The organism is Mesorhizobium sp. AR10, from assembly GCF_024746795.1.
Taxonomy (GTDB): Bacteria; Pseudomonadota; Alphaproteobacteria; order Rhizobiales; family Rhizobiaceae; genus Mesorhizobium.
Genome location: NZ_CP080524.1, coordinates 5,316,017 through 5,544,098, shown reverse-complemented (window position 1 = coordinate 5,544,098; position 228,082 = coordinate 5,316,017). Strand labels below are relative to the sequence as shown.

The 228,082-nt window shown below is 62.0% G+C and carries 197 protein-coding genes, 3 tRNA genes and 3 pseudogenes (1 of these 203 only partly in view); 105 read left to right on the top strand and 98 right to left on the bottom strand.

The window, feature by feature from the left end:
- Positions 1-83 precede the first annotated feature (83 nt).
- From LHFGNBLO_RS30635 to LHFGNBLO_RS30625, 3 genes are all read left to right on the top strand, one after another.
- Positions 84-827: a DsbA family protein gene (locus tag LHFGNBLO_RS30635; protein WP_258603578.1), complete on the top strand. Its 744-nt coding sequence runs from the start codon at positions 84-86 to the stop codon at positions 825-827.
- Between the two features lie 117 nt (positions 828-944).
- The gene (gene smc / locus LHFGNBLO_RS30630) at positions 945-4,403 is read left to right on the top strand and encodes a chromosome segregation protein SMC (protein ID WP_258603577.1); all 3,459 of its coding nucleotides are present in this window, start codon (positions 945-947) and stop codon (positions 4,401-4,403) included.
- 111 nt (positions 4,404-4,514) lie between these two features.
- Complete coding sequence (locus tag LHFGNBLO_RS30625; RefSeq protein WP_319944191.1) at positions 4,515-5,501, top strand: NAD-dependent epimerase/dehydratase family protein; 987 nt, start codon at positions 4,515-4,517, stop codon at positions 5,499-5,501.
- Positions 5,502-5,818: 317 nt separating this feature from the next.
- Here the strand turns inward: LHFGNBLO_RS30625 and LHFGNBLO_RS30620 are convergent.
- Together LHFGNBLO_RS30620 and LHFGNBLO_RS30615 are read right to left on the bottom strand one after the other, a co-directional pair.
- Positions 5,819-5,893: transfer RNA gene (locus LHFGNBLO_RS30620), tRNA-Gln, on the bottom strand.
- 118 nt (positions 5,894-6,011) lie between these two features.
- Positions 6,012-6,356, bottom strand: coding sequence for a VOC family protein (locus LHFGNBLO_RS30615; RefSeq protein ID WP_258603574.1), 345 nt, complete (start codon positions 6,354-6,356; stop codon positions 6,012-6,014).
- Between the two features lie 207 nt (positions 6,357-6,563).
- On the opposite strand from LHFGNBLO_RS30615, the gene ppdK reads away from it, so the two are divergent.
- The 3 genes from ppdK (at position 6,564) to LHFGNBLO_RS30600 (ending at position 11,417) form a co-directional block, all read left to right on the top strand.
- Positions 6,564-9,251 carry a pyruvate, phosphate dikinase gene (gene ppdK, locus LHFGNBLO_RS30610; RefSeq protein WP_258603573.1) on the top strand — a complete coding sequence of 896 codons (2,688 nt, stop codon included), beginning with the start codon at positions 6,564-6,566 and terminating at the stop codon, positions 9,249-9,251.
- Positions 9,252-9,441: 190 nt separating this feature from the next.
- A complete protein-coding gene (locus tag LHFGNBLO_RS30605) occupies positions 9,442-10,545 on the top strand; it encodes a glycosyltransferase family 9 protein (protein ID WP_258603571.1) in 1,104 nt (367 codons plus the stop codon).
- 134 nt (positions 10,546-10,679) lie between these two features.
- Positions 10,680-11,417: a polysaccharide deacetylase family protein gene (locus LHFGNBLO_RS30600; RefSeq protein ID WP_258603569.1), complete on the top strand. Its 738-nt coding sequence runs from the start codon at positions 10,680-10,682 to the stop codon at positions 11,415-11,417.
- 2 nt (positions 11,418-11,419) lie between these two features.
- Here the strand turns inward: LHFGNBLO_RS30600 and LHFGNBLO_RS30595 are convergent, their stop codons facing one another.
- A complete protein-coding gene (locus LHFGNBLO_RS30595; protein WP_258603568.1) occupies positions 11,420-11,809 on the bottom strand; it encodes a DUF427 domain-containing protein in 390 nt (129 codons plus the stop codon).
- Positions 11,810-11,911: 102 nt separating this feature from the next.
- Complete coding sequence (locus tag LHFGNBLO_RS30590; protein ID WP_258603566.1) at positions 11,912-12,268, bottom strand: hypothetical protein; 357 nt, start codon at positions 12,266-12,268, stop codon at positions 11,912-11,914.
- 191 nt (positions 12,269-12,459) lie between these two features.
- Here LHFGNBLO_RS30590 and LHFGNBLO_RS30585 point away from each other — a divergent pair, with 191 nt between their 5' ends.
- Positions 12,460-14,088 carry a fatty-acid--CoA ligase gene (locus LHFGNBLO_RS30585; protein WP_258609970.1) on the top strand — a complete coding sequence of 543 codons (1,629 nt, stop codon included), beginning with the start codon at positions 12,460-12,462 and terminating at the stop codon, positions 14,086-14,088.
- 176 nt (positions 14,089-14,264) lie between these two features.
- Entirely contained in the window at positions 14,265-15,050 is a 786-nt protein-coding gene (locus LHFGNBLO_RS30580) for a DUF1499 domain-containing protein (RefSeq protein WP_258609968.1), read from the top strand.
- Positions 15,051-15,053: 3 nt separating this feature from the next.
- Here the strand turns inward: LHFGNBLO_RS30580 and LHFGNBLO_RS30575 are convergent, their stop codons facing one another.
- Entirely contained in the window at positions 15,054-15,962 is a 909-nt protein-coding gene (locus LHFGNBLO_RS30575; protein ID WP_258603565.1) for an MBL fold metallo-hydrolase, read from the bottom strand.
- Positions 15,963-16,079: 117 nt separating this feature from the next.
- Between LHFGNBLO_RS30575 and LHFGNBLO_RS30570 the strand changes: the two genes are divergently transcribed.
- A complete protein-coding gene (locus LHFGNBLO_RS30570) occupies positions 16,080-16,673 on the top strand; it encodes a biotin transporter BioY (RefSeq protein WP_258603563.1) in 594 nt (197 codons plus the stop codon).
- 83 nt (positions 16,674-16,756) lie between these two features.
- On the opposite strand, the gene LHFGNBLO_RS30565 is transcribed toward LHFGNBLO_RS30570, so the two are convergent.
- From LHFGNBLO_RS30565 to LHFGNBLO_RS30540, 6 genes and pseudogenes are all read right to left on the bottom strand, one after another.
- Positions 16,757-17,698, bottom strand: a complete 942-nt coding sequence (locus LHFGNBLO_RS30565; RefSeq protein ID WP_258603562.1) for a UDP-glucuronic acid decarboxylase family protein — start codon at positions 17,696-17,698, stop codon at positions 16,757-16,759.
- 651 nt (positions 17,699-18,349) lie between these two features.
- Positions 18,350-18,655 (bottom strand): hypothetical protein, encoded by a 306-nt coding sequence (locus LHFGNBLO_RS30560; protein WP_258603560.1) that lies wholly within the window; start codon positions 18,653-18,655, stop codon positions 18,350-18,352.
- A gap of 133 nt (positions 18,656-18,788) precedes the next feature.
- Positions 18,789-20,672, bottom strand: coding sequence for a polysaccharide biosynthesis protein (locus LHFGNBLO_RS30555; RefSeq protein WP_258603559.1), 1,884 nt, complete (start codon positions 20,670-20,672; stop codon positions 18,789-18,791).
- A gap of 264 nt (positions 20,673-20,936) precedes the next feature.
- A complete protein-coding gene (locus LHFGNBLO_RS30550; RefSeq protein WP_258603556.1) occupies positions 20,937-21,305 on the bottom strand; it encodes a hypothetical protein in 369 nt (122 codons plus the stop codon).
- A gap of 559 nt (positions 21,306-21,864) precedes the next feature.
- A complete protein-coding gene (locus tag LHFGNBLO_RS30545) occupies positions 21,865-23,955 on the bottom strand; it encodes an O-antigen ligase family protein (protein ID WP_258603553.1) in 2,091 nt (696 codons plus the stop codon).
- Positions 23,956-24,259: 304 nt separating this feature from the next.
- Positions 24,260-24,964, bottom strand: a pseudogene (locus tag LHFGNBLO_RS30540) (IS630 family transposase); the annotation flags it as partial.
- Between the two features lie 497 nt (positions 24,965-25,461).
- Here LHFGNBLO_RS30540 and LHFGNBLO_RS30535 point away from each other — a divergent pair.
- The gene (locus LHFGNBLO_RS30535; RefSeq protein WP_258603552.1) at positions 25,462-25,905 is read left to right on the top strand and encodes an excisionase; all 444 of its coding nucleotides are present in this window, start codon (positions 25,462-25,464) and stop codon (positions 25,903-25,905) included.
- A 328-nt stretch (positions 25,906-26,233) separates the two neighbouring features.
- On the opposite strand, the gene LHFGNBLO_RS30530 is transcribed toward LHFGNBLO_RS30535, so the two are convergent.
- The 12 genes from LHFGNBLO_RS30530 to LHFGNBLO_RS30475 all read right to left on the bottom strand — a co-directional run bounded on the left by LHFGNBLO_RS30530 (position 26,234) and on the right by LHFGNBLO_RS30475 (position 43,685).
- Positions 26,234-27,352 carry a glycosyltransferase gene (locus tag LHFGNBLO_RS30530; protein ID WP_258603549.1) on the bottom strand — a complete coding sequence of 373 codons (1,119 nt, stop codon included), beginning with the start codon at positions 27,350-27,352 and terminating at the stop codon, positions 26,234-26,236.
- Positions 27,349-28,473, bottom strand: coding sequence for a glycosyltransferase family 4 protein (locus tag LHFGNBLO_RS30525; RefSeq protein WP_258603545.1), 1,125 nt, complete (start codon positions 28,471-28,473; stop codon positions 27,349-27,351). Before LHFGNBLO_RS30525 ends, LHFGNBLO_RS30530 begins: the two co-directional genes overlap by 4 nt.
- 1,449 nt (positions 28,474-29,922) lie before the next feature.
- Positions 29,923-30,750, bottom strand: a complete 828-nt coding sequence (locus LHFGNBLO_RS30520) for a class I SAM-dependent methyltransferase (RefSeq protein ID WP_258603542.1) — start codon at positions 30,748-30,750, stop codon at positions 29,923-29,925.
- A 105-nt stretch (positions 30,751-30,855) separates the two neighbouring features.
- Positions 30,856-34,350 (bottom strand): glycosyltransferase, encoded by a 3,495-nt coding sequence (locus LHFGNBLO_RS30515; protein WP_258603535.1) that lies wholly within the window; start codon positions 34,348-34,350, stop codon positions 30,856-30,858.
- A 137-nt stretch (positions 34,351-34,487) separates the two neighbouring features.
- On the bottom strand, positions 34,488-35,888 hold the full coding sequence (locus tag LHFGNBLO_RS30510) for an FkbM family methyltransferase (protein ID WP_258603532.1): 1,401 nt from the start codon (positions 35,886-35,888) through the stop codon (positions 34,488-34,490).
- Positions 35,888-36,748, bottom strand: a complete 861-nt coding sequence (locus LHFGNBLO_RS30505) for an FkbM family methyltransferase (RefSeq protein WP_258603531.1) — start codon at positions 36,746-36,748, stop codon at positions 35,888-35,890. The genes LHFGNBLO_RS30510 and LHFGNBLO_RS30505 overlap by 1 nt, the downstream gene beginning before the upstream one ends.
- The gene (locus LHFGNBLO_RS30500) at positions 36,745-37,980 is read right to left on the bottom strand and encodes an ABC transporter ATP-binding protein (RefSeq protein WP_258603524.1); all 1,236 of its coding nucleotides are present in this window, start codon (positions 37,978-37,980) and stop codon (positions 36,745-36,747) included. The genes LHFGNBLO_RS30505 and LHFGNBLO_RS30500 overlap by 4 nt, the downstream gene beginning before the upstream one ends.
- Before the next feature lie 2 nt (positions 37,981-37,982).
- Entirely contained in the window at positions 37,983-38,768 is a 786-nt protein-coding gene (locus LHFGNBLO_RS30495) for an ABC transporter permease (protein WP_258603516.1), read from the bottom strand.
- 35 nt (positions 38,769-38,803) lie between these two features.
- Entirely contained in the window at positions 38,804-39,760 is a 957-nt protein-coding gene (locus LHFGNBLO_RS30490) for a GDP-mannose 4,6-dehydratase (protein WP_258603509.1), read from the bottom strand.
- Between the two features lie 26 nt (positions 39,761-39,786).
- The gene (gmd, locus tag LHFGNBLO_RS30485; protein ID WP_258603504.1) at positions 39,787-40,773 is read right to left on the bottom strand and encodes a GDP-mannose 4,6-dehydratase; all 987 of its coding nucleotides are present in this window, start codon (positions 40,771-40,773) and stop codon (positions 39,787-39,789) included.
- Positions 40,774-40,839: 66 nt separating this feature from the next.
- The gene (locus tag LHFGNBLO_RS30480; RefSeq protein ID WP_258603496.1) at positions 40,840-42,255 is read right to left on the bottom strand and encodes a mannose-1-phosphate guanylyltransferase/mannose-6-phosphate isomerase; all 1,416 of its coding nucleotides are present in this window, start codon (positions 42,253-42,255) and stop codon (positions 40,840-40,842) included.
- Positions 42,255-43,685: a phosphomannomutase gene (locus LHFGNBLO_RS30475; RefSeq protein WP_258603495.1), complete on the bottom strand. Its 1,431-nt coding sequence runs from the start codon at positions 43,683-43,685 to the stop codon at positions 42,255-42,257. Before LHFGNBLO_RS30475 ends, LHFGNBLO_RS30480 begins: the two co-directional genes overlap by 1 nt.
- 380 nt (positions 43,686-44,065) lie before the next feature.
- Here LHFGNBLO_RS30475 and rfbA point away from each other — a divergent pair, with 380 nt between their 5' ends.
- From rfbA to LHFGNBLO_RS30445, 6 genes are all read left to right on the top strand, one after another.
- The gene (gene rfbA, locus LHFGNBLO_RS30470) at positions 44,066-44,947 is read left to right on the top strand and encodes a glucose-1-phosphate thymidylyltransferase RfbA (protein WP_258603492.1); all 882 of its coding nucleotides are present in this window, start codon (positions 44,066-44,068) and stop codon (positions 44,945-44,947) included.
- Positions 44,948-45,502 (top strand): dTDP-4-dehydrorhamnose 3,5-epimerase, encoded by a 555-nt coding sequence (gene rfbC / locus LHFGNBLO_RS30465; RefSeq protein ID WP_258603487.1) that lies wholly within the window; start codon positions 44,948-44,950, stop codon positions 45,500-45,502.
- A gap of 24 nt (positions 45,503-45,526) precedes the next feature.
- Positions 45,527-46,597, top strand: a complete 1,071-nt coding sequence (gene rfbB / locus LHFGNBLO_RS30460) for a dTDP-glucose 4,6-dehydratase (protein WP_258603486.1) — start codon at positions 45,527-45,529, stop codon at positions 46,595-46,597.
- A complete protein-coding gene (gene rfbD / locus LHFGNBLO_RS30455; protein WP_258603484.1) occupies positions 46,594-47,481 on the top strand; it encodes a dTDP-4-dehydrorhamnose reductase in 888 nt (295 codons plus the stop codon). Before rfbB ends, rfbD begins: the two co-directional genes overlap by 4 nt.
- A 593-nt stretch (positions 47,482-48,074) precedes the next feature.
- Positions 48,075-50,063 (top strand): UDP-N-acetylglucosamine 4,6-dehydratase, encoded by a 1,989-nt coding sequence (locus LHFGNBLO_RS30450; RefSeq protein ID WP_258603482.1) that lies wholly within the window; start codon positions 48,075-48,077, stop codon positions 50,061-50,063.
- 265 nt (positions 50,064-50,328) lie between these two features.
- Positions 50,329-50,868 carry a sugar transferase gene (locus LHFGNBLO_RS30445; RefSeq protein WP_258603481.1) on the top strand — a complete coding sequence of 180 codons (540 nt, stop codon included), beginning with the start codon at positions 50,329-50,331 and terminating at the stop codon, positions 50,866-50,868.
- 104 nt (positions 50,869-50,972) lie between these two features.
- Here the strand turns inward: LHFGNBLO_RS30445 and LHFGNBLO_RS30440 are convergent, their stop codons facing one another.
- On the bottom strand, positions 50,973-51,926 hold the full coding sequence (locus LHFGNBLO_RS30440) for an NAD-dependent epimerase/dehydratase family protein (protein ID WP_258603480.1): 954 nt from the start codon (positions 51,924-51,926) through the stop codon (positions 50,973-50,975).
- Entirely contained in the window at positions 51,923-52,723 is an 801-nt protein-coding gene (locus LHFGNBLO_RS30435) for a hypothetical protein (RefSeq protein WP_413774656.1), read from the bottom strand. The genes LHFGNBLO_RS30440 and LHFGNBLO_RS30435 overlap by 4 nt, the downstream gene beginning before the upstream one ends.
- A gap of 456 nt (positions 52,724-53,179) precedes the next feature.
- On the opposite strand from LHFGNBLO_RS30435, the gene cysD reads away from it, so the two are divergent.
- The 4 genes from cysD (at position 53,180) to LHFGNBLO_RS30415 (ending at position 58,136) form a co-directional block, all read left to right on the top strand.
- Positions 53,180-54,085, top strand: a complete 906-nt coding sequence (gene cysD, locus LHFGNBLO_RS30430; RefSeq protein ID WP_258603478.1) for a sulfate adenylyltransferase subunit CysD — start codon at positions 53,180-53,182, stop codon at positions 54,083-54,085.
- Between the two features lie 2 nt (positions 54,086-54,087).
- Positions 54,088-56,025 carry a sulfate adenylyltransferase subunit CysN gene (cysN, locus tag LHFGNBLO_RS30425; RefSeq protein WP_258603476.1) on the top strand — a complete coding sequence of 646 codons (1,938 nt, stop codon included), beginning with the start codon at positions 54,088-54,090 and terminating at the stop codon, positions 56,023-56,025.
- Positions 56,026-56,035: 10 nt separating this feature from the next.
- Positions 56,036-56,839, top strand: coding sequence for a 3'(2'),5'-bisphosphate nucleotidase CysQ (gene cysQ / locus LHFGNBLO_RS30420; RefSeq protein WP_258609966.1), 804 nt, complete (start codon positions 56,036-56,038; stop codon positions 56,837-56,839).
- Positions 56,840-56,900: 61 nt separating this feature from the next.
- Positions 56,901-58,136, top strand: a complete 1,236-nt coding sequence (locus tag LHFGNBLO_RS30415) for an O-antigen ligase family protein (RefSeq protein ID WP_258603474.1) — start codon at positions 56,901-56,903, stop codon at positions 58,134-58,136.
- Here LHFGNBLO_RS30415 and LHFGNBLO_RS33730 read toward each other — a convergent pair.
- From LHFGNBLO_RS33730 to LHFGNBLO_RS30390, 5 genes and pseudogenes are all read right to left on the bottom strand, one after another.
- A pseudogene (locus tag LHFGNBLO_RS33730) lies at positions 58,133-58,600 on the bottom strand (transposase). The gene LHFGNBLO_RS30415 and the pseudogene LHFGNBLO_RS33730 sit on opposite strands and share 4 nt — an antisense overlap.
- Before the next feature lie 646 nt (positions 58,601-59,246).
- Complete coding sequence (locus LHFGNBLO_RS30405) at positions 59,247-60,389, bottom strand: DegT/DnrJ/EryC1/StrS family aminotransferase (RefSeq protein WP_258603468.1); 1,143 nt, start codon at positions 60,387-60,389, stop codon at positions 59,247-59,249.
- Positions 60,390-60,645: 256 nt separating this feature from the next.
- Positions 60,646-61,569 carry a carbohydrate kinase family protein gene (locus tag LHFGNBLO_RS30400; RefSeq protein WP_258603466.1) on the bottom strand — a complete coding sequence of 308 codons (924 nt, stop codon included), beginning with the start codon at positions 61,567-61,569 and terminating at the stop codon, positions 60,646-60,648.
- Positions 61,566-62,012, bottom strand: coding sequence for an RbsD/FucU family protein (locus tag LHFGNBLO_RS30395; protein WP_258603463.1), 447 nt, complete (start codon positions 62,010-62,012; stop codon positions 61,566-61,568). Before LHFGNBLO_RS30395 ends, LHFGNBLO_RS30400 begins: the two co-directional genes overlap by 4 nt.
- Positions 62,013-63,239 (bottom strand): ROK family transcriptional regulator, encoded by a 1,227-nt coding sequence (locus LHFGNBLO_RS30390; protein WP_258603460.1) that lies wholly within the window; start codon positions 63,237-63,239, stop codon positions 62,013-62,015.
- Between the two features lie 217 nt (positions 63,240-63,456).
- On the opposite strand from LHFGNBLO_RS30390, the gene LHFGNBLO_RS30385 reads away from it, so the two are divergent.
- The 14 genes from LHFGNBLO_RS30385 (at position 63,457) to LHFGNBLO_RS30320 (ending at position 85,421) form a co-directional block, all read left to right on the top strand.
- Entirely contained in the window at positions 63,457-64,488 is a 1,032-nt protein-coding gene (locus LHFGNBLO_RS30385) for a sugar ABC transporter substrate-binding protein (protein WP_258603455.1), read from the top strand.
- Between the two features lie 106 nt (positions 64,489-64,594).
- Positions 64,595-65,752, top strand: a complete 1,158-nt coding sequence (locus tag LHFGNBLO_RS30380; protein WP_258603453.1) for an ABC transporter permease — start codon at positions 64,595-64,597, stop codon at positions 65,750-65,752.
- The gene (locus LHFGNBLO_RS30375; RefSeq protein WP_258603452.1) at positions 65,752-66,534 is read left to right on the top strand and encodes an ATP-binding cassette domain-containing protein; all 783 of its coding nucleotides are present in this window, start codon (positions 65,752-65,754) and stop codon (positions 66,532-66,534) included. The genes LHFGNBLO_RS30380 and LHFGNBLO_RS30375 overlap by 1 nt, the downstream gene beginning before the upstream one ends.
- A 132-nt stretch (positions 66,535-66,666) precedes the next feature.
- Positions 66,667-69,129, top strand: a complete 2,463-nt coding sequence (locus LHFGNBLO_RS30370) for a glycogen/starch/alpha-glucan phosphorylase (protein WP_258603450.1) — start codon at positions 66,667-66,669, stop codon at positions 69,127-69,129.
- A 122-nt stretch (positions 69,130-69,251) separates the two neighbouring features.
- A complete protein-coding gene (gene glgB, locus LHFGNBLO_RS30365) occupies positions 69,252-71,465 on the top strand; it encodes a 1,4-alpha-glucan branching protein GlgB (RefSeq protein WP_258603447.1) in 2,214 nt (737 codons plus the stop codon).
- A 35-nt stretch (positions 71,466-71,500) separates the two neighbouring features.
- Positions 71,501-72,766, top strand: a complete 1,266-nt coding sequence (glgC, locus tag LHFGNBLO_RS30360) for a glucose-1-phosphate adenylyltransferase (protein WP_258603440.1) — start codon at positions 71,501-71,503, stop codon at positions 72,764-72,766.
- A 26-nt stretch (positions 72,767-72,792) separates the two neighbouring features.
- Positions 72,793-74,238 (top strand): glycogen synthase GlgA, encoded by a 1,446-nt coding sequence (gene glgA / locus LHFGNBLO_RS30355; protein ID WP_258603438.1) that lies wholly within the window; start codon positions 72,793-72,795, stop codon positions 74,236-74,238.
- A 3-nt stretch (positions 74,239-74,241) separates the two neighbouring features.
- Entirely contained in the window at positions 74,242-75,870 is a 1,629-nt protein-coding gene (locus tag LHFGNBLO_RS30350) for an alpha-D-glucose phosphate-specific phosphoglucomutase (RefSeq protein ID WP_258603430.1), read from the top strand.
- Between the two features lie 11 nt (positions 75,871-75,881).
- On the top strand, positions 75,882-77,900 hold the full coding sequence (gene glgX, locus LHFGNBLO_RS30345; RefSeq protein WP_258603429.1) for a glycogen debranching protein GlgX: 2,019 nt from the start codon (positions 75,882-75,884) through the stop codon (positions 77,898-77,900).
- The gene (locus LHFGNBLO_RS30340) at positions 77,900-79,528 is read left to right on the top strand and encodes an alpha-glucosidase family protein (protein ID WP_258603426.1); all 1,629 of its coding nucleotides are present in this window, start codon (positions 77,900-77,902) and stop codon (positions 79,526-79,528) included. The genes glgX and LHFGNBLO_RS30340 overlap by 1 nt, the downstream gene beginning before the upstream one ends.
- 460 nt (positions 79,529-79,988) lie before the next feature.
- Positions 79,989-81,581 carry a peptide ABC transporter substrate-binding protein gene (locus LHFGNBLO_RS30335; RefSeq protein ID WP_258603421.1) on the top strand — a complete coding sequence of 531 codons (1,593 nt, stop codon included), beginning with the start codon at positions 79,989-79,991 and terminating at the stop codon, positions 81,579-81,581.
- A gap of 166 nt (positions 81,582-81,747) precedes the next feature.
- Positions 81,748-82,671, top strand: coding sequence for an ABC transporter permease subunit (locus tag LHFGNBLO_RS30330; protein WP_258603418.1), 924 nt, complete (start codon positions 81,748-81,750; stop codon positions 82,669-82,671).
- The gene (locus tag LHFGNBLO_RS30325; protein ID WP_258603417.1) at positions 82,664-83,785 is read left to right on the top strand and encodes an ABC transporter permease; all 1,122 of its coding nucleotides are present in this window, start codon (positions 82,664-82,666) and stop codon (positions 83,783-83,785) included. The genes LHFGNBLO_RS30330 and LHFGNBLO_RS30325 overlap by 8 nt, the downstream gene beginning before the upstream one ends.
- 16 nt (positions 83,786-83,801) lie before the next feature.
- Positions 83,802-85,421 (top strand): ABC transporter ATP-binding protein, encoded by a 1,620-nt coding sequence (locus LHFGNBLO_RS30320; RefSeq protein ID WP_258603416.1) that lies wholly within the window; start codon positions 83,802-83,804, stop codon positions 85,419-85,421.
- 38 nt (positions 85,422-85,459) lie between these two features.
- Here LHFGNBLO_RS30320 and LHFGNBLO_RS30315 read toward each other — a convergent pair whose 3' ends face one another.
- Both LHFGNBLO_RS30315 and LHFGNBLO_RS30310 read right to left on the bottom strand, forming a co-directional pair.
- The gene (locus tag LHFGNBLO_RS30315) at positions 85,460-85,804 is read right to left on the bottom strand and encodes a hypothetical protein (RefSeq protein WP_258603415.1); all 345 of its coding nucleotides are present in this window, start codon (positions 85,802-85,804) and stop codon (positions 85,460-85,462) included.
- A gap of 235 nt (positions 85,805-86,039) precedes the next feature.
- Positions 86,040-86,116 (bottom strand) — tRNA-Pro (locus LHFGNBLO_RS30310).
- Between the two features lie 185 nt (positions 86,117-86,301).
- Between LHFGNBLO_RS30310 and LHFGNBLO_RS30305 the strand changes: the two genes are divergently transcribed.
- Positions 86,302-87,822 carry a phosphomannomutase/phosphoglucomutase gene (locus LHFGNBLO_RS30305; protein ID WP_258603413.1) on the top strand — a complete coding sequence of 507 codons (1,521 nt, stop codon included), beginning with the start codon at positions 86,302-86,304 and terminating at the stop codon, positions 87,820-87,822.
- Between the two features lie 13 nt (positions 87,823-87,835).
- Positions 87,836-90,076 (top strand): AGE family epimerase/isomerase, encoded by a 2,241-nt coding sequence (locus tag LHFGNBLO_RS30300; RefSeq protein WP_258603411.1) that lies wholly within the window; start codon positions 87,836-87,838, stop codon positions 90,074-90,076.
- 9 nt (positions 90,077-90,085) lie between these two features.
- Here the strand turns inward: LHFGNBLO_RS30300 and betB are convergent, their stop codons facing one another.
- The 5 genes from betB to betI all read right to left on the bottom strand — a co-directional run bounded on the left by betB (position 90,086) and on the right by betI (position 96,393).
- A complete protein-coding gene (gene betB, locus LHFGNBLO_RS30295) occupies positions 90,086-91,549 on the bottom strand; it encodes a betaine-aldehyde dehydrogenase (protein WP_258603403.1) in 1,464 nt (487 codons plus the stop codon).
- A gap of 64 nt (positions 91,550-91,613) precedes the next feature.
- Entirely contained in the window at positions 91,614-93,266 is a 1,653-nt protein-coding gene (gene betA, locus LHFGNBLO_RS30290) for a choline dehydrogenase (protein ID WP_258603401.1), read from the bottom strand.
- A 3-nt stretch (positions 93,267-93,269) separates the two neighbouring features.
- Entirely contained in the window at positions 93,270-94,280 is a 1,011-nt protein-coding gene (locus tag LHFGNBLO_RS30285) for a threonine/serine dehydratase (RefSeq protein ID WP_258603397.1), read from the bottom strand.
- Positions 94,277-95,806 carry a choline-sulfatase gene (gene betC, locus LHFGNBLO_RS30280; protein ID WP_258603392.1) on the bottom strand — a complete coding sequence of 510 codons (1,530 nt, stop codon included), beginning with the start codon at positions 95,804-95,806 and terminating at the stop codon, positions 94,277-94,279. The genes LHFGNBLO_RS30285 and betC overlap by 4 nt, the downstream gene beginning before the upstream one ends.
- Positions 95,803-96,393 carry a choline-responsive transcriptional repressor BetI gene (gene betI / locus LHFGNBLO_RS30275; RefSeq protein ID WP_258603386.1) on the bottom strand — a complete coding sequence of 197 codons (591 nt, stop codon included), beginning with the start codon at positions 96,391-96,393 and terminating at the stop codon, positions 95,803-95,805. Before betI ends, betC begins: the two co-directional genes overlap by 4 nt.
- A gap of 208 nt (positions 96,394-96,601) precedes the next feature.
- On the opposite strand from betI, the gene LHFGNBLO_RS30270 reads away from it, so the two are divergent.
- Together LHFGNBLO_RS30270 and LHFGNBLO_RS30265 are read left to right on the top strand one after the other, a co-directional pair.
- The gene (locus tag LHFGNBLO_RS30270) at positions 96,602-97,768 is read left to right on the top strand and encodes an acetyl-CoA acetyltransferase (protein WP_258603381.1); all 1,167 of its coding nucleotides are present in this window, start codon (positions 96,602-96,604) and stop codon (positions 97,766-97,768) included.
- Between the two features lie 27 nt (positions 97,769-97,795).
- Positions 97,796-98,800, top strand: coding sequence for an asparaginase (locus tag LHFGNBLO_RS30265; protein WP_258603379.1), 1,005 nt, complete (start codon positions 97,796-97,798; stop codon positions 98,798-98,800).
- On the opposite strand, the gene LHFGNBLO_RS30260 is transcribed toward LHFGNBLO_RS30265, so the two are convergent.
- Positions 98,793-100,169, bottom strand: a complete 1,377-nt coding sequence (locus LHFGNBLO_RS30260; RefSeq protein ID WP_258603377.1) for a TIGR03808 family TAT-translocated repetitive protein — start codon at positions 100,167-100,169, stop codon at positions 98,793-98,795. The two genes, LHFGNBLO_RS30265 and LHFGNBLO_RS30260, sit on opposite strands and share 8 nt — an antisense overlap.
- 109 nt (positions 100,170-100,278) lie before the next feature.
- On the opposite strand from LHFGNBLO_RS30260, the gene greA reads away from it, so the two are divergent.
- Positions 100,279-100,752, top strand: a complete 474-nt coding sequence (gene greA, locus LHFGNBLO_RS30255) for a transcription elongation factor GreA (protein WP_258603366.1) — start codon at positions 100,279-100,281, stop codon at positions 100,750-100,752.
- Here the strand turns inward: greA and LHFGNBLO_RS30250 are convergent.
- From LHFGNBLO_RS30250 to LHFGNBLO_RS30235, 4 genes are all read right to left on the bottom strand, one after another.
- A complete protein-coding gene (locus LHFGNBLO_RS30250) occupies positions 100,749-101,135 on the bottom strand; it encodes a type II toxin-antitoxin system death-on-curing family toxin (protein WP_258603363.1) in 387 nt (128 codons plus the stop codon). The genes greA and LHFGNBLO_RS30250 overlap by 4 nt on opposite strands.
- Entirely contained in the window at positions 101,132-101,362 is a 231-nt protein-coding gene (locus LHFGNBLO_RS30245) for an AbrB/MazE/SpoVT family DNA-binding domain-containing protein (protein ID WP_258603362.1), read from the bottom strand. The genes LHFGNBLO_RS30250 and LHFGNBLO_RS30245 overlap by 4 nt, the downstream gene beginning before the upstream one ends.
- A 63-nt stretch (positions 101,363-101,425) precedes the next feature.
- Positions 101,426-103,546 (bottom strand): methylmalonyl-CoA mutase, encoded by a 2,121-nt coding sequence (gene scpA, locus LHFGNBLO_RS30240; RefSeq protein WP_258603356.1) that lies wholly within the window; start codon positions 103,544-103,546, stop codon positions 101,426-101,428.
- The gene (locus LHFGNBLO_RS30235) at positions 103,543-104,985 is read right to left on the bottom strand and encodes a methylmalonyl-CoA mutase subunit beta (protein ID WP_258603355.1); all 1,443 of its coding nucleotides are present in this window, start codon (positions 104,983-104,985) and stop codon (positions 103,543-103,545) included. The genes scpA and LHFGNBLO_RS30235 overlap by 4 nt, the downstream gene beginning before the upstream one ends.
- A 267-nt stretch (positions 104,986-105,252) precedes the next feature.
- Here LHFGNBLO_RS30235 and LHFGNBLO_RS30230 point away from each other — a divergent pair, with 267 nt between their 5' ends.
- Positions 105,253-106,803: a helicase HerA-like C-terminal domain-containing protein gene (locus LHFGNBLO_RS30230; protein ID WP_258603353.1), complete on the top strand. Its 1,551-nt coding sequence runs from the start codon at positions 105,253-105,255 to the stop codon at positions 106,801-106,803.
- A gap of 52 nt (positions 106,804-106,855) precedes the next feature.
- On the opposite strand, the gene LHFGNBLO_RS30225 is transcribed toward LHFGNBLO_RS30230, so the two are convergent.
- Together LHFGNBLO_RS30225 and LHFGNBLO_RS30220 are read right to left on the bottom strand one after the other, a co-directional pair.
- The gene (locus LHFGNBLO_RS30225; protein WP_258603347.1) at positions 106,856-107,677 is read right to left on the bottom strand and encodes a L,D-transpeptidase; all 822 of its coding nucleotides are present in this window, start codon (positions 107,675-107,677) and stop codon (positions 106,856-106,858) included.
- Positions 107,678-107,864: 187 nt separating this feature from the next.
- The gene (locus tag LHFGNBLO_RS30220) at positions 107,865-108,527 is read right to left on the bottom strand and encodes a haloacid dehalogenase type II (RefSeq protein ID WP_258603345.1); all 663 of its coding nucleotides are present in this window, start codon (positions 108,525-108,527) and stop codon (positions 107,865-107,867) included.
- A 151-nt stretch (positions 108,528-108,678) separates the two neighbouring features.
- Between LHFGNBLO_RS30220 and LHFGNBLO_RS30215 the strand changes: the two genes are divergently transcribed.
- From LHFGNBLO_RS30215 to LHFGNBLO_RS30200, 4 genes are all read left to right on the top strand, one after another.
- Positions 108,679-109,557, top strand: coding sequence for a branched-chain amino acid aminotransferase (locus tag LHFGNBLO_RS30215; protein WP_258603343.1), 879 nt, complete (start codon positions 108,679-108,681; stop codon positions 109,555-109,557).
- A gap of 153 nt (positions 109,558-109,710) precedes the next feature.
- Positions 109,711-110,307 carry a superoxide dismutase gene (locus LHFGNBLO_RS30210; RefSeq protein WP_258603342.1) on the top strand — a complete coding sequence of 199 codons (597 nt, stop codon included), beginning with the start codon at positions 109,711-109,713 and terminating at the stop codon, positions 110,305-110,307.
- Positions 110,308-110,475: 168 nt separating this feature from the next.
- Complete coding sequence (locus LHFGNBLO_RS30205; RefSeq protein WP_258603337.1) at positions 110,476-110,913, top strand: c-type cytochrome; 438 nt, start codon at positions 110,476-110,478, stop codon at positions 110,911-110,913.
- 9 nt (positions 110,914-110,922) lie between these two features.
- Positions 110,923-111,873, top strand: a complete 951-nt coding sequence (locus tag LHFGNBLO_RS30200; protein ID WP_258603329.1) for a cytochrome c — start codon at positions 110,923-110,925, stop codon at positions 111,871-111,873.
- On the opposite strand, the gene LHFGNBLO_RS30195 is transcribed toward LHFGNBLO_RS30200, so the two are convergent.
- Both LHFGNBLO_RS30195 and LHFGNBLO_RS30190 read right to left on the bottom strand, forming a co-directional pair.
- Complete coding sequence (locus LHFGNBLO_RS30195; RefSeq protein ID WP_258603327.1) at positions 111,870-112,271, bottom strand: SET domain-containing protein; 402 nt, start codon at positions 112,269-112,271, stop codon at positions 111,870-111,872. The genes LHFGNBLO_RS30200 and LHFGNBLO_RS30195 overlap by 4 nt on opposite strands.
- A gap of 89 nt (positions 112,272-112,360) precedes the next feature.
- Positions 112,361-114,487 carry a S9 family peptidase gene (locus LHFGNBLO_RS30190; protein WP_258603325.1) on the bottom strand — a complete coding sequence of 709 codons (2,127 nt, stop codon included), beginning with the start codon at positions 114,485-114,487 and terminating at the stop codon, positions 112,361-112,363.
- Positions 114,488-114,600: 113 nt separating this feature from the next.
- Between LHFGNBLO_RS30190 and LHFGNBLO_RS30185 the strand changes: the two genes are divergently transcribed.
- Together LHFGNBLO_RS30185 and LHFGNBLO_RS30180 are read left to right on the top strand one after the other, a co-directional pair.
- Positions 114,601-114,972 (top strand): SH3 domain-containing protein, encoded by a 372-nt coding sequence (locus LHFGNBLO_RS30185; protein ID WP_258603323.1) that lies wholly within the window; start codon positions 114,601-114,603, stop codon positions 114,970-114,972.
- Between the two features lie 422 nt (positions 114,973-115,394).
- The gene (locus LHFGNBLO_RS30180) at positions 115,395-115,820 is read left to right on the top strand and encodes a MucR family transcriptional regulator (protein WP_258603321.1); all 426 of its coding nucleotides are present in this window, start codon (positions 115,395-115,397) and stop codon (positions 115,818-115,820) included.
- A 117-nt stretch (positions 115,821-115,937) separates the two neighbouring features.
- On the opposite strand, the gene LHFGNBLO_RS30175 is transcribed toward LHFGNBLO_RS30180, so the two are convergent.
- Positions 115,938-116,366, bottom strand: coding sequence for a SufE family protein (locus LHFGNBLO_RS30175; protein WP_258609965.1), 429 nt, complete (start codon positions 116,364-116,366; stop codon positions 115,938-115,940).
- A 111-nt stretch (positions 116,367-116,477) separates the two neighbouring features.
- Complete coding sequence (locus tag LHFGNBLO_RS30170; RefSeq protein WP_258603319.1) at positions 116,478-116,828, bottom strand: DUF5330 domain-containing protein; 351 nt, start codon at positions 116,826-116,828, stop codon at positions 116,478-116,480.
- A gap of 538 nt (positions 116,829-117,366) precedes the next feature.
- On the opposite strand from LHFGNBLO_RS30170, the gene LHFGNBLO_RS30165 reads away from it, so the two are divergent.
- Positions 117,367-119,106 (top strand): ATP-binding protein, encoded by a 1,740-nt coding sequence (locus LHFGNBLO_RS30165; protein ID WP_258603317.1) that lies wholly within the window; start codon positions 117,367-117,369, stop codon positions 119,104-119,106.
- Positions 119,081-119,854 (top strand): peptidoglycan-binding protein, encoded by a 774-nt coding sequence (locus LHFGNBLO_RS30160; protein ID WP_258603316.1) that lies wholly within the window; start codon positions 119,081-119,083, stop codon positions 119,852-119,854. Before LHFGNBLO_RS30165 ends, LHFGNBLO_RS30160 begins: the two co-directional genes overlap by 26 nt.
- A gap of 43 nt (positions 119,855-119,897) precedes the next feature.
- On the opposite strand, the gene LHFGNBLO_RS30155 is transcribed toward LHFGNBLO_RS30160, so the two are convergent.
- Together LHFGNBLO_RS30155 and LHFGNBLO_RS30150 are read right to left on the bottom strand one after the other, a co-directional pair.
- A complete protein-coding gene (locus LHFGNBLO_RS30155) occupies positions 119,898-120,188 on the bottom strand; it encodes a type II toxin-antitoxin system RelE/ParE family toxin (RefSeq protein WP_258603311.1) in 291 nt (96 codons plus the stop codon).
- Positions 120,181-120,441, bottom strand: coding sequence for a type II toxin-antitoxin system ParD family antitoxin (locus LHFGNBLO_RS30150; RefSeq protein WP_258603310.1), 261 nt, complete (start codon positions 120,439-120,441; stop codon positions 120,181-120,183). The genes LHFGNBLO_RS30155 and LHFGNBLO_RS30150 overlap by 8 nt, the downstream gene beginning before the upstream one ends.
- Positions 120,442-120,587: 146 nt before the next feature.
- Here LHFGNBLO_RS30150 and LHFGNBLO_RS30145 point away from each other — a divergent pair, with 146 nt between their 5' ends.
- On the top strand, positions 120,588-120,935 hold the full coding sequence (locus LHFGNBLO_RS30145; RefSeq protein ID WP_258603308.1) for a DUF1491 family protein: 348 nt from the start codon (positions 120,588-120,590) through the stop codon (positions 120,933-120,935).
- Between the two features lie 82 nt (positions 120,936-121,017).
- Here LHFGNBLO_RS30145 and LHFGNBLO_RS30140 read toward each other — a convergent pair whose 3' ends face one another.
- Complete coding sequence (locus tag LHFGNBLO_RS30140) at positions 121,018-122,046, bottom strand: hypothetical protein (protein ID WP_258603307.1); 1,029 nt, start codon at positions 122,044-122,046, stop codon at positions 121,018-121,020.
- A 189-nt stretch (positions 122,047-122,235) separates the two neighbouring features.
- Here LHFGNBLO_RS30140 and LHFGNBLO_RS30135 point away from each other — a divergent pair, with 189 nt between their 5' ends.
- Positions 122,236-122,433: a hypothetical protein gene (locus tag LHFGNBLO_RS30135; protein ID WP_258603306.1), complete on the top strand. Its 198-nt coding sequence runs from the start codon at positions 122,236-122,238 to the stop codon at positions 122,431-122,433.
- A gap of 123 nt (positions 122,434-122,556) precedes the next feature.
- Here the strand turns inward: LHFGNBLO_RS30135 and LHFGNBLO_RS30130 are convergent, their stop codons facing one another.
- The 4 genes from LHFGNBLO_RS30130 to LHFGNBLO_RS30115 form a co-directional block, all read right to left on the bottom strand.
- Complete coding sequence (locus LHFGNBLO_RS30130; protein ID WP_258603301.1) at positions 122,557-123,108, bottom strand: DUF1254 domain-containing protein; 552 nt, start codon at positions 123,106-123,108, stop codon at positions 122,557-122,559.
- Positions 123,109-123,368: 260 nt separating this feature from the next.
- Positions 123,369-123,953, bottom strand: a complete 585-nt coding sequence (locus LHFGNBLO_RS30125) for a DUF1214 domain-containing protein (RefSeq protein WP_258603299.1) — start codon at positions 123,951-123,953, stop codon at positions 123,369-123,371.
- An 86-nt stretch (positions 123,954-124,039) separates the two neighbouring features.
- Positions 124,040-126,199, bottom strand: a complete 2,160-nt coding sequence (locus tag LHFGNBLO_RS30120; protein ID WP_258603297.1) for a transglycosylase domain-containing protein — start codon at positions 126,197-126,199, stop codon at positions 124,040-124,042.
- Positions 126,200-126,373: 174 nt separating this feature from the next.
- Positions 126,374-127,012, bottom strand: a complete 639-nt coding sequence (locus tag LHFGNBLO_RS30115) for a TetR/AcrR family transcriptional regulator (protein WP_258603291.1) — start codon at positions 127,010-127,012, stop codon at positions 126,374-126,376.
- 134 nt (positions 127,013-127,146) lie between these two features.
- Here LHFGNBLO_RS30115 and LHFGNBLO_RS30110 point away from each other — a divergent pair, with 134 nt between their 5' ends.
- Both LHFGNBLO_RS30110 and LHFGNBLO_RS30105 read left to right on the top strand, forming a co-directional pair.
- A complete protein-coding gene (locus tag LHFGNBLO_RS30110) occupies positions 127,147-129,558 on the top strand; it encodes a GcvT family protein (protein WP_258603290.1) in 2,412 nt (803 codons plus the stop codon).
- 12 nt (positions 129,559-129,570) lie between these two features.
- The gene (locus tag LHFGNBLO_RS30105; RefSeq protein ID WP_258603288.1) at positions 129,571-131,124 is read left to right on the top strand and encodes a trimethylamine methyltransferase family protein; all 1,554 of its coding nucleotides are present in this window, start codon (positions 129,571-129,573) and stop codon (positions 131,122-131,124) included.
- Between the two features lie 2 nt (positions 131,125-131,126).
- Here LHFGNBLO_RS30105 and LHFGNBLO_RS30100 read toward each other — a convergent pair whose 3' ends face one another.
- From LHFGNBLO_RS30100 to LHFGNBLO_RS30085, 4 genes are all read right to left on the bottom strand, one after another.
- The gene (locus LHFGNBLO_RS30100) at positions 131,127-131,759 is read right to left on the bottom strand and encodes an NAD(P)-dependent oxidoreductase (RefSeq protein WP_258603286.1); all 633 of its coding nucleotides are present in this window, start codon (positions 131,757-131,759) and stop codon (positions 131,127-131,129) included.
- A 130-nt stretch (positions 131,760-131,889) separates the two neighbouring features.
- Positions 131,890-132,054 carry a hypothetical protein gene (locus LHFGNBLO_RS30095; RefSeq protein ID WP_258603284.1) on the bottom strand — a complete coding sequence of 55 codons (165 nt, stop codon included), beginning with the start codon at positions 132,052-132,054 and terminating at the stop codon, positions 131,890-131,892.
- A 142-nt stretch (positions 132,055-132,196) separates the two neighbouring features.
- On the bottom strand, positions 132,197-133,822 hold the full coding sequence (groL, locus tag LHFGNBLO_RS30090) for a chaperonin GroEL (protein ID WP_258603282.1): 1,626 nt from the start codon (positions 133,820-133,822) through the stop codon (positions 132,197-132,199).
- A 41-nt stretch (positions 133,823-133,863) separates the two neighbouring features.
- Positions 133,864-134,190, bottom strand: coding sequence for a co-chaperone GroES (locus tag LHFGNBLO_RS30085; protein ID WP_258603281.1), 327 nt, complete (start codon positions 134,188-134,190; stop codon positions 133,864-133,866).
- Positions 134,191-134,439: 249 nt separating this feature from the next.
- Here LHFGNBLO_RS30085 and LHFGNBLO_RS30080 point away from each other — a divergent pair, with 249 nt between their 5' ends.
- Both LHFGNBLO_RS30080 and LHFGNBLO_RS30075 read left to right on the top strand, forming a co-directional pair.
- Positions 134,440-134,703 (top strand): hypothetical protein, encoded by a 264-nt coding sequence (locus LHFGNBLO_RS30080; RefSeq protein WP_258603279.1) that lies wholly within the window; start codon positions 134,440-134,442, stop codon positions 134,701-134,703.
- Positions 134,700-134,966 (top strand): DUF1488 domain-containing protein, encoded by a 267-nt coding sequence (locus LHFGNBLO_RS30075; RefSeq protein WP_258603275.1) that lies wholly within the window; start codon positions 134,700-134,702, stop codon positions 134,964-134,966. Before LHFGNBLO_RS30080 ends, LHFGNBLO_RS30075 begins: the two co-directional genes overlap by 4 nt.
- Before the next feature lies 1 nt (position 134,967).
- Here the strand turns inward: LHFGNBLO_RS30075 and LHFGNBLO_RS30070 are convergent, their stop codons facing one another.
- The 3 genes from LHFGNBLO_RS30070 to LHFGNBLO_RS30060 form a co-directional block, all read right to left on the bottom strand.
- A complete protein-coding gene (locus LHFGNBLO_RS30070) occupies positions 134,968-135,192 on the bottom strand; it encodes a DUF6500 family protein (RefSeq protein ID WP_258603273.1) in 225 nt (74 codons plus the stop codon).
- Positions 135,193-135,268: 76 nt separating this feature from the next.
- Positions 135,269-135,460, bottom strand: coding sequence for a hypothetical protein (locus tag LHFGNBLO_RS30065; protein WP_258603268.1), 192 nt, complete (start codon positions 135,458-135,460; stop codon positions 135,269-135,271).
- A 47-nt stretch (positions 135,461-135,507) separates the two neighbouring features.
- Complete coding sequence (locus LHFGNBLO_RS30060; RefSeq protein WP_258603266.1) at positions 135,508-135,645, bottom strand: hypothetical protein; 138 nt, start codon at positions 135,643-135,645, stop codon at positions 135,508-135,510.
- A 300-nt stretch (positions 135,646-135,945) separates the two neighbouring features.
- Between LHFGNBLO_RS30060 and LHFGNBLO_RS30055 the strand changes: the two genes are divergently transcribed.
- The 14 genes from LHFGNBLO_RS30055 (at position 135,946) to LHFGNBLO_RS29990 (ending at position 151,518) form a co-directional block, all read left to right on the top strand.
- Positions 135,946-136,353: a DUF3168 domain-containing protein gene (locus LHFGNBLO_RS30055; protein ID WP_258603264.1), complete on the top strand. Its 408-nt coding sequence runs from the start codon at positions 135,946-135,948 to the stop codon at positions 136,351-136,353.
- A gap of 172 nt (positions 136,354-136,525) precedes the next feature.
- Positions 136,526-136,825 (top strand): hypothetical protein, encoded by a 300-nt coding sequence (locus LHFGNBLO_RS30050; protein WP_258603261.1) that lies wholly within the window; start codon positions 136,526-136,528, stop codon positions 136,823-136,825.
- A gap of 107 nt (positions 136,826-136,932) precedes the next feature.
- On the top strand, positions 136,933-137,598 hold the full coding sequence (locus LHFGNBLO_RS30045; protein ID WP_258603256.1) for a response regulator transcription factor: 666 nt from the start codon (positions 136,933-136,935) through the stop codon (positions 137,596-137,598).
- A complete protein-coding gene (locus LHFGNBLO_RS30040) occupies positions 137,582-139,021 on the top strand; it encodes an ATP-binding protein (protein WP_319944190.1) in 1,440 nt (479 codons plus the stop codon). Before LHFGNBLO_RS30045 ends, LHFGNBLO_RS30040 begins: the two co-directional genes overlap by 17 nt.
- Before the next feature lie 115 nt (positions 139,022-139,136).
- Entirely contained in the window at positions 139,137-139,583 is a 447-nt protein-coding gene (locus LHFGNBLO_RS30035) for a hypothetical protein (protein WP_258603254.1), read from the top strand.
- A 236-nt stretch (positions 139,584-139,819) separates the two neighbouring features.
- Complete coding sequence (gene ccmI, locus LHFGNBLO_RS30030; RefSeq protein WP_258603253.1) at positions 139,820-140,953, top strand: c-type cytochrome biogenesis protein CcmI; 1,134 nt, start codon at positions 139,820-139,822, stop codon at positions 140,951-140,953.
- Between the two features lie 8 nt (positions 140,954-140,961).
- Complete coding sequence (gene ccmE, locus LHFGNBLO_RS30025; protein WP_258603250.1) at positions 140,962-141,402, top strand: cytochrome c maturation protein CcmE; 441 nt, start codon at positions 140,962-140,964, stop codon at positions 141,400-141,402.
- Positions 141,403-141,432: 30 nt separating this feature from the next.
- Positions 141,433-143,415 (top strand): heme lyase CcmF/NrfE family subunit, encoded by a 1,983-nt coding sequence (locus LHFGNBLO_RS30020; RefSeq protein ID WP_258603249.1) that lies wholly within the window; start codon positions 141,433-141,435, stop codon positions 143,413-143,415.
- Positions 143,412-143,879: a cytochrome c-type biogenesis protein gene (locus tag LHFGNBLO_RS30015; protein WP_258603247.1), complete on the top strand. Its 468-nt coding sequence runs from the start codon at positions 143,412-143,414 to the stop codon at positions 143,877-143,879. Before LHFGNBLO_RS30020 ends, LHFGNBLO_RS30015 begins: the two co-directional genes overlap by 4 nt.
- 131 nt (positions 143,880-144,010) lie before the next feature.
- Positions 144,011-145,561 (top strand): DegQ family serine endoprotease, encoded by a 1,551-nt coding sequence (locus tag LHFGNBLO_RS30010; RefSeq protein WP_258603238.1) that lies wholly within the window; start codon positions 144,011-144,013, stop codon positions 145,559-145,561.
- 294 nt (positions 145,562-145,855) lie between these two features.
- Positions 145,856-146,530: a response regulator transcription factor gene (locus LHFGNBLO_RS30005; protein WP_258603236.1), complete on the top strand. Its 675-nt coding sequence runs from the start codon at positions 145,856-145,858 to the stop codon at positions 146,528-146,530.
- A 6-nt stretch (positions 146,531-146,536) separates the two neighbouring features.
- The gene (locus tag LHFGNBLO_RS30000; protein WP_258603234.1) at positions 146,537-148,012 is read left to right on the top strand and encodes a HAMP domain-containing histidine kinase; all 1,476 of its coding nucleotides are present in this window, start codon (positions 146,537-146,539) and stop codon (positions 148,010-148,012) included.
- Positions 148,012-150,978, top strand: a complete 2,967-nt coding sequence (locus tag LHFGNBLO_RS29995) for a bifunctional [glutamine synthetase] adenylyltransferase/[glutamine synthetase]-adenylyl-L-tyrosine phosphorylase (protein ID WP_258603232.1) — start codon at positions 148,012-148,014, stop codon at positions 150,976-150,978. The genes LHFGNBLO_RS30000 and LHFGNBLO_RS29995 overlap by 1 nt, the downstream gene beginning before the upstream one ends.
- A gap of 60 nt (positions 150,979-151,038) precedes the next feature.
- A complete protein-coding gene (locus tag LHFGNBLO_RS29990) occupies positions 151,039-151,518 on the top strand; it encodes a hypothetical protein (protein WP_258603231.1) in 480 nt (159 codons plus the stop codon).
- 51 nt (positions 151,519-151,569) lie between these two features.
- On the opposite strand, the gene LHFGNBLO_RS29985 is transcribed toward LHFGNBLO_RS29990, so the two are convergent.
- Both LHFGNBLO_RS29985 and pepN read right to left on the bottom strand, forming a co-directional pair.
- Entirely contained in the window at positions 151,570-153,891 is a 2,322-nt protein-coding gene (locus LHFGNBLO_RS29985) for a PAS domain-containing sensor histidine kinase (RefSeq protein WP_258603227.1), read from the bottom strand.
- Between the two features lie 170 nt (positions 153,892-154,061).
- Complete coding sequence (gene pepN, locus LHFGNBLO_RS29980) at positions 154,062-156,707, bottom strand: aminopeptidase N (RefSeq protein WP_258603226.1); 2,646 nt, start codon at positions 156,705-156,707, stop codon at positions 154,062-154,064.
- A 151-nt stretch (positions 156,708-156,858) separates the two neighbouring features.
- Here pepN and LHFGNBLO_RS29975 point away from each other — a divergent pair, with 151 nt between their 5' ends.
- Together LHFGNBLO_RS29975 and LHFGNBLO_RS29970 are read left to right on the top strand one after the other, a co-directional pair.
- Complete coding sequence (locus LHFGNBLO_RS29975; RefSeq protein ID WP_258603225.1) at positions 156,859-159,165, top strand: xanthine dehydrogenase family protein molybdopterin-binding subunit; 2,307 nt, start codon at positions 156,859-156,861, stop codon at positions 159,163-159,165.
- Between the two features lie 124 nt (positions 159,166-159,289).
- On the top strand, positions 159,290-160,192 hold the full coding sequence (locus tag LHFGNBLO_RS29970) for a DMT family transporter (RefSeq protein ID WP_258609962.1): 903 nt from the start codon (positions 159,290-159,292) through the stop codon (positions 160,190-160,192).
- On the opposite strand, the gene LHFGNBLO_RS29965 is transcribed toward LHFGNBLO_RS29970, so the two are convergent.
- The 3 genes from LHFGNBLO_RS29965 to LHFGNBLO_RS29955 form a co-directional block, all read right to left on the bottom strand.
- A complete protein-coding gene (locus LHFGNBLO_RS29965; protein ID WP_258603219.1) occupies positions 160,193-161,005 on the bottom strand; it encodes a helix-turn-helix domain-containing protein in 813 nt (270 codons plus the stop codon).
- A 72-nt stretch (positions 161,006-161,077) separates the two neighbouring features.
- Entirely contained in the window at positions 161,078-161,971 is an 894-nt protein-coding gene (locus LHFGNBLO_RS29960; RefSeq protein WP_258603218.1) for a uracil-DNA glycosylase, read from the bottom strand.
- Positions 161,972-162,021: 50 nt separating this feature from the next.
- Entirely contained in the window at positions 162,022-162,663 is a 642-nt protein-coding gene (locus tag LHFGNBLO_RS29955; RefSeq protein WP_258603215.1) for a hypothetical protein, read from the bottom strand.
- Positions 162,664-162,867: 204 nt separating this feature from the next.
- Here LHFGNBLO_RS29955 and LHFGNBLO_RS29950 point away from each other — a divergent pair, with 204 nt between their 5' ends.
- Both LHFGNBLO_RS29950 and LHFGNBLO_RS29945 read left to right on the top strand, forming a co-directional pair.
- Complete coding sequence (locus LHFGNBLO_RS29950; protein WP_258603213.1) at positions 162,868-164,547, top strand: electron transfer flavoprotein-ubiquinone oxidoreductase; 1,680 nt, start codon at positions 162,868-162,870, stop codon at positions 164,545-164,547.
- A gap of 68 nt (positions 164,548-164,615) precedes the next feature.
- Positions 164,616-165,218, top strand: a complete 603-nt coding sequence (locus tag LHFGNBLO_RS29945) for a DUF922 domain-containing protein (protein ID WP_258603209.1) — start codon at positions 164,616-164,618, stop codon at positions 165,216-165,218.
- A 135-nt stretch (positions 165,219-165,353) separates the two neighbouring features.
- Here the strand turns inward: LHFGNBLO_RS29945 and LHFGNBLO_RS29940 are convergent, their stop codons facing one another.
- From LHFGNBLO_RS29940 to LHFGNBLO_RS29920, 5 genes are all read right to left on the bottom strand, one after another.
- On the bottom strand, positions 165,354-166,370 hold the full coding sequence (locus LHFGNBLO_RS29940; protein ID WP_258603203.1) for an endonuclease/exonuclease/phosphatase family protein: 1,017 nt from the start codon (positions 166,368-166,370) through the stop codon (positions 165,354-165,356).
- Between the two features lie 77 nt (positions 166,371-166,447).
- Complete coding sequence (locus tag LHFGNBLO_RS29935) at positions 166,448-167,953, bottom strand: AMP nucleosidase (protein WP_258603200.1); 1,506 nt, start codon at positions 167,951-167,953, stop codon at positions 166,448-166,450.
- Between the two features lie 87 nt (positions 167,954-168,040).
- Positions 168,041-168,235 carry a hypothetical protein gene (locus LHFGNBLO_RS29930; protein WP_258603198.1) on the bottom strand — a complete coding sequence of 65 codons (195 nt, stop codon included), beginning with the start codon at positions 168,233-168,235 and terminating at the stop codon, positions 168,041-168,043.
- Positions 168,236-168,267: 32 nt separating this feature from the next.
- On the bottom strand, positions 168,268-168,426 hold the full coding sequence (locus tag LHFGNBLO_RS29925; protein ID WP_258603196.1) for a hypothetical protein: 159 nt from the start codon (positions 168,424-168,426) through the stop codon (positions 168,268-168,270).
- Positions 168,427-168,650: 224 nt separating this feature from the next.
- Positions 168,651-168,992 (bottom strand): DUF2147 domain-containing protein, encoded by a 342-nt coding sequence (locus tag LHFGNBLO_RS29920; RefSeq protein ID WP_258603194.1) that lies wholly within the window; start codon positions 168,990-168,992, stop codon positions 168,651-168,653.
- Between the two features lie 441 nt (positions 168,993-169,433).
- Between LHFGNBLO_RS29920 and LHFGNBLO_RS29915 the strand changes: the two genes are divergently transcribed.
- Positions 169,434-169,700 carry a sel1 repeat family protein gene (locus tag LHFGNBLO_RS29915; RefSeq protein WP_006331108.1) on the top strand — a complete coding sequence of 89 codons (267 nt, stop codon included), beginning with the start codon at positions 169,434-169,436 and terminating at the stop codon, positions 169,698-169,700.
- Between the two features lie 363 nt (positions 169,701-170,063).
- Positions 170,064-171,186: pseudogene (locus LHFGNBLO_RS29905) on the top strand (branched-chain amino acid ABC transporter substrate-binding protein).
- A gap of 440 nt (positions 171,187-171,626) precedes the next feature.
- Here LHFGNBLO_RS29905 and LHFGNBLO_RS29900 read toward each other — a convergent pair.
- The 4 genes from LHFGNBLO_RS29900 to LHFGNBLO_RS29885 all read right to left on the bottom strand — a co-directional run bounded on the left by LHFGNBLO_RS29900 (position 171,627) and on the right by LHFGNBLO_RS29885 (position 176,292).
- On the bottom strand, positions 171,627-173,588 hold the full coding sequence (locus LHFGNBLO_RS29900) for an acetyl/propionyl/methylcrotonyl-CoA carboxylase subunit alpha (protein WP_258603183.1): 1,962 nt from the start codon (positions 173,586-173,588) through the stop codon (positions 171,627-171,629).
- Between the two features lie 66 nt (positions 173,589-173,654).
- On the bottom strand, positions 173,655-174,032 hold the full coding sequence (locus LHFGNBLO_RS29895) for a hypothetical protein (protein WP_258609960.1): 378 nt from the start codon (positions 174,030-174,032) through the stop codon (positions 173,655-173,657).
- Positions 174,033-174,152: 120 nt separating this feature from the next.
- Positions 174,153-174,683 (bottom strand): O-acetyl-ADP-ribose deacetylase, encoded by a 531-nt coding sequence (locus LHFGNBLO_RS29890; protein WP_258603181.1) that lies wholly within the window; start codon positions 174,681-174,683, stop codon positions 174,153-174,155.
- A gap of 1 nt (position 174,684) precedes the next feature.
- Entirely contained in the window at positions 174,685-176,292 is a 1,608-nt protein-coding gene (locus tag LHFGNBLO_RS29885) for a carboxyl transferase domain-containing protein (protein WP_258603173.1), read from the bottom strand.
- Positions 176,293-176,411: 119 nt separating this feature from the next.
- Here LHFGNBLO_RS29885 and LHFGNBLO_RS29880 point away from each other — a divergent pair, with 119 nt between their 5' ends.
- Both LHFGNBLO_RS29880 and LHFGNBLO_RS29875 read left to right on the top strand, forming a co-directional pair.
- Positions 176,412-176,663 carry a type II toxin-antitoxin system HicA family toxin gene (locus tag LHFGNBLO_RS29880; protein WP_258603171.1) on the top strand — a complete coding sequence of 84 codons (252 nt, stop codon included), beginning with the start codon at positions 176,412-176,414 and terminating at the stop codon, positions 176,661-176,663.
- Complete coding sequence (locus tag LHFGNBLO_RS29875; protein ID WP_258603170.1) at positions 176,660-177,028, top strand: type II toxin-antitoxin system HicB family antitoxin; 369 nt, start codon at positions 176,660-176,662, stop codon at positions 177,026-177,028. The genes LHFGNBLO_RS29880 and LHFGNBLO_RS29875 overlap by 4 nt, the downstream gene beginning before the upstream one ends.
- On the opposite strand, the gene LHFGNBLO_RS29870 is transcribed toward LHFGNBLO_RS29875, so the two are convergent.
- The 8 genes from LHFGNBLO_RS29870 to LHFGNBLO_RS29835 form a co-directional block, all read right to left on the bottom strand.
- Positions 177,025-178,188, bottom strand: coding sequence for an isovaleryl-CoA dehydrogenase (locus LHFGNBLO_RS29870; RefSeq protein WP_258603168.1), 1,164 nt, complete (start codon positions 178,186-178,188; stop codon positions 177,025-177,027). The genes LHFGNBLO_RS29875 and LHFGNBLO_RS29870 overlap by 4 nt on opposite strands.
- Entirely contained in the window at positions 178,157-178,801 is a 645-nt protein-coding gene (locus LHFGNBLO_RS29865; RefSeq protein WP_258603167.1) for a TetR/AcrR family transcriptional regulator, read from the bottom strand. The genes LHFGNBLO_RS29870 and LHFGNBLO_RS29865 overlap by 32 nt, the downstream gene beginning before the upstream one ends.
- Positions 178,802-178,849: 48 nt before the next feature.
- Positions 178,850-179,131 carry an acylphosphatase gene (locus tag LHFGNBLO_RS29860; RefSeq protein ID WP_258603164.1) on the bottom strand — a complete coding sequence of 94 codons (282 nt, stop codon included), beginning with the start codon at positions 179,129-179,131 and terminating at the stop codon, positions 178,850-178,852.
- A 286-nt stretch (positions 179,132-179,417) separates the two neighbouring features.
- Positions 179,418-180,845: an HlyD family type I secretion periplasmic adaptor subunit gene (locus tag LHFGNBLO_RS29855; protein WP_258603158.1), complete on the bottom strand. Its 1,428-nt coding sequence runs from the start codon at positions 180,843-180,845 to the stop codon at positions 179,418-179,420.
- Positions 180,846-180,847: 2 nt separating this feature from the next.
- Positions 180,848-182,626, bottom strand: a complete 1,779-nt coding sequence (locus LHFGNBLO_RS29850) for a type I secretion system permease/ATPase (RefSeq protein WP_258603156.1) — start codon at positions 182,624-182,626, stop codon at positions 180,848-180,850.
- 145 nt (positions 182,627-182,771) lie between these two features.
- Positions 182,772-183,977, bottom strand: coding sequence for a CAP domain-containing protein (locus LHFGNBLO_RS29845; RefSeq protein WP_258603154.1), 1,206 nt, complete (start codon positions 183,975-183,977; stop codon positions 182,772-182,774).
- Between the two features lie 188 nt (positions 183,978-184,165).
- Entirely contained in the window at positions 184,166-185,278 is a 1,113-nt protein-coding gene (locus tag LHFGNBLO_RS29840) for a pyridoxal phosphate-dependent aminotransferase (RefSeq protein WP_258603149.1), read from the bottom strand.
- A gap of 177 nt (positions 185,279-185,455) precedes the next feature.
- Positions 185,456-186,631: a porin gene (locus tag LHFGNBLO_RS29835; protein ID WP_258603141.1), complete on the bottom strand. Its 1,176-nt coding sequence runs from the start codon at positions 186,629-186,631 to the stop codon at positions 185,456-185,458.
- Between the two features lie 311 nt (positions 186,632-186,942).
- On the opposite strand from LHFGNBLO_RS29835, the gene LHFGNBLO_RS29830 reads away from it, so the two are divergent.
- From LHFGNBLO_RS29830 to LHFGNBLO_RS29815, 4 genes are all read left to right on the top strand, one after another.
- Positions 186,943-187,122: a hypothetical protein gene (locus LHFGNBLO_RS29830; RefSeq protein ID WP_258603139.1), complete on the top strand. Its 180-nt coding sequence runs from the start codon at positions 186,943-186,945 to the stop codon at positions 187,120-187,122.
- A tRNA-Ser gene (locus tag LHFGNBLO_RS29825) sits at positions 187,084-187,174 on the top strand. The genes LHFGNBLO_RS29830 and LHFGNBLO_RS29825 overlap by 39 nt, the downstream gene beginning before the upstream one ends.
- Positions 187,175-187,322: 148 nt before the next feature.
- Positions 187,323-188,420: a porin gene (locus LHFGNBLO_RS29820; protein ID WP_258603137.1), complete on the top strand. Its 1,098-nt coding sequence runs from the start codon at positions 187,323-187,325 to the stop codon at positions 188,418-188,420.
- A 290-nt stretch (positions 188,421-188,710) separates the two neighbouring features.
- Positions 188,711-189,586 (top strand): tyrosine-type recombinase/integrase, encoded by an 876-nt coding sequence (locus LHFGNBLO_RS29815; protein ID WP_413774737.1) that lies wholly within the window; start codon positions 188,711-188,713, stop codon positions 189,584-189,586.
- A gap of 235 nt (positions 189,587-189,821) precedes the next feature.
- On the opposite strand, the gene LHFGNBLO_RS29810 is transcribed toward LHFGNBLO_RS29815, so the two are convergent.
- Both LHFGNBLO_RS29810 and LHFGNBLO_RS29805 read right to left on the bottom strand, forming a co-directional pair.
- Positions 189,822-190,700, bottom strand: coding sequence for an alpha/beta fold hydrolase (locus LHFGNBLO_RS29810; RefSeq protein WP_258603135.1), 879 nt, complete (start codon positions 190,698-190,700; stop codon positions 189,822-189,824).
- A gap of 297 nt (positions 190,701-190,997) precedes the next feature.
- Positions 190,998-193,037: a lytic transglycosylase domain-containing protein gene (locus LHFGNBLO_RS29805; RefSeq protein ID WP_258603127.1), complete on the bottom strand. Its 2,040-nt coding sequence runs from the start codon at positions 193,035-193,037 to the stop codon at positions 190,998-191,000.
- 245 nt (positions 193,038-193,282) lie between these two features.
- On the opposite strand from LHFGNBLO_RS29805, the gene dapA reads away from it, so the two are divergent.
- From dapA to LHFGNBLO_RS29790, 3 genes are read left to right on the top strand one after another with little or no spacing between them, the layout of a single operon-like run.
- Positions 193,283-194,164: a 4-hydroxy-tetrahydrodipicolinate synthase gene (gene dapA, locus LHFGNBLO_RS29800; RefSeq protein WP_258603125.1), complete on the top strand. Its 882-nt coding sequence runs from the start codon at positions 193,283-193,285 to the stop codon at positions 194,162-194,164.
- A 25-nt stretch (positions 194,165-194,189) separates the two neighbouring features.
- A complete protein-coding gene (gene smpB / locus LHFGNBLO_RS29795; protein ID WP_027144197.1) occupies positions 194,190-194,669 on the top strand; it encodes an SsrA-binding protein SmpB in 480 nt (159 codons plus the stop codon).
- A 16-nt stretch (positions 194,670-194,685) separates the two neighbouring features.
- A complete protein-coding gene (locus tag LHFGNBLO_RS29790) occupies positions 194,686-195,411 on the top strand; it encodes a glycoside hydrolase family 25 protein (RefSeq protein WP_258603124.1) in 726 nt (241 codons plus the stop codon).
- Between the two features lie 24 nt (positions 195,412-195,435).
- Here LHFGNBLO_RS29790 and LHFGNBLO_RS29785 read toward each other — a convergent pair whose 3' ends face one another.
- Entirely contained in the window at positions 195,436-195,798 is a 363-nt protein-coding gene (locus LHFGNBLO_RS29785) for a winged helix-turn-helix transcriptional regulator (protein WP_258603123.1), read from the bottom strand.
- 96 nt (positions 195,799-195,894) lie between these two features.
- On the opposite strand from LHFGNBLO_RS29785, the gene LHFGNBLO_RS29780 reads away from it, so the two are divergent.
- Positions 195,895-196,908 (top strand): zinc-binding alcohol dehydrogenase family protein, encoded by a 1,014-nt coding sequence (locus LHFGNBLO_RS29780; RefSeq protein WP_258609958.1) that lies wholly within the window; start codon positions 195,895-195,897, stop codon positions 196,906-196,908.
- 21 nt (positions 196,909-196,929) lie between these two features.
- Here LHFGNBLO_RS29780 and LHFGNBLO_RS29775 read toward each other — a convergent pair whose 3' ends face one another.
- Together LHFGNBLO_RS29775 and LHFGNBLO_RS29770 are read right to left on the bottom strand one after the other, a co-directional pair.
- On the bottom strand, positions 196,930-197,592 hold the full coding sequence (locus LHFGNBLO_RS29775; protein WP_258603121.1) for a uracil-DNA glycosylase: 663 nt from the start codon (positions 197,590-197,592) through the stop codon (positions 196,930-196,932).
- A 9-nt stretch (positions 197,593-197,601) separates the two neighbouring features.
- The gene (locus LHFGNBLO_RS29770) at positions 197,602-198,183 is read right to left on the bottom strand and encodes an NYN domain-containing protein (protein ID WP_258603114.1); all 582 of its coding nucleotides are present in this window, start codon (positions 198,181-198,183) and stop codon (positions 197,602-197,604) included.
- 340 nt (positions 198,184-198,523) lie between these two features.
- Here LHFGNBLO_RS29770 and rpoZ point away from each other — a divergent pair, with 340 nt between their 5' ends.
- From rpoZ to LHFGNBLO_RS29720, 10 genes are all read left to right on the top strand, one after another.
- Positions 198,524-198,928, top strand: coding sequence for a DNA-directed RNA polymerase subunit omega (rpoZ, locus tag LHFGNBLO_RS29765; RefSeq protein WP_258603112.1), 405 nt, complete (start codon positions 198,524-198,526; stop codon positions 198,926-198,928).
- 131 nt (positions 198,929-199,059) lie between these two features.
- On the top strand, positions 199,060-201,288 hold the full coding sequence (locus tag LHFGNBLO_RS29760; protein ID WP_258603101.1) for a RelA/SpoT family protein: 2,229 nt from the start codon (positions 199,060-199,062) through the stop codon (positions 201,286-201,288).
- Between the two features lie 29 nt (positions 201,289-201,317).
- Positions 201,318-201,896, top strand: a complete 579-nt coding sequence (gene pyrE / locus LHFGNBLO_RS29755) for an orotate phosphoribosyltransferase (RefSeq protein ID WP_258603100.1) — start codon at positions 201,318-201,320, stop codon at positions 201,894-201,896.
- Between the two features lie 5 nt (positions 201,897-201,901).
- Complete coding sequence (locus LHFGNBLO_RS29750) at positions 201,902-202,282, top strand: VOC family protein (RefSeq protein WP_258603098.1); 381 nt, start codon at positions 201,902-201,904, stop codon at positions 202,280-202,282.
- 257 nt (positions 202,283-202,539) lie between these two features.
- Positions 202,540-203,112 carry a DUF2062 domain-containing protein gene (locus tag LHFGNBLO_RS29745; protein ID WP_258603090.1) on the top strand — a complete coding sequence of 191 codons (573 nt, stop codon included), beginning with the start codon at positions 202,540-202,542 and terminating at the stop codon, positions 203,110-203,112.
- On the top strand, positions 203,109-203,522 hold the full coding sequence (gene acpS / locus LHFGNBLO_RS29740) for a holo-ACP synthase (protein WP_258603087.1): 414 nt from the start codon (positions 203,109-203,111) through the stop codon (positions 203,520-203,522). The genes LHFGNBLO_RS29745 and acpS overlap by 4 nt, the downstream gene beginning before the upstream one ends.
- A gap of 76 nt (positions 203,523-203,598) precedes the next feature.
- The gene (gene lepB, locus LHFGNBLO_RS29735) at positions 203,599-204,348 is read left to right on the top strand and encodes a signal peptidase I (protein ID WP_258603085.1); all 750 of its coding nucleotides are present in this window, start codon (positions 203,599-203,601) and stop codon (positions 204,346-204,348) included.
- Entirely contained in the window at positions 204,348-205,064 is a 717-nt protein-coding gene (rnc, locus tag LHFGNBLO_RS29730) for a ribonuclease III (RefSeq protein ID WP_258603082.1), read from the top strand. Before lepB ends, rnc begins: the two co-directional genes overlap by 1 nt.
- Complete coding sequence (gene era / locus LHFGNBLO_RS29725) at positions 205,061-205,993, top strand: GTPase Era (protein ID WP_258603071.1); 933 nt, start codon at positions 205,061-205,063, stop codon at positions 205,991-205,993. The genes rnc and era overlap by 4 nt, the downstream gene beginning before the upstream one ends.
- 5 nt (positions 205,994-205,998) lie before the next feature.
- Positions 205,999-206,910: an aminoglycoside phosphotransferase family protein gene (locus tag LHFGNBLO_RS29720; protein WP_258603066.1), complete on the top strand. Its 912-nt coding sequence runs from the start codon at positions 205,999-206,001 to the stop codon at positions 206,908-206,910.
- Between the two features lie 51 nt (positions 206,911-206,961).
- Here LHFGNBLO_RS29720 and LHFGNBLO_RS29715 read toward each other — a convergent pair whose 3' ends face one another.
- Complete coding sequence (locus tag LHFGNBLO_RS29715) at positions 206,962-207,765, bottom strand: CPBP family intramembrane glutamic endopeptidase (protein ID WP_258603064.1); 804 nt, start codon at positions 207,763-207,765, stop codon at positions 206,962-206,964.
- A gap of 272 nt (positions 207,766-208,037) precedes the next feature.
- On the opposite strand from LHFGNBLO_RS29715, the gene recO reads away from it, so the two are divergent.
- The 8 genes from recO to LHFGNBLO_RS29675 all read left to right on the top strand — a co-directional run bounded on the left by recO (position 208,038) and on the right by LHFGNBLO_RS29675 (position 216,693).
- Positions 208,038-208,814: a DNA repair protein RecO gene (recO, locus tag LHFGNBLO_RS29710; RefSeq protein ID WP_258603062.1), complete on the top strand. Its 777-nt coding sequence runs from the start codon at positions 208,038-208,040 to the stop codon at positions 208,812-208,814.
- Positions 208,811-209,329, top strand: coding sequence for a PaaI family thioesterase (locus LHFGNBLO_RS29705; RefSeq protein ID WP_258603057.1), 519 nt, complete (start codon positions 208,811-208,813; stop codon positions 209,327-209,329). Before recO ends, LHFGNBLO_RS29705 begins: the two co-directional genes overlap by 4 nt.
- A gap of 67 nt (positions 209,330-209,396) precedes the next feature.
- Positions 209,397-212,156: a DUF2339 domain-containing protein gene (locus LHFGNBLO_RS29700; RefSeq protein ID WP_258603055.1), complete on the top strand. Its 2,760-nt coding sequence runs from the start codon at positions 209,397-209,399 to the stop codon at positions 212,154-212,156.
- A 173-nt stretch (positions 212,157-212,329) separates the two neighbouring features.
- Positions 212,330-212,848 carry a sigma-70 family RNA polymerase sigma factor gene (locus LHFGNBLO_RS29695; RefSeq protein WP_258603049.1) on the top strand — a complete coding sequence of 173 codons (519 nt, stop codon included), beginning with the start codon at positions 212,330-212,332 and terminating at the stop codon, positions 212,846-212,848.
- The gene (locus tag LHFGNBLO_RS29690; RefSeq protein ID WP_258603042.1) at positions 212,845-213,633 is read left to right on the top strand and encodes an anti-sigma factor family protein; all 789 of its coding nucleotides are present in this window, start codon (positions 212,845-212,847) and stop codon (positions 213,631-213,633) included. The genes LHFGNBLO_RS29695 and LHFGNBLO_RS29690 overlap by 4 nt, the downstream gene beginning before the upstream one ends.
- 203 nt (positions 213,634-213,836) lie before the next feature.
- Entirely contained in the window at positions 213,837-214,934 is a 1,098-nt protein-coding gene (locus tag LHFGNBLO_RS29685; RefSeq protein ID WP_258603039.1) for a peptidase C39 family protein, read from the top strand.
- 5 nt (positions 214,935-214,939) lie between these two features.
- On the top strand, positions 214,940-216,403 hold the full coding sequence (locus LHFGNBLO_RS29680) for a RimK family protein (protein ID WP_258603038.1): 1,464 nt from the start codon (positions 214,940-214,942) through the stop codon (positions 216,401-216,403).
- A gap of 17 nt (positions 216,404-216,420) precedes the next feature.
- The gene (locus LHFGNBLO_RS29675) at positions 216,421-216,693 is read left to right on the top strand and encodes a DUF3303 domain-containing protein (RefSeq protein ID WP_258603036.1); all 273 of its coding nucleotides are present in this window, start codon (positions 216,421-216,423) and stop codon (positions 216,691-216,693) included.
- Between the two features lie 41 nt (positions 216,694-216,734).
- Here LHFGNBLO_RS29675 and LHFGNBLO_RS29670 read toward each other — a convergent pair whose 3' ends face one another.
- Positions 216,735-217,670, bottom strand: a complete 936-nt coding sequence (locus LHFGNBLO_RS29670) for a hypothetical protein (RefSeq protein ID WP_258603035.1) — start codon at positions 217,668-217,670, stop codon at positions 216,735-216,737.
- A gap of 37 nt (positions 217,671-217,707) precedes the next feature.
- Positions 217,708-218,697: a LysR substrate-binding domain-containing protein gene (locus LHFGNBLO_RS29665; RefSeq protein WP_258603033.1), complete on the bottom strand. Its 990-nt coding sequence runs from the start codon at positions 218,695-218,697 to the stop codon at positions 217,708-217,710.
- 111 nt (positions 218,698-218,808) lie between these two features.
- On the opposite strand from LHFGNBLO_RS29665, the gene LHFGNBLO_RS29660 reads away from it, so the two are divergent.
- Positions 218,809-219,699, top strand: coding sequence for a fatty acid desaturase family protein (locus tag LHFGNBLO_RS29660; RefSeq protein WP_258603032.1), 891 nt, complete (start codon positions 218,809-218,811; stop codon positions 219,697-219,699).
- 9 nt (positions 219,700-219,708) lie between these two features.
- Here LHFGNBLO_RS29660 and LHFGNBLO_RS29655 read toward each other — a convergent pair whose 3' ends face one another.
- Positions 219,709-220,884, bottom strand: a complete 1,176-nt coding sequence (locus LHFGNBLO_RS29655) for an amidohydrolase (protein ID WP_258603027.1) — start codon at positions 220,882-220,884, stop codon at positions 219,709-219,711.
- A 102-nt stretch (positions 220,885-220,986) separates the two neighbouring features.
- Here LHFGNBLO_RS29655 and LHFGNBLO_RS29650 point away from each other — a divergent pair, with 102 nt between their 5' ends.
- Complete coding sequence (locus LHFGNBLO_RS29650; RefSeq protein WP_258603022.1) at positions 220,987-221,823, top strand: AraC family transcriptional regulator; 837 nt, start codon at positions 220,987-220,989, stop codon at positions 221,821-221,823.
- A gap of 11 nt (positions 221,824-221,834) precedes the next feature.
- Here LHFGNBLO_RS29650 and LHFGNBLO_RS29645 read toward each other — a convergent pair whose 3' ends face one another.
- The 3 genes from LHFGNBLO_RS29645 to LHFGNBLO_RS29635 all read right to left on the bottom strand — a co-directional run bounded on the left by LHFGNBLO_RS29645 (position 221,835) and on the right by LHFGNBLO_RS29635 (position 225,548).
- Positions 221,835-223,967, bottom strand: coding sequence for a putative bifunctional diguanylate cyclase/phosphodiesterase (locus LHFGNBLO_RS29645; protein ID WP_258603013.1), 2,133 nt, complete (start codon positions 223,965-223,967; stop codon positions 221,835-221,837).
- A gap of 64 nt (positions 223,968-224,031) precedes the next feature.
- Positions 224,032-224,670 carry an HD family hydrolase gene (locus tag LHFGNBLO_RS29640; protein WP_258603011.1) on the bottom strand — a complete coding sequence of 213 codons (639 nt, stop codon included), beginning with the start codon at positions 224,668-224,670 and terminating at the stop codon, positions 224,032-224,034.
- Positions 224,670-225,548 carry a YgfZ/GcvT domain-containing protein gene (locus tag LHFGNBLO_RS29635; protein WP_258603009.1) on the bottom strand — a complete coding sequence of 293 codons (879 nt, stop codon included), beginning with the start codon at positions 225,546-225,548 and terminating at the stop codon, positions 224,670-224,672. Before LHFGNBLO_RS29635 ends, LHFGNBLO_RS29640 begins: the two co-directional genes overlap by 1 nt.
- 83 nt (positions 225,549-225,631) lie before the next feature.
- Here LHFGNBLO_RS29635 and LHFGNBLO_RS29630 point away from each other — a divergent pair, with 83 nt between their 5' ends.
- Entirely contained in the window at positions 225,632-226,963 is a 1,332-nt protein-coding gene (locus tag LHFGNBLO_RS29630) for a dihydroorotase (RefSeq protein WP_258603008.1), read from the top strand.
- Positions 226,964-226,981: 18 nt separating this feature from the next.
- Here LHFGNBLO_RS29630 and LHFGNBLO_RS29625 read toward each other — a convergent pair whose 3' ends face one another.
- Both LHFGNBLO_RS29625 and LHFGNBLO_RS29620 read right to left on the bottom strand, forming a co-directional pair.
- Positions 226,982-227,773 (bottom strand): alanine and proline-rich secreted protein Apa, encoded by a 792-nt coding sequence (locus tag LHFGNBLO_RS29625; RefSeq protein WP_258603007.1) that lies wholly within the window; start codon positions 227,771-227,773, stop codon positions 226,982-226,984.
- 109 nt (positions 227,774-227,882) lie between these two features.
- A protein-coding gene (locus LHFGNBLO_RS29620) for a hypothetical protein (protein WP_258603005.1) crosses the window boundary here: on the bottom strand, positions 227,883-228,082 show its 3' portion. Its footprint extends 58 nt past the window's final position; 200 of the gene's 258 nt are visible here — the last part of the coding sequence; the start codon falls outside the window, past its right edge; its stop codon occupies positions 227,883-227,885.

Genomic DNA, 228,082 nt, shown 5'->3' with positions numbered 1-228,082 from the left:
GGATGGCTATGCCTTAATTCGCGCCAACTCTCGCCTTTTCTAGCCTTTGCATTGCAAAATCCAACCATAGTCAGGTGATTCGCATGAACCGTGCCCAGTTCGACAAAAGCTTGTCTCGCCGAACAATCCTGTCCTCGCTGGCCGCCGTTCCGGCGGTGGTTCTGCTCGCCGCATGCAGCGACTCCGGCGAGGAAGCCAAGGCGGAAGATGTGAAGCCTGCGGCTCCCGCCGCTCCGGCGGCCCCGGCCGCGCCGGCCGCTGTGCAGGCGCCGGAATCCACGGGTGCGGTTGATATGACGGCACTGCTCAAGCCGGGCGCACTGCCAGACATGCAGTTGGGCAAGGACGACGCCAAGGTCACCATCGTCGAATATGCCTCGATGACCTGCCCGCATTGCGCGCATTTCGCCGCAACCACCTTCCCGGAGCTGAAGACGAAATACATCGACACCGGCAAGGCCCGCTACATCCTGCGCGAATTTCCCTTCGATCCCAGCGCCGAGGCCGGTTTCATGCTGGCGCGCTGCGCCAAGGATAACTATTTCCCCATGGTGGACGTGCTGTTCAAACAGCAGGCGAACTGGGTGGGTGTGAACAATACCAAGGACGCGCTGCTGCAAATCTCGAAGCTCGCCGGTTTTACACAGGAGTCCTTCGAGGCCTGCTTGACGGACCAGAAACTTCTGGACGATGTGAGATCGGTCCAGAAGCGCGGCTCCGACGAATTCAAGGTCGACTCGACGCCGACCTTCTTCATCAATGGAAAGACCTACAAAGGGGCGCTGTCGATTGCGGAAATATCGGCCATCATCGACCCCCTGCTCTGACGTTTCGGCAGCGCCGAAGCGGCTGCGCTTCGGCGTGCGCGCCTCTTTGTCTTGCCGTGGGTTCTCTTCGCAAAACCGCGCAACACTTTTGCGGAACCCACTTTTGGGGCGGCGCGAATGAGGTTTTCGCGCCTTCGCCTCCTTGGTTTCAAGTCCTTCGTCGAACCCGGCGAGTTCGTCATCGAACGCGGCCTGACGGGTATTGTCGGGCCCAATGGCTGCGGCAAGTCCAACCTCGTCGAGGCGCTGCGCTGGGTGATGGGCGAAAGCTCGTACAAGAACATGCGTGCCTCCGGCATGGACGACGTCATCTTCTCCGGCTCGGGAACGCGTCCGGCCCGTAACACCGCCGAAGTCACGCTTTTCCTCGACAACAGCGACCGCACCGCGCCCGCCGCCTTCAACGATGCCGATGAATTGCAGGTTTCGCGCCGCATCGAGCGCGAGGCCGGCTCGCTCTACCGCATCAACGGCAAGGAAGCCCGCGCCAAGGACGTGCAGTTGCTTTTCGCCGACCAGTCGACCGGCGCGCGCTCCCCGTCGATGGTCGGTCAGGGCCGCATCGGCGAGCTGATCCAGGCAAAACCGCAGGCGCGCCGCGCGCTTCTCGAAGAGGCGGCCGGCATCTCCGGCCTGCACACACGCCGCCATGAGGCCGAACTGCGGCTGAAGGCGGCCGAACAGAATCTCGAACGGCTGGACGACGTCGTCGGCGAACTGGAAAGCCAGATCGAAAGCCTGAAACGCCAGGCGCGCCAGGCCTCGCGCTTCAAGAACCTGTCGGCCGATATCCGCAAAGCGGAAGCAACGCTGCTGCATCTGCGCTGGACGCTGGCCAAGACGCAGGAAGGCGAGGCGCGTTCGGCGCTGGCGATTGCCACGGCCCTGGTGGGTGACCGCGCCGCATCGCAGATGAATGCCGCCAAGGAACAAGGCATCGGCGCCCATCGGTTGCCGGACCTGCGCGACGCGGAAGCCGCCGCCGCTGCCGCCTTCCAGCGCCTGTCGATTGCCAAGGCGCAGATCGAGGAGGAAGCCGGTCGCATCCGCGCCCGCCAGGCCGAACTCGACCGCCGGCTGCAGCAGCTTGACGGCGACATCGCCCGTGAGGAGCGGATGGTCCGCGACAATGCGGATATTCTTGAACGCCTGCGCACGGAAGAAGCCACGCTCAATTCCGAAAATGCCGGCGCTGCCGAGCGCGAGGCCAGCACCCGGGCAGTCTTCGAACAGGCAGCGTCGACACTTGCCTTGAGTGAAGAGAAATTGGCCGGCCTGACCGCCGAACGGGCCGAGGCCGCGGCTTCCCGCAACCAGATCGAGCGGACGCTGCGCGAAACAGCCGAGCGCCGCGACCGCTTCGCCCGCCAGCTTGCCGATGTCGACCGGGAATTGTCAGACATCGTCTCCCGCGTCGCCGGCCTGCCCGATCCCGTCGAGAAGCGGCTTTTGGTCGAACAGGCGCTGGCGCTGCTCGAAGACGCCGAGGCTGGCGCGATTGCCGCCGAACAGGCGGTCGTGGAAGCGCGTGCGGCGGAAAGTGCCGCCCGTCCGCCGGTTCAGGATGCCAAGGCCGAACTGGCGCGGATCGAGACCGAGGCGCGTACGCTCGCCAAGATCCTGAATGCAGCGAGCGGCGACCTGTTTCCGTCCGTTCTCGAACAGATCAGCGTCGAGCGCGGCTACGAGACGGCGCTGGGTGCGGCACTTGGCGAAGATCTCGACGTGCCGCTCGATCGCAGCGCACCGGTGCATTGGGGTGAAAGCGAAATCAAGCCCGGCGACGCCACTCTGCCCGAAGGCATCAAGAGCCTGGCCAGCGTCGTGCGCGCGCCGGCACAATTGGCCCGCCGGCTGGCGCAGATAGGCATTGTCGAGGCCGGCGAGGGCCGGCGGCTGCAGGCGCTGCTCGCGCCTGGGCAACGGCTGGTCAGCCGCCAAGGCGCGCTCTGGCGCTGGGATGGCTTTACCGCCAGCGCCGATGCGCCGACAGCGGCCGCGCAGCGGCTGGCACAGAAGAACCGGCTGGCCGAGCTCGACGCCGAGGCGGTCCATGCGACCCGCATCCTGCGCGAGGCCGAGGAGGTTCTTGCCCGCGCCGAGCAGGCGCTTGCCCGGGCGAGCGAGGTCGAACGCAACGCACGCCAGGCCGGGCGCGAGGCGCAGCATGGGCTGGACGCCGCCCGCAACGTGCTGGCCGACGCGGAAAAGGCCGGTGGTGAATTGTCCAGCCGGCGCGCCGCCCTTGACGAGGCGCGGGCGCGCATCGTCGACAGCCATGAGGAAGCGACGGCGGCATTCGCCGAGGCCGAGATGCTGCTGCAAAGCGCGCCCGATCTCGGCGATCTGCAATTGCAGCTCGAACAGTCCTCGGCCAACGTCGCCCGCGACCGTGCCGCGCTAGCCGATGCACGCGCCGTTCATGAAGGGTTGAGGCGGGAAGCCGAGGCGCGCATGCGCCGCCTCGACGCCATCGACACCGAGCGCCGCAACTGGCTGGAGCGCGCCGAAAACGCATCGACGCAGATCGCCTCGCTTGGTGAACGCAAGGCCGAGGCCGAAGCCGAGCGCGAAAGGCTGGTCGATGCGCCCGACGAAATCGACGCCAGGCGGCGCGCTTTGCTGTCGCAGCTTGCCGAGGCCGAAAGCCTGCGCCAGGCAGCGGCCGACCGTTTGCAGGAAGCGGAAAACCGGCAGTCCGAGCTGGACAAGGCGGCGACATCCGCAATCCAGTCGCTGGCCGAGGCGCGCGAAACCCGCGTTCGTGCCGAAGAGCGGCTGACCGCCGCCGACGAGCGGCGGCTGGAGGTCGAGGCGCGCATCCAGGAAACGCTGAACACGCCGCCGCATCTGGTCATCCGGCATACCGGACTGGAGGCCGACAGCCCGATGCCCGAAATGGCCGAGATCGAACGCCAGCTCGACCGGCTGAAGATCGAGCGCGAACGGCTGGGCGCCGTCAATCTGCGCGCCGAGGAAGAGCAGAAGGAACTGTCCGACCGGCTGGAGACCATCGTTTCCGAGCGCGAGGACATCATCGAGGCGATCCGCAAGCTCAGGCAGGCGATCCAGAGCCTGAACCGCGAAGGCCGCGAACGGCTGCTCGCCGCCTTCGACGTCGTCAATGGTCATTTCCAGCGGCTGTTCTCGCATCTGTTCGGCGGCGGTACCGCCGAACTGCAACTGATCGAGTCGGATGATCCCTTGGAGGCAGGTCTGGAAATCCTGGCCCGCCCGCCCGGCAAGAAACCGCAGACGATGACGCTGCTTTCCGGCGGCGAGCAAGCCTTGACGGCGATGTCGCTGATCTTCGCCGTGTTCCTGACCAACCCGGCGCCGATCTGCGTGCTCGATGAAGTCGACGCGCCGCTCGACGATCACAATGTCGAGCGTTTCTGCAATTTGATGGACGAGATGGCCGCCACCACCGAGACGCGCTTCGTCATCATCACCCACAACCCGATCACCATGGCGCGCATGAACCGGCTGTTCGGGGTGACCATGGCCGAGCAGGGCGTCAGCCAGCTGGTGTCGGTCGACCTGCAGGCGGCCGAGGCGATGCGCGAGGCGAGCTGAAACGTCAGCCCTGCCGGTGGCCTCAATTTCGGCTTTCGACTATAGCACCAAATGAAAATGGTCAGTTCCGTTTGCGGAACCCTGACGTGGCCTTGCGCGTGGAGAACCTTGTTGCCTGTACTGGTCACCGGAGCCGCTGGGTTCATCGGCAGCCATGTCTGCCATCACCTCCTGAACAGGGGGGAAGCGGTCGTCGGTGTCGACAACATGAACGACTATTACGACCTGGCACTCAAGCAGGGGCGGCTCGCCCGTCTTCAGCCGCATAAGGCGTTCTCGTTTCATCAGCTCGACATCGCCGAAGAGGGCGCGCTCAGTGCGGCTTTGGCGGGCCAAGGCATCAAAAGGGTCGTCCATCTCGCCGCGCAGGCGGGTGTGCGTCATTCACTCGACAATCCCAGGCTCTATGTCCGCTCCAATGTCGTCGGCCATCTCGAGATGCTCGAATTCTGTCGCGCCGAGCCGACCTTCGAACATCTGGTCTATGCCTCGTCGAGCTCGGTCTATGGCGGCAACCGCAAGGTGCCGTTCAGCGAGACCGATCAGGTCGACCGACCGGTTTCGCTCTACGCCGCGACCAAGAAGACCGATGAATTGATGAGCCATACCTACGCTCATCTTTTCGGTATTCCGCAGACCGGCCTGCGGTTCTTCACTGTCTACGGTCCTTGGGGCCGGCCCGATATGGCCTATTGGATGTTCACCAGGGCGATGCTTGAGGGCAAGCCGATCCGGGTGTTCAACAATGGCGAGATGTGGCGGGACTTCACCTACGTCGACGACGTGGTAAGGGCCGTGACGGCGGTGCTCGACAAGCCGCCTTTGGCTGAGGTCCCGCCGAGCAGGGTCTACAATGTCGGCAACAACCGGCCGGAGCGGCTCAGCGACTTCATCGATACGCTGGAAGGACTGCTCGGTGTAAAGGCGATTCGCCAGTATGAACCGATGCAGAGCAGCGATGTAGAGCGGACCTTTGCCGACATGACCGCGCTGGAGCGCGATTTCGGCTTCAAGCCGAGCGTCTTGATCGAAGATGGGTTGCGGAAATTTGTCGACTGGTACCGCTCGGAATGGCTGGCGGGAGCAGAAACAGGCTGATCGCCCTGAAGGTCATTGCGCTTCAACGGGCCGTATCAAATGACATAGCGATCGAGCTGGCAGTTAGCCCCCCTAACCTCGGGCAAGGCAGGCGCGCGAAAAAGCCCGCGTTCCGGGGGGACGGGAAGGCGGGCTCTTTGACAACCTAAGGGTTGGGCTTCTCAGGTCGGCTATCAACCCGCGAAGGGCCATTTCGGTTCCATCAGAGAATGCAAATCAAGCCCAAACGCTACGTCAAAAGACATATGTCTTAAGAATGCCTCGCGCTAGGCAACTGAAATCCCCACAAGTCATTGATCTTGTTGAAAAAATGAAACTGGCTGGGGCGCCAGGATTCGAACCTGGGAATGTCGGTACCAAAAACCGATGCCTTACCACTTGGCGACGCCCCAAGAAGCCGAGTCGCTTGTGCGGCGCGTTATTAGCAGAGCAGCCAAAAAGCACAATGGCCATGAAGGGTGGTGTCGGACGCCCGATTTCGCAGCCAACCCAGCCTCGACCGGGAATGTGCTACTCGCCCCAGACCGCCATTTCATTGCCGGCCGGATCGGTAAAATGGAAGCGCCTGCCGCCGGGGAATGAATAGATCGGCTTGACGATGGTGCCGCCGGCGTTTTCGACGGCGCTCAACGTTTCTTCCAGATCCTGCGAATAGAGCACTGGCAGCGGCTTGGCGGGAGCTTCGGCAGCATCGGCCTGAAAACCTCCGTCCAGCCCTTCGGCAAAGGCCGAATAGGTCGGCCCGTAGTCGGTGAACGACCAGGAAAAGGCGGCACTGTAGAAAGCTTTCAGCGTGTCCAGCGTGCCGCCTGTAGCCGGCAGTTCCAGATAATCGAGTTTTCCAGTCAGTTTCATAACGCCACTCCATATAGTGTTCTTGTTATGTTCTATTCCGTTACCTCCAATGTCGCAAGTCTTTTTGACGCAGCTTTTGCTTAATCGATTGTAGAGGCCGGCTGGCTTTGCCGACGCCTTGCCTTTCGCAGTGCAGCATCATATCGCTCGGTCGGACCACGGGCGAAACGCTCCAATCCTCCAATCTCCTGCAACCGGAGAGCACGCATGACCAAATGGGTTTACACCTTCGGCGATGGCGCGGCGGAAGGTCGCGCCGGCGACAGGAACCTGCTGGGTGGCAAGGGCGCCAATCTGGCCGAGATGTGCAGCCTGGGCCTGCCTGTGCCGCCGGGTTTCACCATCACCACCGAGGTCTGCAACGCCTACTACGCCAATGCCCGCGCCTACCCGGCGCCCCTGGAAGCCGATGTCGCGGTCGCACTCGACCATATCGGCCGGCTGACCGGACGCCGTTTCGGCGATCCGTCGAAATTGCTTTTGGTGTCGGTGCGCTCCGGCGCCCGTGCCTCGATGCCGGGCATGATGGACACCGTGCTCAATCTCGGCCTGAACGACGAGACTGTCGAGGCGCTGGCCGCCGATTCAGGCGACGCCCGCTTTGCCTATGACAGCTACCGCCGTTTCATCCAGATGTATTCCGATGTCGTCATGGGCCTTGACCACGAGGTGTTCGAGGAAATCCTCGAAGACCAGAAGGGTGGGCTCGGCCACGAACTCGATACCGAACTGACGGCCATCGAATGGCAGGGCGTCATTGCGCTCTACAAGGCCAAGGTCGAGGAGGAGCTCGGCAAGCCGTTTCCGCAGGATCCGCACGAGCAGCTCTGGGGCGCGATCGGCGCCGTGTTTTCGAGCTGGATGAACAACCGCGCCATCACCTACCGGCGCCTGCACGACATTCCCGAAAGCTGGGGCACCGCGGTCAATGTCCAGGCCATGGTGTTCGGCAATATGGGCGATACCTCGGCCACCGGCGTCGCTTTCACCCGCAATCCGTCGACCGGCGAAAAGATGCTCTATGGCGAGTTCCTGGTAAACGCCCAGGGCGAGGATGTCGTAGCCGGCATCCGTACACCGCAGAACATCACCGAGGCGGCGCGCATTGCCGCCGGCTCCGACAAGCCGTCGCTGCAGAAGCTGATGCCGGATGCGTTCCAGTCCTTCGTCACCATCTCCGACCGGCTGGAGCAGCATTACCGCGACATGCAGGATCTCGAATTCACCATCGAGCGCGGCAAATTGTGGATGTTGCAGACGCGGTCCGGCAAGCGCACCGCCAAGGCGGCGCTCAAGATCGCCGTCGAAATGGCGAGGGACAAGCTGATTACGAAGGAGGAGGCGGTCGCCCGCATCGACCCGGCCTCGCTCGACCAGTTGCTGCATCCGACGATCGATCCGAAGGCCGCGCGCGATGTCATCGGAATCGGCCTGCCGGCCTCTCCGGGTGCTGCCACCGGCGAGATTGTTTTCTCTTCCGGTGATGCCGAGGAGCTGAAAACGCAAGGCCGCAAGGCGATCCTGGTGCGCATAGAAACCAGTCCGGAGGACATCCACGGCATGCATGCTTCGGAAGGCATCCTGACGACGCGTGGCGGCATGACCAGCCACGCCGCGGTGGTGGCGCGCGGCATGGGCAAGCCTTGCGTGTCGGGGGCCGGCTCGCTGCGCGTCGACTACAAGGCCGGTACGCTGATGGCGATGGGATCGACGTTCCGCAAGGGCGACATCATCACCATCGATGGCAGTAACGGCCAGGTGCTGAAGGGCGCCGTGTCGATGCTGCAGCCGGAACTTTCCGGTGACTTCGCCGCCATCATGGAATGGGCCGATGCCGTGCGCCGCATGAAGGTGCGCACCAACGCCGAAACGCCGCTCGATGCGCGCATGGCGCGTTCCTTCGGCGCCGAAGGCATCGGACTTTGCCGGACCGAGCACATGTTCTTCGACGGCGACCGCATCGTTGCCATGCGCGAGATGATCCTGGCCGACACCGAAAAGGACCGCCGCACCGCGCTTGCCAAGCTGTTGCCGATGCAGCGCTCCGATTTCCTCGAACTGTTCGAGATCATGGCCGGCCTGCCGGTGACGATCCGTCTGCTCGATCCGCCGCTGCACGAATTCCTGCCCAAGACCGAGGAAGAGGTGGCCGAGGTGGCGGCCGCCATGAACGTGTCGCCCGACAAGCTCAGGCAGCGCACCGAGGCTTTGCACGAGTTCAACCCGATGCTTGGCCATCGCGGCTGCCGGCTTGCCGTTTCCTATCCCGAAATCGCCGAGATGCAGGCGCGTGCCATTTTCGAGGCCGCCGTCGAGGCCGGCAAGAAGGCCGGCGCTCTGGTGGTTCCCGAGATCATGGTGCCGCTGGTCGGCCTGGAGAAGGAACTCGATTACGTCAAGGCACGCATCGATGCCGTCGCCAAAAGCGTGATGGAGGAAACCGGTGTCAAGATCGACTATCTCACGGGTACCATGATTGAGCTTCCCCGCGCGGCCATCCGCGCCCATGTTATCGCCGAGTCGGCCGAATTCTTCTCCTTCGGCACCAACGATCTGACCCAGACCACCTTCGGCATCTCGCGTGACGATGCGGCTTCGTTCCTGGAGACCTACCGGCAAAAGGGCATCATCGAACAGGATCCGTTCGTGTCGCTCGACATAGAGGGCGTCGGCGAACTGGTGCGCATGGCGGCGCAAAAAGGCCGCGCGACGCGGCCGGACATCAAGCTTGGCATTTGCGGCGAACATGGCGGCGACCCGGCGTCGATCCGCTTTTGTGAGGAGGTCGGCCTCGACTACGTGTCGTGCTCGCCCTACCGCGTGCCGATCGCCAGGCTGGCCGCCGCGCAAGCCGCGGTGCAAGCTGCGAAGGCGGACGCGCAAAAGACGCTGTAGCGCTTCGATTCGCGCGCGATCCGAACTTCGGTTCGAGTCAAGCGCGACCGCCGGCAACGGCCGAGCCATCCAGGTCAAAGATTACAGTTTTGTAAGCAAATTCACGCGATTGTGCGCCTGACAGCACGCAATCCCGACAACGTTTCTGCCCAATTTTGCGGCCCCGAACCCGCCCGGTGCCCAGAAACAGATGTTACAGATTTCGTCCACAACCTTCCGTTCGATCCTGATCCTTCAGACAAAATTCATCGGCGATATCGTTCTCGCCTCCGCGCTCTCGAAAAACCTGCAGCTCGAATACCCCGGCGCCAGGATCGTCTTTCTTTGTGAGGCCCGCCTGGCGAATTTCGTGATCGCTCATGGCATCGCCTCGGACGTCGTCACCTTCAGGCGCGCCCGCATGCGTGGCAGCCCGCTAGAGCGAGGGAGCGAGCTCTATGCCATGGTGCGCAAGCTGCGCTCGTTTCGCTTTGATCTGACGATCGACCTGACCGATTCAAAGACCTCGCGGATCATCGCCGGCCTCGTCAATGCCAAGACCCGGGTGGGCTTCGACCCTCCCGAAAGGCCCTTGCGCTGGCTGGAGCGTCAGCCAGCCAATCTCCCGGCCAAGCCGTTTGGATTCGGCGAACGACACTATCTCTATCGCTACCTTTCGCCGCTCGAGGCGCTCGGCGTGGATCTGCGCGTGCGAGCGCCGTTCATTCGACCGCTGCCGCTGGAAACGGCAAGAGCCCTGGCATTGCTGAGCAAACACCATCTGAGGCGAAACGCCTTCATCGCGGTGCATGCCGGAGCGAGCTTCCGGGGGCGGCGATGGCAGCCGGAACGCTTTGCAGCTGCGATTGACGAGATTTCACGGGAGACCGGATTGGACTTCGTGCTTGTCGGTGGACCGGATGAGCGCAAGCCAGCCGAACAGATTGTCGCCAGGACCGTGTCGCCGGTCGTCGATCTCGTCGGGGCGTTGTCGCTGGAAACGCTGTTGGCGCTGTTGAAACAGGCGCGGCTGTTTCTCGGAAACGAGAGCGGCCCCATGCACATGGCGGCGGCTGCGGGAACCCCGGTTGTCGGTCTCTTCGGCCTGACCAGCCCAACCAGTTGGGGTCCCGTGGGTGTGCCCAGCATTGCCCTGCAACCCGCCATGCCATGCGACTGCGTGGCGAGCGACTTGTGCCGTTGGCCGGACCCCAGCAAGGCTTGCTGCGTCTGGCGCCTGGAGGTCGAACCCGTCGTCGCTGCGGTGCGTGAAATCCTGTCGCGAACACAAATGGACGTGAAGCATGCAATCTGACGTGACGCCCGCCGATGTGGGCGCGGGAGGCAGATTGTCGCGGCGGCCGCTTTTTGCGTGCGCGCCATCCCGATTTCCGCCTTGTTGCGGGTCTCGGGGTGACCAGCAATGACCTGCCGGTCTGGAGACCAAACATGCGCCTGTTCCAAAAGCACCTTTGCGCCATCGTCATGTCGATATGGGCTGTGTCTTCAACTCATGCCACGCCGCTTGTCGAGCCGACGCTGCACATCAAGCCGGAGGCAGGCAGTGGCCGTGTTGCCCTCACGCTCGATGCCTGCGGCGGTCAGACCGACACGAGGATCCTTTCGGCGCTCGTGGAAAACAAAATCCCCGCCACGATTTTCGTCACCGGCATCTGGCTGAAGCGCAACGCCGCCGCCGTCGAGATCATGCGGGCGCATCCCGATCTGTTCGAACTGGAAAACCATGGCGGCCATCATGTCCCGGCCGTCGACACACCGCAGAAAATCTACGGCATCCGCAGCGCCGGCAGTCCCAGTGCCGTGCTGGCGGAAGTCGAATCGGGTGCGGCAGCTCTCACGGGGACCGGCGAGCCGGCGCCAAGATGGTTTCGCGGCGCCACCGCCGAATACAGCCCGTCGGCGATCGCCATGATACGCAAGCTCGGCTTCAAGATTGCCGGCTTCTCGGTAAACGGCGATGGCGGTTCGTTGCTCGGCGCCAAGGAAACGGCGCGTCGCATCGCCGCCGCCAAGGATGGCGACGTCATCATCGCCCACATCAACCAGCCGACCCACGCGGCCGGCAAGGGCGTCGTGCAAGGCCTGCTCGCGCTCAAGACCAAGGGCCTCACCTTTGTGAGGCTCGACGACGCCGATGGGATCGGCAATGACGGCACCACAGACTGAGCTCAGTCCGGTGTGGCTTCGGTCGTCACCTTGTTGCGGTAGAAGGCGCCGTGATCGCGGATTTCCGTCATTTCGTCAAAGGGCCGCTCATACGCCCACATCGCATCCTTGCCCGCCTCTGCCGCCGGCAGCACGCTCCAGTAGCTCGCATCGCCCTTGTAGGGGCAATGCGTCGACAGTTCGGTTTTGCCGAGCTGGCCGAAATCGATGTCTGCGAACGGAATGTAGAGAACCTGGGGGTAGGGCGCTTCGGACAGCAGTTTTGCCCTCGTTGACGAGGCTATGACTGTTTCGCCGGCGCGCACGACGACAGTGCCGCGATAGGGCTCGATGGCGATAACCTTGCCGGGATTGCGTTGAAAGCCGGGCGCCGGGTTTGCGATTTGGTCCATGACGGGTTCTCCTTGCCCGGCCTGGGCAAGGGCGTTGTGCAAGGCTGAGGGGCCAAGTTCCAGCTTGGTCTCCCCTCAACCGGTTTTGTATGTGAGCAGCCGTCAGGCAGCAGCCTGAAACACGTCCATGAGGCCGGCATAGGCAGCAGCGATACCGGCGACCGGATTGCTGCTTCTCGATGCGGTCTCGACCTTCAGCGCGCCGCCGCCGGTCGGCAAGGTGAGAAGCAGGAACTGGCGATTGCCGCCGTCGCCGACGCATGCCGCGGCGACGTGCTGGCCTTCGCCTTCGTTCTGGACGCACATCTTGAACAGCAGCATACCGCCGACAGCCTCAAGGGCGCCGCCGACGACCTCGACGAATTCATCTTCGGAAACGGTTTGTGCATCCGGCACCAAATCGGCCAGACTTTCGGCAAGCGTATCTTCGAGAGCCTTGTCGTCCAGCTGCGCGTCCATGCGAACCTCTTTCATTTCGCCAATCGCACCCTGCCCGTTAATGAAGCTTAACGCCGACGATGGCCGGATTGTGGCGGTTTTCCCGGTCATTTCGATCAATGCACCGCTTCAACTGGCTGACGGCTGGACAATCCGTCGGTTCGTCCCACAATGGAACGAAAAGCATGACAACAGCACAGGGGAGGAACGTGATGCTCGGACTGATGCAGGAATGGCCGCTGCTTTGCCACAAGCTCATCGACAATGCAGAGCGGCAGCATGGCAAACGCGAGATCGTGTCGCGCTCGATCGAAGGCCCGATCGTCCGCACGACCTACGCCGAAATTCATCGCCGCGCCTTGAAGGTTGCCCAGCGACTCGAGCGTGACGGCTTTGGGCTCGGCGACCGCATCGCGACGCTGGCCTGGAACACCGCGCGCCACCTCGAGGCCTGGTACGGCATCATGGGCGTCGGCGCGATCTATCACACGCTCAATCCGCGCCTCTTTCCCGAGCAGATCGTCTGGATCATGAATAATGCAGAGGACAAGGCGATCTTCGTCGATCTGACCTTCATGCCGCTGCTCGAAAAGATCGCCGGTGCGGTCAAATCGTTGAAGCAGGTGATCGTGCTGACCGACAAGGCGCACATGCCGCAAACGGCGCTGCCCAACGTCATTGCCTATGAAGAATGGCTCGCCGAAGCCGATGGCGACTTCGCCTGGAAGGTGTTCGATGAAAGTACCGCCGCCGGCATGTGCTACACCTCGGGCACGACAGGCGATCCCAAGGGCGTCCTCTACAGCCATCGTTCGAATGTGCTCCACGCCATGATCGCGGCGATGCCCGACGCGATGGGCATATCCGCGCGGGAAGTGATTCTCCCCGTGGTGCCGATGTTCCACGCCAACGCCTGGGGTCTCGGCCAGAGCGCGCCGATGATCGGCGCCAAGCTGGTCATGCCTGGCTGCAAGATGGACGGCGCCTCGATCTATGAACTGCTCGATACCGAGAAAGTGACCTTCAGCGCTGCCGTGCCGACGGTGTGGATGATGCTGCTGCAGCATCTGGAGGAAACTGGCAAGAAACTTCCCTACCTGAAGAAGGTGGTCATCGGCGGCTCGTCTTGCCCGCGCGCGATCACGGCGAAGTTCCAGGACAATTACGATGTCGAGGTCATCCATGCCTGGGGCATGACCGAGATGTCGCCGCTCGGCACGCTATGCACCATGAAACCGGCATATGCCGAACTCCAGGGCGAAGCCCGGCTCGATCTGCAGGGCAAGCAGGGCTATCCACCCTTTGGCGTTGAAATGAAGGTGACCGACGACGACAACAAAGCGCTGCCGTGGGACGGCAAGACCTTCGGTCGGCTGAAGGTGCGCGGGCCGGCTATCGCCCGCGCCTATTATGGCGGCGTTGGATCCGAGCAGTTCGACGCAGACGGCTGGTTCGATACCGGCGACGTCGCCCATATCGATCCGGGCGGCTACATGCAGATCACCGATCGCGCCAAGGACGTCATCAAGTCAGGCGGCGAATGGATCTCGACCATCGATCTCGAGAATCTCGCGGTTGGTCATCCGGATGTGGCAGAAGCAGCCGCCATCGGCGTTCCCCATTCGAAATGGGGCGAGCGGCCCTTGCTTGTCGTCGTTCGCAAGCCGGGGAGGGAGCCGACCAAAACCGATATTCTGGCTTTCATGAACGGCAAGGTAGCGAAATGGTGGATGCCCGACGATGTCGCCTTCGTCGGCGAAATTCCCCATACCGCGACCGGCAAGATCCAGAAGATCACCTTGCGCCAGCAGTTCAAGGATTATCGCCTGCCGACGGATTGATGAATGGTGCGACTTTTCGACTTCAAGCCGGCCCCAAAACCCTCTAGAGCCCGTTCCATCCCGACGGAATCGGGATGGGGCTCCATCTCCGTGTTTGAGCATGATCTTCTCCGAAAACCGGTTCCCACTTTTCGGGATCATGCTAAGTGTCCGTTCGGGTTTGGGTGGTGCTTAAAATAATGGAAATTCCCGAGCGACAGACGTCGAGGGCGGCCGGCTGGTCGCGGCGGGCCGGCGCTTTTTCGGCGGTCCTGCTGCTGACCGTCCTTGTCGGCCATCGCTACGACCTGGTCGAAACGCCGGCTTTCCTGTGGGTGCTGGCGATTGTCGCGCTGCTCGCTGCCTTTGCGTTGCTCTTCGCCGGACTTGCCTTTTCCAGGCTGTGGAATTTCGGCGACCGCGGCGGTCGTGACCTGACCGTCGGCGCCCTGCTGGCGCTTCTGGTGCTGGCTCCCTACGGCATTGCTGCCTACCGGGCGGCGACCTATCCGCCGCTCCGGGACATCTCGACGGATTTCGACAATCCGCCGGCGCTCGACACGTCCGACCGGACCAGGGATATGAACGTGCTTTCGCCTCCCACCCCGGGCGAGCAGCGCCTGCAAACCGAGACCTATCCGCTTGTCACCGGGCGCAGCTATAATCTGCCTTTCGAGACCGTCGTCGATGCTGTCGAAACCGTGCTCGATCGGCGGGACTGGCAAGTTGCAGGGCCGTACCCCGAAACGGAAGGGCAAAGCGAGGTGACGATCGACGCCCTCGCCAAGAGCTTCGGTCTGGGCCTGCCTGCCGATGTCGCTGTCCGGGTGAGCGACGATGGCGATGCGGTCATCGTCGATATGCGCTCGGCCTCGCGCTACGGCCGCTACGATCTCGGCGACAACGCGGCCCGCATCGTCGATTTCCTTGCCGAGCTCGACCAGGAAGTCGCCGGCCAGGTGGGCGCGGCGCCGGCCGAATAATTTCTACGCCACGAGCACAAAAATGCCGTCGATGGCTGGGTCGCCATCGGTGCCGACCAGACCGCGCGCCACCAGATCTTCCAGATGGGCAAGCACGGACAGGCCGGCCGCCCCATGCAGGCGCGGGTCGGTATCCCTGTAGATCGCCGCGACCATGTTCTTGATCGTCCGGTCGCCGCCTCTGATCCGCTCCAGGATGGCTCGTTCGCGCATCTTGCGATGGGTCTTCAAGCCGCGCATGAAGCCGCGCGGCGCGCTCACCGGTCCACCATGACCGGGCAAAAGCATGCGGTCGCCGCGCTCAATCAGCCGATCCAGCGAGGCCATGTAGTCGGCCATGGCGCCGTCCGGCGGCGCGACGATGGAGGTCGCCCACGCCATCACATGGTCGGCCGGAAACAGAATGCCGGTTCCCTCCAGCGCAAAAGCCGCGTGATTGGCGGTGTGGCCCGGCGTCAGCACCGTTCTGAGTGCCCAACCGTCGCCATTGATCACGGTGTCGTCGGCCAGCGCGACATCCGGAACAAAGGCGGTGTCGGCGCTGGCGTCTAGCGGATTGAGCTCGCCGATGCGCAAGGGCCTCGCTGGGCGATGCGGACCCTCAGCGAGCACAATTGCGCCGGTGTGCTGTTTCAGCCGGGCTGCCAGCGGAGAATGGTCGCGGTGCGTGTGGCTGACGAAAATGTGGCTGACCGGCCTGTTTGCGATGACGTCGAGCAGTGCCTGAAGATGCGCGTCGTCATCCGGACCCGGGTCGATGACCGCCAATGTCTCTCGTCCGATGATGTAGCTGTTGGTGCCGTGAAAGGTGAACGGGCTGGGATTTTTGGCGGTGACGCGTTGAACGTCAGGCGAGACGGCTACGCCCTGGCCGTAGGACGGATTGAAGCTTGTATCGAATTTGAGGGCCATGGCGAATGTCGCTGAGCTCTGTTGCGTGAGACGGCAAAACCGATTGCCGCATAACACGGAAGCCAATATAGGAAAACGCGAGGCCGCACTCAGCGGCAATCCGGAATGGGGAAGACCATGGCAATTGCAACGACGATGCGTCCGCTTGTTTCTCTGGCTTTGCCCCAGGAGGGCGTGGCCCGCCTGGCGACGCAGCTTTTGCTGGCCATCGCAGGCACGCTACTGTTGACCTTGTCGGCCAAGACGAAAGTCGTGCTTGGGCCGGTCGACATCTCGATGCAGACGCTCGCCGTCTTGCTGATTGCCACCGCGTTCGGCCTGCGCCTCGGCGTCGCCACCCTGCTTCTCTACATGGCCGAGGGCGCCATGGGCTTGCCCGTGTTCCAGAGCACGCCGGAAAAGGGCATCGGCATCGCTTACATGCTCGGCTCGACCGGCGGTTATCTTGCCGGCTTCGTGGTCATGGCGGCGATCGTCGGCTGGGCCGCCGATCGTGCCTGGGATCGCCACCCGATCAAGCTCTTCGGTGCAATGCTGGTTGCCGAAATCGTCATGATGGCCATGGGCTTTGCCTGGCTGGCGCTTTTGATCGGCCCGGAAAAGTCATGGCAGTTCGGCGTCCTGCCCTTCATCGTCGGCGACCTGATCAAAGTTGCGCTCGCCGCAAGCCTGGTGCCGGCCGTCTGGTCGCTGCTGCCGAAACGGGCCTGAACCACTCAAAACAAAGAGCCGGCGGGCCTAGAGCCAGTTCCATTCCGATGGAATCGGGATGGGGCTATGGCTCTTTTTGATGATCATGCCGCTGCGAGGCGATGGCGGAAATAGGCAACGGTTTGCCTCAGCCCGTCTTCCAGGCCAACTTTAGGCTCCCATCGCAGCGACTTTCTTGCCAACGAAATGTCGGGGCATCTCTGCCTGGGGTCGTCCTGCGGCAGTGGCCGGAACTCCAGCCTGGAACGGCTGCCGACAATGGCAAGCACAAGCTCGGCAAGTTCGATCATCGTCGATTCGACCGGATTGCCGAGATTGACGGGACCGGTGAAATCCGCGGCCGTCGCCATCATCGAAAGCAAACCGTCGATGAGGTCGTCGACGTAACAGAAGCTTCGTGTTTGACGGCCCGTGCCATAGATCGTCAGTGGCTCGCCCCTGATCGCCTGCACGATGAAATTGCTGACGACACGTCCGTCATTGGGGTGCATCCGCGGACCATAGGTGTTGAAGATGCGCGCCACCTTGATCTCGAGCTGGACCTGGCGCCAATAGTCGAAAAACAGCGTTTCGGCGCACCGCTTGCCTTCGTCGTAGCAGCTGCGGATGCCGACCGGATTTACCCGCCCCCAATAGTCTTCCGGCTGCGGGTGGATGTCGGGGTCGCCATACACTTCCGAGGTCGAAGCCTGCAGAATTCTTGCCCCCACGCGCGCGGCCAGATCAAGCATGTTGATCGCACCCAGAACATTGGTCCTTGTCGTCTGGATCGGATCACGCTGGTAGTGAACCGGCGCTGCCGGGCAAGCCAGATTGTAGATCCCGTCGACTTCGATTTCGAACGGCAGCGTCACGTCGTGACGCATCATTTCAAACAATGGATTTGGTGACAGGTGGCCGACATTGTCCTGCGACCCAGTCAGGAAATTGTCGACGCAGACGACATGGTGTCCAAGTCCGACAAGCCTGTCGCACAGATGCGATCCAAGAAAGCCGGCGCCGCCGGTCACAAGCAATTTGGCCATGGTATTCCCGGGTGATGAGCAGAATGAACGATGTTTCCGAGGCGCCGTCTTCCGCTGTTTATCATTGGATCGAGGTTTGCCAAATTGCGATACCTGGTTGTCTTTTCTTCCAAGAGATAGCCACTAAATTGTGTGGGAATAAAAGAATGTAAAACCGGGGTACGGCATTTTACGGATAGGACATCTATCCTATTGATATTAAAAGGACAATATGGCTTGTGCGTGCTTTTTTGAAGTGACTGCCGACAAGTTTTTAGTCAGGTTTCGGCTTAGGGCCAAAAGCGATTATCGTGAGCTGGAAAAATCCGATCGGTCGACAGCGTTGGGTCGCTTGTGCAAGATCAAGATCGTCAGACCATATGACCCAGTTCCCAACGCTCGACCCGATGTGGAAGCTGATGGCAACGCTTCGCTCGACCGCGGGCGTGAAATGTCAGACGTTCATCGGTCATCCGACGATTCACTGAAGTCTCGCAACCTCAGCTTCCTCGTCCAGCATCGGATGGACAACCTATTGAAAGCTCACAATTAGAGCGGCAACGAACGCTGCGGCGATCTAGCGGCGGACGTGGTTCTGCCCGTCGTGCGAGCACGAGTTAGTAGCGAGCTAGGCGCTTTGCGGGAGCCTTGGGGGCCGTTGGGCGCTTCCTTCTAAATGCGCTCCGTGGCGTCGGATTCGCTTATTTCCCTCAAGTAAGCTGCCATGAAGCTCGGAGCGTTTTCTTTCATCCATTCCTGAGCAGCTTCGGCTACGCGCTCTTGCAAGATGCCTTCATCGATTCTGCGCTGATGATCCAACCATTCCATCAGCTTCTCCCAGAACTGGTCGGGCATTCGAACCTTGGAGCCGTCTGGCAGGCCGAGTTCCATCATCAACGGTTCGTCGGCCCCGCTCATCGTTCGCCGATGCTTCTGTTGCACCTGGTTTCTGAAGTGCTTCTTGGCTTCGATCGCCATTGCGGCCCTGAATTTGTTCCTGCCACTGCCCGTCGGCATCCGCAATACGATGATGTCGGACAGCGCATCGAGCTTTTCCTTAACAGCCCCTAGCTCTTGCTTCTGGTCCTGGTGGTCCTGGAACCAGCGAGGTTCAGTGCTTGCTCGGGTCCTCCCCGCTCATCAGCAGGTGAATGTCGCTCCCCGGAGTAAACTCCCCGACGGTCGATTTCAGAAGCCGTAGGGCGCCGGGCAAATCTTGGGCGTCGATCCTGCGCTTCATTTCGTCGAAGATGCGCACGATCAGCGCTCCCTCGATCGACCGTGGAGATGCGGCCAGGATCCCCGACGCACCGGTCCCGCTCAAGGTTTCCTTGTTGTCGAAAAGTTCCTCGTAGAGTTTTTCCCCAGGCCGAAGCCCGGTGTAGACTATCTGAACGTCGGTGTCCGGGCGGCGCCCCGAGAGACGGATGAGATTTCGAGCAAGATCCACGATTTTCACCGGCAAGCCCATGTCGAGAACGTAAATTCGGCCGCGCTCCTCCTGTCGCGCGCGGCTATGCGCCGCCGCCTGCAGGACAAGGAGGCAGGCTTCCGAAATTGTCATGAAAAAGCGTTCCATGTCCGGATGGGTAACTGTCACTGGGCCGCCGGCCCTGATCTGCTTCTCGAACAGCGGCACCACGGATCCGGCCGAGCCCAGGACGTTCCCGAACCGAACGGTGACGAAACGTGTGCCGTTGATCGCCGAGTCGAGATCCATCGCCTGGCAGAACATCTCCGCCATCCGCTTGGTCGCGCCCATGACGTTAGCGGGATTCACAGCCTTGTCGGTCGACACCAGAATCATCGTGGAGACGTTGGCACGAAGCGCGGCCTCAGCGACATTGCGCGTCCCGATCGCGTTGGTGAAAAGGCCTTCAAGCGGCTGAGCCTCAACGATCGGCACATGCTTGAGTGCTGCTGCGTGGAACAGCACGTCGGGTCTACGGGCCGCGACGATTCTGTTGACGGCGTCCTTTTCGCGCACGTTGCAGAGGGCAGCATGCAGCTCGAAGCTCGGGGGGGTGCCAGTGAGTTCAGCCTCGATAGAGTAGAGAAGGTGCTCGCTTGCGTCCACAAGAACGAGGCCGCGTGGGTTCAGGGCCGCGACCTGTCGTGCCAGCTCGGATCCAATCGAACCGCCAGCGCCGGTGATCATGACGGTCCTGCCCTCGATCATCGAGGCGATCTTGGGCGCATCAAGTTTAACGGGCGGCCGATGCAAGAGATCTTCCAGGTTGATCGGACGCGGCTCGATTTCAGCATCGATGCTTTGCATATCGAGAAGGTTCGGGAGCTTTAGGATTTCGACTTTCTGCTGCGCCGCAATCTCAACCAACGCCTCGATGCTGGCATGCCGCTGATAGTCCTCGCGCGAACGCGTCAGGATGACCGCTTCGGGCCGGCGCCCCTGGGCCTCGAATCGATTGAGGATCTGCGGCAGTCTTTCCAGCGGACCCAAGACTGGAACCCCGCGAATAGAACGTCCGGTCCTGCTACCCCGTTCGTCGATAATCGCAAGGACCTCGAATGAGGCGCTGTTCCTCTCCTTAATGGCCCTCAGGAAAGCGTCGGCGTTGTCGGTGGCTCCAATCAGGAGCACATGCTTGCCGGCGCCGCGATCGGCCAACCTACCCCGAGCGATGTCGTGTCGATTGCGATAGAGCCGATACGCGGCACGCGGCCCGGCTAGCAGCACGATCAGGAAGGCCCAGGCGATAAGGATCGAAGAACGGGGAATCGAGGCCAGTCGATCCAGCAGGAACTGGGCCACTGTGAAACCAGCGACGGACGCGCTAGCTGTATAGGTGATCGCCAGGAGATCCGACAGCGACGCATAGCGCCAAATACCACGGTTCAGTCCAAGCAAGAAACCGACACCGCTGACAACAAGCCCGAATAGAGCCGCCGCACCAAGGAAATCCGTCAAGCTTCGAACAACAATATCGAAATCAAGCCTCAACACGAGCGAAAGCAACATCGCGACAGCACCCATTATGCCGTCGTGCACCAGCGCCAAGCCCCGCAATACTATCGCTCGAGAAACTCGCCAAGACCGAGTCGTATTGTCTCCAGCTGAAACACGCCTTCGCCGTTTGTATTCTGCTGTAGACACTAGTTTAGACTTTCCAATAAAAGGCGGCGATCAACTCGATCCGTCGACGTCCCAGTGTCCGAACAGCCGAAGTCCGGTCGCTCGGAGCCGCAGTATAGGCTCTGGCGCTGACTTGTGCCACTAACGGCTGAAAATGGGAATGGTTCACGCGGCGATTGCCAATATTTCCCCGACGGAGGACTTGAAGTCAAGGCGACGGTCGAAGCGGGTGCGGTCGAACGGGATCTTGCCAATGTCGGAGGCCACACTGTCTGCGCGGTGCCGAAGAGGGCTGGTGATCAGCACAAAGGTATCGTCTCGACCTCGCAATGGGTAATCCGGGTCGCTCCTCAGCCTAGTGAAGTCGATCCTGATGTTGCTGCCACCGTGCAAGGTGGGAGGTCGTCCGAGGCGGTCGTAGTGGGTGCCCTTGGGGACGATGTGCTCGCCGTCGGGCGGCGCGCCGTGATCGTCGAGCCACTGCCGCATGTAGCTCCACACCTGATGGGCAGTGCCACCCCTGACCACGGCCATGTTTGCTGCCGCTCGCACCGCACACATGGTTTGCGGCGTAGCGCAGCGCGAGCACCTGATCTGCTGTTCTGTTCATCCGGCATATATAGCACGGCTACATGAGGTGGCCACGCACACCACAAAAGTGAACCATTGAAGGCGAGGGTGGAACTCCTGGCGCAGGTCAAGGCGGCCAAAAAACCAGCGGGATGCTCGCGAAGCTTATCCGGCCGAGGAAGATCATCGCAGAGGATGCTAGAAAGCTGCGCCGCCGCGGTCGCACGCCGCGCTTGGCTGCGACGAATACATCTTGCTGTTACAGTCGGCTGTCGAGCACGATCTGAGGCTCATGGAGGCGGAAATGGCTCTCTTTGCGAACGCTCCAGTCGTCGCCGCGCGGGCAACGATGTTGCGGTCAAACCATGCGTCTGCCGCTCCGTCCTCCGCGATTCGATGCCACACAAGGAATCACGCGCGACTCATGCTCCGCAAGAGATGTGGGTAATTGAAAGCCAGGCCGGATGGATACTTTGCGGCAGCGCCTGACCGAACAGGTTGACGTCGATCGAGATCGGCCCGTCTAAATATAGGTTTTCGGCTCGACCAGGTTCTTCTGCTGGCGAAGATAGAAACAGTAGAAGCCGAATGCCGCGGCGAACCACATGAAGGACTCGCCGATCGCCAGCCGGGTGTTCGAATTGCTGAGGATGGTGATGGCAAAGAAGACCAGCGTCGAGATGTAGCAGGGCCATGCGGCCGGAGCGACTAGCTTGGCCCGCACGGCCAGCAGGACCTGCCTGGACGACCAGATATAGAGAAAGGCAAAGAACGCCAGCCCGACCACGCCATAACGCACGGCTACCTCGAGATAACCGCTGTGGAAGACGGCGTAGATGTCGGGATGATAGGTCCTGCTCTGCCATTCGGTGAGCCAGGCAGAACCGGCTCCGAAGATCGGGTGGCGTTTCCAGACCTCGAACGCATCCGCCCACAGCATCAGCCGCTCCCTGGCCGCAAGCGGAACCGTATCGCTCGCGATGGCGCGGTCGAAGGCCGGGACGACGCCATGGCTCAAAGCATCCGATACCAGGGTCTTGACGAAGATCATGGTGTCGCCGGCAGTGGACCAGAAGATGTTGTACGTGGCGGCAACGCCGGTCGCCACGAGAGCCAACACGCCGGCCCCGACCATCAACTCGCGGCGATCGCCTCTCGCCAGGGTCATGACCGCCAACAGGAGCAGGGCGAGGGCGAGCGCGAGCCAGACGCCCTTTGACCGTAGCGCAATGATGTTGACGAGGGCAAACAGGAGGACGGCTGCCGAGAGCGCTAAGTGCCTGATCCTGGTTGCGTTGTTCAGGTCCGCTCTTTGGGCCGTGTGTGCCATGAACTGCAGCGTGCACAGGAAGATGAACCCAGCCGCCACCGACGCGTGAATGGGATTGTTGAACAGCCGCGGCTCCGGCCTGATGCCATAAAGGATGTCCGAATAGCCGGTGTCTGCCGCCAGGAAGACGAGGCTCAGGATCATGAACCAGAGGACGAGCCGCGCAGGCCGCCTGACAAACAACAGGAGCGAGAAGCCGGTCGTCGCATATAGAAACGGAAACAGGTAGATGCCTTCTGCGCTGCCCAACTGGCCGGTGCCGAAATAGACGATCGCCAGCCGGATCAAGACATAGAACGACCAGCCCACGCACAGCAAGCCAACCCCTCCGATCAGCGGTTTGCTGTAGGTCCACAGGTCCCGCCTGAACCAGCGGATGATTGCGACCGCGACGAGCGCCGCCCCCGCATAGCGGTAGGTGTCGGCCTCGCGCCAGACCGCGGAGACAAAGGCGAGAACGGCGAAAGCTGGAAGCACCAGAAGCAAGTTGTTGCGCTGCGCGTCGTCCCTGGCGTAGTCCGGGGTTTCCCGCAGCAGGGGCGGCCGCAGCAGGACGTGATGCAGGCGGATCAGCTGGTCCTTGGCCCGGAATGCCGCGGCGCCCAGCCGGCTCGGCCAGGGAAGCTGCGCGAATTTGTAGCTGCCTGAGGGGCCGGCTGTACCGGAGATCGCGCTGCTGGCGGCGAAGCCAAGCACGTTTCGGCGGACAGAATAGATTTTCAGTCCGGTATCCCAGAACCGTTCGAGTGCGACGTCCCACGGCATTTTCATCACCGCGAGCGCCGACAACAGCCCCTGCGCGCCGTCCCGCGTCACCAGATAGGCGGCGGCCGAGCCTGGCCAGCCGTGCAGCGTGCGGCCGATCTCGTCGCCTTCCGTCGTCTCGACGGCGCGCAGGAACAGGCTCATCCGATGATTGGCCAGCTTGATGACGTCGAAATCCGGCACAGCGGCGATGATGGCCTCGATGCGCCGTCTGGTGTTTTCGCCGAAGAGGACGTCGTCCTCGACAATCAGGCCATAGGCGCTGCCATCGGCCAGGAACGTTTCCAGCGCCTGGATATGGCTGCGGTAACAGGCATATTCGCCGGGCAGAATGTCGCGCCCGTTCCGCTTGCGCGCGGTTGGAAGATCGATCTCCGTCCAGTCCTTTTTGGTGAGGGCGCGGCCGTCGATGGCGGCAATGCGCTGCAAGGTCAGGCCGGCCGCTTCGGCGCTGGCGAGCAATTCACTCCAGCGACCGGTCTCGCGATCGAGGTTAATGGCGAAGATCGGAAGGTTCATTGGTCCATTTTCGACTGCGCCACCCTCTTGGTCGAATCTTCGGTCAACCTGTATGGAAAGAGGGCGATATATCAAGGCGATACTGTTTCTAACCATGTGCAAAGAGGCGGCCCCGATTTGCCGCGATTGCGTTAGCATGTCGCGTGAGGGGTGGCCACACGGCATCGGCGACTGACTGGATGTCCTATCTTGAAAAAACCTTTGGCCGTTGATGCCGATAGCCACCAGTCTGGCTATTGCGGAGGGCATCCTCGATACGCGCGCGAAGGCCGGCGGCGTGGGATATGCTACGCGGCTTTCCCACCTTGGCGCGCGGAGAAATGGTTGTTGATAAAAAGTCGGCGACCAAGGCCGCTAGGTAGAATACGAGCACCTTTCTGACATAGGCTTCGAAAGCCTCGCGGTTGATCGGTCCGTCAATGACGTGCGACGAAGCCGGTGAGGCTAAGGGCGCCGACGAAGGTGGTCGTCTTCCAGTGTCCGTGCGGCACGCCGACCCTCAGCCGCTCGCCCCGTGCCGCTCGGCCGTGGCGGCGCGCCATGTTTGGTGGAGGCCCAGGTCTCATCGATGAAGATCAGACTTTCGGGATCCAGATCGAGCTGGCTCTCGAACCATTCCTCGCGGCGCTTCGAAATGTCGGGGGCGGTTCTGCTCGGTGGCGTGCGCGGCCTTTTTTACGCGTGATGGCGTGGCGCTTGAAGAAGCGCTGGATTGCTCCGAATCCGAAGATCAACCCTTGCTCGCGCAAAGCGGCGCGGACCTCCTCAATGGTTCTGTCGCGCTCCGGACCGAGCGCTTCGAGGATCGCTTCCTCGTGAGCATCAACATGATGGGACTTCTGGTCATCGCCCTGGGCCGGGCATCCCCTTGTTCGCGCTCACGGGTCTGCCAGCGACTAATGCTTGATGCGCTGACGGCAAACCGTGCCCCTGCCTGACGGTGCGAAAGGCCGTCCGACACCGCCAACAACACACGCTTGCGAAGATCATACGAAAGCGAACCTGCCATTCCTGCTAGCCTCCGCCCAGCAGGAAGCTTGAATCAAATTCCACCCGATTTGGGAACCCTCACCGATTCTGCGAACCCTTCTTGCAAGTGTAGTCACCGAGCTGCCAGGTCGGAATTACAGACATGCTCTGGCTCATGTCCGTGCCTTTGACGTTGATCCACGCATCATCGTCACCGACGAAAGCTCGATTCCTTCGATCTATTGGGTACCGCAGGATCCAAAACTCAATGAACCGGAACTGCGGAGACATCTTCTTCAGCGGCAGACGTTGATGAAGCTTTTAGCCGATTGTCGCACCGAGGATGAGAAACAGGCACGACGACAGGAGGTTGATCGCGACATCCCGGACATCGCCGGCGTGTCATTGGGGAATGGCGAAGTATCCGTCCGAATTCGAGGGTCATGAGATGATCTTATCTTCTCGACCGGCCCTATTTCCACCCGCGACATCGGCCTTTCAAAAGTTCAATTTGACTCCCGCTCAACTCGATCTGGTGTGGGATATGAATCGAGGTTTGAGCCGCGCGAGTTCGACCAATTCATTGAGACAAGCCGAACGCTCGGCCTGAACCCCTTCAACTACGACATCGACGCGCCCTTGCGGCTAGACACTGTTGCCAAGCTCGGTTTTCCGGATGAAACGATGACGGTCAAAGGGCTCCGAAAGGAGCGTGACCGGGGTCGCCTTACCACAGAAATCATCGCCAACAAGGAATATACGACCTTGGCGGCGATCGAGCGCATGAGAGAACTATGCCGCGTCCAAGCAAAGGAACCCGCCTTGTCTGGCGGGACGAAAGCAGGAAGGCCGACGGGTCGCTCCGGAGCAAGGCCGGATGGTTCGTCGAAGAAAACGGAAAGCGAACAGCAACTGGCCTTGTCAAGGATGATCGCATCGCGGCTGAAGAATTCCTTGCCGACTACATCACGGAAACGGTAGTGCTGCACCGCCCAGTTCTCACTCGAAGTACCTGTCGCGACTAGGACTAGACAGAGCTTTGCGAACGCCCTCACGCGGTAGCGGCAAGTCGAAACATGCAAGATGACGCCCCGCTTGCCTGGAAGCCCTGGGACACAGGAATCCTAATCCAATGACAGGAGGCCTGACGAGTCTCATCGGGGGAACGCATTGCCGTCCAAGGAGCAACCGTGCAGAGCGCGACTGCCTTCCTCCATTTGGGCCTCCTTCATATTGCACGGCGGGAGTCGCTCGATGGCGACCACGCGGGAACTGAATCACCGATTCCTTGCAGAAGTGCGGCCGCCTTTCAGCGTCGGTGGCTGTCGAGACGATGATAGAGCTCGGCGTAAGACTTCCCCATTCTGTCGGCGGTAAAAAGACGAACGTACCGATCACGCGCGGCTTTCCCCCATTTCGCCGCCTCCAGCGGCGAGTGGATCAGCCGGTTGATGGCTTCGGCAAGACGCGACGGGTCCGATGGCCGAACAACCAGCCCGGTCTTGCCGGACTCGTTAACATAACTTGTTCCGGTGCCGAGTTCGCACGAAATCAGCGGCTTGCCGCACATCGCTGCCTCCACCAGCGAAAGCCCGTAGGCCTCCGACCGTTGGTTCGAAGGGAAAACGAACCCGAGGCAGTTGTGGAGCAGCACCATCTTGCGCGGCTCGGTCACCTCGCCAAGAAAGATCACATTGTCACGGCGCAGCGTCTCGGCCTGGAGCTTGAGTTGCCGTTCAATCGGCCCGGATCCGGCGATGACGATCTTGCATCGCACCTGGTCGGCAGCCTGGATCAGGATATCCAGTCCCTTGTAGTAGCGCAGGACGCCGACGAACAGCACGTACGGTTCCGTGACCATCGATCGGCACCAGTCGTTGTCGGCTTCGGTTGGTATAGGATAGGCGTCTTCGTCGATGCCAATGGGAATGACTTTCGACTTGGCCTTGAATGCCCTGAGAACCGGGCTCGATTCCAGATAGTCCGGCGAAGTCGCCACGATCGCATCGACATCCCTGAGGAAGCGCGTCATCAGCGGTCGGTAGAAGGGCAGGATGAACCTCTGTTTTACGATGTCGGAATGGTAGGTGACGACCGTCGGCTTGCTGTGGCCGGACTGAAAATGGACTACGTCCATGAGCGGCCATGGAAAATGATAGTGGATCAGGTCGGCAGTCCTCGAGAGGGCGGCGAATTTCCGGAAAACGTCGCGTGAGAATCCGGTCGAGGCCAGCTCGAAATCCAGTTTGGCTTTTCGGGCCACATGTCCGTCAAAGTGTTGCGTGGCCTCGTCGGGAGTTCGGCTCAGCGACAGCACTTCCGTTTCGATGCCATGGCGGGCCGTGCTCTGGGCGATGGCGTGGATCGTCCGCTCCACGCCGCCGAAGGAATCCGGCCAATATGTCTTGAAGAAGTGCAGGACTTTCAAGCGGAGGTCTTTCGTCTTTGCTCGATGGCCCGTTCAAAAATACCAAGCATACCCTTGGCATGATTGTCCCAGGTGAAGCGTTCCGCGTTTTTCCGCGCGCCGGCGGCGATTCGCTCCCTGAACGTCGCATCGACACAGAGCTTGTCGAATGCATGTGCTATTGCAACAGGGTCCCTAGGGTCAACAAGAGCGGCGCTTTCGCCGGCGACCTCCGGCATCGATGATGTGTTCGATGTCAGAACCGGCTTGCCGAATGAGTGCGCCTCGACGATCGGAAAGCCGAAGCCCTCATAGAGAGACGGCATCGCCAGAAAAAGGCAATTGGAATAGAGCGTGGCAAGCATTGCGTCATCTACGAAGCCGGTAAAGGTGATGTTCTTCTCGAGTCCGCCGAGGCGCACATCGTCGGCAAGGCCTGTCTGTTTCCAGCCGCTGCCGCCGACAATGACAAGATCGCAGCCCGACCGGGTGCTTTCGGGCAGGAGGCCGTAGGCCTTTATCAGGTTGCGCAAGTTCTTTCTCGGCTCGAGCGTGCCGACGAAAAGCGCGTAGGGTTTGGTGATGCCGAGACGCTCCAGGCTTGAAAACCCGCCGGCAGCGGGCAAGGAGGTCGTGCCCGGGGCGATCGTCCTGACCGGTGATCGCAGCCAGGGAAACTCTTCCGTCACCGCGATTGCCGTGGCACTCGAATCCGCCACCACGATATCGGCTTTTCGCAATGCGGGCCTCATCAAGAGGCGCTCGCCCAGCCACGTCCGGGCGCGCATGGTTTCCGGCGCGTGCACCCAGACGAGATCGTGGATTGTGACCACCCGCGCGATCCGATTGTCCAGAAAGAGCGGCAGGCGATGGGCCGGACCCCAGAAGACCTCTACTCCGTCACGCGAGGCCAGGGAAGGCAGGATCGCTTGCCCCCACAGCGCCCGCATGGGCAGTGCCTTGATGCCGGCGGTTCGCAAGGCCACGCCAGACGGGACCTCATAGCTGGCGTTGACCTCGGACGGCGCATAGAGGAACACTTCGGCGCCGAGCGCCGACAATGCCTTGATCGACCTGTGGACGAATCTGCCAATTCCGTCGGTGGCCGACCCCAGGTTTCTGCCATCGACCCCGATTCTCAATCTTCTCTCCGGAAATGAACTAGGCGAAGGATTCCGGACATTTTTATGGTGGGAGCGGAGGCAGGTCTTCCACGGATGATTAGGCGACAGAGCATTATGAAGTAACGCTAATATACATTTGGCTATTCCGCACTTCGAATCGGGAAAGACTTCCCGGCGGGAAAACCGCTTGCGCCCCAGCTTGATGATGGTAGATGCACGGAGTGTCCAGCCACAAATTCGCAAGCAAGCCCCTGCCGAAACTGATAATCCAGATTCCTAGCTATAATGAGGCGGAAACGCTCCCTTCGTTTTAGGGATGTTGTTGACGAGAGGCGATTGTCTGCCCACTAGAGGTGGTGTTCTCCGGCACCACGCCCCAAGGAATGACCAAAGGACCTTCGCGGGCAAAAAGGGCAACGGGCTGTTGTGGCCAGATTCGAGTAGCATCCACCTTCGGATTCAGACGAACGCCAGCGTCACCCGGGCAAAGTTGCAGTCCATGTGTTGCCTCTTGGAGTTCTGAAGATGTTGCGAAGCAAGAGTCCCTATGCAAGGGATTGTTGCCCGATTGTGCGAAAGGGGCGAACGGAATGAAATGGTACCCTAAATCTTGGTGGTTAAAGCACCGCCGTCAAGTTCCAATGGATGGCCCGACTTTGAAAGATCCGGTGTGGCAGATGTGCACAGCGGCACAATTCGAAGAGGATGCCTACACTGAGGCATCGCAGGCCCTCTTCCTTCCAGCAGGGGTGAAGCACAGGAAACTATGGGAATGGGCCTACATCCGCTCTGTCCTGTTTTCTCACTTCGGGTCCCTTGAGGGGAAGCGCGGTCTTGGTTTCGGAGTGGGCCGTGAGCCACTAGTAGCAAATTTCGCAGGCGCGGGGGCCTCTATTGTCGCCACGGATCTGGGCGGAGAAGAGGCGGCTGCTGCGGGGTGGATAGAAACGGATCAACATTCTGCGTCCCTCGAAGCACTTCGCTATCCGGGGCACTGCCCGGCCGACTTGTTTAGCCAACGTGTCGCATTTCGTGCTGTCGACATGAACGCAATACCAGCGACCTTGTGGGCTTCGACTTCCTTTGGTCAAGCTGCAGCTTAGAACATCTGGGCAGCCTTCAGCATGGAATGTCCTTCATAGAGAGTTCAATGAGGTGTTTGCGCCCCGGCGGGTTGGCAGTTCACACCACGGAATTTAATGTCTCGTCGAATGACGCAACTATGGAAAGCTTGGCTCTATCCATCTATCGTCGCCGCGACATTGAGGCGCTCGCTACGTCGCTTACATCCAAGGGTCACCGCGTACCCGCCATAAACTTTTCCCCTGGCGACCTGCCGCTGGACCGGTATGTCGACATGCCCCCCTATTCTTCTGATCAACACCTAAAGCTGCGGGTGGCAAAGTTTAATACCACCTCGTTTGGAATGACGATATGTGCGGCGAGCTAGACTAGTAATTGAAAGACTCAAATTGCTACCACGTGATGCCCATACATCGTCACTTCTTTGAACGAGGGGTCTGTCGAAAATTTCTCGCGAGCAGCTTCATAGAAGACATGGTGTGCATCAACCGTGGTCAGCATCATCTTGTTGAATCCGACTAAGAACGGTGCAATCTTAGGGCGACCGAAAGCAAAATGCAGGCCCACGGCCTCATGGACGCCTGGCCAATGTGGGCTGTAATAATCATCAACGAAAATAACGCCCGCGTATTCAATCATCGCCATCGCGGCTTTGATGTCGTGGAAGGTGTTATCAACAGTATGTGACCCGTCTATGCTGAACAATTTAGCGTTGCCGAACTTCCCGGCCATCTCGACCAAAGTAGCACCATCGAGCTGAAGACTATTCATTTTAATGGCGTGGACCTCGGATGGTCTGTGGCAATATTTCTTGACATTTTCCGAGAAGGTCTCCCGGTTGCCGTTCCCTGAGCGATCTATGTTTTGATGCTGGTCTTCGAAAATGTCGATTGCTATGGATGGCTCGCCTAGCTGCATGACGTTGTGGCAGGGAATGAAAAAGCGGCCGTGGTGAACACCTATCTCCACATGGCATCCCCTAACGGAAAGTCGTTCATGAATTTCAGCAATGAGCTCAAGGACGTCACGCATCCGCTCATGAACCCAACCCTCTACTTCATGAAAGCCCGTCTGGAAGAAGTCGGCAGGTGCAGGGGATTGCATTTTTTTCCACATCAAGATGGATGATCCTCTTAAGTAGCGAAATAGCAGCGGCCAGCCGCAGCGAAAGGCCGTGGGGTAGTCCGCCGCTGCCTCTGAAATGTCACTCATCCTCCGAGATCTTTGTAGACGAATTCGCACATCTCGGCCTTGATAGCAAACGAACTTCATCCTCTCCACACAAGTGTCGGGCTGCGTTGATCTGGTCTGTCCAGTTCATGAAGCAAACCAGCTGTGGTGATGGTGCTTGATATGGAGCGCCTTGAGCATTCGCTCCAGTCGCGCAGACAGCCGTTTTTGTTGATGCGCTGTGCGCCAGCGCTCCGCATCGCTGGCTTTCTGTCTGGCCAATTCAGAATTCATGGAAAGCTCGGCGAGAAGGTTTTGAATCCCGATAGAAATCGAGTCTGGATCTTGACCCGGCAATTCAAATACCGCTTCACGAACGTCATCGAAAATCGGCAGCGGAGTAACGGCCACGGGTCGCTTGGCGGCAATTCCATAACGAACGGCCCCGCTCGCGGACTCGCCCGTATCCTCGTACGGGAAAACAATCAGATCCGCCTCAGTCAAAAGTGCGAAGCTTTCTTGATCGTCCAGGAAATCGGTATGAAGTTCTACATGCTGATCCAGCCCCAAATCGGTGATCAATTCACGGGCTTTGTGGATGAGCAGTCGTGATTGGGCAACATTGTACTCAGCATTTACCATGCGTAGCTTCACATCGACGCCATTCTTCCGAAGCAGGCCTACAGCTCGGATAAGGGCATGAAGCCCTTTATGAGGCAGAAAAAATCCATATGAGGCGAGGAGATAAGGCCCCTTGGCATCGCCGCGTGCCGCCTCTTGAGGCGCTACGGGACTCTCGATCAGCCCATGCGGAAACAATGTGACATTGTCGACCAAGCCAATGTCCTTCAGGCGATTCATATCTGCTACGGAGTGAACTAGAATCCTGTGGCAGCATGACAGAACCTTGGCAATGGCTCTTAGCCTCCTATCCGGCAAAGTGGGAGGATCCTGCGTCGAATGAAGCATCAAAACGACAATAATCCCCCTTCCTATTTGTATTTCTAAAAAGCGTTCAAGCGCGCCGAAATCAAAGAAGCTATAATTAAATTGAACAACCAAAACATCTACAGGACTATCACGAATTACCTGAGAAGCGTTGCTCAAATTGCCGCTTTGAGACCAGCAGCTGAGTACCTTTTCATTTTGAAAATTGGCGGGCGTTTCGTCAGTACAAAAGATAACCGGCATTTTTGAAAACTCTGCCAGCGCGTGCTCTGAGTACGTTGCAATGCCGCAGGTCGTTTTCCAAGTCGACATCCAGCCGACTGAGGGTTCTTTGTCAATCTTGATTGAGGACCGCCTTGCAGCTTCTACGAGCCGCTGAGCTACCCCTGTCCATCGAAATTCACGAAGGAGCTTTTTCCGGCCGAGAGCCGCGCGTCGCTTCAATTCCTGCTTCGGAAGTTCGAAGACGCCACGCATCGTATCCGCCAAATGTTCGACATCCACGGCGGCCCAAACGGAATCACTCAAACCGAAATGTGTTTGCGTTCGTTCGAATTGATAGTCCACCAACCATGCTATCTCAGGTTTGCAAAAATCAAGTTGTCCTCCCCAACCTGTCGTAATCACAGGGAGCCCTGACATCATCGCCTCAGCCATTGGGAGTCCGAACCCCTCAGCACGACTCGGAGCAACCAGAACGTCGCAAGCTTCATATAGTGCTTTCAGACGTGAATTATCAAAATCCTCAATGATTATTTCAACTCTCGGAAAATCACTGCGATGGCCAATTGCCTCTCTAAGCCAGCGATCAATCTCATTGTGCGGATTTGGGAACGTTTTTATGATCAGGACAACGTCGTCACGAGACGAAAAGGCTCTTCCGTAGGCATTCAACAACAGATCTGCCCCTTTTCGGGGAAAGCAAGATGAAACGTGTAGAAACTTGAAGCCTGTCTGTGACAGCCGAAATGTCGAATCGGCGACTATGCGATCCCAATGGTCGATGCCGCACCCGGAAACCGACAAAGGTACGGTGACGCCGTGATCGATGAGAATTTTTTCCACATGAGGCGACAGACAGGTGATTGCCTGCAAATGCTTGTTGAACTCTTCGACCCATTCTAGAGGGAAGCCGGATTCCTCCCAAGCATAGTGGTGGAGCATATTGGTCGGACTTGCCATGTCGTCGACACGTGGCGGATAGAGGATTCGACTGGTTACGTCGGCATCGTGTTGGCCGAGTTCTTGGGATCGAATCCACATCGCATCGAGATCCGGGTTCTGCTTTAGATAATGTGGATTTGGTAGAAAGTCGCCAGGTCCTTCTGTCGAGAACAACGCAACGTCATGGCCTAAATCCGATAGCGCGCGTGCTGTTTCTCGATTGAGCAGCGCCAAACTATAGCTGCTGTCGAACGGCCCTTCGACGCGCCACTTTAGCTCTTTCGACAAATCGAGAGATGCTTCGCGCTTTTTTGTAGCTCGGAAGCTGGCCTCTATAGCTTCTGCGGTACTCAAAAGGTCTTCGTCTGTAGCGCCGTCGACTGAAGCAATGGAGTCGATCAGAGCCCGATATCCGACGTCAGTCCCACCCCTCACAACGGCCCGGTCTGAATGGCTCAACACGCTCTCGAATGCCCTGATCGCTTTTTCTGCGGACTGATCCCATGAAAACAAGCGCGCACGGTCCAATCCGCGCCGCGACAGCTCCGCGCGAAACTCGTCATCAGTGAGGGCGGCCAGCATCTTGTCGGTAATGGACCGTTCATCCATCGGGTCGAAAAGTGCCTTATCCCAACCTACCACTTCCGGAATACTTGTTGTTCCTGCAGCGATCGTCGGGGCACCGCATTTCATCGCCTCCAATGCGGGGAGGCCGAAGCCTTCATGCCAAGATGGAAAGACAAAGAGCCGGCAAATATTGTAAAGCTCTACAAGCTCTGGATCGCTTACATATCCAAAGAGTCGAAAATCTTCGTCAGTTAGGCCCAAGGAGTAAGCTTTGGCCTTTATTTGTACCGCAGGGATTTCCCCCACCTTGCCAACGATTCCCAAGATATGCTGACGACGAATATCGGGCGGAAGGGCAGCAAACGCGCCAAGCAAACGGTCAATATTTTTACGAAAATCAATACCGCCGGTATACAGCACCAGTTCTCGATTCAGGGAGAAGCTTCTGGCCGCATTACCTTTATTGAATTGGATTATTTGTCTAAATTCATCAGAAGTTGAGCCAGATATATTAAATACCTTACTGTCGTCCAAAGAAAGAAGAGAAACAGCTTCGTCGGCCGTGTACTGAGATATCGCCAGGCAGATGTCTGACTTTTTTAGGTAATCAATTTTTTCGAAATAGAATTTCTCTGAAGGGGTGCCAGAGGGCAGATACATATCTCTATAAATATACGGTATCAAGTCATACAAAGTAGTGGCTATAAGAGATGACCCCGGAAGTTGACGTATACTTGAAGCGGAGTGGTCACTGAATCCCTCAAATAAGCTGCTTATGTGGACGACATCCGCGTGAAGCGACTCGGAGAAGGCTTCAAATATCCTTTCACCAGCCGACTTTCGCCAGCCGATATCATACCAATTGTCACCGAGTCGGCGATCAGGGCCGTTCCAAACGTGAAAGGAATGAGGTGGTGCCACATTGCTTAAAGAATTAAATATAGAGTCAACCGAGTCCGGCATGTTTCCATTTAGGATAAAGCATACCTCATGATGTCCACGGTTTCGATAAATCGCCTCTGCGAGAGAGATCGTATAGCGCCCAATCCCACGAAATCGGCTTTCGGTTTGCGCTCCCTGTAGGTCTAGAGCAATTCGCATTAGATTTCTCTTCTTCCCTTTAAAGATTGCTCAAGATCCAGCAAAATTCTGTTGGCATCAGAAGATTCCAATATCCGCGCATCGATATCACGATCGGTTCTAGATCGACGTGAATAGGATATAGAAGAATTTGGAAATCCAAAAAATGTATTACGAAAGCGATTATCCGAGACAATCTTGGCTATAGTGAAATCGCGGAAGCGATTGAACAAAGGCGGGTAGCGTCTTAGCTGTTCAGATAAAAAGGCCTTCAATCCGGGCCGCTGCATAACAAATCGAATAGCAAAAATAGCAAGAGAATCTCTCTCCGATTTCAGGCTGCGCAAACTAACGCCTGCAATAACTCGCTTCAACACCCTGCCAGTTCGGCGATAAGGGCCCATCAATTTCCATGATCTGCTCTGGTAAATCTCTTCAACTTTCTTCTGCAGAGTTTCGGACTTTAGCCACCATTCGTGAGTGCGCAATTTTTCTGCCGATAGGTCACGTATCAAATTTGATATAGTACCGCTAGTTTCCAATGCGTTGGAAACTAGGCGAGAAATTTCAGTATCCCGCTCCTCAATAGCAGCTTGTTTATCGGCCAACTGCTTCGTGGCCGTGGCATCTGCATTGGCTATGTGTTGGTGGAGGCGAGAAATTTCGGCATCACGCTCCTCGACGGAAGCTTGTTTAACAGCTAGTTCCTGCCGCATCGGTGCAAGCATGTCAGATTTGCTGGAAGCCGAAAAAACGAACTGATCGAAATGGTTCGGCCCCGGTCCGAATGAATCTTTCAGCTCCGGATGTTCTTCGCTGACGTAAAAGCGATTCAAGCCGTCGAAATAGACGAATTCATAACCGAGCCCCTCAAGATGGGGTTGCCATTCGTCATGGCTCTTTTCCGTCGAAAGCGGCAAGGTGCTTTCCACCACCACGATCCAAGGGCGCACCGCGGAAGCCCCCCAGCTTTCAATGACCGCAGATTCCATGCCCTCGACATCGATCTTGAGCCAGTGAACCTCCCTCTCGGCGTGACGGTCCAAGAGGTTCTGGAGGCTGACGAGCGGAACTAGTCGCTCGTTCATTTTGAATCCAGCTTCGACATGCTGCTTGGCGATGGCAGGGTCCCCGGTGCTGAGGCCCGTTCCCGGAAATTCATGGAAAGTCAAAAAACCTATGTCCGTACTGATTGCTGCCTCGATCACCTCCTCGTCCGGTCGCGCATCGCGTATCTTGGCGGCATAGGTGGCGGTAGGCTCAACGTGCACCCCGCGCCAGCCTTGCTCGTAAAAGGAGAGACTTACGGAATCCTCGACCGGGTCCTGGGCCCCGATGTCGATATAAAAGCCGCGCTCAACAGATTTGAGGGCGCGCCACAGTATGACGTCTTCGAAATTCTGCGCGTATGAGGTGATCATCAGAGTTCAGGAAACAGTGAGGAATGAGCTTTGTTCAGCGACACAGGCGGGAGTTCGATGCGCCGATCTTCGGGAAAGAAACTCGCCGCGATCAATCCATCGCCGCTGTAAGACTGCTGCACGTCATGCTCGGCCAGGATGACTGCTCCCAACTCCAGCAACGCTTGCCTGCAATCAGCATGGGTGGTTCGCGAGCCGGATATGCTGCTGTGGTGAGTCGACACGATCACAAATCGTAACTGGTTGCGCTCCGCCGCTGATGCCATCGAGCGAATGAAGGGTAACTCTGCTCCCTGTACGTCTAGATGCAGGACTTCGATAGTCCGCTCGTGGGCCAATTTGGACACCGCAGCCATATCGAAACAAGGCAACGATCGAATCTGTCCGTCTGATTCGCAACGCAATTCCAAGCTTTCGAGCGGCTGACCGCCGACACAGCCATTGTGAAAGCTGATTCGATTCTCCAATTGGTTCAGGCTCGCATTGTCCCGCCCCAATTGAAGATTGTTCGGGTCTGGTTCGATGCAGATCGCCGAAGCATTGGCAATTTCATGCAAGTACCACAGCGTATAGTAACACCAGAAAGCGCCCACCTCCACGACCAGCGAATTGTGGCGCACGTAGCGCAGGATATGGTGAAAGACCAATTCTTCCTGCGGCTCATGATGCCCCTGCAGCGCACGAATGATCTGCGCCATCCAGTCGCCATGATATCCGCCCGCCTTTACCCGTATGCCATTGTGCATGATCTGGACCGGACCGTTGGGTGTATCCAGAATGCGACCTGCATCCTGCACTTTCGCTATTCCGGCGCAGTCCATGCAACTGCTCGTCATTATGGCACGTTCGAGTTCGTTCACGCGGCAACCCCACGAATGACGAACCGAGCGTCAAGTGCGGATGTCCCGATGAAGAACGGTTGGGTCGCATTTATCACATCGAACACCAGCGCATTGTCCTGCCACTCGTAATTGTTCTCCACGTGTGTGTCTGAACTGGCCAGCGACGGTGAGAACGAGTATGAGCCTTGACCCAGCGTACAGGTGAAGGGCAGCTGGAATTCGATCTCCTCGCCTGCCTTGACATTCAGAAGGGCCTGCTCCGTGTGCCAGGTGTTGGTGCCCCAAACGACGTGGCCAGTGCGGTCGCGCAGCATAAGGCCCAGCACCAGGCGGGAAACATCCGTCTCTGCTTTCGCCACCAACTTCAACACCAGAGATTGTCCTACTTGCGCGATCTTCACCGGCTCATGACTCTTCGCGTCGAGAAGTTCCAGCGTTGACGCCTTGACCTGAAATGTCCCCGATCTGGTGAACGCCCAGCCATCTTTTTCTCGCCGCTGCTCTACTTTCAGCTTCTCGTTCTCCTTGGTCGCGATTAGGGCGTTGTAATAGTCGATTACCTCATCGGGCGGCCCGTCCCTCAGCGCATGCCCCTTGTCCAGCAGGATCACCCGGTCGCACAGTGTTCTCACGTCGCCGAGGGCATGTGTGACCAGTATGATTGACGTACCGGCGGCTCTGAAGCTGCGTATCCGGTCGAAGCTCTTGTGCTGGAAATAGCTGTCGCCAACCGAAAGCACCTCATCGACGATCAGCACCTCCGGCCGTTCGGCGGTGGCGAGCGCGAAGGCCAGCCTCGCCTGCATGCCGCTCGAATAGGTCCGAAGCGGCTGATCGAAGAACTCTCCGATCTCGGCGAAGTCCTCGATATGCGGCATGAGTTCGCTCAGCCGTGCCTGTGAAAGGCCCATCAGCCCGCCGGCATGGTAGGCGTTCTGCCTTCCGGTGAACTCGGGGTTGAAGCCGAGCCCGAGTTCCAGAATTGCGCTGATGCGGCCGCTGACATGCGCCGTGCCTTCGGTCGGCCGCACGGTGCCGGTGATCAGCTTCAAAAGTGTGCTCTTGCCGGCGCCGTTCTGCCCGATGAGGCCGAGCGCCTCTCCGGCCGAGAGCGAAAACGAGATGTTCTTGACTGGCCAGAACTCCTCGGTGGGTTCGACCGGTGCCCCGAACCAACCCGCAAACCTTTTGAGGCTGCTTGCATAATTTGCATAGCGTTTCGACAGGTGACTGACGGAAAGCACGGTCATGGTCACAACCCGTCGATGAGTTCGGGGCTTGCGCGGCGAAAGAACACGATCGCAAAGCTCATGCTCAGGATTCCCAAAGCCGCCGGCATGATCAGGCTTTCCGGACTTGGCCAGCGGTTGAACAACAATGCATCCTGATACAACGCAACCAACGGCGCGATCGGGTTGAGATTGAGCACAATGCTGTACTTTTCCGGCAAAACGCTGGCCGGGTAGACAATCGGTGTCAGCCAGTACCAGAGTTGCAGCACGATTGTCATCACCTGGGCGATATCGCGAATGAATACGTTCATCACGCCGAGGATGACGCCAAGGCCGAAACCGATAGCCGCAATCAGTACGATCCCGACCGGCAACAGGATCAATGTGCGGCCTGGTAGGTGCCCGAGGAAGATGAAGATGATGAACAGGGCGACGAGCAGCAGCAGATGATTGATCAGCGCCGTGCCGCCGACGATTATGGGCAGGCATAGACGCGGAAAGGCAATCTTCTTCATCACCGGCGCTTGTTCGATGAAGACGGTCATGCTGCGGGTGAGAATCTCGCTAAACAAATTCCACGCGGCCATGCCGGATAGAAGATAGATCGGATAGGCCGCTGGGCTGTCCGTGTCTGGAAGCCGAGCCTTGAGAACTTCGGAAAGCACGATCGAGAAGATGACCGCCTGCGCAAGCGGGTGGAGAATGAACCAAAGGCCGCCCAGACGGGACCGCACGAAACGTCCCTTCAGATCGCCTCTGATAGAGGAGATGATAAAATGGCGGTATTGCCATAAGCTTCGGAACATGTGCTCTCGATCCTTTGCGCCCTGCGGTAATGGCGTCAGCGGGCGTTACATAGCCGGTGCCAATATCCGAAAACGTCGGCGATTGTTTGCTCGAATGGCACCAAAGGCTGCCAATTCAGCTTGGCGCGCGCCTTTGACGCATCACCCCAGGCAACAGGGATGTCGTTCGGACGAAGTTTTTTCGGGTCGGCGCGGATTTCGATGTCTATGCCCGACTGCGCAATCAGCGCGTCCAGGATATCCCGGATCTTCCGCGGTTGTCCGGATGCCAGGTTGTAAACGCGGTCCGGTTCGGCATCCAGGTCGAGAAGCGCGGAACTCGCATATGCTCGTACCACGTCGCGAACATCCAGGAAATCGCGCTCGGCTTCAAGATTTCCTACGTGAATGATCGGTTCGCTTTTGCCGGACACGATCTCGGCGATCTGGCGTGCGAAGCTGGAGACTACGTAGGTATCGGACTGACCAGGGCCGGTGTGATTGAACGGGCGAAAGCGGACAGCGCGCAGACCGTCATATGCCAATTGCCCGATCATCAGGTCTGCGGCCGCCTTGGTGGCGCCGTAGACGTTCATCGGCCGAAGCGGCGCGCTTTCCGTCACCGGGCCGGCTACGTTGAGGAACGAAGCGCCATAGGCCTCCGAACTCCCAACGTAAACGAACCGGGCCTTCGGCGCGTGTCGCAGCACAGATTCGGCAAGATTCATCGTTCCCGTAACATTGACGTTCCAGGCATGTCGTGGCGCGTTGCGTGCATCGGAAGGTGCGGCGACCGCTGCCAAATGGATAAGCGCAGTCGGCTGTATCTCGCGGACGGCGGTGTCAACCGCTTCCCGGTCCCGCAGGTCGATTGCGTTTTGTTGCTCTTTGCCATGACCAAGCGCGAACACCTTGCAGTCGCCGTGGTCCCGTTCCAGCAGCTGCAACAGTGCCGAGCCGACGAACCCGCTTGCCCCGGTTATGAGGATGCGATGCCTGAACCTATCGACCATAACGCAAATGGGGCTTTCTGCTCAACTCAGCCTCTCGACGGGTTGGTATGGCGTTCGAGGTCGGCATCCACCATTTCACGGATCATCTCTTCCAGCGAGATCGTCGCTTCCCAGCCCAGCTTCTGCTTTGCCTTCGCAGGATTGCCGAGCAGGATTTCGACTTCGGCCGGTCTGAACAACGCCGGATCGATGACAAGGTGGTCATCAATCTCGAGTCCGACATGTTGGAAGGCGATCCGGCACATATCGCGCACCGTCGTCGTCCTGCCTGTCGCGATGACATAGTCATCCGGCTGGTCCTGTTGCAGCATCAGCCACATGGCGCGGACATAGTCCTTCGAGTGGCCCCAGTCCCGCTTGGCGTCGATGTTTCCGAGCCGCAGTTCCTTGGACATGCCCTTCTTGATGCGCGCGACCGCGTCCGTGACTTTGCGGGTCACGAACTCGATGCCGCGAAGTGGTGATTCGTGATTGAACAAGATGCCGCTCGAGGCATGCAGGCCGAAGCTCTCGCGATAGTTGATCGTTATCCAATGGCCATAGAGCTTCGCTACGGCATAGGGGGAGCGAGGATGGAAAGGCGTCGTCTCCGATTGCATGGGTTCCTGGATAAGGCCGTACATTTCGGACGACGAGGCTTGATAGAAGCGCGCCTCGGGCGATTCGAGGCGAAGCGCCTCGAGGACATTGGTCACGCCTATGCCGGTGACGTTGCCCGTCAGGATCGGCTGTTGCCATGATGATTTGACGAAGGATTGGGCGGCAAGGTTATAGACCTCGTCCGGCCTCACATCCCGCATCGTTCGAGCCAGGCCGGACAAATCCGTCAGGTTTCCATCGACGATCCTGACGTCTTTCTCAATGCCGAGCCACTTCAGCCGCGTGGTGTTCACGTCGGCGGTGCTCGATCGCCTGGCAAGCCCGTGGACCTCATATCCTTTGGAGAGCAGGAACTCTGCCAGGTAGGCACCGTCCTGCCCGGTGATGCCGGTTATCAAAGCTTTCTTCGTCATCAACACTCTCGATTGTATTTTGATAGGCTTGGTCTGCGGGCTCACACGCCGCAGTCCATCGGGCTGTCAGGTACGACCGTATATATCGTCGAAGCGCACGATGTCATCTTCGCCGAGATACTCGCCGCTTTGGACCTCGATCATCACCAAGCCGATGCTGCCAGGATTCTCGAGGCGATGTTTGTGGCCGCAAGGGATATAGGTGGATTGATTGGTCGTCAGGAATAATTCTTGGTCGCCGTTGACTATTTTCGCAGTGCCGCTGACCACGACCCAGTGCTCGGAGCGGTGGTAGTGCATCTGCAGACTCAAGCGCCCGCCCGGCTTCACCTCGATGCGCTTGATCTTGAAGCGCTCGCCTTCCTCCAGAACCGTGTAGGTGCCCCACGGCCGGTGCACCGTGTTGTGAAGCAAATGCGCCTCATGTCCCGAGGCCTTGAGCGCCTCGAAGAGTTTCTTGACGTCCTGGACGCGGTCACGGGATGCGACAAGCAATGCGTCCGGGGAATCGACGATCACCAGGTCGCTGACGCCGACCGTGCCAATCAGTCGCTTATCCGAGCTTATGTAGCTGCCCACGGTGTCCACCATGTGAACATCGCCGCGAATCCTGTTCCCACTCTCGTCAGGGGCGACCAGTTCGGCCATTGCGTTCCACGATCCAATGTCGTTCCACCCCATTTCGCAGGGGACGACAGCGAGATTGTGCGTTTTTTCCATCACCGCACGGTCGAGCGAGATACGCGGGGCCATGGCGAAATGCTCGGATGAGAGTTCGATATTGGTAAAGCCTTCGCCGCGGCTGAAGCTGCCGTTCTCGTAGCTATCGAGAACGGCCTCGATCACTGCGGGGCAATGCGAAGCCATTTCGTCGAGCATGACCTGCGCTTTGAAGCAGAAGATGCCGGCGTTCCAGAAGAAACGCTTGGACGCCACATAGGACTTGGCCGTCTCGATGTCCGGTTTTTCAACGAAACGGATGACCTTTTCGCCGTCGGCCTCGATGTAGCCGAATGCCGTGTCCGGCCTATCCGGGCCGATACCCAGGGTTGCGATACGTCCCTGCTGCGCATGTTCGATGGCCCGGCCCATGGCGTTCAGAAATGCCGGCTGGTCGCCAATCATATGATCCGCCGGAAAAATGCACAGAATCGCATCTGGACCCTGTGTTGCCTTGGCATGGATGGTTGCCGCAGCCACGGCGGCGGCCGTATCCCGACCCTCTGGCTCAAGCAGAAAAGTACGCGGCAGAACGACAGAATCCAGCTCGTCGAAGTCGTCTTTCGTAAGGAAAAGATGATCCCTGGACGTCACGGTAACGAGCTCCACGACGTCCTGTATGGAAGCTGCGCGCAGCGCCGTATGCTGGATGAGTGAATGTCCATCCGCCACCCTCAGGAAAGGTTTGGGGTGTGATTGCCTCGAGGCCGGCCATAGCCGCGAACCAGCGCCACCGCTGATGATGACCGGAACCACTTTCATCAAATAACCTCTATTTCGTCTGTGAGCGCGAAGGCTTGCGCCCTCTTCAGCGTCAGATCCACGATGGCTGTCGCCCTGCTGTAGCTCGCCGCCTCCGAGTAGCAGCGCAACTCCGGGGCATTGCCGGACGGACGCAGATGTATGATTTCGCCTGTAAGCGTTCGCGCTCTAAGTCCGTCGGTTTCGTCGACTTCGGCCACAGTCCCGAATGGGGCTAGAAATTGCTGTAGCGCACCCCGGCTTGCGAGGTGATCCATCAATCTGCGCGAACTTTCCGTGGGAAAGTTTTGAAGGCGTTCGCTCGCGCACACCGGAAGGTTCCAAAGCTCGCGCAGGTGCGACAGCGTCGTTTTTGTCGATGCCATCGTACCGAGGACAGCCAAGATCGGAAGCAGTGAGTCCCGTGTTGGCAATGCGGCCAATGTCTTTCCGGTCAGCTTGCAATCCGATCCCAGGAGAACACCACCATTGGCCTCAAAGCCGACAACGATGCTGCCGGCACCGTGTGACGCTTCCATGGCTTCGATGACAAATGGAGACCCGACCTTCGTTCTCAGGACTTCGAAGCCGAAAGCTTCCGAAATGCCTGAATTGGAGGTCACCGGTGTCACGATTGTATCTGCTTTCACGAACAAGGCCGTAGCGAGGCCAATCAGGTCGCCGCGAAACAGATCGCCATTCTCGTCTGCGACAAGTGGCCGATCGGCGTCCGCATCGGTCGACACGATGGCGTCGAGATTGAATTCCCGGACCCAACCCTTCAATTTTGCCATCGTGGGCGCATCAACGGCTTCGGTATCTACGGGGACGAATTTTTCGGTTTTCCCGACGGGGACCACACTAGCGCCAAACGATTCAAGAACCTGCACCAACAGTTCCGCTGCGACCGAACTGTGTTGATAGACCCCCAGTCTCATGCCGGAAAGGGAGCCCGGCTCGAGTACGTCATTGGCGCGCGCTCGATAGGCAGCGATAGCCTCGTCATGACGTATTGGCCAAACCGTTTCAGGAGGAGGCGGCGAGCAGTATGCATCTGATCTTTCGGCGACATAGCGCGTCATCGCGGCCTCGTCCGCCTTGTCGATTTCACCGTGCGGGCTATAGAATTTGATGCCGTTGCGGTCAGCCGGGATATGAGAACCGGTTACCATCAGAGCGGCTGCATCGTGTTTCCGTGCATAAAGGGCGAGGGCAGGCGTCGGAATGGCACCGCAATCGATCGGCTGAAATCCGCTTCTGGCCAATGCCACCATGCAGTTATCGGCAATAGCCTGACTGCTGTCGCGTAAATCGCGGCCGACGAACACCAAGCTATGCGGCTGGACCCCACCGGAAACTAAGCGCCAAGCGAAGGCCTCCGTATAAAGTCCGCTGGGTCTTCCAGCCAATTCCGAAGCCAGACCTCGAATGCCGCTTGATCCAAATTTCATTATTCCGCTTTGCTGGTTGAAAGGCAGGCTGGTAATATTGCACTGGGCTATGCTGTCAATCGCAAAATCGATCGTGATCCTTCACCTCTCTGCTCTCGCCGGACCGCGAGCACATTCCCGGCCGGGCCGACGAAATGGAAACGCCTGCCGGGGAATGAAAGATCGGCTTGACGATCGTACCGCCGGCGCTCTCGACGGCGTCGCCACAGGCAGATTATTCGCAAGGAACTCGTGCTGTTTCTGTCCTATGCCGTCCTCGCCCAGCCAACGGAGATGATCCGGACACTCATTCAGGACCGACATTGACAAGCCATTGCGCGAAACCTAAGCACAAACAACTTGGCGTCAAGGCGGGGCCTCGGCAATTCAAGGAGAGCCTGTTGAAAGGAATAATCCTTGCTGGAGGCAGTGGAACGCGTCTCTATCCGCTAACATTGGCAATCTCTAAGCAAATCCTTCCGATATATGACAAGCCAATGATCTATTACCCGCTGAGCGTATTGATGCTCACGGGAATCCGCGAGATTCTGATTATCTCAACGCCGCGTGACTTGCCGGTTTTTCGGGATTTGCTCGGCGACGGTTCGGATTTCGGGCTAGATCTATCCTACGCCGAGCAGCCCCACCCCAACGGCCTTGCCGAAGCCTTCATCATCGGCCGTGACTTCATCGGCAAGGACAGCGTGTCGATGATCCTTGGCGACAATATCTATTTCGGCGAAGGGCTGTCGCAGCTTTGCCGCACGGCGGCAGCCCGCGAAAGCGGCGCGTCGGTGTTCGCCTATCATGTCGATGATCCGGAACGCTATGGCGTGGTGTCGTTCGACAAGCTCAGCGGCACTGCCCTTACGATCGAGGAAAAGCCGCAGAAGCCAAAATCCAACTGGGCCGTCACCGGCCTTTACTTCTACGACAATGACGTCGTCGACATCGCCTCGACGATCCAGCCCTCGGAGCGCGGTGAACTTGAGATCACGGCCGTCAACAACGTCTATCTCGAACGCGGGCACCTGCACGTCCATCAGCTCGGCCGCGGCTATGCCTGGCTCGACACCGGCACCCATGACAGCCTGCATGAAGCCTCGTCTTTCGTGCGCACGATCGAGCACCGCCAGGGCATCAAGGTCGCCTGCCCGGAGGAGATCGCCTTCGAACAGGGCTGGCTGACGGCAGACAAGGTGCTGCAGCGCGCCACCCGCCTCGGAAAGAACGAATATGCCGCCTATCTGCGCAGGCGCGTCACCGACCTGACGGAGAACTAGGTGCTGGAGGTAAGGCAACTCGGACTCGACGGCGTGCTGGAGATCGTACCGAAGCGGCACGGCGACGCGCGCGGCTTTTTCATCGAAACCTGGAATGCCGAGCGCTTCGCCGAGGCCGGCATCGACTTGCGTTTCGTGCAGGACAATCATTCCTGTTCCGCCGCCGCCGGTGTTTTGAGGGGGCTCCATTACCAGCTTCCGCCACGCGCCCAGGACAAGCTGTTGCGTGTCATCAGCGGAAAAATCCTCGACGTTGCGGTCGACCTTCGCCGCAGCTCGAAAACCTTTGGAAAATGGGTCGCGCTCGAAATATCGGCCGAGAAAGGCAACCAGATTCTGGTGCCGAAAGGCTTCGCGCACGGCTTCGTGACGCTCGTGCCGGACACTGAGGTTCTGTATAAGGTCACCGACACCTATTCGCCGGCGGATGACCGATCGATCCGTTTCGACGATCCTGCCATCGGCATAGAATGGCCATCGATATCAGGCGGGTTTCAGCTTTCGGACAAGGACCTCAAGGCGCCGACGCTTGGCACGGCGGAGGTGTTTGCATGAAGGTGTTCGCATGAGGAGAGCGGCATGAATTTTCTGGTGACTGGCGGCGCCGGCTTCATCGGCTCGGCGGTGTGCCGGCATTTGTGCGCCAATCCGGCCTACCGCGTGACCAACCTCGACAAGCTCACCTATGCGGGAAACCTCGCCTCGTTGCGACCGATCGAGAACGCGCACAACTACAGGTTCGAGCAGGCCGACATTTGTGACGAGCGGGCGGTCCTCGACATATTGCACCGCGACGATATCGACATCGTGATGAATCTCGCTGCCGAAAGCCATGTCGACCGGTCGATCGATGGGCCGGGCGCGTTCATCGAGACCAACATCGTCGGAACCTATCGCATTCTGAATTCTGCCCTGGAATACTGGCGCAGCCTTCCGGAGGACAGGAAGGGTCGCTTTCGCTTCCATCACGTTTCGACCGACGAGGTGTTTGGCGATCTTCCCTTCGACAGCGGCATGTTTGTCGAGGAGACGCCCTATGCTCCCTCCTCGCCCTATTCCGCCTCGAAGGCAGCCTCGGACCATCTGGTAAGAGCCTGGCACGAAACCTATGGCCTGCCGGTCGTCCTCTCCAATTGCTCGAACAATTACGGGCCCTATCACTTTCCCGAAAAGCTCATCCCGCTGGTCATCCTGAACGCGCTCGACGAGAAGCCGCTGCCGGTCTACGGCGCCGGCGCCAATGTGCGCGACTGGCTTTTCGTCGAGGACCATGCGCGTGCGCTGGAACTTGTCGCGACCAAGGGACAGCCGGGTGAAAGCTACAATGTCGGCGGCAATTCGGAACGGACAAATCTAAGCGTCGTCGAGACCATCTGCGATCTTCTCGACCTGAGAAGGCCGCGGAAAGGCGGCAAAAGCTACCGCGACCTGATCAATTTCGTCACCGACCGGCCCGGCCACGATCGCCGCTATGCGATCGACGCCTCCAAGATCGGCCGTGACCTCGGCTGGACGCCGAAGGAGAATTTCGACAGCGGCCTGGCAAGAACGGTCGACTGGTTTTTGGACAACAAATGGTGGTGGGCGCCGATCCGCGAACAGGGCTATGCCGGTGAGCGGCTGGGCGATGGCAAAAAGGGCGCTGCGTGAGGCTCGCCGTCACCGGACGCGAGGGCCAGGTCGTTGCAAGCCTTTTGGAGGTCGGGCAAAGACGTAATGACGTCGAAATCATTGCGGTCGGCCGGCCGCAACTCGATCTGACGCGACCCGACACGGTGATCGAAGCGCTTGAGGCGTCGAGGCCAGATATCGTCGTCTCGGCAGCTGCGTATACGGCGGTGGACCAGGCCGAGGATGAGCCTGACATCGCATTTGCGGTCAATGCCGTCGGTGCCGGCAAGGTAGCCGAGGCCGCGGCACGCCTTGGCGTTCCCGTCATCCATCTTTCGACTGATTATGTCTTCGACGGCACGGGGGCGGGCGCCTATGCCGAGACCGACGCAACCGTGCCGCGCAGCGTCTACGGCGCCTCCAAGCTTGCCGGAGAACAGGCGGTGGCCGCAGTCAATCCCCGCCATCTGATCCTGCGCACGGCATGGGTCTATAGCCCGTTCGGCAAGAATTTCGTCAAGACCATGCTGCGGCTCGCAGCCGATCGCGATGAGATAGCGGTGGTGGCCGATCAGCGGGGAAATCCCACTTCCGCGCTTGATATCGCCGACGCGATCCTGCATTCGGCGGCGGTAGTCCGCGAGGACAAGACCTTTGATGACTATGGGATCTACCATCTGGTGGGAACCGGTGAGACCAACTGGAGCGGCTTTGCCCGTCATATCCTAGACACAAGCCGCGCGTTTGGTGGTCCCTATGCGCGGGTGACGGACATCGCCACCAGCGACTATCCGACAAAGGCGAAGCGCCCCGGCAATTCGCGGCTGTCGACGGCGAAATTCACCACCACATTCGACTGGAATGCGCCGGATTGGCGCAAATCGACGCAAGAGGTGGTGCTATGTCTCCTTCGGCCTGCTTGACGATGCCGCTCGGCCGGGCCTAAGGTACGCCACGCGCGATCATAAACATCGGCAGCGGCGTTTGACCGGCCATGTCTTCCAGCGCGAATATGTCGGAGCAAGAAGCACGGCGTCGATATCGCCAGCCTGGACATCTCCCTTGCAGAGAAGATGCTCGGCTGGAAACCAACCACACCGTTCAAAGTCGGAATGCGAAGCACCGTAACGCCAACGAGATGAATCCGGTGACGGCCAGGATCGATTCATGAAATGGCGCGAATCGGCAAATTCGCGGATTCTTGATCACGAACAGACCCGCATCTCCGAACCCAGCCGCAATCGCCATCTCCGATGGTACCCTGCCAACGCGCAGGTTGCGCGGTATTCAGCGTCGCATTGCGAAAATCTCGCGAAAATAGTGGCCGATTGATCATCCAATCCCTCAACCAAACAGCTCGCGAAAAAATATCTGGCGATGACCGCAAGTCCACGGTATGCGATACACGCGGCGAGGCTGAGGATTGGCACTCTAAACAGGTGGTCGTGACGGATGTTATTCGCTCTCGCGCCCCGATAGTGTCCACGTCCTTGCGCCTGGAGAACAGTACTACCCAATGACATCATATGTAGAAGTCGCGTCCGGACTTCGGCCGAAGATGCGGCGCGCCATTATCATGATACAGGACATCGCAATGGTCCTGATCGCGGTGGCGCTCAGCCTGGTGTTGACGAGATCGAACCTGTCGTTCGGCGCGCTTTCTTCTACGGGCCTGGCATGCTGGGCGAGCATTGTTCTTCTCAGCCATTTTCTGTTCAGATATTGCGGCCTCTACAACACCGTGTGGCGGTTCGCCTCCACGCCGGACTTCTTCAATATTCTGAAGAGCTGCGCGATTTTGACCGTCACTCTCTATGCCGTCTCGCTCGCGTTTCGGTTTTTTCAACCTGTGATGGGTCTGAACGAGCGCCAGTTCATCGTCTTTTTCCTGGTCTCTTTCACCATCATATCGGCACCGAGGCTCTACTACCGATTTCTGCGTGACGGAGCGAGCTGGCGAATCCTCAGCCGCGACGCAAACAACACGCTGATCAAGCGGGCGCTGTTTGTCGGCAGGCTGGGTGAGGCGGACGTGATCATCCGTTTCACGCGCACGGCCGAGCCCGCGGAATATGCCATCGCCGGGATCATGGCGATCGAGAGCGGAGCGCCTTTGGGTACGCGGATTCAAGGGGTGCCGTTGGTGGCCATCCGGCCCCGTCTGGTCGAAGTCCTGGAGGAATACGCAAACGGCACCAAAAGCCTCGACATGCTGATCTTCGGCAACGGTGCCGAACGCGAGATCGAGGAATATTCCGAACTGGTTCGTGTCGCCCGCCACAGCGGCATAGCCGTTGTGCAGTTCTCCGGCTTTTCCGAGCTCGGGCAGGGAGGAAAGCTGGTTCTTGACGCCGTCGAGATGGAAACGATCCTGCGCCGCTCGACGGTTCCTTCCGACATTGAGCGTATCGGCGCTTTTGTCAGCGGCAAGCGCGTCCTGGTGACAGGCGGCGCCGGCTCCATTGGCCGTACATTGGTCAAACGGTCGCTGGAACTCGGTGCCGAGGCAGTTCTGGTCGCCGATATCTCGGAATTCGGGATTTTCCAGCTCGACCAGTATATTGACGAAAAGGATCATGATCGTCTCAAGAGCCGCATCATCGACGTCACTGACCGGCGCCAGATGACCCGCGTCGTCAGCGAATTCAAGCCGGACATCATCTTTCATGCCGCCGCGCTCAAGCACGTCCCGTTGCTCGAGGAAAACTGGGAATCGGCGATCCAGACAAACATTTTTGGAACGCTTGTCTGTGCCGAGGTCGCCGCCAAATGCGGAGTTCCGCAGTTCCTGCTTATTTCGAGCGACAAGGCGGTCGATCCGACCTCCGTGCTCGGCATGACAAAACGGGCGGCCGAGCAGATTGTCAGCTCGCTGCACGAAACGCACGCAACCGAGCCGAACGGGCGTCGTTCCGGCACCAAATTCATTGCCGTACGGTTCGGCAACGTTTTCGGCAGCAATGGCTCCGTGGCGACCATATTCCAGGCGCAGATCGAGGCTGGAGGGCCTTTAACCATAACGGATCGCCGCATGACCCGTTATTTCATGACGGTGGCGGAAGCCGTCGACCTCGTCATCATGTCGGCAGCCGATGCCGCGTCGCGCCAGGGCAAGGACGATTATGCCATCTATATGCTCGACATGGGCAAACCGGTACCGATCCTTGAAGTCGCCGAGACGATGATCCGCATGGCCGGGAAGAGCCCCTATATGGATATTCCCATCCGGTTTACCGGCATAAGGCCAGGCGAGAAACTACATGAAACGCTTCATGGCGAGAATGAAGAGGTCGTCGCGCTCGACATCTCCAAGATTTTTGGCCTCAGGACGGATGTCGTGGAATGGTCCAGGGTCCAGGCCGCGCTGACCGCGCTGCAGGCGACAGCGAGGGATCAGGACAAGGCGTCGGCCCTTGCCGTCATGGCAGGACTTCACCAGGCAGAAAAATCTCTGGGCGACGCGCATCAAGAAACACGTTCGAAAACAGTCGGACAAGCAGGCTAGAGCCTGTCTTGAGTGGTCGCGATTGGTGGGCCTATCTCATCGTGACCGCCGCCTGCAGCATTGTCCGCTATGATCCGCGGCCTCTGACTGGACCGATCACAATCTCAGTGGTCTGGCCGCCAATCACGACATCCTCACCAGGGATGCGACCGCCTGCCATCTGTCGTGCTTGCGTTGAGGGCAGGTGGCCGCGTACTACCCGACCGTGATTTCGCCTCCGGCGTCGGCCGGGATCGTCGTCGACAGGGAGCATTGTTGGATAACCATGAAAGGACCGAAGCGAGCCTTCGACCTTGTCGTGGCAGCTCTGCTGTTGCCGATGACGTCACCTATCCTTTTGCTTGCCATGCTTGCGATCAGGTTGTCGTCGCCCGGATCGGCACTCTTTTCTCAAGTCCGGGTCGGGCGAAATGGTGCGCTTTTTCGCTGCCACAAGCTGAGAACGATGTATCTGGGAACACCGTCATTGCCCTCGCATGAGGCGCCGGAAAATTCCGTCACCGCCGCCGGCAAGTTGTTGCGAAAATTCAAGATCGATGAATTGCCGCAGCTCTGGAACGTTTTGAAGGGCGAGATGAGCCTGGTCGGGCCCCGCCCATGCCTGCCAACCCAAACGGAGTTGATCGAACGCCGCAAGCAGTTGGGCGTGTTGTCGGCACTTCCAGGCATAACCGGTCTGGCTCAGATGCGGGGCATTGACATGTCGGACCCGAAGCTCTGCGCCGAAACCGATGCGGCCTATCTCAAGGCCGCCTCGATCGGCCTCGACCTTCGGATTCTGCTTGGCACGATCTACGGAGGCTGAGCAGACCATGATCCCGAACCGTAGGTCAGCGAAGCAAAAAGTGGCAGCCGGTTTTCGGAAAAGATCATGGTCAAACAGAAGTTGGAGCCTGATTCATCCCGATTTCATCGGAACGGATCAGGCTCCGATTTGCTGCGCCGCGCCATGTCGGCCAGCCGCTCGATCGTATCGGTTTCCGGCACCCAGCCTTCCGAAATCAGCAAGGACGGATCGCATATCTGCGTCGCGGTCAGAGTCTCCCAGAATTTGCCTTTGCCCAGCAAGGTCGCAGCCGCCCGTAGCGGGGCGGCAGGCATGGCAAACAGGCGCGCCGGCCGCTGGAAGCCTTGCCGAAAGGCCCCGATGATTGCCGCGAGCGGGGTAGGGGGCTCATTGCCGGCAACATAGACGGGGCGAAGCGGCTTCGAACGCGTCAACAGATGCGAGACCGTCCGTGCTGCGGCTTCGGACGACATCAGCGAACGCACACCTGCCAGAGCGGCTGCCGGCAGCGGCCAGGCCGTGTCGGCCAGGCGCATCAGCGACGCCAGGTTTCCCTTCATGCCGTCGCCATAGATCGGCGGCAGGCGCAGCACGGCGGCATCGGACCGGCCTGACGATGCATAGGCATCAAGCGTTCTGATCTCACCTTCGCGTTTCGAGCGCCCATAGGCGCATTGCGGGGCAGGGGCTGTCGCTTCGTCAACTGTTCCGCTGAAGCCGGGACCGACCACTGCCCGGATCGACGACAGATAAATGAAGCGCCCGCTTGCCCGCAGCGCCGCTGCTCGCGCCAGCTGTCTGGTCAACTCCCCGTTGGCGGCCCGGTAGTCGGCTTCACTCGCATTGCCGGCATTGTTGTTCAGCCCGGCGCAGTGAACCACATGTGTCACGTCTTGCATGATCGCCAGGAACGCCTCGGCTGGAGCGTCGAAATTCGGCAGCCGGACAACGTCGCTTGCCGGCTTGAGCGTTTCCGGGTGGCGGGCGGCGATCCGGACCTCGAGCCCGGCTTCGCCAAGCTGGCGGACGACATGGCGTCCGATGGATCCTGTCGCACCTGTGACCAACACCTTCATTTGCTTGGCCCGGGCCGCTGGCCGAGAGCCGAAGTCGCGGGAAGTGTCCGTTCTTCCATCAGCGGCATATGGCGTCCCGAGGCAAGATACGTCCCCGACACCAGGAAGACCATCAGGGCTGATTCCAGGATGTCATGGCCGACCAGAATGCCGGTCAGCCCGCCTACGAGATAGGTGATCACGGTGACGATGATCATCGTCGCACCGAACCGCTCGACCGGTTCGGTGCTGATCCGCAGCACCCTGGTTTTTTCGATGCCTGACAGAGCACCGGCCAGGCAGATCATGACGCCAAGGCAAGTGACCGTCGCGAACACGATCGCATTGCCGGCCCCGCCTTCGGCCCTCATGCCGAACCAATAATATTGGACAATCGCCAATAGCAGCGCGCCAAAGCATGCCGCCATGCTGCTCAGTACGATGGTGCGGGCAAGAGTGGCTTTCGGCGAAATGCTCCAGGTCGAGTAGGAGAACGGGAACAACAGGAAGGTGATCAGCGCCGGAAGATGCGGGGCGTCCATCGCAATCGCGTTGTTGACGATCGACGAGAGCAGGACGGCTCCGCAATAGGCATAGATCGCCACCGTCATGGCGACCATGGCTGGTCGATATTGAAGCGACGTCTCTTCAGGGCAATCAGCAGGACGGACCACAGGCCACCGCCATTGAAAACAAAACTGACCACCGATCCCAGCACCGGCGGGGAAAAGAAACAAAGGATGGAGAAGTAGATATTGACCTGAGAAGGCGTGAACCGTTGTTTTAGGGACGAAATCGGGATCAATGCGCTGGTTCACAATTCGCGGGAAGGGCGGCAGGTCTATCTGGCAGCGGCAAACAAATCACCAGCCGCTTATTTTCAGCGACCCGTATAGCGGCCGGCTGTGATTTTCGATAGTGCGGCAAGGTCGGACGCCATCAAAAAATCGACTATGCTGCTCGTACGTGCGTGACCGCGGAGCTTCTGGCCAGTTGAGGGCTGATCTTTCCCGATCCAGGCAAGATTTTGCTTCGCTTCCCAAGCGCATCAGCCCATTGAGCAGGAATTTCCGTGTTCTGGGCCTCGCGTGGAAAATTCATTCCCGATACAGCCCGCGGCCGGCCTGTCTTGCATTGTTATTGACAATGGCGATCTGCTAGAACGCCGGCACGAAAATTAGTGACCAGAAATGAAGCTTGAACCGGGCGGCCGAAAAAATGCACCCGATGCATCGAGACCAGGGCTGGATGGCACGAGAGAACGCTCACAAGCCATGAACATCGCGCTTACGCACCTGCAGCGGCTTGAGGCCGAATCCATCCATATTTTTCGCGAAGTTGCGGCGGCCTTCGCCAAGCCGGTCATGCTCTATTCGGTCGGCAAGGATTCGTCGGTGCTGATGCACCTGGCGATGAAGGCGTTTTATCCCGCCAAACCGCCTTTTCCCTTTCTCCACGTCGACACGACCTGGAAATTCCGTGAGATGATCGCCTTTCGCGATCAGATGGCGCAAAAGCTAGGCTTCGATCTTCTGGTCCACGTCAACGAAGATGGTGTGCGCGACAACATCAATCCCTTCGACCACGGCTCGAACACCCACACGCATGTGATGAAGACCGTGGCGCTACGGCAGGCGCTCGACAAATACGGCTTCGACGCGGCCTTCGGCGGCGCCCGCCGCGACGAGGAGAAATCGCGTGCCAAGGAACGCATCTTTTCCTTCCGCAACGCCCAGCACGCCTGGGATCCGAAGAACCAGCGGCCGGAGATGTGGAAGATATTCAACACCCGCATCGCCGCAGGGGAATCGATCCGGGTCTTTCCGTTGTCGAACTGGACCGAACTCGACATCTGGCAGTATATTCTCCAGGAAGATATCCCGATCGTGCCGCTCTATTTCGCCAAGGAGCGGCCGGTCGTCGAACGCGATGGCATGCTCATTCTAAGGGACGACGACCGCATGGAATTGCGCCCCGGCGAGACGGTGGAGAACCGGCTTGTGCGCTTCCGCACGCTTGGCTGCTATCCACTGACCGGCGCCATCGAATCCGATGCCGATACGCTGGAGGCCATCGTTGGCGAAATGCTCACGGCGCGCACCTCCGAGCGGCAAGGGCGCCTGATCGACCGCGACGAAGCCGGCTCGATGGAGAAGAAGAAGCGCGAGGGGTACTTCTGAGCATGCGCCACATCCTGGCCAAGAGCCTCGCCCCCACCGACGGCGTCCGCGACTATCTGGCGGCTCAGGAAAGAAAGTCGCTGCTGCGCTTCCTGACCTGCGGCTCCGTCGACGACGGCAAGTCGACGCTGATCGGTCGCCTGCTTTCCGATACCAAGCAGATTTTCGAGGACCAGCTTGCCGCACTCGAGCGCGATTCGCGCAAGCACGGCACGACCGGCGACGACATCGATTTCGCGCTGCTCGTCGATGGCCTCGAGGCCGAGCGCGAGCAAGGCATCACCATCGATGTCGCCTATCGCTTTTTCGCCACGCCGAAACGCAAGTTCATCGTCGCCGACACGCCCGGCCACGAGCAGTATACGCGCAACATGGCGACCGGTGCCTCGACCGCCGATCTCGCCATCGTGCTGATCGATGCCCGCCAGGGCGTGCTGCGCCAGACCAGGCGCCATTCGATCATCGCTTCGCTGCTGGGCATTCGCCACATCGTTCTGGCGGTCAACAAGATCGACCTCGTCGGTTTCGATCAGGGCGTCTTCGAACGGATCATTGAAGATTATCGGCAGTTCTCGCACAAGCTCGGCTTCCAGACGATCGTGCCGATCCCGATGTCTGCCCGCTACGGCGACAACGTCACCAGCCGCTCGGACAAGACAAAATGGTATTCCGGCCCGACGCTGATCGAGCATCTGGAAACCGTTTCGGTCGATGAAGCCGCGGTCGAACTGCCGTTCCGGTTTCCGGTGCAGTATGTGAACCGTCCCAATCTCGATTTTCGCGGTTTCGCCGGCACGATTGCCTCCGGCTCGGTTTCGCCGGGCGACGAGGTTGTCGTCGCCAAATCCGGCAAGTCCTCTCATGTCCGGCGCATCGTCGCGCATGGCGGCGATCTTCAACAAGCAGTCGCCGGCCAGGCCATCACCCTTGTTCTCGACGATGAGGTCGAGGTTTCCAGAGGCAACATACTGGTGTCGCCGGCGGCACGGCCGCAGGTCGCCGATCAGTTCGCCGCCAACATCGTCTGGTTCGACGAACATGCGCTGCTGCCGGGCCGCTCCTACATCCTGCGCACAGAGACAGACCAGACCAGCGCCACCGTCACCGACCTGAAATATCGGGTCAACGTCAACGACTTTGCGCATGAGGCGGCCAAGTCGCTGGAAATGAACGAAGTCGGCATCTGCAACATCTCGACGCGCTCGCCGATCGCCTTCGATACGTTCGCCGAGAACCGCACGACCGGCGCCTTCATCCTGATCGACCGCATCACCAACGCCACCGTCGGCGCCGGCATGATCTTGCATTCGCTGCGTCGCGCCGAAAACATCCACTGGCAATCGCTGGATGTCGGCAAGCGCGTTCGCGCCGATATGAAGCATCAGCGGCCGGCTGTCTTCTGGTTCACCGGACTTTCCGGCTCGGGCAAGTCGACCATCGCCAACCTCTTCGAAAAGAAACTCTTCGCCACCGGGCGCCATACCTACATCCTGGACGGCGACAACGTCCGTCACGGCCTCAATCGCGATCTCGGCTTCACCGACGCCGATCGCGTCGAAAACATCCGCCGCGTCGCCGAAGTGGCGCGGCTGATGGCCGATGCCGGGCTGATTGTCATCGTCTCCTTCATTTCACCATTCAGCGCCGAGCGGCGCATGGCGCGGGAATTGATGGCTGACGGTGAATTCGTCGAGGTGTTTGTCGACACGCCGTTCGAAGAATGCGCCAGGCGCGACCCGAAGGGCCTGTATGCCCGGGCGCTGAATGGTGAGATCAAGAATTTCACCGGCGTCGATTCACCGTATGAAGCCCCGGAAAAACCCGAAATCCATCTCAAGACACTCGGCAAGTCAGCCGAAGAGATGGTAGAGGCCTTGGAACTCTGGCTGATCGAGCGCGACATTGCCGAAGACCAATACGATAACGGCGGCGGCATCTGAAGACGAAGCGATGCTCGGCGTGTTCGAGCGCCTGGCGCTCTTGGCGGGGCGCGAGGTCATGCGCGTTTATCGCGCCGGCTGTGCAGTCGACCGGAAATCCGACAGTTCGCCGGTGACGGAAGCCGACCGCGAGAGCGAGAAGATAATTCTCGCCGGACTGCGCGCCGCATTCCCCGACATTCCTTGCGTGGCGGAAGAGGAAGCCTCGGCCGGCATCGTGCCACCTGATCTCGACGGCGCCTTCTTCCTGGTGGATCCGCTCGACGGCACCAAGGAATTCGTCAACCGCAGGACCGACTTCACCGTCAACATCGCGCTCGTCCGCCACGGCGTGCCGGACATCGGCGTTGTTTTCGCCCCATGCACGGGACGTTTCTTCTCGGGACGGCCGGGCAGGGCGGAATCAATCGAAATCAATGACGACTACCAGATCGTCGGTCGCCGGCCAGTCTCTGTCAGGACCGGTGTGACACCGCTGACCATCGTCGCCAGCCGGTCCCACAACACGCCGGAGACCGAAGCCTATATCCGCACGGTGGGCGCAGCCGAGCTCGTCTCGGTCGGCTCGTCGCTGAAGTTCTGCCTTGTCGCTGCCGCCGAGGCCGATGTCTATCCGCGCTTCGGCCGCACCATGGAGTGGGACACCGCGGCAGGTGACGCGGTGTTGCGCGCCGCCGGCGGCATGACCCGCACGCTGGACGGCAAGCCGCTCGCCTATGGCAAGCGCAATCAGGCCGATGACGAGGATTTCGCCAATCCACACTTTATCGCCAGCGGCAGGGCTGGAGCCGACGACGCTGCGCGCATACACTGATGTGATGAAGAGCGCTTGCCATATGCCGTCCTCCGCGGCCGATACCTTGATCAATAGCTGAATGCTGTCATTTGAAAAAGCCCGAGCCGTCATGTTTGATGGGCTTCCGGTGTTGACTGGCAATCGCAGTGAAATATTCGTCAGGATGTTGGTTGGCCTTTACTTCCTTTCTCCTATCCTGTTTGTCTCCATCGAAACATCGCCGACGGCCCTGGCTATTGTTGCCGCGGTGATCAGCGTCGCGTCCCTTTCGACGAAACGCGGTTACCTTACCCGGGGGACAATGACCCTGGCCGTCGTCCTTGCAATTCTGTTCGGCTTTGTCCTTCTGAGTGCCCTCTGGTCCGTCGACCCGGCTCGATCAGTCCGCGCGGCAAGAGACGTTCTAGGCTACTCCGCCGCCGCCCTCGTGCTGGCTCAGTGCATCTTGGCCATTCCGGTCGCTCAATGCGATCGGCTTCTGCAGGCATTTTCCGTCGGTGTGTTGGTGGCTCTGTCGATATTGATCGGGAGAGAGCTGTATTTCGCGTTTGCCACGGAAGACCCGCGGCTCGTGTATCATGTGGTCACGCTCCACAAGATTACGTTCTATGGAGCATTTTTCGCAACCATATTGATTGCCCGGCCAAGCTTGTTCTCAAAGGCCTTCGCGGCTTTTTTCGCGATTGTGACGTTACTGTATGGCCGATCAACCGGTGTCAACCTGGCGATCGTCGTCGTTGCACTGTTTTTCGCTACCCCTGCGAGATTCCGCCAGCGCGCTTTGGTGTTCTTCGTCGTCTTCTACGCGGTGCTGGCGTTTGTCGCCCCGTTTGTCGCTACACCTTTGTTTGCTTTTCTGGACACAAGGGGGTGGATGTCATTCTATCCGGGGACATTTGCCGCACGACTCGAACTCTGGAAAATGATTTCGGATCACGTCGCTGAGGCGCCAATTCTTGGTCATGGCGCCAACACGACAAGGAACGCAATTGGCGTCGTTGTAAACCCAAAATACTATGCACTGCCCGATCTCGCGAGCGCTCATAACATAGTGTTCGACTTGTGGTACGAATTGGGAGTCGCAGGCATCGCCGTCTACGGTTTGCTTCTGATGGGGATCACAAGAATGATCGGCCGTCTGACCGGAGCGAGCCATTTCATCGCGGGCAGCTACTTGATCATAGCTATTATTGAGCTATCGGTCGATCACCGGATCTGGTTGTCGTGGGTCCTAGGAGTTTTGGCGTTTACAGCCAGCGTCTGCGTGCTGCACCACCGTTCATCATCTGCTCGACCTGGGACGTCAGAAACCTAGAGTCTTTCACGTTTTGACGGGAGCGTATCCGGCGTTTGCGGAGTAGTTCTTGCATTCGGCGGCCTCGATCGTTTCGACGAGGTGGCCGATGTGGCGCCAAGTGTCCTCGACGGTGATTTCTGAACTTGGTGCATCCAGTGTTTGATCTTGGCGAAGGCCTGCTCGATCGGATCGAGGTCCGGAGAGTAGGGCGGCAGGTGCCAAAGCATGGCGCCGGCAGCCTTGATCATCTGCCTAATGGCCCTTCGACTTATGACTTCCGAGATGGCCGGGCTTCAACACGTTGATGAGCTGCTACTCGACATAGGCGCGGAAGCATTGGCCGTTGATCCATCGAAGACGCAAGGTGCCGCGAGCCGATCCCGGCGCAGCGCGCCGAGGAAGGTCAGCGCGCGCCAGTGGCCGTGCGGAGCTAAGCCGCGCAGTCGCTTGCCCTTTGGCCCCCAACCTCGCAGCGGAGCCATGTTGGTCTTCATCCAAGTCTCATCGATGAAGACCAGGCACTGCGGATCGAGGCCTGCCTGCCAAGATCGCCAACGCTGGCGCCTGCGGCAATATCAGCGCGTGTCTGCTCAAAGGGCCGAACAGCGTTTTTAAAGCTCAGGCTCTCATGGCGCAGGAACAGCCACACCGCGTTGTGGGAGACCTTCCACACCTCGACCAGCCAACTCATCCTTCAGGCTGTGTAGCGTCAGATGCGGTGTCTCACGCCTACGTGCCTCGATGAAGGGCACATATGCGGCTCCAGCACCCCTCGCGATGTCCACCCATCCTGCCCGGCGCAACCGAGCCTTGCGATAACTTAACTACCGTCGAAACCGCAATGCCGAACCGTTTCGCGGCCGATCGGCGGCTCTCGCCACTCAATACGGCCGCCGCGACCCGTTCGCGAAGATCATTGGAAAGAGGTCGCGCCATCAGATGCTGGCCTCCAATCCAGCCAGCATCTTGAATCACAAACCCACAAATCTGGAATCCCCTTCGAGTCCGTCAAATCGTGAACCGCTCCTAGAGCGTGATCCCGAACCGAAGGTCCGCGGAAGCAAAAGTGGAATCTAGTTTTCGGAAAAGATCATGCTCCCATCCCGATTCCATCGGGATGGACAGGCTCTACGCGGCTGCGACGTGCGCTGAATTCGAGCCGATGTAGTTGCGGATCGTCTCGATGATCCGGTCCTGGTCGGCTTCGCTGAGATAAGGGTGCATGGGCAGGCACAGGATGCGCTTCGGCAATTCCTCCGAAACGGCAAGGCCGGTCGGCGTGCGCGGATAGTCGCGATAGGCGACCTGACTGTGCAGCGGCTTCACGTAGTAGATGACGGAAGGAATGCCTTTTTCCCCGAGATGTGCCTTCAGCCCGTCGCGCTTCGGCGTCTCGATCGCATATTGCGCCCAGGCCGAACGGCTGCCGTCCAGATTGCGCGCCGCCGTCACGATATCGCCGAGACCGTCGGCATAGCGCTTTGCCACGACTTGCCGGACGACCATCTCGTCTTCGAGGATGGCCAGCTTCTCGATCAGGATCGCCGCCTGCAACGTGTCGAGCCGCGAATTGATGCCGACGCGGACATTGTCATATTGCGTCTCGCCCTTGCCGTGGAAGGCAAAGGAGCGCAGCTGTTCTGCCAGTGCATCGTCGTTGGTGAACATCGCGCCGCCGTCGCCATAGCAGCCGAGCGGCTTGGCCGGATAGAAGCTGGTCGAGCCGACTGCGCCGAACGAACCGCACATCTTGCCGTCTACCGAGCCGCCCATCGACTGGGCGGCGTCCTCGATGACCATCAGCCCTTCGCGGTTGGCAATGGCCATGATCGCCTCGTAGTCGGCAGCGAGGCCGAACAGGTCGACGGGAATGATCGCCTTCGGCCTTAGCCGGCCTTCCTTCTTGATCATGGCGATAGCCGCCTCGAGGCTGGCAATGTCGATATTGTAGGTGTTGGGATCGACATCGACGAAAACCGGCTCGGCCTTGGCCAGCGCCACCACTTCCGCCGTCGCGGCGAAGGTAAAGCTCGGCACGAACACCGCGTCACCCGGGCCGATGCCGGCCGCAAACAGCGGCAGCAGCAGCGCGTCGGTGCCGTTGGCGCAGGCAACTACATGCTTGGTGCCGATATAGGCAGCGAGCTTGTTCTCGAATTCGGTCACCTGGGGTCCGAGGATATAGCGCCCCTCGTCGACGACGCGGTCGATCGCCGCTTTCAGCCGGTCGCGGATTCGTTCGCGCTGCGCGCCAAGATCGATAAACTGCATGTCGGCCTCAAAATGGGTTAGCCAGATAATTGGCCGCTGGTATCAGAGTTGCGCCAGCCGAGAAAGTCGCATGGACAAAACCGCGAATTGCTCAAGTGTCGCAGCCTGTTACCTCTATTTTTCGACCAGTTCTTGCCAGATGCCGGAAATCCGGGCTTCGTCGGGCGTGATCCAGTCCGTGTATCGCGTCCGTCCAGCCGGGCGAAACATAAAGTGATCGGCCAACGGAGCCTACTCTTGCCCGATCGTGGTCCGGTCAGGCGATTTCATGCCGCCAGGGCGGATTGGCGCCGGCCCGCGACACGGTCACTGCGGCGGCCTTGTTGCCAAGCACCAGCGCCTTGACGATGGCGTCTTTCGGCAGGCCGGCTATTGCCGTCTTCGACAGCATGCCTTGCTCGTGCAAGGAGGCCAGGATGCCGGCGTTGAACGTGTCGCCGGCGCCGACGGTATCGACCACCTTGACCTTTTCCGGCATGACCGTGACGGCGTGATCCCTGGTGTAGCCGACGGCGCCTTCGCTGCCATGGGTGACGACAATCAGCTTCGGGCCGCGATCCAGCCAGTTGCGGATGACGTCCTCATGCGAGCCGGCTTCGCCGAACCAGTTGAGGTCCTCGTCCGACAGTTTGACGATGTCGGCCATCGCCATCATCGAGCGGATGCGCCTGAGGTGCTTGGCCTTGTCGGGAATGAAATTCGGCCGGATGTTGGGGTCGATCATCATCACGCGGTGCTCATGCTCGCGCTTCATGAACTCCTCATAGGCTGCCCCGGCCGGCTCCGAGATCAGGCTGATGGCGCCGAACAGCATGGCTTCGATCTCGCTGCCGAGTTCCGGCAGGTCCTCGATGGTCAGCATGCGACCGGCCGTGTTTTCGTCATAGAAGGTGTAGGTCGCCTGGCCGTTGTTCAGCCGCACGAAGGCAAGCGTGGTCGGCCGGGGCGATGTGTGTGCATAGGTGGAACTGACCTTGCTGGCCCCCAGCGCATCCCTGAACTGGCCGCCGAACAGATCCGACGACAGGCCGGAAAAGAACCCGGCTGGCGCGCCCAGCCGGCCAAGCGCGATTGCCGTGTTGAACACCGCGCCGCCGACATAAGGGGCAAAGGCCGGCTCGCCCTCCGTTGTGGTGCGCGGCAACATGTCGATGAGGGCTTCGCCGCAGCAAAGGATCATGGTGTCTTGGCCTCCGGCGGGTAAATCACGCCCTTGCGGATGATGATGTTGGCGTAGAGCCGTGGCTCGCTGGTGGCGACGATAGCATGCGCGGACCGGACCCGTGCATAGAAGTCGGCTCCGGCCAACGCAACCACTTTGCGGCCCGGCGCGCGCTTGGCGCAGATTGCCTCCATCTCGTGGTGGACGGGATCGGCAAGCGAGGGGTTTCCTTTGACGGAGGCGCGAAACAGCGCCTCCGGCACGACGTCGTCCACCGGCAAAACGCTCAATATGGCGTCGAGCACTGGAAGAAGATGATGACCGTCAGCCCGGATGAGCCGGTTTGCCTGCTCTTCGGCCGGATAGTTTCCGTCGACAAGGGCGATCTCGTCGCCATGGCCCATGGCGCGCAATGTCGCCAGAAGCTCCGGACCGAGCAGCGCCGGGATTCCGATCAGCATTCAGGTGCTCCTGGAAATCGTCGTCGAGCCGATGAGGAAGCGCTCGGAAAGCGGCAGGCTGGCGCCGCCCAGCGCCCGCGCATGAATACCGACAGTGCCTTCGCGAACGGTTGGAAGTTTCAGGCCTTCGCCGTCGATCGTGCCGATGGCTTCGATGACAGCGTCGACAAGCCGGCGGCGCACGGCAAGCGGCATCCATCCGTCGATCACTGCTGCCTCGAAATCGATCACCGAGCATGCCGCAACGATCGCATAGGCGAGCGCCTGCGAAGCGGTGGTAATCCAGTTGTCGAGTTCGACACCGATCTCGCCCCAATCCCCAGGCGAGGTCCATAGATGCGAAGCCTCGACACCGCGTGCATTCAGCGCCTTCTCCAGCATGGCGATCGATGCCACGTCGATCAGCTGCGCCGGCTTGCCATCCGGTCCGGGCACCGGCATCGAGCCCAGCGCGCCGGCATTGCCGGTCGGACCGCCAAAAAGCCGGCCGTTCAGCACGATGCCGCCGCCAGCAAAGGCGCCGATATAGAAATAGACGAAGTCGCGTGCTGCACCCGCCTGGCCGAACACCAGCTCGGCGCCGCAGGCCGAGGTGGCGTCGTTCTGAAGATAGACCGGAAATTCGCATTGCGACTGGATGTCGGCCCTGATATCGCGATGGCGCCATTCGTCCATGATGTCGCGTGGCGCGCCCGCGGTATCGGCCCAGTTCCACAACTCGAACGGCATGGCGATGCCCAGTCCGGCAATGCGCTTGTCCTGCGCCGGGGTGAGTTCACCGCGCATCTTCTTTATGCCGGAGGTGACGAATTCCACCGTCTCGCGCGGTGCTGGATAGCGATAGGAATGCTGCAGCATCGAGCGCACATTGCCGAGGAAATCGATCAGCACCAGTTCTGCGCTGCGGCGACCGATCTTCAGGCCGATGAAATAGGCGCCGTCGGGATTGAGCGCCATGGGAATGGATGGTTGGCCGATCTTGCCGCGCAACGGCGCCTGACGGACAAGCAGGTTGTCTTCCTCGAGCTCGCGCATGATCACCGAGACGGTCTGGGCCGAAAGTCCGGTCATGCGCGCAATGTCGGATTTGGCCAGGCTACCGTGCTGACGCACCAGCGACAGCACCAGCCGCTCATTGTGGTCCCGCATGCCGCTCTGGTTGGTACCGCGGTGAATATGGCTTTCGGCTGCCTCGGGCGAACCGTGCCTCGCAATGCCGGTCTCCACCCTGTTCCTCCCGTCGTTACCCTCAATGCTTTTGGGCCAGAATGAGCGAACGATGCAAGGCTGTCAATAATAAATAAGAGTGATTTAATTATTGACAGGTGATCGCGATTGGTGTTTCGTCAGCATAGGGGCGCTCGTCTGGGAAGAGTGCGCGAACGCCTGCATGATGGCTCCGGGTGGCCCGGTGCTGCATGGCTTGTCTGGGAGGAGTACCTTGATGAAAACGTCCGTACTGAAGTCTGCGTTGCTCGGCGCGACCGCCACTGCCCTTGTTGTATTGGCCGCCCCTGCATATGCCGCCGACATCGGCGCCTGCCTGGTTACCAAAACCGATACCAATCCCTTCTTCGTCAAGATGAAGGAAGGCGCCACAGCCAAAGCCGCCGAACTCGGTGTCAGCCTCAAGGCCTATGCCGGCAAGGACGACGGCGACAATGAAGGCCAGGTCGCGGCGGTCGAAACCTGCATCGCGGATGGCGTCAAGGGCATTCTGATCACTCCGTCGGACAGCAAGGCCATCGTTCCCACGATCAAGAAGGCGCGTGACGCCGGCATCCTCGTGATCGCGCTCGATACACCGCTTGACCCGATCGATGCCGCCGACCAGACCATGGCCACCGACAACTTCGAAGCCGGCCGGCTGATCGGCGCCTATGCCGCCGCCAAGCTCGGCGACAAGGCCAAGGACGCCCGTATCGGCTTCCTCGACATCAATACCAAGCAAGTCACTGTTGACGTGTTGCGCGACCAGGGCTTCATGAAGGGCTTCGGCATCGACGTGAAGGACGTCAACGTGATCGGCGACGAAGACGATCCGCGCATCGTCGGCCACGACTATACCAACGGCAATCCGGAAGGCGGCCGTCAGGCCATGGAAAACCTTCTGCAGAAGGACCCCACCATCAACGTCATCCACACCATCAACGAGCCGGCGGCCGCGGGTGCCTATGAAGCTCTCAAAGCGGTCGGCAAGGAAAAGGATGTTCTCATCATGTCGGTCGACGGCGGCTGCCCGGGTGTGAAGAATGTCGCCGAAGGCGTCATCGGTGGAACCTCGCAGCAGTACCCGCTGCTGATGGCGTCGATGGGCGTGGAAGCCATCAAGAAGTTCGCCGACTCCGGCGAGAAGCCGAAGGTGACTGAAGGCAAGACTTTCTTCGACACCGGCGTCACGCTGATCACCGACAATCCGGTGGAAGGCGTTCCCTCGATCGACACCAAGGAAGGCCTGGCCAAGTGCTGGGGCTGATTTGACACGCGCTGACTAAGAGCGCGAATATCGTTTCGTGCGGGAGGGCGGTCTCCAGGCCGCCCTTTTGCGCGAAGGAGGAAACAACATCGCGGGAGGAATTGAGATGACCGACGCATCGGCGAGCGCCGGGCGACCGCAAGAGTTCGAGAAGGGTCTCGCTGACAGTGACGCGTCCGTGGCGAGCTTCGATACCCACAGCAAGTCGCCAATTGAAAAATTCCAGCATGCGCTCCATGCGAACCAGGCGGCTGTTCCGCTGATCGTGCTGGTGGTGTCGATCCTGGTTTTCGGCATCCTCGCCGGCCCCAAATTCTTCAACTGGTTCGCGCTCACGCTTATCCTTCAGCAGGTGGCCATCACCGGCATCATCGGGGCGGCGCAGACCCTCGTCGTCCTCACCGCCGGCATCGACCTTTCGGTCGGCGCCATCATGGTGCTGTCGTCGGTGGTGATGGGGCAATTCGCGTTTCGCTATGGCTTGCCGGTTCCGTTTGCCCTTCTCTGCGGCTTTGGTTGCGGCGCGCTGTGCGGTTTCATCAATGGCGTCCTTATCGCTTACATGAAGTTGCCGCCCTTCATCGTGACGCTTGGCACCTGGCAGATATTTTCGGCTGCCAACTTCCTCTATTCCCGCAACGAGACGATCCGCGGTCAGGACGTAGAGGCCCAGGCCCCGCTCCTGCAATTGTTCGGCAACAAGCTCAAATGCGACGGGCACCTATGGCAGAATTTCGTGTGCGACTACGTACCGCCGGTCAGATGGCTGTTTGACGGCCTCTCCCTCGTCGGCGCGACCATCACGCTCGGCGTTGTCACCATGGTGCTGCTCGTCTTGCTGCTCTGGTATATTCTCAACTACACGGCCTGGGGCCGGCACGTCTACGCGACGGGCGACGATCCTGACGCGGCCGACCTGTCCGGCGTGCGCGTGCCGCGCATGTTGGTCCAGGTCTATACGATCTCGGGCCTGATCTGCGCTTTCGCTGGTTGGGTGCTGATCGGCCGCATCGGCTCGGTGTCGCCCACGGCGGGCGCATTCGCCAACATCGAATCCATCACTGCCGTGGTGATCGGCGGCACCTCCTTGTTCGGCGGCCGCGGCTCGATCCTCGGCATGATCTTCGGCGCGCTCATCGTTGGCGTCTTTCAGCTCGGGCTTCGGCTTATTGGCACCGATCCGCAATGGACGTTCTTCCTGATCGGAGTTCTCATCATCGGTGCCGTCGCGGTTGATCAGTGGATCAGAAAGGTTGCAGGCTAATGTCACCCGAACCCATCCTCACGACCCGCGGTCTGGTCAAGCGTTACGGCCGCGTTACCGCGCTCGACAATGCGGATTTCGATCTCTACGCCGGCGAAATCCTCGCGGTGATCGGCGACAACGGTGCCGGCAAGTCGTCGCTGATCAAGGCGATCTCCGGCGCCATCACCGCTGATGAAGGCGAAATCCGTCTTGACGGCAAGGTTACGTCCTTCAAGTCGCCGATGGAGGCACGCGATGCCGGCATCGAAACCGTCTACCAGAACCTTGCCCTGTCACCGGCGCTCTCCATCGCCGACAACATGTTCCTCGGCCGCGAAATCCGCAAACCTGGCTTGCTCGGCCAATGGTTTCGGATGCTCGACCGCCGGGCGATGGAAAAGCGCGCCCGCGACAAGCTCACCGAGCTCGGCCTGATGACGATCCAGAACATCAGCCAGGCCGTCGAGACGCTGTCGGGTGGCCAGCGTCAGGGCGTAGCGGTGGCGCGCGCTGCTGCCTTCGGTTCGAAGGTCGTCATCATGGACGAGCCGACGGCGGCCCTCGGCGTCAAGGAGAGCCGCCGCGTGCTCGAACTGATCCTCGACGTCAAGAAGCGCGGCCTGCCGATCGTGCTGATCTCCCACAACATGCCGCATGTCTTCGAGGTGGCGGATCGCATCCATATCCATCGGCTGGGCCGTCGCCTCTGCGTCATCGATCCCAAGCAATATACGATGTCCGACGCCGTCGCCTTCATGACGGGAGCGAAGCTTCCGCCAGAGGCGGCGCTGGCGGCTTGAAGGGTTAAATTGCCGCAGGGCAGGCCAGCTCCGTCGCAATCTAAATCGATTGAACTTATAGTGATATCGCCTAGCATGGCTGGGAGGAATGGTGAAAGCCGGTATGATCATGGCAACCGCACGAGAGGCAGCATGACGCGCGCGATGACATCCGAAGCCCCCATTCTCGAAAACCCCGATCCCAAGACGCTCGCCGAAGAAGTGTTGAAGGCCCTCAAATACAGGGTCGGCAAGGGCACCAGCGTTGCGACGCAGCATGACTGGCTCACCGCATCGATCAAGGTCGTGCGCGACCGCATCGTCGATCATTGGATGCAGGCGACGCAAGAGGCCTACGCCCAGCAGGAAAAGCGCGTTTACTATTTGTCGCTCGAATTCCTCATCGGCCGGCTGATGCGCGATGCCTTCTCCAATCTCGGCCTGATGGACAATATGCGCGAGGCGCTGCGGTCTCTCGGTGTCGACCTCGACATCATTGCTGCGCTCGAACCGGACGCAGCCCTTGGCAATGGCGGCCTCGGCCGGCTCGCCGCCTGCTTCATGGAAAGCATGGCGACCGTCGATATTCCCGCTCATGGCTACGGCATTCGCTACGCCAACGGCATGTTCCGCCAGGAAATCCACGACGGCTGGCAGGTCGAGCTGCCCGAGACCTGGCTCGAGCACGGCAATTCCTGGGAGTTCGAGCGGCGCGAACGCTCCTTCGAGGTCGGCTTCGGCGGCTCGGTGGAATCGATCACATCTAAGGACGGCCGGCTAGAGCGCCACGTGTGGAAGCCGACCGAACATGTCCTGGCCGTCGCCTACGACACGCCGGTGGTCGGCTGGCGGGGCAACCGCGTCAACACGCTGCGGCTCTGGTCCGGCATGCCGATCGATCCGATCCTGCTCGACAAGTTCAACGCCGGCGACCACATCGGTGCGCTCGCCGAAAGCAACAAGGCCGATGCCCTGTCGCGCGTGCTTTACCCCGCCGATTCCCACAAGGCCGGGCAGGAATTGCGGCTGCGGCAGGAATATTTCTTCTCCACCGCGTCGCTGCAGGACATCGTCCAGCGCCATCTCAGCCAGTATGGCGATCTGGAGTCGCTGCCCGACAAGGCGGCGATCCATCTCAACGACACCCACCCGGCCATCGCCGTGCCCGAGCTGATGCGCCTGCTGATGGATGTCCATGGCATGGATTTCGACCTCGCCTGGAGCATCACCAAGCGCACCTTCGGCTACACCAACCACACACTGCTTCCAGAAGCGCTGGAAAGCTGGCCGGTGCCTTTGTTCGAGCGGCTGTTGCCGCGCCACATGCAGATCGTCTACGCCATCAACGCCGAGGTGCTGCTGGAGGCGCGCGCGTCTGACCAGTTCTCGGACGAGCAGATCAGCCGCATCTCGCTGATCCAGGAAGACAGTGACCGTCGGGTGCGCATGGGCAATCTGGCCTTCGTCGGCTCGCACTCGATCAACGGCGTCTCGGCGCTCCATACCGAATTGATGAAGCAGACGGTGTTTGCCGACCTTCACAAGCTCTACCCCGACCGCATCAACAACAAGACCAACGGCATCACGCCGCGGCGCTGGCTGATCCAGTGCAATCCAGGCCTCACCGCACTGACCCGCGAGGCGATCGGCGACCGCTTCCTCGATGATATCGATGCGATCAAGGGGCTCGACGCCTTTGCCGGTGACGCCGCCTTCCGCGACAAGTTCGCGGCCGTCAAGCGGGCCAACAAGGCGCGGTTGGCCAATCTCGTCGCAGACCGGCTTGGCATCAAGCTCGATCCCTCGGCGCTGTTCGACATCCAGATCAAGCGTATCCACGAATACAAGCGCCAGCTGCTGAACATCCTCGAAGCGATCGCGCTCTACGACCAGATCCGCTCGCATCCGGAGCGCGACTGGATGCCTCGCGTAAAATTCTTCGGCGGCAAGGCGGCGCCCAGCTATCACAACGCCAAGCTGATCATCAAACTCGCCAACGACGTCGCCAAGGTCATCAACCGCGACCCGGCCGTACGCGGCTTGCTGAAAGTGGTGTTCCTGCCGAACTACAATGTCAGCCTGGCCGAAATCATGATGCCGGCCGCTGATCTGTCGGAGCAGATATCGACCGCCGGCATGGAAGCGTCGGGCACCGGCAACATGAAGTTCGCGCTGAACGGCGCGCTGACCATCGGAACGCTCGACGGCGCCAATGTCGAGATCAAGGAGTGTGTCGGCGACGACAACATCTTCATCTTCGGCCTGACCACGGAAGAGGTCGCCGAGCGGCGCAACAATGGCTACGATCCACGCGCAGTAGTCGAAGCATCGCCCGAACTGGCGCAAGCGGTGGCGGCGGTTTCGTCGGGCGTCTTCTCGCCGGACGATCCGGAACGCTACCGCGAGCTGATCAACGGTCTCTATCAGAGCGACTGGTTCATGGTCGCGGCCGATTTCGATGCCTACGCCGCCGCCCAGCGCGACGTCGACGCCGTCTGGCGCAACAGTCCCGACTGGTACGCGAGAGCGATCCGCAATGTCGCACGCGTCGGCTGGTTCTCTTCCGATCGTACGATCCGCCAATATGCGAAAGAAATCTGGAACGTGCCCGTCTGATATGCTTGCATGAGGCCACGAACAATGTGGTCCGGTGCATGTCGCCCAAAAGCGCCTAGCGGTTTTGGGCAACGGCATGCACAAAAACAAAAGATTTAGTGCCCAGGGAGGGTCACTGCCTGATGAGGAAGCCGCGCGCGACCGCGACGACAAGCGGGCCGGACGGACTGGCGCCAGCCAGCGATGTTGCGGCGATTGTCGCCGGCACGCATGGCGATCCCTTTGCAGTTCTCGGTGTGCACGAGGCGGGCAAGGGCTTTGTCGCCCGCTGTTTCGTCCCTCATGCCGAATACGTCACGGCCTATACGCTGACCGGCAAGAATGCCGGTGAACTTCCCAGGCGTGACGATGGCGGCTTCTTCGAGGGCAGGCTGTCGCTCAGAAAGCGCCAGCCGCTGCGCTATCATGCGCGCAATGCCGGCGGCAACTGGTGGCTGACCGATCCCTATTCGTTCGGCCCGGTGCTTGGTCCGCTGGACGATTATTACATCGCACAAGGTTCGCATCTCAGGCTGTTCGACAAGCTCGGCGCGCATCTCATCGATCATGAGGGTGCGTCTGGCGTGAACTTCGCCGTCTGGGCGCCCAATGCAAAGCGGGTGTCGGTGGTCGGCGACTTCAACGAGTGGGACGGTCGCCGGCACACGATGCGCGACCGCCGCGACACCGGCATCTGGGAGCTGTTCATTCCCGATATCGGTGCCGGCCGACCCTACAAATACGAGATCATCGGACCCGATGGCGTCAGGCTACCGCTCAAGGCCGACCCGTTTGCCTTCAAGTCCGAACTGCGCCCGGCCACCGCGTCGGTGACGGCGGTGCCGCCGGCGCATGAATGGGGCGACGAGGCGCACCGGAATTTCTGGCGCACCGCCGACCACAGGCGCGAAGCGGTGTCGATCTACGAGGTCCATGCCGGCTCCTGGCAGCTTCGCGACGACGGCAGCTTCCTGTCCTGGGATGAACTCGCCGATCAGTTGATCCCCTATGTGATCGAAACGGGTTTCACCCATATCGAATTCATGCCGATCTCCGAACACCCCTATGATCCGTCCTGGGGCTATCAGACGACCGGCCTCTATGCGCCATCGGCCCGCTTCGGCGATCCCGACGGTTTTGCCCGTTTCGTCGACGGCGCCCACCGCGCCGGCGTTGGCGTCATCCTCGACTGGGTGCCGGCGCATTTCCCGGTCGATGCGCATGGCCTGGCCAATTTCGACGGCACCGCGCTCTATGAACATGCCGACCCGCGCAAGGGCTTCCATCCCGACTGGAACACGGCGATCTACAATTTCGGCCGCCGCGAGGTCATCTCGTTCCTCGTCAACAATGCGCTATTCTGGGCCGAGAAATACCATGTCGACGGTTTGCGCGTCGATGCGGTCGCCTCGATGCTCTACCTCGATTATTCGCGCAAGGCCGGCGAATGGATCCCCAACGAGAAGGGCGGGCGCGAAAACCTCGAGGCGGTCAGCTTCCTGCAGAAGATGAACAAGGAGGTCTACGGCCATCATCCGGGCGTGATGACGATTGCCGAGGAATCGACCTCATGGCCAAAGGTGTCGCAGCCGGTGCATGAGGGCGGGCTGGGTTTCGGCTTCAAGTGGAACATGGGCTTCATGCACGACACGCTGGAGTACTTTGCCAAGGAGCCGATCTTTCGCAAGCATCACCACAACGACATCACCTTCGGCCTGACCTACGCCTTCTCCGAGAATTTCGTGCTGCCGCTTTCCCATGACGAGGTCGTGCACGGCAAGGGCACGCTGCTCGGCAAGATGGCCGGCGACGACTGGCAGAAGTTTGCCACGCTGCGCGCCTACTACGCCTTCATGTGGGGCTATCCCGGCAAGAAGCTGTTGTTCATGGGACAGGAGTTCGCCCAGCGCCGCGAATGGAGCGAGGCGCGCGCGCTCGACTGGAACCTGCTCGACTTCCGGCTTCACCGCGGCGTCTGGCAAACGGTGCGTGACCTCAACTATCTCTACCGCTCGCGCCCGGCGCTGCATGCGCGCGACTGCGAGCCGGATGGTTTTTCCTGGTTGATCGTCGACGACAGCGCCAACTCGGTGTTTGCCTGGCTGCGCACCGCGCCGGGTGGCAACCCGGTCGCCGTCATTTCCAACTTCACGCCGGTACCGCGCGACAATTACCGCGTGCCGTTGCCGCAGAAAGGCAAATGGCGCGAGATCATCAACACGGACGCCGCCGACTATGGCGGCTCTGGCAAAGGCAACGGTGGTGTCGTCGAGGCTCAGGCGGAAGGAGGAGGCATCTCAGTGACGATGCTTTTGCCGCCGCTGTCGACGATCATGCTCGAATTTGTTCCGGAATGAGCGATGTCCGGACTGAGTAACTTGGGAGGGTAAAAATGGCACAAACAAAACGAACCCAGCCGCTGGCCCGCGACGCCATGGCCTATGTGTTGGCCGGCGGCCGCGGCAGCCGCCTCAAGGAATTGACCGACCGCCGTGCCAAGCCTGCGGTCTATTTCGGCGGCAAGACGCGCATCATCGATTTCGCGCTCTCCAACGCCCTCAATTCCGGCATTCGTCGCCTCGGCGTCGCCACCCAGTACAAGGCGCATTCGCTGATCCGCCATCTGCAGCGCGGCTGGAACTTCCTGCGTCCCGAGCGAAACGAAAGCTTCGACATCCTGCCGGCCAGCCAGCGCGTGTCGGAGACGCAGTGGTATGAGGGCACGGCCGATGCCGTGTACCAGAACATCGACATCATCGAGGCCCACGGGCCCGAATACATGGTGATCCTCGCCGGCGATCACATCTACAAGATGGACTATGAGCTGATGCTTCGCCAGCACGTCGACGCCAATGCCGACGTCACCGTCGGCTGCCTCGAAGTGCCGCGCATGGAAGCAACCGGCTTCGGCGTCATGCATGTCGACCAGAAGGACAACATCATCGCCTTCGTCGAAAAGCCGGCCGATCCGCCAGGCATTCCCGACAAGCCGGAGTTCGCCCTGGCCTCGATGGGCATCTATGTGTTCAAGACCAAGTTCCTGATGGAGCAACTGCGCCGCGATGCGGCAGCGCCCGATTCAAGCCGCGACTTCGGCAAGGACATCATCCCCTACATCGTCGAACACGGTAAGGCGATCGCCCATCGCTTCGCCAAATCCTGTGTCCGCTCGACGGCCGAGAACGAGGCCTATTGGCGCGATGTCGGAACCGTCGACGCCTATTGGGAAGCCAATATCGATTTGACCGACATCACCCCGGAACTCGACCTCTACGACCGCGACTGGCCGATCTGGACCTACGCCGAGTTGAAGCCACCGGCAAAATTCGTGCATGACGAGGATGGCCGCCGTGGTTCGGCCGTGTCGTCGCTGGTCTCAGGCGATTGCATTGTCTCCGGGGCTTCGCTGAAGAAAAGCCTCATCTTCACCGGCGCGCGCATCAATTCCTATTCGACGCTGGAAGAAGTCGTCATGCTGCCCGACGTCCATGTCGGCCGGAACGCAAAGTTGAAGCGCGTGGTGATCGATCATGGCGTAAGGATACCGGAGGGGCTGGTGGTCGGTGAGGATCCCATCCTCGACGCCAAGCGCTTCCGCGTTTCGGAAAAAGGCATCTGCCTTGTCACGCAGGACATGATCGACAAATTGAAATTGTAGAACAGACAGGGTGGGATTGTAGGCGCATGCAGGTTCTGTCGGTCACGCCCGAGATCTTCCCGCTGATCAAGACTGGCGGGCTGGCCGACGTAACCGGGGCGTTACCCATCGCCTTGGCGGCCAAGGGCGTGACCATGCGCACGCTCATCCCCGGCTTTCCCACAGTGATGGATGCCTTCAAGAAAAAGAAGGCGGTTCACCAGTACCCGCTGCTGCAGGGTGGCAAGGCCTCGGTCCATGCCGTTGAGATCGCCGGGCTCGACCTGTTCGTGCTCGACGCGCCGCATCTGTTCGACCGTCCCGGCGGCCCCTATGGCAATGCTGCCGGCGCCGACTGGCCGGACAACTGGCGGCGTTTCGCGGCCTTGAGCCAGGTCGGCGGCGACATAGCCGGCGGCGCCATCTCCGGCTACCAGCCGGATCTCGTCCATGCCCATGACTGGCAGTCGGCGATGACGCTGGCCTATATGCGTTATGGCAAGGCGGTCGGTATCCCTTCGATGATCACCGTCCACAACCTCGCCTTCCAGGGCCAGTTCGGCGCCGGCATCTTTGGCGAGCTTGGCCTGCCGGCGGTGGCGATGGCGCTCGACGGCGTCGAATATTATGGCGGCGTCGGCTTCCTCAAGGCCGGCCTGCAGGCTGCCTGGGCGATCACCACGGTCAGCCCGACCTATGCCCAGGAAATCCGCGCGGCGGAATTCGGCATGGGCCTTGATGGCCTCATCAACATGCGCTCCACCGATCTCTTTGGCATCGTCAACGGCATCGACACCGACATCTGGAACCCGGAAACCGACAAGCATCTGGTTTCCAGCTACAGCGCCAAGACACTGAAGGCGCGTGCGCCAAACCGGGCCGCCGTCGAGGATCGTTTCAGCCTCGACCGCGACGACAGTCCGATCGTCTGCGTCGTCAGCCGGCTGACGTGGCAAAAGGGCATGGACATATTGGCGACGGTCGTCGACGGCATTGTCGCCGCCGGGGCACGGCTGGCGATCCTCGGCTCCGGCGACGCCGGGCTCGAAGGCGCACTGCTTGCCGCGGCCGCCCGCCATCGCGGCCGCATCGGGGTCGTCGTCGGCTATGATGAAGGGCTTTCCCACACCATGCAGGGCGGCTGCGACGCCATCATTATCCCGTCGCGTTTCGAGCCTTGCGGGCTGACGCAGCTTTACGGCCTGCGCTATGGCTGCGTGCCGGTCGTCGCCCGCACCGGCGGCCTGGCAGACACAGTCATCGACGCCAATGAGGCTGCCGTTTCGGCCGGCGTGGCAACCGGCTTCCAGTTCGCGCCCGCCAATGCCGGCGCCTTCCTGCACGCCATCCGCCGGCTGGTGGAGGCGCACGCCAACCCGACGGTCTGGACGTCGATGCAGCGGCAAGGCATGAAGGCCGATGTGTCTTGGGACCGAAGTGCTGAAAAATATGTTGAACTCTATCGCTTGCTGCTTTCGAAAAGGGCTGCCTGAGGCATGATAAGAACCGTCGTCACCAAACCCTATCCCGACCAGAAGCCCGGCACCTCCGGGCTGCGCAAGAAGGTGCCGGTGTTCCAGCAGGAGCATTATGCCGAGAACTTCATCCAGTCGATCTTCGATGCGCTGGACGGGTTCGAGGGCCAGACCCTGGTGATCGGCGGCGACGGCCGCTTCTACAACCGCGAGGTCATCCAGAAGGCCATCGCCATGGCCGCGGCCAACGGTTTCGGCAAGGTGATGGTCGGGCAGGGCGGCATATTGTCGACGCCGGCGGCCTCGCATGTCATCCGCAAGTACAAGACCTTCGGCGGCATCATCCTGTCGGCCAGCCACAATCCCGGCGGCCCGCATGAGGATTTCGGCATCAAGTACAATGCCGGCAATGGCGGCCCGGCGCCGGAAAAGCTGACCGACGCCATGTTTGCCAAGACCAAGGTGATTTCGAGCTTCAAAATCGCCGACATCGAGCCAATCGACATCGACAGGATCGGCACGGTCAAGGCTGCCGGCATGACGGTCGAGATCATCGATCCGGTCGCCGACTATGCCGAGCTGATGGAAAGCCTGTTCGATTTCGACGCCATCCGCGCCAATTTCAAATACGGCTTCCGCATGCGCTTTGACGCCATGCATGCGGTCACCGGCCCCTATGCCAAGGAGATCCTCGAACGACGGCTCGGTGCTCCCAACGGCACCTGCCGCAACTTCAAGCCGCTGCCGGACTTCGGCGGCCATCACCCCGATCCCAACCTGGTCCACGCAAAGCACCTCTATGACGAGATGATGGGGCCGGATGCGCCGGACTTCGGTGCTGCCTCCGACGGCGACGGCGACCGCAATCTGATCATCGGAAAAGGCATTTTCGTCACCCCGTCGGATTCGGTGGCGATGCTCGCCGCCAATGCCCATCTGGCGCCGGGCTACAAGGCTGGCCTGAAAGGCATCGCCCGCTCCATGCCGACCAGCGGTGCGGCCGACCGCGTCGCCGAAAAGCTCGGCATCGGCATCTATGAAACGCCGACCGGCTGGAAGTTCTTCGGCAATCTGCTCGACGCCGACATGGCAACGATCTGCGGCGAGGAAAGTGCCGGCACCGGCTCCAACCATGTCCGCGAAAAGGACGGCCTGTGGGCCGTGCTGTTGTGGCTCAACATCCTTGCTGTGCGCGGCGAAAGCGCCAAGCAGATCGTCACCGAGCACTGGGCGAGCTACGGCCGCAACTACTACTCGCGGCATGACTATGAGGAAGTCGAGACCGACCGCGCCAATGCGCTGGTCGACGAACTGCGAGCCAAGCTTGGTTCGTTGCCGGGGACCAGCGTGCGCGGCATGAAGATCGCCAGCGCCGACGACTTCGCCTATCACGATCCGGTCGATGGCTCGGTCAGCAAGAACCAGGGCATCAGGGTGCTGTTCGAAGGCGGCTCGCGCGTCGTCTTCCGTCTTTCCGGCACCGGCACATCAGGGGCGACGCTGCGCGTCTATGTCGAGCGCTACGAGGCGGACAAGGCGAGGCACGATCTCGACACGCAGGCCGCACTTGCCGATCTGATTGCGGCAGCCGATGATATTGCCGGGATTCGCAGCCATACCGGCCGTGACAAGCCGAGCGTCATCACCTGATGGAATTTGGGATGCCGGCCGATACTTGGCCGCGATTTGGTGGACTTGTCGGGCAAGGCGGCGTTCGCTTTGCTGCATGGTCGCAAGCCGCGCGCCGGCTCTGGGTCTCGATCTTCGACGAGCAGGGGAACCGGGAGATCGACCGGCTTGAACTTGAGCCGGAAGGCGAGGGCGTTCACGCGCTTTTCGTCGCCGGTCTCGCTGCCGGCACGAGATACGGCTTTCGCGCCGATGGCGACTATGTGCCGGAGCGCGGACTCTGGTTCGACCCCGACAAGCTGCTGACCGATCCTTATGCCGTCGAGATCGACAGGCCCTACGCCTATGACTGGCGGCTAACGCAGCGCCGGCGCGAGGGACCCGACACCGCCCCGCTGATGCCAAAGGCGATTGCCGCCGCCTTGCCGAAGCCGCTGCCGGCCTCGGCACCGCTGTTTCAGCCGGGCGGTCTCATCTATGAAGTGCCGGTGCGGGCCTTCACCATGCTGCATCCGGAAATTCCCGAGAAGCAGCGTGGCACGATTGCCGCCCTGGCTCATCCGGCCGTCATCGAGCACCTGAAGAAACTAGGCGTCGGAGCGGTGGAACTAATGCCGGTGACGGCGTCGATCGACGAACGGCATCTGCCGCCGCTCGGGCTGCGCAACGCCTGGGGCTACAATCCCGTCACCTTCATGGCGCTCGATCCGCGGCTGGCACCCGGCGGTCTGGCGGAATTGCGCGATACGGTCGCCGCATTGCGCGCCGCCGGCATCGGCACCATCCTCGACCTTGTCTTCAACCACACCGGCGAAAGCGACAGGCTTGGGCCGACGCTGTCGCTGCGTGGGCTCGACAACCGCGCCTACTACCGGCACGAGGCTGACAACAGGCTGGTCAATGACACCGGCACCGGCAACACGGTTGCTTGCGACCATCCGGTGGTCGGGGAAATGATCCTCGACACGTTTCGCCATTTTGTCCGCCATGCCGGCATCGATGGTTTCCGCTTTGATCTCGCGCCCATTCTCGGCCGCGTCGAGGGCGTGTTCGACCCCGACGCGCCGCTGCTGCGCGCCATGCATGACGATCCGTTGCTGGCTGACCGCGTGCTGATCGCCGAGCCCTGGGACATCGGGCCGGACGGTTATCAGCTCGGCAATTTTCGCCCTCCCTTGCTCGAGTGGAACGACAAATATCGCGACGACATCCGCCGCTTCTGGCGCGGCGATCGCGGCATGGTCGGCGCGTTGGCGACGCGGCTGGCCGGCTCGTCCGATGTGTTCTCCAAAGGTGACCAGCAGACCAGCCGCTCGGTCAATTTCATCGCTGCCCATGACGGCATGACGCTGGCCGATATCGTTGCCTACGAGCGCAAGCACAATCAGGCCAATGGCGAGCACAATCGCGACGGCCACAATGAGAACCTGTCGTGGAACAACGGCGCCGAAGGCGACGCCGGCGCGGCGGTCGCCGAGGCTCGCCATCACGACCAGCGCGCGCTGCTGGCGACGCTGTTTGCCTCGCGCGGCACCATCATGCTGACCGCCGGCGACGAATTCGGCCGCACCCAGCGCGGCAACAACAACGCTTATCCGCAGGACAATGAGATCACCTGGCTCGATTGGGCCGGACGCGATCAAGTGCTGGAAGGCCATGCGTTTGCGCTCGCCACGATGCGTCGTGCCGCCCCTGCGCTTTCCGATACGCGCTTTCTGAGCGGCGAGCCGCCGGTTGGCTCGGACATACCGGACGTTGCCTGGCTGACCGAAACCGGCGCGCCGCTCGATGAAGCGGGCTGGCACGATCCGGAGCGGCACCGTCTGGTCATGGTGCTCGGCGGCGAGGGGAATGGTCGTCTAGCCGTCATCATCAATGGCGATCGCCGGGCGTGTGTCTTCACGCTGCCAGCGCGCGACGGATTTCAATGGATGGCGGCCCTCGAAACACTGAGCGAGGCCGCGGACATCTTACGGCCCGTGCCGGGTCGAGCGGTCATTTTGATGATCGAACGCAAAGCCGGGCAGGCTGGCACCAAGGAGACGCTGTAATGGCCGAAGGCAATGCCGAGTGGTGGCGCGGCTGCGTCATTTACCAGATCTACCCGCGCTCCTTTCAGGACACCACGGGCGACGGTAGCGGCGATCTGCGCGGCATCACCACCCGTCTGGCGCATGTCGCCTCGCTCGGCGTCGACGCCGTCTGGCTGTCGCCCTTCTTCAAGTCGCCGATGGCCGATATGGGCTACGACGTGTCCGACTATCAGGCCGTCGATCCGATGTTCGGCACATTAGGGGATTTCGACGCACTGATGGCCGAGGCGCACCGACTCGGCCTGAAAATCATCATTGACCAGGTCCTGTCGCATTCGTCGGACAAGCATGAATGGTTCGTCGAAAGCCGCGCCAGCCGCGATAACCCCAAAGCCGACTGGTATGTCTGGGCCGATACGAAACCCGACGGCAACGCGCCCAACAACTGGCTGTCGATTTTCGGCGGCCCAGCCTGGGAATGGGATGCGACCCGCAGACAGTACTACATGCACAACTTCCTTGCCTCGCAGCCGGATCTGAACTTCCACAATCAGGAGGTCCAGGACGCGCTGCTGGAAACGGTGCGGTTCTGGCTCGAGCGCGGTGTCGACGGCTTCCGGCTGGATACGGTCAACTACTATGTTCACGATCGCTGGCTGCGCAGCAATCCGCCATTGGCGTCGAGCGTTGCCGGCACCAACACCGAAACCAACACATACCTCTACCAGGAACATTTGTTCGACAAGACGCAGCCGGAGAATCTTGATTTCCTCCGGCGGTTCCGGGCGCTGCTCGACGCGTATGGGGCTCGCGCCGCCGTCGGCGAGGTTGGTGACGAAGGCCGTTCGCTGCAGACGCTCGCGGCCTACACCTCCGGCGGCGACAAGCTCCATATGTGCTACACCTTCGACCTGCTCGGTGCACAATTCTCGGCGGCGCATGTGCGTGGCTGCGTCGAGGCCTTCGAGACGACTGTTGCCGATGGCTGGGTCTGTTGGGCGTTTTCCAACCACGACGTCGTCCGGCATGTGAGCCGCTGGACGCGGCCCGGCGGCGATCCCGACGCGGTGGCAAGGTTCTCGATCGCGCTGCTGTCGTGCCTGCGTGGATCGATCTGTCTCTATCAGGGCGAGGAGCTCGGCCTGGAGGAGGCCGAGTTGAGGTTCGAGGATTTGCGCGATCCCTACGGCATCCGGTTCTGGCCGGGAGTGAAGGGCAGGGATGGCTGCCGCACACCAATGGTCTGGGAGGCAGGCGCCGACAATGCCGGGTTTTCCACCGGCAAGCCGTGGCTTCCGGTACCGGAAAGCCATCGCGCCCGCGCTGCCGATGTCCAGAACGGTGAGATAAAGCCGGTCCTCGCCGGTTACCGGGCGATGCTGGCGTTGCGCAAGGCGCATCCGGCGCTGGTCCGTGGTTCCATCCGCTTTCTCGATGCCGAGGGCGACGTTCTTGCCTTCATCCGTGAGGGTGGCGGCGAGACACTGCTCTGCATCTTCAATTTCGCCGACGAGCCGGCCACCTTGCCGTTGCCGCCAGATCTGGCTGACGCAGAAGTGATCGATCTTGGCAGCGCCGGCACGGTCTTGCACGAAAACGGGCTGTCGCTGCCGCCGCTGGGTTGGTTTCTCGGCCGGCTTGGCTGAGCCGGACTCCGCAGATTGGGTGCCCAGGATCTGGTCTTCGATGCAACCATGCCGAGCATGGGTGGGATAAAAAGGCAGCGCCTGCATGGCAATTCGCTGGCCTATATCCCCAACGCATTTGCCCTGAAGCGGGTACCGCGAAGCACGGATTTCTGGCATCCCGGGAATGGATGCGCAGCATGCCAAGCCCTTATGGCAACAGCAGAAAACTGATGGAGCAACCGGAAGATGCAACCAGTTGAAAAGCACTTTTAATGTTAGCTTTTGCTGTTTTAGCGCAAGACTACTCACTTAGCGTCAAGCAGGACTCGGTTGAAATAAGATTTCCGTCTGTCTAGTGTCCTGCCACCCAGCTGCCGGAAAGGGAACCGGCGGCGCGCTCAAAGGGACCAGAATCGGTTTCGGGGCGTCAACACTCGAAAGGCGTGGCCGATAGGCCCGCGCCACAGGGAGAAACTTCATGCTGAAAAACATGCTGAAGGCGACGGTGTTCGCTACAACCATGGCTTTGGCCGCCGGCACCTTCAATACGCCGGCTTTCGCCGAGGTCATCTACAACAGGGGCAGCGCCGCCGAACCGGAATCAGTCGATCCGCACAAGACCTCGACGGTCTATGAAGCCAATGTTTTGCGAGACCTGTTCCAGGGACTGGTCATGCAGGACGAGAAGGCGAACCTCATCCCGGGCGCGGCCGAAAGCTGGACAGTCTCCGATGACGGCACAGTTTACACCTTCAAGCTGCGCAAGGACGGCGTATGGTCGGATGGCAGCCCGGTCACGGCGGATGATTTCGTCTATTCTTTCCGCCGGCTGGAAGATCCGGCCACCGGCGCCGAATACGCTTCGATGCTCTACCCCGTGAAGAATGCCGAGGAGGTCAACACCAAAAAGGGCAAGCCCGAGGATATGGGCGTCAAGGCGATCGACGCGACGACCCTGGAGGTGACGCTGAAGGCGCCAACCCCCTATTTCCTCGAGATGCTGACCCATCAGGCGGCCTATCCGGTCAACAAGGCCTCAATCGACAAGCTCGGCGCCGATTGGATCAAACCGGGCAACCTCGTCTCCAACGGCGCCTACACGCTTGCCGAGTGGGTTCCCAACGACCACCTCAAGATGGTCAAGAATCCGAAATTCTGGGACGCGGCGACCGTCAAGATAGACACCGTCAACTTCATTCCGACCGAGGACCGCTCGTCGGCGATGAAGCGCTTCGAGGCCGGCGAACTCGACAGCTATGACGACCTCCCGACCGAACAGCTCGCCGACCTGAAGACCAAGTTTGGCGATCAGATTCACGTCGGGCCGTATCTCGGCACCTACTACTACGCCATCAAGACGGACAAGGCGCCGTGGGACAATGTCGAGCTGCGCAACGCAATCTCCATGGCAATCGACCGCGACTTCCTGGCCGAGAAAGTCTGGCAGAACTCGATGCTCCCGGGCTATTCGATGGTGCCTCCAGGCATTGAAGGTTACACGCCGGCAATGGCCAAATACGCCGACATGTCGCAAATCGACCGCGAGGACGCAGCCAAGAAGATTCTCGAGAAGCTCGGCTATACGCCCGACAAGCCGCTGAAAATGGAGATCCGCTACAACACCTCGGAGAACCACAAGAACACCGCGGTCGCCATTCAGGAACAGTTGAAGCCGCTCGGTATTGAAGTCACCATGGTCAACACCGACACCAAGACCCACTATTCCTTCCTCGAACAGAAGGGCGACTATGACGTGGCGCGCGCCGCCTGGATCGCCGACTACAAGGATCCGGAAACCTTCCTCGGCATCACCCGCAAGGCCAGCGGCAACAACTATTCGCTCTATAACAGCCCGAAATACGAGGCGGCCATGGACAAGGCGGCGGCCGCCGGCGGCAAGCCCGAAGAGCGCATGAAGGATTTAGCCGAAGCCGAGCGCATCCTCGTCGACGACGCCGGCAATATCCCGCTTCTGTATTACAGCTACCACGATATCGTTTCTCCGAAGCTGCATGGCTTCGTCGACAATGTGATGGACGTGCATCCGTCCCGCTTCATCAGCAAGGACTGAGTTCCCTGGCCGAACCGCCGTTCCCTTCAGGGCGCGGCGGTTCTGGTTTGCCATCGCATCGGTCCGAAAGTCGGGATCGATTTTCACAAGGCACGATGCGAAGATTTGAAGCACTGGAGCTTGCTCGTCCAGGTGGACGCGTCGCTCCAGGCCAAGCGGGGCACCGATGCTGCGTTACGTATTCCGGCGGCTTTTGACCGCCATCCCAACGCTATTCGTCATCGTGACCATGGCGTTCTTTCTGATACGCGTCGCGCCCGGCGGCCCGTTCAATCAGGAGCGTGGCCTGAGCCCGGAGATCAAGGCCAATCTCGATGCGCAGTTCGGCCTCGGCGACCCGCTCTGGCTGCAATACATCCATTATCTCGGCAATCTTCTGCGCGGCAATTTCGGTCCCAGCTACAATATGCCTGACTTCACGGTAGGCGAATTGTTCAGGGAGGGCCTGCCGATCTCAATCCAACTCGGCGCTTCGGCGCTCGTTCTGGCGCTGATGCTCGGCTGCGTTCTCGGCACCGTTGCCGCGCTCAACCAGAACAAGCTTGGCGACTATTCCGTGATCGCTCTGGCGACCGCCGGCAGCACCATCCCGACCTTCGTCATCGCCCCGGTGATCCAGCTGTTGTTCGGATTGACCTGGAAACTGCTGCCGATCGGCGGCTGGGGCGATGGTGCCTTCATCAACAAGGTCGGCCCGGTGCTGACGCTCGCTCTGCCGCAGATCGCCATCGTCGCCCGACTGATGCGCGGCTCGATGATCGAATCGTTGCGCTCCCACCATATCCGTACCGCCCGCGCGCTCGGTCTGTCCGACTGGTCGGTGGTGGTAAAACATGCGTTGCGCGGCGCCATCCTGCCGATCGTCTCCTTCACCGGCCCGGCGGCGGCCGCCCTTCTCACCGGCTCGATCATCGTCGAGACCATCTTCTCCATCCCAGGCGTCGGCCGCTACTTCGTCGATGCCGCACTCAACCGCGACTACACGCTGGTGATGGGGACGGTGGTGGTGATCGCGATCTTCACCATCGTCTTCAACCTGATCGTCGACGTCATGTATGCCGTCGTCGATCCGAGGGTGCGCTATGACTGATATCGCAGCCACCGCTCCGGCCGTCGTCGGCCGCTCCCTGTGGGGCGATGCATGGGCGCGCCTCAAGGCCAATCGCGCCGCCATGTTCAGCCTCTACTACCTTGCGTTCATTGCGATCATCAGCGTCTTCGGCCCCTGGTTCGTGCCGCATCAATACACCACCATCTATGCCGACTATGTGCGCACGCCGCCGAGCTTCTCGTCCTATCCGAAGGCCGACATGATCGAGACCGCGCTCGATGAAGCGATCAAGCGCATGCGTGTCGACATCAAGGACTGGCGCCAGGAAGGCAATCGCATCTTCGTCACCGTCACCTCGGCCAAGGCGATCGACGACCGAAATATCCGCTATATCGACCGTTCCGATGCCTTTGACGACACCAAGATCGAGAGCAAATCGGCTGATGGTCTCGAAGTGGTGATGAGTGCCTCGATCAAGCAGCAATATTTCCTGTTCGGCACCGACAACACCGGCCGCGATCTCCTGTCGCGAACGCTGATGGCCGGGCGCATCTCGCTGGCCATCGGCCTGCTCGCCGGCGTGGTCGCCGTTGTGATCGGCGTGCTTTACGGTGCTTCGGCCGGCTTTGCCGGCGGCAAGGTCGACGAGGTGATGATGCGCATCGTCGATGTGCTCTATTCGCTGCCGTTCATCTTCTTCGTCATCATGCTCGTGGTGTTCTTCGGCAGGAATTTCGTGCTGATGTTCCTGGCGGTCGGCGCGGTGCTGTGGCTCGACATGGCGCGCATCGTGCGCGGACAGGCGCTGTCGATCCGGCGCCAGGAATATGTCCAGGCGGCGGAAGCGATGGGCGTCGGCCAGCGCGGCATTCTGCTGCGCCACGTCATCCCCAACCTGCTCGGGCCGGTGGTCATCTACATGACGTTGCTGGTGCCGCAGGTCATCATCCTGGAGAGCTTCCTGTCCTTCCTCGGGCTCGGCGTCCAGGAGCCGATGACCAGTTGGGGCGTGCTGATCTCGGTCGGCGCCAAGAATATCGGCACCGCCAACTGGCTGCTTTTGTTTCCTGCCTTCTTCCTCGTTTCGACGCTGTTTGCGCTGAACTTCGTCGGCGACGGCCTGCGCGACGCGCTCGACCCAAGAGATCGATAAAGATGGGATCGTTGAGATGAAAACGCCCGAAACGATCCTCAGCGTCAAGGACCTCCGCGTCCGCTTCCGCACGCTCGATGGCGCGGTCGAAGCGGTCAAAGGCATCAACATCCACGTCAATGCGGGCGAAACCGTCGCCGTGGTCGGCGAATCCGGGTCCGGCAAGAGCCAGACCATGATGGCGGCGATGAGCCTGCTGGCATCGAACGGCGAGGCATCAGGCAGTGTCGACTACCGCGGCCGCAACCTCTTGGCGCTGAGCAAATCCGAGCTCAACCAGGTCCGTGGCCGCAAGATCAGCATGATCTTCCAGGAGCCGATGACCTCGCTCGACCCGCTCTATTCGATCGGCAACCAGCTGATCGAACCGATCCGCCGGCATAGAGGACTTGGCGCGGCCGAGGCGCGCGAAGAGGCGCTCAAGCTTCTGCGGCTGGTCCATATTCCAGATCCCGAACGGCGGATGAAATCCTATCCGCACGAAATGTCGGGCGGCCAGCGCCAGCGCGTCATGATCGCCATGGCGCTGGCCAACGACCCCGATATACTGATCGCCGACGAGCCGACGACGGCGCTCGACGTGACCATCCAGGCGCAGATCCTGATGCTGCTCGCCGAACTGCAGCGCAAGCTCGGCATGGCGATCGTCTTCATCACCCACGATCTCGGCATCGTCAGGCGTTTTGCCGACCGCGTCTACGTCATGCGCTATGGGGAGGTCGTCGAGGAGGGCGAGGCGGAAGCGGTCTTCGCCAACCCGCAGCATGCCTACACCAAGATGCTGATTGCCGCCGAGCCGACTGGCACCAAGGCGCCGCCGCCAGCCAACGCGCCTGTCCTGCTCGAAGGCAGGAATGTCGAGGTGACCTTCAAGATCGGCGGTGGCTTCCTCGCCGGCGAGCCGCTGCTGCTGCGCGCGGTCGATCGCATTTCGATCCGGCTGAAACGCAACCAGACCATCGGCATCGTCGGCGAATCCGGCTCGGGAAAATCGACGCTCGGCCGCGCCTTGCTGCGGCTCCTGCCGAGCGACGGCGTCATCCGTTTCGGCGACCGCGATATTTCCGAGGCCGACCGCCAGGCAATGCGGCCGCTGCGGCGTGAACTGCAGCTGGTCTTCCAGGATCCGTTCGGCTCGCTGTCGCCCCGCATGACCATCGGCCAGGTCATCACCGAAGGGCTTCTAGTGCATGAGCCAAGCTTGTCGGGCAAGCAGCGCGATCTGCGCGCGGTCGAGGCGCTGCTGGAAGTCGGCCTCGATCCCAATTCGCGCAACCGCTATCCGCATGAATTCTCCGGCGGTCAGCGGCAGCGTATCGCCATTGCCCGCGCCATGATCCTGAAGCCCAAGGTGGTGGTGCTGGACGAGCCGACCTCGGCGCTCGACCGCTCGGTGCAGAAGCAGATCGTCGAGCTGCTGCGCAAGCTGCAGGCCGACCACGAACTGTCCTACCTCTTCATCAGCCACGACCTCGCGGTCGTGCGCGCCATGGCCGACTACATCATCGTCATGAAGCAGGGCAAGATCGTCGAGGAGGGGCCGACCGAGGCGATCTTCAGCGATCCGCAGGACATCTACACGCAGACGCTGATGGCTGCCGCGATCGATGTCACGAGGTTCCGCCTGAGCGCTTGAGACGGAAAGCGCCAGCCAACCGCTCTGGCCGTGTCAGTTCACCCCGGCAATGCCGCGCACTTGCGGCGTCTCGCGGCGACCAGGGCCTCTTGCTGTTGCTTAAACCGATCGATCCTCGCCGTCTCGCGATCGGCGACGGCCGTCTTGACGCGAGTACCGCCCCAAAGCCAGCTTGGAACGCTGGTGTTCGCGACCTTGCCGCGGCTGATGGCGGTTTGTGAGATGCCGCGGGCGACGTCTCCCACGGCATTGTTGAGCTCGACGCATGTCATGGTGTCGTATTTCGCTGGATCGACCGCTCTGCCTATCGATGAGCAGCCGCCGACAACAAGCAGGGCGAGCACCAGAGGGGGCGGCAAGCGTGCCGTCGAAATCAACTTCATGTGCGCAACCTCACTCCAGCACCGCTATTTCGGCAGCTGATCATATTATCGAGGTAGAGCAAGCTACCGTTTCGTCAAAAATAGCATGCGCTCTCGAGCGTTATCGGAGACCTTACAGAAGCCGGAAATGCGACAGCGGCAGATGCCGCGCGGCTGGCCTCGATCCGCCCGTATGAAACGAGATATTTCTTGAGGAGGTATCGGGAGAAACAAATACCTAAGTATTTGTTTTTTCTGGTCGGAGTGGCAGGATTTGAACCTGCGACCCCCTCGTCCCGAACGAGGTGCGCTACCAGGCTGCGCTACACTCCGTGACCAGACCGCGGGCTTATAGCCGCCGCACTTCGTTCCTGCAAGCGCCAATGGCAGCGCTTCTGTCGCATTTCGTCTGCTTTGCGGTTTCGCGCCGGATAAACACGGCTTAAAGGCTTGTATGCTAAGCAAACGCCGACAACTGCCTCGATATCCGTGTTCCAGCCGCTTGGAGTTTTGCTGTCTTGACCCTCAGGATCGTTGGCGAAGCCCGTCCCAACACCTTCGAATTCGAAACCTCAGCGCTGATCAAGGCATCCGGGTTTCGCGAGTATGACGCGCGCTGGTGGTTCGGCCATCCGGCCTCGGCCGAGCCGCCGGAGCTCAATCTGATTGGCGTCCAGGCGCTCGGTATGGGGTTGGGCACGCTGATCCGCCGCCTTGGCGCCGGCCCCGATATCGTCACCGGCCATGATTTCCGTTCCTATTCGCTCGGCATCAAGCTGGCGCTGGTTTCCGGCCTGATGGCCGCCGGTGCGCGGGTCAGGGATGTCGGCCTCGCGCTGTCGCCAATGGCCTATTTTGCCCAGTTCGCGCTGGATACGCCGTCGGTCGCCATGGTCACCGCCTCGCACAACGAGAATGGCTGGACCGGCGTCAAGATGGGCGCGGCGCGTCCGCTGACTTTCGGGCCGGAAGAGATGGGCGCGCTGAAAAAGATCGTGCTTGCCGGCGACTTCGACCTTGTCGGCGGCGGCTCCTATGATTTCGTTTCCGGGTTCCGCGAAACCTATTTGGACGATCTGACCCGGGACAAGCGCATCACGAGAAAGCTGAAGGTGGTCGCCGCTTGCGGCAACGGCACCGCCGGCGCTTTTGCGCCGCAAGCGCTGGAACGCATCGGCTGCGAGGTGATACCGCTCGATGTCGAGCTCGATCATAGCTTCCCGCGCTACAATCCCAATCCAGAAGACATGCAGATGCTGCACGCCATCCGCGACAAGGTGCTGGAAACCGGGGCTGATGTCGGCCTCGGCTTTGACGGCGACGGCGACCGGTGCGGCGTCGTCGACAATGAAGGCAACGAAATCTTCGCCGACAAGGTCGGCGTCATGCTGGCGCGCGATATTTCCCGCCTCCATCCGGGTTCGACCTTTGTCGTCGACGTCAAGTCGACCGGGCTGTTCAAGACGGACTCGGTGTTGCAGGCAAATGGCGCCGTCACCGACTATTGGAAGACCGGCCACTCCTACATCAAGCGCCGCGTCGCCGAACTCGGCGCCATCGCCGGTTTCGAGAAATCCGGTCACTTCTTCTTCAATCCGCCGGTCGGGCGCGGCTACGACGATGGCATCGTGACGGCGATTGCAATTTGCCAGATGCTGGATCGCAGTCCGGGCAACTCGATGGCCGATCTCTACCGCGATCTGCCGCTGACCTTCGGCACGCCGACCATGTCGCCACACTGCCCGGACGATGTGAAATACGGCGTGGTCGAGCGGGTGGTTTCCGACTTTCAGGCCATGCGGCAGGACGGTGCCGTCTTTGCCGGCCAGAAGATCGCGGAGCTGATCACCGTCAATGGCGTGCGCGTCGTTGCCGAAGACGGCACCTGGGGCCTGGTGCGGGCCTCGTCGAACAAACCGGAGCTTGTCGTCGTGGTCGAGAGCCCGGTATCGTCCGAACGCCGGCGGCAGATGTTCGAAGGCGTCGATGCTGTGCTGCGTCGCAGCCCCGAAGTCGGCGCCTACAACCAGACCTTCTAATCGCGAGAGCCGAATGACCGAGCGGATCGTCAGTTTTGTCATGAGCGGCGGCATCGGCTCGCGGCTCTGGCCGCTGTCGCGCGAAGACAATCCCAAGCAGTTCCACGACCTGTCGGGGGACGGCTCGATGCTGGCCAAGACTCTGCGCCGATTGACGGACAGACCTGACGGCGAAACGCCGATCTTCCTGATCGCGTCGGAGCGGCACGCCGATCGCGTCCATGCCGACCTCGCCGGGCTCGACCTTTCCGGCGGCGGCCCGCTGTTCGAGCCGACCGGTCGCAACACCGCCGCCGCGGTCGCCTTGGCGACGCTGCGCACGCTGTCCGAATTCGGCGACAGCCTGGTGCTGGTGGTGCCGTCAGACCACGAGATATCAACCGCGCGGCAATTCTGGCAAAGCGTCGAGGCAGGCTGCGCGGCAGCACTTGCGGGCCGGCTGGTGGTGTTCGGCATCAAGCCGACGCAGCCCGAAACCGGTTACGGCTATATCGAGATATCCCGCGAAAAGGACGGCATCTGCGACGTCTCGCGTTTTGTCGAAAAACCCGACCTCGCCACCGCGCAGAGCTATCTCAAGGCCGGAAGCTTCTACTGGAACACCGGCATCTTCCTGTTTCGCGCTAGCGCCATGCGCGATGCCTTCGCGACTTTCCAGCCCGACATCTGGCAAGCCACCGAAGCTGCCTACAAGGCCGCGACATCAGATCTGTCCGGCCTCTATATGCCGCTGGAGCTCTACGCCGCCATTCCGTCGACCTCGATCGACTATGCCATCATGGAGCGGGCAAAAGACATCGCCATGGTGCCGGCCGGCTTTCGCTGGAACGATCTCGGCTCCTGGCAGTCGCTGCTCGATGTCGGTCCTTCCGACGGCCAGGGCAACGTCATCGTCGGCGACGTCGTCGCCATCGACTGCGAGAATTCCTACTTCCGCAGCGATGGCCGCTTGCTGTCGGCCATCGGCCTCAAGGATGTCGCCATCGTCTCGACCGTCGATGCCACCTTCGTCGCCCCGGTCAGCCACAGCCAGCACGTCAAGAAGATCGTCGAACAGCTCGAAAAAAGCGGCCGGCTGGAAACAAGGTTCACGCCGGCGCACGACCGCGTCATCGAAAGCGGCGCCTGGCGGCGGCGCGTGCATCACTGGCTGTTTCAGGAGACCGTGCCACTCTGGTCGACGATCGGGGTCGACGAGCGTCACGGCGGCTTTCATGAGGCGCTGGGTTTTGACGCCACGCCGCTGATCAAGCCCAAGCGCATGCGCACCATGGCGCGGCAGGTCTATGCCTTCGCAGTCGCCAAGGCGCGCGGCTGGGACGGCCCAGCCGACCGCCTGATCGGCCACGGCATCGAGTTCATGTCCAGGAATGGCCGCACCGACAGTGGCGGCTGGGTGCGCACGCTGAATGTCGACGGCACGGTCGCTGACGCCGCCGAGGATGCCTACGATCATTCCTGCGTGCTGCTGGCGCTGGCGCATGCCCATATGTGCGGTAACCCGGATGCATTGAGGCTTGGCGAGGAAACCTTTGTGTTTCTCGACGCACATCTCGAGGATAGTCGCATGACCGGTTTCCTGGAGACGTCGGGCGGCGAGGGCGAGCGGCGCTCCAATCCGCATATGCATCTGCTCGAGGCCTTCCTGGCCTGGTATCAGGCGACCGGAGACCGCGCTTATCTGCGCCGCGCGGCGCGCATCATCGACCTGTTCCGCAGTCATTTCTTCGACTCGGAAAGCTGGACACTCGGCGAATATTTCGATGCCGAATGGAAGCCGGCGAGCAGCGAGAAAGGGTCTTGGACAGAACCCGGCCATCACTTCGAATGGGCCTCTTTGCTGGTCGATTTCGCCGGGCGCAGCGGCCAGACCGAATTGAGCGGCTTTGCCCGAAAACTCTATGCCTCGGCGATCGCCAACGGCCTCAACCGCGCCACTGGCCTCGCCTATGGTGCCGTCTCCCGGCAAGGCCTGCCGCTCGACCTTGTGTCACGCAGTTGGCCGCAGGCTGAAGCGATCAAAGCGGCGATCGCGCTGGATGGTTCTGGTGGGCCTGACCTCAAGCCGGAGATTGAGGCGCGTGTCGGCCGGCTGTTCCGTTGGCACATCGATCCTGCGCCGCTCGGCCTGTGGATCGACCGCATCGACGAACGCGGCCGCTCGTTGGCGTCAGACGTGCCGGCCAGCATTTTTTATCATCTGGTCTGTGCGCTGACCCAGTATCTGGACAGCACCAATGACAAGCCTCAGTAATCTGCGGCCTCAGTAGGGACTGGCGACGTCGCCGGTCTCGACATAGATCGATTTCAGCTGCGAATAGAGCGCCAGTGCTGCCAGCGAATTCTCGCGCCCGATGCCCGACTGCTTGAAGCCGCCGAAGGGGATTTCGACCGGCGTCAAATTGTAGGCATTGATCCAGCAGGTGCCGGCCTGCAGCTCGGCGATGACGCGGTGGGCGCGTGGCAGGTCGCGTGTGAACACGCCGGCGGCGAGGCCGAACTCGGTGTCATTGGCGCGGTCGATCACCTCGTTCTCGTCATCGAACTTCAGTACGCTCATGACTGGCCCGAAAATCTCCTCACGCGCGATGCGCATGGAGTCGGTGACGCCGGTGAAGACTGTCGGCTCGACGAAGAAGCCGCCCTGGAAGCCCTGCAGCGAAGGCACGTTGCCGCCGCAGGCAAGCACAGCACCGTCCTGCTTGCCGATCTCGATATAGCCGACGACCTTCTCGTGCTGCGCCTTCGAGACCAGTGGTCCCATCTGTGTTTCGGGATCGAGCGGATCACCGATGCGAATCTTCTTCGTCCGCTCGACCAGCCGGTCGACGAAGCGGTCGTGGATGCCCTTCTGTACGAAGACCCGCGTGCCGTTGGAGCAGATCTGGCCGCTCGAATAGAAATTGCCGAGCATGGCGCCGCCGATGGCGTTTTCGAGATCGGCATCGTCGAAGACGATCAGCGGCGACTTGCCGCCGAGTTCCATGGTCGCGTGCTTCATCTTGGAGCCGGCGAGCGACAGCACCTTGCGGCCGGTCGGCACCGAACCGGTCACCGAGACCTTGGCGACGACATCGTGCCCGACAAGGCCGGCACCAACGTCGCCATAGCCTTGCACGACGTTGAACAGCCCGTCGGGCAAGCCGGCCTCCGTGTAGATTTCGGCCAGCGCCAGCGCCGACAGCGGCGTATTCTCCGAAGGCTTGAACACCATGGCATTGCCCATGGCCAGCGCCGGTGCCGATTTCCAGCCGGCGATCTGGATCGGATAGTTCCAAGCGCCGATGCCGACGCAGACGCCCAGCGCCTCGCGCCTGGTGTAGGCGAAAGGCCCGCCGAGATCGACGGACTCGCCATTATAGGCAGCGACCGCGCCGCCGAAATACTCAAGGCAATCGGCTGCGGAGGGCGCATCCGCGACCAGCGTTTCCTGGATCGCCTTGCCGGTATCGAGCGTCTCGATGCGCGCCAGATCGGCATTGCGCGCGCGCAAAATGTCGGCGGCGCGGCGCAGGATGCGTCCACGCTCGACCGGCTTGAGCCGCGCCCATGCTGGCTGTGCTGCACGCGCTGCTTCGATCGCGAGTTCCACCACGTTCGGTGTTGCCGAACGCAGCATGGCGATGGTCTCGCCGGTGGCCGGATAGATGACCGGCAGCGGCGCACCCTGCTCGTCGTCGATGTAGCGTCCGTTGACATAGTGCGATGCCGTGGGCTGGGCGCGCATGGGAGTTCTCCAAATCGTCTTTCGCGAAAGCGACGCGGGCGGTTCAGTCCGCCCGAACAATGCTCTATCTGTCCGACGCCTGCCAGCGCGGATTGATCCATGGTTCCTGGTTGGACGGCGCCAGCGGCGTGCGGCCGAGGATGTGGTCGGCGGCCTTCTCGCCGGTCATGATCGACGGTGCGTTGAGATTGCCGTTGGTGACGCGCGGGAATATCGACGAGTCGGCGACCCGCAATCCTTCGACGCCGATGACGCGGCATTCCGGATCGACGACGCTCATCGCATCGTCGGCCCGACCCATCTTGCAGGTGCCGCAGGGATGGTAGGCGCTCTCGGCGTGATCCCGGATGAAGACATCGAGATCGTCATCCGACTGGACGTGGGGGCCCGGCGAGATTTCCTTGCCGCGGTAGGCATCGAACGCTGACTGACCGAAGATCTCGCGGGTCAGCCGGATGCAATGGCGGAACTCCGTCCAGTCGTCTGGATGCGACATGTAGTTGAAGCGGATCACCGGCTTGGATTTGGGGTCGGGCGAGCGCAGCGTTACCGAGCCGCGCGACTTCGATCGCATCGGTCCGACATGCGCCTGGAAGCCGTGCGACTTCGCCGCCGCCTTGCCGTCATAGCGCACCGCCGCCGGGATGAAGTGGTACTGGATGTCGGGATAGTCGACGCCGGCGCGCGAGCGCACGAAGGCAGCCGCCTCGAAATGGTTGGTAGCGCCGAGGCCGGTTTTGAAGAACAGCCATTGCGCGCCGATCAATGCCTTGGAGAACGGATTCAGCACCGAGTTCAGCGTGATCGGCTTTGTCGATTCCTGCTGGATATAAAGCTCCATATGGTCCTGCAGGTTGCGGCCGACACCTGACCGATCGGCCACCACCTGGATGCCGTTTTCCCTCAGATGCTCGGCAGGGCCGATGCCGGACAGCATCAGGATCTTGGGCGAGTTGATCGACGATGCGGCAACGATCACTTCACGTCGTGCCTTAACGACCTGAATCTGTTTGTGAGCTTCGATCTCGACGCCGATGGCGCGTTGATTCTCGATGATCACCCGCCGGGCGAAACCCTTGACCAGACTCACATTTTCTCGCTTCAGCGCCGGTTTGAGATAGGCGCTCGCCGCCGACCAGCGGCGGCCGCCGCGGATTGTCTGCTCCATCGGCCCGAAGCCTTCCTGCTTCGATCCATTATAGTCGTCGGTCAGCTCGAAACCGGCCTGGCGGCCTGCTTCGACGAAGGCGCCGTAGAGTGGATTTTTGCGGGGGCCGCGCTGCACATGCAGCGGGCCGCTTTTGCCCCGCCAGCCGTCCTCGCCGCCGTCCGAGTCTTCCATGCGCTTGAAATAGGGAAGCACGTCGGCAAAGCCCCAGCCAGTCGCACCCTCTTCGGCCCAGTGGTCGAAGTCGCGGGCATGGCCGCGCACATAGACCATGCCGTTGATCGAGGACGAACCGCCGATGACCTTGCCGCGTGGCGTCGCCAGCACGCGGCCGCCGAGATGCGGCTCCGGCTCGCTGGCAAAGCCCCAGTCGTAGAGGCTGGTGTTGAGCGGGATCGACAGGGCCGACGGCATCTGGATCAGCGGCCCGATATCGGTGCCGCCAAATTCGATGACGATCACCGAATGCTTGCCGTCTTCCGACAGTCGGTAGGCCATGGCCGAGCCGGCCGAGCCGGAGCCGATGATGACGAAATCTGCTTCAAGCATGGTTCATATGCGCCCATCGTTCATATGCGCGATGAAATCGGCGAGCGAAACATTGCCGCCGGTTGCCACCACAAGGACGGTTTTGTCCTTCACATCCACCTTGCCGCCGAGCAGTGCTGCCAGCGACGCAGCGCCCGATGGTTCGAGCACCAGCTTCATCCGCTCGAAGGCGATCCGCATCGCACGGCGCACGGAAGCGTCGTCGACCGTGATGCCGCGAACACCGGCAGCCTTCACAGCCGCAAACGGCGCGTCGCCCGGTCGCCGCGACATCAGTCCGTCGCAGATCGATTTCGGCGCGATCGGCATGGTCTCGATGGCGCCATGCGCCAGCGACGAGCCCATGCCGTTGAACCCTTCCGGCTCCACGCCGATGATTTGCGTGCGCGGCGACAGATAGTGGAACGCCAGCGAAACGCCGCCGATCAGCCCGCCGCCGCCGACCGAGCAAAACAGCAGATCGGCGCTGGCGTCCTTGGCGTCCAGTTGCTCAAGTGCTTCCAGCCCGGCGCCGGCCTGACCGGCAACGATCTCCGGATCGTCGAAGGGATGCAGCAACGTCAGGCCTTCGGTCTCTGCGATCTCGCGCGCCTTGGCTGCGGCCACTTCCTCACGCGCTCGCTCGCCATGATCGGTCAACACGACGCGCGCGCCATAGCCAGCAGTGGCGTCGCGCTTGGCGGCCGGCGCATCGATCGGCATGACGATGGTGACAGGAATGCCGAGCGACTGGCCGGCAGCAGCCAGCCCTTGCGCGAAATTGCCCGAGGAGTAGGCAACGACGCCCTTCCTGGCTTCGTCAGGCGACAGCCGCTTCAGCCGCCAATAGGCGCCGCGCACCTTGAACGATCCGGCCCACTGCAGCGACTCCGGCTTGATGAAGACGCGGGCGGCACCCGTTTCGCGGGCAAGTGCGGCCGATTCCAAAAGCGGCGTGACCTGCGTCGCCCGGGAGGTGACTGCATAGGCCTGCCTGAGGTGGTCGAGGGAGGGAACAAGAACGTTTGCCATCATTCACCTCGCGGAAAGCGTTTTTGCTCTTCGAGCACGTTGAGATCCATGTGGTTGCGCATGTAGCGTTCCGAGGCTTTTTGCAGCGGCTGGAACTCCCAGGGGTAATGGGTGCCGTTGCGCAGCGCCGGATAAACCACCCAGCGGCGCGCCTGGCTGGAACGCACGGCGGCGTCGAAGGCGGCCATGTCCCAGCGCACCCTGACCTTGTCCATGAAGCTTTTGACCAGCGTGGCATGTGCCGGATCCGTTGCAAGGTTGATGCGCTCCTGCGGGTCCGCTTCAAGATCGAACAGTTGTGGCGGATCGATCTCGCAATGGACGAATTTGTAGCGGCCGTCGCGGATTGCCACCAAAGGCGCATTGGAGCCTTCGGCCGCATATTCCATCAGCACCGGTGCCGTGCGCTTTTCTCCGCCGACGAGCGGCAGCAGCGACTGGCCGTCGGTCCACGGCGCAATCGCGCTCATGTCGATGCCGGCGAGGTCGCAGAGCGTCGGCGTCACGTCGAGGTTGGAGACTGGCGCGTCGATCAGGCCCGACGCAACGCCCTTGCCGGCGATCATCAGCGGCACGCGGGCCGAGCCTTCGAAGAAGCACATCTTGAACCACAGGCCGCGCTCGCCGAGCATGTCGCCATGGTCGGAGCAGAACAGGATGATCGTGTCATCGAGCATCCGCGTGCGGTCGAGCACCGACAGCAATTCGCCGACCTTGTCGTCGAGATAGGAGATGTTGGCGAAATATCCGCGCCGCGAACGGCGGATCTGCTCGGGTGTGATGTCGAAGGCGGAATAGTCGCTGGCTTCATAGAGACGGCGCGAATGTGGATCCTGGTCTTCGTAGGTGATGCCAGGAGATTCGGGATCGAGCGCCTGGCAGTGTTCGTAGAGATCCCAGTATTGCCGGCGCGCCACATAGGGATCGTGGGGATGCGAAAAGGAGACTGTCAGGCACCAGGGCCGGCGCGCTGCGTCTTCGGATGATCGCGCATAGTCGTAAAGCTTCTGCGTCGCGTGGAAGGCGACCTCGTCGTCATATTCCATCTGGTTGGTGATCTCGGCGACGCCGGCACCGCTCACCGAGCCCAGATTGTGATACCACCAGTCGATCCGCTCGCCGGGCTTGCGATAGTCCGGCGTCCAGCCGAAATCGGCCGGATAGATGTCGGTGGTCAGCCGTTCCTCAAAACCATGCAACTGGTCAGGTCCGACGAAATGCATCTTGCCCGACAGGCAGGTGTGGTAGCCGGCGGCGCGCAGATGATGCGCATAGGTCGGGATCGACGAGGCGAATTCGGCGGCATTGTCATACACCTCGGTGCGCGACGGCAGTTGGCCGCTCATGAACGAGGCGCGGCCCGGCGCACACAGCGGCGACGCCGTGTAGTTGTTCTTGAAGCGTGCCGCGCGCGCGGCCAGCGCCTTCAGATGTGGCGCATGCAGGAAGTCCGCCGGCCCGTCCGGGAACAGCGTGCCGTTGAGCTGATCGACCATGACGATCAGGAAATTGGGCTTCTTGGACGTCACTGCGCGCTCCGCCCGCTGAGTTTCGTTTCGAGATAGTCCTCGATCAGTGCGATCGCGGTCGCAGCATCGGGCACGCCGTCCTTCAGCGCCCGCCTGATGTAAAGCCCGTCGATCAGGGCTGCTGTGGCTTCGGCGACGCGGTCGGCCTCGCTGCGAGGCAGGATGTCGGTCAGCCCGCTCAGCAGATTGGAGTGCAGGCGTCGGGCATAGACCTTGAGCAGCCGGCGCAGTGCCGACGATTTCTGCGCCTCGACATAGAAGGCGAGCCAGGCGGCTATCGTCTGCGGATGGAACTGGACATCGGAGAAATTGACGGCGACCACGGCCGAGACGCGCTGGCGCGGGGTCGTCGCCGAGCCAAGCGCGCGGCGTGTGTCGGCCGTCAGCTCGGCCAGGATGTAGCGCATCGTCGCCAGCAGCAATTCGTCCTTGGCGCCGAAGTAGTGATGGGCAAGCGCCGACGACACGCCGGCGCGCCCGGCGATTTCCGACATGGTCACATCGAGCGAGCCACGCTCGCCGATCGCCGAGATCGTCGCGTCGATGAGCGCCCGGCGGCGCAATGGCTCCATTCCGATTTTCGGCATTGTTATTCCCGGCTCTTGCCACAATGGTTATTTTTTATTGACGGATCAATCAACAAAAATCCAGCACCATTTTGATGCGAACATCAGGTGGCCCAACGACAGTTGTTTCTGGCTCTTCACGCGATCCAAAAAACGGTTCATGATTGAACAATATTCGCGCGCCGGCGCCTCAGGACGTGCTAGGGTGGCGCCGAGGATGGAGGTTGAGATGACAGCATGCATCGTCGGCTGGGCGCATTCGCGCTTCGGCAAGCTCGAAGGCGAGACGCTGGAGAGCCTGATCGTCAAGGTGGCAACGGACGCGCTCGATCATGCCGGCATCGGCCCGGACGAGGTCGACGAGATCGTGCTCGGCCACTTCAACGCTGGCTTTTCGGCGCAGGATTTCACAGCAAGCCTGGTGCTGCAGGCCGACGACCGGCTGCGCTTCAAGCCGGCGACGCGGGTCGAGAATGCCTGTGCCACCGGCTCGGCCGCGGTGAGGCAAGGCATCCGCGCCATCGATGCCAATGCCGCCCGCATCGTGCTGGTGGTCGGCGCCGAGCAGATGACGACGACGCCCGGTCCCGAGATCGGCAAGAACCTGCTCAGGGCCTCCTATCTGCCCGAGGATGGCGAGACGCCGGCAGGCTTCGCCGGCGTCTTCGGCAAGATCGCGCAAGCCTATTTCCAGCGCTATGGCGACCAGTCGGATGCATTGGCGATGATCGCCGCAAAGAACCACAAGAACGGCGTCGACAATCCCTATGCCCAGATGCGCAAGGATTTCGGCTACGAGTTCTGCCGGCAGGAAAGCGAGAAGAACCCCTTCGTCGCCGGTCCCTTGAAGCGCACCGATTGCTCGCTGGTTTCGGACGGCGCCGCCGCCCTTATCCTTGCCGACACGGCAACAGCGCTGAAGATGCGTCGTGCCGTCGCCTTCCGCGCCAACCAGCATGTGCAGGATTTCCTGCCGATGTCGAAGCGCGACATCCTTACCTTCGAAGGTTGCGAGCAGGCGTGGAACCAGGCGCTGAAACAGGCCGGAGTGACGCTCGACGATTTGTCCTTCGTTGAGACGCATGACTGCTTCACCATCGCCGAGCTGATCGAGTATGAGGCGATGGGTCTGGCCAAACCAGGCGAGGGCGCAAAACTGGCGCTGGATGGCACGACGGCGAAGGACGGCCGGCTGCCGGTCAATCCCTCCGGCGGGCTGAAGGCCAAGGGTCACCCGATCGGCGCCACGGGCGTGTCGATGCATGTGCTGACCGCCATGCAGCTTGTCGGCGAGGCCGGCGGCATCCAGGTGCCGGGCGCCAAGCTCGGCGGCATCTTCAACATGGGCGGTGCCGCGGTCGCCAACTACGTTTCAATCCTGGATCGGATCAGATAGAAGCGGCCCGTATTTTACGGGGGATCCATGACAAATCCGGTTCTGGTCGAAGTTTTGCGCGGCGCGGTGGTCGAGAGCGCCCATCGCGGCGCGGTCTCCGTCTTCGATGCCGACGGCAAGCCCGTCTGGGAAATCGGCGACACGGCGCGCCCGGTGTTCCCACGCTCGGCGGTCAAGGCGATCCAGGCGCTGCCGCTGGTCGAAAGTGGTGCTGCCGACGCCTATGGTTTCGGCGACCGGGAATTGTCGCTGGCCTGCGCCTCGCACTCCGGCGAGCCGGCCCATGTCGAATTGGCGCGGGCGATGCTGGCGAAGGCCGGCCTCGATGAGACGGCGCTGGAATGCGGCGCGCACTGGCCGTCGAGCCATGACGCGACGATTGCACTTGCCCGAGCCGGCAGTTCGCCGAACCCGCTGCACAACAACTGCTCCGGCAAGCACTCGGGCTTTCTCTGCACCTGCGTTCATGCCGGCATTGCGCATCGCGGCTACGTAGGGGCGGGCCATGCCTTGCAGGAGATGGTGCGCGACGCCATGCAGGCCGTGACCGATGCCGCCCATCGTGCCGATGATCGGGCAACCGATGGCTGTTCGATCCCGACCTATGCCGTGCCTCTGCGCAGTTTCGCCCTCGGCTTTGCCCGCATGGCGACCGGGACTGGTTTTGAGCCGGAGCGCGCCAAGGCTGCAAAACGATTGTTCGCGGCCTGCATGGCCGAGCCGTTTCTGGTCGCTGGCACCGGCAAGGCCGATGTGGCGCTGATGGAGGCCGCACCCGGTCGCATCTTCGTCAAGACCGGGGCAGAAGGCGTCTATTGCGCGGCACTCCCCGAACTTGGCCTTGGCATTGCGCTGAAATGCGATGATGGCGCCGGCCGCGCCGCCGAGGTGATGGTCGCGGCCGTCATCGCCAAGCTTTTGCATGAGGACAAGGCGCTGGCGGCGAAACTGGTCGAACAGGCAAATCCGGCCATCGAAAGCCGGATCGGCGCCAAGGTCGGCGCGCTCCGGCCGACAGCCGCTTTCAACTGACGTGGTTGCGCTCGACGGTGAGATGCGCGTAGCCGGCATTGCCCAGTGAGGCGAGGTCGCCGGTCACCGGTTCAGCCCACCGCTGACCGATGATGGCGCCGTTTTGCGCTCCTTCGATGACATTGTCGGAGATGACGGCCGTTCCGGCGCCCTCGACCACGCTGACCGCGATGCCGGTTCCGGCCTTGCGGATGATGTTTCCCGTCGCGACCACATTGCGCATATACGCGCCCCAGCCGATCTGCATGCCGTAGAGCGGCGCATTCTCGACGACATTGCCGGAAACGGTGGTGTCGGCCTCGACGCTTATGCCGACGCCGAAGCCGGGCGCATCGGCGGGGTAGGGGCCGCTGGTCGACAGGTTGCGCACGATATTGCCCTGGCACACCCCCATGCGGCCGCCTTCGTTGAAATTGACCATCGAGATGCCGTTGGCGGCGCCGTCGACGATGTTGTTGCTGATGATCGCGCCCTCGAAGGCGAATTCGGAATAGAGCGCCGTTTCGCCCGATCGCGAACAGGTGTTGCCCGTGATCTGCAGATTGCTGGAACTGTTGGCGCGGATCGCCGAAAACGCGCAGTCCGAAACATTGTTGCCGGAGATGGAGACATTGCCGGCGCGGAACGCGTTGATGCCGTTGCCGTTCTGGCCGGTTCCGCCGCTGCGTGCCTGGATGCGCTCGACGCGGTTGCCGCTTACGATGGTGCCGTCTTCCGCCGCTTGCCAGCGGTGCACGAGGATGCCGCCATTGGCGCAGTCGGACACGCGGTTGCCTGATATCGCCAGGCCGCCAGCCTCGACCGAATAGATCCCGGCGTCGGCAGCACCTGAAATCTCCGACCGCTCGATGCGGCCCGAGGCGCGCTCGAGTGCTAGCCCGTTCTTGCCGCTGCCGGTGATCTGGCAATTGTCGACGACGAGGTGGGCGACCCGGCGCAGATCGAGCAGGCCTTGCGTGTAGTCGGCCATCCAGCGGTTGCTGCCATCGAACACCAGTCCGGTGAATTCGATATGCTCGGCCTGTTCCGCCATGAGCAGGTGGCCGTCGCCGCCATAGACGATGCGCGAGGCGCCAGGCGTGCCGGAAAGACGCACCCGGCTGGGCAGGGAAAGGTTGGAGACGACATAGGTGCCCGGCGGCAGGAACACCGGCATGTCGCGGTCGCTGGCCTCGCGCAACAGCTTGGCGAAGGCCTTGCTCTGGTCGTCAAGCGCGCCGGGCTGCACGCCGAGATCGGTTGCGTTGATCGAGCCGCGCATCGAGGCCTTCTCGATGCCGGGCAGGCCGGCAGCGGCCGCCTTGCCCAGCGAAAGGCCCATCACGGCAAAGCCGGCGGTCTGCGTCAGCAGCTTACGTCTGTTCAACATCGGCACAGAATCCTGGCGTTCAGGTGCCATTTCGCAGGAATCATGCCAGACCGGTCGGGCTTACCGGCAATGGCTTGTACACTCGGCGCGACGCGCCTAAATTCGAAGGATGAGCAGAGCTTTCACCCGCGAGGAAGACAGCGAAAACGCCATCGCCGGCATTGGCGAGCGGCCGGTCAGTCCCCACCGCAATCTGGTGACCGAACACGGCCTGGCGCAGATCGAGTCCGAACTGGCTGAACTGCGCGACGAACTGGCCAAGGCAGAGAAGAGGGCCGATCGCGAGCGCATCGCGCTCATCTCGCGTGACCTGCGCTACTGGACCGCACGGCGTGAGAGTGCGGAGCTTTCCGTGCCGGAGCCGGGAAGCGACCTGGTTCGCTTCGGCATGGGCGTCACGCTGGAAGGCGATGACGACAGGAAGGTCCACTGGAAGATCGTCGGCGAGGATGAGGCCGATCCTGCCAAGGGCAGCATTTCCCACGTCTCGCCGATGGCCGTGGCCCTGTTCGGCAAGAAGGTTGGCGAAATTGCCGCGGTCAACGGCAGGGAATGGGAGATCGTCAAGCTCTCGGACAGCTAGTCTTCGAGCTTGACGACATGGTCGCGGAAGAACGCCGCGGCGCCCGCTTCATCGATTTCCCCGGCAGCGACCATCATAACCAACTGGATGATATCCTCCTGCTCGGCTTCGAGACTCAGCCCGTTGAAGTAGAGAAACAGATCGGCCGCGGCAAAAGCTGTGCGCTTGTTGCCGTCGACGAACGGATGGTTCTTGGCAATGCCGAAGAGATAAGCGGCTGCAAGCTCACAAAGATCGGGCTCGCCGTAAGCCTCTTTCTGCTGAGGCCGAGCGAGCGCCGATTCCAGCATTCCTTCATCACGAATACCCGGCGCCCCACCGTGAAGACGCAACTGCTCGGTGTGAAGCGCCTCCACGAATTCTCGCGAATGATGCTCGCTCATTTCGCGAGGGCGCGATAGGCAACCTCATATTTTTTCATTCGTTCGCGAGCTATCTTCATTTTGTTTTCAAATACCTCAGGATCGCTTGCAAGCCGACGAAGCCGAAGCTCGCCTGCGTTCTCGGCGGCAACAAGCGTATCTCCTGCGCGAACATTTAGCCGGTCAAGCATTTCCCGAGGCAAAATCACACCTTCGGAATTGCCGATTTTGCGTACGGTAATGTTCATTGAGATACTCCTTCGGCCTATACCACTGTTGCAACAGTGATTATAACGGCAGGCGTCTAATTGTCAAGCCGCCAGCAGCCGATCCATCAATCGTTCCGCCGCTTCCGGGATGACCGTGCCAGGCGGAAAGATTTCAGCCGCACCCGCCTGCAGCACCGCATCATAATCCTGCGGCGGGATGACGCCGCCGGCGACGATCAGCATGTCGTCGCGGCCAAGTTTCTTCAGCGCATCGCGCAATTCGGGAATGAGCGTCAGGTGTCCGGCAGCGAGCGACGAGGCGCCGACGATATGCACGTCATGCTGGACCGCGAGCCTTGCGATCTCCTCTGGCGTCTGGAACATCGCCCCCACGGTGACGTCGAAGCCGAGATCGGCAAAGGCGGTGGCGATCACCTTCTGGCCACGGTCATGGCCGTCCTGTCCCATCTTGGCGACGAGGATGCGCGGCTTGCCGCCGGTTTTCTTCTCGAACGCTTCGACCTTTTCCTGCAGCCGGTCGACCACTGGATTGTCGCCAAGCGCGTTGCGGTAGACGCCGGAGATGGTCTGCACAGAGGCGACATGGCGGCCGAACACCTTTTCCAGCGCCAGCGAAATCTCGCCGACCGTGGCATTGGCGCGCGCGGCGCGGATGGCGAACTCCAGCAGGTTCTCGCCGCCTTCGGCGGCGCGGGTCAGTGCATTCAAGGCGCTTTCGACCGCGGCGACATCGCGCGTGCCTTTCAGCCGCTGCAGCTTCGACAATTGCCGCGCCCTGACTTCGGCATTGTCGATCTTCAGCACGTCGACTTCGATGTCGGTCTCAGGTCGATGGGCATTGACGCCGACCAGCATCTGCTCGCCGGAATCGATGCGCGCCTGCGTGCGGGCTGCGGCCTCTTCGATGCGCAGCTTCGGTATGCCTTTCTCGATCGCGGCGGCCATGCCGCCAAGGCTTTCGACCTCTTCGATATGGGCAAGCGCGCGTGCCGCCAGATCATGCGTCAGCCGTTCGAGATAGGCCGAGCCGCCCCACGGATCGACGATGCGCGTGGTGCCGGATTCCTTTTGCAGGATGAGCTGCGTGTTGCGGGCGACACGGGCCGAATGGTCGGTCGGCAGCGCCATCGCCTCGTCGAAGGAGTTGGTGTGGAGCGACTGCGTATGGCCTTGAGTCGCGGCCATCGCTTCGATCATGGTACGGATGATGTTGTTATAGGGATCCTGCGCGGTCAGCGACCAGCCCGAAGTCTGGCAATGGGTGCGCAGCGACAGCGAGCGCTCGTCCTTTGGCGCAAAATTCTTCTGCATCAGGCTGGCCCACAGCAGGCGCGCTGCCCTGAGCTTGGCGACCTCCATGAAGAAGTTCATGCCGATCGCCCAGAAGAAGGAAAGGCGCGGCGCGAAACGGTCGATATCGAGCCCCGCCGCGACGCCGGCGCGGGCATATTCGATGCCGTCAGCGATGGTGTAGGCGAGTTCGAGGTCGGCCGTCGCCCCTGCCTCCTGCATGTGGTAGCCGGAGATCGAAATCGAATTGAACTTCGGCATGTGCTTCGACGTGTAGGAAAAGATGTCGGAGACGATCCGCATCGAAGGCTTGGGCGGATAGATGTAGGTGTTGCGCACCATGAACTCTTTCAGAATGTCGTTCTGAATGGTTCCGGTGAGATCCTTCTGTGCAACGCCCTGTTCCTCCGCCGCCACGATGTAGAGCGCCATGATCGGCAGCACCGCGCCGTTCATGGTCATCGACACCGTCATGTCGTCGAGCGGAATGCCGTCGAACAGCTGGCGCATGTCGAGGATGGAATCGATGGCGACGCCCGCCATGCCGACATCGCCGGCAACACGCGGATGGTCGCTGTCATAGCCGCGATGCGTGGCGAGATCGAAGGCGACCGACAGCCCCTTCTGGCCGGCTTCAAGATTGCGCCGGTAGAAAGCGTTGGATTCTTCCGCGGTCGAGAAGCCGGCATATTGCCGGATGGTCCAGGGCTGCTGGACATACATGGTCGGGTAGGGGCCGCGCAGGAAGGGCGGCATGCCCGGATAGGTGTCCAGATGCGGCAACCCCTTGAGGTCGCTCTGATTGTAGAGATGCTTGACGGGGAGGCCTTCCGGCGTCAGCCGCTGGCCCTTGACCTCGACCGGCATTCGGCGTGGCGCCGACCAGCCGATCTGGCTGAAATCCGGGATCAAGGTGCGGCTCCGATCGATTGATCGATGCGGATCGGAAACAGCGGTTCGCACACCGCCACGCCTTCGGTGAAGGCCGGCCGCCGCTCGGCTGCCAGTGTCTCGACCGGGCGTTCGGTTTTCACCGGGTAAAGCGTCGTGCCGATGATCACCCGTTCGCCGGCCTGATAGGCGGCGTTACGGCGAGCGGCAGCGGCCTTGACCCGTTTCTGGATATGCCCTTGCTGCAAGCTCGACAGCACGCCGCCTTCCGCCTCGATCCGCTGGAACTCTTCCCAGGCCGCTTCGCAGAGTTCGGCGGTCAGCGCCTCGACGGCGCCTGAGCCATAGGCAGGGTCGGCGACATGGTCGACATGGCTTTCATTGGCCATGATCAGTTGCGCGTTGCGGGCGACGCGGCGGGCAAAGCCGGCAGGCAAGCCATGGACAATCGTGTGCGGCAGGATGGAGATCGAATCCGCCCCGCCGGCGGCCGCGGCAAAAGCGGCGATCGCGGTGCGCAGGATGTTCGTCTCCGGGTCCGCCGCCGTCATCATGCGGAACGACGTTTCAGCATGGATACTGGCTGTCGAGGCAGGGATCGAGCAAGTTTCCTGGATTCGTGCCCACAGCCTGCGCAGCGCCCTGACCTTTGCCATCGACAGCAACTGATCCTGGTCGACGCTCAGCGCAAAGCCGATATGGGGTGCAGCATAGACAAGCGGCTGGCGCGCCTGCTCGAACATCCTGAGATATGAGACCGCCGAAGCCAGCATGGTGCCAAGTTCCTGCGCCTCGGTGCCGCCGGCGTTGTGGAACACCCGCCCGTCTGCCTCCAGAAGCACACCAGGCACGCCCATGGAAAAGAAATGCGCCAACGATTGCGGCATCGACGCTTGCAGGGCCTCGATCGACATGCGCAGCCGGCCGGTTCCGGCAAAGATCGCCGCCGGATCGATGCCGAAGGAGAGGTTGAGCTTTGCCGGGTCGGACCGGCGTTTGCCCAGGAACGCCACCAGCCAGTCGGCGACGGCACGGCTCCAGGGATGGGCGTCTATGCGGACCTGGATACGGTTGAGCGGCACGCCGTCCAGGACCGTCTCCAGCGCCTTCGCCGTCCGCGGCAAACCATAACCGAACGCGTTCGGCGCACCTTCGAAGACGAGCGACAATCCGGTGGCGCCCTGTGCAACGTCATCCATGGCCTGGGCCTTGGCACGGTCGACATCCGGATCGTCCATGCGCTGGCTGACGATCCATGGCGATCTGGGGTTTGCCCGCACCAGCGGCTCTGCCGTGACCGAACGATCGTACAATGGTTCGATCCGAATGCCGTCGTCGGTATGGGATACGAGCTTTTCCTCGAAAGATCCGCCGGCGAGCGCCTTTTCCGCCAGCGCCAGCCATCGCTGCCGATCGGCGTTCGGAAGTTCGGCATCCCTGGTCAAGGCACCGGCGCCCATCCGCTCTCCTCGTCTTGTCGGCCGCATCAGCCTGGACCGTCAGTCTACGGTTCCCGATCGGATATCACAATGCAACATGCTTTCTGACTTGCCCGAACGTACCACTAACCGATTGCCAAACATGCGCAAAATCCGCAAGTTCCAAAAAGGGCCATTTTCGACGATGGTCATTGTCGCTGCCGAGTGGCGACACTATACCTGCGGCGAGGGGCCCTTGCATTCAACGGATCAGAGCCTTCAACGCATCAGTTTGCGGAGACCGGACATATGGCTGACGACACCAGTATTTTCATCGGCGCCAGCCGCAAGCCGGACGACAGCTACCAGCGCGCCGAGGAGCTCTTGCTGCGATATGGCAATCGCCATGGCCTGATCACCGGAGCCACCGGCACCGGCAAGACCGTGAGCTTGCAGATTCTGGCGGAAGGCTTTTCCAATGCCGGCGTGCCGGTCTTCTGCGCCGACATCAAGGGCGACCTCTCCGGCATCGCCATGATGGGCACGGCCCAGGACTTCCTGGTCAAGCGGGCCGAACAGATCAAGCTCGATCCTTATGATTTTCAGGAATTCCCGGTCATCTTCTGGGATCTGTTCGGCGAGCAGGGCCATCCGATCCGCGCCACCGTCTCGGAAATGGGGCCGCTGCTCCTGTCGCGGCTGATGAACCTCTCCGAGGCGCAGGAAGGCATCATGAACATCGCCTTCCGCATCGCTGACGAGGAAGGCCTGTTGCTGCTGGATTTGAAGGACCTGCAGGCGCTGCTTGCCAACATCGCTGCGCGTGCCGACGAGATCGGCTCCCGCTACGGCAATGTGACGAAGCCTTCGGTCGGTGCGATCCAGCGCACGCTGCTGGTCCTGGAGCAGCAGGGGGCGGCGCATTTCTTCGGCGAGCCGGCGTTGCGCATCGCCGACATCATGCGCACCACCCGCGACGGACGCGGCGCCATCAGCGTGCTCGCCGCCGACAAGCTGATGATGAATCCGCGGCTGTATGCGACTTTCCTGCTCTGGCTGATGTCGGAACTGTTCGAGGAACTGCCCGAAGTGGGCGATCCCGACAAGCCGAAGCTGGTCTTCTTCTTCGACGAGGCGCATCTCCTGTTCGAGGATGCGCCGAAGGTGCTGGTCGACCGGGTCGAACAGGTGGTCCGCCTCATCCGCTCGAAGGGCGTCGGCGTCTATTTCATCACCCAGAATCCACTGGATGTCCCGGAAACGGTGCTGGCTCAGCTCGGCAACCGGGTCCAGCACGCGCTTCGCGCCTACACGCCGCGCGAACAGAAGGCAGTCAAGACGGCCGCCGATACGTTCCGCCCCAATCCCGACTTCAACTGCGCCACCGCGATCACGCAGCTCGGCACCGGCGAGGCGCTTGTTTCGACGCTGGAAGCCAAGGGTGTTCCGTCCATGGTGCAGCGGACGCTGATTCGCCCGCCATCATCGCGGCTTGGCCCGATCACATCGGACGAGCGCCGCAAAATCATCGGTGAAAGCCCGGTCACGGGACAGTACGACCAGACCATCGATCGTGAATCGGCTTTCGAGATGCTTCAGAAGAAGGCCAAGGACGCTGGGGACGCCGAAGAACAGGCGCAGCAGGTAGACAGCGGCCGCTCGCGCTGGACCATTCCCGGCTTCGGCAATGACGATCCCGCGCCGCAGCCCAGCGGCGGCAGGCGGGCACCGGTGCCGCGGCCGTCCAATCGCCAGACGGTGGCCGAGGCTGCGATCAAATCGGTGGTGCGTTCGATCGGATCGTCTGTCGGACGGGCGATCGTGCGGGGTATTCTGGGGAGCCTGGCGAGAGGGCGCTGACCATTGGGACCAGGGGAGCGGCAAGAGGCCGCCGCTCCAATGCCTGGGCGGATCAGAAGATCGAGTTGGTGATCTCGTTTACCGGGCCGAGCAGGATTGATCCGTCCGGCACGCCGGCATCGATCGGAATGGCCCTGCGGTTCGCCGTCGCCACCATCGGTTGGCCGACACCGGCGGTAACGATCACCGGCGTCTTCGAGGGCACGCGGTCGTAGAGATCGATGATGTCCTGGTTTATCAGGCGAACGCAGCCCGAAGACACCGACTTGCCGATCGAGTTCCATTCCGGCGAGCCATGCAGGCGGTAGAGCGTGTCCTGTTCGCCCTGGAACAGGTAGAGGGCGCGTGCGCCAAGCGGATTCTTGAGCCCGCCGGGCATGCCGCCATTGTCGGCGCTGTATTCTTGCAATTCCGGCTGCCGGGCGACCATTTCATCCGGCGGCGTCCATTTCGGCCATTTCTGCTTCCACTGGACGACGGCATCCCCGGCCCATTCGAAACCGGCGCGGCCGAGGCCAACACCATAGCGGATGGCTTGCCCGCCCGGACGCACGAAATAAAGATGATGGCCGGCCGTGTCGACGACGATGGTGCCGGGCTTTTGGCCCGTCGGATCGGGAACGATCTGGCGCAGGAACTGCTCATCGATTTTCTCGAACGGTATGCCCGGGAGCTCGAACCCTTCATCGCTGATCGGGGCGTACATTGTCGCGTAGTCTGGAAGCGGTGACTCGGCATAGGCTGGTGGCGGCTGCTCGACCGGCTGCCCTGTCGTGGCGCAGGCGGAAACCGCAATCGAGGCGGCGCCCAGTGCTGCGGCGTTCAGAAAGCCGCGACGGCTCAGGCGGCAGGAATCGGCTTCGGTTGTGAACATGGTTGCCTTTATTAAGTCTCAAATCGAAACGAAGCGTGAATACGCTGACTGGTAGGGCGGCTGACCGGTACGGCGCCAACCCTATCAATGCCCGGCGCGATAGGCGGTTCCGAATCTGGCCTGAGGGTGGACAAACAAAGGCAAAGCTGTGGCGGCTCGGTCGCTGTTGCTCTGGGGCAACAGTCATTCAGCCACCGGTCAGCAGGCCTTCGAGCGACGGCAGGATCAGGGCCGGTGGAAAATCCCGATACTCCTCAGGCTGGTTGGAGCGGTTGATCCAGACTGTCCGGAAGCCGAATTTGGCGGCGCCGGCGATATCCCAGCGGTTGGACGACTGGAACGACACCGCGCCTGGATAAAGGCGCCAGCCCGTGGTGACCAAGTCGTAGACCGAGGGGTCGGTCTTGAAGCGTTTGACGCTGTCGACGGAATAGATGTCGTCCAGAACCTGGTCGAGTGCTGCGGACTTGACTGCTGCTTCCAGCATTTCGGGCGAGCCGTTGGACAGGATCGCCAATTTCGCCCCCGATGCCTTGAGCGCCTTGAGCACGGCCGGCACTTCCGGATAGCAGTCCAGCCGCCAATAGGCCTCGAGCAGGTTGGCCTTGAGCCCCTTGTCGGCGGAGGGAACCTTGCGCAAGGCGAAGTCGAGTGCCTGTTCGGTCAGCTGCCAGAAATCGGCATAGGCGCCCATCAGCGTCCTCACCCAGGAATACTCCAGCTGCTTGGCGCGCCAGATCTCCGACAGGAGTTGGCCGTCCGGCCCGATCTGGTCGGCGTGACGACGCACGGCGGCGTGCACGTCGAACAGCGTGCCGTAGGCATCGAAAACGTAAGCCCCGTAGTGCATGCGACTGTTTTGGGGCGAGGCCGGACAAGGTGCAAGCGCTGATTGCAGATGGATGTCGCTGGCCTCAATAAATCTCACCCATGCCCGTTGACGGCGCCGGTCAAAGCATCTTCCAATGGCCGGATTGGACGAGATTGAACGGAACCAAGCAATGACACTGGCGGCGGCGGCGCAATCGGCGACATGGACCTTCGTCGACGGCGACTGGTACGAAGGCAACGTTGCCATTCTCGGGCCGCGCAGCCATGCCATGTGGCTCGGCACCAGTGTGTTCGACGGCGCTCGCTGGTTCGAGGGTGTGGCCCCGGACCTCAAGCTCCATGCCGCGCGGGTGAATTCCTCGGCGATCGCGCTTGGCCTCAAACCGTCGATGAGCCCCGACAAGATCGTCGGGCTGACCTGGGACGGGTTGAAGAAATTCGACGGCAAGACGGCGGTCTACATCAGGCCGATGTACTGGGCCGAGCATGGCGGCTATATGGGCGTGCCGGCCGACCCGGCCTCGACCCGTTTCTGCCTCTGCCTCTACGAATCGCCGATGATCTCGCCCACCGGCTTTTCGGTCACGGTGTCGCCGTTCCGGCGGCCGACCATCGAAACCATGCCGACCAATGCCAAGGCCGGCTGCCTTTATCCCAACAACGGCCGGGCCATCCTCGAGGCCAAGATGCGGGGCTTCGACAACGCGCTCGTGCTCGACATGCTCGGCAATGTCGCCGAGACCGGAACCTCGAACATTTTCCTGGTCAAGGACAGCCACGTCCTGACGCCGGCGCCGAACGGCACGTTCCTCTCCGGCATCACCCGTTCGCGGACGATGACGCTGCTTGGCGAGTACGGATTCAAAACCACCGAAAAGACGCTGTCGGTGCGCGATTTTCTTGAGGCAGACGAAATCTTCTCGACCGGAAACCATTCGAAAGTCGTGCCGATCACCCGCATCGAGGATCGCAATCTCCAGCCCGGACCGGTGGCAAAGAAGGCGCGCGAGCTCTATTGGGATTGGGCGCATTCGACGTCCGCCGGTTGACCCGGAAAGCGGACTTTCGCAAAACCGTGTGACACTTTTCCGGAACCTGCTTAGAAAGGGAACCGGCGCTTCATTCCGGAGTTGTTCCAGATCAATCCAGCCCTATCTTTATCCGGTATCGACACCGGATTTTTTCCACGAGGAGTACGACCGATGGCTTTTGAATTGCCCGCCTTGCCCTACGATTACGAGGCCCTGCAGCCTTACATGTCGAAAGAGACGCTGGAGTTTCACCACGACAAGCACCACAAGGCCTATGTCGACAACGGGAACAAGCTGGCCGCCGAGGCAGGCCTTGGCGATTTGTCGGTCGAGGAGGTTGTAAAACAGTCCTTCGGCAAGAATGCCGGGCTCTTCAACAATGCCGCCCAGCACTACAACCACATCCATTTCTGGAAGTGGATGAAGAAGGGCGGTGGCGGCACCAAATTGCCGGGCGCCCTGCAGAAGGCCGTCGACAGCGACCTGGGCGGTTACGACAAGTTCAAGGCGGATTTCATCGCCGCCGGAACCACCCAGTTCGGCTCGGGCTGGGCCTGGGTCTCGGTCAAGGACGGCAAGCTGGCGATCTCGAAGACGCCGAATGGCGAGAACCCGCTCGTCCATGGCGCCACACCCATCCTGGGCGTCGATGTCTGGGAACACTCCTACTACATCGACTATCGCAATGCCCGGCCGAAATATCTCGAGGCCTTCGTCGACAGTCTCATCAACTGGGACCATGTCCTCGAACTTTACGAAAAGGCTTGATCGATTGACAAGGAAAGCCCCGGCACAACCGGGGCTTTCCTTTTTCCAGCATCGAAGCGGCCGGGTCCAAAAACAGCGGCCCACAAAATCACACGCATAGGGGGAATATTCACAGCGCTCTTGTCGTTATCGTTCTGTCCCGAAATCTTTCACCATGGAGCCAATGAAATGAGAAAGCTTGTCATCGCCATCTCTATGCTCGCTCTCGCCGGTTCGGCGGCGTTTGCCGATCCGATCCTCGATCGGCAGGCCCTGATGAAGGAACGTGGAAAGATTGCCGGCGGATTGTCGAAAGTGGTCAAGGGTGAGGAGGCTTTCGACGCAGCTTCCGTGCTGACGGCACTGCAGGCGCTGCAGGCGAATGCCGAAAAACTCGATGTCGACGCACTTTTCCCGACCGGCAGCGACACCGGCGACACCACGGCGGCTCCGAAAATCTGGGAAGACATGGCCGGCTTCAAGGCGGCCAACGACAAGTATCTCGCCGATGTAAAGGCTGCTGTCGCTGCGGCCCCTGCGGATGCCGATGCCTTGAAGGCGCAATTCGACACCATCGGCGGCGATTGCGGCACCTGCCATCAGTCCTACAGGATCAAAAAGGGCTGATCGCGGGCGATGCCCTTGCTGAAAAAACTCGTCGGCGCCGCCCTTGTTCTGGGTGGCGTCGGCGCGGTTGCCGGTTGGCTGCTGTCGGCGCCGGTCAGGCTCGACGCTGAAACCCTGGCGCAGCTCGGCCCCGGCGATGCCGCCAGGGGCAAGCGCATTTTCAACGCCGGTGGTTGCACATCCTGTCATTCGAAGCCGGGCTCGCAAGGCGACGCCCGCCTGCAATTGGTCGGCGGTCTCCAACTCAAGACGCCGTTCGGGACCTTCGTGCCGCCCAACATTTCTCAGGATGCCAAGGACGGCATCGGCTTGTGGACGGTGGAAGACCTGGCCAACGCCATGCTGAAGGGCGTGTCACCGACCGGCGAACATTTCTACCCGGCCTTTCCCTATGCATCTTACGCGCGCATGAAGCCGGCAGACATTGCCGATCTCTACGCCTTCCTCAAGACACTTCCGGCGGTCGCCGGCAAGGCACCAGACAACTCGTTGAGTTTTCCCTTCAACATCCGTCGCGGTCTCGGGCTGTGGAAACGGCTCTATTTGAGCAATGAGCCGGTGATTGCTTTCCCCGACGGCACGCCGGACCCGGTCATGGTCGGTCGTTATCTTGTCGAAGGGCCTGGCCACTGCGGCGAATGCCACACGCCGCGTGATATTGCCGGTGGCACCAAGAAGGGCCAATGGCTGGCCGGTGCCGTAGCCGCCGAAGGCAGCGGCATCGTGCCGAACATCACCTCGGGCGAGGGCGGGATCGGCGAGTGGTCGCAGGCCGATATCGCCAACTATCTCGAAACCGGTTTCACGCCCGATTTCGATTCCGTCGGTGGCGCGATGGTCGAAGTGCAGAAGAACATGGCCGCGCTGGCGCCCGAAGACCGCGCGGCGATATCAGCCTATCTGAAGGCAATACCGCCGCATCCGAACGGCTATCCGGCGCGCAAAAAGCCCGCCAGCTAACCCTCAGACGACAGGTGGCGGTCGCCGAGGAAGTCGAAGCCGGTTTCGAAGAAATGATTGTAGTCGCAGGTCATTTCCTCGCCGGGCGCGATGTCGCGTAACGCGTATGTTTCCTCGGGCGAGGAGACGTCGCAATTCGGTTCATCGGCATGGTTCATGAAGCGCGCGTCGTCAGCTTCGAAGACGATGTAGTTCGGGTCGCGCCGGTCGGGGTAGGAATAGCGGTCGAGATATTCTTTGACCGGCCCGGTTTCCTGCTCGTAGGTCTCGACCTCGATGCGCCGGTCGTAATTGGGATCGAGCTTCCAGACCAGCGTGCCACGGGGGATGTAGTTCTTGGCGAACACACCGATGCCCTGGATGGCCGATTTGTCGAGATAGACGTCGACGAGCAACATGGCGAAAACCCTTGCAAGACTGGGTGGCATGACTGTGAAAAAAACCGCGCCTTGGGTAACGCGCGGTCGTTACAATTGCGAGCGGAAAATCAGCTCAAAAGTTCGTGTTCGACAAGATCGGCCTTGCCTGTCACCTTGAGGGCGAAGGCATAGGTGAAGGCGATTTCCTCGAGCCTGGAAAACCGGCCCGATGCGCCGGCGTGCCCTGAGTCCATGTTGATCTTGAACAGCACCGGATTGTCACCGCTCTTGCGCTCGCGCAGCCGTGCCACCCATTTGGCCGGCTCCCAGTAGGTGACGCGCGGATCGGTGAGGCCGGCCTGTGCCAGGATCGGCGGATAGTCGAGCGCGGCGATATTGTCATAGGGCGAATAGGCGGCGATGGTCCGGTAATCTTCCTCCGAGGCGATCGGATTGCCCCATTCCGGCCATTCCGGCGGCGTCAGCGGCAAGGTTGCGTCGAGCATTGTGGTCAGAACGTCGACGAAGGGAACCTCGGCGACAATGCCGCCGAAGCATTCCGGAGCCATGTTGGCGACCGCTCCCATCAGCATACCGCCGGCCGAGCCGCCTTGGGCGACGATGCGGTCATGGGCAGTGTAGCGTTCGGCGACGAGGTGGTGCGCGACCGTGATGAAATCCGTGAACGTGTTCATCTTGTGCGCCCGTTTGCCGTCGTCATACCAGCCATAGCCCTTGTCCTTGCCGCCGCGGACATGGGCGATCGCGTAGACAAAGCCGCGATCGACCAGCGACAGGCAGTTGGTGTTGAAGGCGGCCGGCACCGTGATGCCGTAGGAGCCATAGCCGTAGAGCAGGCAAGGCGCCGACCCGTCGAGCGGCGTTTCGCGGTGATGGATCAGCGAGATCGGCACCAGTTCGCCGTCGGCGGCAGGCGCCATCAGCCGCCGCGTGACATAATGGTCCGGATCGTGACCGGACGGGACTTCCTGGGTCTTGAGCAGAACGCGCTCGCGGGTGCGCATATTGTAGTCGAAGACCTGTGCCGGCGTCGTCATCGACGAATAGGAAAAGCGCATGATCTCGGTGTCATACTCATAGGATCCCGACAGGCCGAGCGAAAAGGCTTCCTCGTCGAGAGAGATGAAGTGCTCCCCGCCGCTCTTGCGGTCGTGCACGACGATGCGCGGCAGGCCTTCCTTGCGTTCAAGCCTGACCATGTGATCCCTGAAGCCGATCACCGAGAGGATCAGCCGGCCCGGCTCATGCGACACCAGTTCCTGCCAGTTGGCGCGCACCGGATCGCTGGCCGGCGCGGTCATGATCTTGAAGTCCTTGGCGCCGTCGGCGTTGGTGAGGATGAAGAAGATGTCGCCACCCTCTTCGAGGTCGTATTGCAGCCCGGTCTCGCGTGGCGCTACCAGCTTCGGTTCTGCGAAAGGCTCGCTGGCGCGCATCAGCCGATATTCCGAGGTCTCATGATCGTTGATGCCGATCATGATCCACTCGTTCGAGCGCGTGCCGCCGACATCCATGAAGAAGCCGGGATCGGTTTCCTCATAGATCAGCCGGTCGCTTTCAGGACCATTGCCAAGCGCATGGAACAGGACTTTGGAAGGACGATGGTTGGCATCGAGGCGGGTGTAGAAGAATCCGCCATCGCCGGCATCCCAGACGCCGCCGCCACCCGTGTCCGGGAGTATGTCGGCCAGCTCGTTGCCGCTGACGAGGTCGCGCACCCGAAGCGTGTAGAATTCGGAGCCCTTGTCGTCGAACGCCCATAGCAGCTTGCCGTGATCGGTCGAATGGTCGACGCCGCCTAGGCGGAAATAGGCCTTGCCCTCGGCCTCGGCGTCGCCGTCAAGCAGGATCTGCTGGTCGCCGCCATCGCGCGGCATGCGGAAATAGCGCGGCTGTTCGCCGCCAAGCTTGAAGGATGAACCGTAGGCATAGGGGCCATCCTTCATCGGCACGGTAGAATCGTCTTCCTTGATGCGCCCTTTCATTTCCGTGAAAAGCTGCTTCTGCAACTGGACGGTGTCTGCCATCAGCGTCGCCTGATATGCGTTCTCGGCTTCGAGCTGGGCGCGAATCCGGCCGTCGAGCAGGGAAGGATCCCTGAACATCTCCTGCCAATTGTCGGCTCTCAGCCAGGCATAGTCGTCCGTCCGCGTCGTTCCATGATGCGTGTCGAAGACTGGCCGCTTTTCGGGGGCCGGCGGGCTGACGGTTGGGAATACAGGTGTCCTGGTCATTGCGTCTCGCTGAGGAAAAATCTTGAATGGCGAATGAACACGCCGATCAGCGCGCGTTCAAGGGGCCGGACCTAATGTCGCGACGGGCTTCAGGAGAGGAGCCGGAGGAGGGAATGATGAAATTCTATTTTCGCACCGCTGCGGCCTTTGCCGTCGCTTCTACAGTTTTGGCCTTCACGGGCCAATCTCATGCAACCGTGTTCGCAGCTTGGCAAGTGACCAACGTGCCATTTGGCGATACGCTCAACATACGCAAATACCCGTCGGGTACGTCGCAGAAGCAGGCCGCCTATCCCAACGGGACTGTCTTGCAGATGACCGGCAAATGCACCGGCGGGATAAACCTGCTCGATATCGCCGGTCAGCCGCACTGGAAGCAGGAACAGAAAATCCGCTACCGCTGGTGCGAAGTCTGGCACGATCCGGCGCAAAACGGCAACTTCGTCACCGGCTGGGTCTATGGAAAATACATCACGCCTCATTGATGGGGCCGGCCCTGTGGCTCCGGGCTTGCTCGTCCGCGCGCACCAGCAAAACCTCGCAACCTGTGATTTTATTAGAATCCGATAACTGGTAGCATGGCGCGGCCAAGCATAGCCGAAGCATCGAAATCCATTTACCTGATGTTGCGATGTAATTGCGGCCTTGACGCAGCGTCAGCCGCTGCTGGTCTGGCCAGAAAATATCGCAAAGTTACACAGTGCACGAAAGATTGAAGCTGAACGCGGAATATTTGACTAATATCGCTGAATATAACGCAACAAGCGAATTGACTTACTTGGTTGGTGGGCTCATTAAGATGCCCCGACGCGAATCGTGAGGGTCTTTCCTGCCTGAAATTCGCGCGATGCCCTGCCTTCAGAAAAAGGGCGCAGACAGAAACAACCTCGTTGGGACCCAGAACACCATGGATATCGCCGAAACACCTTCCACAAACAGTGATGCGCTGATCGAACTGACCGCCGACGTGGTTGCTGCCTATGTCAGCAACAATCCGGTGCCGGTCGGCGAACTGCCGAACCTTATTGCCGATGTCCATGCCGCTCTCGGCCGCGTGGGTGGAGCCGCCGAACCACCTCCTGCCGACAAGCAGAAGCCTGCGGTAAACCCGAAGCGCTCTGTCCATGACGACTACATCGTCTGTCTTGAGGACGGCAAGAAGTTCAAGTCGCTCAAGCGTCATTTGATGACCCACTACGGTCTGACGCCCGACGAATACCGTGAGAAGTGGAATCTGGACGCAAGCTATCCGATGGTTGCGCCCAACTATGCTGCTGCCCGTTCCCAGCTCGCCAAGAAGATGGGTCTCGGCCGCAAGCGCAAGGGGCGCTGATACCGTTCTGTTCTCTCTGGATTTGACTATCAACGGCGCCTGCGGGCGCCGTTTTGCTTTTGCGGGCCAAGCGTCGAGCCGATGCCGACAGGCAATCGCACGCCGGTCAGAATCTGGTCAGGCTGTCTGCTTCAGGGCCGCTTCGGCGTCGCGCTTGATGCGCTTGACCATCGAACGCAAGCCATTGGCGCGCTGCGGCGAAAGGTGTTCGTCGAGGCCGAGCCCCTTCAACGTGTCTTCCGCGTCGGTTTTCAGGATCTCGCTGGCGGGCCGTTGCGAATACAGCGCCAGCATGATGGCGACCAGCCCGCGCACGATATGGGCGTCCGAATCGCCGGTGAAGGTGATCACCGGGTCGGCGCCCGGTCCACGGTCGGTGGTCAGCCAGACCTGGCTGACGCATCCCGGCACCTTGTTGGCGGGATTGCGTTCCCCGTCGGGAAACGGCGGCAGTGCCTCGCCCAACTCGATCACATAGCGATAGCGGTCTTCCCACTCGTCGAGGAGCGAAAAGTCGTCGCGGATCGTCTGGATCGTCGTCGTCATCACGCCGGATATAGTCATCCAGCGCTGCCGCGTCACGGAAAAAGAAGAAATCACCGCAGGCGTCGAGAGGTCTGACGAGCCTGCGGTGTCGCCAACAATTTGGCTAATCTCTTAGTTTTTCACCGGGACGTTGACTGTCGCCGGCAAGACAATTTCCTCGGGCACGCTGCCGGTGGCAACCGACATGTCCGGTTTGGCAGTGTCGTCATCCAGCATGGCGGCCGCAATCTTGGCGGTCTCCTTGGCCCTGGCGCTGATCGTATGCATTGCCGACTTGCCGGTCTCGCAGACATCGGGCTTGCGTTCACAGATGCCGGCAATGTCGCCGACCGCTTCGCGTGCCGCAAACAGGGCCTGGATCGGCCCGACGCTCTGGTGCCCGGCCTCGTCGGGGCCGACACTCAGCGGCAATGCCAGAAGCACCAGCGAAAACCAGAAAGCCATTCTTATCAGAAAGACCATGTCTCTGCCCTCTCGTCCGTGACCGGATCATGCATCCATGCGGCATGACCTCTTTTATGGGCACGATACTGGCACAGACGCGCAAAGGACGGCTTGCAGGGACAGCGAAGATTTTCCTCAAATTTTAGGTAAATTCGAAACGGCGCGTTTTGCATCCGAATTACCTCAAATGCCGTTGATTTTCTTAAGCAGGCAGTAACTACCTATCTATCTGTTTTTTATTGGTTTTTCCAAAAATCAAGCGGCTTGGATGCCGGCTGTTTCAAGCGCAAGGGCGCCGCCAAGGGATAACGCTCTGTTTACTATGGCGGCATTTGCCTGGGAATTCACGTGCCAGCGCCGCAATATTTGCCGCACGCCGGGCGTTGGTCGGCTCAGCCTTATCCATTCCTTAAACGCTGGATGCGAGTTTCAAATCAACAAAAAAGCGACCTGCAAAGCAGGGCAGTTCACGACCGGGTGCGAGTGCGTTGAGTTGAGTTCGATTACGGCCAGATACGTTGGATTGCCTGGCGCGCTTGCTGCCGGTTGCGACCGTATGGTTCATCCTGCCATCACCGGCCAGGATGACCGCTTGCGCCACCGCCGGTTCATCGGCGTCATGCTGGCCGCTCCGTTCTTCACTGCAGGCGCCGCAGTCACGCTGGTCACCTCGGGCCTGGGCGCGGCCGTCACTGTCGCAACGATCTTTGCCGCTTTCGGCCTTTGCTGGTTCGCCGCCTTGCTGGTGGCGGCCTCCGGCAAGATGGCGCTCGCCGGCCAGGTTGCGCTTGCGGTGGGTGGTCTGGCACTTGCCGGCGTCATCGCGGCGGCAGGCGGCCTGGCCTCGCCGGTCACCCTGCTTGCCGTGGCACTGCCGTTCGAAGCCTGGTGGATCGGCGCATCGCGCCGTGCGGCACTGTGGGGAGGCGTATCTGCTCTGGTCGCGGTGCTGCTGCAGCCCTTTGCCGGCTCTGTCTTTCCCCTCGGTTCGGCCGAAATCGCCGCGTGGCACTGGCTGCTGCCGCTGGCCTGGGCGCTGACGCTGGTTCCCCGGCTTGCCGCCTTCGGCAATGCCGCGCAGGCCCAGCCTGCACTGGCCAAAAACGGCCGTCTCGAAGACATCATCGACGCTGTCGTCCTGCGCCTCGCCAGGCATGGCGAGGTCCTCGATGCGTCGGCAAAGGCGCGCACGATCCTCAAGCTGCCGCCGGAATTGCTTTCCGGCACCGGCCTGTTCGATCGTATCCATCTGTCCGATCGCGTTTCCTATCTCAGCGCGCTCGCCGATATGCGCGATGGCGCGCCGGCGCGCCGGCTCGATCTTCGCGTCCGGCTGCCGCAAAACGGCGGCGGTCCGACGGCCGACAACTATCGGCCGTTTTGTCTCGAACTGGTGCGGGGCGAGATGGAGAAGGACATCTTCACGCTGGTGCTGCGCGAGAACGATGAAATTGCCGGACTGCGCGACGATCTTGCTGCTGCCAGCGAGGCGGCTGCGTCCGCCGAGGTGGCGAAGGGACGGTTCCTGGCAGTCGTCAGCCACGAGCTTCGCACGCCGCTCAACGCCATCATCGGTTTTTCCGACATGCTGCTGCATGAGATGTTTGGCGGCTTCAAGGATCCGCGCCAGAAGGAATATGTCGGCCTGGTCAGGGATGCCGGCCAGCATTTGCTTGCCGTCGTCACCTCGATACTCGACGTGTCCAGGATCGAAGCGGGCGCCTATGCGACCCAGCCGGAACCGTTCCGGTTCCTCGATGCGGTCGAAATGTGCCAGTCCATGATGCAGTTGCAGGCTGAGGCAAAGAACATCGATCTGCAGGCACAGATTGCACCGGACGCCGGCGAAATAAACGCCGATCGCCGTGCCGTGCAGCAGATCCTCATCAACCTTGTCTCCAATGCGATCAAGTTTACGCCCGATGGCGGGGCAGTCGTCGTCGGCGCCAAGCGGATCGGCTCGCGGCTGCATTTCTGGGTGAGGGATACCGGCATCGGCATTGCGGAAGAAGACTTTGCCAATCTCGGCAAGCCGTTCATGCAGATCCAGAACGACTACACGCGCCGCTTCGAGGGAACCGGCCTTGGCCTGTCGCTGGTCAAGGGCCTGGTGGCGCTGCACGAGGGCACGATGTCGATCGAGAGCATGCCGGGCGAGGGCACCACGGTTGCGATCAGCTTTCCGGTGAACGGGCCGAGGGAACGCTCGACCGACAAGATCGGCGTGCTGCCGATGCCCGCGGCCAGGACGAAGGGGGAAGGGGACAGGAATGGCTCGCTCCGCAAAACAGCTTAAGGCGGTCAAGCGCCGCGGCAGTAGCTTCGAGGACGGAGCGATGGCTGTCGGCAGCCTGATCTCGCGCAATCCGGTCCTGGTTGGCGGTTCAACCGCATTCCTTGTGACGCTGTTCTACGTCTCGGCCAACGCCCTGTGGTATCAGCCCTTTCCGCATGCCGGCGCGTTTTTTGCCACCAGGAGCATTGAGGGCTTTTCCCAGTCGGGCACCGACGAGCCCGAAACCACCATCAACATCGTCCGGCCGGGCTCGGCCCCGGTCAAGAGCGACCCTGTTGTCGAACAGGTGCAGGGCATATTGAAGGACCTCGATTTCTATTCCGGCACCGTCGACGGCATCTCCGGGCCCAACACGCGCAAGGCCATCCAGGCCTATCAGCAGAAGGTCGGGCTGAACGCATCCGGCGAGATCGACAGCGTTCTGCTGGATCAGCTGGGCGCCACGCCGACCACCTCGGCGGTGGTGCCGCGTCCCATGCCGCGGCCGATTGAAATGGCCGCTGTTCCGACTCCGACACCTGTGTCGGCACCGGCAAATACCGCAACGCCGGAACCCGACGCCCGCATCGTCAAGATCCAGGCCGGGCTGAAGGCCTTCGGCAACGACGATATGCAACTCGATGGTGTCGTTGGCGCCCGCACCAAGGCGGCGATCAAGGAATTCCAGTCGCTGTTCGGGTTGCCGCAGACCGGCGAACCCGACGAAGTCGTCTACGTCAAGATGCGCGAGATCGGTCTGACCAACTGACGGTGGGCAAGCGTCAGCCGCGAGGCTCCTAGGCCAAGGCGACCTAGCTGAGCCACTGCTCCGGGTCACGCATTCCGTGGACAATCGCCACGGCTAGGACACCGTAGGGCATCGGCTCGTAAATCACGATATAGCGCCCCTCCACCAGGATACGGGCGGTAGTGCTCAATTCCGGCCGGGCCGCGCCCATCTTGGGGTGTTCCGAGGCGAGTTCCAATTTGTCGAAAATTCGCCCTATCAGTTTATCGGCCGCCTTTTCACTGTCTGCGGCAATGTGGTGCCAAATATCCCGCAAATCCTGAAGGGCTCGTGGGGTAAGCCGGTATTTAGCCACGGGCTGCGCGATCCGCCTTCAGAGTTCGCAGGAAGACGGTGCGGTCTACGTCCTGGCCTTCGCCACTTGCCATGCCTTCTTCGTAGGCCCGTTTGAGGTGTGCCAATTCAAGGGCGCGGAGTTCCTCGCGTTGCTCCCACAGGCGCAGCGCTTCTCTGACAATCTCGCTGTTGGACGCATAACCTCCCCCTTCCACGGCGTCTTGCAGACGGGCGGCCTGCTTTGGAGTAAGTGATACGGTGAGGGTGCGCATGGGTTGGCTTTTCATGAATTCACTATAGCATTTTCCGCAATTCCTAACAAGATTTGTTAGGAATCGGGCCTCTCAAGAGTCATCCGTCGCTCGCGGATGGGCAAGAATCCCGATAGTACAGATCAGATGTCGTCCGGAACCCTGCCATGCGCGTAACCACCGATCTGTGGGTGTCGGCCCTCCTGCGCCGGGTTTTCGGCGCCGGCGGCTTCGCTGCCGTGGTCAAGCGCGGCGCGACCGAGGCTGGCGCTGTGTTTGTGCTGGCGCGGGGCAGGCTGGGCGAAATTGCTCTGTTCGGGCCGGCGCCGCAGACGAGCTACGATTCGGCCAAGCCCGACGATCGGTTTTTCAGTTTGCTCGGGGCCGGCCACGATGCCGCAGTGCTCGATGCCAGGCTGGAAAGGGAGAAAAAATTCGATCCCGACATCTGGGTGGTCGAGATCGAGGCCGGCGCAGTTCCCGTCGAGGAGCTTCTTTCCGTCAAGACGCCTTGATGCATGTCGCCCAAAAGAGCGCAGCGGTTTTGGGACAACGACACGCATAAAGCAAAGATCTAAAACGCGCCCACGATTCTCTTTAGACGCGGTGAACCTTAAGGGTGGCGACGGCGATTGCATCATCGCTGTCGATCGCCTTACGCGCATCGGCATTTGCCGCGGCGCGCACGCTGCCGCGAACGGCCCTCGACAGCGTCTCGGCTTTCCAGGCGCGAACCTTGTCCAACGCAGCGTCGCGATGCAGTAGGCGGTAGCGGTCGAGGAAGATGCGAATGGCCTGTGGGTGCGGAAACTCGGTGGGATAGACGGCGACGGTGATCAGGAACGCCTTGTCTTCGCTCAGGTCGAGCGCCCGCAAGGCGGCAAGCAGCGACGCGTAGCTCGAATGTTCGGTCAGCGACCGCGCTGTCGTAAAGTCGATTTCAAGCGCGTCGGCGATCGCGGTCTGGAAGAAGGCCGCATTGCCGGTCAGCGCCGTCTCGCGCAGTTTGACGTAGGTAGCCTGGCCGACGAACGGATTGACGGCGGCACCTTCGCTGGCTGAGTCGGCGCGCATCATCGATCGCAGCCGCTGCCGGGCATTTTCGGCGGCAGCGCCGGGCGCTTCCTGCCGCTCGGGTCCGACAGACGCCACTTCGGTGGTTTCGGGCGCTGGCTTCACGATCGGCTCCGGCTGCCGCACCCGCACCAGCGTCGGCTTCTCAAGCACCTTGATCAGCTGGGCGATGGTCGGGTTCAGATCCTTGCGGCGGGCAATGGCGCGCGCATGGGGCAGGCCGTGACGTCCGATCAGTGCGATAAGGTCGATGTCGCTGAGCGCGCGTGAGCGGATCAGCAAGGGGGCGCCGATGTCGACCGGTTCCTCGCAAAGCCGCCGCACCAGAGCGGCCGGCGCATATTCGCATTCGGAAAGGGCGGCGGCGACGTAGCGGCGCGATTCGACCGAGACATTGTCGAAAAGCGGTAGCGTCAGATCCTCGAGTTGGGCGATCTCGCGGCGCGACGGACGGGTGAGCGAACAGAACGCCGACACCACGGCGCGGAACAGCCTTTCGGCCTTTCCCGATTCAGCCCGTATAGCGATTTGCCTGAAATCCGAAGCTGACACGGAGGATACGCCCGACACTCGACACAATCTGGACCACGCTCGACCGGGACTGTGTCGGTTTCGCGTTCGCCCAGAACAAAGATCAAGTTAGCGACGATCCGTTAGCGCTCCGTTAACCCTCTGCCTGCCTTAATCACATTTGGAGGCGTTGCGTTGTGCTCCGGGGCAACCGAGAGGAATACGCGAACCATGGGCATGGTCCTGTCTTTCGTGCCGCGAACGGCGGCAACCAACAGAGCAAATCAAAACACCGGCACGCCGGCGGCGGTGATCATTTTCCCCGGCGTCCGCTACGAACAGCAGTTGCTGTCGGGCGAGGCGCGGCCGGGCGGCGTCGCTCCGGACAAGCCGGGCTCGCCGGGGACGATGCCTGTTCCGCATCACTGAGCTGGCTTCGGGATCAAAGTTCAATGCATGTCGCCCAAAAGTGCGCAGCGGTTTTGGGACAACGACATGCATAAAAACAAAGGCTTAAAGCGCGTCAGCTGAATCCGTTTCGACGCGGTGCGCTTAGAAATCTTGCAGGTCGCAGGAGCTCTGCTCCAGAAACCGTGACACGATCGGCTTCCAGCTTTCGTCGGGCACGAAGGAGCGGATGACGAAGATGCCCTCGTCGATGGGCGCTTCGACGAAGATCGCGCCTTGTAGTGCCTGCGGAAGCTCCTTGCGCACCTCGATCATCTGCGCCGGCGTCAGCACGACGGTATCCAGCACCTTTCCGGTCGCGCTGTGGTCGTTGAACGAGTAGATGTTGTGACCGTTGCGGTCATAGACCGATACCGACCAGAACGGCACGTTTCCCGGCGCCGTGACCCGCACAATCCCTTCGGACAGATCGAACCGGCAGGCCGCCGCGTAGAACAACGGATCGACTGACTTGACCACCGGCGCGCCGCCGGCCTCGGCGTCGAGCCTGGTCATCTTGTAGAGGTCCGAGGCCGTCGCCAGCCGCGACCAGGCGTCGCGCTCGGAAAACTCCGGCACCAGCAGCAGCACGACGATGTGCACGATGCCGGCGCCGATCAATCCCAGCAGGATGGCGTGCAGCAGCTTAGCCCGCATTTCTCGCACTCCATGCGGCCTGCGTTGCTCTTTCGGCGCGGCAGATACGGCGTCGGGCGGCGAAAAGCGTATAGCGACATACGGTTGAGCCGCCCGACGCCGTAGATGCCCGCCGAAAGGCAACCCTGAAGGGCCGGTTGAACAAGCCGGCCGGCGGCGTCGCCGCGCTCGCCCGATGGAGCCGCATCGCTCTTCGCGCGGCTCCTACCCTGCCGGCTTCTTGAACCGGCGCAGGCCACATCGAGTGCGAGAAATGCGGGCTACGCATCGCAGCCGACCTTCACGATCCGCGGCAGCGTCACGTCGGAGAGACCCGTGCTGCTGGCAATCGGCGTGTCGTAGAAGGTGAGCACGAAATACATCCGGCCGGAGCCCTCGGTCAGCAGCCAGTTGCCGGGCGTGGGGCGGTTGCCGACGGAAATGATCACCGAATTGTCGGGCTGGCGCACCACCTGGTAGGATTGCAGTGCTGCCAGCCTCGGTTTGCCGGTCTCGACCACGCCGAGCGACTGGTCGGCGGCGTAGAGGGTCCAGAACCGGGCGGTGGGAAATCCGCCCTCGATCGTGTAGGCGCATTGCCGCTTGAGCTGCTCGCCGCCGTCATCGCGCTCGGCGATGAAGGACAGCCCCTCGGCCTGTCCGAGCGCCAGCACGCCCTCGCGCGCCACGCGTGCCTTCGAATAGGGGTCCGCCGCCTGGGTGCCGATGTCGGGGAAGGCGGTCCATTCGCCGATCCTGATCGCGCCGACCCCATCCTGCGCCTTCAGCGCATACCAGACGCTGCCGCCACCGACGCCGATGGCGATGGCAAGCGAAAGCAGCGTCAGGAAGGCGTTCTTGAGCATGAAGAGCCGGGGACAAGCAGGATTGCCGCCCGGGGATATCGCGGCGCAGGGGCTCGTGGCAAGCGGTGACCCGCGGAATTGGCGGTTCAGAGCGCCGACAGGGTCTCCGGTGCCGCGGGCGGCTCAAGCACGGGTGCCGTCTGAAACAGCTTGGTCATGTCCCGCAGCGTCTGCGTGGTCCGGCTGGACAGCGCCCGCGGGCGCTCGGCGGCGGCGTCGGCCGCTGCCTGCTCGGCATTTTTCTTCTCCGCTTCCTCGGCCTTGGCCGCGATCTCTGCATCGATGAAGGGGTGATCGAGGCCGGGGATCGGCTTGAGGTCGATGTTCTGGTGCGCGTAGACCATCAGCCGCTGCCACACCATCGCCGGCAGCGAGCCGCCGGTCATGTTCCGGGTCGGGGTGAAGTCGTCATTGCCGAGCCAGACGGCGGCGGTGTAGTTGCCGGTGAAGCCGACGAACCAGGCATCGCGGTAGGATTGCGTGGTACCGGTCTTGCCGGCGACGACGATGTTGGGAAGTGCTGCGCGCCGGGCCGTGCCGATCACCGGCACCGCCGCCAGCATCGTGTTCATGTATTTGAGCGCCTGTTCCGACAGCACGCGGTGCGGCGGCGGTGCATCCTTGGCGAAGTCGTAGACCACATCGCCGGTGCGGGTGACGAGCTGGGTGATGCCGTGCCGGGAGCCGACAAAGCCGTTCTGCGCGAACACGCTGTAACCCGTCGCCTGGTCCATCACCGTCATGCCCGACGTGCCAAGCACCATCGTCTTGTGTGATTCCAGCGGTGACTCGACGCCCATCGCTTCGGCCATCGCCTTGATCGGCTTGATACCGAGATAATCCTTGGCCAGCCGCACCGGCACGGTGTTGACCGATTTGGCGATCGCCGTCAGCAGCGTGACGTTGCCGGCCGATCCGCCACTGTAGTTTTTGGGCGACCAGCCGCCCCAGGAGATCGGCCCGCCGGAAACGACGGAGTCCGGTGTAAAGCCATGCTCCATTGCCGTTGCATAGACATAGGGTTTGAACGAGGAGCCGGTCTGGCGAAGCGCCTTGGTGGCGCGGTTGAACTGGCTGGCGCCGTAGTCGCGGCCGCCGACGATCGCCCTGACCGCGCCATTGGTCTCGATGACGACCACCGCACCTTCGGTGACGTTGTATTCCTTGCCGAACTGGCGGAGATGAAACTCCATCGATTCCTCGGCTGCCTTCTGGATGTTGGCGTCGAAGGTGGTGTGGGCGACCAGCGAGTGCTGGCCCGATTTGGCGGCGACCTTCTTGACCTCGTCGAAGGCCCAGTCGAGGTAATAGTCTGGGCTCTTCTGCTCGCCGCGGTCGACGATTTCGGCCGGGTGCAGCCGCGCCGGCAGCACCTGGCCTTCGGTCATGAAGCCGGAATCGACCAGGTTCGACAGCACCACATTGGCCCGGGCGCGTGCGGCGGGCAGGTTGATGTGCGGCGCGTATTTGGTCGGAGCCTTGAACAGGCCGGCCAGCATCGCCGCCTCGGCGAGGTTCAGGTCCTTGACGCTCTTGCCGAAATAGAAATCGGCCGCCGCCTCGATGCCGAAAGTGCCGCCGCCCATATAGGCGCGGTCGAGATAGAGCTGGAGGATCTCCTTCTTCGACAGATTGGCCTCGAGCCACAGCGACAGGAAGGCTTCCTTGATCTTGCGCTCCAGCGTCCGCTCATTGGTCAGGAACAGGTTCTTGGCCAGCTGCTGGGTGATGCTCGATCCGCCCTGCACGACGGAGTTGGCCCGCACATTCTCGAAGATCGCGCGCGAAAGACCAAGCACATCGATGCCGTGGTGTTCGAAGAACCGCCGGTCCTCGGTGGCCAGCACCGCCTTGATGACGTGGTCGGGCATTTCGTCGACCGGCACTGAATCGCGCTGGATGATGCCGCGCTGGCCAATCTCGTTGCCGTAGCGGTCGAGGAAGGTGACGGCGAAGTCGCCCTGCGTGCGCCAGTCGCCGGTGGTTATCTGGAAGGCCGGCAAGGCAAGCGCCAGCAAGATGACGATGCCGCCGGCACCGAGCGTGAAGCTTTCGCTCAACACTTCGACGATGCCGCGGCGCCAGCCGGTGACGCGGAAGCGCCGGAAAAAGATGGTAGCCGTCTCCCAGAATTGGCTGGCCTTGAAGCCGATCTCGTAGAGCGAGGAATCGAGCCACGCATCCACCGCCAGCAATGTTGCGGCGATCGGACCTCTTCTCTTGCGTGGTTCCAAAGGACTGGTCATTCCAGAATTCCGCCCTGCGCCGTTACCTGAGAGCCGTATGCGGGCAATTTCAGGGCGGCGCACCAGGCAAGACTATTCATCCATTTTAGCACCGCTCACAAGGGCGGCGAAGCCACACAATACGGTTTGTCGACCGGGTCGAGATGGCTTCGATGCTGGTATCGTCGCTAGATCTCAGCGCGCCGCGATGAAGCGCATGAAATGCGCGACATCAGCCTCGCTGGGCTCCTGGCCGGTGAAGCTGCGCAGATAGGCGGCGAGGTGGCTGACCCGCGCCTCGACCGGTTCCCTCAGGTTGAGCACATAGTAGCCGATCTGCATGTAGTAGAGCACGCGGGCACGGATGAAGGCGTCTTCCTCGTCGTAGCCGTGCCGGCGATACATGTCGCGGATGGCGCCCAGGCGGTCATTGTCGGCCTGGTCGATGGCGCGCCGCACATCTTCGGAGCGCCGGGCCCATTCGCGGATGGCGAAATCGAGCCTGGGATCAAACAGGCGCTCGTCAGCCCAGCATTCGAACACATTCATGACGCCCATGATGATGCTTTGCGCCGGCCGTTGTGCGCGTTCGACGATCGCCTTGGTGTTGGTGTCGCGCCAATGGGCGAGCAACTGGTCGAGCAGGTCCTGGCGGCTCTGGAAATACCAGTAGAAACTCGAGCGCGAGACGCCGAGCTTCTGGCCAAGCGGCAGCACGCGCACGCTTTCGATGCCGTCCGATACCAGCGTTTCCAGGGCAAGATTGATCCAGTCCCAGCGCGTCACCTTGATGTTGCCTGGCGCCGGCTCGTCCTGCGGAGAAATCATGATCATGGCCGCACAATAGGCATGAGCGGCAGCACCGCGCAAGGCTGCTGTACATATGTGTCTACACTCTAGACACATATGTACAGTGCGTATATGGTGCCAGGATTGAGGCAAGCGTTCGAACAAGTCCGGAGGAAGCCGTGAAGTCGCACTATCGTGCAGTCGTCATCGGGGGTGGCGTGGTCGGAGCCTCGGTGCTCTACCATCTGGCGCGGTTCGGCTGGAGCGATGTCGCGCTGATCGAACGCGCCGAGCTGACGGCCGGTTCGACCTGGCATGCGGCGGCCGGTTTCCATGCGCTCAACGCCGATCCCAACGTAGCGGCGCTGCAGGACTACACCATCAAGCTCTATCGCGAGATCGAGGCCGAGTCCGGCCAGAATGCCGGCCTGCACATGACCGGCGGCGTCAACATGGCCAGCGACCCTGCCCGCTGGGAGTGGCTGAAATCGGCCTGGGCGGTGTTCCAGTCGGTCGGCATCGAAACCGCCCGGCTGGTGACCCCCGAAGAGATCAAGGCGATCTGCCCGATTGTCGATGTCAGCGACGTGCTGGGCGGTCTCTACGATTCCAACGAAGGCCATCTCGATCCCTACGGCACCACGCATGCCTATGCCGGGGCCGCGAAAAAACGCGGCGCCGACATCATCCTGCGCAATCGCGTTCTCGATCTCAAGCAGCGCGTCGACGGCGGCTGGGACGTCTTCACCGAGCAAGGCACGATCATTGCCGAACATGTCGTCAATGCCGGTGGTCTGTGGGCCAAGCAGGTCGGCCGCATGGCCGGTGTCGACCTGCCGGTGACGCCGATGGAACACCACTATTTCATCACCGAGGACATTCCGGAGGTTGCGGCGCTCGACAAGGAGCTTGGCCTCGCCGTCGATCTCGACGGCTTTGCCTATCTTCGGCAGGAGCGCAAGGGCGTCCTGCTCGGCGTCTACGAGCAGAACCCGAAACACTGGAACATGGACGGCGCGCCGTGGGACTACGGCATCGAGTTGATCCCGGAAGACATCGACCGCATCAGCCCGGAACTCTCCAAGGCCTATCAGCGCTTTCCTTGTCTCGCCACGGCCGGCATTCGCAAATGGGTCAACGGCGCCTTCACTTTCACGCCGGACGGCAACCCGATCGTCGGACCGGTGCGCGGCCTCAGGAACTACTGGGTCGCCTGCGGCGTCATGGCCGGCTTCAGCCAGGGCGGCGGCGTTGGCAAATCGCTGGCCGAGTGGATGATCCATGGCGAACCGCAAGCCGACATTTTCGGCATGGACATCGCCCGCTACGGCGCGTTTGCGGCCAACCGCGAATATCTCAAACAGACGACGCGCCAGTTCTATGCACGCCGCTTCGTCATGACCTTTCCCAACGAGCGCCTGCCCGCCGGCCGGCCGCTGAAACGCCCCGGCGCCTATGACGGCATGACGGCGGCGGGCTGCGAATGGACGTCTTCCTGGGGACTGGAAATCCCGGCCTATTTCGCGCCGATGGGTTTTCGCGAAAACACCACACTGAAGCGCTCCAACGCCTTCGACATCGTCGGCGACGAGGCGCTGCAGGTGCGGCGCGCCGCTGGTCTCGTCGATACCACGGCCTTTTCGCGCTACGCGATATCCGGGCCGGGTGCTGAAGCCTGGCTCGACCGGCTGCTTGCCTCAAGATTGCCGAAGCCGGGGCAGGCGAAGCTGGCGCCGATGCTGGCCCATGATGGCCGGCTGAAGGGTGATCTCACCGTCTTCAACTGGGGCGACGGCAGTTATTGGATCATGGGTTCCTACTATCTCAGGGAATTTCATATGCGCTGGTTCGAGGCGCATGCGGCGAACGGCGTGACCGTCACCGACCTCTCCGACACTATGGCCGGGTTTCTCGTCACCGGGCCGAACGCGCGCACGATCGTGGCGCGCACGACGCATCGGGATGTCTCCGCAAGCGCCTTGCCGTTCATGGCGTGCGGCGAATTCGACATCGGCATGGTGCGCTCGCGTGTGGCGCGGCTGTCGATCGCTGGCGAGGTCGGCTTCGAGATCAATTGCCCAGCCACGATGCATGCCAGCCTGCGCGAAACGCTGCTTGCCGCCGGCGAGGATCTCGGTCTTGCCGAGATCGGCTTCTACGCACTCAATGCACTCAGGCTGGAGAAGAGTTTTGGCATCTGGTCGCGCGAATTTACGCAAGCCTATACACCTGATCAAACCGGGCTCAATCGCTTCATCGCCTTCGACAAGGGCGATTTCATCGGCCGCGAAGCCGCGCTGAAGGCGCGAAATGCCACCGCACGACAATGCCTGGTGACGCTGGAAGTCGATGCCGTCGACGCCGACGCCAGCGGTTTCGAACCGGTCTGGCACAATGGTCGCCGCGTTGGCTTCGTCACCTCGGGCGGCTATGGCTATTCGGTCGGCAAGAGCCTGGCGCTGGCGCTTGTCGACCGCGATGTCGCTGGCGAGGGGACGGCGCTGTCGGTGCACATTGTCGGCATAGAGCGGCCGGCGCGTATCATCCCGGCCTCTCCCTACGATCCCGAGGGCAAGGCGATGCGGCAATGAGGAGTATTGGCCATGGTTGATGATGCCGCACGCGACATGAGGCGCGAGCGCCGCCGCGGGCGAACCGGCGAAGCTGGCAGCGAGTCGAGCCGCCGGCCGGATTACCGTTCGCTCAAGAATCCCTTCCTGCCGCAGCCGATCTTTTCGGACGATCAGGTCGCCGCGATCCACGACACCGCGTTGCGCGTGCTCGAGGAACTCGGTGTCAAGGTGCTGCTGCCCGAGGCGCGCGCCGTTCTTGCCCAAGCCGGCGCATTGGTCGACGAGGATAGCCAGATGGTGCGCATCGGCCGCGACATCGTCGCGGCCGCACTGGCTTCGGCGCCAAAATCGATCCGGGCGCATGCCGGCGACCGCGCCCGCGACCTGATGCTCGAACTCGGCTCGATGACGTTCCTGGCGGGGTCCGGTGCGCCCAACGTCACCGATCTCGAGCGCGGCCGGCGGCCGGGCACGCTTGCCGCTTTCGAGGATCTCCTCCGGCTGGTGCAGCATTTCGACGTGCTGCATATGCTTGGTCCCTGCATCGAGCCGCAGGACATCGACAACCGCTTTCGTCACTATGCCGTTAACCGCGCCCAGCTGACGCTGTCCGACAAGTTCCCGTTCGTCTTCGCGCGCGGCACGCCGCAGGTCGAGGACAGTTTCGAGATGCTGCGGCTGGCGCGCGGGTTGTCGGAGGATGAATTCCGTTCGGGCGCTTATTGCTACACCGTCATCAACACCAATTCGCCGCGCCAGCTCGACATTCCGATGGCGCAAGGCATCATCGACTTTGCCAGAGCGGGGCAGGTGCTGATCATCACGCCCTTCTGCCTGGCGGGCGCCATGGCGCCGATCACCGTCGCCGGCGCGCTGACGCTGCAGCACGCTGAAGCACTGGCCGGGCTGGCGCTCTCCCAGATCGTGCGACCGGGCGCGCCGGTCGTCTATGGCTCCTTCTCCTCCAATGTCGACATGAAGTCAGGGGCGCCGGCCTTCGGCACGCCGGAGCACGTCAAGGCGACGCTCGGCGCCGGCCAGTTGGCGCGCTTCACCGGCCTGCCGTGGCGGTCGGGCGGCGGCAGCGCCGCCAATGTCTCAGACGCGCAGGCCGCGCATGAAACGCAGTTCGCGCTGTGGGGCTCGGTGCTTGCGGGTGCTACGGTCTGCATCCATGCCGCGGGCTGGCTTGAAGGCGGCTTGAGCGTCTCCTTCGAGAAGCTGATCACCGATATCGAGGCGCTGCAGACGGTGGCGGAGCTCTGCGCCGCGACGCCCGGCGACGAGGATGCGATCGGTTTCGATGCCATCGCCGAAGTGCAGCCCGGCGGCCATTTCTTCTCGGCCGGACACACGATGGCGCGCTACCGCACCGCTTTCTACGAGCCGCTGGTGGCCGACTGGTCGAATTTCGGCAACTGGACGCAAAGTGGTTCGAAGACGGCGACCGAGCGCGCCACCGGCGTCTGGAAGCGGACGCTGGCCGACTTCCAGCCACCGGCGTCCGCTGTTGCCACATCAGGTATTCTCGACGAATTCATCGCGCGGCGCACCGAACAGGGCGGGGCAGCGCCGGTCTCTTGAGTTCAGCGCAGGATGGCAACCGCCATGCGCGAATAGGTGGTGTCGTTGATCTGCCCGAGCATGAACGCCGCCACATCGGCACGTGCCAGTGTCGGCAGCAGGGATACCGCCCGGATGCCATTGCCGTGGCGGAACTGACCGGCTGCCGCTCCATTGGTCAGTTTGGGCGGTCGCACGATGGTCCAGTCGAGGCCAGATTGGACGATAAGGTTTTCCTTCGCCTCGTGATCGGCCACTTCACGGTGCAGCACAAGCGGTACGATGACGCCGCCGAGCAGCGGCCCCAATTGCCGCCGGCTGTCGCGGACGCCAAGGAACGAGAGATAGATGAGCCGGGCCGGGCCGCACTTTTGCATCGCCGCGATGATGAAACCGATGCCGGCAACCACAGCCGGGTCGTGCTTCAGCGGCACGCCAACGCCGAGACAGCTGAACACCGCCTCATGCCCGGCAACGGCGCGCTCCACCGCCTGTTGATCGGCGACGTCTCCGACAATCACCGTCAGGTTTTCATGGCTGAGGGCAAGTTTGCCCGGGGTGCGAACGAAGGCTGTCACCGCATGGCCGTTCGCCAGCGCTGCCGAGACAAGAGCCTGACCCGTCGCACCCGAGGCACCAAAGATCAGCAGTTTCATCATCCGCCACCCTGGAGGCTATCAGCCCGGCTTGCGCCCGGCGACGAAGGCGACAAGCGCGCGCGCCGCCGGTCACCGGGATCTTAGCACGGCGGGCGCGCCGGTCTCGTGAGGGAATGCGGCGCGCGCCTCACATCGGGCGCTTGTCGCCGGCCTTTTGCGGGTCGCGGCGTATTGTGCCGGCATCAGTCTGCTTGTGCTTGTCGGCGGCGATCCTGCGGATGCGGTCGAAGCGGCTTTCCTCGGTCGGCTTGGTTGCCGGAACGCCATTTGGCTTCGGTGCGAAGGTAATCATGTCGATCTCCTTGTCGTTGCTGACTGATGGAAGTCTTCGTGACTGGCGGAAATCCTTGGCGCGCCGGGGAAGTGCCGCCCGGCGGCCATTGTTCTCGATGGGCCCGCCCGGCCTTGGCCGAACGGGCATTTTCAGGCAATGGTCAGTAGCCGCCCATGCCGCCACCGGCTGAAGGTGCCGCATCCTTGGCCGGGATGTCGGTGATCATGGCTTCAGCGGTGATCAGCAGCGCCGCGATCGAGCCGGCATCCTGCAGTGCTGTGCGCACCACCTTTGCCGGATCGACGATGCCGGCCTTGATCATGTCGACATAGATCTCGTTCTGGGCGTCAAAACCCTGATTGTGATCCTTGCTGTCGGAGAGCTTGCCGACGACGATCGACCCTTCGACGCCGGAATTCTCGGCGATCTGGCGGATCGGCGCTTCGAGCGCCCGCAACACGATCGAAATGCCGGCATTGACATCGGCGTTGGCGCCGGTCAGCCCCTTGAGTGCCGACCTGGCGCGCAGCAGTGCTACACCGCCGCCGGGAACGATGCCTTCTTCCACCGCCGCACGCGTGGCGTTCAGCGCATCGTCGACGCGGTCCTTCTTTTCCTTGACTTCCGACTCGGTGGCGCCGCCGACGCGAATGACGGCAACGCCGCCAGCGAGTTTCGCCAGCCGCTCCTGCAGCTTTTCCTTGTCGTAGTCGGAGGTGGTTTCCTCGATCTGCCCCTTGATCTGGGAGATACGCGCCTGGATGGTGGCCTTCTCGCCGCCGCCGTCGATGATCGTGGTCGTATCCTTTTCGATCAGCACGCGCTTGGCGCGGCCGAGCATGTCGATGGTGATGTTTTCGAGCTTGATGCCGAGATCCTCGGAGATCATCTGGCCGGCGGTGAGCACCGCGATGTCTTCCAGCATCGCCTTACGGCGATCGCCGAAGCCCGGCGCCTTGACCGCCGCGACCTTGAGGCCGCCGCGCAGCTTGTTGACGACCAGCGTGGCCAGCGCTTCGCCTTCGACGTCCTCGGAGATGATCAGCAGCGGCTTGCCGCTTTGCACGACCGCTTCGAGGATCGGCAGCAGCGCCTGCAGATTGCCGAGCTTCTTTTCATGGATGAGGACGTAAGGGTCCTCCAACTCGACGCGCATCTTCTCGGCATTGGTGACGAAATAGGGCGATAGATAGCCGCGATCGAACTGCATGCCCTCGACGACGTCGAGTTCGGTGTCGGCGGTCTTGGCTTCCTCGACGGTGATGACGCCGTCATTGCCGACCTTGTCCATCGCCTTGGCGATCATGGCGCCGACGGTGGCGTCGCCATTGGCGGCAATCGTGCCGACCTGCGCGATTTCGCCGGAGGATTTGACCTTCTTGGCCCGCGCCTGGATCTCCTTGACCACGGCGGTCACGGCAAGGTCGATACCGCGCTTGAGGTCCATCGGATTCATGCCGGCGGCAACGAATTTCGCGCCTTCGCGCAGGATCGAGGCGGCCAGCACCGTGGCGGTGGTGGTGCCGTCACCGGCGAGGTCGTTGGTTTTCGAGGCCACTTCGCGCACCATCTGCGCGCCCATGTTCTCGAACTTGTCGGCAAGTTCGATTTCCTTGGCCACCGTCACCCCGTCCTTGGTGATGCGCGGTGCGCCGTAAGCCTTGTCGATGATGACGTTGCGGCCCTTGGGGCCGAGCGTCACCTTAACGGCATTGTTGAGGATCTCGACACCGCGAAGCATGCGGTCACGGGCATCGGTGGAGAATTTGATTTCCTTGGCAGACATGATTTTTCATCCAGTTCGTTTGGAGGGCGTCGACGGCGTCGTCAGGCGGCCTTCTTGGTCGCGACGGTCTTCTCGACGGTCTTGTCGATGATGCCCATGATGTCGGCTTCCTTCATGATCAGAAGGTCCTCGCCATCGAGCTTGACCTCGGTGCCCGACCATTTGCCGAACAGAATGAAGTCGCCGGCCTTGACGTCGAGCGCAATCAGCGCGCCGCTTTCGTCGCGCGCGCCAGGCCCAACGGCGATCACTTCGCCTTCCTGCGGCTTTTCCTTGGCATTGTCGGGAATGATGATGCCGCCCTTGGATTTGGTGTCGCTTTCCGCGCGCCTGATGACGACGCGGTCGTGGAGTGGCCGGAATTTCATGGGAAACTTCTTTCTGGGGCCGGCATAGGCGGCCACGCCCCTCATATAGGCCCGTTGGCACTCGATAGATAGGAGTGCTAAAAATTATTCCCGGGCCGATGGAAATATTGGATAGTATTATTCGACCGATTCAATTCGGGGTGTCCGATCATCCCGAAATAATCCGAAAATTGAAATTTCGCTTCCGAGTCCCTATTTTAACGATGAAACGCATTTTCATATTCCCGGTTCAAGAAGGAGATTTCATCTATGGCTGAAGTCGCTCAAAGCATCATGGAAAAAGCTGAAGCACGCTTCGTCGACAAGCAGAAGAAAACGGCCGAGCGCAACAAGGCGACAGCCGAATATATGTCCGAGGCGAAGGCCAGGATCATCAAGACGGCCAGGCTGCGCGAATTGCGGCTGGCCAAGGAAGAGGCTGACCGCGTGGCGGAAGCCTTGAACCCGACGCCGAAGAAGAAGCGGACGGCAGTCAAAAAAGCCGGCGCCGCGCCAAAGGGAGAAAAGTCATGAGCCTTACATTCCCCAATCGAAGCCGCAGCTATGACGAGGCGAGCAAGCGCATCCGCTTTGTCGGCCACGACGGCATGTTCCAGATTTCCTTCTCTGTCACCACCGATGCCATCTCGAAGGCACCATCGGGGACGGCCACCTCCGAAGCCACCTATCTGGCGGCCTTCGACACGGCGTCCAGCTCCATCCATGACATTGCCAGGAATGCCTATGCCCGCACCCGCAGGAGCATGTATGTGCTGACCGAGGCGGATTTTCGCTAGATCAGCCGGCGTCCATCTCCTCGACCATCGCCCGTATCTTCACGGCCCTTTCAAAATGGTCGAGCCGGTGGGTTCTGATCCACCACTCGGCGGCTTCCATGAGAAGCTCAGGATCGTCGTTCCTGTTTGCGAAGAATGCATAGAACGACAGGCCGACGCCGGCGCCTTTCTGGGAGATCTTGCGGTCGCAGACTTCCAGGATCTTCTTTTTCAGGCTCGGTCTCACGGCAATCCCCTGTCTATAGACATTCAGCTGATGCGCACCGGCGGCAAGATGCAGGCCTGAAGCCAGTGGATTGCGATCAGGTCTTGCGGTCCGCTTTCGCCCGCCGCTTGACGTCTCGACTGTTCAGCCGGTCGACCATCGCATCCGCATCGCGCAGGTTCATACCGACCATGACCTGGTCTTTGAGCTCGACAGGCTGGCCGGTGAAGATGTCGAAGATGGTCCAGCTGTCAGGCTGCTCCATGCGCAATGCGTAGCGGTTTGCCATCCTGGCGTCCTTTGATTGTCGCGGTCGACCGGCAAATGTCGATGCTGTCAGGCCTGAGTGATGAAGAACACTGCCGCCAGGACAAGGATTGTCCAAACCACCACGGACAGCTTCAACACCAGGCCGCCATGCGAAGACAGAACCGCCCGCAAGCGGGGCACCATCTTCTCCAGGCTCTTCGACATGGTCGGCGCCGCAATCACGACGGGCGGCTTGACCCCAAGCCTTCCAAAGACAGGCAGCTGCGATGGCTCACGCACGAAAATGACCTCGAATGTCCGGAGAGAACCAGACTTCATAGCACCGTTTCTCAAACGCCTTGCATGCCAAATGAAAAACCAGGCGGTGAAGGGCCCGCTGCCGCAAGGAACCGTATATGGGGTCCGGGTGATCTGGCGCGAGAAGCTCGGCGCGGTTAGGCTGCAAGCAGGAAGCGTTGACGGGCGCAAAGCCTGTTCAGCCGCGAGGGGCAAGGGGAACGACAAATGACGGCGCCCGGCGATTTGCAGCAGGCCTTGTTCCAGAGATTGAAAAGCGATGCGTCGCTGTCGGCGCTGCTGGGCGGCGCCGGCCTGCTCGAGCGGGCAGCCGACAACGTCGCCTTTCCCTATGTGACCTGCGGCCAGACCAGCGCTTTTAACTGGGACACCGGCGCCGACAACGACGCCGATCAGCTTGTGACGCTGCATGTTTGGTCAAAAGCCCATGGCGAAGCCGAGACGCGTGCCATCATGGACAGCATCAAGGCACGCCTCGCCGACGCGGCGCTGGTCATCGGCGCGCATGGCCAAACACGGCTGTCGCTGGAATTCTCCGAGGCCCGTTACAATGAGGATCTGGCGGTCCATCACGGGCTGCTGCGCTTTCGCGCCATCACGCAGGAAAATGCCTGAGGCGCTTTCAATATCAGTGAAACGGAGTCTAGACTGAACTTCGCTGACTTCATCGGGTTGGGCGGTGAAATCAAGGGTTGATTGTCTCGCGTTGCAGGGGTGTGGCGGGCATGTATTTTCGAGCGTTCACTGTTCATTTCACGTTCAGCACCGATGCGTTACAAAGCTGACCATGAAAACGCTTCGTTCCCATTTCCGAACCGCGACCCTGGCGCTCTGCGCAGTCGGGCTGTTTGCGTCGCAGGCGACGGCAATGCAGGTCGTCATGCCCGAGCAGGCTCAGCCGATCATCCTGGCCGCGGCCGACTGCTACGCGATCGGCCAGCAGGTTGCCGAGCAGAATGGTGGCACGCTGGCCAAGGCCTCGCAGTCGACGCGCGGCGGCCAGCCGGTCTGCGTCATCGTCGTGCTTGTCCCGGGCAAGGACGGGCAGCGCCCGCGCCGCTCTGAAATCGTCGTCCCGCTGAACTGACCCAATCTTCCATCTTAGAGGCCTCCGTTTCCCAGGCCGCCGGAATCGGCCTATATCTGAGACCGGACCCGTCCACAGGCACACGCTTCAACAGGTATTGATCCCGCATGCGCGTACTCGTCGTCGAAGATGACAAGGACCTCAACCGGCAGATATCGGACGCGCTGGTCGATGCCGGCTATGTCGTCGATCGGGCTTTCGACGGCGAGGAAGGGCATTTCCTCGGCGACACCGAGCCCTATGACGCCGTCGTGCTCGATATCGGCCTGCCGCAGATGGACGGTATCAGCGTAGTCGAGCGCTGGCGGCGCGGCGGCCGCAAGATGCCGGTTCTCATCCTGACGGCGCGCGACCGCTGGAGCGACAAGGTGTCCGGCATCGACGCCGGCGCCGACGACTATGTCACCAAGCCCTTCCACATCGAAGAAGTACTGGCCAGGCTTCGCGCACTGATCCGGCGTGCGGCCGGCCATGCCTCGTCGGAACTGACCTGCGGACCGTTGCGCCTCGACACCAAGGCGTCCAAGGCCGATGTCAACGGCGTGCCGCTCAAGCTGACGTCGCACGAATTTCGCCTGCTTGCCTATCTGATGCACCATATGGGGGAGGTCGTGTCGCGGACGGAGCTGGTCGAGCACCTTTACGACCAGGATTTCGACCGCGATTCCAACACCATCGAGGTCTTTGTCGGACGGCTGCGCAAGAAGATGGGCATCGACATGATCGAAACCGTTCGCGGCATGGGCTACCGCATGCGTGAGCCGGAGGCGTAAGGCGGAACCGCTCCCTACAAAACTGGCTGTTCCAAAAAGGCTTTCGCTGCGCGTCTGGCCGCGTTCGCTGGCGTTCCGCGTCATCGCTTTTTCCACGGTCTGGGCGATCCTCACCCTCATCGTCATCTTCACCCTCATCACCACGCTCTATCGCCAGGCGAGCGAGCGTGGTTTTGACAGCCTGCTTTCGGCGCATCTGTTCAATCTGATCGGCTCCGTCGGTGTTTCCGACGGCGGTCAGCTTACCGGCGCCCCCGACCTTGGCGATCTCCGCTTCTCGGAGCCGAATTCAGGCTGGTACTGGTCGGTTGAACCCGCCTCCGAGGGCGTGCATGGCGACCTCCACTCATCCTCGATGACGACGACGATCCCGTCGCCGAGCGTCGCCGAGGTCCCGTTCAATGCCAGCTTCCAGCGCAGCTATGCCACCGAAGGCATCAACGGCGAGGACCTGGAAGTGTTCGAGAGCGAATTCGTTCTCGACGCCAAAAACCGCGCCGCGCGCTTCCGCGTCATGGGCAACCAGAGCGAACTCGAACAGGAGATCGCCACCTTCCAGCGTCGCCTGCTGACCTATCTCAGCCTGTTCGGCGTCGGCATGATCGCCATCAACGCGATCGCCATCCTGTTCGGCCTGCAGCCGTTGCGGCGGGTCAGGAACGCGCTCGCCATGGTGCGTGAAGGAACGGCGCAAAGGCTCGACGGCCGTTTTCCGGCCGAGATCGAACCACTGGCCAACGAGACCAATGCGCTGATCGAGAACAACAAGCGTATCGTCGAGCGGTCACGCACGCAGGTCGGCAACCTCGCGCATTCGCTGAAAACACCGCTCGCGGTGATGCTCAACGAGGGACGCGCGCTCGGCGGCGCCAAGGGCCAGCTCATCGCCGAGCAGGCCGCTTCCATGCAGAAGCAGGTCGACCATTATCTGCAGCGCGCCCGTGTGGCGGCGCAGCGCGACAGCGTCGTCTACCGCACCGCGGTAGCCCCCCTGGTCCAGCGCATGGTGCGCGTTCTGCAGAAGCTCAACCCGCAGACCGATCTCTCGCTTTCGCTGCCGACCGCCGACATCATTTTCGCCGGTGAACGCGAGGATCTGGAGGAATTGCTTGGCAATCTGCTCGACAATGCGATGAAATGGGCAAAGAGCAAGGTCTCCATCGCCGTCACGCCTGTCGTCGGCAAGGACGGCACGGCCAACATGTTCGAGATCAGCATCGACGATGACGGCCCAGGCATTCCCGAAGACAAGGCGCGCGAGGCGTTGAAGCGCGGCCGGCGCCTCGACGAGACAAAGCCAGGGACCGGACTCGGACTTGCCATTGTCGCCGACCTCGTCAACGAGTATGGAGGCGTTCTGGCGCTGGAACGGTCCGCCATCGGCGGGTTGAAGGCGGTGGTTCGACTACGGAGCCTTCAGTGATACTTTTCCAGGCGGTCGCCCGCGGCCAAATTTCCGACAAATATCAATACTATGGCCACGCCAGCTCCCCGATGACGCGGTCCCCAGCTCATCCTCAAGAAAACCGGTTGTTGGCATGAAGATTCGCCTCGCGCTCGTTTCCGTACTGCTCGCCGTTTCCGGCTGCGGGACGTTGGGCAAGGGCGGTGGCCCGGACGTCACGGTCACCCAGCCGCCGGCCACGCCCCCTCCGTCCGGCGCCAAGGTTGCGGCGACGATCATTTCGGCCATGGGTGGCGGCCTGGTTGGCGGATCGATAGGTGCCGGCCTGAGCGACGCCGAAAAGCGCAGCGCGCTGGAGGCGGAATACAAGGCGCTCGAATATACGGCGAGCGGCCAGAAGGTGACGTGGAAGAGCGACCGGTCGGCCCGTTACGGCGAAGTCGTCGCCGCCCAGCCTTATCGCGTCGGTTCGCAGGACTGCCGGCAGTATACTCATACGGTGTTTACCGGCACCGCCGGCGCCACCGCCCGCGGAACCGCTTGCCGCAACGCCGATGGCAGCTGGACCCCGCTGACCTGATCAATGCATGTCGCCCAAAAGTGCGCTGCGGTTTTGGGAACAACGACATGCATAAAAACAAAATCAATGTCGCCCAAAAGTGCGCAGCGGTTTTGGGGCAACGACATGCATGAAGCGGATCCGCTTGAGATCCGCTTCCGGTTGATATCGATCAAGGACATGCTGCGCATCTGCCGTCAAAGCGTCGCAGGACGCCTGTGTTGGCAGGGCAGGGCTCTCGCTCTATTGGATAAAAGATGCTGTTCTGGGTCATAGCCGCAATCCTCACGCTGGGTGCAAGCCTGGCGGTGTTGCTGCCGCTGGCCGGCGGCGTGAAGCGGGCTTCGACCAGCAGCGATCACGATTTGGAAGTCTATCGAGACCAACTGGCCGAGCTTGACCGCGACGCGGCGCGCGGCCTGATCCAGCCGGCGGAAGCCGAAGAGGCGCGCGCCGAAATCGCCCGCCGCATCCTTCGCCTGGACAATGCCGGCGCGGCAGACAATGCCGCGCGCCCATCGATGGCGACACGGCTGGTGGCGACGGCCGCGGTGCTGGTGATTCCCTTGGTCAGCTGGGGCCTGTATGGCCAGCTTGGCTCGCCCGACCTGCCTTCGCAGCCGCTCAGCGAGCGGCTGGCCAAGAACCCCGCCGACAACTCGGTGGACGAACTGGTGGCGCGCGCCGAGGCCCACCTTGCCGCCAACCCCACGGATGGCCGGGGCTGGGATGTTCTGGCGCCGGTCTACCTGCGCCTGCAGCGCTATTCCGACGCGGTGACGGCCTATCGCAACGCCATTCGCCTCGCTGGCGACAGTGCCGCCCGCCAGGCCGGTCTCGGCGAGGCAATCGCCAATGCGGCCGGCGGTATCGTTTCGGCCGATGCGCAAGATGCTTTCGAGGCGGCGTTGAAGCTCGATCCGGCAAATCCGAAAGCGGCCTTCTATCTGGCGGTGGCGCTGGCGCAGGAAGGCCGCATCGAAGAGGCGACAGCGGATTGGCAAAAAATGCTTGGCGCCTTGCCGCAGGACTCGCCATGGCGCCGCGCCGTCGAGCAGGCGCTGACTGAGGCCGCAAACCGGAGCGTCGCTTCGGGGGCGCCTGCGAAAGGCCCTGATGCCGGGGATGTCGATGCCGCTTCGTCGATGTCGCCGCAGGACAGGGAAGCGATGATCAACACCATGGTTGCCGGTCTCGACGAAAAACTGAAGCAAAATCCGCGCGATGCGGAAGGATGGATGCAGCTCGTTCGTTCCTATGTCGTGCTGGGCAAGGCCGACCAGGCGCGCGCCGCACTCAATCGCGGCATTGCCGTCTTTGGGGCGGGTAGTGAGGAAGCGAAGAAGTTCACCGCCTTTGCCGCCTCGCTTGGCCTGACGGCGACGGAGTAGAACCTGATATGACGCGCAAGCAAAAACGACTGTCGGTGATCGCGGGTGGGCTGGCCTTTCTCGGCGCCGCCACCGGGCTGACCTTCTATGCGCTCGGCCAGAAGGCCTCCTATTTCTACATGCCCGCCGATCTGACCACCGCCAGCCTGCAGCCCGGCCAGCGTATCAGGCTGGGCGGCCTCGTCGAAAAGGGCACGATCGAGCGCAGCCAGGGTGCAACCGTCGCCTTCTCGGTCACCGACAGGCACAAATCGGTCAAGGTCAGCTACACCGGCATTCTCCCCGATCTTTTCCGCGAAGATCAGGGTGTCATCACGGAAGGCGCCTTTGGCCCGAACGGCGTCTTTGTCGCCGACAGCGTGCTGGCCAAGCACGATGAAAACTACATGCCCAAGGAAGTGGCCGACGGCCTCAAGGCCAAGGGCGTGTGGCAGGAGAGCAAGAAGTGACCAAGCAGGTTCCGGTCGGGCGTCGCCACAATGGTTGAAACCGGACATTTCGCCCTGGTTCTGGCGTTTGCACTGTCACTGGTGCAGACGCTGGTGCCGCTGTTTGGCGCCCGCACCAACAACCCCAGGATGATGGCCGTCGGCGGCCCGGCCACGGTGACCGGCTTTGCGTTGACCGCATTGTCCTTCGCCGCATTGGCGAGCGCCTATGCCAGCTCCGATTTTTCGGTGGCCAGTGTCTGGGAAAACTCGCATTCGCTGCAGCCGTTGATCTACAAGATCACCGGCACCTGGGGCAATCACGAAGGCTCGATGCTGCTCTGGGTGCTGATCCTGAGCTTCTTTGGAGCGCTGGTCGCCGTCTTCGGCTCCAATCTTCCGGCAACGCTGCGGGCCAATGTGCTGGCCGTGCAGGGCGCAATCGGCGCCACCTTCCTCCTGTTCATCCTGACCACGTCCAATCCGTTCGCCAGACTCAATCCGGCGCCCATCGAGGGCCGCGATCTCAACCCGATCCTGCAGGATCTCGGCCTCGCCATACACCCCCCGCTGCTCTATCTCGGCTATGTCGGCTTCTCGATCTGCTTTTCCTTCTCGGTCGCCGCCCTCATCGAAGGTCGCATCGATGCGTCGTGGGCGCGCTGGGTGCGGCCGTGGACGCTGGTCGCCTGGATGTTCCTCACCGGCGGCATCGCCATGGGCTCCTACTGGGCCTATTACGAGCTCGGCTGGGGCGGCTTCTGGTTCTGGGATCCGGTCGAGAACGCCTCCTTCATGCCGTGGCTGGCGGGTACGGCGCTGCTGCATTCGGCGATCGTCATGGAAAAGCGCTCGGCGCTGAAGATCTGGACGCTGCTCCTGGCGATCCTGACCTTTTCGCTGTCGCTGCTCGGCACCTTTCTGGTGCGTTCCGGCGTGCTGACTTCCGTTCATGCCTTCGCCACCGATCCAACGCGCGGCGTTTTCATCCTCTGCATCCTGATCCTGTTCATCGGCGGATCGCTGGCGCTGTTCGCCTTTCGCGCCTCCAGATTGACGGCCGGCGGCCTGTTTCATCCGATCTCGCGCGAAGGGGCACTGGTCCTCAACAATCTGTTCCTGACCACGGCTACTGCCACCGTGCTGATCGGCACGCTCTATCCACTGGCCGTCGAGGCCTTGTCGGCCGACAAGATTTCGGTCGGCGCGCCCTTCTTCAACCTGACATTCGGCCCGCTGATGGTGCCGCTTCTGCTCGTGGTGCCCTTCGGGCCGCTGCTGGCCTGGAAGCGCGGCGACATTTTTGCTGTCGCGCAGCGCCTGATGGCGGCCTTTGCCGCAGCGCTCTTGGCCGTGCTGGTGACGGCGCTGTTCATCGACGGCGCATCGGCGTTCGCCGCCCTTGGCGTCGGCCTCGCCTTCTGGCTGATCTGCGGCGCGCTCACCGACCTTGCCGTCAAATCCGGCTTTGGCGCTGTCGCGCCAGGCATCATGCTCAGGCGCTTCGCCGGCCTGCCGCGCTCGGTGTTCGGCACCACGCTCGCCCATCTGGGGCTTGGGCTGACGACGCTCGGCATCGTTGGCACGCTTTGCTTCGGCACCGAGAAGATCCTGTCGATGCATGCTGGAGAGACCGTCGAACTGTCCGGCCACACGCTGCGCTTCGAGGGGCTCTATCCGGCCCAAGGCCCTAACTACAGCGAGGATCGCGGCCGCTTTGCCCTGCTCGGCGCCGACGGCAGCACTTCGGCCGAAATCACCTCGGAAAAGCGCTTCTATCCGGTGCGCCAGATGACGACGACCGAGTCCGGCATCAAGACGATCTGGTTCAGCCAGCTTTACCTGTCGCTTGGCGACGAGGGCACCGACGGCTCCGTCGTCGTGCGCCTGTGGTGGAAGCCACTGGTGACGCTGATCTGGGGTGGTGGCCTGGTGATGATGGCAGGAGCGGCGATGTCGCTGCTCGACCGCCGCCTGCGTGTCGGCGCGCCCTCGCGCCGCCGCAAGCTCGTGTCGTCTGCGAGTTTGCCATGACCGCAAGGTTTTCGCTGGCCTCGCTGGTCCTGCTGCTGGCGCTGATGTTTGCCGGCGCCGCCCAGGCTGTGAAGCCGGACGAGGTCCTCGCCGACCCGGCGCTCGAGGCGAGGGCGCGTGCCCTGTCGGAAGGCCTGCGCTGCATGGTCTGCCAGAACCAGTCGATCGACGAATCCGACGCCGACCTTGCCCGCGACCTGCGCATCCTGGTGCGCCAGCGCCTCGTCGCCGGCGATACCGATCAGCAGGTGATGGACTATATCGTTTCCCGCTACGGCGAGTTCGTGCTGTTGAAGCCGCGCTTCAACCCACGCAATGCCTTGCTGTGGGGCACGCCTGTCGTCCTGCTGCTGGTCGGCGGGATCTTCATCGTGCTGACCGCGCGCTCCCGCCGTTCGCTGGCAACCAAGGCGTTGAGCACCGAAGAACAGGCGGCGCTGGACACAATTTTGCGTCGCGAGTGAAGGCAGCGGACGGCCGCCAACATTACAAAAGTTTCATGCACCGGAAATGGCGCCGTAATGTGCGCCTCTCTATTTCTCGTCGCCGGAGGATGCGCATCAAACAGCATCCCTTGAAAGAGGATACGAGACCCATGAATATAGCCCCCAATTCATATTCCCGCACCCGCAAACGTCTGATGGCTGCAGCCGCGTCGCTGGCCATTGCCGGCGCGATCGGCTTTGGTGCCGTCACCACCGGAACAGCCCCCGTTTTGGCCGATGCCGTTCGTGTCGAGGCGCCGCAGGTCCCGGGCTTCGCCGATATCGTCGAGCGCGTTTCGCCCGCTGTCGTCAGTGTCAAGGTCAAGGCCAAGATCGAGCCGGCGGCCGATGACGGCTCCGACCAGTCCGACGGTCAGGACGGCATGAACAGTCTTCCCGACAATCCGCAGTTGCGCCGCTTCTTCAAGGAATTCCGCGGCTTTGGCGACCAGAATGGCCAGGACCAGGACGGCAACAGGCGTTTCGGACGCCGCGACCACAACAACGGCCAGCCGCGTCCGGTGGCGCAGGGCTCCGGCTTCTTCATCTCGGATGACGGCTACCTCGTCACCAACAACCACGTCGTCGAGGAAGGCTCGTCCTTCACCGTGGTGATGCATGATGGCAAGGAACTCGACGCCAAGCTGATCGGCACCGACCCGCGCACCGATCTCGCCGTGCTCAAGGTCGATGGCGACGGCAAGTTCACCTATGTCGACTTCGCCGATGATTCCAAGGTTCGCGTCGGCGACTGGGTCGTGGCCGTCGGCAATCCGTTCGGCCTCGGCGGCACCGTCACCGCCGGCATCGTCTCGGCCCGTGGCCGCGATATCGGCGCCGGCCCCTATGACGACTTCCTCCAGATCGACGCCTCGGTCAACCGCGGCAATTCCGGTGGCCCGACCTTCAACCTCAACGGCCAGGTCGTCGGCATCAACACCGCGATCTTCTCGCCCTCCGGCGGCAGCGTCGGCATTGCCTTCGACATTCCCGCTTCGACCGCCAAGACGGTCGTGCAGGATCTGATGAAGAGTGGCAGCGTGCAGCGCGGCTGGCTCGGCGTCGAGATCCAGCCGGTCACCTCCGACATTGCCGAATCGCTCGGTCTGAAGTCCGAAAAGGGCGCGCTCGTCTCCAGCGCTCAGGATGACGGCCCTGGCAAGAAGGCCGGCATCACCGCCGGTGACGTGATCACCCAGGTCGACGGCAAGGACGTTGCGTCGCCGAAGGAACTCGCCCGCCTGATCGGCGCCTATGCGCCCGGCAAGTCGGTCGACGTCACCGTGTGGCGTGACGGCAAGAGCCAGGCGATCAAGATCGATCTCGGCAAACTGCCGTCCACCGACAAGCAGGCCTCCGCCGACCAGCCGGCCGCGCCGGCAAAGCCCGACACGCTGGCCGATCTCGGTCTCACCGTCACCAAGTCCGACAACGGCAAGGGTCTGGTGGTGACCGATGTCGACCCCGACAGCGATGCCGCCGATCGCGGCATCCAGCCCGGCGACATCATCACCTCCGTCAATTCGACCGAGGTGAACGGCACCGAGGACGTCACCAAGGCCATGACCGATGCGGTGAAGTCCGGCCGCAAGGCGGTGTTGATGCAGATCACCCGCGACGACTCGAACCGCTTCGTCGCGCTGCCCGTCGCCAAGGGCTGATGATCGTTTCGACTTTTCCGGTGCGGCGGTTTCAAACACCCCCGAGCCGCCGCATGGGAAAGCACGGGGCCCGAACGCGTTAGTCAGTCATCGTGTTCCGCTCCGGCGGCAGCGGGCTTCCCATCGCCCGCTGCCGCTTAATTCCAGAGCATGCCGCCCAAAGTGCGAAGCGGTTTTGGGATAACGACATGCCCAAACAAAGAGGCATGTCGTCCAACGACACGCGATTCAACGAAGGCCACAATCCAGATGCCGGCCCCTCAATCTTCCAGCGAAATCGCGTATAACGGCCCTATGAAGATTCTCGTCATTGAAGACGATCGCGAGGCGGCCGACTATCTGCAGAAAGCCCTGGCCGAGGCCGGGCACACCGCCCATGTCGCCGGCGACGGCGAAACCGGCTTCGCGCTTGCCGATGCCGGCGACTATGACGTGATGGTCATCGACCGCATGATGCCACGCCGTGACGGCCTGTCGGTCATCGCCGGCTTGCGCTCGAGGGGCAACACCACGCCGGTGCTGATCCTGTCGGCACTTGGCGAGGTCGACGACCGGGTCACCGGCCTGCGCGCCGGCGGCGACGACTATCTGACCAAACCCTATGCCTTTTCCGAATTGCTGGCTCGCGTCGAGGTGCTGAACCGCCGCGCCAGCGCCAAGGAAGCCGAGACTATGTATCGGGTCGGCGATCTCGAACTTGACAGGCTCTCGCATTCGGTTCGTCGCGCGGCATCCGAGATCACGCTGCAGCCGCGTGAGTTCCGCTTGCTCGAATATCTGATGCGCCATGCCGGCCAGGTGGTGACGCGCACCATGCTGCTCGAAAATGTCTGGGACTACCATTTCGATCCGCAGACCAATGTCATCGACGTTCACATCTCGCGGCTGCGCGGCAAGATCGAAAAGGGCTTCGACAAGCCGATCCTGCATACGGTTCGCGGCGCCGGCTATATGCTCAAGAGCGGGTAACGCCTTATGTCGTTGTCCGTGCCGGCCATCATGAAGACGACGGCAGCGAGACTTTCGGCGCTCTATTTTCTGCTTTTCGCCATTTGCGCCGTGCTGCTCGTCTTCTACATGACCTCGCTGTCGGCGCGCATGCTGACCGCGCAGACCCAGGAGACCATCAACGACGAAGTGCTCGGCCTTGCCCGCGCCTATCAGCGCGGCGGCCTGCCGGTGCTGGTGCGCGTCGTCGAGCAACGCTCGCGCCAACCCGGCGCCAATCTCTATCTGATCGCCGATGCCAATGGCCAGATCCTGACCGGCAATGTGCAGAGCCTGGAGCCGGGGGTGCTGGAGACCGACGGCTGGACCATCGAGCCCTTCTCCTACCGGCGCTTTGGCGAGGGCGAATTGGAGCGGCAGCGCAACCCGGTGGCTGACCAGAACGAGACGCAGCCCGGCGAGAACGACGTGCAGGCGGGGGGCGAGAAGGGCCACAACGCCATCGCGCTGGTGCTGCGCCTGCCGAACCAGATGATCATGCTCGTCGGCCGCGACCTCGGCGAGCCGGAGCGGTTCCGCGCCGTCATCCGCCGCGCCTTGATGCTGGCGCTGGGCATGATGGGGCTTGGCGGGCTGTTGATCTGGTTCTTTGTCGGGCGCGCAGCGCTGAAGCGCATTGACAGCGTGTCGGAGGCGAGCCGTCGCATCATGGGCGGCGACCTTTCCGGCCGGCTTCCGGTCACCGGCGCCGGCGACGAGTTCGACCGGCTGTCCGAAAATCTCAATTCGATGCTGGCCAAGATCGCGACGCTCAACGAGGGGCTGAAGCAGGTCTCCGACAACATCGCCCACGATCTGAAGACACCGCTGACCAGATTGCGCAATCGCGCCGAGGCGACGCTTTCCGGCAAGCACAAGACATCAGACTACCGGCAGGCTCTGGAAGGGACCATCGTCGAGTCCGACCAACTGATAAAGACCTTCAACGCCATCCTGATGATCTCGCGGCTGGAGGCAGGCTATTCCTCCGAAAGCACCAGCAGGGTGGATCTTGCCGCAGCGGTGCGCGATGTCGTCGAACTCTATGAGCCGGTGGCGGAGGAGGCGGGTGTGACGCTGGAAACGTCGGTGCAGGATACCTTCGCGGTCGGCGGCAATCGCGAACTGATCGGCCAGGCGCTGTCGAACATCGTCGACAATGCGATCAAATATTCGACCGATTCCACTTCCAAGCCTACGGTTCGCGTGATGCTTGAGCGCGTCGGTGGAGAGATCCGGCTTTCCGTCTCCGACAATGGCCAGGGCATTCCAGACGATGCCGACCGCGCCAGGGCGACGGAGCGTTTCGTGCGCCTGGAAAAAAGCCGTTCGCAGCCGGGTTCCGGCCTGGGCTTGAGCCTCGCCAAGGCGATCATGAAGTTCCACAATGGGCGGCTTGATCTTCTGCCCGGCAATCCCGGCTTGTCCGTGGTCATGGGCTTTCCCGAAAGGGAGGAGCATTGATGGCGGTGAAGGCGGCTGCGAAACGCGTCGAGACCGGCTGGCTGTTGAAGCCGGCGGCAAAGCTCGTTGCGCTGGATGAAAGCCGCGCCCGGCGGGAATTGTCGGAGATCGCTTCCACAGCGCAGGAAGAGGACCTGTCACGACTGGCGAAATTCCTCGCCGGCAAGGGCGTTGTCCAGGAATTCCTCGCCGCTGTGTTCGATCTGTCGCCGTTCCTGCGCGATACGGTACGCCGCCGCCCTCAAATCCTCGATGCGCTCTTCGAACAGACGGTCGAGGCCCGGCTGATTGCGATCGGTGCCGCAATCGACAAGGCGTCGCGCACTGAGGCCGTCTCGGAATCGAGCCTGATGATGGAACTGCGGCAATGGAAAGCGGAGGCGCATGTTCTGATCGCCTTGGCCGATCTCGCCGGCGAGGCCGAGACCGCTACGACCGTGCGGCGGCTGAGCGATCTCGCCGATTCCTGCACCCGCGCCGCCGTCGATTTCCTGCTGCGCGACGCGCATGGGCAAGGCAAGCTCAAACTGCCGGATCCCGAACAGCCTGCGCGCCAGTCGGGCTGGATCCTGCTCGGCATGGGCAAACTTGGCGCGCATGAGCTGAACTTTTCCTCCGACATCGACCTGGTCGTCTTCTTCGATCCGGAAGCGCCTGCAATCGTCGATCCGCTCGACGCGACTGAGCTCTTTGCGCGCCTGACCCGCCGGCTGGTCCGCATCCTCCAGGACCGCACCGAACACGGCTATGTCTTCCGCACCGACCTGCGGCTTCGCCCCGATCCCGGCTCGACGCCGCTGGCGATCCCGGTCGAGGCGGCACTGCGCTACTATGAGGCGCGCGGCCAGAACTGGGAGCGCGCCGCCATGATCAAGGCGCGGCCGGTGGCCGGCGATCTGGCCGCAGGGGATGCCTTCCTCAAGGAGTTGCAGCCCTACATCTGGCGCAAATACATGGACTACGCGGCAATCGCCGACGTTCATTCGATCAAGCGCCAGATCCACGCCCACAAGGGGCATGGCGAGATCGCGGTGAAGGGCCACAACGTCAAGCTCGGCCGTGGCGGCATTCGCGAGATCGAGTTCTTCGTCCAGACCCAGCAGCTCATCGCCGGCGGCCGCTTTCCCGAACTGCGCGGCCGCGAGACCGTGCCGATGCTCGGCCAGCTTGCGACGCGCGGCTGGATCACCGCCGATGCGCGCGACGGGCTCACAAGGCAATACTGGTTCCTGCGCCGCGTCGAGCACGCCATCCAGATGGTTGCCGACGAGCAGACGCATATCCTGCCGGACAATGACGAAGGGCTGGAGCGCATTGCCCGCATGCTCGGTTTTGCCGATGCCGCGGCCTTTGCCGAAATGTTCCGTGCCGCTCTCCATCAGGTCGAGCGCCACTATGCAGCGCTGTTCGAAACCGCGCCCGAACTTTCGGCCGGGATCGGCAATCTGGTCTTCACCGGCGATGTCGATGATCCCGACACGCTGCAGACTTTGCAGGGTCTCGGCTTCCAGCGGCCGAGCGATATCTGCCGCGTCATCCGCGGCTGGCACTTCGGCCGCTACCGCGTCACCCAGTCGGCCGAGGCGCGCGAACGGCTGACCGAGCTGACGCCGGCGCTTCTGCAATCCTTCGGCCAGACGCGCCGGGCCGACGAGGCGGTGATGCGCTTCGACGAGTTCCTTGCCGGTCTGCCCGCCGGCATCCAGCTGTTTTCGCTGCTGCAGTCCAATCCAGCACTGCTGAAGTTGCTGGCGACGATCATGGGCGCGGCACCCCGGCTGGCGGCGATCATTACGCGCCGGCCGCATGTCTTCGACGGCTTGCTCGATCCGGCACTGCTGAGCGAACTGCCCAACCGCGCCTATCTGTCCGCGCGGCTTTCCGCCTTCCTCGAAGGCGACAGGGCCTATGAGGACGTGCTCGACCGCTTGCGCATCTTTGCCTCCGAGCAGAAATTCCTGATCGGCGTCAGGCTGCTCGCCGGCTCCATCGATTCGGCGCGGGCTGGCCGTGCCTTTTCCGACCTCGCCGATCTCACCATAGATGCCGCACTGCAGGCGGTGACGGCGGAGTTTGCGCTGCGCCACGGCCGCATCGCCGGCGGCACGGTTTCGCTGCTCGGCATGGGCAAGCTCGGCAGCCGCGAATTGACGGCCGGCTCCGACGTCGACCTCATCCTGCTCTATGATCACGATGCCGATGCCGAGGAATCCGACGGCGACAAGCCGCTTGCCCCATCGCACTATTACACTCGCATGACGCAGCGTTTGATATCAGCCGTTTCCGCGCCGACGGCCGAAGGCGTTCTCTACGAGCTCGATCTGCGCTTGCGGCCGTCCGGCAACAAGGGCCCGGTGGCGACCCATGTCGATGCTTTCAAGAAGTACCAACGCCAGGAGGCCTGGACATGGGAGCACATGGCGCTGGCGCGGGCGCGCGCCATCGGCGGCGATGCAGCACTTTGCGCCGAGGTCGAGGCCGAGGTAGCGGCGGTGCTGGCCCTGCCGCGCGACGCCGCAAAAGTGATGGCCGAGGCGTCCGAGATGCGCGCGATGATCGAGAAGGAGAAGCCGCCGCGCGATCTCTGGGATATCAAGCTGATCCCGGGCGGTCTCATCGATCTCGAATTCATCGCGCAAGTCGCGGTGATATCAGGTCAGGTCGAAGCCGGGCGCCGGGCCACCGGAACAGCGGAGATCCTTTCGCGCCTGGCACCGGATTTCACGGATGCCCAGGTCAGGCAGGACCTTGGCGATGCCTATGCGCTCTATCTGGCGCTGACCCAGATGATGCGGCTCTGCCTCACCGGCGTGTTTGAGCGGAACGACGTTCCGCCGGGGCTTTCGGATCTGCTTCTGGCAGTCACCGACCTGCCGGATTTCGGTGTGCTGGAAGCACACCTCAAAGAGACGTCGCGAAAGGTCAGAAAGGAATTTGACCTTTTGCTTCGTGCGAAACGACCGTGATGGCGACAGGCTGAACGGTTGTTTCCAGCATCGGGGGTGACGATGCAACAGGAGAAGACCATGAGAAGATCAACCAAACTCGCACTCGCCTTTGTCGCGCTGGCCGGCGCCGTCGGTACAACGGCCTATGCCGAAAACAATGCCAGCGCAAAAATGCGTGAAGGCATGATGATGCGCCTCAACAAGGCGATGAAGGATTCAAACGGCACCATCACCTTCGACCAGTTCTCCGACGCCATGAACGCGCGGCTGAAGAAGATGGTCGCCGACAATGGCGGCAAGCTGACCGTGGCACAACTCGCCGACGCGCTGGAGAAGGCACGCTTCGAGAAGATGGCCAAGCGCATCATCGCCCGCTACGACTCGAAGGGCGACGGCACGCTGACGACCGACGACATCACCAGTCGTGAGAAGAAGGTGTTCGCCATGCTCGACAAGAACAATGACGGCAAGATCGAAAAGAGCGAACTGCCGAAGGGCGGCCGCGGTGGTCATCATCAGAAATGGGGTGGTGGCGACGGCGAAGACAGCATGCAGTAAATCCGTCATACCGGCTCCGGCGGCGCGAGCCGCCGGAGACATGTTTACGGATCAGGCGGCGACTTTGATCGACAGGGTCGCCTTCTTGACCGGGATGCGCACCGACACGATCGTGCCGACGCCTTCGGTCGAGCGGATCTTCAGGGCGCCGCCCTGCAGCTCGGCCAGCGAGCGCGAGATGGCGAGACCAAGGCCGGACCCGGCATGGCTCTTGGAAAACTGGTTCTGCACCTGTTCGAACGGCCGGCCGAGCTTGCTCAGCGCCTCCTTCGGGATGCCGCAGCCATTGTCCTCGATCGTCAACACCAGCGCGCCGGACGTGTTGCGGGCGCGTACCGATATGTGGCCGCCCTGGCCGGTGAACTTCACCGCATTCGACAGAAGGTTGATGACGATCTGCTTGATCGCCCTGCGATCGGCAAACAGCGTCATCGCATCGGCGATCCGGGTTTCCACCGTGATCGATTTTTCCGCCGCCTGCAGCGAGACGACGCGAACCGTTTCGCGGATCAGCGGGCAGAGATCGATTTCCTCGCGATCCATCGAGAACTGGCCGGCCTCGATCTTCGACATGTCGAGGATGTCGTTGATGACGCCCAACAGATATTTGCCGGAGCCGTTGATGTCGGTGGCATATTCCTCGTAGCGGGATGAACCCAGCGGTCCGAACAGGCCTTGTTCCATCAGCTCCGAGAAGCCGATGATGGCATTCAGCGGCGTGCGCAGCTCATGCGACATGTTGGCCAGGAACTCGGATTTGGCCCGGTTGGCCGCCTCGGCGCGCTCGGTTTCCTTCATGTATTTGCGGTTGAGGTCGACGAGCTCGCGCGATCGTTCTTCCTCCGACCGGCGGGCAAGGCTGAGATCGTGGATCGTCGCCATCAGCCGGCGCTCGCTGTCGACCAGCTTCTCCTGGTGCAATTTGATCTGGGTGATGTCGGAGCCGACCGAGACGGTGCCGCCGTCGCGGGTGCGCAATTCATTCACCTGCAGCCATCGGCCATCGGCCAGCTGCCGCTCGAAGGTGGCGCCGCCTTGCGGCCCATTGGTGTTGGCAAGCCGCCGCTCCGAGGCGAAGGCCAGCATGCGCTCTTCCAGTATGGCGCGCGAGGCGCCAGGCATCACATCGCGGTCCGACAGGCCGTTGTCCTGCTGGTATTTGGAATTGCACATGATCAGGCGCTGGGCGGAATCCCAGAGCACGAAGGATTCGTTGATGTTCTCGATGGCTGTCCGCAGCCGCAGGTCCGCCGCCTCCGAGCGCAGCGCCAGGTGCCGTTGCTCGGTGACGTCGACGGCGATGCCGATCAGCTGGATCTCCGGTGCTTCCGGGTCGATGACCTGTGCCCTCGCGCGCATCCACACCCATTGTCCGTCGGCATGCCGCATGCGGAACACCTGGTCGATGTGATCGATCTCGCGTTCGACGATCCGGTTGGCGAGTTCGAACAGGTCGCCGTCCTCTGGATGGATGATCTCATCGACCTCGCCGAACGACAGCATGGTGTCGCAGGGCTCGTAGCCCAGCATGTCGTACATCGAGCGCGACCAGTACATCTTGCCGCGCACCATGTCCCAGTCCCACAGGCCGCAGCGGCCGCGAACCAGCGCCATGTCGATACGCTGATGCGCCTCGAGATAGATGCGGTCGGCCGTCTGGGCGCGCGATGCCTGGCCGAAATAGGCGTAGAGGATGATGATCAGCACGCCGGCCGTCAGCACGAACAGGGTGACGTTGAGCGAGACGGTCTTGCGCCAGCTATCGAAGATCGCTTCCTGCGGCACCAGCACTGCCGCGGCGTTCTTCCTGTCCTTTGTCAGGCTGACAGTGGCAAACCAGTCCTGCCCGCCGATGCTGACATCCATGACCCCGGCGCGGTCGCCGAACATGAACAGCGGCTGGCCGCCCTGGACGAGGCCGTCGAGCGATCGGCCCTGCCAGCCTGTCGACAGCGGCGACACCGCAATGATCTTGAAGGCGCCGTCGGTGATGACAAGCACATGGCTTCGGCCCATGGCGCCCTGGCGGCCGGTGTTCTCCAGAAGGTCCATGGCGGCGCCGGATGCGGCATTGGGATCGGCGGCGATCGCGCTGGCCATCTGGCCCGCAGCCAGCGACAGGATCGCCTTGGCGTCGCGCTCGACCTCGTCGCGCTCGTTCATCAGCGATAGGACCCGCAGCGCCGCAATGACGATCAGAAAGATGATGATGAGAGCCGGTATCGATCGGCGCAGCAGCGGCTCGGCAGCCAGCAGCCGCCGGTAGGCGGGTTCGGCGATGAGCCGCGTGTTGCCGGCGAGACCATCGCCTCGCGCTTCGCGCCGCTCAAAAGCCGTCCCTCCGGGCGCGCCCCACGCGTCCGCCTTGGCCATAAATGGCACTCCCCGAATTTCCGTACGCTTGACGATCCGGCAACACCGCACTTCCGAATCGTCTGTAAAGAATCAAAGGGGATTCGCCTTGTCCAGAGGCGCGGGCAAAAAAGATTAAAAATCGACTAAAATAACGCCGAAGCTGCTGCAACAAGGGGGACATTGCGCACTTACGCTAACGTCCGCTCCACAATGTCGCGCAAATCGGCCGACAGGTTTTCGGCATTGGCGATCGAAAGCAGGGCTTCCCTGGCCTTGGCCTGGCGGACGGGCTCAAGCGAGCGCCATGATCGCAGCGCCGTTGCCAGCCTTGCCGCCACCTGCGGGTTGCGTTTTTCGACTTCCAGCACGGTCTGCGAAAAGAACCGGTAGCCTTCGCCATCGGCGCGGTGGAAGCCGGTCTGGTTGGCGCTGGAGAACGTGCCGATGAGCGAGCGCACCCGGTTCGGATTGGCCATCGAGAAAGCCGGGTGATTGGTCAGCGCGCGCACCGCATCGACGGTTTGCGGACCGGGCACGCTGGCCTGGATCTGGAACCACTTGTCCATGACCAGCGGATCGGACCCATATTTCGCCTCGAAGCCGGCCAGCGCCTTGATCGCTTCGGGCGAACCGCGATGGCGGTGCGCAAGCACGGTGAGCGCCGCGGCGCGATCGGTCATGTTGGTTGCGGCCTGGAAATGCCCGGCGGCAAGCGCAGCACCTCCGGGGAGCACGCTGAGATAATCCAGCAGGATGTTGCGCAGCGCCCGCTTCCCGGCGCTCGCCGCGTCCGGACTGAACGGGCCATCGGTGGCAAGGCGATCGTAGAGGCTGGAGAATGTCTCCCGGTTGGCCTTGGCGATCGCGATCGACAGTGCCTCGCGGCCCGAGAAAATGGCATCGGGGTCGATGATCTTGCCGATGTCGCGGGCAATATCGGACTCGCCGGGAAGTGCCAGCGCCAGCGCCCGGTAGGCCGGCTCGAGCGTCTCGTCACCGGCGATCTTGCCGGCAAGCTCGGTCAGCCGCGCGGTGAAAACCGGCGGCTTGCCGCCAAGGGTCTGGCGGAAGGCGGCAATCAGCGCATCCGTCAACAGCGTGTTGAACGCCTGCCAGCGCGAGAAGGCGTCGCTGTCGTGGCCGGCCAGGAAGAACTGGTCGTCGGCCTTCTGCTCGACCGAAAGCGTTATTGGCGCCGAGAAACCGCGGTTGAGCGACACCGCCGGGCGTTCGGTGACGCCCGAAAAGCGCACCATGTGCCGGCGCTTGCGGATATGGATGACGCCGTCCTCGACGCTGGCGCCCTCGACGCCGTTATAGGCGACCGGCTTGCCATCGGCGCCGACCAGGCCAAAGGCCAGGGGAATATGCATCAGCCGCTTGCGGCTTTCGGACGGCGTTGGCGGCACCGACTGCTCGATCTCAAGGGTGAATTCCTGCGTTGTCGCATTGTGCGTCGAACTGACGGTCAGGTTGGGCGTACCCGCCTGATGGTACCAGAGCGAAAACTGCGACAGGTCGCGGCCGGAAACATCCTCGAACACCTTGACGAAGTCCTCGATCGTCGCCGCCTCGCCGTCATGGCGCTCGAAATAGAGGTCCATGCCGGCGCGGAACGTTTCGGCGCCGAGAATGGTGCGGATCATGCGCACCACTTCCGAGCCCTTTTCGTAGACCGTCGCCGTGTAGAAATTGTTGATCTCGCGGTAGCGGCGCGGCCGCACCGGATGGGCCAGCGGCCCCTGGTCCTCGGGAAACTGGTGCGCGCGCAGCGTGCGCACTTCGGCGATGCGCTTCACCGCCCGCGAGCGCTGGTCGGCGGAGAATTCGTGATCGCGAAAGACCGTCAGCCCTTCCTTCAGGCAAAGCTGGAACCAGTCACGACAAGTGATTCTGTTGCCTGTCCAATTGTGGAAATACTCATGCGCGATTATCGCCTCGATATTGGCGAAATCGGCGTCCGTCGCGGTTTCCTGGTCGGCCAGCACATATTTGTCGTTGAAGATGTTGAGGCCCTTGTTCTCCATGGCGCCCATGTTGAAATCGGACACGGCGACGATGTTGAACACGTCGAGGTCGTACTCGCGGCCGAATGCCTCCTCGTCCCATTTCATCGACCGCTTCAGGGCATCCATGGCGTAGCCGGCGAGCCGTTCCTTGCCGGGCTCGACATAGATGCCGAGCTCGACATCGCGGCCGGACTGGGTGACGAAACTGTCGGCGACCTTGCCAAGCGCGCCCGCCACCAGCGCGAACAGATAGGACGGCTTGGGGAAGGGGTCGTGCCAGACCGCATAATGCCAATCGTCGGCAAGCGCGCCGCTATCCTCCGGGTTGCCGTTGGACAGGAGCAGTGGCGCCTCGTGACGCGGCGCTTCGATGCGGACCGTGTAGACGGACAGGATATCGGGGCGGTCGAGAAAATAGGTGATGCGGCGAAAGCCTTCGGCCTCGCATTGCGTGCAATAGACGTTGCTGGAGCGATAGAGGCCCATCAGGGCTTCGTTTTGCGCCGGCGCCAGCTCGGTTTCGATGAGCAGCTGGAAGCGGGATGCCGCCGGCGGTGTGGTGATGGTCAGCTGGTCGGGCGTGGCGAAAAAATCCGCCGGCGCGAGTTCTTGGCCGTCGATGGCGATGCGGCAGAGCGTCAGCCCATCGCCGTCAAGCACCAGCGGCGCTGATGTCGCAACGCTGTCGCGGCGCTCGACCGTCAGCACGGCGGTAACGCGCGTTGCTCCTGGCGAAAGGCGGAAGGTCAGGCTGGTTTCCGGAATGAGATAATCAGTGGAGCGATAGTCTTCGAGCTTGAAGACCTGGCCGGTATCGGTGCGCATTCCCTAGGTTTTCCTGTCGTTTCCGGCGCGGCAGACGGCTCCGCTGGTCCAAAAAATTTCAAGTCCGCGCTCTTTACACGAAACGGTCCCTCGACAAAACTGCGGCAATGCCTATTTCAGGCGTTCGTTTTCCCATCATCACGAGGCATGCATGACCGTAGTCACACCGAAATTCGGCATGGGCGCTTCTGTGCTGCGTCGTGAAGACCGGGCCTTCCTCAAGGGCGAGGGCCGCTATACCGATGACATTCAGCCGGCAGGTGTGCTGCACGGCTATGTCTTGCGCTCACCGGTGGCCAAGGCAAGCTTCACCATCGGTTCGACCGACGCGGCCAAGGCTGCGCCCGGTGTTCATCTGGTGCTGACCGGTGCGGATCTCGCTCATCTTGGCAATCTCAAATCCGACGTCATGCAGCGGCAGCCGGACGGCACCAAGGCGCCGACCCGCGACATTCCGATCCTCTGCCGCGACCGGGTCAACTATGTCGGCGACGCTGTCGCCTTCGTCGTCGCCGACAGCCGCGCGCAGGCGCAGGACGCGGCCGAACTGATCGATGTCGATTACGATGGCGAGGATGCCGCGTCCGGTACGGCCACGGCGCTGGCCGAAGGCACGCCGCTGGTCTGGCCGGAACTCGGCTCCAACCGCGCCTTCGCCTACCACATCGGCGACAAGGCCAAAACCGCCACGGCATTCGCCAAGGCGGCTCATGTCAGCCGCATCGAATTCGTCAACAACCGGCTGGTCTGCAACTACATGGAGCCGCGCTCGGCGATCGGCGAATGGAAGGCCGACGAGAACCGCTTCGTGCTGACCACGGGCTCGCAGGGTGTGCATTCGATCCAGTACATCCTGACCAGCTTGTTCAAGATCAGGAAAGACCAGCTGCGCGTCATCACGCCGGATGTCGGCGGTGGCTTTGGACCGAAGAGCTTCGTCTATCGCGAGCATCCGCTGGTGCTTGAGGCCGCCAGGCGCCTTGGCCGTCCGGTCAAATGGGCGGGCGATCGTACCGAGCATTTCCTCACCGATGCGCAAGGCCGCGACAATGTCGTGACTGCCGAAATGGCGATCGACAAGGACGGCCGTTTCCTCGGCATGAAGGTCGATCTGCTCGCCAACATCGGCGCCTATGTCTCGCAATACGGCCCGTTCATTCCCTATATCGGCGTCACCATGTCGACCGGCGTCTATGACATTAGGGCGATCGACGTCTCGGTGACCGGTCTTTACACCAACACCTGCCCGGTCGATGCCTATCGCGGCGCCGGCCGTCCGGAAGCGGCGTTCCTGCTGGAAAAGCTTGTCGACGCCTGCGCCCGCGACATGGGCCTCCCGGTGGAAGAAATCCGCCGGCGCAATTTCATCAGTCCTGAGCAGTTCCCCTATCGCACCCAGACTGGTCGCCTATACGACACCGGCGAATTCGAGGGGCACATGAACCGCGCCATCGAACAAGCCGAATGGAAGGTGTTTCCCAAGCGGCTCGAACAGTCGAAAGCTGATGGAAAGATCCGCGGCATCGGCATGGCGACCTATATCGAAGCCTGCGCCTTTCCGGGTTCGGAGCCTGCCTTTGTCGAACTGAACGGCGACGGCACGGTGACGCTCAAGATCGGCACCCAGACCAACGGGCAGGGGCATGCGACCGCCTATGCGCAGTTCCTCTCGGAAAAGCTCAATCTCGACATCGACAAGATCCATGTCCGCCAGGGCGACACGGACGAGCTGAAGGACGGCGGCGGCACCGGCGGCTCGCGCTCGATCCCTCTCGGCGGCGTATCAGCTTCTCGCGCGGGCGAGGATCTGGCCAACAAGATCAAGCGCATCGCTGCCGATGAACTGGAAGCCTCGGCCGGCGACATCGAACTGTCCGATGGCGTTGCCCGCATCGTCGGCACCGACCGCACGATCGATTTTGCCAGCATCGCCAAGGCCGCCAGGAACCCGGATGATCTCAAGGGCTTCGGTGAATTCGTCCAGGACGAATGCACCTATCCGAACGGTACCCATATCTGCGAGGTCGAAATCGATCCCGACACCGGCACGACCAAGATTGTCCGCTACACCATCGTCGATGATTTCGGTGTCACGGTGAACCCGATCCTGCTGGCCGGCCAGGTGCATGGCGGCGTTGTCCAGGGCATCGGCCAAGCGCTGACCGAGGACACGATCTATGGCGAGGATGGACAATTGTTGACGGCGAGCTTCATGGACTACGCCATGCCGCGCGCCGACGATTTCCCGTTCTTCCATTTCGAGACCCGCAACGTGCCCTCGACCACCAATGCGCTGGGCATCAAGGGGGCGGGCGAGGCCGGCACGATCGGCGCAACGCCGTCGGCACTCAACGCAGTGACCGATGCGCTTTACCGCGCCTATGGCGTCAAACACATCGACATGCCGGCGACGCCGGCGCGCATCTGGGCGACGATACAAGCAGCGGCCAGACCATGATCCCGAACCGAAGGTCCGCGACAGCGAAAAGTGGAAGCCGGTTTTCGGAAAAGATCATGGTCGGATCAGGCTCGAAGTGAACGCCACAATTCATGCCGGCGGGCACAACACGCTCACCGGGATCATGCTCAAGATCGTGTCGGTGGCGGTTTTCGTAGGCATGGCGTCCTGCATCAAGGCGGCGGGTACGGTGCCTGCCGGGCAGATCGTCTTCTTCCGCTCCTTCTTTGCCATCTTTCCGATCATCGTCTTCCTCGCCTTCCAGGGAAAACTCGGCACCGCGTTCTCGACCAAACGGCCGCTCAACCACATTGCGCGCGGCATTGTCGGCGTCTGCGCCATGGGCCTCGGCTTCTTCGCGCTGACGCGGCTGCCGCTGCCGGAGGCGATCACGCTGAACTATGCGCAGCCGCTGCTGGTCGTAGTGTTCAGTTCGATCTTCCTCGGCGAAGCCATCCGCGTCTATCGCTGGAGCGCGGTCGGGGTCGGCCTGATCGGCGTGCTGATCATCTCATGGCCGGAACTGACTCTGTTGAGCTCTGGCGCAGCACTCGACGACCAGGAGGTGCTCGGCGTCATCGCCGCCCTTGTCGCGGCGGCGATCTCTGCCGTGGCCATGCTTTTGGTGCGCAACCTCGTCCAGAGCGAGCGGACGGCGACCATCGTGTTGTGGTTTTCGGTAACGGCAAGCGTCGTCGCGCTGTTGTCGCTGCCCTTCGGCTGGCAGGCGCTGACACCACTGCAGGCGGGTCTGCTGATTGCCGCAGGCTTCTGCGGCGGGCTGGGCCAGATCCTGATGACGGCCGCCTATCGTCATGCCGAAGCCTCGGTCGTGGCGCCGTTTGAATACACCTCGATGATCCTCGGCGTCGTCGTCGGCTATCTCGTCTTTGGCGATGTCGCTACGCTCAACATGCTTGTCGGCGGCCTGATCGTCGTCGCCGCCGGCATCTTCATCATCTGGCGCGAGCGCCAGCTTGGCCTTGAGCGCACCCGCACCCGCAAGGCAGCCCCGCCACAAGGGTGATCACGACAGATCGGCCCGCTCCTTCGCCAATCGCACCAGCACAGTCCGCGTCTGCTCGTCGGCGGGGAAGAAGGATTCGATCGCCAGTTCCGACAGCGTCACGTCGAGCGGTGTGCCGAACACGGTGATGGTGCTGATGAACGACAGCACCGCATCGCCATGCGCAAGCCGCAGCGGATGCACGATCGCGTTCGGCTCGACCGGTACCGGCCGGCTACCTCTAAGGCCGGACGGGTAGGTCCGCAGCTCGCGCTCCAGTTCGACCAACACGGGGTCGCCGGAGGCGTCGTTCTGGTGCTTCAGCCGGTCGAGCAGATGGGCGCGCCATTCCCCCAGGTTGACGATGCGCGGCGCGATGCCGCCTGGATGCAGGCTGAGACGAAGCACGTTGACCGGCGGCGCCAGCAGGGAGGCCTCAGCGACATCGGCCAGGAACGGGCCGATCGCCGCATTGGCCGAAACCAGGTTCCAATGCCGGTCGACGGCAAGCGCCGGGAACGGCTCATGCCCCCTAAGCACGATCTCGACGGCAGCCATCGCCGGCGCCAGTGTGGCATCGCTGAGCGAGCGCTCGCCGAAGCTCGGGGCAAAGCCCGCGGCCAGCAGCAGCTGGTTGCGCTGCCGCAGCGGAATCGACAGCTGCTCGGCCAGATGAAGCACCATGTCGCGCGACGGTGCGGCGCGGCCGCTTTCGACGAAACTCAGGTGCCGCTGCGAGATCTCGGCTTCCATGGCGAGGTCGAGCTGCGACATGCGCCGGCGCGTGCGCCATTCGCGAATGAGGCTGCCGGCGGAGGTCTGTGCTGATGTCATGGCGGCAGACTATGCCGGCAGCGATCGCATTTCCATTACCTGTGAGGTCATAACGCAGGCGCGCCACGAACCTCAGCCCAGCGCCCGCAGCTTCGCCTTCACTTCGAGGAAATCCCGCCACGCCAGCTTCTTGTGCGCCGGGGTTCGGAGCAGATAGGCCGGATGCAGTGTCGGCATGGCGGGAATGGCGGTGCCGGACGCCGTGGTGTGGACGCGCCAGTTGCCCCGCAGCCGCAAAATGCCTTCGGTGGTGTTGAGCAAGGTCTTTGCCGAGGGACCGCCCAGATTGACCAGAACCTTCGGATTGACCAGTTCGATCTGCCGTTCGATGAACGGCCGGCAGATCTCGGTCTCGTGCGGCGTTGGCGTGCGGTTGCCCGGCGGCCGCCAGGGAATGACATTGGCGATGTAGACCGAAGTCCGGTCAAGGCCGATGGCGGCCAGCATGCGGTCGAGCAACCGACCCGAGCGGCCGACGAAGGGCAATCCTTCGATATCCTCGTCGCGGCCGGGTGCTTCGCCGACCAGCATCACCGCGGCGTCAGGATTGCCGTCGGCGAACACCAGGTTCTTGGCGGTGAATTTGAGGTTGCAGCCGTCGAATGCCGCCATGTGCTGGCGAAGCTCGTCAAGGGTAGCCGCCGTCGCCGCCAGCTGCCGCGCCAGGGCCGCTTGAGCCTCGTCGGGCACCGTCGCGGTGGCGGACGGTGCGCGCGCCGCCGGTGCCGCATTTGGCCTTTCGCCGGTTTCGGCGCGTGAGAAGCTCGTCGAGCGTTGTGGCGCCGCGCTTTCGCCAGTCGGCGGAGACGGCGCGGTTGTCGCAGGCGCGCGTTCCGCCGGCCTGGGGGCAGCCTCGGCAAACCTGTTCACTGGCGCCTCTTCAAGCGCCTCATCGACGCCCGCGCTGGCATAGAAAGCCAGCAGGTCGCGCAGGTCGGGTTGGTTGTTTCGGGAAGCGGCAGTCATGTTTTCACATTCGGCCGCGCAGCGGAAATTTGCAAGTTCAGCTCGCAAGTTCACCCTGTCGGTATGCGCGGGTCCTGCACCAGATAGAATGTCCAGCGCGGCGTGTAGTCGGTGATCATGAAGTAGAAATTCGCCGTCTTCAGCGGATCGATCTTGCCGTTCTTGAACAGCAGCCGGTCATAGGGTTCGAAATCGCGGTCGAAATCGGCAAAGCTGCTCGACCAGATATTGTCGGGTGTCTTGTTGCGCTGGTCGAACGACAGGCCGTCGCCGAACACGCTCGGCCGGTCGAGGATCTCCTGCAGCTCGAACTGGAACTCGACCCAGGCCTGGCCGCTGTTGTTGAGAATGTCGATGCGCACATACATGAGGCCATTGGCGAATTCGCCGGCCGTGCCGAATGGCTGGATCGGCTTCGTCGTGCGAATGGTCAGCGTCACCGGCGTCGAAGAATTCAGCTCTTCGGTGATGACGAGCGGATCTTCCTTTGTCCCGACGCCTGAAGCCCCGGTGATGCGGAAGCCGCCAAGTTCGTCCGAGAAGGAATAGGCGCCGGCCGCCCACACCTTCACCTGCTCGGCGTGGACGTCGACCGGCGCCAGGAGAAGGGCCAAAAGAAGCGCGCGGCAAATCCGGCCGGGCGTGGAAAAAAAGCGCGTCGATGAAAAGCCGGATGGCCCAGGAGTGCGCATGGCGCGAAGTATGGCCGATAAGCAAGCCGTCGAACAATTAAAATGTGGGCATTGCGTCCAGGCGGGCGCAAAACGGATCCTATCCGCGACTTTTTGTCGAAATCGGCATTGTCACGTCAGCGCCGGTTTCCCGTCGCGAATTGATGCGCTATGCAGCGCAGGAGCCAGCACAATGCGTAAACGCGGCAAGCCAGTGAGGGGTTGATGAGCGACATCGAACGCGAGAGCATGGAATTCGACGTGGTCATCGTCGGCGCCGGCCCGGCGGGGTTGGCCGCCGCGATCCGTCTCAAGCAGGTCAATCCCGAGCTTTCCGTGGTCGTCCTGGAAAAGGGCGGCGAAGTCGGCGCCCACATCCTGTCCGGCGCCGTCGTCGATCCGATCGGCATCGACCGCCTGTTGCCGGGCTGGCGCGAGGAGGAGGGCCATCCTTTCAAGACGCCGGTCACCGCAGACCATTTCCTGGTCCTCGGCCCGGCCGGGTCGTTCCGCCTGCCCAATTTCCTGATGCCGCCGCTGATGAACAATCACGGCAACTACATCGTCTCGCTCGGCAATGTCTGCCGCTGGCTGGCGACCAAGGCCGAGGCGCTGGGCGTCGAGATTTATCCGGGCTTTGCCGCGGCCGGTCTCATCTACAATGACGCTGGCGCCGTCACCGGCGTCGTCACCGGCGACATGGGCGTCGAGAAGGACGGCACGCACGGCCCGGGCTTTGCGCCGGGCATGGCGCTGATGGGCAAATATGTGCTGATCGGCGAGGGCGCGCGCGGTTCGCTCTCCAAGCAACTGATCGCCAAATACAATCTTTCCGATGGCCGTGAGCCGGGCAAGTACGGCATCGGCCTCAAGGAACTCTGGCAGGTCAAGCCGGAGAACCACAGACCGGGCCTGGTGCAGCATTCCTTTGGCTGGCCGCTCGACATGAAGACCGGCGGCGGCTCCTTCCTCTACCATCTCGAGGACAATATGGTGGCGGTCGGCTTCGTCCTCCACCTCAACTACAAGAACCCCTATCTGTCGCCTTTCGAGGAATTCCAGCGCTTCAAGACCCATCCGGCAATCAGCGGCACCTTCGCGGGCGGCAAGCGGTTGGGCTATGGCGCGCGTGCCATCACCGAAGGCGGCTGGCAGTCGGTGCCGAAACTGTCCTTCCCCGGCGGTGCGCTGATGGGCTGCGCGGCCGGCTTCGTCAACGTGCCGCGCATCAAGGGCTCGCACAACGCCGTGCTCTCCGGAATGCTGGCGGCCGAGCATGTCGCGCAAGCGATCGGTGCCGGCCGTGCCAATGACGAACTGGCGTCCTACGAGGCGGCATGGCGGGCGACCGATATCGGCAAGGATTTGAAGAAGGTCCGCAACGTCAAGCCGCTGTGGTCACGTTTCGGCACCATCATCGGCGTCGGCATCGGCGGCCTCGACATGTGGCTGAACACGCTGTTCGGCTTCTCGCCCTTCGGCACGCTGAAGCACGGCAAGGCCGACTACGCGACGCTGGAGCCGGCTGCCAAGCACAGCAAGATCGCTTATCCCAAGCCGGACGGCGTGCTGACCTTCGACCGGCTGTCCTCGGTGTTCCTGTCCAACACCAACCACGAGGAAAACGAACCGGTGCACCTGCTGGTTGCCGACATGGATCTGCAGAAGCGCTCCGAACATGACATCTTTGCCGGGCCCTCGACGCGCTATTGTCCGGCCGGCGTCTACGAATGGGTCGACAAGGATGGCAACGCTGCCGCCGACCCTACGGCGAAGGATGTGCGCTTCGTCATCAACGCGCAGAACTGCGTCCACTGCAAGACCTGCGACATCAAGGACCCCAACCAGAACATCAACTGGGTGCCGCCACAAGGCGGCGAAGGCCCGGTGTACCAGAACATGTGAGCCGCACGGGCCTGTTGAAACTGCCTCGCGCTTGTGTTTCCCTGACCTCTGCGTGTGGAGAGGTGATGATGCGGCTGGCAATTCTGACATGCCTTGTGGCGGCCGGCGCACTGTGCGCCCACGCAGCGCCGGCATCCGCCGGCATCAAGGTGCTGGTCAGGGAGCGGACCTACGACATCACCGGAACCACGGGCAAAGCCCTGGTCGAGGCCATGGATCGCAAGGGGCCGAAGCAAGGCTTCATGACGCGCGCCATCGCCCAGACTGGTTATGTCGCCAATTGGGACATCAATATCAGCCGCGAGGATGGCGTCTGTCGCCTGCGTCAGGCCGATGGAACGCTCGAAATCACCTACACCTTTCCTCACATGGCCTCAGCCATAACGCCGGCGCTGCAAAAGCGCTGGAAGCGGTTTTTCGCCGGCACCCGTGCCCATGAACACACCCATGGCCGCATCGCCAGGGAAATGATGCGGGCTACCGGGAAATCGATCACCGGCCTGGCGTTTGCCGACAACTTGTTGTGCAGCAGGACGCGCCGCGAGGCCAAGCGCCGGATCAGCGCCATCTATGCCGAATACGAGGCGAAGCAGAACGCCTTCGACGCGCGCGAGCATCGCGACGGTGGCCATGTCGAGCACCTCGTCAATGCTCTGATACGCAAGCGCTAATGCATGTCGCCCAAAAGCATGCCCTCGGGCTTGACCCGAGGGCGCGCAGCGGTTTTTGGGATAACGACATGCATAAAAACAAAGACTTGAAGCGCGGCGACTGGATACGTCTCCACGCGACGCGCTTTGGAAATTTCAGCCGCGCGTCCTGCTGGCCTGGGTCAGGGATACGGTTGCGGTTACGTCCTCTTCGACCGGCTTCTTTTCTTGCGACGGCAGCGAGAACTCCACCAACACCGGCAGGTGGTCGGAGCCGGTGTCCTCCATCCTCGCGACCGAGTGGATCATGATAGCGCCCTTGCTGAACACCTGGTCGATCGGCAGTCCGGCGAAGCGCCGCAGGAAATCCGGCAGCTTGATATAGAGCCAGGTCGGTCCGGCCGACGGCATGATGGTCAGCTTTCCGAGCGAAGCGACGCGCCGGACGGCCGCACTCCACGGCACGGCGTTGCAGTCACCCGCCATGATGGCCGTCTCGCCGAGAGAGGAGAGCGATTGCGCAAGCTCACCGATCTGCCAGTACTGCTCGCGTGGCCACGGCCAGCTGAGATGAATCGCGGCGACATCGACGCCAATGCCACCGAAGTCGACGGTCGCTATCGCCATCGCGCCGCGCCGCTCGCAACGCGGTTCGGTGCCGGCGGCAAAGGGTCGCCGCGAGAGCAGCGCGACGCCGAACATGCCGTTGGGGTAGGGACAGAGGATCCGGTATGGATATGCGCTGCTGATATAGCCAAGCTCGGTCGTCCACATCGCTGACACTTCGTCCAGGGTGATCACGTCGGGATTGGTCCGGCCGATCAGCGACAGCACCTTCTTCGGCGTCGGATTGTCGAAGCGCAAATTCATCTGCAGCAGGCTGTAGACCATCTGGTCGCCAGGCTTGGGTTCATTGGCCGCCTGGACCGGCCACAGCCGCGGCAGTGCGTTCAACGTGGTGGCGAAGGCAGCCACTGCAAAAAGCAAGGCTACGGCCGCCTGCAGGCGAAACGAGGTGGCAAGCAGCGGCAGCGCGCAAAGCGCCATCAGCACGGCCAGATGGACGCGGAAATGCGCGAAGGAATCAAAAGCAGGGTGCAGGAAGCCGAAAAACCCGGCCACCAGACCGACCGAGCAGGCAAGCATTGCGAGGAATGCCACCGAAGCCATCATGTTTCGAACGCCTGCCATCTCGTGTCGTTATCGCCAGAAATACGGCCCAATCAAGATGGCGAAATGTCCCGTCGGTTCTATTGGAACGCCGTCTCCGAAAAGCTTCTCAGCTTGCGCGAATGCAGCCGCTCCATCGGCATCTCGGCGAGCTTCTCCATCGCCCTGATGCCGATGGTCAAATGCTGCGCCACTTGCCGCTTGTAGAACTCGGTCGCCATGCCGGGGAGCTTCAGTTCGCCGTGCAGCGGCTTGTCGGAAACGCAAAGCAGGGTGCCGTAGGGTACCCGGAAACGGAAGCCATTGGCCGCGATCGTCGCCGATTCCATGTCGAGTGCGATCGCGCGCGACTGCGACAGCCGCTGCACCGGCCCGCGCTGGTCGCGCAGTTCCCAGTTGCGGTTGTCGATGGTGGCGACGGTGCCGGTGCGCATGATGCGCTTGAGATCGTAGCCTGACAGGCCGGTGACCTCGGCGACCGCTTCCTGCAACGCTACCTGGATCTCGGCCAGCGGCGGGATCGGCACCCAGACCGGAAGGTCGTCGTCGAGGACATGATCCTCCCTGACATAGGCATGCGCCAGCACATAGTCGCCCAGCGCCTGGGTGTTGCGCAGGCCGGCGCAATGGCCGAGCATCAGCCAGGCATGCGGCCTGAGCACCGCTATATGGTCGGTGATCGTCTTGGCGTTGGAGGGGCCGACGCCGATATTGACCATGGTGATGCCGCCATGGTTCGGCTTCTTCAGGTGATAGGCAGGCATCTGCGGCAGCCGCGGCGCCGCCACACCTTCGCTGGGCGCGCTTTGCCCGGCCTTGGTGACGACGTTGCCCGGTTCGACGAATTCCGCATATCCGCCGCCGCCCTTCGCCATCAGGTCGCGGGCGCGGGCGACGAATTCATCGATATAGAACTGGTAGTTGGTGAACAGTACGAAGTTCTGGAAATGCTGTGGCGTGGTCGCTGTATAGTGCGACAACCGGTGCAGCGAATAGTCGATGCGTTGCGCCGTGAACGGTGCCAGCGGGCGTGTTTCGCCGAAAGCCACTTCGAATGTGCCGTTGGCGATCTGGTCGTCGGTGCCGTCGAGATCCGGCACATCGAACAGGTCGCGGATCGGCCGCTTGATGCGCTCGGCTGCCGCACCATCGACATGCGTGCCTTCGAGGAAGGCGAAATGCAGCGGAATCGGCGTGGTCGATTCCGACACCGTGACCGCAACGCCGTGGTTGCGCATGATCAGGCGCAGCTGTTCGGTGAGATAGCTTTCGAACAAGGCAGGCTGGGTGATGGTGGTCGAGAAATGCCCCGGCGTCGGCATGTGGCCATAGGCCTGCCGCGAGTCGATCTGGGTGAACGAGTTCGTGGTGACGCCGATCTCGGGATAGAAGGCGCGGTAGCGCTTGCTGTTGTCGCCGCCTGCTGCGGCGAGTGCTGCAAACGAGTCGCGCAGGAATTTGGTATTGCGGTCGTAGAGGACCTGCAACGCAGCGACGGCTTTTTTGGCATCATTGAAACTTTGCCGGCCAAAAGGCTCCGGCATGACGACAGATTCGATAGCTTGGGGATAGATTCGCTTTTCCATGGCTCAATATAGAGACTTGGACGTGCGGTTGGGAGGGGTATGGCGGCCGAACCCGGCCAAAGCGACGTTTTTTCTCTTTTTGCCTTCTTACCCGCGTTGCAGGCTGACCAGCAGCACGAAGCCAACGCCGTTCTTCTTCATAGCCGGCGCCTCGATCGTCGAGCCGGCATCGGCGCGCATCATCGGCACGGCCAGAACCGGCGCTGCAAGCAGCGTCAGGATGAGCGCCGCCCGCGGCAGGAGCCGAAGGGTCTTGAGGGCGTTGGCGGCGATGCGGTTCATGGCTTTTGCTTTTTCTAGGGTGTCTGTCGGGTTCAGTTGCGAAGGTGGTTCGGACAACCGAACCGGCAGGCGTTGGAATTGGCTACATCCCAGGAGCGAGCCGGGCGACCGGCTTCGGCGACGAGGATGGCGAAGAACATACCGAACAGGCTCATCAGCAGGCAGACGATGGTGAAGCGGCGGGCGAGCATTGCGTGGTGTCTCCTTCAACACGCACAAGAATGCCCTGATGCAACTGAACCGGCTCTGATGCCGGCGTTCATCTGCGGTTCAAACTGATTGACGGTGTTTTGACCTCTGCTGTCCGCCGGGTAAACGTAAGCCCGCATGTCCGGTCTCATCGACCACGACAGCTGACGCAAACGAAAACGGGGCCTCCGAAGGCCCCGTCTTCATGTCGTTGAAATGCAAATGATCAGAGCTTGTGCCAGGTCTGGCTCCTGCAGATCAGACCGCCGAGCACGCAGCCGCTCATCTTGAGCGAGGTGCCTGAAAGCGTCGCCTTGCCGGAATAGGTCTTGTCGGTGTCCGGGTCGGTTATGGTGCCGGTGTATTTGTTGGCGCCTGCCGCCTTGAACGAGCCGATGTTCTTGCCGGCATGTTTGCCGGATTTGAGCGTGATGGAAAACGAGCCGCCGCCGGCGATCTCCGCCGTGGAACCGGCCTGCGTCTTCCAGTTGCCTTCGATCGGGTCGGCCCATGCCGCCCCGGCCATCATCACTGTGGCCGAGAGGGCCAAGCTCACTTTTCGAAACATGTATGTCCTCCCTATGGGTTGCGGGGTGTTCCGTCCCTGTCTGCCCCTTACGCAAACGTAAGCTAGTCCAGCTCCTGGCAAAACAAAAGCGGTGCCGCCACGGAAGGTTTCACGATTTATGGCGGCCCCGACCGTTGATTTCAGCCCGAAATGAAACGATCACCATGCTGCCTTTGTCTGCCGTGGTTAGCGGAGTCTTGACCCGCACCTCGCAAATTTTCTTCAAATTTTGCGCGAAACGGCGCGACAGCTGGCTTTGTATCCTTAACGAATTTTCGCGTTTACCTCTTGTTTTAGCTTTGTTTTCCTCAAATTAAGCACGCCATTTAACGACGGATTCAAGCCTCCGCTGCATTCTCGGAGGCATCGAAAGAGCGGCTCCCCTAGGGACACCAAGGGACAGAAGGAGGCAGCTCTCGGGAGCCAGAACAGGGGACTAAAATGGCACGTTTTGAAATGCTTGAAGCCGGCTTCGGCGCCATGGGTGCAACTGCCCAGGCCGACATTCTTTTCGAACTGGGCATGATGTATGCGACGGGCCGCGATTGCGAGACCGACGTCGTCGCCGCCCACAAATGGTTCAACATCGCCGCGATCAAGGGCTCGGTCCGCGCCGCCGAACTGCGCTCGGAACTGTCGGCTGCCATGTCGAAGGTCGAGATCGCCAGGGCGCTGCGCGAAGCCCGCGAATGGATGACGATGCACTGAGTTTTCTGGGGTCCCCACTCCAAGGGGACACTGAGGCAGGAACGCTTCGGGTCAAGGCTGCGCAAGACAGCCGGCCCGCCAGGGACAAGACCAAGAATGCGGCAGGCAAAATTGGCCAAGCCGCGCGAGACAGGGAAGCGAGCGGGCTTCCGTGGCGCGGGGGCGCTGGGGAAAGCTCGACAGGCAAAAGCCGCGACCGGCCGGAACAAGGCCGGCGCGGCTTTTGGCTTTCCGGTTGCGTCACAGGCCCAATCGAGCGCTGCCGATGCGCCAAGACATATCCGGTGAAGGATGAAATTGTCCCGCCCTCTGAAAGAAGCGCGGCCGGAACGGCTGCGCGAGACTGGGAGGAGTTCCATCGCCATGAAAAAATTGAGTATTTTGAACGCGGCCATATTTGGCCTGATGATGAGCGCGCCGGTCGCCTTCGCCGATGACATCACCTTTTCGGTGGTCGGACCGATGACGGGACAGTTGGCCACAATCGGTGACCAGTTCAAGCAAGGGGCGCAAGCCGCCGTCGACGCGATCAATGCGGCGGGCGGCGTCGAAGGTCGCCAGATCAAGCTCGACGTCCAGGACGACCAGTGCGATCCCAAACAGGCGGTTTCGGTTGCCAACCGCATCGTCGCCAACGGCACCCAAGTTCGTCGATGGCCATGCCTGCTCGGGGTCGAGCATTCCGGCTTCCGCCGTCTACGCCGAAGCCGGTACGCTGATGATGAGCCCGGCGTCTTCCAATCCTGTGCTGACCGATGCGGCGGCGAAGGCCGGCTGGCCGACGATCATGCGTCTCTACACGCGCGACGATGCGCAGGGCGCCTTCATCGGTCCATGGATCGCCAAGAAATATGCCGGCAAGAACGTCGTCATCCTGCATGACAAGAGCGCCTACGGGCAAGGCGTGGCCGATGCCGTCAAGGCAACGATGAATGCCGGCGGCCTCAACGAAGTTCTCTACGAAGGCATCAATGCCGGCGACAAGGACTATTCGGCTCTGGTCACCAAGCTCAAGGAGCTGAAGGCCGATGTCGTGTATTTCGGCGGCTATCATCCCGAGGCCGGCCTGATCCTGCGTCAGTCGGCCGAGCAGAGCGTCAAGTTCCAGCTGATCATGCCGGACTCGATCGCCTCGCCGGAATTCTGGCAGGTTGCCGGCCCGGCCGGCGAGGGCACCATGTTCGTCTTCCCGTCGGATCCGCAGGCCAAACCCGAAGCCAAGGAAGCCATCGCCAAGATCAAGGCGGGCGGCTTCGTACCGGAGGGCTTCACGCTGTTCTCCTATGCCGTGATCCAGGCCTTCGCCGAGGGCATCAAGCGCGCCGGCAGCGACGATCCGGCCAAGGTCGCCGAAGCGCTGAAGAACGGCCAGCCGATCAGCACCGTGGTCGGTTCGGTCACCTTCGACGAGAAGGGCGACCTCAAGAACGCCAGCTATGACATCAACCAGTGGCACGACGGCAAATACGCGCCGATCCAGCCCTGATAGCCGGCGTCACCGAGCGGCATCCAAAGATGGCCGGGCTTGTCCCGGCCATTTTCATTTGAAAACATTGAAGTTTTTTCTTTATCCGGCTCGTATTCAGATCGTTGTCATGACCAACAAAAACCCGCCGAGGCGGGCAGTCTCGGCCAGGATGAAGGGGAGAGTTGGATGCCATCCGGAAAGCGCATGTTGCGGGTAAGTGCGGTTAGCCCAATGCCTCGCCTTATGGCTGTGTTCCGATTACATTAGCAGTAGCATAAGTATCTTGGCGTGCCGGCATCTTCTCACTTCACTGTGGCCGGCAAGGCCCGGTGTCGTTGAGGGGTACACAACATCCAGGACACCGGGCCGCTGGGGCTCTAACCTGTGCCTTGCCGCTCGCTATCTCCTCGAGTTTCGACGGCGCGGCATTCCTGCTCCCCTATTTAGGGAAAAGCCACCTACGCTGCTTCCTCGGCAAAGCGCACCAGCACCGTCCCGTCGGTGACCTGCGCGCCCTCGGCTGCGATCTCGGCGATCACCCCGTCATGGGTTGCGGAAATCGTGTGCTCCATCTTCATCGCCTCCAGGATCAGCAGCGGCTGGCCCTTGCTCACCACATCGCCCTTTGCCGCGCGCACCAGCTTGACCAGGCCAGGCATCGGCGCGCGCAGGCTGTCGGAGCTGGCAGCGGCCTCGTCGGCCCGCGCCAGCGGGTCCGAAACGGCGAAGTTGTAGCCGACGGCGCCTTCGAACACGGTGACGTGGCCGGGCCAGCGGGCGAGGCGGGGGACGGTGCGAAGATCATGCGAATTGACGCTGTCATATGGTGTGTCCAGCGCCATCTGGAACCGACCGTCCGGCCGCACCGAAACCCGGGCAACGATATCCTCCTCGCCGAATTTCAGCCGCGTGCGTCGCGCCACGGTGTGGAAATGCGCATAGCCGGCAAGCGACGACCACGGGTCGTCCGATGGCGGCAGTTCACTGGCGCCGGAGGCGGCAAGTGCGGCTGCGGCAACGATCTCTCCGGTTGGCGGCGGAACTGCGGTCAATGTTTCCCGATGCCTGCCGATCAGGCCGGTGTCGACGTCGCCAGCGACAAAATCCGCGTCCGCGGCAAGGGCGGCGAGAAAGGCGGTGTTGACGGTCGAACCGGCGATTTCGGTTTGCGACAGCGCTGTTTCAAGCGCTTCGAGCGCCGCCTGCCTATCGCTGGCGTGGACGACCAGCTTGGCGATCATCGGGTCGTAGAACGGCGAGATGGCATCGCCGGCCCGCACGCCGGTCTCGATGCGCATGGTGGCGCCCTCGGGTGCGATGTCGGGAAACTTCAGATGGTGCAGCGTGCCGGTCGCCGGCAGGAAACCCTTTGCCGCATCTTCGGCATAGATGCGCGCCTCGAAAGCATGGCCGGAGAGCGCGATCTCGCTCTGTGTCTTCGGCAGCTTTTCGCCTGAGGCAACTCTGAGCTGCCACTCGACAAGGTCGGTGCCGGTGACCATTTCGGTGACCGGGTGCTCGACCTGCAGGCGAGTGTTCATTTCCATGAACCAGAAGCGATCAGCCTTCAGCCCCTGCGAGGCATCGACGATGAACTCGATGGTGCCGGCGCCGCAATAGGCGATCGCCTTGGCAGCCTTCACCGCCGCCTCCGTCATCGCCTTGCGCAAGGCCGGCGTCATGCCAGGCGCAGGCGCTTCCTCGATCACCTTCTGGTGACGGCGCTGCGCCGAGCAGTCGCGCTCGAAAAGATGCACGGCGTTGCCGAAGATATCACCGAACACCTGCACCTCGATATGGCGCGGCTTGTCGACATATTTCTCGACCAGCACGCGGTCGTCGCCGAAGGCGGCCTTGGCCTCGCGCCGCGCGCCTGACAGCGCCTCGGAAAAGTCGTCGGGGTGCTCCACACGCCGCATGCCTTTGCCGCCACCGCCGGCGCGCGCCTTGATCAGCACGGGATAGCCGATCTCGCGCGCCTTGGAGGCCAAGAGCACGATCTCCTGCGCCTCGCCGTGATAGCCCGGCACCACCGGCACGCCGGCCTTCTCCATCAGCCGCTTGGCCGCGTCCTTCAACCCCATGGCGCGGATCGAGGCGGCCGACGGCCCAATGAAAATCAGCCCCGCCGCCACCACCTGGTCGACGAAGTCGGGGTTTTCCGAAAGAAAACCGTAGCCGGGGTGGATAGCTTCAGCACCGGTCGCTTTCGCCGCGGCGATGATCTTGTCGCCGCGCAGATAGCTTTCGCCGACAGGCGAGGCGCCGATATGCACTGCCTCGTCGGCCATCGCGACATGCAACGACTTGGCGTCGGCGTCGGAATAGACGGCGACGGTGCGCACACCCATCTTGCGCGCCGTGCGGATGACCCGGCAAGCGATCTCACCGCGATTGGCAATCAGGATTTTAGCGAACATGCAGCCTCCGCAAGCGAGGTTCGGGCTCTACCGGCAAGGCGCTCGAGTTGAGTTGGCTATCGAAGCCTATTTGGAGGCGGCGATGCCGCAGCCTCCTCCGGCGACCTTGACCTTCCATCTTTTGACGCCCGCCTGGCAGGATCGCAATGCCAGATCCTCCGCAGCCTTCTGGGTCGGCGCGTTCAGCCGTGCGCCGCAAATGATGTAGAGATCGACCACGCGCGAATAGAACGTCGTTGCATAGGCCGAATGCCCGCTGGCCGCCACATAGTCCTTGTAGGCCTTCGGGCAGTCTCCCGTCGAACCTGGTGGAAAATTGACAACGAAGCGGCTGTCGCCGACTTTCCCAGCCAGCGATTCCGCCATCCCGACGCCGGGCGCCGCGAATATAAGCAAGCCTGCAAGCAGCGACGCAGTCGTTTTCCCTGAATATTCCAGTCTCATCTTTACCCCATCCCCATTGCAAAATGCAGGATGGGCAACAACGCCCATTCTCCGGCACCACCAGCCTGAGCGCCGAAAATTGCTTTTGCAGACGTGGATGGATTGTGTTGTCCATGCAGTCTAGGCTCCGCCAAGTGCAGTAACGGCCTGCTGGTATAGTTCCGATGTTTGCTGGTCGAAGCAGCAGAAGATAACGGTTTCCGGTATCGCGTTCCGGCTCATGAAGGCATTTACGGTGCTGACGGCAATCGCCGTCGCCTCATCTTTCGGATAGCGGTAGACGCCGGTCGAGATCGCCGGGAACGCCACTGTCCGGCAATCCCTGGCGGCGGCGATTTCGAGGCAGCGGCGATAGCAGGAGGCCAGCAACTCGGCTTCGCCCTTGCCACCACCTTGCCAGACCGGACCGACCGTGTGGATGACGTGGCGCGCCGGCAGCCGGTAGCCGCTGGTCAGTTTTGCGTCGCCGGCCTTGCAGCCGTTCAGAGTCCGGCATTCGACCAGAAGTTCTGGGCCCGCCGCCCGGTGGATGGCGCCGTCGACGCCACCGCCGCCCAGGAGCGACGAGTTGGCGGCGTTGACGATGGCATCCACGGCGAGTTTGGTGATGTCGCCGGTATGAATGCGAATCCGCTGGTCGATTTCGCTCATCTCACATCCTGAACACGCCGAACCGTGTCTCCTCGATTTCGGCATTGAGCGCTGCCGAGAGGCTCAGTGCCAACACTTCACGCGTCCTGGCCGGATCGATGATGCCGTCGTCCCACAGTCGTGCCGAGGAATAGAGCGGATGGCCTTCGTGCTCGTATTTCATCAGGATCGGCTTCTTGAACTTCGCCTCTTCTTCCGCGCTCCATTCGCCGCCCTTGCGCTCGATGCCCTCGCGCTTGACGACGGCCAGCACTGTCGCCGCCTGCTCGCCGCCCATCACCGAAATACGGGCGTTCGGCCACATCCACAGGAAGCGCGGTGAATAGGCGCGTCCGCACATTCCGTAATTGCCGGCGCCGAACGAGCCGCCGATGATCATCGTCACCTTCGGCACTTTGGCGGTGGCGACCGCCATCACCAACTTGGCGCCGTCCTTGGCGATGCCGCCGGCCTCATACTTTCGCCCGACCATGAAGCCGGTGATGTTCTGCAGGAAGACCAGCGGGATCTTGCGCTGGCAGCACAGCTCGATGAAATGCGCGCCCTTCAACGCGCTTTCAGAAAACAGCACGCCATTGTTGGCGATGATGCCGACCGGTATGCCATGAAGATGGGCAAAGCCGGTGACCAGCGTGGTGCCGTAGTTCTGTTTGAATTCGTCGAATTCCGAGCCGTCGACGACGCGCGCGATAACCTCGCGCACGTCATAGGGCTGGCGCAGATCGGTCGGCACGATGCCGTAAAGTTCATGCGGATCATGAAGCGGCAGAATCGACTTCTGTAAGTTCAGGCTTACGATCTTGTTCCGATTCAGGTTTTTGACGATGCGCCGGCAGATGGCCAGCGCATGTTCGTCGTCCAGCGCATAGTGGTCGGCGACGCCGGAAAGCCGCGTGTGCACGTCTGCGCCGCCCAGATCCTCGGCGCTGACGTCCTCACCGGTGGCTGCCTTCACCAGCGGCGGGCCACCAAGGAAGATGGTCGCCTGGTTGCGCACCATGATCGTCTCGTCCGACATCGCCGGCACATAGGCGCCGCCCGCCGTGCACGAGCCCATGACGCAGGCGATCTGCGGAATACCCGCCGCCGACATGTTGGCCTGGTTGAAGAAGATGCGGCCGAAATGCTCGCGATCGGGAAACACCTCGTCCTGGTTGGGCAGGTTGGCGCCGCCGCTGTCGACCAGATAGACGCAGGGCAATTTGTTCTGTAGCGCAATCTCCTGCGCGCGCAGATGCTTCTTCACCGTCAGCGGATAATAGGTGCCGCCCTTCACCGTTGCGTCATTGACGACGACCATCACCTCTGTGCCTTCGACGCGACCGATGCCGGCGATCATCCCGGCCGACGAGATCTCCTCGCCATACATCGACCAGGCTGCGAACTGGCCGATTTCGAGGAAGGGCGAGCCGGTGTCGAGCAACTGGGCGAGCCGCTCGCGTGGTAACAGCTTGCCACGCGAGACGTGGCGTTCGCGCGCCTCCTCCGAGCCGCCACGCTCGACGGTTGCCGCCTTTTCCGCAATGTCGGCGACCAGCCCCCGCATGCGCTCGGCATTGGCGCGGAAGGTCTCGGAGGCGGGAGAGATCTGGGAGGCGAGGGTGGTCATTGACAAATCCGATGTGATATCATATTTTGCTATCAAGATTGAATTTCGTCGCGCATGACGTGCGACCGCCAACTGGGATTTCGGCGCTCCTTGCCGGGTCATTTTCCATGGAGGTCATCATGCGCGGAAAACACAAGCAGACACTGGACGCCATTTCGAATCCAGTGAGTGGTTCGATCAAATGGCGCGATGTCGAGGCATTGCTGGTAGCGCTTGGTGCGCGAGTGTCGGAAGGACGTGGATCGCGGGTGCGTTTCACATTGAACGGGATAACGCTTCGCGTGCATCGGCCGCATCCATCGCCTGATGCAAAAGCATACGTGATCCGAGAGATCAGGACTTTCCTGATAGATTCAGGTGTTGAGCTATGAAGCCCTACAAGGGATATCTGGGAACGATCGAGTTCGATGAAAACGATGTTGTGTTTCACGGCCGTATCATGGGCATTCGCGATATCTTCACATATGAAGCCGATTCGGCGGAAGAATTGCTGAAGGCTTTTCATGAATGCGTGGATGACTACCTCGAATTCTGCGCCGAACAGAATAAGGAGCCGGAAAAACCGTTTTCGGGCAAACTCGCTCTGCGCACCACGCCGGAAGTCCATCACCTTGTCAGTCGAGCCGCCGCCAGCGACGGCAAATCGATCAATCAGTGGGTGTCGGACACGCTTGCCGAAGTCGCTCGCAAGCGGGTCGACGAAGGTTCGACAAAAGTCCGAACCCGCGCCCACTAGACCCCCTCCGCCATGATTTCCCGCCCGATCAGCCAGCGGCGGATTTCGCTGGTGCCGGCGCCGATCTCGTAGAGCTTGGCGTCGCGCAAAAGCCGGCCGGTCGGATAGTCGTTGATGTAGCCATTGCCACCCAGCAACTGGATGGCGTCGAGCGCCATCAGCGTCGCCTTCTCGGCGGCAAACAAAACGCAGCCGGCGGCGTCCTTGCGGGTGGTCTGGCCGCGGTCGCAGGCGGCGGCGACGGCATAGACGTAGGCCCGCGCCGCGTTCATCACCGTATACATGTCGGCCAGCTTGCCTTGCACCAGCTGGAACTCGCCGATCGGCTGGCCGAACTGCTTGCGCTCATGCACGTAAGGGATAGCCACATCGAGGCAGGCCGCCATCAGGCCAATCGGGCCGCCGGCCAGCACCGTGCGCTCATAGTCGAGGCCCGACATCAGCACTTCGACGCCACGTCCTTCCTCATGCAGCACATTGTCGAACGGCACCTCGACATTGTCGAAAACCAGCTCGCCGGTGTTGGAGCCGCGCATGCCGAGCTTGTCGAGCTTTTGCGCCACGGAAAACCCGGCGAAAGCCTTTTCGACGATGAAGGCGGTGATGCCGCGCGAATGGCGTTCCGGATCGGTCTTGGCGTAGACCACCAGCGTTTCGGCGTCCGGCCCGTTGGTGATCCACATTTTCGTGCCGTTGAGCACGTAGCGGTCGTTACGCTTTTCGGCGCGCAGCCGGAGCGACACGACGTCGGAGCCGGCGCCGGATTCCGACATCGCCAGCGCGCCGACCTTTTCGCCCGAACACAAAGCAGGGAGATATTTCTCCTTCTGCGCCGGCGTCGCCCAGCGGTTGATCTGGTTGACGCACAGGTTCGAATGGGCGCCGTAGGAGAGGCCGACCGAGGCCGAGGCGCGGGAAATCTCTTCCATCGCAATGACATGGGCGAGATAGCCCATACCGGTGCCGCCGAACTCAGGATCGGCGGTGATGCCGAGCAGACCGAGCGCGCCGAACTCGCGCCACAGCTGCGCCGGGAATTCGTTGTTGCGGTCGATATCGGCGGCGAGCGGCGCGATCTTTTCCTGGGCGAAGCGGCGCACCAGGTCGCGAAGCGCCTCGATGTCTTCGTCAAGCCCGAAGCTGAGCGTGTGCGTGTACATGCTGTTCCTCCCCGATATCGATCTTCGCCCCAACCAGGCGCATTGTCATCGAAAGATATGTCGCCGTCACTTCAGCGATCGACAGCCGCTCGCCCGGCCGGAACCAGACGATGACGCCGGTCATCATCTGGATCAGCGCCATGGCGGTCAGGCCGGTGTCGTCGACATCGAAGGCGCCTGCTTCCGCGCCATCACGCAGGATGGCGCGCAGTTCCTTCTCATAGGCCGTGCGCATGCGCAGGATCTGCGTCAGTTTTTCATGTGAAAGGCTGCGCAATTCCATGTTCGAGACATGGGTGGAATGGCGGCGCCCGATATGGAAGGCGATGTGGTTCTCGACATAGGCCGCTAGCCGCTTTGTGGGATCGGCGGCGGTTGGGCGTGCTGCGTCCCATGTCTCGATCAAACCCTCCATATGCTCGCGCATCAGGGTGAACAGCAGGTCTTCCTTGGTCGGAAAATAGCGGTAGAGGGCTGCTGCCTGAACACCGACCTCGGCAGCCAGTTGGCGCATTGACATCGCCTCGTAGCCAAGGCGCGCGATCAGGCTGACCGCCGCCTCACGGACTGCGGCTTCGGTCTTCTCGCCATCGGAACCGGTCGTGCGCGCCATGGTTGCCTCATCAAGAAGACGCAATAATAAAACGAACGTTCAATTAATTCAAGGTGTGTTGATCCTGAAGCCAGCGGGTAGGCTCCCGGCGTCGAATTCCTCGGCATCGACCTTCGAAACCGATGCGCTTTCTGGCCCTTGCCAAAGCCGTGCGATCATTGTCGAAACCGCGGCCTCGGTTCCGGCGATCAAAGCCGTCACCGTGCCGTCCTGTTCGTTGCGCACCCAGCCCGCAAGACCAAGGCTTATGGCCTCGTCCCGTGCCCAGAGCCTGTAGCCGACGCCTTGCACTCTGCCATGCACGCGCACCTGCACCGCCTTGCGATTCATCGGGCTCTCCACGCCTGTTGATGGTTCCGAGTCTGGCGCATCGTCGAGCGAATGCAACCGGCTTGCAGGATGGGTGACCTGATCCATTTAGATAGTTGCAAGGAGCCAGACATGCCGGTCGAACAAAATGCCCTGGTCGGCGAGATCCGCCGCACAGATGTGCACATCCCCAGAGCCGGAGCCTAGTGCATGTCGCCCAAAAGTGCGCAGCGGTTTTGGGACAACGACATGCTTAAAGACAAAAACTTAAAGCGAGTCGACTGAATCCGTTTCAACGCGACGCGCTTTAGTCCCCGCGGAATGCGCGGCTGGCCTGATCGGTCAATGGCTTGAGCAGATAGGAAAGAACCGTGCGGTCGGTGGTCTTGAGAAAAACCTCGGTCGGCATGCCCGGCTTGAGCTCCAGCGGCCCCGCCTGTTCGAGGCTTTTGGCCGACAGTTCAATGCGTACGGCATAGTAGGCGACGCCGGCCTTCTGGTCTTCGATGAGGTCGGGTGAGATGCGATCCACCCGGCCGTCGACCTCGGGCGTGGTCTGCTGGCTGAATGCCGAAAGGCGAAGCGTTGCCGGCTGCCCGATGGCGACCTGGTCGATATCCTGCGGCGCGACGCGCGCCTCGACCACCAGGGCGTCGGCCGTCGGCACGATCTGCATGATCGCCTCGCCTGGAGAGATGACGCCGCCGATGGTGTGGATCGCAAGCTGATGCACCCGGCCGGATTGCGGCGCGCGGATGTCGATCTGCTTCAGCGATTGCTGGGCGGCGATCTGGCGCTCGCGAAGCTCGCTCGCCTTGGCGTCGATCTCCCGCAGCTCGCCCGCCACCTCGCTGCGCATGTCCTGGTCGATCTGGATTATGGCAAGTTCCGTCTCGCTGATGCGTCCGCGCGTCTGTGCGGCCGCCGCAGTCAACTGGCCGTCTTCGCCGTCGAGCCTGGCCTGGGAGCGTTCGCGTTCAGCCAGCCGCGAAATCGGCACCAGTTTCTTTTTCCAGAGGTCCCTCATGCCCTCCAGCTCGACCTCAGTGAACGAAATTTCCTGCTGCTTGCTCTTCTGCTGCGCGTCGATGCCTGCGATCTCCTGCCGGAACTGCGCGATGCGCTCGCGCAACTGTGAGACTTGGCCGTCCCGTGCCTGACGCCTTAGGACAAACAGCCTGTTCTCACCTTCGATCAACTGCGCAATCTGGGCATCGGATGCTCGTGCTTGCAACTGCTCAGGATAGATCACCGCGCCGGCATTGTCGCGCTCGGCCATCAGCCGGGCCCGACGAGCCGAAAGCTCGTCGAGGTTGTTTGCGACGATGGCGAGATTGGCACGCGCCACCGTGTCGTCGAGCCGTACCAGCACGTCGCCTGCGGAGACCATGCTGCCGTTCTGCACGTTCAGCGCGCCGACCACGCCGCCTTGCGGATGCTGGACGGATTTGACGTTGGAATCGACGACCAGATGGCCGGCCGCTACCACGGCGCCGGAAAGATTGCTTGTCGCTGTCCAAAGGCCGAGTCCGCCGACCAGGGCCAATGCTGCGATGGAGCCCAGCCGCACGTTCCTGCGGATGGCAGCGCGCAATCGCTGCTGTTGCGGGGAGGCGCCCTCGATCGGCTTTGCACCACGGTCCAGAGCGGCGACCACCTGCGCCTTTGCCGAGAAGGCGAGTTCCCGGGCGGTGCGCAACCAGCTCGTTGTGAAATGGGTCGTTGCCAGCGCCATCGTTAGCCTGCCGTTCCGACCGCATGCAGCGGTGCAGGTACAGGTTGCAGCGGCGCAGGTACAGGCTGCAGCGCTTGACGCGCGATCTCGCTCTTCAGGCCGAATGCCTGCTGCCGGCCGCCGCCGAGCACCAGCAGGTGGTCCAGTGCCGCAAGTGCGCTCGGCCGGTGCGCCACCACGATGACGATGCCACCGCGCGCCTTGATGCCTTCGATGGCTTGGGTCAGAGCCTGGTCCCCGGCTGCGTCGAGGTTGGAATTGGGTTCGTCGAGCACGACCAGGAACGGATCGCCAAACAGCGCCCGCGCCAGCGCCACCCGCTGGCGCTGGCCGGCCGAAAGTGCCGCGCCGCTTTCGCCGATATCGGTCCGATAGCCTTCCGGCAGGCGCAGGATCATTTCGTGCACGCCCGCCGCTCGCGCCGCCGCGATGATCGTCTCCGGCGAGGCATCGTCGTCGAAGCGCGAGATGTTCTGGCCGACGGTGCCGGCAAACAGTTCGACATCCTGCGGCAGGTATCCGATATGGCGGCCAAGCAGGTGCGTCGGCCACTGCTCGAGCGCTGCGCCGTCGAGCCGGATCTTGCCGCGCGTCACCGGCCAAACACCGACCAGCGCCCGGGCAAGCGAGGATTTTCCCGAGCCGCTGGGACCGATCACGCCAACGCCTGATCCGGCGCGCAGCGAGAATTCGACATCCTGCACCACCAGGCGCCGGTCGCCGGGCGCGACGACGCTGATGCTTTCGACCGCCAGCTCGGCGGTGGGGGCGGGCAGCTCCATTCCTGCCTGGGCAACGGGAAGGGCCGCAAACAGATCACCCAGGCGTCGCCAGCTCTGCTGCGCATTGAGGAAGCTCTTCCAATGCGCAATGGCAAGCTCTATGGGCGCCAGCGCACGTGACGTGAGGATCGAGCTTGCGATGATGATCCCGGGCGTCGCCTGCTGGTAGATGACCAGATAGGCGCCGAGCGCCAGCACCATCGATTGCAGCATCATGCGCAGGATGCGTGACACCGCGCCAAACCCGCTGGTCAGGTCGCTTGCGCGCTCCTGCGCCTCGCGAAAGTCGCTGTTTGCCCGGTTCCACCGGCTCGCCAGCCTGTCGGCCATACCCATGGCGGCCAGGACTTCGGCGTTGCGGACGCTCGATTGCGCGATCGCGCTGCGCCGGGTGCCGAACCCCGACATCGCCTTTGTTGGCCCACGGACCAACCGGTCGGTGAGCACCGTCAGCGCTATCAGCAAAAGCGCGCCGATGAGCGCCGCGACACCAATCCAGGGATGGAAGAGAAAACAGATCACCACATAAAGCGGCATCCACGGCAGATCGAACAGCGCGGCGGGGCCGGCGCCGGACAGGAATGCGCTGACCTGGTCGAGATCCCGCATCGCCTGCAGCCCTTCGCCGCGATCGCGCGTGCGCAGCGGCAGACGCACGACGCAGTTGAACACGCGGCTGCTGATGAGTTCGTCTATGCCGGCGCCTATGCGTGTCAGCACTCTTGCGCGCACCGCTTCAAGAACACCCTGAAAGAGGTAGAGCACTGTCACCAGGATGATCAGTGCGACAAGCGTCGGCACGCTGCGGCTGGGCAGCACGCGGTCATAGACCTGCAGCATGAACAGCGAGCCGGACAGCATCAGGACGTTGATCAGGCCACTGAAGCCGGCCGTGGCAATGTATGCACCGCGAAAGGAGACGAGGGCCTCTCGCAGCTCGGAGCGATTCGTGCGTTTCTGATCAGGCGAACTCGGATGAAACAGAATTTTCCCCCTCAACAGGTAGCCGCCTATCGGCACATGGCACGGAAATCCGGAATTCGAACGCCAATGCCGTCAGGATGGCAGGAACTTGAAATCCTCCACCAATCGTAGCGGGCCGCGCTTGAAACACGGCCCGCCAGTTTGTTTAGGCAAGTCGCGGTCAGGCGACGAGGTCTGCCGTCTGATGACCAGAATGGGCGGCCATCTGAGCCAGGATCTTGGCCACCGCGGCCTGCGCCGCGTCGCCCGCATCCGCAACGATATGGTCGTCTGCCGGCAGATGTGCCTGAAAGGCTGCAACCGCACGGTCCACGGCTTGATGGAAGTGGCCGCCGCCATCGAACAGATCGGAGACATCCTCTGCGTTGGTATGGGCAGTGACGGCCTGGCGGAACTGCAAATGCTCGCCACCAAGCGTAGCTGCAGGGGACGTGTTGGCCGCGCCGCCGGCAGATTCGCCGGCGCTGAGGGTGCCGTGGTTCGAGCTCGAATGGTTCTTGAAGAAGTCGGCGAGCCAGGTGTGGGTGCTGTTGCCGGCATTGTTGCTTCCCGCATCCGCTACGGTGGCCGGCGCAGCCGGTGCCGCAGGCTGCGTGTGGGTCGTGCCGGAACCCGCATCGTCGGCAGAGGCCGTCGCTGCAAGCGTGCCCGACTTCATCGTCGGGTCGATCAGGTCGCGTTTGACGTTCTTGGTGCCGATGGTCGCTGTCTGCGTCGAAGTGGCGATGTTCGCGCCGGAGTAGGTCACCGTGTAGGTGCCGGGCTTCAGCACCAGATCGTAGCCGCCTGCGGCCGATGTCGTCGTCTTGAAAGTCTGGCCGGCGGCGTTTTTGGCCGTCACCGTGATGGCGCCGAGCCCTTCGCCCGGATCGTAGAAACGATCGCCGTCCTTGTCGTCGAAGGTGACTCCGGTCAGGAAGAGGTCGGTGCCGCTCTTGCCGAAATCTTCGGTGACGAAGGCACTGCTGCGGCCCTTGTAGTCGCCGACCTCGAAGCCAAGTCCGACTTCCCGGAAATTGGGGTTGAGGATGTTGGCCCGGTGTCCTGACGAATTCATCAGATTGGTATGGAGCAGCTTGACCTCGTCGGCAGTGCCGGTCGGCGCGCGGGTCGTTGCCCAGGCGATGTTCTCACCGGTCGCCCAGGACCCGGTCAGCGTGTAGCCAGCGTTCTTCATGCGCGTCGTCGGCGACGAACCTCCAGATCCGGTGTGCGAGAAGATGTCGGTCGCGAGCATCCATCGATCGTGGCCCTCGGCGGCTTCGCTGAGGTCGTTGTCAAAGGCAAGAGGCTGGGCACCTGTCTTGGCGCGCTCGGCGTTGATGAGTTCGAGCAGATATTGCTCGTTGGCACTGTGCTGCGGCATAGGTCTTCCCATCCGTGATTGGTGTTGAACCCCCTGCCTGCAGTCGCCCTATTTCGTGGGCTAGGCAGCAAATGTGTTGATGATGCGGCGCGAAGGAAACTAAATTAGTAAATGCGCATGTAAATTGCCGGACCTTGCCAAGTACCGGATCGTCCCGCATACCTTGGGTTGAAATTCGGCTGCCGAGTTCAGTTTCCATGCGCCGCGGCGAGCGCGCCGGGCAGTTCCTCGGCGAAGATGTCGAGCTCGTGATCGAGGCCGACGCTGATTCGGATGCAGCGGTCGAGCACCGGCACCATCGGCTTGCGGATGAACACGTCGCGCGACAGCAGCGCCTGCAGCACCTTCAACGCAAAGGCGCCGTCACGGCCGCAATCGATGGTGATGAAATTGGTCGCCGATGGCAGCGGCTTCAGTCCGTTGCCCTCGGCGATCCCGGCGATGCGCCGGCGCCCGGCCTCGACCCGCGCCACCACACTCCTGAGATAGTCCTGATCGGCAAGCGCCTCGACGCCGGCGATCTGCGCCATGCGGCTGACGCCATAGTGGTTGCGGATCTTCTCGAAATCGCGGATCACCTGGGCCTCGGCCACCGCATAGCCGCAGCGTATGCCGGCCAGCCCGTAGGCCTTCGAGAAGGTGCGCATGCGGATGACGTTCGGCCTGGAAATATCGATCGGCGGCAGCGCCGAGGCCGGGCCTAGCTCGCCATAGGCCTCGTCGAGCACCAGCATGGTGGTATCAGGCAGCGCTTCGATGAAGGCGACGAGCTCGGCCGCTTCCCACCAACTGCCCATCGGATTGTCCGGATTGGACAGATACACCAGTGGCGCCTTGTCCCTGACGATCGCCGCCAGCAGGCCATCCAGGTTTTCCCGGTCGTTCTCATAGGGAACGGCGACCAGCTGGCCACCGACGCCGGCAATGTGGAAATTGAAGGTCGGATAGGCGCCGAGCGAGGTGATCACCGCATCGCCCGGCGCCACATACATGCGCGCCACCAGACTGAGCAGGCCATCAATGCCTTCGCCGACAACCACGTTTTCGGCGCCCACGCCGAGATGGCCGGCAACGGCAACCTTGAGGTCGAAATTGTCGGGATCGCAATACATCCACATGTCGCGGGCGACGCCGGCCGTGCGGGCGATGACGCGCGGCGAGGGCCCAAAACTGCTCTCATTGGCGCCGATGCGGGCGCGAAAGGCGCGGCCGCGGTCACGCTCCTGCGCCTCGGGGCCGACAAACGGCACCGTCGAAGGAAGCGCTGCGATGAGCGGCGTGAGGGGAGGGCGCTGACGCATGGCAAAAGGCTCGTTCCAAAAGGGCCTTCTTGCTAGCTTGCCCGGTAGGATGGTGCAAGTTGCTGGTAGGTTAGAAAATGAAAGCCACGGTTCCCTAGAGAGCTTGGCAGCAATGGCCCGAAATGAAAAAACCCGGCGGTTGCCCGCCGGGTTTTATGTTGTTCAGAGCAGGCGCTGTTAGAACGAGCGCTGGAAGCGGAGCATGCCGCCGATGCTGTCTTCGTCGTCAGCATTGGTCCAGTTGTCGAAGCCGACCTCGCCGAATTCACCGGCATGGAGGTAGTCAACTTCAGCCGTGACCGTGAAGCCCGGAACGACGTCGTAGGCAATGTTTGCCGCGATGCCGAGGTTCTCGCCTTCGTCATACGACACCTGGGCGTTGAACGAGGTCTTCTCGTTGATGGTGTACGTGCCACCACCCCAGAGTGCCCAATTGCCGCTCCACTGCTTGTAGAAGCCGCGGCCACCGGCCGGGATTGCCCAAGTCGGATCCGACAGGTTGTCGTCCGTGCCGTAGCCGCCCATGATGAACAGCGACAGGTTCTGCATTGGCGTGATGTCCAAGCGGACCTTACCGGCTACTTCTTCGTAGTTGCTGTCGTAAGCAATGACGCCGGTGATAGCACCCCAGCCCTGGGTGTACTTCAGGCCGCCGACGACATGCGGGATGTAGCTGTCGATGGTGCCGATGACGCCCGCGCCTTCTTCGAGCGAGAGCACGGCGGAGAAGCCGTTGCCGGCATCGAAGTAGTACTGGATGACGTTGGTGTCGAAGCCGCCGTAGGGAACAAGCGTATCCTGGATGACGTTGCCGGCGTAGCCGATGAACGTGTTGAAGGCCGATTCGTCCTTACCGACGCGGAGACCACCGAGCTGGATCCAGGCGAAGTTCAGGCTGACGCCCTTGCCGCCGGCAGGGTTAGAGAAAGTCTCATCTGCTACCGTCGCCGGATCGTCCGGTATGCCGTACGTGTTGTTGTTACCGAAGTTGAAGCGGGTCTCGGTGTAGGTCTTCAAAGTGCCGAGTTCAGTTTCCTGGCCGGTCCAGGTCTTCAGCGTGAAGCGGGCGTTCTTGTACCAGGTGTCCTGCTCGTCGCCGTCCTCGTGGTCGACGGACGACGCGCCATCGAACGAGCCGACGTCGCCGGCGCCGATGTCGTAGCGGACATAGCCGCCGATGCGCAGGCAGGTTTCGGTGCCGGGGATGTAGAAGTAGCCAGCGCCGTACACGTCGCAGATCTTGACGTATTCAGCGGGTTCCGGCTCGGCGACGACGACGGCGTCGGCGGCGCGCGCACCGGAAACTGCGATCAGGGCCGCAGCGGAGCCGAGAAGAAGGCTCTTAATGTTCATTTTCTGACCTCCAGTCAAAAGTTAAAAAACGGGTCTGGGTATTCTTTGCTGAAGGACAGCGTTCCCTGCCCCATCCCCACTAACCGAAAAAGATGCGCACCGCGCCGCTCCTTCGAATTCGACATTACCCATGAGGCGGCGGCGTTCAACCATGATCGTACCGGTGAAAGGACTGTCTGGGCGCTATCCCCATGCGTTGTTGCACAAATGACACGATTTGGCCTCAGTCGGAAAGCTCTTGTTAACGATCAGGCCCCTTGCAACCCTTGCAATCCAGCCGAATCCGGCGATGAGCCGCCCGAATTGCGGCCATGCTCCGAGTCGCCAGCCAGGGAATTGCCGCAGAATCGCCGCATGACGAAGGCGGCGCTTCGACAGAAGCCGGATTTTTCGACAATAGTGGCGCCGGCTTGTTGATTGTGCCGGCGCTTTTCTTTATCCAGCGGCGCAACGGAGAGGTGGCCGAGTGGTCGAAGGCGCTCCCCTGCTAAGGGAGTAGAGGTCAAAAGCTTCTCGTGGGTTCGAATCCCATCCTCTCCGCCAGTTTTGCTTTTTCGCATCACTGCGGTTCAGATTTCTCCTCGCAATAACAAATAGATGGCTTGAAAACCGACCGACCCAGGGCTCTCACATAGCCGCGAAACCGCTGGAAAGGCCACGATTCTGTTCGATTCTGACTGGAGGTCAGAAAATGAACATTAAGAGCCTTCTTCTCGGCTCCGCTGCGGCCCTGATCGCAGTTTCCGGTGCGCGCGCCGCCGACGCCGTCGTCGTCGCCGAGCCGGAACCCGCTGAATACGTCAAGATCTGCGACGTCTACGGCGCTGGCTACTTCTACATCCCCGGCACCGAAACCTGCCTGCGCATCGGCGGCTATGTCCGCTACGACATCGGCGTGGGCGACCGCGAAGGCGTGCAGAACGTGCCGGATCACCTGGATGCCGACACCAACGACACCTATTGGAAGAATGCCCGCTTCACGCTGAAGACCTGGACCGGCCAGGAAACCGAACTCGGCACCTTGAAGACCTACACCGAGACCCGCTTCAACTTCGGCAATAGCAGCGGCGACTATGCTGACCCGGATGGTGCTGGCCCGTTGGTTGGCGGCACTGGCTGGCAGGCCAGCGGCAAGGGCGTTTCGCTGAACTTCGCCTGGATCCAGCTCGGTGGCCTCCGTGTCGGTAAGGACGAATCGGCCTTCGATACGTTCATCGGCTACGCCGGCAACGTCATCGACGATACGATCGTTCCCTACGGCTCGTTCGACACCAACGTCATCCAGTACTACTTCGATGCCGGCAACGGCTTCTCGGCCGTCCTCTCGCTCGAAGAAGGCGCTGGCGCCGACACGATCGACAGCTACGTTCCGCATGTCGTCGGCGGCGTGAAGTACACGCAGGGCTGGGGCGCCATCACTGGCGTCATCGCCTATGACAGCAACTACGAAGAAGTGGCCGGCAAGGTTCGCCTGGACATCACCCCGGTGCAGAACCTGTCGCTGTTCATCATCGGCGGCTACGGCACGGACAGCAATGCTGCCAACAACTTCTACAAGCTGTGGGATGGCAACTGGGCGATCTGGGGTGGTGGCACTTACACCATCAACGAGAAGACCTCGTTCAACGTCCAGGCATCGTATGACGAAGGCGAGACGTTCGGCCTCGCAGCCAACATCGCCTACGACGTCGTTCCCGGCTTCACGGTCACGGCCGAAGTTGATTACTTCAACTACGGTGGCGGCGACGACGGCATCGGCGGCATCCTCCGCTTCCAGCGCTCGTTCTAAGGGCTGGTTCCATACAGGTGAAATCCAGCCCGGGCGCTTCAACGCCCGGGCTGTTTTGTTTTCGTGGCTGGGCCAGGGCAGTGAGAAGGAGAAGGGGGATCGGTAGCTGAACAAAAGTCTGCGGAACGATTTCGTGGGATCCGCCGCCTGGCGGATGAAATCGATTTGTCTGACTTGAACTCTTGAAAGGACGCTTCCAAGCGGGTAGGTGTCGCCTATCCACTCGGGGGTGTGGCAAATAAATGACAAACGAAGCGATTCAAGAGGGGTTGCCCTCTGATCCGTTTGCGATGTTCTCTTCTCCAAGCGTAAAGCTTAAATACAGCTTTAACAAGATAAGAGAAGTAAAGTCGCACCGGGTTGGGGAGCTATTTTCGGCATATCGGGATATACTCTGGGATGATGGGCGGCATAAATACAATGTCAGCTCTTTCATCGGCGAAATTGATGAGATTCTCCTCGGGGAGCGTTTCAGCGCATTTGACCAGAGCACCCTGGACAACCTTATCGGAACCTTGCGCCAGCGCGGCAACAGCAACGCAACCATCAACCGCAAGATGGCTGCTCTCAGCAAACTGCTGCGCAAGGCTCACAAGATGGGGGATATCCACAGCTTGCCCGAATTCCGCCGCCAGAAGGAGCGGGCGGGACGGATTCGTTTCCTCGAGAGGGACGAAGAGGCCAAGCTGTTCGCCGCCATCAAGAGCCGCTGCGAGGATGCCTACAGGCTTTCAGTCTTCCTGGTCGACTCTGGCTGTCGCCTCGGCGAGGCACTGGGGCTGATCTGGAACGACATCCAGGAGCATCGCGTCAGTTTCTGGATCACCAAATCCGGCCGTAGCCGCACCATCCCGATGACCGAACGGGTAAAAGAGGTGATCAAGCTGCCGGCCACCGAGGGCCGCAGGCCCAAGGGTCCGTTCACCAAACTCAGCCAGGCGCAGTTCCGCGCCATCTGGAACGATGCGAAAGCCGAGGTTGGCCTCGGCGCCGACGATCAGGTGGTGCCGCATATATTGCGCCACACCTGCGCCTCGCGTCTCGTTCAGGGCGGCATCGACATCAGGCGCGTGCAGATGTGGCTTGGCCACCAGACGCTTTCGATGACCATGCGTTACGCGCATCTGGCCACCAATGACCTCGACGGCTGCGTGGTTGTCCTGTAAACACCCAGGTGCGACCAACCGGCTGGCAGTGCAGGAAGCTCCGTATTTTCGTCGCCCTTGACCGCGCCTTCATCCCCGACGGCAGGGCGGAAACAGCGGACTGAAACAGCCGCGGCAAAGGTGCCGCCGAAAGCGCCCCGGAAAAGCTCAAAAGCCAAGTAGTTCCGGCGAGCTTTCTTATACTGTTGTGACTCCCCCAGGACCGCATTGGTCTTGGGGTTTATTTTGAGTTCATCTATCGCTCGGCGCGATCAAGGAAAGCGGCAATGCTGCCGGGCAGGCTGCCGGTTTCGAGGAAAGGCGCATGGCCCTGGCCCTCGACCGTGATCGTCTCCATGCCGGGGTGACGCTTTCGCATCTGCTCGAGCGTTTCTTTGGAAAGCAGCTTCGAATTGGCGCCGCGTATGGCGAGCATTGGTATCGTCGCCAGCGCCTCGAACTGCGGCCATAGCGCCGGCAGTGGCTGGGTGAGGTCGAGGCCCGCCAGCGTATCGACCAGATTCGGGTCGAAATCCGGCACGAGCCCGGCATCCGTCGCGCGGTAAAGCGCCGACACCATCCGCTCCCAGTCTGCCTCGATCAGGGCCGGAAAATCGCCCCCATGCGCGCCGCGCTGGGCGCTGACCGCCTCGGCACGGGTTTTCGGCTTCGGCGCACGCTCGAGATAGGCGCGAATATGGGCCAGGCCTTCAGCCTCGATCTCCGGGCCGATGTCGTTGAGAACTATTGCTTTCAGGACAGCCGGCCGCATCGCGCCGAGCACGTGAATGATCAACCCGCCGCGTGACGTGCCGATGAAGGCTGCGTCCTCGATGTTGAGCGCCGCCAGCCCCGCAAGGATATCGCCGGCCTCGACGCCGACATTGTAGTGGCCGCTATCGGGATCGTATGCGGACTGCCCGCGCCCGCGATAATCGAACGCGACAACCTTGCGCCTCGCCTGCGTCGACAGATGCAGCGCCAGCTCGTGAAAGTCGCGGCAATTGCGGGTCAGGCCAGGCAGGCAGACGACAGGCCAATGACCGGAATTCGCTTCGCCATAGACGCGCGCGTGAAGCTGGAGTCCGTCCGGCGCGGCGTAGAAGAAATCTGAAAAATCCGGATTGCTGGACATCTGCACACGGTTCCCTTTCCGTTGGCGCATCATGTGGGACTGCTACAGGCGAGGGCAGGGGCGGTCAAATCGAGGGCGGGACGGCGAAGCTGCCGATCTCCCCCCTTGCGGGGGAGATGGCCGGCAGGCCAGAGGGGGGTGGGAAGGATCGCCGACCTGAATAGCTTCCGCTGGGAATGAGCCAACGAATTGGCAGATAGTCCGAGGGACAGCACCCCCCTCTGCCTTGCCAGGCATCTCCCCCGCAAGGGGGAGATCGCAGCTTCGGTGAAATCGCCTCTCGAGTCGCCCGGCTCCTCAACCCCGCCCGTTCACCAGATCGCCCACAATGTCGTACTTGCCGGAAATACGCATCTTGTAGACTTCGTAATTCTCCATCACGCGCTGGACGTAACTTCTTGTTTCCGTATAGGGAATCCGCTCGATCCAGTCGACGACGGCGTCCACGTCCTTGCCGCGCGGGTCGCCATATTTTGCCACCCACTGGGCGGCGCGGTTTGGGCCGGCATTGTAGCCGGCAAAGGTCAACACATAGGAGCCGTTGAAGCGGCCGAGCTGCTCGCCGAGGAAGGCGGCGCCCAGCGTCGCATTGTAGCCGGCGTCGGTGGTCAGCCGTGCTTGCGAGAAGGTCATTCCGGCCTCCTTCGCCAATTGCCGGGCGGTCCCCGGCATCAGCTGCAGCAGTCCGCGCGCACCGGCGCTGGAGACGGCGCCGATATTGAACTCGCTTTCCTGACGGGCGATCGCATAGGCCAGCGCCTTGCCGGAGCCGGAAATGTCGGCCGAATCGGGAATGACGCCCAGCGGATGCGACAGCGCGCCGACATCGATGCCGCGCGCGCCGGCGATCTTGCCGACTTTCAATGCCAGGAAATGGTTGCCCTGCTTTTCCGCTAGGTCGGCGAGCAGCGCCAGTTCGCCGGGGCTGGTCAACTGCCCGGCGAGGTCGCGGTAGAGCGTATCGGCATAGCGGTCATAGCCCGCCTCCTGCAGCCGCTTGATGGCGCTGACGGCCTCGCGGGTGGCAAAATTCTGGCGGTCAGTGGCACTTGGATGCGGATAGGCGATGTTGAGGGTCTTTCGCCCAGTGCGCTCCGCGGCGAGCTGGCCATAGAAGGTCGTGCCGTAGGCCGCGGCGCGGGTGAAATAATCCTTGGCATCGCCGGGACCGCCGGCTTCGGCGGCACGGCCAAGCCAGTAATAGGCGCGCGACAGCGACATCGGCCCCTGGGCGAGATCGGCGATGCGCGCGAAATGCCTGGCGGCGGTGTCGGGGTTATTGAGCCCGCGTAGCGCATACCAGCCGGCATGGAACTCCGCCTCCGCCGCATTGGCGGCACTTTCTGCGGCGTGCGCGGCGACGATCTTATAGGCGGTCTTCATGTCGCCCTGGTCGACCAGTTCTCGCGACAGCACCCGGCGTTCGACCCACCAGGCGTCGGGATCGACCAGCGCATCGCGGTCGCTCGGCGCCTTCATCACCATCGCGGCGGCGTCGGAAAACCTGTCTTGCTTGCGCAGATATTCGGCCTGGGCGAAGAAATAGCCGGCCGAACGCTGCGCTGCGGGCACGGCCTTCAGCAATTTGGCCGCGTTTTTGTCGCCTCTGCCCGCCGCCGCCCAAGCGTCGGCCAGAGGCTGGGCGCCGGCGAGACCAGCAACGCGCAGCGCGGAATTGACCCGGTCGGCATAGAACATGCGCTCCATGCGGAAGCGATGATCGGCGGCCGGGATCAGCTTGCCGAACTCCCTGATAACAGCCGTCTCGTCCTTGGCCTCCAGCTTTTCGGTGCGCCAGAATGGCGACAGCACCGAGCGCGCCGCCTTGGCGTTGCCCAGCGACACATAGGAGCGGGCAAGGATCACCACGCCCTCTGTTGTCAGCGGCTGGCTGCCGTTGAACGCCTGCACCACCGTCTGTGGCGAGGGGTTCTCGCGATAGAGCGCGCGCTCGCTGTTCTTGCGCAAGGCGATCGTGCCCGGCCAGTTCGGCAGCATCTTTGCGGCGTCCGCAATGTCGCCGCTCGGCACCTTGTCGCCGCCATAGAGCGCGATTGCCCAGGCGAGGATGTGGCGGTCGAGCGACTTGGCCGGCAAGGCCTCGCGCACCGTGCGCGCACCTGGAATGTCGTTGGCGGCCAGCGCGTCGAGACCGCTCTTCAGCTGGGCGATGCTGGGCGAGGCAGGCGCATCCTGTTGCGGGCCATTATTCCGCACGCCCGGCATCGGGATGGCCGACGTGACCTGCACGTCGGCGCTGCCGCCAAGCGCCATGCCCGGCATCAACGCGAGCGTGGCGCCAAGAAGCGCGAAAAGGCGAGGCCGCCGGGTCGGCATCTTTCCGTCCTTACACATAAGTCAGCAGGCACAGAAGCATCAGAGGCTAAACTCATGTCGTGAAGAGCCCGTAAACCAGGGTTGGCGAGGTCGTTCGAATTGCGCTTGCTGGCACCATGGCAATGCTTGCCGCGCAACAATGTCGAGACTATGGTGCGCCGCTTCGCTTTCGGCTAGAAGGCGCCCACATTAAAACACCAAGACAAAATACCAAGAACCAGGGAAGTCCCAAGGAGTTGGACGACATGCTGAGAGGCTCGCTTACCGCGCTCGTGACACCGTTCGAAAAGAGCGGGCGTTTCGACGAGAAAGCCTTTCGCGCGTTCATCGAATGGCAGCTCGCCGAGGGCACGACGGGCCTGGTCCCGGTCGGCACCACCGGCGAGTCGCCGACGCTGTCGCACGACGAGCATCGCCAGGTCGTCAAGGTCTGCATCGAGGTCGCCAAGGGCCGCGCCCCGGTCGTCGCCGGCGCCGGCTCCAACAACACCGAAGAGGCGGTCGGGCTGGTCAAGTATGCCGAAGAGGCGGGTGCCGACGCGGCTCTGGTCGTCACGCCCTATTACAACAAGCCGACGCAGCGCGGTCTCTATGCGCATTTCGCCGCCGTCGCCAAGGCGACCAAGCTGCCGATCATCATCTACAACATCCCGCCGCGCTCGGTGATCGACATGAGCCCGGAGACGATGGGCCAACTGGCGCACGACTTCAAGAATATCGTCGGCGTCAAGGATGCCACCGGCAAGGTCGAACGCGTTTCCGAGCAGCGGGCCACCTGCGGCAAGGACTTCATCCAGCTCTCCGGCGAGGATGCCTCCGCACTTGGCTTCAACGCGCATGGCGGTGTCGGCTGCATCTCGGTGACCGCCAATGTCGCGCCGCGGCTGTGCGCCGAATTCCAGGAGGCCACGCTGTCCGGCGACAGCGCCAAGGCGCTGGAGTTGCAGGACCGTCTGCTGCCGCTGCACAAGGCGATTTTCATCGAGCCTGGCCTGTGCGGCGCCAAATACGCGCTATCGAAGCTGGGCAAGGTCGAGAACGTGGTGCGCTCGCCGCTGGTGACGATCGAGGCATCGACCGCCGAGAAGATCGATGCGGCCATGAAGCACGCCGGCTTGATTAATTAGGGATGAGGCGCCACCTCTCCACATCATGAATCAAGTCAGAAAAGCCGATCCCAACAACAAGACCGTTGCGGAAAACCGCAAGGCGCGGTTTTCCTATGAGGTGCTCGACACGATCGAGACCGGCCTTGTGCTGACCGGCACCGAGGTCAAGTCGCTGCGCCAGGGCCAGGCCAACATCCAGGACAGCTATGCCTCGGTCGAGGGTGGCGAGATCTGGCTGATCAACTCCTACCTACCGGAATATCTGCAGGCCAACCGCTTCAACCATGAGCCGCGCCGGCGCCGCAAGCTGCTGCTCAACAAGCGCGAGATGGCCAAGCTGTCGCAAAGCGTCGACCGCGAAGGCATGACGCTGGTGCCGCTGAAAATCTATTTCAACGACCAGGGCCGCGCCAAGCTGCTGCTCGCCGTTGGCCGCGGCAAGAAACTGCATGACAAGCGCGAGACCGAAAAGCAGCGCGACTGGTCGCGCGAGAAGGGCCGGTTGCTGAAGGAGCGTGGGTAGTCTGGGAGCCGCTCTTTTGAAGAACCGTTGGATTCTTTGGGGCGCGGGCACTCTGCTCCTGGCATGCCTCGTCGCGGCGGGCGGCTTCCTTTACTTCCGCACATTTTCTCCGGACCGCGATAGATATCCGGTCAGGGGCATCGACGTCTCCCATCATCAGGGCCCGATCGACTGGCGGCGTGTTGCCGCCGACGATGTCGCCTTCGCCGTCATCAAGGCGACCGAAGGCGGCGACCACATCGACGATGCCTTCGCGACCAATCTGCGCGAGGCCCGCGCCGCAGGCCTTGCGGTCGGCGCCTATCATTTCTTCACCTTCTGCCGACCGGGTGCCGACCAGGCGCGCAATTTCATTTCGGTCGTACCGAACGATCAGCCTCTTTTGCCGCCGGTTGTCGACATCGAGTTCGGCGGCAATTGCCCGCAACGGCCATCCCCTGAGCAGCTGAATGCCGAGCTCCAGGCATTCCTCGGACCTGTCGAGGCAGCGTTTGGCAAGCCAGCGATCGTCTATCTGACCGATGACGCCGCGGATGCCTATGCCGGGCATATCGCCGTTCGCCCGCTGTGGCTTCGTTCGCTGGCACTGTGGCCGGGCCATGACGACTGGATCTACTGGCAGTACCACAACAGGGGCCGCGTCGACGGCATCGTCGGCGATGTCGATCTGAATGTTCTTCAGGGCGGGCAGGAGAAGCTTGCGGCACTGTTTGCGGGATCGATCGCTCCGGAAGCTGAGTGATTCCCTCGAGCCTGGTCAGGGCATTCAGGCCGCGGCCTGGGAACTCTCTGGCGTGAGTATCACATTGGCATCGCCCCAGATTTTCAGGGCGGTAATCACCGGCTCCAGGCTTCTGCCGCGCTGTGTCAGGCTGTATTCCACCTTCGGCGGCACTTCCGGATAGATCTTGCGGGCAATCAGCCCATCGGCCTCCAGTTCGCGAAGCTGGTTGGTCAGCATTCGCTGCGTGCAGTTCGGAATGCGCCGGCGTATCTCGTTGAAGCGAAGCGTGCCCTCGAACAGATGGTAGAGCACGACGCCTTTCCATTTTCCGTCGATGTAGCGCAGCGTTCCCTCCACGGTGCAGCCGGGGCTGCAATCGAATCGCTCATGGCGAATGCGCGGCATGACGGTATCCTTTTCGACACTATGTGCTTTATATGTGCATTCTTGCGCATGGAGATCGTAGACGGCATCTCTATCCTACACAACATGGAGAAGAAGATGCGCGCCGTCGGCTATCAAAACCCCGCCCCCATCACTGACGAGACTTCCCTTGTCGATATCGATTTGCCCAAGCCGGAGCCGAAAGGCCGTCAACTGCTGGTCGAGGTGAAGGCGGTCTCGGTCAACCCGGTCGACACCAAGATACGGCGAAGTGCCAGGCCCGAAGCCGGAACCTGGCGCGTGCTCGGCTGGGACGCTGCCGGTCGGGTCGTCGCCGTGGGTCCAGACGCCAACCTGTTCAAGCCCGAAGACGACGTCTTCTATTCCGGTGCGCTCGCGCCGCAAGGCACCAATGCCGAGTTCCATCTCGTCGATGAGCGCCTTGTCGGCCGCAAGCCGCGCTCGCTAGGCTATGCGCAGGCTGCGGCGCTGCCATTGACCGCGATCACCGCCTGGGAGGCCCTGTTCGATCGCCTCGATGTCAAGAAGCCGGTCGCGGGCGCCGCGAACGCCATCTTGATCATTGGCGGCGCCGGCGGCGTCGGTTCGATCACGGTGCAGCTTGCGCGCCAACTGACCGATCTGACGGTTATCGCCACCGCATCGCGGCCCGAAACACGGGACTGGGTGCTTGGACTTGGCGCTCATCATGTGATCGACCATTCCAGGCCACTCGCTGCTGAAGTCGCTGCACTCGGCATCGGCGCACCAGCCTTTGTGTTCTCGACGACCAACACCGACCGCCATCTGGCCGAGATAGCTGACTTGATCGCACCTCAAGGCCGTTTCGGCTTGATCGACGATCCCCAGTCGCTCGATATCAATCCGTTCAAGCGCAAGAGCGTCTCCGTGCATTGGGAGCTGATGTTCACCCGGTCGATATTCGAGACGGCGGATATGGCAGCACAGGGCGAGCACCTCAACGAATTGGCCCGGCTTGTCGACGCAGGCACCATCCGCACGACATTGGGCGAGGCGTTCGGCCCTATCAATGCGGCCAATCTGAAGCGCGCCCATGCGCTTATCGAGAGCGGCAAGGCCAAGGGGAAGATTGTCCTCGAAGGCTTTTGATCGGAGGTCGCCAGCCCGAATCTAACTCTGCAGAAAAGCTTCTATCTGGTTGAAGACATTGACGAACATGGCCTCCGTCAGCACGCCGGTGTTGGTGTTGTAGCGCGAGCAGTGATAGCTGGAAAACAGTGTGATGCCGCCGGCCTGCAACTGTCCGCCATGCTTGAACGGGTAGGCCGCGACGCGCCCACCCAGCGCCCGCACGGTCGACTGGTGGGCAATCGAGCCCAGTGCCAGCACGGCGCGCAGATTTGGAAACCGTGCGATCGTCGGCACCAGGAAAGTCCGGCAGGTGGCAATCTCCGCACCGACCGGCTTGTTCTCCGGCGGCACGCAGCGCACCGCATTGGTGATCGCCGTGCCAACGAGTTGCAGCCCGTCATCCGGCCTGGCCTTGAACTCGCCGCGCGCAAAACCGTGCGCGATCAGTGTGCTATAAAGCAGGTCGCCGGCAAAGTCGCCGGTGAAGGGGCGCCCCGTCCGGTTGGCGCCGCGCAGGCCGGGCGCCAGCCCGACGATCAGCAGTTGCACCGCCTCCTCGCCCTGAGGCGGCAGGAAGGTCGGCACCGGCGCGTTGAACCAGGACGGTTCGCGCTGCCGCCACTGTGCAATGAAATCGTGCAGCCGCGGGCAGAGCGGGCAGTCGCGGCCGGGTTCGGGCGAGGCAACCAACGGGGCGGTCAACGCCCTGCCTCAGTAGTCGTCCTCTTCGACCTCGGCCGGCTCGGGCCGGCGCACCGGCCGCTCGGACGGATCGCGGCCGACTTCGTTCTTCAGCGTCATCAGGTCGATGAAATGGTCGGCCTGGCGGCGCAGGTCGTCGGAGATCATCGGCGGCTGCGAGGCCATGGTGGAGACGACCGAGACCTTGCGCCCGCGCCGCTGCAGTGCCTCGACCAGGGTGCGGAAATCGCCGTCGCCGGAGAAGATGACATAGTGGTCGACGACATCGGCGAGTTCCAGCGCATCGACGGTCAGCTCGATGTCCATATTGCCCTTGATCTTGCGGCGGCCGGTCGAGTCGGTGAATTCCTTGGCCGGCTTGGTCACCACCTTGAAGCCGTTATAGTCGAGCCAGTCGATCAGCGGCCGGATCGAGGAATATTCCTGATCCTCGACCAGCGCCGTGTAGTAGTAAGCACGCAGCAGATAGCCGCGCTTCTGGAAGCTCGCCAGCAGCTTGCGATAGTCGATGTCGAAGCCGAGCGCGCGCGAGGTCGCATAGAGATTGGCGCCGTCGATAAAAAGGGCGATTTTTTCACGAGGGTCGAACATGGAAAATATCCCTTTTTCGAAATAACTGGCCGTCTAAACGTAATGCGTCAGTGATATCGGTCGGCTCGTAATAAACCGGCTGACCTTTCATCATTCGAGATAGCGCCAGTTTTACGGCATTCCAAGGGCGTGCCGGCGCACTGCAAGCAATTGTGATCGGTGCCGTCTCTGCGTGGGCGGCGCGCTACCAGCCGGGGCATTGACCCGGCCCCGGAGCCGGCATTGGCCAGCCCCGCAGCCTGCATTGCACCGGCATTGCCATGAAGCTTGTATTTTGGCGGCGTTCAGGTTAAGGACCGCGCCTGTTTTCCATCAAATCCATCGCAGAAAGGGGCAGCTCATGGCCCGCGTAACCGTTGAAGATTGCATCGACAAGGTCGACAACCGCTTCGAACTGGTGCTTCTGGCCGGCCACCGCGCCCGGCAGATCAGCCAGGGCGCGCCGATCACCGTTCCGCGCGACAACGACAAGAACCCGGTCGTGGCGCTGCGCGAGATCGCCGACGAGACGTTGTCGCCCGACGACCTCAAGGAAGACCTGATCCACTCGCTGCAGAAGCATGTCGAGGTCGACGAGCCGGAAGCCGCCGACGGCGAGGCGATCGCCGACCAGACCGGCGGCGCTGTTGCGGCAACCGATGCCGACGACGCCGAGGACAACGTCACCTTCGACCGCATGACCGAAGAAGACCTGCTGGCCGGCATCGAGGGTCTGGTGCCGCCGGAAAAGAGCGACGACTACTGAGAGAGCTTTGATCCGGAGCCAGCTGGAATAACCTTCCGGCACTTCCGTATCGGCAGTTTCGTGGCTATCTATGACATGCGCCGTGCACCCGTGCGGCGCATGATTCATTTCAGCCCTGTGAGATCGCGCCCATGATGCGTCAGTATGAGCTTGTCGAGCGCGTCCAGCGCTACAAGCCTGACGTCAACGAGGCGTTGCTCAACAAGGCCTACGTCTATGCCATGCAGAAGCATGGCCACCAGAAGCGCGCTTCCGGCGACCCCTACTTCTCGCATCCGCTCGAAGTCGCCGCCATCCTTACCGAAATGCACATGGACGAGGCGACCATCGCCGTTGCCCTGCTGCACGATACGATCGAGGACACCACGGCAACGCGGGCCGAGATCGACGAGTTGTTCGGCCCGGAAATGGGCAAGCTGGTCGAGGGTCTGACCAAGCTGAAGAAGCTCGACCTCGTCTCCAAGAAGGCCGAGCAGGCGGAAAACCTGCGCAAGCTCTTGCTGGCGATCTCCGAAGACGTCCGCGTGTTGCTGGTCAAGCTCGCCGACCGGCTGCACAACATGCGCACCCTCGACCATGTGCCGGAAGCCAAGCGCCTGCGCATCGCCGAGGAGACGATGGAGATCTATGCGCCGCTGGCCGGGCGCATGGGCATGCAAGGCATGCGCGAGGAGCTGGAGGAGATCGCCTTCCGCTTCATCAATCCGGAAGCCTACCGCGCCGTCACCGCCAGACTCGCCGAAATCTTCGAGCGCAACAAGGATGTGCTGTCCGAGATCGAGAAGGCGTTGTCCACGCTGTTCGAAAAATATTCAATCAAGGCCGAGGTCAAGAGCCGCCAGAAGAAGCCGTGGTCGGTGTTCCGCAAGATGGAGGCCAAGGCGCTGTCTTTCGAGCAGCTGTCGGACATCTTCGGCTTCCGTGTTGTCGTCGAGTCCACGGAGGACTGCTATCGCGCACTCGGCGCCATCCACACGACGTGGTCGATGGTGCCCGGCCGCTTCAAGGATTACATCTCGACGCCGAAACAGAACGACTACCGCTCGATCCACACCACCATCGTCGGGCCGTCGCGCCAACGCGTCGAACTGCAGATCCGCACCCATCAGATGAACAAGATCGCCGAATACGGCGTTGCCGCGCATTCGGTCTACAAGGATGCCGGCGGCAGGGTGAATGGCACTGCGCAGGCGATCTCGAAGGAGACCAACGCCTATGCCTGGCTGCGGCGCACCATCGAGCAGCTTGCCGAAGGCGACAATCCGGAGGATTTCCTCGAAAACACCAAGCTGGAACTGTTCCAGGACCAGGTGTTCTGCTTCACGCCCAAGGGCTTGCTGATCGCGCTGCCGCGCGGCGCCACGCCGATCGACTTCGCCTATGCCGTGCACACCGATGTCGGCGACACGTGCGTCGGCGCCAAGGTCAACGGCCGCATCATGCCGCTGATGACCGAGCTGAAGAACGGTGATGAGGTCGAGATCATCCGCTCCAAGGCGCAGGTGCCGCCCGCGGCCTGGGAATCGGTCGTCGTCACCGGCAAGGCGCGTTCGGCGATCCGCCGCGCCACCAAGAACGCCATCCGCAAGCAGTATTCTGGCCTCGGCGCCCGCATTCTGGAGCGCGCCTTCGAACGGGCCGGCAAGACCTTCACCAAGGAAAGCCTGAAGCCGGTGCTGCACCGGCTGGCGCGCAAGGACATCGAGGATGTGCTGGCCTCGGTCGGGCGCGGCGAACTTGCTTCCACCGACGTCATGAAGGCGGTGTTCCCCGACTACAAGGACGAGCGCGTGACGCTCGCCGCCCCCAAGCAGCGCGAGGAGGGCTGGTCGAAGATCCGCAACGCCGCCGGCATGCTGTTCCAGATTCCGGGCCGCGCCGCGCGCAAGGACAAGGACCAGCCGAAGGACGGCGCCGTGCCGATCCGCGGCGTGCGTGGCGACCTGCCGGTGCGCTTCGCGCCGGAAGGTGCCGTGCCCGGCGACCGCATCGTCGGCATCGTGCAGCCCGGAACCGGCATCACCATCTATCCGATCCAGTCGCCGGCCCTGCAAGCCTTTGACGACCAGCCCGAGCGCTGGATCGACGTGCGCTGGGACATTGACGAGCGCACCAAGGAGCGGTTTCCGGCGCGTGTTTCGGTCACCGCCATCAACGCGCCGGGCTCGCTGGCGGACATCGCCCAGGTCGTTGCGTCCAACGACGCCAACATCCATACATTGTCGATGGTGCGCACCGCGCCCGATTTCACCGAAATGCTGATCGATCTGGAAGTCTGGGATCTGAAGCACCTGAACCGGCTGCTGTCGCAGCTCAAGGACAATTCGAGCGTCAGCGATGCGCGGCGCGTCAACGGCTAACACCACTGGGCCTGGGGGATAAGGCAACGATGAACACCGACGAAGTGCTGGGTATTTTCCGCGAGGCCGGCGCCGTTCTCGAAGGCCATTTCATCCTGACGTCGGGCTTGCGGAGCCCGGTCTTCCTGCAAAAGGCGCGGGTGTTCATGCATGCCGACAAGACCGAGCGCCTGTGCAAGGCGCTGGCCGAAAAGATCCGCACGGCCGTGCCCGGCAAGATCGACTATGTCGTCGGCCCGGCGATCGGCGGGCTGATCCCGGCCTACGAGACCTCGCGCCATCTTGGTGTGCCGGCGATCTGGGTCGAGCGGGAAGGGGGCGAGTTCAGGCTCCGCCGCTTCGAGATCGCCAGGGGGTCGCGCGTCGTCATCGTCGAGGACATCGTCACCACCGGCCTGTCGATCCGCGAGACCATCGAGTGCCTGCGCGCGCTTGGCGCCGAGGTCGTGGCCGCCGCCTGCATCATCGACCGCTCGGCCGGCAAGACCGATGTCGGCGTGCCGCTGATCGCACTCGCCGAATACGAGGTTCCAGCCTACCCGGCCGACAGGCTGCCGCCCGAACTCGCCGCCATACCGGCCATCAAGCCCGGCAGCCGCAACATCTGACCGAAATGATTGCCGGCATCGATCATTTCGTGCTGACGGTTCGCTCTGTGGATGACAGCTGCGACTTCTACCAGCGCGTCCTCGGCCTCAAGCGCCTTGATGAGCCGAACCGGCCGACGGCGCTGGTTTTCGGGACGCAGAAGATCAATCTGCACGAGGCAACGCGCACCTTCGAGCCGAAAGCCAAGGCGCCGACGCCCGGCTCCGGGGATTTCTGCCTGGTCGCTGCCCGGCCGCTCGCCGAGATCTGCGCCAGCCTGGCGGCCAATGGCGTTGTCGTCGAAGTCGGCCCGGTCGAGCGGATCGGTGCGCGCGGCCCGATGATGTCGGTGTATTTTCGCGATCCTGACGGCAACCTCGTCGAGGTCAGCGAATACAAGTCGTAGGGTCTTGGCCCGCTGCTGATTGCCGCGCTGAACGTGCTTCTCAAATCCACCGGGATTGTACCGTGTTCGCGGCGAAACGCCGGCGCTGGCCAAGGGCGGCAACGATCGGCGGCGCGCAGCCTTGTTGTCCTGCGGCCAGCCTGTCGCTATATCAACGTGGCGGTTGCCTTCCGGCGACCCCAAAGCGCAAGATGTACTATCGCGCACCGGCCCGAATGGCCGAGCTGCCGGCGTTGGTGAACCAGGAACTGGAACAAGTGCTTTTTCGACGCCGCAAGCCTGATGGTTTTTTCGAGCGGGTGCGCACCTATCTGTGGCCGCGCCGCTCGTTCTCGCGCTCGCTGCAGTATTTTTCCAAACGCATCCTGCGGCTGAAGGCCACCCCGCACGCCGTCGCCGCCGGTGTCGCGGCCGGCGTGTTCGCTTCGTTTTTCCCGCTCGGCTTCCATTTCGTCATCGCCTTCGCCGTTTCCTGGGTGATTGCCGGCAATCTGGTGGCGGCGGCACTCGGCACCGCGGTCGGCAATCCGCTGACCTTTCCGCTGCTGTGGGGCGCATCCTGGGAGACCGGCAAGCTGATCCTGCATGAACACCTGCCGGCGCACGGGCCGCCCGCGCATCTCGGCGCCATGCTGCATAACCTTTCCTTTTCGCAATTGTGGGGACCGGTGCTGAAACCGATGACGATCGGCGCGATACCGCTTGGCTTGATCTTCGGCCTCTTGTTCTACGGCATCACGCGCTGGGGCATGACCACATTCCGCGAACAGCGGCGCACGCGCCTGGCCGAAAAGGCAGGACGAGGCGGACGGGAAGTTCCCGCGGAATGATCATCGGCATCGGCAGCGACCTGATCGATATCAGACGCATCGAAAAGTCGCTGGAGCGCCATGGCCAGCGCTTCATTCAGCGCATCTACACCGAGGTCGAGCAGGCCCGCTCCGAAAACCGCCGGGCGCGCGGGGCCTCCTATGCCAAGCGCTTCGCCGCCAAGGAGGCCTGCGCCAAGGCGCTGGGCACCGGTCTGGCGCAAGGCGTGTTCTGGCGCGACATGGGCGTCGTCAACCTGGCCAGCGGCAAACCGACCATGGCGCTGACCGGTGGAGCCGCGGTGCGGCTGGGCAAAATCCTGCCGGAGGGGCACAAAGCGGCGATCCACCTCACAATCACCGACGATTTTCCGCTCGCTCAAGCCTTTGTGATCATCGAGGCGTTGCCCGTCGAAGAAGCGCCACATTGATTGCATCAGACGACCGGCATGACGTTGCCCAGCGCGCGCCGAGACTCTATACCACCAACGCACAATCGAGGACGACATGAGCGTGGCTGAAAAATCCGAGAAGAAATCCGGCGGACTTGGCGAAACCGTCAGCGTCATCGTCCAGGCGCTGCTGCTTGCGCTGGTCATTCGTACGCTGCTGTTCCAGCCGTTCTCGATCCCGTCCGGGTCGATGCGGCCGACCTTGCTCGAAGGCGACTATCTCTTCGTCACCAAATGGTCCTATGGCTTCTCCCGCTATTCGCTGCCGTTCGGTCCGAACCTCTTTTCGGGCCGCATCTGGGGCTCCGAGCCGAAGCGCGGCGACGTGGTGGTGTTCAAGTTCCCGCCGGACCCGTCCGTCGACTACATCAAGCGTGTCGTCGGCCTGCCGGGCGACAAGATCCAGGTGAAGGACGGCCAGCTGTTCATCAACGGCGCCGGCGTGCCGCGCGTGAAAACCGGCCAGATCGACAATCCCGACATCACCGAGGAGGATCATCCGATCGATGTGTACCGGGAAACGCTGCCGAACGGTGTCAGCTACGATACGCTGGATATCGCGCCGACCTCGCTCGGCGACAACACGCGTGAATTCGACGTGCCGCCCGGCCACTATTTCATGATGGGCGACAACCGCGACAATTCCAGCGATAGCCGCTTCACCGTAGGTTTCGTGCCTGCCGACAACCTGGTCGGTCGTGCCAACATCGTTTTCTTCTCGATCGCCGGCAAGGCGAGCCCGCTCGAAATCTGGAAATGGCCGTCGCAGATCCGCGCCTCGCGCCTGTTCCATTTCGTTAATTGATGGCTTTGAAGCGCCCGACTGGCGAAGCATTGGCCGGTGAGGTGCAGGCCAAGACGGGCCATGCTTTCAAGGACATGCGGCTGCTCGAGACCGCGCTGACCCATTCCAGCGCGGTCAAGGCGGTCAGGAACAACGAACGCCTCGAATTTCTCGGCGACCGGGTGCTCGGCCTCGTCGTCGCCGACATGCTTTTCGCACAATTTCCTGACGCTCCCGAAGGAGAGATCGCGCCGCGCTTCAATGCACTGGTCGATTCGCGCACATGCTCCGAGATCGGCGTTGAAATGGAGTTGGAAAATCTGGTTCGCGCCGATGCTACCTTGAAGGCACGGTCGCGGGGCTTGGGCGGTGGTTATCTGGCCGACGCCGTCGAAGCTCTGATTGCGGCGATTTATGTTGATGGTGGCATCGACGCTGCACGGCGTTTCGTCTTGCGTTACTGGGAGCCGCGCGCACGGATGGTCGTCGCCAAGCCGCCCAATCCAAAATCCGAATTGCAGGAATGGATTGCCAAGACAAGCGATGCCCGTCCTGAATATGCGATCCAAAAACGCGAGGGACCGGACCACCAGCCTGTTTTCACGGTTTCCGTGCGGGTTGACGGTTTTGCGCCGTCAACCGGCATAGGCGGTTCCCGCAGGGCTGCCGAAGAAGCGGCGGCCTCGGCATTTTTGCTGCGCGAAGGCGTCTGGCCTAACCAAGGGAGCGCGGCATGACCGCCACCGAAGATACCTCTCCGGCAGCAGAAGCTGTCGCCACGCACTCCGGCTTCGTCGCGCTGATCGGCGCGCCCAATGCGGGGAAATCGACGCTGGTCAACCAGTTGGTCGGCGCCAAGGTGTCGATCGTGACGCACAAGGTGCAGACCACCCGCGCCATCGTGCGCGGCATCGCCACGCATGAGAATGCGCAGATCGTCTTCGTCGACACGCCGGGCATCTTCAAGCCGAAGCGGCGGCTGGACACGGCGATGGTGACGACCGCCTGGGGCGGTGCCAAGGATGCCGATATCGTGCTCTTGCTGATCGATGCCGAACGCGGCATCAGGGGCGATGCCGACGCCATCCTCGAACGGCTGAAGGATGTGCGCCAGCCGATGGTGCTGATCCTCAACAAGGTCGACCGGGTCAAGCACGAGGCGCTGCTGGCTTTGACCGCGGCAGCGAACGAAAGAGTGCCGTTCAAGCGCACCTTCATGGTCTCGGCGTTGACCGGATCGGGCTGCAAGGATCTGCTCGACTATCTCGCCGAAACGCTGCCGGCCGGTCCCTGGTATTATCCCGAGGATCAGATCTCCGACCTGCCGATGCGTCAGCTCGCGGCCGAGATCACCCGCGAAAAGCTCTATCTGCGGCTGCATCAGGAATTGCCCTATTCCTCACATATCGAGACCGAGAAATGGGAAGAGAAGCCGGACGGCTCGGTGCGCATCGACCAGACCATTTATGTCGAGCGCGACAGCCAGAAGAAGATCGTGCTTGGCCACAAGGGCGAGACGATCCGCGCCATCGGCCAGGCGGCGCGCCTGGAGATCGCCGGCATCCTCGAACAGAAGGTGCACCTGTTCCTGTTCGTCAAGGTGCGCGAGAACTGGGGCGACGACCCCGAGCGCTATCGCGAGATGGGCCTGGAGTTTCCGCACTAGGGTCCATGGGCAGCAAGCTGAACATCGACGCCGCTCTTGTCAGCCGATTGATCGCCACGCAATTTCCGCAATGGAAGGACCTTGCCGTCAGGCCGGTTGCAGCAGGCGGCTGGGACAACAGGACCTACCATCTCGGCGATGACATGACCGTGCGGCTGCCGAGTGCCGCATCCTATGCCCTGCAAATCGAAAAAGAGCATCGCTGGTTGCCAAGGCTGGCGCCGCTGTTGCCCCTGCCAATACCTGTGCCTTTGGCGATGGGGATGCCAGCCGACGACTATCCCTGGCATTGGTCTGTCTATGGTTGGATCGAAGGCGAGACGGCGAAGCGGGAGCGTATCGCCAGCCTGCCGCAATTCGCAGCAGACCTGGCCGAGTTCCTGGTTGCCTTGCAGCGGATCGACCCTGCGGGCGGACCGGCGCCAGGACAGCACAACTTTTTTCGCGGCGGACCGCTGAGCGTCTATGATGGTGAAACCTGGCGAGCCATTGCAGCCCTCGATGGCAAGATCGATACCCGCGCTGCGACCGCAGTATGGGAGGCAGCACTTGCGGCAACATGGCATGGCGCGCCTGTCTGGTTCCACGGTGATGTCAGTTGGGGAAACCTGCTGGTCAGGCGGGGACGGTTGAGCGCCGTGATCGACTTCGGGACTTCGGGGGTGGGCGATCCCTCATGCGATCTGGCGATTGCCTGGACGCTCTTCGAAGGCAAAAGCCGGGAGGCGTTTCGCGCCGGTCTTCCTGCCGACGAGGCAATGTGGGCGCGCGGTCGTGGCTGGACGCTGTGGAAGGCGCTGATCACGCTCGCCGGACATATCGACGTCCATCCGGTCGAAGTCGACAAGTCCCGGCATGTGATCGAGGAAGTGCTTGCCGATCACACGCGCGCGGGACGTGACGCCGCCGCAAGATGAGCCGACAGAAATGGCGGCGCCGGTTAGGCGCCGCCATCGTTTTGGGAGGACTTAGACAGCCCCAGCGACCGCAAGCTGCGTTTTCGGCCTACGGACAAAACTTTCGCTGCCGTAGTAGGCGATGATGGCGACGGCAATGACCGCCCAGATCGCGACACCGATCCACTGCTGCTGCACATAGTCGCCGTCGACGAACACCTTGCCGAGGAAGCGCACGCTGTTCTGATGCGTGATGTGCATGATGATGGCGAGAAGCACGCTGCCGGTGTTCTGGTAGAGCCAGGTGAACACCACCGCCGCCAGCACCACATTGATCGTGCCGTAGACGCTGAGGTCGCCGACCAGGCCGAGCGGGAAGTGCCAGATGGCCCAGATCACACCGAGGATCAGGCTGCCGGCAAGCGCCGAGTGATTGGCCACCAGACGCGGCACCGCAAAGCCGCGCCATCCCGGCTCTTCGCCGAGCGGACCGCTGAAGACTGCGTACAGCGCGATGATCGGCAGCATCTGGGTCAGAGCGGGAATATTGCCCCAGGCGGGTGCTGCTGCGCCAAACAGCGGATTGATCAGGATCGAGGCCAGCTGCGCCCCGAACGGCAGCCCGAACGCCACCAGGTACCACAGCGGATGGACCCGCCACTTCACCATCGAGGCGAGGATGGCCTTGACCGAGGCCCAGCCTCCGGAAAGGGCGGCGACGATGAAGCCGGACACGATGGGGCCGAAGGTAAACCAGGGGATGCTGTCGCCATTCGACAGCCAGAACGGGATGAAGGCCAGCCAGGTCAGGCCCAGTGTCAGGGAAAAGAAAGTGGTCAGTTGGTGCCTTCGCACCAGGATCAGGAAGGCAGTCATCTCAGGTCCTCTCGGTGGGCAGATGGTCATGAGAGGTCGCCGGGCTGCCCGATCGGTCGACATGCATCTGAACACGAGCCAGCCGAACGGTTCCGGCAGGCTGTGCGTCGACCGCGTTGGTCAACCCGCCCTTATTGGCAGCGGCGGGGTGCGAAATCCCGAGCGGTTTCCGATGAATTTCCGATAATTGCGCCGCCGCCGATGGTTGCATTTCCTGCGCTCGGCTCAGCCTTATCTTGATTTCGCCACCGAAGCGGTGACAAGCTCTGCCCATGGAATGGCGCGACGAGGGAATCATTCTCGGCACCCGCAAGCATGGCGAAACCAGCGCCATTCTCGAGGTGATGACGCGCGCGCATGGCCGCCATCTCGGCCTCGTGCGCGGTGGCCGCTCGCGCAAGCAGCAGCCGGTCCTGCAGCCCGGCAACCGGGTCGACCTGTTGTGGCGGGCGCGGCTTGATGAGCATCTCGGCACCTTCCAGGCCGAGGCGATCGAGATGAATGCTGCCCGGCTGATGGACAGCGCCGTTGCCGTCTATGGGCTGCAGACCATGGCTCAGCATCTGCGGCTGCTGCCTGAACGCGACGCCCATGGCGGCCTCTACGAAACGCTTGCGGTGATGATCGTGCATCTCGACGATGCCGATGCCGCCGGTGAGCTGGTGGCGCGCTTCGAGCTGCTGATTCTCGACGAACTCGGCTTCGGCCTCGATCTCAGCCAGTGCGCGGCAACCGGCAGCAGGCAGGACCTTGCCTATGTCTCGCCGAAATCCGGCCGCGCCGTGTCGCGTGAGGCCGGCGCGCCGTGGCACGACAAGATGCTGGCGCTGCCGGCCTTCCTGCAGCGCGGCTCCGGCCTGCGCGCCGATGCGGCGGCAGTGGAAGACGCCTTCCGGCTGACCGGCTTCTTCTTCGCCCGCCATGTCTACGAGCCGCGCGGCATCGAGCCGCCCGACGCCCGCGCCGGCTTCCTCGCTGCCTTGCGCAAGCACCACGCGCGCGGCAAGGCGATTGCCGGAGAAACCGCGGCCCGAGAAATCATCACATGAGCGAAGTCGAGCTTTATCCCGGCCGGGTTTCGCCGCTCGGCCTCGGCACCATTCCGCATGCCGACATCCTCAAATACACCGGCCTGGAACTGCTTCAGCGCATTATCGACGGCAAATACCCGGCGCCGCCGATCTCGTTCCAGCTCAGTTTTGCCCTCACCGAAGTTTCGGACGGCCGCGCGGTGTTTCGCGGCATGCCCAACGAGCGCCACCTCAACCCGCTCGGCAGCGTGCATGGTGGCTGGGCGGCGACGCTGCTCGATTCGGCCCTTGGCTGCGCGGTACAGACGCAACTCGACAGGGGCGAGGCCTATACGACGGCGGAGTTCAAGGTGAATTTGACGCGGCCGATTACGCCGAGGACCGGCGAGGTGATTTGCGAAGGCAGGATCGTGCACAAGGGCCGCACGCTGGCGGTTTCGGAGGCGACGCTCAAGGATGCCAATGGCAAGCTGCTGGCTTTCGGCACCGAAACATGCTCGATCCTTCCTGCCGCCAATCTCGCGGCGCGTTGAAGTGACTGGCCGTTTGGCCGCCGCATTTGAATGTCAGTGACAACTGGCTTGGTTTGGGGGAACCACCATGTTCGAAAGCCTGATTGGCCTTGTCGTCATCATCGCGATCTTCGTCATCATTTCACGCCAGCAGAGCCGTATCGGCCTGATCGAGCGCGAGCTTGGCGCATTGCGCAGCCTGGTCCTTTCGGGTGCCATGCCACCTGCCGCCAAACCCGCCGAACAGGTGGCAGCCGAGAGCAAGCCGGCCGATGCGGCGCAGGCGGTTGCCGCCGCCGACATGGCTTCGCCTTCGGTGAGCGATCCCGCGCAAGCACCAGCCGCAGCTGAACAAGCACCAGCCGCAGCCGAGGCCGCCACCGGCGAGGTCGTGTCGGGGCCTTGGGTTGCGGGCGCAGCGGCATCGACCGCACCTGTCGAGCCAGCCCCAGCAGCGGCGAAAGCCGCCCAAAAACCCGATATCGAAACCGCACTCGGCACGCGCTGGGCAGTGTGGGTCGGCGGCGTGGCGCTGGCGCTGGGCGGCCTGTTTCTGATCCGCTACACCATCGAGGCCGGCATCTTCAGTCCAGGTGTGCGGCTCTCCATGGCGGCGGTGCTTGGGCTGGTGCTGGTCGCCGGCGGCGAGTTCATCCTCCGCACCGGCTTCAAGGTGCCGGTGCAAGGCGTCGCCGGTGCCTATATTCCGGCGATCCTGACAGCGGCCGGCGCCTTCATCCTGTTCGGCACGGTCTACGCCGCCTATGCCATCTACGGCTTCATTGGCCCGGCCTTCGCCTTCACCGCGCTCGGCGCCATCGGCGTGGCAACGATCGTTGCCGCTCTCATCCACGGTCAGGCCCTGGCCGGCATCGGCCTCGTCGGCTCGATGGCGACGCCGGCGCTAGTGTCGTCTCAGGCGCCAAATCCATGGGCGCTGTTCGTCTATCTGGCAATTGTGCTTGCCGCCACTGCGGTGATCGCCCGCATGCGCGACTGGAAATTGCTGATGGCAGCCGCCTTTGCCGCCACCGGCCTCTGGACCATCGCCTACATGACCAACGCGCCCGGCGCTGACCTTGCCGTCATGCTGTTCATCGACGCCGTGACGCTGGGTGTGCTTGCTTTTGTCTGGTTGGGCAGTCGTGGCGGCCAAGAGGAAACTGAAAAAAGGGGCTTCGACTGGCCATCGATCGTGCCGGGCGTTTTCGTCGCGTTTTCGGCGCTGGGCCTGTCTGTCGACTCCACCCTTGTCGCCGCCGGCGGTGCCTTGCCGGGCGCGTTGGTCATCGTCGCCCTTGTCGCCACCGCGCTTTATAGGCCGCGCGCTTTGCCGCTGCTGCATGCCGCCGGTGTGGTGAGCGTGATGATCTATCTCGGCGTCATCCCGCCCGCCACCATCGGCTCGGACATATCCCAGGGAAACATAGGCTTTGACGGCATGCCGGTGGCGGCCGGAAATCCCTTGACGCTGCGCATCGGCATTGGCCTCGGCCTGGTCTTCACCGGCGCCGGCTTCTGGGCCGCACGCCGCTTCGCCGCAGCCGCGCAGATCCGCGCGGCATGCTGGGCTGCATGGGGCATCGCAGCGCCGCTGGTCATTCTGCTGGCACTGTGGCTCGCCTACGGCAATCTCGACCGCGATCTTGTCTATGCAGCGGCCGCCGCACTTCTGGTCGCGGCCTTCGCAGCCGGTGGCGAGTGGATCGCGCGCGCTGAAGAGCCGCCACTGCAGGGTGGCCCCGCCGTGTGCTTCGCGCTCGGTGGCGCGGCCATAGCCGGCCTGTTGATGCTGCACATGGCCTTCGGATCCGGCTGGACCACCATCCTGCTCGGTGCTGCGGCCATCGTGCCGGCGCTGGCCACACGCTGGCGCAGCTATCCGGCGCTCGGCTGGATTTCGGTCGGTGCCGTCATCGCGGTGCTCGGCCGCGTCGCCTTCGATCCGACCGTGATCGGCGCCCAATTCCTGTCGACGACGCCGGTGTTCAACTGGCTGCTGCCGGGCTACGGCGTGCCGGCGCTCGCCTTCGGCTTCGCCGCCTGGCAGCTAGCCCGCACCACCAATGGCCGGCCGCGCCTCGCCATGGAAGCAGCGGCGGCACTGTTTGCGCTACTCACGCTCGCGATGCTGGTGCGCCATGCCATGCATGGCGGCGTCATCGACACGGGTGCCATGACGCTCGCCGAGCAGGCGATCTACACGCTGATCGCCATCGGCGCTGGCGCCATCCTGGTCGCCATCGACATGCGCTCGCCAAGCTCGGTGCTGCGTTATGGTTCGATGGTCGCCGGCGTGGCCTCGGTCGCCTTCATCGTCATCCGCCATTTTCTGGTGCTGAATCCTTTGTTCACCGACGAATCGACAGGCCGGATACCGGTGTTCAACCTTCTGTTCCTCGCCTATCTCTTGCCGGCCATCGCTGCCGGCGGGTTGGCGCTCTATGCCCGCGACAAGCGGCCGAAATGGTATGCGCAGATGTTGGCCGTGGTGGCGGCGGTACTTGTCTTCGCCTATGCCACGCTGTCGGTCAGGCGGCTGTTCAAGGGCGAGTTCATCGGCCTGTGGAGTGGTCTCGGCCAGCTGGAAACCTACACCTATTCGGCGTTGTGGCTGGTCATCGGCGTGGCGCTGCTCACCGCCGGCGTCTGGCTGAAGTCGCAAGTGCTGCGCATCGCCTCGGCAGCGCTGATCTCGGTCGCCGTGCTGAAAGTCTTCGTCTTCGACATGTCGGAGCTGGAAGGCGTGCTGAGGGCGCTGTCCTTCATCGGCCTCGGTGCGGTGCTGATCGGCATCGGCCTGTTCTATCAGCGGCTGCTGACGCGGGCGGCGAAGGAAACCGGATAAAGACGAGAAAGAACAATCAGATCTCAATTTAGCCGGGAATAAACCGGCCGCTGCGAGCGTTATCTCATTGCTTGGGTGACCGGGGCGGCGGACCGCTTCGCGCTGGCCGCTTGCGCCGCGCCAAGAACGCGCGTTCAATCGGGATCAACAAGGCGACCTCAGAACCAGCGGTCATGGACGAAAAGAAGGCAGCAATCCTTGGCGAAATACCGCGACTGCGCCGATATGCGCGCTCGCTTTTGCGCGACCGTGATTCCGCCGACGACCTCGTTCAGGACTGTCTCGAACGGGCACTTATGCGGCTCGACAACTGGCAGACGGGAGAAAGCCCCAGGAGGTGGCTGTTTACGATCATGCACCATTTGTTCATCGACCAGATGCGCAAGGTGACCCGGCGCGGCGAAGCCGCGATGCTGCCGCTGGAAGCGGGGGAGGCGCTGGCCGCGCCCGCCGACCAAGTGGAGAGCATCGCCTCGCGCGAGATCATCGACGCATTGCAGGCGATCAGCCCCGACCGCCGTGCCGCACTGGTCATGGTCGCCATAGAAGGGTTTTCCTACGCCGAGGCCTCCAACATCCTCGGCGTGCCGGCCGGCACGCTGATGTCGCGCATTGCACGCGGGCGTGAGGAGTTGCGCGGGCTGCTGGACGACACGGCCCGCCGTCGCGCGATAAGGATCGTCGAGAAATGACCCGGCGCGATTTTTCCGAACGCGACATCCACATGGCCCTCGACGGCGAACTGCCGGGCGACGAGCGCGCGGCTTACGATGCCTGGATCGACGCCAATCCCGAAATGAAGGCAAGGAGCGTCCGCTACACCGCCGACCGCGCCGCATTGCATGCCGCCTTCGCCGGGGTGCTCGACGAGCCGGTGCCGGCGCGGCTGAGCAAGGTGGTGGCCGGTGAGGCGCCGGTCAGGGTGGCCGTGCCACGCTCGCGCTGGTGGCTTGTCGCCGCCGCGGCCGCGGTTCTCGTCGTCGGTCTTGGTGGCTATATTGCCGGCATCGACGGAATTGGCCTCGGAGACCAGGCGGATGACCAGCTAGCCGAACAGGCGATCGCCGCCCATGTCATCTACGCCGCCGAGCAGCGCCATGCGGTGGAAGTGCCGGCCAGCGACAAGGATCACTTGCAGACCTGGCTGTCCAACCGGGTCGGCCTGAAACTGGTCGCGCCCGATCTGACGGCGGAAGGCTTCCAGCTGGTCGGCGGCCGGCTGCTGCCCGCCGGCCAGAGCAAGGCCGCGATGCTGCTTTACGAGGACGCCAAGGGCGAGCGCATATCGCTGTTCGTCACCGCCGAATCGGCCGAAAAAGCCAAGGGCACCTACATGGCTGAGCAGGACGGCCCCGAGGCCGTCTACTGGCTGGACAAGGGCTATGGCTGCGCCGTCGTCGGCTCGCTGCCGCGCGAGCGGCTGGCCGCGGTGGCCAAGAGCGCCTACGGCCAGCTTCTGGCTGGCCTGGCAAGCTGAGCCGTTTTCCCAAGCCGGCGCCCGTGTCAAAACATGGATACCGTTTCAAAGCATTTCTGCAGTCGAATCGCCGCCGGAACTGTCACAATTCGGCCCTATTCGAGGTGCGATAGCGCTTGATGAATACCGCTGCTTCGGCTGTATTTACGACGTTTTCCGACCAGGGCCTTTTCCACAACCCAATCGAGGTTTTTTGAGCCCGCATGCCTGCCGAGATTCGCACGGCCCGCGCGTCCGACGTCGATGACCTCGCCGCCATCGAGAAGGCCGTTTTCGCCAGCGACCGCATTTCCCGCCGCTCCTTTCGCCTGTTGATCGAACGCGAGACCGCCAGGATGCTGGTCGCCGAAGACGATGGCCGCGTCGCCGGCTACGCGATCGTGCTGTTTCGCAAGGGCAGCGGTGTTGCCCGCCTCTATTCGATCGCCACCAGTCCCTTTTTCGGCGGCCGCGGCATTGGCCGCATGCTGCTGGAACAGGCGGAGGACGCCGCCTTCGAGCACGACCGCATGATGCTTCGGCTCGAGGTGCGTGAGGACAACAGCCGGGCCATCCGCATCTACGAGCAGAGCGGCTACCGCAAGATCGGCCGCGAACCTGAATACTACGAGGACGGCGCCACGGCGCTGCGCTACGAGAAGACCTTGCGCGGCGACATTCCGGTCGCCACCAAGGTGCCGTTCTACCAGCAGACCTGCGAATTCACCTGCGGCCCGTGCTGCCTGATGATGGCCATGGCCAATTTCGATTCCGGCTTCGTGCCCGACCCGGTCATGGAAATCCGCCTGTGGCGCGAGGCGACGACCGTTTTCATGATGTCGGGGCCGGGCGGCTGCGAGCCATTCGGCCTCGCCGTCTCCGGCTACGAAAGTGGCCTTGCGGCGGAAATCTACGTGTCCTTCTATGGCGCGCTGTTCCTGCAATCGGTGCGCAGCGAAGACAAGCGCCGGGTGATGGAACTGGCGCAGGTCGACTTTCGCCGGCGCGCGGAACAATACGGCATCCCGGTGAATTACCGTCCGTTCGCCATCGACGATATCCGCATGGCGATCGCGGAGGGAAAACTGGTGCTGGTGCTGATCAGCGGCTTCCTGATGTTCGGCAAGAAGGTTCCGCACTGGGTGCTGGCCATCGGCGACGACGGCGACCACATCCTGATCCACGATCCCTGGGTCGAGGACGAGAGACAGGAGACCATCCTTGATGCCGCCAACATTCCCGTGCCCTACGGTATCTTCATGAACATGGCGCAGTTCGGCCGCGACGGATTGCGCGCCGCCATCACTCTGGGAAAGCGCTGATAACAATGACCTGGGTCATCCTTACCGGCCGCCAGAACGATCTCGACCAGGTGGCGACGCCGCACAAGATCATCACCAACCGCGACTACCTTGCGCATCCTTCGCTGTTTCGCGGCCAGCGACCGAAGGTCATCAACCTGTCGAACAATTACGGCTACCAGAGCCGCGGCTACTATGCTTCGCTGCTCGCCGGTTCGCGCGGCCACAAGGTCATCCCGACGGTCGAGACGATGATCGACCTGTCGGAGCGCAAGCTTTACGAGCATGCGCTGCCGGAACTCGAACTGGCGCTCAACAAATGCCGCAAGGATCTCGGCGGCGCCTTCCCGCAGAAGGTCTGCATCTTTTTCGGCATCGGCCCGTCGAAGATCTGGGACCGCTTCGCCAAGCTGCTGTTCGACTGGTTTCGTGCCCCGGCGCTGGAGGTCCACATCAAGGACAGCGCCGAATGGGCGTCGATCCGCAAGATCGGCTTCCATCCGCTGGCCAGGATGACCGAGGAGGAAGAAAAGCACTTCATCCAGTGCCTGGAGACCTACACCAACCGCGAGTGGCGCGACACCAAGGGCCGCACGCCGGCGCGCTACACCTTCGCCACGCTGGTCGATCCGCATGAGGAACTGCCGCCGTCGGAAATTTCGTCGCTACGCTACTGGGCCAAGATCGCCGAAAAGATGGGCGTCGAAATCGAGCCGATCACGAAGAAGGATCTGGCCAAGCTCGCCAACTACGACGCGCTGTTCATCCGCGAGACCACCTCGATCTCCAACCACACCTACCGCTTCGCGCGCCGCGCCCAGCAAGAAGGCATGCCGGTCATCGACGATCCGCTGTCGATGATCCGCTGCACCAACAAGGTCTATCTCAACGAGTTGATGACCTACAACAAGGTGCCGGTGCCGCCGACGGTGATGATCGCCGGCACGACGGATCTCGAAGTGGCGGCGCAGACGCTGGGTTTTCCGCTGGTGCTGAAGATCCCGGATAGCTCGTTCTCGCGCGGCGTCAAGAAATGCGAAACCTTCGAGGAGCTGAAGCGACTTGCGACCGAGTGGCTGGAGGATTCCGACCTGCTGATCGCGCAGAAGTTCATTCCGACCGAGTACGACTGGCGCGTCGGCGTGCTCGGCGGCCAGCCGCTGTTTGCCGTGCATTATCTCATGGCCAAGAAGCACTGGCAGATCGTCAACCACAAGGCCAACGGCAAGCCCGACCAGGGCGGCATCAAGACCTTCACGCTGAAGGAAGCGCCGGCCCATGTCGTCGAGACGGCGGTGAAGGCCGCGCGCTGCATCGGCGACGGTCTCTACGGCGTCGACCTCAAGGAGACCAGGGACGGCGTCTTCGTCATCGAGGTCAACGACAATCCCAATCTCGACCATGGCTGGGAGGACTCTGGCGAAAAGGACGAGGTCTGGGTGCGGCTGACGCAGTGGTTCCTGGAGCGGCTCGACCGGCCGGGGCGGTAATTCGACGGGGGAAGAAGATGCTGTTCATCGTGATCGAGGATTTTACCGGCTGCGATCGTAAGGAGATCTACCGTCGCTTTCGCGACCGGGGCCGCCTGAAGCCGGACGAGCTTCTCGTGCACCACAGCTGGATCGCGGCGGATATGAGCCGCTGCTTCCTGCTGGTCGAGGCCGATGACGTCACGCTGCTGCAGCGCTGGGTCATCGAATGGGCGGATCTGGTGGAGTTCGAGATCGTTCCCGTGGCGACGAGCAAGGACATGGTGGAGGCATTGAGCGGGCACCTCTGAGCGGGTGGGAAACCTCCAGGTTTGCCATAGCGCTCTGAAGGTCAGCCTCCCTTGGCGCCGAGGCCGTCGCGTATCCTCACAAGTTTTGCAAGCGCGGCTTTGTCGTTGCGCGGGTGCTGGCAGATCATCGTCACCGCCCGCGAGCCGATAACCCGCATCCAGGTCACGCCCGCGACCGGTTTGCCGGTTGTCGTCTCGCGCTCGTAGACGACCTCGAACGTATCTCCCTGCGGTGTGTCTATGACCGCGTTGGTCAGCAGGCGCGCGCCCGGAAACATGCGCATGAACTGCGCGGTTATCCCGGCAAGCTCGTTCTTGCCGAAATTCTCGCCCGGGCTGATGCCGATCGAATAGATCTGCGCAAAGGTCTGCTCGGGCGCCTGATTCTTGTTGTCCAAAGGGCCGTCGGTGAGCACCACCGAGGTGCCGGATGCGTAATAGGCGACACGCATCCCGGCCATGTCGACCATCGTAAAGGGCAGCGCCTTTAGTCGATCTTCCATGGCCATCGGCCGTTCGATTGCCGACAGAACGGATGCGCGCAACGATTTGAGGGAGATACCCGCATTGTCCGGTAGCAACGCGGTGATCAGCCCGTTTGATGTTTCGCCTTCGACCAAGGCGATGATCGAGAGCGTGCGGCGCGCGCGGGTATACACCACGCTAAGAATGCCGCGCCGGCCGTTGACCGTGACATCCGTAACCTCTTCCACGCGAACTTCCGATTGATGGGCCGGCGGAATATCGAAATACGACCGCTGGATCGGGCCTTTGCGCATGTCCTGAACGAGGATGATGGCGCCCGACGGATGGCGGAACGCAGCCGTCGGCTCTCTTATCGCGGAAAAACCCGGCGGTGGCGCGATCGCCCATATCCCGCCCGGCAAGGTGACCGGGGCGGCATCCTCGGCGCGGCTGGCGCCGGGTCCGCAGAGAAGCGCGACAATTGTCAGAACGGCAGCGAACAGTCTCTGCATCGCTCACCCTCGGTTCAGATACGCACTATGCGGCAGGTCATCGCTGTCGGCCAGTGGGGATTGCCCCAGTGCCTGGGCTAAGGCGGTGATCAGGGGTGCTGCGCTGGAGGGAAGGCGAACCCACCGACCGCAGGCACTCCTCAGTCAGCCATGTCTTGAACGCCGTCACCACCTCGCGCCGGGTGCTTCGCTGCGGGATCGTCAGGCAATAGGGCTGGCTGAGCTCCAGCGCCCGCCCGACGGGCCTGACCAGCCTGCCGTCCTCCACCGCCTCGGCACAGAAGACGCCTTGCGCGAGTGCTACGCCGAGGCCGGAAATGGCGAGGTCGAGGGCTGCCCGCGACGAATTTGCCGACAGGCCGCGCTGCCCGCCCCGGCCGGGGACAATGCCCGCGGCCTCGAACCAGCTTCGCCAGGACGGAAAAGAGGCGCCGGTCGGGCCCCAATCCGTGTGGATCAGCGGCAGGCCGGCGAGGGTGCCCGCGCTTTCCAAGCCGCCGATCGCGTGCGCGATGCCCGGTGCGCAGACGGGATAGACGGCATCCCTGAGGATTTCCTCGGTGACCTCGTCGCGATAGTGGGAGCGCCCATAGGACAGCCGGATGTCGATCAGGTCGTGGTCGAACGACACCGGATCGTCCTCGCCCCTGAGCGCGATGTCGACCGCGCCATGGCTGGCGACAAACCTGGCCAGTCGCGTCGAGAGCCAGCCCATAGCCATCGAAGGCGGCACCGAGACGACCAGCCGCGGGCGCAGCGCATCACCGCCCAGCTCGCGCGACACGCTGCCGATCTCCTCGAAGGCCGTCGTCAGCCTCGGCAGCATCTCGCGCCCCGCATCGGTCAGCACGGCGCGGCGGTTCACCCTGAGAAACAGCTTGCGGCCCATCTGCTCCTCGACGGTGCGGATCAGCTGGCTGACCGCCGCCGCGGAAATCGAGAGCTCCTCGGCCGCCGCGGCAAAGCTGCCGCAGCGCGCCGCTGCCTCGAAAGCCTGTAATCCGCGCAAGGATGGAAGTGCAGTCATGTCCATCAATAGGTAAGTTCGGCTTATCTATCTGGCAGGAATCCTCGTTTTGCGAAAGCTATTTTGTCGATTAGATTCTGCTTGGTAGGCAAGCTCAGGAACGAAACATCAATGGATCATCGCGACGTCATCGCATCGCTGACGCAGCAGCAGCGCGACCGGCTGACCGCCAAGTCGGATCGCCTTGGATTGGTTCAGCTCGGTGCGCATTGGGGCGCGATCATCGTCCTCGGCGGGCTGATTGCCGCGAGAGTGCCGTTCTGGTCGCTGCTGATGCTGCCGCAAGGCATACTGATCGTGTTCCTGTTCACGCTGCTGCACGAGACGATCCATCGCACCGCCTTCGAGACACAGCGGCTGAACGATCTGGTGGCGCGAGTCTCCAGCCTGGCGATCGCGCTGCCGGCGGACTGGTTCCGCTATTTCCACTTCGCCCATCATCGTTTCACCCAGGATCCGGAGAACGACCCGGAACTGGCCTTTCCAAAGCCGGAAACCTGGCGACAGTATCTGGTCCATGTCTCCGGCCTTCCGTTGTGGTGGGGGCATATCAAGACGCTCTACGTCAACGCCACCGGCCAATGCAGCGGCAACTACGTGCCGCCAAAGGGGCACCCCAAGGTGCGCGCCGAGGCCCGCGGCATGATCGCCTTCTATGCTGTCGTGCTCGTGCTGGCGCTATGGTTCAAGTCAACGGTGTTGCTCTACGTCTGGATCCTGCCGGCGCTGCTCGGACAGCCGTTCCTGCGCCTCTATCTCTTGGCCGAACATGGCCGCTGCCCGCTGGTCGCCAACATGCTTGAGAACACCCGGACGACGCTGACCAACTGGTTCGTCCGCAAGCTGGCGTGGAACATGCCCTTTCACGCCGAGCACCATGCCTATCCCGGTGTGCCTTTCCACCAACTGCCGGAGTTTCACGCCCTGATAGAGCGCCATCTCAAGGAGGTTGAAGCCGGATATGTGCGCTTCCACGGCAGATATATCGAGACCCTGCGCTGACGGCGGCGCTCAGACCGTCCTCGGCAGCGTTTGCTCGACGAGAGTGACGTAGTAGCGCAGCACAATGGGAACGATGGCGTCGTTGAAAACGTATCGATCGCCATGCAGCCCTTCGCCGGGTCCGACGTCGCCGGCCCCGATCCACGCATAGCAGCCGCCAGCTTCCCGAACCATATAGGCGAAATCCTCGCAGCCCAGGCTTGGATTGAATTCGGTCTCGAGCTGCTCGCGGCCGACGACGGAGGCAGCGGCCTCGACGGCCCGGGCTGTCGCCTCAGACGTGTTGATCACCGGCGGATAGCCTTTCTTGTAGGTCAGCTTGCTGGCGAGGGCATGTGCCGAGGCGATCCCCTGCGCGATGTCGCCAATGAGCTTTTCGCAATGGTGCGACAGCGCGGGTTCGAAGAAGCGGCAGGTTCCTTGCAGCCAGACCGTGCCCGGCACGATGTTGCCGACATTGCCGCCATGTATCTGCGTGATGCTGACGACGAGCGCCGTCTGCGGATCGACGGAGCGGCTGACGATGCGCTGGGCAGCCTGAATGAAGGCGCCAGCTGCAAGAATGGGGTCATCTCCGAGCTGCGGCATGGCGGCATGCGCGCCCGTGCCCTCAAAGGTCAGTTCGAAATTGTCGACGGCCGCCATCATCGGACCGACGCGGGTCGCAATTGTCCCCAGCGGTACCCCTGGCCAGTTGTGGACGGCGTAGACGCCTTCCACCGGGAAGCGTTCGAAAACCCCGTCCTCGATCATCCGCATGCTGCCGCCTTCGTTCTCCTCTGCCGGCTGGAAGATGAAATAGACGGTTCCGTCAAAGGCACGGGTGTCGCTCAGCAGTTTTGCGGCGCCGAGCAACATCGACGTGTGACCGTCATGGCCACAGGCATGCATCACGCCGGGCTTTTCCGAAGCATATGGCAGTCCAGTCCTCTCCATGACAGGCAAGGCATCCAATTCGGCCCTGAGCCCGATCGCACGCGAGCCTGATCCGCTCCTGAGAACGCCGACCACGCCGGTGCCGCCGACCCCTTCGTGGATTTCATCGAGCCCGAAGGCGCGTAGCCTGTCGGCAACGAAGCGGGCAGTCTCATGTTCGTCGAAGCCGAGTTCGGGATTGGCGTGGATATGATGCCGCCAGGCGATCACGTCCGGTGCGAGGGCAGCGACGGGGTCATTGTGCAGCATTGCGCTCTCCTTGCCTGTCGACGTAAATTCGACCGGGTTTGGGTCGATGATGTCGCCGGGAAATAGAACGTTGGATCGGCAGCGTCTTGAACAGGATTGACCGTGTCGAGAGTTCAGGACCGCAAGGCAGAAGAGACGACGCAGTTTTGGCGCCACCCCTGCTTTCGCGATCTTGGCATGCTCAAAGCGCGCTTCACGCGGCATCGCTACGACCTGCATACGCACCCGACCTACGTGATTGCCCTGATCACGGACGGATGCGAGCGCGTCCGCATCGGACACCAGACTGTGGTCGCGCCGTCCGGCACGGTTCTCATCGTCGATCCCGAAGTGTGGCATGACGGCGAGGCGGGTGCCGACGAAGGCTGGGCCTACCGGACCTTTTATCCTTCAGTCCCGCTTATGAGCAGGATCGCCGCAGAACTGGGGCAGGATCGTCCGCCGTTGTTTTCGCAAGCGATCATAGGTGACAGCGACCTCGTCCAGGCGCTTGCCCTGGCGCACCGGGACTCGACATCCGGTGACGCGACGAGTGGCGAGACATCCATGCTCGTGGCCTTGCGCAAACTCATTCTCCGGTACGGCGATTGGGGCGGCCGACCCGAAATGGTCGAGGGCTTGGGGTCGCGGAGCAGGCTCTCGATCTATGAGCAGGTCATCGAGGACAGCCTCACCGCCGAACTCGACCTGCAGCGGCTCGCTCGAGCCGCGGGAGTGACACGGTTTCAGGTCATCCGGGATTTCAAGAAGGTGGTGGGACTGACCCCGGCGGCATTCATCCGTGACCGGAAATTGCGCCGCGCCAATCTGCTGATACAGCAAGGCTCAAGTCTCGCCGATGCAGCCTCTGCGGCCGGCTTCTCGGACCAGAGCCATCTCTCACGCATTTTCCGTGCGGCGCATGGCATGACGCCGGGGATGTTCAGACGGGCTGGCTGACATAGCTGTGCTCAACCGGATTGGCTGAGCACCGCGCTGGTCTTCAGCAGACGGCTGATGTCCGCCGCCTTCGACGGCACGCCGATGAGGTAGCCCTGCGCCTCGACGCAGCCATATCTGCGCAGCCTATCAAGCTGGGCATCGGTCTCGACGCCTTCGGCGGTAACGGTGATGCCAAGCTCCTGGCCAAGCCCGATGATGGTGCGCACGATCGCCGCCGTGTCACGGTTGTCGATGTCGCGGATGAACGAGCGGTCGATCTTGATCTTGTCGACAGGAAAGCGCCGGAGATAACCGAGTGACGAATAGCCGGTACCGAAATCGTCCAGCGCAATGCGGATGCCGAGATCGCGCAACTGCCTGAGCGTCTTCAGCACCGTATCGCTTTCGTCCATCAGCACCGTCTCGGTGATTTCCAGTTCGAGCCGGTTGGCCTGCACGCCGGAAAATGCCAACGCCGAGATGACGCTGCGGGCAAAGCTGCTGCTTTTGATCTGCACGGCCGAGACATTGACCGCGATGCGCAATCCATTCGGCCAGCCCGCCGCCACTGTGCAGGCTTTTCTCAGCGCCCATTCTCCAAGCGGCACGATCAGCCCGGTTTCTTCGGCGATCGCGATGAAACCATCGGGCGCTACCAGGCCGCGAGACGGCGAATGCCACCGCATCAAGGCCTCCGTGCCGACGATATCGCCGGAGGCGATGTTCATGATCGGCTGGAAATCCAGCGCGAATTCCCGGCGCGGCAGTGCAGCCTCGAGGTCGGTCTCCAGCGCCCGGCGCTCCCGCACCATCGCATCCATGCCCGGCTCGAAGAAGCGGTAGACGTTGCGGCCTTCGCTCTTGCCCCGGTAGAGGGCCATGTCGGCGTTCTTCAGCAGCGTGTCGGCATCCTTGCCGTCATCGGGGTAGAGCGCGATGCCGAGGCTGATGCCGACGTGCATGTCGCGGCTTTTGTCGCGGAACGGCTTGGCGATGATGTCGATGATGCGCTTTGCCAGTTTTTCCGCGTCGCCCGCACCTTTGGGGTTGAACTGGATGATGGCGAACTCGTCGCCGCCGAACCGGGCGACCACATCGGTCTCGTTGCGCAGGCAACGCTGCAGCCGTTCAGCCACGCATTTCAGTAGCCAGTCGCCGGCCGGGTGGCCCCAGGTGTCGTTGACGGCCTTGAATCGATCGAGGTCGAGCGAGAATATCGCCAACGGTGTGCCCTTGGCCTCGCTCAAGGTCTGGTCGAGCCGTTCGCGGAACATCGAGCGGTTGGGCAGGTTGGTCAGCGTGTCGTGATGGGCAAGATGGGTCATGCGCTCTTCGACGCGCCGGCGCTCGGAGACATCTTCGAAGGTTGCGACCCAGCCGCCGCCGCTCATTGGCCGGCGCGCGATCAGCAGCGTTCTGCCATCGGCAAGATGGCGGTGAGTTGAGCGCGTCTCTCCGGCCTGCAGGCAGGCCTCGGTCTTCGAGACTTCGCTGTCGACATCGATCCCTGTATAGATGCCCAACTCTACCATTCGCTCGAGCAGGTCACGGTGGCCCATGCCGAGCGGGAAGTCGGCCCGGCTGACTCCATAAAGGTCGAGAAAACGTTCGTTGCGCACGATCAGCTTGCCGTCGGCGCCGTACATCAGGAGGCCTTGCGACATGTTGGCCAGTGCCGCGTCGAAGCGGCGGTGCTGTTCCTTCAGCTCCTGCTCGGCCCGCCTTTGCTCGGTGATGTCCTCGTAGATCGACACCCAGCCGCCCGGCGCCAGCGGCCGGTGCGAGATGTTGACGATGCGCCCGTCCGACAGCGTTTCCTCGTAGATCGAGGGTCTCGCCTGGTCGATATAGGGTTTGCGAATGGCGTAGAGGTCCTCGGCGCTGTGCAAGGCGACGCCGATGTCGACGCTGTGCTGGAGGATGTCGAAGAACTTTATGCCGGGCTGTACGACATCGGCATCGAGGCAGAAGATGCGGAGATAGTTGCCGTTGCAAATGATCATCCGCTCGTCGGCATCGAACATGCACAGGCCATGCGACATGTTTTCGACTGCTGCCGAAAAGCGTTCGTTGCGGTCGCGCAGTTCGTGCTCGATCCGCCTCACACCTTCGGCGCCCCGTCGGCTGACGGGCGAACCAGCCTTGATACGAGCGACGGGCATGAGGCGAACCTGCAGACCGATTGAACACGGTACTGTGGCCACCGCCGGTTAATTTACCGTTTTTTCAGGGAAGCGGATGCACCGAAACGGATGTCCGGCGCTTGGTCTCGATCGCCGCAAACCGCTTGAGGAAGGCATTCTGTGCCCAGGTCACCGAGCGCGGCGTGAAATCGAAACGGTCGGCGTTGAAGCCGCGCGGCCGGCCGAAGAACTCGGTCGCCTCTGCAGTCGAAAAGCCGGCAAGCAGCGTCGCCTCGAAATAGGCGGCGATCTGGTCGGCGCGCTTGATCTCCTTGCGCAGCACCGCAGCCAGTTCGGGCGGCAGCGAAAAGCGCAGATGGATGGCGCGCTGCAGTCTCAGCTCGCAATCCTTGTAGCTGCCGCCCATCACCGACTTGAACGGCGAGATCATGTCGCCGATGACATATTCCGGCGCGTCATGCAGCAGCGCCGCCAGCCGCGCATCAGCCGTGGCGTCGGGCACCAATTCCCCGAACAGCGCCTCGACCAGCAGCGAATGCTGGGCGACCGACAAGGCGTGGTCACCGCGGGTCTGGCCGTTCCAGCGGGCGACGCGGGCGAGCCCGTGGGCGATGTCGGAGATCTCGATGTCGAGCGGCGAGGGGTCGAGCAGATCGAGCCGCCGGCCGGACAGCATGCGCTGCCAGGCGCGCGGCGGCGCCCCGGCACGATCGGCCGCCATCAGGCCTCCTCCGCGCCGACGGCTTCCTGCGGACCAACGGTTTCCAGCGGAAAGGTGAACTTCGCCCAGGCCGGAATGGCAAGCGAGACGGTGACGTCACCCGCCATGACAGGCTGGCCGGCGTCGAGCGCCGCCTTGACCCGGTCGATGCGGGCGATGGCGAGGCCTGTCGTGCCGGCGGTCGAACCAAGCGTGCCGACCGGCCGCCCGGCGACCGTCAGTTCCGTGCCCGGCGCGGGCAGGGGGCTTTCACTCCGCGCGATCAGCACGCGCCGTCTGGCGGTGCCGCGATGCTGCATGCGCGAGACCACCTCCTGGCCGACATAGCAACCTTTTTTGAAACCGACGCCACCGGTTTCATCGAGCAGCACATCATGCGGAAAGGCATCGGCGAGCTGGTAATCGCTGCCACTTTCGGCAATGCCATTGGCGATGCGCAAGGCTTGCCATGCGGCGGTGTCGCCACCCTCGGCGGTGCCGCCGTAGGAGCGCGTGACCGCCGCGTCGAGGAAGCGCGTATCGGTAACATCAGTTGAATCAGATTGTGAGGCAGGTGAATCATCTCCCCAGGCGACGGTGACAAGTGCCTGATCGGCCTTGGCAATCTCGACCTTGGCGCGCATTTTATAGAGCATCAGCCGTCGCACGAAATCGTCGGCGGTTTCAGCGCGGCATTCGAGATGGAAGGCATTGTCGCCGGCGCGCGAGACAAGGAAGTCGAACAGGATCTTGCCTTGAGGCGAAAGCAGCGCGCCGGGCTTTGCCTCACCGGCAGCCAGCACGTCGAGGTCGGTGGTCAGGATGTTCTGCAAAAAATGCTCGGCATCCGGGCCTGAGACGGAAACGAGGGCGCGGTCTTTCAACTGGGCAAAGGGCATGGGCGGAAAAGCAGCCTGATCTTGCAAAACGGTTGGCCTTTACGTAAGCCGCTGACACTCCCCCCGCAAGAGACCGGACCCACATGGCCACCACCTACGACCTCATCCTGACAGGCGGCACGGTCGTCAACCATGACGGCGAGGGTTTTCGCGACATCGGCGTGAAGGGCGGACGCATCGCTGCCATCGGCGATCTCGGCCAGGCCTCGGCCGGCGAGACGATCGACTGTCGCGGCCTGCACATCCTTCCCGGTGTCGTCGACAGCCAGGTGCATTTCCGCGAGCCGGGGCTGGAGCACAAGGAAGATCTGGAGACGGGCTCACGGGCAGCGGTGCTGGGCGGCGTCACCGCCGTGTTCGAAATGCCAAACACCAACCCGCTGACCACCAGCGAGGCAGCCCTTGCCGACAAGGTGCGGCGCGCAACCGAGCGCATGCATTGCGACTTTGCCTTCTGGGTAGGCGGCACGCGCGAGAACGCAAAAGACGTCGGCGAGCTCGAACGGCTGCCCGCTGCTGCCGGCATAAAAGTGTTCATGGGCTCGTCCACCGGCGACCTTCTGGTCGAGGACGACGACGGCGTCGCAGCGATCCTGAGCAACACGCGCCGCCGCGCCGCCTTTCATTCCGAGGACGAATTCCGGCTGCGCGAGCGGCTTGGCGAACGCGTCGAGGGCGACCCGTCATCGCACCCGGTGTGGCGCGACGAGATCGCAGCACTCCGCTGCACGGAGCGCCTGGTGCGCATCGCGCGAAACGTTCGCGCCCGCATCCATGTGCTGCACATCTCGACCGCGCAGGAGATCTTGTTCCTCGAACAGCACAAGGATGTCGCGACCTGCGAGGCGACGCCGCATCACCTGACGCTTAGTGCTGATGATTATGCGCGGCTGGGCACGCTGATCCAGATGAACCCGCCGGTGCGCTCGGCCCGCCACCGCGATGGCATCTGGCAGGGCATTGGGCAAGGCATCGTCGATGTTCTGGGTTCCGACCACGCCCCGCACACATTGGCCGAAAAGGCAAAGCCCTATCCGGCCTCGCCGTCAGGCATGACCGGCGTGCAGACGCTGGTGCCGATCATGCTCGATCATGTGAATGCCGGCCGGCTGACGCTGCAGCGCTTCGTCGACCTCTCCAGCCATGGCCCGCAACGCATCTTCGGCATGGCCAGGAAGGGCCGCATCGCCGCCGGCTACGACGCCGATTTCACCATTGTCGACCTGAAGCGCCGCCAGACCATCAGCAACGCCCAGGCCGGCTCGAAAGCCGGCTGGACGCCCTATGACGGCAAAGAGGTGACCGGCTGGCCGGTCGGCACAATCGTGCGCGGCCGGCGCGTGATGTGGGACGGCGAGATCGTCACCCCGGGACAGGGCAGGGCGGTAGAGTTTTCCGAGGCGCTGGCGGTTTAGGCTCGGGAGGCGACCGGCTCAATCCCCGGCGACGAAGAACGTCCATTGTCCGGCGGGCGTGATGCCGACGCGGTAGAAGATGTAGGCGCCGAACTGCTTCATGTCGTTGTAGTCGCTGGCGGTGACGATCTTGAACAACTCGACCCGCTGTTTCGCATCGAGCTTGTCGAGCGGCAGCGCGAAGAAATACGGCCAGACATACAACTCCTGCGGCGTGCCGGCGTCGACATGGACATAGCCGGCATTGAGCACCTCTTCCATGATGGCGAGGATTTCCTGGCCTTCCGTGTCGCCCGAAAGGCCTTTGAGGAAAGCGATCGGGTCGCCGTCGATGTCGCCCAATGACAATTGGGTCATCGAGTCGCCCGTGCCGATCAGGGGCCTCAGCTTCTCGATGTCGCCGCTCTTGCAGGCCTCGACGATCAGGTCGTGCATGCGCCTGACCGGTTCCGGCAATTTGGTGAGGTCGTAGACGACTTCGGGCAAGGGCGCATCCGGATCGACACTCGGATTGGTCACGCCGCCATCGTTCGCAGGCCCTTCCGGCTCGCTCTGTTCGGGCTCGTCGGATGGCGCCGGCTGGCTGGCCGCGGGCGGCGTCGTGCCGAGCGGATCGGGCATCGGCACGGCACTTCCGGGCGGCGACATGTCGTCGGCGGCAGCCGGGGGAAGCTCCTCGCGCTTGATCTCGCTCAGCGCATGAGCCGGGTTGGTGGTGAGGCAGAGCGCCAGCGGCAATGCGGCGCAGCAAACGGCAAGCCAGATGCTGAGGATCAAGCCACGTGGCTTGCCTGACATCGAAAAATTCACCGTCTGCTTCTCCATGGTTCTCGGGCCCTTACGGGTGCCCAGGATCGTCCAGGTGCCTCGGGCCCTTGCCGGATGCCCAAACGGCGCGCCGCCGTCAAAAGAACCTGGCTCAGTGTTGCAGCCGTCCTGGTTCGAAGGCGCCAGCAATGACCTTTTCACGCATGCGGTCGAGCAGGGCAAGTGCCGAGGTTTCGCCATTGGCGCGCAGCATCTCGCCGAATGCGGTTTCGAGGGCCGCCTCGGCGATGATTTCCGGCTCGATTCCAGCCGATAATCCTTCCGCCCAGGCCTCGCTGTGGCTTTCTACGG

Bases quoted from the DNA above. Each gene is read 5' to 3' on its own strand.
- LHFGNBLO_RS30520 (WP_258603542.1), bottom strand. From the start codon at position 30,750: ATGAGTGACATTTCAGAGGCAGCGGCGGACTACCCCACGGCCTTTCGC.
- ppdK (WP_258603573.1), top strand. From the start codon at position 6,564: ATGACCAAATGGGTTTACACCTTCGGCGATGGCGCGGCGGAAGGTCGC.
- LHFGNBLO_RS29940 (WP_258603203.1), bottom strand. From the start codon at position 166,370: ATGATGGCTTCGGTGGCATTCCTCGCAATGCTTGCCTGCTCGGTCGGT.
- LHFGNBLO_RS30340 (WP_258603426.1), top strand. From the start codon at position 77,900: ATGGCCGAAGGCAATGCCGAGTGGTGGCGCGGCTGCGTCATTTACCAG.
- LHFGNBLO_RS29660 (WP_258603032.1), top strand. From the start codon at position 218,809: ATGGATCATCGCGACGTCATCGCATCGCTGACGCAGCAGCAGCGCGAC.
- LHFGNBLO_RS30250 (WP_258603363.1), bottom strand. From the start codon at position 101,135: ATGAGCGAGCATCATTCGCGAGAATTCGTGGAGGCGCTTCACACCGAG.
- gmd (WP_258603504.1), bottom strand. From the start codon at position 40,773: ATGACGAAGAAAGCTTTGATAACCGGCATCACCGGGCAGGACGGTGCC.
- LHFGNBLO_RS30495 (WP_258603516.1), bottom strand. From the start codon at position 38,768: ATGTTCCGAAGCTTATGGCAATACCGCCATTTTATCATCTCCTCTATC.
- LHFGNBLO_RS30210 (WP_258603342.1), top strand. From the start codon at position 109,711: ATGGCTTTTGAATTGCCCGCCTTGCCCTACGATTACGAGGCCCTGCAG.
- LHFGNBLO_RS29975 (WP_258603225.1), top strand. From the start codon at position 156,859: ATGACCGTAGTCACACCGAAATTCGGCATGGGCGCTTCTGTGCTGCGT.
- LHFGNBLO_RS30415 (WP_258603474.1), top strand. From the start codon at position 56,901: ATGCTGTCATTTGAAAAAGCCCGAGCCGTCATGTTTGATGGGCTTCCG.
- LHFGNBLO_RS29840 (WP_258603149.1), bottom strand. From the start codon at position 185,278: ATGCGTCAGCGCCCTCCCCTCACGCCGCTCATCGCAGCGCTTCCTTCG.
- LHFGNBLO_RS30215 (WP_258603343.1), top strand. From the start codon at position 108,679: ATGACACTGGCGGCGGCGGCGCAATCGGCGACATGGACCTTCGTCGAC.
- LHFGNBLO_RS30265 (WP_258603379.1), top strand. From the start codon at position 97,796: ATGACAAATCCGGTTCTGGTCGAAGTTTTGCGCGGCGCGGTGGTCGAG.
- LHFGNBLO_RS30285 (WP_258603397.1), bottom strand. From the start codon at position 94,280: ATGATGGCAAACGTTCTTGTTCCCTCCCTCGACCACCTCAGGCAGGCC.
- LHFGNBLO_RS29810 (WP_258603135.1), bottom strand. From the start codon at position 190,700: ATGTCCAGCAATCCGGATTTTTCAGATTTCTTCTACGCCGCGCCGGAC.
- rnc (WP_258603082.1), top strand. From the start codon at position 204,348: ATGGCTTTGAAGCGCCCGACTGGCGAAGCATTGGCCGGTGAGGTGCAG.
- LHFGNBLO_RS30120 (WP_258603297.1), bottom strand. From the start codon at position 126,199: ATGACCAGTCCTTTGGAACCACGCAAGAGAAGAGGTCCGATCGCCGCA.
- LHFGNBLO_RS30395 (WP_258603463.1), bottom strand. From the start codon at position 62,012: ATGCTGATCGGAATCCCGGCGCTGCTCGGTCCGGAGCTTCTGGCGACA.
- LHFGNBLO_RS30135 (WP_258603306.1), top strand. From the start codon at position 122,236: ATGGGCATGGTCCTGTCTTTCGTGCCGCGAACGGCGGCAACCAACAGA.
- LHFGNBLO_RS30150 (WP_258603310.1), bottom strand. From the start codon at position 120,441: ATGCGCACCCTCACCGTATCACTTACTCCAAAGCAGGCCGCCCGTCTG.
- LHFGNBLO_RS30050 (WP_258603261.1), top strand. From the start codon at position 136,526: ATGAAAACGCTTCGTTCCCATTTCCGAACCGCGACCCTGGCGCTCTGC.
- LHFGNBLO_RS30445 (WP_258603481.1), top strand. From the start codon at position 50,329: ATGAAAGGACCGAAGCGAGCCTTCGACCTTGTCGTGGCAGCTCTGCTG.
- LHFGNBLO_RS30005 (WP_258603236.1), top strand. From the start codon at position 145,856: ATGAAGATTCTCGTCATTGAAGACGATCGCGAGGCGGCCGACTATCTG.
- LHFGNBLO_RS30235 (WP_258603355.1), bottom strand. From the start codon at position 104,985: ATGGGCGCCGGTGCCTTGACCAGGGATGCCGAACTTCCGAACGCCGAT.
- dapA (WP_258603125.1), top strand. From the start codon at position 193,283: ATGCTGAGAGGCTCGCTTACCGCGCTCGTGACACCGTTCGAAAAGAGC.
- LHFGNBLO_RS30105 (WP_258603288.1), top strand. From the start codon at position 129,571: ATGGTTGATGATGCCGCACGCGACATGAGGCGCGAGCGCCGCCGCGGG.
- LHFGNBLO_RS29695 (WP_258603049.1), top strand. From the start codon at position 212,330: ATGGACGAAAAGAAGGCAGCAATCCTTGGCGAAATACCGCGACTGCGC.
- LHFGNBLO_RS29770 (WP_258603114.1), bottom strand. From the start codon at position 198,183: ATGTTCGACCCTCGTGAAAAAATCGCCCTTTTTATCGACGGCGCCAAT.
- LHFGNBLO_RS29890 (WP_258603181.1), bottom strand. From the start codon at position 174,683: ATGAGCGAAATCGACCAGCGGATTCGCATTCATACCGGCGACATCACC.
- LHFGNBLO_RS29675 (WP_258603036.1), top strand. From the start codon at position 216,421: ATGCTGTTCATCGTGATCGAGGATTTTACCGGCTGCGATCGTAAGGAG.
- LHFGNBLO_RS29925 (WP_258603196.1), bottom strand. From the start codon at position 168,426: ATGCTCGCCCGCCGCTTCACCATCGTCTGCCTGCTGATGAGCCTGTTC.
- LHFGNBLO_RS29875 (WP_258603170.1), top strand. From the start codon at position 176,660: ATGAAGCCCTACAAGGGATATCTGGGAACGATCGAGTTCGATGAAAAC.
- LHFGNBLO_RS29685 (WP_258603039.1), top strand. From the start codon at position 213,837: ATGCCTGCCGAGATTCGCACGGCCCGCGCGTCCGACGTCGATGACCTC.
- LHFGNBLO_RS29815 (WP_413774737.1), top strand. From the start codon at position 188,711: ATGTTCTCTTCTCCAAGCGTAAAGCTTAAATACAGCTTTAACAAGATA.
- LHFGNBLO_RS30055 (WP_258603264.1), top strand. From the start codon at position 135,946: ATGACGGCGCCCGGCGATTTGCAGCAGGCCTTGTTCCAGAGATTGAAA.
- LHFGNBLO_RS29855 (WP_258603158.1), bottom strand. From the start codon at position 180,845: ATGGCGCTGGCAACGACCCATTTCACAACGAGCTGGTTGCGCACCGCC.
- LHFGNBLO_RS29630 (WP_258603008.1), top strand. From the start codon at position 225,632: ATGGCCACCACCTACGACCTCATCCTGACAGGCGGCACGGTCGTCAAC.
- LHFGNBLO_RS29860 (WP_258603164.1), bottom strand. From the start codon at position 179,131: ATGAATCGCAAGGCGGTGCAGGTGCGCGTGCATGGCAGAGTGCAAGGC.
- LHFGNBLO_RS29750 (WP_258603098.1), top strand. From the start codon at position 201,902: ATGATTGCCGGCATCGATCATTTCGTGCTGACGGTTCGCTCTGTGGAT.
- LHFGNBLO_RS29720 (WP_258603066.1), top strand. From the start codon at position 205,999: ATGGGCAGCAAGCTGAACATCGACGCCGCTCTTGTCAGCCGATTGATC.
- LHFGNBLO_RS30450 (WP_258603482.1), top strand. From the start codon at position 48,075: ATGACATCATATGTAGAAGTCGCGTCCGGACTTCGGCCGAAGATGCGG.
- glgA (WP_258603438.1), top strand. From the start codon at position 72,793: ATGCAGGTTCTGTCGGTCACGCCCGAGATCTTCCCGCTGATCAAGACT.
- LHFGNBLO_RS30330 (WP_258603418.1), top strand. From the start codon at position 81,748: ATGCTGCGTTACGTATTCCGGCGGCTTTTGACCGCCATCCCAACGCTA.
- LHFGNBLO_RS29985 (WP_258603227.1), bottom strand. From the start codon at position 153,891: ATGGCCAAGGCGGACGCGTGGGGCGCGCCCGGAGGGACGGCTTTTGAG.
- LHFGNBLO_RS29785 (WP_258603123.1), bottom strand. From the start codon at position 195,798: ATGCCGCGCATTCGCCATGAGCGATTCGATTGCAGCCCCGGCTGCACC.
- LHFGNBLO_RS30045 (WP_258603256.1), top strand. From the start codon at position 136,933: ATGCGCGTACTCGTCGTCGAAGATGACAAGGACCTCAACCGGCAGATA.
- LHFGNBLO_RS30300 (WP_258603411.1), top strand. From the start codon at position 87,836: ATGACCGAGCGGATCGTCAGTTTTGTCATGAGCGGCGGCATCGGCTCG.
- LHFGNBLO_RS30230 (WP_258603353.1), top strand. From the start codon at position 105,253: ATGGCTGACGACACCAGTATTTTCATCGGCGCCAGCCGCAAGCCGGAC.
- LHFGNBLO_RS29760 (WP_258603101.1), top strand. From the start codon at position 199,060: ATGATGCGTCAGTATGAGCTTGTCGAGCGCGTCCAGCGCTACAAGCCT.
- LHFGNBLO_RS30190 (WP_258603325.1), bottom strand. From the start codon at position 114,487: ATGACCAGGACACCTGTATTCCCAACCGTCAGCCCGCCGGCCCCCGAA.
- cysD (WP_258603478.1), top strand. From the start codon at position 53,180: ATGAACATCGCGCTTACGCACCTGCAGCGGCTTGAGGCCGAATCCATC.
- LHFGNBLO_RS29680 (WP_258603038.1), top strand. From the start codon at position 214,940: ATGACCTGGGTCATCCTTACCGGCCGCCAGAACGATCTCGACCAGGTG.
- LHFGNBLO_RS30635 (WP_258603578.1), top strand. From the start codon at position 84: ATGAACCGTGCCCAGTTCGACAAAAGCTTGTCTCGCCGAACAATCCTG.
- LHFGNBLO_RS30335 (WP_258603421.1), top strand. From the start codon at position 79,989: ATGCTGAAAAACATGCTGAAGGCGACGGTGTTCGCTACAACCATGGCT.
- lepB (WP_258603085.1), top strand. From the start codon at position 203,599: ATGAGCGTGGCTGAAAAATCCGAGAAGAAATCCGGCGGACTTGGCGAA.
- LHFGNBLO_RS30035 (WP_258603254.1), top strand. From the start codon at position 139,137: ATGAAGATTCGCCTCGCGCTCGTTTCCGTACTGCTCGCCGTTTCCGGC.
- cysN (WP_258603476.1), top strand. From the start codon at position 54,088: ATGCGCCACATCCTGGCCAAGAGCCTCGCCCCCACCGACGGCGTCCGC.
- LHFGNBLO_RS30145 (WP_258603308.1), top strand. From the start codon at position 120,588: ATGCGCGTAACCACCGATCTGTGGGTGTCGGCCCTCCTGCGCCGGGTT.
- LHFGNBLO_RS30115 (WP_258603291.1), bottom strand. From the start codon at position 127,012: ATGATCATGATTTCTCCGCAGGACGAGCCGGCGCCAGGCAACATCAAG.
- LHFGNBLO_RS29895 (WP_258609960.1), bottom strand. From the start codon at position 174,032: ATGAGACTGGAATATTCAGGGAAAACGACTGCGTCGCTGCTTGCAGGC.
- LHFGNBLO_RS30475 (WP_258603495.1), bottom strand. From the start codon at position 43,685: ATGAAATTTGGATCAAGCGGCATTCGAGGTCTGGCTTCGGAATTGGCT.
- pepN (WP_258603226.1), bottom strand. From the start codon at position 156,707: ATGCGCACCGATACCGGCCAGGTCTTCAAGCTCGAAGACTATCGCTCC.
- LHFGNBLO_RS30020 (WP_258603249.1), top strand. From the start codon at position 141,433: ATGGTTGAAACCGGACATTTCGCCCTGGTTCTGGCGTTTGCACTGTCA.
- ccmE (WP_258603250.1), top strand. From the start codon at position 140,962: ATGACGCGCAAGCAAAAACGACTGTCGGTGATCGCGGGTGGGCTGGCC.
- LHFGNBLO_RS30400 (WP_258603466.1), bottom strand. From the start codon at position 61,569: ATGATCCTTTGCTGCGGCGAAGCCCTCATCGACATGTTGCCGCGCACC.
- LHFGNBLO_RS30060 (WP_258603266.1), bottom strand. From the start codon at position 135,645: ATGTCGAAGAGCCTGGAGAAGATGGTGCCCCGCTTGCGGGCGGTTCTG.
- LHFGNBLO_RS30075 (WP_258603275.1), top strand. From the start codon at position 134,700: ATGAGCCTTACATTCCCCAATCGAAGCCGCAGCTATGACGAGGCGAGC.
- LHFGNBLO_RS29640 (WP_258603011.1), bottom strand. From the start codon at position 224,670: ATGGCGGCCGATCGTGCCGGGGCGCCGCCGCGCGCCTGGCAGCGCATG.
- LHFGNBLO_RS30325 (WP_258603417.1), top strand. From the start codon at position 82,664: ATGACTGATATCGCAGCCACCGCTCCGGCCGTCGTCGGCCGCTCCCTG.
- LHFGNBLO_RS29835 (WP_258603141.1), bottom strand. From the start codon at position 186,631: ATGAACATTAAGAGCCTTCTTCTCGGCTCCGCTGCGGCCCTGATCGCA.
- recO (WP_258603062.1), top strand. From the start codon at position 208,038: ATGGAATGGCGCGACGAGGGAATCATTCTCGGCACCCGCAAGCATGGC.
- LHFGNBLO_RS30065 (WP_258603268.1), bottom strand. From the start codon at position 135,460: ATGGCAAACCGCTACGCATTGCGCATGGAGCAGCCTGACAGCTGGACC.
- LHFGNBLO_RS30555 (WP_258603559.1), bottom strand. From the start codon at position 20,672: ATGGGTGCTGTCGCGATGTTGCTTTCGCTCGTGTTGAGGCTTGATTTC.
- greA (WP_258603366.1), top strand. From the start codon at position 100,279: ATGAGCAGAGCTTTCACCCGCGAGGAAGACAGCGAAAACGCCATCGCC.
- LHFGNBLO_RS29845 (WP_258603154.1), bottom strand. From the start codon at position 183,977: ATGCCGCAGCACAGTGCCAACGAGCAATATCTGCTCGAACTCATCAAC.
- LHFGNBLO_RS29915 (WP_006331108.1), top strand. From the start codon at position 169,434: ATGGCACGTTTTGAAATGCTTGAAGCCGGCTTCGGCGCCATGGGTGCA.
- LHFGNBLO_RS29935 (WP_258603200.1), bottom strand. From the start codon at position 167,953: ATGGAAAAGCGAATCTATCCCCAAGCTATCGAATCTGTCGTCATGCCG.
- LHFGNBLO_RS30165 (WP_258603317.1), top strand. From the start codon at position 117,367: ATGGTTCATCCTGCCATCACCGGCCAGGATGACCGCTTGCGCCACCGC.
- LHFGNBLO_RS30175 (WP_258609965.1), bottom strand. From the start codon at position 116,366: ATGACGACGACGATCCAGACGATCCGCGACGACTTTTCGCTCCTCGAC.
- LHFGNBLO_RS30515 (WP_258603535.1), bottom strand. From the start codon at position 34,350: ATGCCGGACTCGGTTGACTCTATATTTAATTCTTTAAGCAATGTGGCA.
- LHFGNBLO_RS29885 (WP_258603173.1), bottom strand. From the start codon at position 176,292: ATGACCACCCTCGCCTCCCAGATCTCTCCCGCCTCCGAGACCTTCCGC.
- LHFGNBLO_RS30385 (WP_258603455.1), top strand. From the start codon at position 63,457: ATGAAAACGTCCGTACTGAAGTCTGCGTTGCTCGGCGCGACCGCCACT.
- LHFGNBLO_RS29965 (WP_258603219.1), bottom strand. From the start codon at position 161,005: ATGACATCAGCACAGACCTCCGCCGGCAGCCTCATTCGCGAATGGCGC.
- ccmI (WP_258603253.1), top strand. From the start codon at position 139,820: ATGCTGTTCTGGGTCATAGCCGCAATCCTCACGCTGGGTGCAAGCCTG.
- LHFGNBLO_RS29645 (WP_258603013.1), bottom strand. From the start codon at position 223,967: ATGCCCGTCGCTCGTATCAAGGCTGGTTCGCCCGTCAGCCGACGGGGC.
- LHFGNBLO_RS30405 (WP_258603468.1), bottom strand. From the start codon at position 60,389: ATGCAGTTTATCGATCTTGGCGCGCAGCGCGAACGAATCCGCGACCGG.
- LHFGNBLO_RS30575 (WP_258603565.1), bottom strand. From the start codon at position 15,962: ATGGCCCTCAAATTCGATACAAGCTTCAATCCGTCCTACGGCCAGGGC.
- LHFGNBLO_RS29900 (WP_258603183.1), bottom strand. From the start codon at position 173,588: ATGTTCGCTAAAATCCTGATTGCCAATCGCGGTGAGATCGCTTGCCGG.
- LHFGNBLO_RS29930 (WP_258603198.1), bottom strand. From the start codon at position 168,235: ATGAACCGCATCGCCGCCAACGCCCTCAAGACCCTTCGGCTCCTGCCG.
- smc (WP_258603577.1), top strand. From the start codon at position 945: ATGAGGTTTTCGCGCCTTCGCCTCCTTGGTTTCAAGTCCTTCGTCGAA.
- LHFGNBLO_RS30440 (WP_258603480.1), bottom strand. From the start codon at position 51,926: ATGAAGGTGTTGGTCACAGGTGCGACAGGATCCATCGGACGCCATGTC.
- LHFGNBLO_RS29715 (WP_258603064.1), bottom strand. From the start codon at position 207,765: ATGACTGCCTTCCTGATCCTGGTGCGAAGGCACCAACTGACCACTTTC.
- LHFGNBLO_RS30220 (WP_258603345.1), bottom strand. From the start codon at position 108,527: ATGCACTACGGGGCTTACGTTTTCGATGCCTACGGCACGCTGTTCGAC.
- LHFGNBLO_RS30205 (WP_258603337.1), top strand. From the start codon at position 110,476: ATGAGAAAGCTTGTCATCGCCATCTCTATGCTCGCTCTCGCCGGTTCG.
- LHFGNBLO_RS29870 (WP_258603168.1), bottom strand. From the start codon at position 178,188: ATGTACACGCACACGCTCAGCTTCGGGCTTGACGAAGACATCGAGGCG.
- LHFGNBLO_RS29690 (WP_258603042.1), top strand. From the start codon at position 212,845: ATGACCCGGCGCGATTTTTCCGAACGCGACATCCACATGGCCCTCGAC.
- LHFGNBLO_RS30315 (WP_258603415.1), bottom strand. From the start codon at position 85,804: ATGAAGTTGATTTCGACGGCACGCTTGCCGCCCCCTCTGGTGCTCGCC.
- LHFGNBLO_RS30125 (WP_258603299.1), bottom strand. From the start codon at position 123,953: ATGCTCAAGAACGCCTTCCTGACGCTGCTTTCGCTTGCCATCGCCATC.
- LHFGNBLO_RS29920 (WP_258603194.1), bottom strand. From the start codon at position 168,992: ATGTTTCGAAAAGTGAGCTTGGCCCTCTCGGCCACAGTGATGATGGCC.
- LHFGNBLO_RS30185 (WP_258603323.1), top strand. From the start codon at position 114,601: ATGATGAAATTCTATTTTCGCACCGCTGCGGCCTTTGCCGTCGCTTCT.
- glgB (WP_258603447.1), top strand. From the start codon at position 69,252: ATGAGGAAGCCGCGCGCGACCGCGACGACAAGCGGGCCGGACGGACTG.
- LHFGNBLO_RS29665 (WP_258603033.1), bottom strand. From the start codon at position 218,697: ATGACTGCACTTCCATCCTTGCGCGGATTACAGGCTTTCGAGGCAGCG.
- LHFGNBLO_RS30195 (WP_258603327.1), bottom strand. From the start codon at position 112,271: ATGTTGCTCGTCGACGTCTATCTCGACAAATCGGCCATCCAGGGCATC.
- LHFGNBLO_RS30170 (WP_258603319.1), bottom strand. From the start codon at position 116,828: ATGGTCTTTCTGATAAGAATGGCTTTCTGGTTTTCGCTGGTGCTTCTG.
- LHFGNBLO_RS29635 (WP_258603009.1), bottom strand. From the start codon at position 225,548: ATGCCCTTTGCCCAGTTGAAAGACCGCGCCCTCGTTTCCGTCTCAGGC.
- LHFGNBLO_RS29950 (WP_258603213.1), top strand. From the start codon at position 162,868: ATGAGCGACATCGAACGCGAGAGCATGGAATTCGACGTGGTCATCGTC.
- LHFGNBLO_RS30270 (WP_258603381.1), top strand. From the start codon at position 96,602: ATGACAGCATGCATCGTCGGCTGGGCGCATTCGCGCTTCGGCAAGCTC.
- betI (WP_258603386.1), bottom strand. From the start codon at position 96,393: ATGCCGAAAATCGGAATGGAGCCATTGCGCCGCCGGGCGCTCATCGAC.
- LHFGNBLO_RS29705 (WP_258603057.1), top strand. From the start codon at position 208,811: ATGAGCGAAGTCGAGCTTTATCCCGGCCGGGTTTCGCCGCTCGGCCTC.
- LHFGNBLO_RS30225 (WP_258603347.1), bottom strand. From the start codon at position 107,677: ATGTTCACAACCGAAGCCGATTCCTGCCGCCTGAGCCGTCGCGGCTTT.
- LHFGNBLO_RS29960 (WP_258603218.1), bottom strand. From the start codon at position 161,971: ATGACTGCCGCTTCCCGAAACAACCAACCCGACCTGCGCGACCTGCTG.
- LHFGNBLO_RS30375 (WP_258603452.1), top strand. From the start codon at position 65,752: ATGTCACCCGAACCCATCCTCACGACCCGCGGTCTGGTCAAGCGTTAC.
- LHFGNBLO_RS30015 (WP_258603247.1), top strand. From the start codon at position 143,412: ATGACCGCAAGGTTTTCGCTGGCCTCGCTGGTCCTGCTGCTGGCGCTG.
- LHFGNBLO_RS29700 (WP_258603055.1), top strand. From the start codon at position 209,397: ATGTTCGAAAGCCTGATTGGCCTTGTCGTCATCATCGCGATCTTCGTC.
- LHFGNBLO_RS29780 (WP_258609958.1), top strand. From the start codon at position 195,895: ATGCGCGCCGTCGGCTATCAAAACCCCGCCCCCATCACTGACGAGACT.
- LHFGNBLO_RS29970 (WP_258609962.1), top strand. From the start codon at position 159,290: ATGCTCAAGATCGTGTCGGTGGCGGTTTTCGTAGGCATGGCGTCCTGC.
- pyrE (WP_258603100.1), top strand. From the start codon at position 201,318: ATGAACACCGACGAAGTGCTGGGTATTTTCCGCGAGGCCGGCGCCGTT.
- LHFGNBLO_RS30545 (WP_258603553.1), bottom strand. From the start codon at position 23,955: ATGAACCTTCCGATCTTCGCCATTAACCTCGATCGCGAGACCGGTCGC.
- LHFGNBLO_RS30245 (WP_258603362.1), bottom strand. From the start codon at position 101,362: ATGAACATTACCGTACGCAAAATCGGCAATTCCGAAGGTGTGATTTTG.
- LHFGNBLO_RS30200 (WP_258603329.1), top strand. From the start codon at position 110,923: ATGCCCTTGCTGAAAAAACTCGTCGGCGCCGCCCTTGTTCTGGGTGGC.
- smpB (WP_027144197.1), top strand. From the start codon at position 194,190: ATGAATCAAGTCAGAAAAGCCGATCCCAACAACAAGACCGTTGCGGAA.
- LHFGNBLO_RS30570 (WP_258603563.1), top strand. From the start codon at position 16,080: ATGGCAATTGCAACGACGATGCGTCCGCTTGTTTCTCTGGCTTTGCCC.
- betB (WP_258603403.1), bottom strand. From the start codon at position 91,549: ATGCGCGCCCAGCCCACGGCATCGCACTATGTCAACGGACGCTACATC.
- LHFGNBLO_RS30605 (WP_258603571.1), top strand. From the start codon at position 9,442: ATGTTACAGATTTCGTCCACAACCTTCCGTTCGATCCTGATCCTTCAG.
- LHFGNBLO_RS30590 (WP_258603566.1), bottom strand. From the start codon at position 12,268: ATGGACGCGCAGCTGGACGACAAGGCTCTCGAAGATACGCTTGCCGAA.
- groL (WP_258603282.1), bottom strand. From the start codon at position 133,822: ATGTCTGCCAAGGAAATCAAATTCTCCACCGATGCCCGTGACCGCATG.
- LHFGNBLO_RS29655 (WP_258603027.1), bottom strand. From the start codon at position 220,884: ATGCTGCACAATGACCCCGTCGCTGCCCTCGCACCGGACGTGATCGCC.
- LHFGNBLO_RS30260 (WP_258603377.1), bottom strand. From the start codon at position 100,169: ATGTTGAACAGACGTAAGCTGCTGACGCAGACCGCCGGCTTTGCCGTG.
- acpS (WP_258603087.1), top strand. From the start codon at position 203,109: ATGATCATCGGCATCGGCAGCGACCTGATCGATATCAGACGCATCGAA.
- era (WP_258603071.1), top strand. From the start codon at position 205,061: ATGACCGCCACCGAAGATACCTCTCCGGCAGCAGAAGCTGTCGCCACG.
- LHFGNBLO_RS30560 (WP_258603560.1), bottom strand. From the start codon at position 18,655: ATGGCGATCGAAGCCAAGAAGCACTTCAGAAACCAGGTGCAACAGAAG.
- LHFGNBLO_RS29995 (WP_258603232.1), top strand. From the start codon at position 148,012: ATGGCGGTGAAGGCGGCTGCGAAACGCGTCGAGACCGGCTGGCTGTTG.
- LHFGNBLO_RS30080 (WP_258603279.1), top strand. From the start codon at position 134,440: ATGGCTGAAGTCGCTCAAAGCATCATGGAAAAAGCTGAAGCACGCTTC.
- LHFGNBLO_RS30180 (WP_258603321.1), top strand. From the start codon at position 115,395: ATGGATATCGCCGAAACACCTTCCACAAACAGTGATGCGCTGATCGAA.
- LHFGNBLO_RS30350 (WP_258603430.1), top strand. From the start codon at position 74,242: ATGATAAGAACCGTCGTCACCAAACCCTATCCCGACCAGAAGCCCGGC.
- LHFGNBLO_RS30595 (WP_258603568.1), bottom strand. From the start codon at position 11,809: ATGGACCAAATCGCAAACCCGGCGCCCGGCTTTCAACGCAATCCCGGC.
- LHFGNBLO_RS29805 (WP_258603127.1), bottom strand. From the start codon at position 193,037: ATGCCGACCCGGCGGCCTCGCCTTTTCGCGCTTCTTGGCGCCACGCTC.
- LHFGNBLO_RS30565 (WP_258603562.1), bottom strand. From the start codon at position 17,698: ATGGCCAAATTGCTTGTGACCGGCGGCGCCGGCTTTCTTGGATCGCAT.
- LHFGNBLO_RS30585 (WP_258609970.1), top strand. From the start codon at position 12,460: ATGCTCGGACTGATGCAGGAATGGCCGCTGCTTTGCCACAAGCTCATC.
- LHFGNBLO_RS30085 (WP_258603281.1), bottom strand. From the start codon at position 134,190: ATGAAATTCCGGCCACTCCACGACCGCGTCGTCATCAGGCGCGCGGAA.
- LHFGNBLO_RS30550 (WP_258603556.1), bottom strand. From the start codon at position 21,305: ATGGCCGTGGTCAGGGGTGGCACTGCCCATCAGGTGTGGAGCTACATG.
- glgX (WP_258603429.1), top strand. From the start codon at position 75,882: ATGCCGGCCGATACTTGGCCGCGATTTGGTGGACTTGTCGGGCAAGGC.
- LHFGNBLO_RS29945 (WP_258603209.1), top strand. From the start codon at position 164,616: ATGCGGCTGGCAATTCTGACATGCCTTGTGGCGGCCGGCGCACTGTGC.
- LHFGNBLO_RS29955 (WP_258603215.1), bottom strand. From the start codon at position 162,663: ATGCGCACTCCTGGGCCATCCGGCTTTTCATCGACGCGCTTTTTTTCC.
- LHFGNBLO_RS29830 (WP_258603139.1), top strand. From the start codon at position 186,943: ATGCTCCGAGTCGCCAGCCAGGGAATTGCCGCAGAATCGCCGCATGAC.
- LHFGNBLO_RS30095 (WP_258603284.1), bottom strand. From the start codon at position 132,054: ATGATTACCTTCGCACCGAAGCCAAATGGCGTTCCGGCAACCAAGCCG.
- LHFGNBLO_RS30500 (WP_258603524.1), bottom strand. From the start codon at position 37,980: ATGACCGTGCTTTCCGTCAGTCACCTGTCGAAACGCTATGCAAATTAT.
- betA (WP_258603401.1), bottom strand. From the start codon at position 93,266: ATGCTTGAAGCAGATTTCGTCATCATCGGCTCCGGCTCGGCCGGCTCG.
- LHFGNBLO_RS29865 (WP_258603167.1), bottom strand. From the start codon at position 178,801: ATGGCGCGCACGACCGGTTCCGATGGCGAGAAGACCGAAGCCGCAGTC.
- LHFGNBLO_RS30370 (WP_258603450.1), top strand. From the start codon at position 66,667: ATGACGCGCGCGATGACATCCGAAGCCCCCATTCTCGAAAACCCCGAT.
- rpoZ (WP_258603112.1), top strand. From the start codon at position 198,524: ATGGCCCGCGTAACCGTTGAAGATTGCATCGACAAGGTCGACAACCGC.
- LHFGNBLO_RS30380 (WP_258603453.1), top strand. From the start codon at position 64,595: ATGACCGACGCATCGGCGAGCGCCGGGCGACCGCAAGAGTTCGAGAAG.
- LHFGNBLO_RS30130 (WP_258603301.1), bottom strand. From the start codon at position 123,108: ATGCGGGCTAAGCTGCTGCACGCCATCCTGCTGGGATTGATCGGCGCC.
- glgC (WP_258603440.1), top strand. From the start codon at position 71,501: ATGGCACAAACAAAACGAACCCAGCCGCTGGCCCGCGACGCCATGGCC.
- LHFGNBLO_RS29880 (WP_258603171.1), top strand. From the start codon at position 176,412: ATGCGCGGAAAACACAAGCAGACACTGGACGCCATTTCGAATCCAGTG.
- LHFGNBLO_RS29820 (WP_258603137.1), top strand. From the start codon at position 187,323: ATGAACATTAAGAGCCTTCTTCTCGGCTCCGCTGCGGCCCTGATCGCA.
- LHFGNBLO_RS30615 (WP_258603574.1), bottom strand. From the start codon at position 6,356: ATGAAACTGACTGGAAAACTCGATTATCTGGAACTGCCGGCTACAGGC.
- LHFGNBLO_RS30320 (WP_258603416.1), top strand. From the start codon at position 83,802: ATGAAAACGCCCGAAACGATCCTCAGCGTCAAGGACCTCCGCGTCCGC.
- LHFGNBLO_RS29990 (WP_258603231.1), top strand. From the start codon at position 151,039: ATGAGAAGATCAACCAAACTCGCACTCGCCTTTGTCGCGCTGGCCGGC.
- LHFGNBLO_RS30100 (WP_258603286.1), bottom strand. From the start codon at position 131,759: ATGAAACTGCTGATCTTTGGTGCCTCGGGTGCGACGGGTCAGGCTCTT.
- LHFGNBLO_RS30480 (WP_258603496.1), bottom strand. From the start codon at position 42,255: ATGAAAGTGGTTCCGGTCATCATCAGCGGTGGCGCTGGTTCGCGGCTA.
- LHFGNBLO_RS30510 (WP_258603532.1), bottom strand. From the start codon at position 35,888: ATGATCACCTCATACGCGCAGAATTTCGAAGACGTCATACTGTGGCGC.
- LHFGNBLO_RS30000 (WP_258603234.1), top strand. From the start codon at position 146,537: ATGTCGTTGTCCGTGCCGGCCATCATGAAGACGACGGCAGCGAGACTT.
- rfbB (WP_258603486.1), top strand. From the start codon at position 45,527: ATGAATTTTCTGGTGACTGGCGGCGCCGGCTTCATCGGCTCGGCGGTG.
- LHFGNBLO_RS30600 (WP_258603569.1), top strand. From the start codon at position 10,680: ATGCGCCTGTTCCAAAAGCACCTTTGCGCCATCGTCATGTCGATATGG.
- LHFGNBLO_RS29670 (WP_258603035.1), bottom strand. From the start codon at position 217,670: ATGCAGAGACTGTTCGCTGCCGTTCTGACAATTGTCGCGCTTCTCTGC.
- LHFGNBLO_RS30160 (WP_258603316.1), top strand. From the start codon at position 119,081: ATGGCTCGCTCCGCAAAACAGCTTAAGGCGGTCAAGCGCCGCGGCAGT.
- cysQ (WP_258609966.1), top strand. From the start codon at position 56,036: ATGCTCGGCGTGTTCGAGCGCCTGGCGCTCTTGGCGGGGCGCGAGGTC.
- LHFGNBLO_RS30010 (WP_258603238.1), top strand. From the start codon at position 144,011: ATGAATATAGCCCCCAATTCATATTCCCGCACCCGCAAACGTCTGATG.
- LHFGNBLO_RS30490 (WP_258603509.1), bottom strand. From the start codon at position 39,760: ATGGTCGATAGGTTCAGGCATCGCATCCTCATAACCGGGGCAAGCGGG.